200 protein-coding genes, 2 tRNA genes and 2 rRNA genes (2 of these 204 running past the window's edge) are annotated in these 229,193 nt (G+C 39.0%); 93 read left to right on the top strand and 111 right to left on the bottom strand.

Annotated features, from left to right (window positions below; genetic code table 11):
- Together GTH25_RS17665 and rrf are read left to right on the top strand one after the other, a co-directional pair.
- Window positions 1–1,363, top strand: a 23S ribosomal RNA gene (locus GTH25_RS17665); it begins 1,714 nt to the left of the window's first position.
- Window positions 1,364–1,478: 115 nt separating this feature from the next.
- Window positions 1,479–1,594, top strand: a 5S ribosomal RNA gene (gene rrf, locus GTH25_RS17660).
- 315 nt (window positions 1,595–1,909) lie between these two features.
- Here the strand turns inward: rrf and GTH25_RS17655 are convergent.
- The 4 genes from GTH25_RS17655 to acs form a co-directional block, all read right to left on the bottom strand.
- Window positions 1,910–3,493: a phosphoethanolamine transferase gene (locus GTH25_RS17655; protein WP_164530775.1), complete on the bottom strand. Its 1,584-nt coding sequence runs from the start codon at window positions 3,491–3,493 to the stop codon at window positions 1,910–1,912.
- Between the two features lie 401 nt (window positions 3,494–3,894).
- Window positions 3,895–5,550 carry a cation acetate symporter gene (locus GTH25_RS17650; protein ID WP_164530774.1) on the bottom strand — a complete coding sequence of 552 codons (1,656 nt, stop codon included), beginning with the start codon at window positions 5,548–5,550 and terminating at the stop codon, window positions 3,895–3,897.
- On the bottom strand, window positions 5,547–5,858 hold the full coding sequence (locus GTH25_RS17645) for a DUF485 domain-containing protein (protein ID WP_075672606.1): 312 nt from the start codon (window positions 5,856–5,858) through the stop codon (window positions 5,547–5,549). Before GTH25_RS17645 ends, GTH25_RS17650 begins: the two co-directional genes overlap by 4 nt.
- Before the next feature lie 159 nt (window positions 5,859–6,017).
- Entirely contained in the window at window positions 6,018–7,976 is a 1,959-nt protein-coding gene (gene acs, locus GTH25_RS17640) for an acetate--CoA ligase (protein ID WP_075672605.1), read from the bottom strand.
- Window positions 7,977–8,348: 372 nt separating this feature from the next.
- Here acs and sodA point away from each other — a divergent pair, with 372 nt between their 5' ends.
- Together sodA and yiiM are read left to right on the top strand one after the other, a co-directional pair.
- Window positions 8,349–8,972, top strand: coding sequence for a superoxide dismutase [Mn] (gene sodA / locus GTH25_RS17635; RefSeq protein WP_075672604.1), 624 nt, complete (start codon window positions 8,349–8,351; stop codon window positions 8,970–8,972).
- Between the two features lie 114 nt (window positions 8,973–9,086).
- Window positions 9,087–9,761, top strand: coding sequence for a 6-hydroxyaminopurine reductase (gene yiiM, locus GTH25_RS17630; RefSeq protein WP_075672603.1), 675 nt, complete (start codon window positions 9,087–9,089; stop codon window positions 9,759–9,761).
- Between the two features lie 133 nt (window positions 9,762–9,894).
- Here yiiM and trpS read toward each other — a convergent pair whose 3' ends face one another.
- The 11 genes from trpS to GTH25_RS17575 form a co-directional block, all read right to left on the bottom strand.
- Window positions 9,895–10,923, bottom strand: coding sequence for a tryptophan--tRNA ligase (gene trpS, locus GTH25_RS17625; RefSeq protein ID WP_075672602.1), 1,029 nt, complete (start codon window positions 10,921–10,923; stop codon window positions 9,895–9,897).
- A 1-nt stretch (window position 10,924) separates the two neighbouring features.
- A complete protein-coding gene (locus GTH25_RS17620; protein WP_099659252.1) occupies window positions 10,925–11,635 on the bottom strand; it encodes a phosphoglycolate phosphatase in 711 nt (236 codons plus the stop codon).
- Window positions 11,635–12,306 carry a ribulose-phosphate 3-epimerase gene (rpe, locus tag GTH25_RS17615; protein WP_075672600.1) on the bottom strand — a complete coding sequence of 224 codons (672 nt, stop codon included), beginning with the start codon at window positions 12,304–12,306 and terminating at the stop codon, window positions 11,635–11,637. Before rpe ends, GTH25_RS17620 begins: the two co-directional genes overlap by 1 nt.
- 44 nt (window positions 12,307–12,350) lie before the next feature.
- Window positions 12,351–13,166, bottom strand: a complete 816-nt coding sequence (dam, locus tag GTH25_RS17610) for an adenine-specific DNA-methyltransferase (protein WP_075672599.1) — start codon at window positions 13,164–13,166, stop codon at window positions 12,351–12,353.
- An 82-nt stretch (window positions 13,167–13,248) separates the two neighbouring features.
- The gene (locus tag GTH25_RS17605; RefSeq protein WP_109420408.1) at window positions 13,249–14,178 is read right to left on the bottom strand and encodes an SPOR domain-containing protein; all 930 of its coding nucleotides are present in this window, start codon (window positions 14,176–14,178) and stop codon (window positions 13,249–13,251) included.
- Between the two features lie 170 nt (window positions 14,179–14,348).
- Entirely contained in the window at window positions 14,349–15,443 is a 1,095-nt protein-coding gene (gene aroB / locus GTH25_RS17600) for a 3-dehydroquinate synthase (RefSeq protein ID WP_164530773.1), read from the bottom strand.
- A 54-nt stretch (window positions 15,444–15,497) separates the two neighbouring features.
- Window positions 15,498–16,019 (bottom strand): shikimate kinase AroK, encoded by a 522-nt coding sequence (gene aroK / locus GTH25_RS17595; protein ID WP_036914409.1) that lies wholly within the window; start codon window positions 16,017–16,019, stop codon window positions 15,498–15,500.
- Window positions 16,020–16,599: 580 nt separating this feature from the next.
- A complete protein-coding gene (pilQ, locus tag GTH25_RS17590; protein ID WP_099659248.1) occupies window positions 16,600–17,700 on the bottom strand; it encodes a type IV pilus secretin PilQ in 1,101 nt (366 codons plus the stop codon).
- Window positions 17,697–18,227 carry a hypothetical protein gene (locus GTH25_RS17585; protein WP_075672596.1) on the bottom strand — a complete coding sequence of 177 codons (531 nt, stop codon included), beginning with the start codon at window positions 18,225–18,227 and terminating at the stop codon, window positions 17,697–17,699. Before GTH25_RS17585 ends, pilQ begins: the two co-directional genes overlap by 4 nt.
- The gene (locus GTH25_RS17580) at window positions 18,224–18,799 is read right to left on the bottom strand and encodes a fimbrial assembly protein (RefSeq protein WP_099659246.1); all 576 of its coding nucleotides are present in this window, start codon (window positions 18,797–18,799) and stop codon (window positions 18,224–18,226) included. The genes GTH25_RS17585 and GTH25_RS17580 overlap by 4 nt, the downstream gene beginning before the upstream one ends.
- The gene (locus tag GTH25_RS17575) at window positions 18,787–19,611 is read right to left on the bottom strand and encodes a hypothetical protein (protein ID WP_075672594.1); all 825 of its coding nucleotides are present in this window, start codon (window positions 19,609–19,611) and stop codon (window positions 18,787–18,789) included. The genes GTH25_RS17580 and GTH25_RS17575 overlap by 13 nt, the downstream gene beginning before the upstream one ends.
- A gap of 115 nt (window positions 19,612–19,726) precedes the next feature.
- Between GTH25_RS17575 and mrcA the strand changes: the two genes are divergently transcribed.
- The gene (gene mrcA, locus GTH25_RS17570; RefSeq protein ID WP_099659244.1) at window positions 19,727–22,261 is read left to right on the top strand and encodes a peptidoglycan glycosyltransferase/peptidoglycan DD-transpeptidase MrcA; all 2,535 of its coding nucleotides are present in this window, start codon (window positions 19,727–19,729) and stop codon (window positions 22,259–22,261) included.
- A gap of 46 nt (window positions 22,262–22,307) precedes the next feature.
- On the opposite strand, the gene nudE is transcribed toward mrcA, so the two are convergent.
- Window positions 22,308–22,859 carry an ADP compounds hydrolase NudE gene (nudE, locus tag GTH25_RS17565; RefSeq protein WP_075672592.1) on the bottom strand — a complete coding sequence of 184 codons (552 nt, stop codon included), beginning with the start codon at window positions 22,857–22,859 and terminating at the stop codon, window positions 22,308–22,310.
- A gap of 353 nt (window positions 22,860–23,212) precedes the next feature.
- On the opposite strand from nudE, the gene umoB reads away from it, so the two are divergent.
- From umoB to pckA, 4 genes are all read left to right on the top strand, one after another.
- Entirely contained in the window at window positions 23,213–25,321 is a 2,109-nt protein-coding gene (gene umoB / locus GTH25_RS17560; protein WP_075672591.1) for a flagellar biogenesis regulator UmoB, read from the top strand.
- Between the two features lie 71 nt (window positions 25,322–25,392).
- Window positions 25,393–25,806 (top strand): ribosome-associated heat shock protein Hsp15, encoded by a 414-nt coding sequence (gene hslR, locus GTH25_RS17555; RefSeq protein ID WP_072068950.1) that lies wholly within the window; start codon window positions 25,393–25,395, stop codon window positions 25,804–25,806.
- Between the two features lie 26 nt (window positions 25,807–25,832).
- Window positions 25,833–26,717, top strand: a complete 885-nt coding sequence (gene hslO, locus GTH25_RS17550) for an Hsp33 family molecular chaperone HslO (RefSeq protein WP_156734355.1) — start codon at window positions 25,833–25,835, stop codon at window positions 26,715–26,717.
- A gap of 204 nt (window positions 26,718–26,921) precedes the next feature.
- Window positions 26,922–28,541, top strand: coding sequence for a phosphoenolpyruvate carboxykinase (ATP) (gene pckA / locus GTH25_RS17545; protein WP_075672589.1), 1,620 nt, complete (start codon window positions 26,922–26,924; stop codon window positions 28,539–28,541).
- A 191-nt stretch (window positions 28,542–28,732) separates the two neighbouring features.
- Here pckA and GTH25_RS17540 read toward each other — a convergent pair whose 3' ends face one another.
- A complete protein-coding gene (locus tag GTH25_RS17540; protein WP_023583128.1) occupies window positions 28,733–29,434 on the bottom strand; it encodes a pirin family protein in 702 nt (233 codons plus the stop codon).
- Window positions 29,435–30,034: 600 nt separating this feature from the next.
- On the bottom strand, window positions 30,035–31,252 hold the full coding sequence (locus GTH25_RS17535) for a BaiN/RdsA family NAD(P)/FAD-dependent oxidoreductase (RefSeq protein WP_075672588.1): 1,218 nt from the start codon (window positions 31,250–31,252) through the stop codon (window positions 30,035–30,037).
- A gap of 309 nt (window positions 31,253–31,561) precedes the next feature.
- Between GTH25_RS17535 and pitA the strand changes: the two genes are divergently transcribed.
- The gene (pitA, locus tag GTH25_RS17530; RefSeq protein ID WP_075672587.1) at window positions 31,562–33,061 is read left to right on the top strand and encodes an inorganic phosphate transporter PitA; all 1,500 of its coding nucleotides are present in this window, start codon (window positions 31,562–31,564) and stop codon (window positions 33,059–33,061) included.
- A 67-nt stretch (window positions 33,062–33,128) separates the two neighbouring features.
- Here pitA and uspB read toward each other — a convergent pair whose 3' ends face one another.
- Window positions 33,129–33,461: a universal stress protein UspB gene (gene uspB, locus GTH25_RS17525; protein ID WP_075672586.1), complete on the bottom strand. Its 333-nt coding sequence runs from the start codon at window positions 33,459–33,461 to the stop codon at window positions 33,129–33,131.
- Between the two features lie 406 nt (window positions 33,462–33,867).
- On the opposite strand from uspB, the gene uspA reads away from it, so the two are divergent.
- Window positions 33,868–34,299: a universal stress protein UspA gene (uspA, locus tag GTH25_RS17520; protein ID WP_023583131.1), complete on the top strand. Its 432-nt coding sequence runs from the start codon at window positions 33,868–33,870 to the stop codon at window positions 34,297–34,299.
- Between the two features lie 255 nt (window positions 34,300–34,554).
- Complete coding sequence (gene gdhA, locus GTH25_RS17515) at window positions 34,555–35,895, top strand: NADP-specific glutamate dehydrogenase (protein WP_075672585.1); 1,341 nt, start codon at window positions 34,555–34,557, stop codon at window positions 35,893–35,895.
- Window positions 35,896–35,971: 76 nt separating this feature from the next.
- On the opposite strand, the gene rsmJ is transcribed toward gdhA, so the two are convergent.
- Together rsmJ and prlC are read right to left on the bottom strand one after the other, a co-directional pair.
- Window positions 35,972–36,718 carry a 16S rRNA (guanine(1516)-N(2))-methyltransferase RsmJ gene (gene rsmJ / locus GTH25_RS17510; RefSeq protein ID WP_075672584.1) on the bottom strand — a complete coding sequence of 249 codons (747 nt, stop codon included), beginning with the start codon at window positions 36,716–36,718 and terminating at the stop codon, window positions 35,972–35,974.
- Between the two features lie 3 nt (window positions 36,719–36,721).
- Window positions 36,722–38,764, bottom strand: coding sequence for an oligopeptidase A (prlC, locus tag GTH25_RS17505; RefSeq protein WP_075672583.1), 2,043 nt, complete (start codon window positions 38,762–38,764; stop codon window positions 36,722–36,724).
- A 241-nt stretch (window positions 38,765–39,005) separates the two neighbouring features.
- Between prlC and GTH25_RS17500 the strand changes: the two genes are divergently transcribed.
- Window positions 39,006–39,100, top strand: a tRNA-Sec gene (locus tag GTH25_RS17500).
- 288 nt (window positions 39,101–39,388) lie between these two features.
- Here GTH25_RS17500 and GTH25_RS17495 read toward each other — a convergent pair.
- Entirely contained in the window at window positions 39,389–39,751 is a 363-nt protein-coding gene (locus GTH25_RS17495) for a YibL family ribosome-associated protein (protein WP_075672582.1), read from the bottom strand.
- A gap of 105 nt (window positions 39,752–39,856) precedes the next feature.
- The gene (gene yajD / locus GTH25_RS17490) at window positions 39,857–40,204 is read right to left on the bottom strand and encodes an HNH nuclease YajD (protein ID WP_006534437.1); all 348 of its coding nucleotides are present in this window, start codon (window positions 40,202–40,204) and stop codon (window positions 39,857–39,859) included.
- A gap of 185 nt (window positions 40,205–40,389) precedes the next feature.
- Here yajD and GTH25_RS17485 point away from each other — a divergent pair, with 185 nt between their 5' ends.
- The gene (locus tag GTH25_RS17485; RefSeq protein WP_075672581.1) at window positions 40,390–40,923 is read left to right on the top strand and encodes a DUF2058 domain-containing protein; all 534 of its coding nucleotides are present in this window, start codon (window positions 40,390–40,392) and stop codon (window positions 40,921–40,923) included.
- A 107-nt stretch (window positions 40,924–41,030) separates the two neighbouring features.
- Complete coding sequence (locus tag GTH25_RS17480; RefSeq protein ID WP_164530208.1) at window positions 41,031–41,507, top strand: cold-shock protein; 477 nt, start codon at window positions 41,031–41,033, stop codon at window positions 41,505–41,507.
- Window positions 41,508–41,517: 10 nt separating this feature from the next.
- On the opposite strand, the gene GTH25_RS17475 is transcribed toward GTH25_RS17480, so the two are convergent.
- Window positions 41,518–42,234 carry an RluA family pseudouridine synthase gene (locus GTH25_RS17475; RefSeq protein WP_156734351.1) on the bottom strand — a complete coding sequence of 239 codons (717 nt, stop codon included), beginning with the start codon at window positions 42,232–42,234 and terminating at the stop codon, window positions 41,518–41,520.
- Between the two features lie 125 nt (window positions 42,235–42,359).
- Here GTH25_RS17475 and GTH25_RS17470 point away from each other — a divergent pair, with 125 nt between their 5' ends.
- From GTH25_RS17470 to GTH25_RS17455, 4 genes are all read left to right on the top strand, one after another.
- On the top strand, window positions 42,360–42,605 hold the full coding sequence (locus GTH25_RS17470) for a DUF2543 family protein (RefSeq protein WP_075672579.1): 246 nt from the start codon (window positions 42,360–42,362) through the stop codon (window positions 42,603–42,605).
- Between the two features lie 199 nt (window positions 42,606–42,804).
- Entirely contained in the window at window positions 42,805–43,545 is a 741-nt protein-coding gene (locus GTH25_RS17465) for a MurR/RpiR family transcriptional regulator (RefSeq protein WP_075672578.1), read from the top strand.
- Between the two features lie 336 nt (window positions 43,546–43,881).
- Window positions 43,882–45,438 carry a PTS transporter subunit EIIC gene (locus GTH25_RS17460; protein WP_075672577.1) on the top strand — a complete coding sequence of 519 codons (1,557 nt, stop codon included), beginning with the start codon at window positions 43,882–43,884 and terminating at the stop codon, window positions 45,436–45,438.
- A gap of 11 nt (window positions 45,439–45,449) precedes the next feature.
- The gene (locus GTH25_RS17455) at window positions 45,450–46,820 is read left to right on the top strand and encodes a class-II fumarase/aspartase family protein (RefSeq protein WP_075672576.1); all 1,371 of its coding nucleotides are present in this window, start codon (window positions 45,450–45,452) and stop codon (window positions 46,818–46,820) included.
- 110 nt (window positions 46,821–46,930) lie between these two features.
- Here GTH25_RS17455 and GTH25_RS17450 read toward each other — a convergent pair whose 3' ends face one another.
- Window positions 46,931–48,247 (bottom strand): sodium-dependent transporter, encoded by a 1,317-nt coding sequence (locus GTH25_RS17450; RefSeq protein WP_156734349.1) that lies wholly within the window; start codon window positions 48,245–48,247, stop codon window positions 46,931–46,933.
- Between the two features lie 615 nt (window positions 48,248–48,862).
- Between GTH25_RS17450 and fdhF the strand changes: the two genes are divergently transcribed.
- On the top strand, window positions 48,863–51,031 hold the full coding sequence (fdhF, locus tag GTH25_RS17445) for a formate dehydrogenase subunit alpha (RefSeq protein WP_164530772.1): 2,169 nt from the start codon (window positions 48,863–48,865) through the stop codon (window positions 51,029–51,031).
- A gap of 84 nt (window positions 51,032–51,115) precedes the next feature.
- On the opposite strand, the gene fdoI is transcribed toward fdhF, so the two are convergent.
- From fdoI to fdnG, 3 genes are read right to left on the bottom strand one after another with little or no spacing between them, the layout of a single operon-like run.
- Window positions 51,116–51,775, bottom strand: a complete 660-nt coding sequence (gene fdoI, locus GTH25_RS17440) for a formate dehydrogenase cytochrome b556 subunit (RefSeq protein WP_099659237.1) — start codon at window positions 51,773–51,775, stop codon at window positions 51,116–51,118.
- Complete coding sequence (gene fdxH, locus GTH25_RS17435; protein WP_099659236.1) at window positions 51,772–52,701, bottom strand: formate dehydrogenase subunit beta; 930 nt, start codon at window positions 52,699–52,701, stop codon at window positions 51,772–51,774. Before fdxH ends, fdoI begins: the two co-directional genes overlap by 4 nt.
- Before the next feature lie 10 nt (window positions 52,702–52,711).
- Window positions 52,712–55,759, bottom strand: a complete 3,048-nt coding sequence (gene fdnG / locus GTH25_RS17430; RefSeq protein WP_099659235.1) for a formate dehydrogenase-N subunit alpha — start codon at window positions 55,757–55,759, stop codon at window positions 52,712–52,714.
- 622 nt (window positions 55,760–56,381) lie between these two features.
- Between fdnG and GTH25_RS17425 the strand changes: the two genes are divergently transcribed.
- From GTH25_RS17425 to GTH25_RS17380, 10 genes are all read left to right on the top strand, one after another.
- Window positions 56,382–57,539 carry an N-acetylneuraminate epimerase gene (locus GTH25_RS17425; RefSeq protein WP_164530771.1) on the top strand — a complete coding sequence of 386 codons (1,158 nt, stop codon included), beginning with the start codon at window positions 56,382–56,384 and terminating at the stop codon, window positions 57,537–57,539.
- A gap of 82 nt (window positions 57,540–57,621) precedes the next feature.
- On the top strand, window positions 57,622–58,317 hold the full coding sequence (locus tag GTH25_RS17420; RefSeq protein ID WP_075672569.1) for an oligogalacturonate-specific porin KdgM family protein: 696 nt from the start codon (window positions 57,622–57,624) through the stop codon (window positions 58,315–58,317).
- A 208-nt stretch (window positions 58,318–58,525) separates the two neighbouring features.
- Entirely contained in the window at window positions 58,526–59,224 is a 699-nt protein-coding gene (locus GTH25_RS17415; protein ID WP_075672568.1) for an N-acetylmannosamine-6-phosphate 2-epimerase, read from the top strand.
- Window positions 59,221–60,090: an N-acetylmannosamine kinase gene (nanK, locus tag GTH25_RS17410; protein ID WP_075672567.1), complete on the top strand. Its 870-nt coding sequence runs from the start codon at window positions 59,221–59,223 to the stop codon at window positions 60,088–60,090. Before GTH25_RS17415 ends, nanK begins: the two co-directional genes overlap by 4 nt.
- A gap of 51 nt (window positions 60,091–60,141) precedes the next feature.
- Entirely contained in the window at window positions 60,142–61,632 is a 1,491-nt protein-coding gene (locus GTH25_RS17405) for a sodium:solute symporter family protein (RefSeq protein WP_075672566.1), read from the top strand.
- Between the two features lie 13 nt (window positions 61,633–61,645).
- Window positions 61,646–62,119 (top strand): N-acetylneuraminate anomerase, encoded by a 474-nt coding sequence (nanQ, locus tag GTH25_RS17400; RefSeq protein WP_075672565.1) that lies wholly within the window; start codon window positions 61,646–61,648, stop codon window positions 62,117–62,119.
- A gap of 189 nt (window positions 62,120–62,308) precedes the next feature.
- Window positions 62,309–63,196: a MurR/RpiR family transcriptional regulator gene (locus GTH25_RS17395; RefSeq protein WP_088494247.1), complete on the top strand. Its 888-nt coding sequence runs from the start codon at window positions 62,309–62,311 to the stop codon at window positions 63,194–63,196.
- 172 nt (window positions 63,197–63,368) lie between these two features.
- Window positions 63,369–64,259: a dihydrodipicolinate synthase family protein gene (locus GTH25_RS17390; protein ID WP_075672563.1), complete on the top strand. Its 891-nt coding sequence runs from the start codon at window positions 63,369–63,371 to the stop codon at window positions 64,257–64,259.
- 178 nt (window positions 64,260–64,437) lie between these two features.
- Window positions 64,438–65,154, top strand: coding sequence for a hypothetical protein (locus GTH25_RS17385; RefSeq protein WP_075672562.1), 717 nt, complete (start codon window positions 64,438–64,440; stop codon window positions 65,152–65,154).
- A 101-nt stretch (window positions 65,155–65,255) separates the two neighbouring features.
- Complete coding sequence (locus GTH25_RS17380) at window positions 65,256–67,238, top strand: acyltransferase family protein (RefSeq protein WP_159242146.1); 1,983 nt, start codon at window positions 65,256–65,258, stop codon at window positions 67,236–67,238.
- An 81-nt stretch (window positions 67,239–67,319) separates the two neighbouring features.
- On the opposite strand, the gene GTH25_RS17375 is transcribed toward GTH25_RS17380, so the two are convergent.
- The 3 genes from GTH25_RS17375 to GTH25_RS17365 are packed head-to-tail and all read right to left on the bottom strand — an operon-like array spanning window position 67,320 to window position 70,150.
- Entirely contained in the window at window positions 67,320–68,033 is a 714-nt protein-coding gene (locus tag GTH25_RS17375; RefSeq protein WP_075672558.1) for an MgtC/SapB family protein, read from the bottom strand.
- 34 nt (window positions 68,034–68,067) lie between these two features.
- Window positions 68,068–69,315 (bottom strand): MFS transporter, encoded by a 1,248-nt coding sequence (locus GTH25_RS17370; RefSeq protein WP_075672557.1) that lies wholly within the window; start codon window positions 69,313–69,315, stop codon window positions 68,068–68,070.
- Window positions 69,316–69,328: 13 nt separating this feature from the next.
- A complete protein-coding gene (locus tag GTH25_RS17365; protein ID WP_075672556.1) occupies window positions 69,329–70,150 on the bottom strand; it encodes an MBL fold metallo-hydrolase in 822 nt (273 codons plus the stop codon).
- Window positions 70,151–70,495: 345 nt separating this feature from the next.
- Here GTH25_RS17365 and GTH25_RS17360 point away from each other — a divergent pair, with 345 nt between their 5' ends.
- Window positions 70,496–72,703 (top strand): extracellular solute-binding protein, encoded by a 2,208-nt coding sequence (locus GTH25_RS17360; protein WP_156734336.1) that lies wholly within the window; start codon window positions 70,496–70,498, stop codon window positions 72,701–72,703.
- Between the two features lie 58 nt (window positions 72,704–72,761).
- Here the strand turns inward: GTH25_RS17360 and ytfE are convergent, their stop codons facing one another.
- The 3 genes from ytfE to norV form a co-directional block, all read right to left on the bottom strand.
- Window positions 72,762–73,424 (bottom strand): iron-sulfur cluster repair protein YtfE, encoded by a 663-nt coding sequence (gene ytfE, locus GTH25_RS17355; protein ID WP_099659227.1) that lies wholly within the window; start codon window positions 73,422–73,424, stop codon window positions 72,762–72,764.
- Window positions 73,425–74,124: 700 nt separating this feature from the next.
- Window positions 74,125–75,279: an NADH:flavorubredoxin reductase NorW gene (gene norW, locus GTH25_RS17350; protein WP_075673992.1), complete on the bottom strand. Its 1,155-nt coding sequence runs from the start codon at window positions 75,277–75,279 to the stop codon at window positions 74,125–74,127.
- The gene (norV, locus tag GTH25_RS17345; RefSeq protein ID WP_156734334.1) at window positions 75,276–76,724 is read right to left on the bottom strand and encodes an anaerobic nitric oxide reductase flavorubredoxin; all 1,449 of its coding nucleotides are present in this window, start codon (window positions 76,722–76,724) and stop codon (window positions 75,276–75,278) included. The genes norW and norV overlap by 4 nt, the downstream gene beginning before the upstream one ends.
- A 190-nt stretch (window positions 76,725–76,914) precedes the next feature.
- On the opposite strand from norV, the gene norR reads away from it, so the two are divergent.
- The gene (norR, locus tag GTH25_RS17340) at window positions 76,915–78,432 is read left to right on the top strand and encodes a nitric oxide reductase transcriptional regulator NorR (RefSeq protein ID WP_075673994.1); all 1,518 of its coding nucleotides are present in this window, start codon (window positions 76,915–76,917) and stop codon (window positions 78,430–78,432) included.
- A gap of 99 nt (window positions 78,433–78,531) precedes the next feature.
- Here norR and dmsD read toward each other — a convergent pair whose 3' ends face one another.
- The 4 genes from dmsD to GTH25_RS17320 all read right to left on the bottom strand — a co-directional run bounded on the left by dmsD (window position 78,532) and on the right by GTH25_RS17320 (window position 83,135).
- On the bottom strand, window positions 78,532–79,101 hold the full coding sequence (gene dmsD, locus GTH25_RS17335) for a Tat proofreading chaperone DmsD (RefSeq protein ID WP_099659225.1): 570 nt from the start codon (window positions 79,099–79,101) through the stop codon (window positions 78,532–78,534).
- Between the two features lie 79 nt (window positions 79,102–79,180).
- Window positions 79,181–80,080, bottom strand: coding sequence for a dimethyl sulfoxide reductase anchor subunit family protein (locus GTH25_RS17330; RefSeq protein WP_156734332.1), 900 nt, complete (start codon window positions 80,078–80,080; stop codon window positions 79,181–79,183).
- Window positions 80,077–80,718, bottom strand: coding sequence for a DMSO/selenate family reductase complex B subunit (locus GTH25_RS17325; protein WP_075673997.1), 642 nt, complete (start codon window positions 80,716–80,718; stop codon window positions 80,077–80,079). Before GTH25_RS17325 ends, GTH25_RS17330 begins: the two co-directional genes overlap by 4 nt.
- On the bottom strand, window positions 80,715–83,135 hold the full coding sequence (locus tag GTH25_RS17320) for a DMSO/selenate family reductase complex A subunit (RefSeq protein ID WP_075673998.1): 2,421 nt from the start codon (window positions 83,133–83,135) through the stop codon (window positions 80,715–80,717). The genes GTH25_RS17325 and GTH25_RS17320 overlap by 4 nt, the downstream gene beginning before the upstream one ends.
- A 447-nt stretch (window positions 83,136–83,582) precedes the next feature.
- Here GTH25_RS17320 and GTH25_RS17315 point away from each other — a divergent pair, with 447 nt between their 5' ends.
- Entirely contained in the window at window positions 83,583–84,368 is a 786-nt protein-coding gene (locus GTH25_RS17315; protein WP_075674011.1) for an AraC family transcriptional regulator, read from the top strand.
- Between the two features lie 68 nt (window positions 84,369–84,436).
- On the opposite strand, the gene GTH25_RS17310 is transcribed toward GTH25_RS17315, so the two are convergent.
- Entirely contained in the window at window positions 84,437–85,936 is a 1,500-nt protein-coding gene (locus tag GTH25_RS17310; protein ID WP_159363632.1) for an MFS transporter, read from the bottom strand.
- A gap of 86 nt (window positions 85,937–86,022) precedes the next feature.
- Between GTH25_RS17310 and GTH25_RS17305 the strand changes: the two genes are divergently transcribed.
- A complete protein-coding gene (locus GTH25_RS17305; RefSeq protein WP_159242140.1) occupies window positions 86,023–86,577 on the top strand; it encodes a TetR/AcrR family transcriptional regulator in 555 nt (184 codons plus the stop codon).
- Window positions 86,578–86,640: 63 nt separating this feature from the next.
- On the opposite strand, the gene GTH25_RS17300 is transcribed toward GTH25_RS17305, so the two are convergent.
- Genes GTH25_RS17300 through GTH25_RS17285 form a run of 4 tightly spaced genes read right to left on the bottom strand, consistent with a single transcriptional unit; the run spans window position 86,641 to window position 90,323 of the window.
- Window positions 86,641–87,396, bottom strand: coding sequence for an iron ABC transporter ATP-binding protein (locus tag GTH25_RS17300; RefSeq protein WP_075674001.1), 756 nt, complete (start codon window positions 87,394–87,396; stop codon window positions 86,641–86,643).
- 1 nt (window position 87,397) lies between these two features.
- The gene (locus GTH25_RS17295) at window positions 87,398–88,405 is read right to left on the bottom strand and encodes an iron chelate uptake ABC transporter family permease subunit (RefSeq protein ID WP_075674002.1); all 1,008 of its coding nucleotides are present in this window, start codon (window positions 88,403–88,405) and stop codon (window positions 87,398–87,400) included.
- On the bottom strand, window positions 88,392–89,354 hold the full coding sequence (locus tag GTH25_RS17290) for an ABC transporter permease (RefSeq protein WP_164530770.1): 963 nt from the start codon (window positions 89,352–89,354) through the stop codon (window positions 88,392–88,394). The genes GTH25_RS17295 and GTH25_RS17290 overlap by 14 nt, the downstream gene beginning before the upstream one ends.
- A gap of 9 nt (window positions 89,355–89,363) precedes the next feature.
- The gene (locus GTH25_RS17285; RefSeq protein ID WP_075674004.1) at window positions 89,364–90,323 is read right to left on the bottom strand and encodes a siderophore ABC transporter substrate-binding protein; all 960 of its coding nucleotides are present in this window, start codon (window positions 90,321–90,323) and stop codon (window positions 89,364–89,366) included.
- A 452-nt stretch (window positions 90,324–90,775) separates the two neighbouring features.
- Here GTH25_RS17285 and GTH25_RS17280 point away from each other — a divergent pair, with 452 nt between their 5' ends.
- From GTH25_RS17280 to chbG, 6 genes are all read left to right on the top strand, one after another.
- Window positions 90,776–91,102 carry a PTS sugar transporter subunit IIB gene (locus tag GTH25_RS17280; RefSeq protein WP_069369489.1) on the top strand — a complete coding sequence of 109 codons (327 nt, stop codon included), beginning with the start codon at window positions 90,776–90,778 and terminating at the stop codon, window positions 91,100–91,102.
- A 95-nt stretch (window positions 91,103–91,197) separates the two neighbouring features.
- Window positions 91,198–92,556 (top strand): PTS N,N'-diacetylchitobiose transporter subunit IIC, encoded by a 1,359-nt coding sequence (gene chbC, locus GTH25_RS17275; protein ID WP_075674005.1) that lies wholly within the window; start codon window positions 91,198–91,200, stop codon window positions 92,554–92,556.
- A gap of 60 nt (window positions 92,557–92,616) precedes the next feature.
- Complete coding sequence (gene chbA / locus GTH25_RS17270; protein WP_075674006.1) at window positions 92,617–92,964, top strand: PTS N,N'-diacetylchitobiose transporter subunit IIA; 348 nt, start codon at window positions 92,617–92,619, stop codon at window positions 92,962–92,964.
- Between the two features lies 1 nt (window position 92,965).
- Window positions 92,966–93,823, top strand: a complete 858-nt coding sequence (chbR, locus tag GTH25_RS17265; RefSeq protein ID WP_075674007.1) for a transcriptional regulator ChbR — start codon at window positions 92,966–92,968, stop codon at window positions 93,821–93,823.
- A 160-nt stretch (window positions 93,824–93,983) separates the two neighbouring features.
- Complete coding sequence (locus GTH25_RS17260; protein ID WP_075674008.1) at window positions 93,984–95,339, top strand: 6-phospho-beta-glucosidase; 1,356 nt, start codon at window positions 93,984–93,986, stop codon at window positions 95,337–95,339.
- A 36-nt stretch (window positions 95,340–95,375) separates the two neighbouring features.
- Window positions 95,376–96,137 (top strand): chitin disaccharide deacetylase, encoded by a 762-nt coding sequence (chbG, locus tag GTH25_RS17255; RefSeq protein WP_156734330.1) that lies wholly within the window; start codon window positions 95,376–95,378, stop codon window positions 96,135–96,137.
- Between the two features lie 105 nt (window positions 96,138–96,242).
- Here chbG and GTH25_RS17250 read toward each other — a convergent pair whose 3' ends face one another.
- The 13 genes from GTH25_RS17250 to GTH25_RS17190 form a co-directional block, all read right to left on the bottom strand.
- The gene (locus GTH25_RS17250; protein WP_164530209.1) at window positions 96,243–96,728 is read right to left on the bottom strand and encodes an outer membrane beta-barrel protein; all 486 of its coding nucleotides are present in this window, start codon (window positions 96,726–96,728) and stop codon (window positions 96,243–96,245) included.
- An 89-nt stretch (window positions 96,729–96,817) separates the two neighbouring features.
- Complete coding sequence (locus GTH25_RS17245) at window positions 96,818–97,369, bottom strand: Ail/Lom family outer membrane beta-barrel protein (RefSeq protein ID WP_164530769.1); 552 nt, start codon at window positions 97,367–97,369, stop codon at window positions 96,818–96,820.
- 260 nt (window positions 97,370–97,629) lie between these two features.
- Window positions 97,630–98,118 (bottom strand): hypothetical protein, encoded by a 489-nt coding sequence (locus tag GTH25_RS17240; protein ID WP_223672652.1) that lies wholly within the window; start codon window positions 98,116–98,118, stop codon window positions 97,630–97,632.
- A gap of 17 nt (window positions 98,119–98,135) precedes the next feature.
- Window positions 98,136–98,819, bottom strand: coding sequence for a hypothetical protein (locus GTH25_RS17235; protein ID WP_075671155.1), 684 nt, complete (start codon window positions 98,817–98,819; stop codon window positions 98,136–98,138).
- Window positions 98,820–98,843: 24 nt separating this feature from the next.
- Window positions 98,844–100,400 carry a formylglycine-generating enzyme family protein gene (locus GTH25_RS17230; RefSeq protein ID WP_171455353.1) on the bottom strand — a complete coding sequence of 519 codons (1,557 nt, stop codon included), beginning with the start codon at window positions 100,398–100,400 and terminating at the stop codon, window positions 98,844–98,846.
- The gene (locus GTH25_RS17225) at window positions 100,390–101,625 is read right to left on the bottom strand and encodes an ABC transporter permease (protein ID WP_075671159.1); all 1,236 of its coding nucleotides are present in this window, start codon (window positions 101,623–101,625) and stop codon (window positions 100,390–100,392) included. Before GTH25_RS17225 ends, GTH25_RS17230 begins: the two co-directional genes overlap by 11 nt.
- On the bottom strand, window positions 101,606–102,298 hold the full coding sequence (locus GTH25_RS17220) for an ABC transporter ATP-binding protein (RefSeq protein ID WP_075671161.1): 693 nt from the start codon (window positions 102,296–102,298) through the stop codon (window positions 101,606–101,608). The genes GTH25_RS17225 and GTH25_RS17220 overlap by 20 nt, the downstream gene beginning before the upstream one ends.
- A complete protein-coding gene (locus GTH25_RS17215) occupies window positions 102,298–104,301 on the bottom strand; it encodes a vWA domain-containing protein (RefSeq protein WP_075671163.1) in 2,004 nt (667 codons plus the stop codon). The genes GTH25_RS17220 and GTH25_RS17215 overlap by 1 nt, the downstream gene beginning before the upstream one ends.
- A gap of 9 nt (window positions 104,302–104,310) precedes the next feature.
- Complete coding sequence (locus GTH25_RS17210; RefSeq protein ID WP_164530768.1) at window positions 104,311–105,321, bottom strand: hypothetical protein; 1,011 nt, start codon at window positions 105,319–105,321, stop codon at window positions 104,311–104,313.
- Between the two features lie 3 nt (window positions 105,322–105,324).
- The gene (locus tag GTH25_RS17205; protein ID WP_226891842.1) at window positions 105,325–108,030 is read right to left on the bottom strand and encodes a putative virulence factor; all 2,706 of its coding nucleotides are present in this window, start codon (window positions 108,028–108,030) and stop codon (window positions 105,325–105,327) included.
- A 2-nt stretch (window positions 108,031–108,032) separates the two neighbouring features.
- Complete coding sequence (locus GTH25_RS17200) at window positions 108,033–111,017, bottom strand: virulence factor SrfB (RefSeq protein ID WP_164530767.1); 2,985 nt, start codon at window positions 111,015–111,017, stop codon at window positions 108,033–108,035.
- 3 nt (window positions 111,018–111,020) lie between these two features.
- Entirely contained in the window at window positions 111,021–112,496 is a 1,476-nt protein-coding gene (locus GTH25_RS17195) for an SrfA family protein (RefSeq protein ID WP_238788858.1), read from the bottom strand.
- Window positions 112,497–113,075: 579 nt separating this feature from the next.
- On the bottom strand, window positions 113,076–114,599 hold the full coding sequence (locus tag GTH25_RS17190) for a vWA domain-containing protein (protein WP_159242134.1): 1,524 nt from the start codon (window positions 114,597–114,599) through the stop codon (window positions 113,076–113,078).
- A 412-nt stretch (window positions 114,600–115,011) separates the two neighbouring features.
- On the opposite strand from GTH25_RS17190, the gene GTH25_RS17185 reads away from it, so the two are divergent.
- The 6 genes from GTH25_RS17185 (at window position 115,012) to GTH25_RS17160 (ending at window position 120,823) form a co-directional block, all read left to right on the top strand.
- Complete coding sequence (locus tag GTH25_RS17185; protein ID WP_075671177.1) at window positions 115,012–115,797, top strand: class I SAM-dependent methyltransferase; 786 nt, start codon at window positions 115,012–115,014, stop codon at window positions 115,795–115,797.
- A gap of 11 nt (window positions 115,798–115,808) precedes the next feature.
- The gene (nikA, locus tag GTH25_RS17180; RefSeq protein WP_075671179.1) at window positions 115,809–117,383 is read left to right on the top strand and encodes a nickel ABC transporter substrate-binding protein; all 1,575 of its coding nucleotides are present in this window, start codon (window positions 115,809–115,811) and stop codon (window positions 117,381–117,383) included.
- Window positions 117,384–117,454: 71 nt separating this feature from the next.
- Entirely contained in the window at window positions 117,455–118,381 is a 927-nt protein-coding gene (gene opp1B, locus GTH25_RS17175) for a nickel/cobalt ABC transporter permease (RefSeq protein ID WP_164530766.1), read from the top strand.
- Window positions 118,382–118,383: 2 nt separating this feature from the next.
- Window positions 118,384–119,253 (top strand): nickel/cobalt ABC transporter permease, encoded by an 870-nt coding sequence (gene opp1C, locus GTH25_RS17170; protein WP_156734320.1) that lies wholly within the window; start codon window positions 118,384–118,386, stop codon window positions 119,251–119,253.
- Window positions 119,231–120,046: an ABC transporter ATP-binding protein gene (locus GTH25_RS17165; RefSeq protein ID WP_156734318.1), complete on the top strand. Its 816-nt coding sequence runs from the start codon at window positions 119,231–119,233 to the stop codon at window positions 120,044–120,046. Before opp1C ends, GTH25_RS17165 begins: the two co-directional genes overlap by 23 nt.
- A gap of 24 nt (window positions 120,047–120,070) precedes the next feature.
- Entirely contained in the window at window positions 120,071–120,823 is a 753-nt protein-coding gene (locus GTH25_RS17160) for an ABC transporter ATP-binding protein (RefSeq protein ID WP_164530765.1), read from the top strand.
- Between the two features lie 51 nt (window positions 120,824–120,874).
- On the opposite strand, the gene GTH25_RS17155 is transcribed toward GTH25_RS17160, so the two are convergent.
- Window positions 120,875–121,303 (bottom strand): hypothetical protein, encoded by a 429-nt coding sequence (locus GTH25_RS17155; RefSeq protein WP_075671189.1) that lies wholly within the window; start codon window positions 121,301–121,303, stop codon window positions 120,875–120,877.
- A gap of 440 nt (window positions 121,304–121,743) precedes the next feature.
- On the opposite strand from GTH25_RS17155, the gene GTH25_RS17150 reads away from it, so the two are divergent.
- From GTH25_RS17150 to GTH25_RS17105, 10 genes are all read left to right on the top strand, one after another.
- Window positions 121,744–123,330: an FGGY-family carbohydrate kinase gene (locus GTH25_RS17150; RefSeq protein WP_075671191.1), complete on the top strand. Its 1,587-nt coding sequence runs from the start codon at window positions 121,744–121,746 to the stop codon at window positions 123,328–123,330.
- 50 nt (window positions 123,331–123,380) lie between these two features.
- Window positions 123,381–125,027, top strand: a complete 1,647-nt coding sequence (locus GTH25_RS17145; RefSeq protein WP_075671193.1) for a signal transduction protein — start codon at window positions 123,381–123,383, stop codon at window positions 125,025–125,027.
- A 10-nt stretch (window positions 125,028–125,037) separates the two neighbouring features.
- Entirely contained in the window at window positions 125,038–125,967 is a 930-nt protein-coding gene (locus GTH25_RS17140) for a dihydrodipicolinate synthase family protein (protein ID WP_099659213.1), read from the top strand.
- 22 nt (window positions 125,968–125,989) lie between these two features.
- Entirely contained in the window at window positions 125,990–127,042 is a 1,053-nt protein-coding gene (locus GTH25_RS17135; RefSeq protein WP_075671197.1) for a sialidase family protein, read from the top strand.
- A gap of 20 nt (window positions 127,043–127,062) precedes the next feature.
- On the top strand, window positions 127,063–128,037 hold the full coding sequence (locus GTH25_RS17130; protein WP_223672646.1) for a tripartite tricarboxylate transporter substrate binding protein: 975 nt from the start codon (window positions 127,063–127,065) through the stop codon (window positions 128,035–128,037).
- Between the two features lie 61 nt (window positions 128,038–128,098).
- Window positions 128,099–128,560, top strand: coding sequence for a tripartite tricarboxylate transporter TctB family protein (locus tag GTH25_RS17125; protein ID WP_075671202.1), 462 nt, complete (start codon window positions 128,099–128,101; stop codon window positions 128,558–128,560).
- A gap of 19 nt (window positions 128,561–128,579) precedes the next feature.
- Window positions 128,580–130,097 carry a tripartite tricarboxylate transporter permease gene (locus tag GTH25_RS17120; RefSeq protein WP_075671204.1) on the top strand — a complete coding sequence of 506 codons (1,518 nt, stop codon included), beginning with the start codon at window positions 128,580–128,582 and terminating at the stop codon, window positions 130,095–130,097.
- Window positions 130,098–130,150: 53 nt separating this feature from the next.
- Window positions 130,151–131,155: a LacI family DNA-binding transcriptional regulator gene (locus tag GTH25_RS17115; protein WP_075671206.1), complete on the top strand. Its 1,005-nt coding sequence runs from the start codon at window positions 130,151–130,153 to the stop codon at window positions 131,153–131,155.
- 71 nt (window positions 131,156–131,226) lie between these two features.
- Window positions 131,227–132,324: a Fic family protein gene (locus GTH25_RS17110; RefSeq protein ID WP_075671208.1), complete on the top strand. Its 1,098-nt coding sequence runs from the start codon at window positions 131,227–131,229 to the stop codon at window positions 132,322–132,324.
- Window positions 132,325–132,519: 195 nt separating this feature from the next.
- Window positions 132,520–133,110 carry a DUF4291 domain-containing protein gene (locus tag GTH25_RS17105; RefSeq protein WP_075671210.1) on the top strand — a complete coding sequence of 197 codons (591 nt, stop codon included), beginning with the start codon at window positions 132,520–132,522 and terminating at the stop codon, window positions 133,108–133,110.
- Window positions 133,111–133,160: 50 nt separating this feature from the next.
- Here GTH25_RS17105 and metF read toward each other — a convergent pair whose 3' ends face one another.
- Window positions 133,161–134,060, bottom strand: a complete 900-nt coding sequence (metF, locus tag GTH25_RS17100) for a methylenetetrahydrofolate reductase (RefSeq protein WP_075671212.1) — start codon at window positions 134,058–134,060, stop codon at window positions 133,161–133,163.
- A gap of 278 nt (window positions 134,061–134,338) precedes the next feature.
- Between metF and GTH25_RS17095 the strand changes: the two genes are divergently transcribed.
- Window positions 134,339–134,698 carry a DUF488 domain-containing protein gene (locus GTH25_RS17095; protein WP_075671214.1) on the top strand — a complete coding sequence of 120 codons (360 nt, stop codon included), beginning with the start codon at window positions 134,339–134,341 and terminating at the stop codon, window positions 134,696–134,698.
- 117 nt (window positions 134,699–134,815) lie between these two features.
- On the opposite strand, the gene glpD is transcribed toward GTH25_RS17095, so the two are convergent.
- From glpD to gntX, 6 genes are all read right to left on the bottom strand, one after another.
- Window positions 134,816–136,309, bottom strand: a complete 1,494-nt coding sequence (gene glpD / locus GTH25_RS17090) for a glycerol-3-phosphate dehydrogenase (protein ID WP_075671216.1) — start codon at window positions 136,307–136,309, stop codon at window positions 134,816–134,818.
- A gap of 310 nt (window positions 136,310–136,619) precedes the next feature.
- A complete protein-coding gene (locus tag GTH25_RS17085; RefSeq protein ID WP_006534541.1) occupies window positions 136,620–137,378 on the bottom strand; it encodes a DeoR/GlpR family transcriptional regulator in 759 nt (252 codons plus the stop codon).
- A 38-nt stretch (window positions 137,379–137,416) separates the two neighbouring features.
- On the bottom strand, window positions 137,417–138,256 hold the full coding sequence (gene glpG, locus GTH25_RS17080; protein ID WP_075671218.1) for a rhomboid family intramembrane serine protease GlpG: 840 nt from the start codon (window positions 138,254–138,256) through the stop codon (window positions 137,417–137,419).
- 19 nt (window positions 138,257–138,275) lie between these two features.
- Window positions 138,276–138,602, bottom strand: coding sequence for a thiosulfate sulfurtransferase GlpE (gene glpE / locus GTH25_RS17075; RefSeq protein ID WP_075671220.1), 327 nt, complete (start codon window positions 138,600–138,602; stop codon window positions 138,276–138,278).
- A gap of 179 nt (window positions 138,603–138,781) precedes the next feature.
- Window positions 138,782–139,360 carry a Fe-S biogenesis protein NfuA gene (gene nfuA / locus GTH25_RS17070; protein ID WP_075671222.1) on the bottom strand — a complete coding sequence of 193 codons (579 nt, stop codon included), beginning with the start codon at window positions 139,358–139,360 and terminating at the stop codon, window positions 138,782–138,784.
- 60 nt (window positions 139,361–139,420) lie between these two features.
- Window positions 139,421–140,113, bottom strand: a complete 693-nt coding sequence (gntX, locus tag GTH25_RS17065; protein WP_075671224.1) for a DNA utilization protein GntX — start codon at window positions 140,111–140,113, stop codon at window positions 139,421–139,423.
- Between the two features lie 37 nt (window positions 140,114–140,150).
- Between gntX and bioH the strand changes: the two genes are divergently transcribed.
- Window positions 140,151–140,924, top strand: coding sequence for a pimeloyl-ACP methyl ester esterase BioH (gene bioH, locus GTH25_RS17060; RefSeq protein WP_099659209.1), 774 nt, complete (start codon window positions 140,151–140,153; stop codon window positions 140,922–140,924).
- Window positions 140,925–140,983: 59 nt separating this feature from the next.
- On the opposite strand, the gene GTH25_RS17055 is transcribed toward bioH, so the two are convergent.
- The 7 genes from GTH25_RS17055 to yihI form a co-directional block, all read right to left on the bottom strand.
- On the bottom strand, window positions 140,984–141,430 hold the full coding sequence (locus GTH25_RS17055; protein WP_075671228.1) for an OsmC family protein: 447 nt from the start codon (window positions 141,428–141,430) through the stop codon (window positions 140,984–140,986).
- Window positions 141,431–141,620: 190 nt separating this feature from the next.
- Complete coding sequence (locus tag GTH25_RS17050) at window positions 141,621–142,079, bottom strand: OsmC family protein (RefSeq protein WP_075671230.1); 459 nt, start codon at window positions 142,077–142,079, stop codon at window positions 141,621–141,623.
- Between the two features lie 185 nt (window positions 142,080–142,264).
- Entirely contained in the window at window positions 142,265–142,495 is a 231-nt protein-coding gene (locus tag GTH25_RS17045; protein WP_159242130.1) for a FeoC-like transcriptional regulator, read from the bottom strand.
- 19 nt (window positions 142,496–142,514) lie between these two features.
- Complete coding sequence (gene feoB, locus GTH25_RS17040) at window positions 142,515–144,842, bottom strand: Fe(2+) transporter permease subunit FeoB (RefSeq protein WP_075671234.1); 2,328 nt, start codon at window positions 144,840–144,842, stop codon at window positions 142,515–142,517.
- Between the two features lie 48 nt (window positions 144,843–144,890).
- Window positions 144,891–145,127 (bottom strand): ferrous iron transporter A, encoded by a 237-nt coding sequence (gene feoA, locus GTH25_RS17035; RefSeq protein WP_036914344.1) that lies wholly within the window; start codon window positions 145,125–145,127, stop codon window positions 144,891–144,893.
- Between the two features lie 396 nt (window positions 145,128–145,523).
- Window positions 145,524–146,969, bottom strand: coding sequence for a DUF4026 domain-containing protein (locus GTH25_RS17030; RefSeq protein WP_164530764.1), 1,446 nt, complete (start codon window positions 146,967–146,969; stop codon window positions 145,524–145,526).
- 225 nt (window positions 146,970–147,194) lie between these two features.
- Window positions 147,195–147,692, bottom strand: coding sequence for a Der GTPase-activating protein YihI (gene yihI / locus GTH25_RS17025; RefSeq protein WP_075671238.1), 498 nt, complete (start codon window positions 147,690–147,692; stop codon window positions 147,195–147,197).
- A gap of 188 nt (window positions 147,693–147,880) precedes the next feature.
- Here yihI and GTH25_RS17020 point away from each other — a divergent pair, with 188 nt between their 5' ends.
- A complete protein-coding gene (locus tag GTH25_RS17020; RefSeq protein WP_075671240.1) occupies window positions 147,881–149,353 on the top strand; it encodes a glycosyltransferase family 39 protein in 1,473 nt (490 codons plus the stop codon).
- 2 nt (window positions 149,354–149,355) lie between these two features.
- Entirely contained in the window at window positions 149,356–149,904 is a 549-nt protein-coding gene (locus GTH25_RS17015) for a GNAT family N-acetyltransferase (protein ID WP_109419323.1), read from the top strand.
- A gap of 49 nt (window positions 149,905–149,953) precedes the next feature.
- Here the strand turns inward: GTH25_RS17015 and GTH25_RS17010 are convergent, their stop codons facing one another.
- From GTH25_RS17010 to greB, 15 genes are all read right to left on the bottom strand, one after another.
- Window positions 149,954–150,265 carry a monooxygenase gene (locus GTH25_RS17010; RefSeq protein WP_098941657.1) on the bottom strand — a complete coding sequence of 104 codons (312 nt, stop codon included), beginning with the start codon at window positions 150,263–150,265 and terminating at the stop codon, window positions 149,954–149,956.
- Window positions 150,266–150,345: 80 nt separating this feature from the next.
- Window positions 150,346–151,704, bottom strand: a complete 1,359-nt coding sequence (locus GTH25_RS17005) for an NCS2 family permease (RefSeq protein WP_075671246.1) — start codon at window positions 151,702–151,704, stop codon at window positions 150,346–150,348.
- Window positions 151,705–151,860: 156 nt separating this feature from the next.
- Entirely contained in the window at window positions 151,861–152,115 is a 255-nt protein-coding gene (locus GTH25_RS17000) for a Txe/YoeB family addiction module toxin (RefSeq protein WP_075671248.1), read from the bottom strand.
- Window positions 152,112–152,363: a YoeB-YefM toxin-antitoxin system antitoxin YefM gene (gene yefM, locus GTH25_RS16995; RefSeq protein WP_072068851.1), complete on the bottom strand. Its 252-nt coding sequence runs from the start codon at window positions 152,361–152,363 to the stop codon at window positions 152,112–152,114. The genes GTH25_RS17000 and yefM overlap by 4 nt, the downstream gene beginning before the upstream one ends.
- 228 nt (window positions 152,364–152,591) lie before the next feature.
- Window positions 152,592–153,344 (bottom strand): amino acid ABC transporter permease, encoded by a 753-nt coding sequence (locus tag GTH25_RS16990; RefSeq protein WP_075671250.1) that lies wholly within the window; start codon window positions 153,342–153,344, stop codon window positions 152,592–152,594.
- A gap of 1 nt (window position 153,345) precedes the next feature.
- Complete coding sequence (locus GTH25_RS16985; protein WP_075671252.1) at window positions 153,346–154,083, bottom strand: amino acid ABC transporter permease; 738 nt, start codon at window positions 154,081–154,083, stop codon at window positions 153,346–153,348.
- A 106-nt stretch (window positions 154,084–154,189) separates the two neighbouring features.
- Window positions 154,190–155,029, bottom strand: coding sequence for an ABC transporter substrate-binding protein (locus tag GTH25_RS16980; protein WP_036933789.1), 840 nt, complete (start codon window positions 155,027–155,029; stop codon window positions 154,190–154,192).
- A 215-nt stretch (window positions 155,030–155,244) separates the two neighbouring features.
- Window positions 155,245–155,979: a phosphate signaling complex protein PhoU gene (phoU, locus tag GTH25_RS16975; RefSeq protein ID WP_075671254.1), complete on the bottom strand. Its 735-nt coding sequence runs from the start codon at window positions 155,977–155,979 to the stop codon at window positions 155,245–155,247.
- A gap of 14 nt (window positions 155,980–155,993) precedes the next feature.
- A complete protein-coding gene (gene pstB / locus GTH25_RS16970; protein ID WP_006534565.1) occupies window positions 155,994–156,770 on the bottom strand; it encodes a phosphate ABC transporter ATP-binding protein PstB in 777 nt (258 codons plus the stop codon).
- A 29-nt stretch (window positions 156,771–156,799) separates the two neighbouring features.
- Window positions 156,800–157,702 (bottom strand): phosphate ABC transporter permease PstA, encoded by a 903-nt coding sequence (gene pstA / locus GTH25_RS16965; protein ID WP_075671256.1) that lies wholly within the window; start codon window positions 157,700–157,702, stop codon window positions 156,800–156,802.
- 1 nt (window position 157,703) lies between these two features.
- Entirely contained in the window at window positions 157,704–158,663 is a 960-nt protein-coding gene (gene pstC / locus GTH25_RS16960; protein WP_075671258.1) for a phosphate ABC transporter permease PstC, read from the bottom strand.
- Window positions 158,664–158,740: 77 nt separating this feature from the next.
- Window positions 158,741–159,781, bottom strand: coding sequence for a phosphate ABC transporter substrate-binding protein PstS (gene pstS, locus GTH25_RS16955; RefSeq protein ID WP_075671260.1), 1,041 nt, complete (start codon window positions 159,779–159,781; stop codon window positions 158,741–158,743).
- Between the two features lie 213 nt (window positions 159,782–159,994).
- Complete coding sequence (gene envZ, locus GTH25_RS16950) at window positions 159,995–161,335, bottom strand: two-component system sensor histidine kinase EnvZ (protein ID WP_075671262.1); 1,341 nt, start codon at window positions 161,333–161,335, stop codon at window positions 159,995–159,997.
- Window positions 161,332–162,054: an osmolarity response regulator transcription factor OmpR gene (ompR, locus tag GTH25_RS16945; RefSeq protein WP_075671264.1), complete on the bottom strand. Its 723-nt coding sequence runs from the start codon at window positions 162,052–162,054 to the stop codon at window positions 161,332–161,334. Before ompR ends, envZ begins: the two co-directional genes overlap by 4 nt.
- A 149-nt stretch (window positions 162,055–162,203) precedes the next feature.
- Entirely contained in the window at window positions 162,204–162,683 is a 480-nt protein-coding gene (gene greB, locus GTH25_RS16940) for a transcription elongation factor GreB (protein ID WP_075671266.1), read from the bottom strand.
- Between the two features lie 181 nt (window positions 162,684–162,864).
- On the opposite strand from greB, the gene GTH25_RS16935 reads away from it, so the two are divergent.
- The 5 genes from GTH25_RS16935 (at window position 162,865) to hemN (ending at window position 169,625) form a co-directional block, all read left to right on the top strand.
- Entirely contained in the window at window positions 162,865–165,204 is a 2,340-nt protein-coding gene (locus tag GTH25_RS16935) for a Tex family protein (protein WP_075671268.1), read from the top strand.
- Between the two features lie 480 nt (window positions 165,205–165,684).
- Window positions 165,685–166,359, top strand: coding sequence for a CsgG/HfaB family protein (locus GTH25_RS16930; protein ID WP_164530763.1), 675 nt, complete (start codon window positions 165,685–165,687; stop codon window positions 166,357–166,359).
- Window positions 166,360–166,383: 24 nt separating this feature from the next.
- On the top strand, window positions 166,384–166,737 hold the full coding sequence (locus GTH25_RS16925; RefSeq protein ID WP_075671270.1) for a DUF4810 domain-containing protein: 354 nt from the start codon (window positions 166,384–166,386) through the stop codon (window positions 166,735–166,737).
- Entirely contained in the window at window positions 166,734–167,390 is a 657-nt protein-coding gene (locus GTH25_RS16920) for a DUF799 domain-containing protein (RefSeq protein ID WP_164530762.1), read from the top strand. The genes GTH25_RS16925 and GTH25_RS16920 overlap by 4 nt, the downstream gene beginning before the upstream one ends.
- An 861-nt stretch (window positions 167,391–168,251) precedes the next feature.
- On the top strand, window positions 168,252–169,625 hold the full coding sequence (gene hemN, locus GTH25_RS16915; RefSeq protein WP_075671274.1) for an oxygen-independent coproporphyrinogen III oxidase: 1,374 nt from the start codon (window positions 168,252–168,254) through the stop codon (window positions 169,623–169,625).
- A gap of 20 nt (window positions 169,626–169,645) precedes the next feature.
- Here the strand turns inward: hemN and glnG are convergent, their stop codons facing one another.
- From glnG to glnA, 3 genes are all read right to left on the bottom strand, one after another.
- The gene (gene glnG, locus GTH25_RS16910; protein ID WP_075671276.1) at window positions 169,646–171,070 is read right to left on the bottom strand and encodes a nitrogen regulation protein NR(I); all 1,425 of its coding nucleotides are present in this window, start codon (window positions 171,068–171,070) and stop codon (window positions 169,646–169,648) included.
- A gap of 10 nt (window positions 171,071–171,080) precedes the next feature.
- Window positions 171,081–172,127: a nitrogen regulation protein NR(II) gene (gene glnL, locus GTH25_RS16905; RefSeq protein WP_164530761.1), complete on the bottom strand. Its 1,047-nt coding sequence runs from the start codon at window positions 172,125–172,127 to the stop codon at window positions 171,081–171,083.
- A 185-nt stretch (window positions 172,128–172,312) separates the two neighbouring features.
- On the bottom strand, window positions 172,313–173,722 hold the full coding sequence (glnA, locus tag GTH25_RS16900; RefSeq protein ID WP_075671280.1) for a glutamate--ammonia ligase: 1,410 nt from the start codon (window positions 173,720–173,722) through the stop codon (window positions 172,313–172,315).
- A gap of 359 nt (window positions 173,723–174,081) precedes the next feature.
- Between glnA and typA the strand changes: the two genes are divergently transcribed.
- The 5 genes from typA (at window position 174,082) to rluF (ending at window position 179,512) form a co-directional block, all read left to right on the top strand.
- Window positions 174,082–175,917, top strand: coding sequence for a ribosome-dependent GTPase TypA (gene typA, locus GTH25_RS16895; protein WP_075671282.1), 1,836 nt, complete (start codon window positions 174,082–174,084; stop codon window positions 175,915–175,917).
- 465 nt (window positions 175,918–176,382) lie between these two features.
- Window positions 176,383–177,000, top strand: a complete 618-nt coding sequence (gene yihX / locus GTH25_RS16890; protein WP_075671284.1) for a glucose-1-phosphatase — start codon at window positions 176,383–176,385, stop codon at window positions 176,998–177,000.
- Between the two features lie 67 nt (window positions 177,001–177,067).
- Window positions 177,068–177,505 carry a D-aminoacyl-tRNA deacylase gene (gene dtd, locus GTH25_RS16885; RefSeq protein WP_072064855.1) on the top strand — a complete coding sequence of 146 codons (438 nt, stop codon included), beginning with the start codon at window positions 177,068–177,070 and terminating at the stop codon, window positions 177,503–177,505.
- A 36-nt stretch (window positions 177,506–177,541) separates the two neighbouring features.
- Complete coding sequence (gene fabY / locus GTH25_RS16880; protein ID WP_075671286.1) at window positions 177,542–178,456, top strand: fatty acid biosynthesis protein FabY; 915 nt, start codon at window positions 177,542–177,544, stop codon at window positions 178,454–178,456.
- A 174-nt stretch (window positions 178,457–178,630) separates the two neighbouring features.
- Window positions 178,631–179,512 carry a 23S rRNA pseudouridine(2604) synthase RluF gene (rluF, locus tag GTH25_RS16875; protein WP_075671297.1) on the top strand — a complete coding sequence of 294 codons (882 nt, stop codon included), beginning with the start codon at window positions 178,631–178,633 and terminating at the stop codon, window positions 179,510–179,512.
- Between the two features lie 89 nt (window positions 179,513–179,601).
- Here rluF and GTH25_RS16870 read toward each other — a convergent pair whose 3' ends face one another.
- The 3 genes from GTH25_RS16870 to GTH25_RS16860 all read right to left on the bottom strand — a co-directional run bounded on the left by GTH25_RS16870 (window position 179,602) and on the right by GTH25_RS16860 (window position 183,190).
- Complete coding sequence (locus GTH25_RS16870; protein WP_075671299.1) at window positions 179,602–179,841, bottom strand: hypothetical protein; 240 nt, start codon at window positions 179,839–179,841, stop codon at window positions 179,602–179,604.
- An 87-nt stretch (window positions 179,842–179,928) separates the two neighbouring features.
- Window positions 179,929–181,605 carry an AsmA family protein gene (locus tag GTH25_RS16865; protein WP_075671300.1) on the bottom strand — a complete coding sequence of 559 codons (1,677 nt, stop codon included), beginning with the start codon at window positions 181,603–181,605 and terminating at the stop codon, window positions 179,929–179,931.
- A 193-nt stretch (window positions 181,606–181,798) separates the two neighbouring features.
- Entirely contained in the window at window positions 181,799–183,190 is a 1,392-nt protein-coding gene (locus GTH25_RS16860) for a uracil-xanthine permease family protein (protein ID WP_099659200.1), read from the bottom strand.
- 241 nt (window positions 183,191–183,431) lie between these two features.
- Between GTH25_RS16860 and gltS the strand changes: the two genes are divergently transcribed.
- A complete protein-coding gene (gene gltS / locus GTH25_RS16855) occupies window positions 183,432–184,649 on the top strand; it encodes a sodium/glutamate symporter (RefSeq protein WP_075671305.1) in 1,218 nt (405 codons plus the stop codon).
- Window positions 184,650–184,811: 162 nt separating this feature from the next.
- Here gltS and recG read toward each other — a convergent pair whose 3' ends face one another.
- From recG to GTH25_RS16825, 6 genes are all read right to left on the bottom strand, one after another.
- Window positions 184,812–186,899 carry an ATP-dependent DNA helicase RecG gene (gene recG, locus GTH25_RS16850; protein WP_164530760.1) on the bottom strand — a complete coding sequence of 696 codons (2,088 nt, stop codon included), beginning with the start codon at window positions 186,897–186,899 and terminating at the stop codon, window positions 184,812–184,814.
- Window positions 186,900–186,903: 4 nt separating this feature from the next.
- The gene (gene trmH, locus GTH25_RS16845; RefSeq protein WP_075671310.1) at window positions 186,904–187,626 is read right to left on the bottom strand and encodes a tRNA (guanosine(18)-2'-O)-methyltransferase TrmH; all 723 of its coding nucleotides are present in this window, start codon (window positions 187,624–187,626) and stop codon (window positions 186,904–186,906) included.
- A 2-nt stretch (window positions 187,627–187,628) separates the two neighbouring features.
- On the bottom strand, window positions 187,629–189,755 hold the full coding sequence (gene spoT / locus GTH25_RS16840; protein WP_075671312.1) for a bifunctional GTP diphosphokinase/guanosine-3',5'-bis pyrophosphate 3'-pyrophosphohydrolase: 2,127 nt from the start codon (window positions 189,753–189,755) through the stop codon (window positions 187,629–187,631).
- Window positions 189,756–189,784: 29 nt separating this feature from the next.
- On the bottom strand, window positions 189,785–190,060 hold the full coding sequence (rpoZ, locus tag GTH25_RS16835) for a DNA-directed RNA polymerase subunit omega (protein ID WP_004246820.1): 276 nt from the start codon (window positions 190,058–190,060) through the stop codon (window positions 189,785–189,787).
- 54 nt (window positions 190,061–190,114) lie between these two features.
- Window positions 190,115–190,738: a guanylate kinase gene (gene gmk / locus GTH25_RS16830; protein ID WP_006534608.1), complete on the bottom strand. Its 624-nt coding sequence runs from the start codon at window positions 190,736–190,738 to the stop codon at window positions 190,115–190,117.
- 305 nt (window positions 190,739–191,043) lie between these two features.
- Window positions 191,044–191,661 carry a trimeric intracellular cation channel family protein gene (locus GTH25_RS16825; protein ID WP_006534609.1) on the bottom strand — a complete coding sequence of 206 codons (618 nt, stop codon included), beginning with the start codon at window positions 191,659–191,661 and terminating at the stop codon, window positions 191,044–191,046.
- A gap of 136 nt (window positions 191,662–191,797) precedes the next feature.
- Here GTH25_RS16825 and GTH25_RS16820 point away from each other — a divergent pair, with 136 nt between their 5' ends.
- Window positions 191,798–193,084, top strand: a complete 1,287-nt coding sequence (locus GTH25_RS16820; protein WP_075671314.1) for a YidR family protein — start codon at window positions 191,798–191,800, stop codon at window positions 193,082–193,084.
- A 105-nt stretch (window positions 193,085–193,189) separates the two neighbouring features.
- Window positions 193,190–193,510, top strand: a complete 321-nt coding sequence (locus GTH25_RS16815) for a hypothetical protein (RefSeq protein WP_075671316.1) — start codon at window positions 193,190–193,192, stop codon at window positions 193,508–193,510.
- A 67-nt stretch (window positions 193,511–193,577) separates the two neighbouring features.
- On the opposite strand, the gene GTH25_RS16810 is transcribed toward GTH25_RS16815, so the two are convergent.
- The 4 genes from GTH25_RS16810 to glyQ all read right to left on the bottom strand — a co-directional run bounded on the left by GTH25_RS16810 (window position 193,578) and on the right by glyQ (window position 197,416).
- The gene (locus GTH25_RS16810) at window positions 193,578–193,898 is read right to left on the bottom strand and encodes a helix-turn-helix domain-containing protein (protein WP_075671318.1); all 321 of its coding nucleotides are present in this window, start codon (window positions 193,896–193,898) and stop codon (window positions 193,578–193,580) included.
- The gene (locus GTH25_RS16805; RefSeq protein WP_075671320.1) at window positions 193,891–194,277 is read right to left on the bottom strand and encodes a type II toxin-antitoxin system RelE/ParE family toxin; all 387 of its coding nucleotides are present in this window, start codon (window positions 194,275–194,277) and stop codon (window positions 193,891–193,893) included. Before GTH25_RS16805 ends, GTH25_RS16810 begins: the two co-directional genes overlap by 8 nt.
- 151 nt (window positions 194,278–194,428) lie before the next feature.
- Window positions 194,429–196,501, bottom strand: a complete 2,073-nt coding sequence (gene glyS, locus GTH25_RS16800) for a glycine--tRNA ligase subunit beta (protein ID WP_075671322.1) — start codon at window positions 196,499–196,501, stop codon at window positions 194,429–194,431.
- A gap of 9 nt (window positions 196,502–196,510) precedes the next feature.
- Window positions 196,511–197,416, bottom strand: a complete 906-nt coding sequence (gene glyQ / locus GTH25_RS16795) for a glycine--tRNA ligase subunit alpha (RefSeq protein ID WP_004246832.1) — start codon at window positions 197,414–197,416, stop codon at window positions 196,511–196,513.
- Between the two features lie 238 nt (window positions 197,417–197,654).
- On the opposite strand from glyQ, the gene GTH25_RS16790 reads away from it, so the two are divergent.
- Both GTH25_RS16790 and GTH25_RS16785 read left to right on the top strand, forming a co-directional pair.
- Complete coding sequence (locus GTH25_RS16790) at window positions 197,655–198,239, top strand: DNA-3-methyladenine glycosylase I (RefSeq protein WP_109419307.1); 585 nt, start codon at window positions 197,655–197,657, stop codon at window positions 198,237–198,239.
- Window positions 198,240–198,409: 170 nt separating this feature from the next.
- Window positions 198,410–199,669, top strand: a complete 1,260-nt coding sequence (locus GTH25_RS16785; protein WP_164530759.1) for a valine--pyruvate transaminase — start codon at window positions 198,410–198,412, stop codon at window positions 199,667–199,669.
- A 265-nt stretch (window positions 199,670–199,934) separates the two neighbouring features.
- Here the strand turns inward: GTH25_RS16785 and GTH25_RS16780 are convergent, their stop codons facing one another.
- The gene (locus GTH25_RS16780; RefSeq protein WP_075671328.1) at window positions 199,935–201,593 is read right to left on the bottom strand and encodes a putative transporter; all 1,659 of its coding nucleotides are present in this window, start codon (window positions 201,591–201,593) and stop codon (window positions 199,935–199,937) included.
- A 404-nt stretch (window positions 201,594–201,997) separates the two neighbouring features.
- On the opposite strand from GTH25_RS16780, the gene GTH25_RS16775 reads away from it, so the two are divergent.
- A complete protein-coding gene (locus GTH25_RS16775; protein WP_075671330.1) occupies window positions 201,998–202,321 on the top strand; it encodes a YceK/YidQ family lipoprotein in 324 nt (107 codons plus the stop codon).
- Between the two features lie 62 nt (window positions 202,322–202,383).
- Here GTH25_RS16775 and GTH25_RS16770 read toward each other — a convergent pair whose 3' ends face one another.
- Window positions 202,384–202,689: a DUF5339 family protein gene (locus GTH25_RS16770; protein ID WP_075671332.1), complete on the bottom strand. Its 306-nt coding sequence runs from the start codon at window positions 202,687–202,689 to the stop codon at window positions 202,384–202,386.
- Window positions 202,690–202,991: 302 nt separating this feature from the next.
- Between GTH25_RS16770 and GTH25_RS16765 the strand changes: the two genes are divergently transcribed.
- The 8 genes from GTH25_RS16765 to GTH25_RS16730 all read left to right on the top strand — a co-directional run bounded on the left by GTH25_RS16765 (window position 202,992) and on the right by GTH25_RS16730 (window position 212,526).
- Window positions 202,992–203,068: transfer RNA gene (locus GTH25_RS16765), tRNA-Pro, on the top strand.
- A gap of 861 nt (window positions 203,069–203,929) precedes the next feature.
- Window positions 203,930–205,537 carry a dipeptide ABC transporter periplasmic-binding protein DppA gene (dppA, locus tag GTH25_RS16760; RefSeq protein ID WP_075671334.1) on the top strand — a complete coding sequence of 536 codons (1,608 nt, stop codon included), beginning with the start codon at window positions 203,930–203,932 and terminating at the stop codon, window positions 205,535–205,537.
- A 165-nt stretch (window positions 205,538–205,702) separates the two neighbouring features.
- Complete coding sequence (gene dppB / locus GTH25_RS16755) at window positions 205,703–206,722, top strand: dipeptide ABC transporter permease DppB (RefSeq protein WP_075671336.1); 1,020 nt, start codon at window positions 205,703–205,705, stop codon at window positions 206,720–206,722.
- An 11-nt stretch (window positions 206,723–206,733) separates the two neighbouring features.
- On the top strand, window positions 206,734–207,636 hold the full coding sequence (gene dppC, locus GTH25_RS16750) for a dipeptide ABC transporter permease DppC (protein ID WP_075671338.1): 903 nt from the start codon (window positions 206,734–206,736) through the stop codon (window positions 207,634–207,636).
- A gap of 12 nt (window positions 207,637–207,648) precedes the next feature.
- Window positions 207,649–208,632: a dipeptide ABC transporter ATP-binding protein gene (gene dppD, locus GTH25_RS16745; protein WP_075671340.1), complete on the top strand. Its 984-nt coding sequence runs from the start codon at window positions 207,649–207,651 to the stop codon at window positions 208,630–208,632.
- The gene (dppF, locus tag GTH25_RS16740) at window positions 208,625–209,626 is read left to right on the top strand and encodes a dipeptide ABC transporter ATP-binding subunit DppF (protein ID WP_075671342.1); all 1,002 of its coding nucleotides are present in this window, start codon (window positions 208,625–208,627) and stop codon (window positions 209,624–209,626) included. Before dppD ends, dppF begins: the two co-directional genes overlap by 8 nt.
- A gap of 524 nt (window positions 209,627–210,150) precedes the next feature.
- Window positions 210,151–210,861 carry a HAMP domain-containing protein gene (locus GTH25_RS16735; RefSeq protein WP_075673350.1) on the top strand — a complete coding sequence of 237 codons (711 nt, stop codon included), beginning with the start codon at window positions 210,151–210,153 and terminating at the stop codon, window positions 210,859–210,861.
- A gap of 186 nt (window positions 210,862–211,047) precedes the next feature.
- A complete protein-coding gene (locus GTH25_RS16730) occupies window positions 211,048–212,526 on the top strand; it encodes an insulinase family protein (protein WP_235410057.1) in 1,479 nt (492 codons plus the stop codon).
- Window positions 212,527–212,683: 157 nt separating this feature from the next.
- On the opposite strand, the gene GTH25_RS16725 is transcribed toward GTH25_RS16730, so the two are convergent.
- From GTH25_RS16725 to GTH25_RS16710, 4 genes are all read right to left on the bottom strand, one after another.
- Window positions 212,684–213,694, bottom strand: coding sequence for a serine hydrolase domain-containing protein (locus GTH25_RS16725; RefSeq protein WP_075673347.1), 1,011 nt, complete (start codon window positions 213,692–213,694; stop codon window positions 212,684–212,686).
- A gap of 80 nt (window positions 213,695–213,774) precedes the next feature.
- Entirely contained in the window at window positions 213,775–213,984 is a 210-nt protein-coding gene (locus GTH25_RS16720) for a 2-hydroxymuconate tautomerase family protein (RefSeq protein WP_075673346.1), read from the bottom strand.
- Between the two features lie 69 nt (window positions 213,985–214,053).
- A complete protein-coding gene (gene yhjD / locus GTH25_RS16715) occupies window positions 214,054–215,073 on the bottom strand; it encodes an inner membrane protein YhjD (protein ID WP_075673345.1) in 1,020 nt (339 codons plus the stop codon).
- Window positions 215,074–215,403: 330 nt separating this feature from the next.
- Entirely contained in the window at window positions 215,404–215,793 is a 390-nt protein-coding gene (locus GTH25_RS16710) for a DUF1090 domain-containing protein (protein WP_075673344.1), read from the bottom strand.
- Between the two features lie 180 nt (window positions 215,794–215,973).
- On the opposite strand from GTH25_RS16710, the gene GTH25_RS16705 reads away from it, so the two are divergent.
- From GTH25_RS16705 to GTH25_RS16690, 4 genes are all read left to right on the top strand, one after another.
- Entirely contained in the window at window positions 215,974–216,816 is an 843-nt protein-coding gene (locus tag GTH25_RS16705) for a 23S rRNA (adenine(2030)-N(6))-methyltransferase RlmJ (protein ID WP_075673343.1), read from the top strand.
- 144 nt (window positions 216,817–216,960) lie between these two features.
- Complete coding sequence (gorA, locus tag GTH25_RS16700) at window positions 216,961–218,316, top strand: glutathione-disulfide reductase (protein ID WP_099075969.1); 1,356 nt, start codon at window positions 216,961–216,963, stop codon at window positions 218,314–218,316.
- Window positions 218,317–218,928: 612 nt separating this feature from the next.
- A complete protein-coding gene (locus GTH25_RS16695) occupies window positions 218,929–220,350 on the top strand; it encodes an NAD(P)/FAD-dependent oxidoreductase (protein ID WP_075673337.1) in 1,422 nt (473 codons plus the stop codon).
- Window positions 220,351–220,395: 45 nt separating this feature from the next.
- Entirely contained in the window at window positions 220,396–220,890 is a 495-nt protein-coding gene (locus GTH25_RS16690; protein ID WP_069369589.1) for a RidA family protein, read from the top strand.
- A gap of 231 nt (window positions 220,891–221,121) precedes the next feature.
- On the opposite strand, the gene GTH25_RS16685 is transcribed toward GTH25_RS16690, so the two are convergent.
- Window positions 221,122–222,102: a LacI family DNA-binding transcriptional regulator gene (locus GTH25_RS16685; protein WP_075673336.1), complete on the bottom strand. Its 981-nt coding sequence runs from the start codon at window positions 222,100–222,102 to the stop codon at window positions 221,122–221,124.
- A gap of 215 nt (window positions 222,103–222,317) precedes the next feature.
- Between GTH25_RS16685 and GTH25_RS16680 the strand changes: the two genes are divergently transcribed.
- Complete coding sequence (locus tag GTH25_RS16680; RefSeq protein WP_075673335.1) at window positions 222,318–223,976, top strand: glycoside hydrolase family 13 protein; 1,659 nt, start codon at window positions 222,318–222,320, stop codon at window positions 223,974–223,976.
- A gap of 59 nt (window positions 223,977–224,035) precedes the next feature.
- On the opposite strand, the gene mobB is transcribed toward GTH25_RS16680, so the two are convergent.
- Window positions 224,036–224,554: a molybdopterin-guanine dinucleotide biosynthesis protein MobB gene (mobB, locus tag GTH25_RS16675; RefSeq protein WP_075673334.1), complete on the bottom strand. Its 519-nt coding sequence runs from the start codon at window positions 224,552–224,554 to the stop codon at window positions 224,036–224,038.
- An 11-nt stretch (window positions 224,555–224,565) separates the two neighbouring features.
- Window positions 224,566–225,150, bottom strand: a complete 585-nt coding sequence (mobA, locus tag GTH25_RS16670; RefSeq protein ID WP_075673333.1) for a molybdenum cofactor guanylyltransferase MobA — start codon at window positions 225,148–225,150, stop codon at window positions 224,566–224,568.
- Window positions 225,151–225,370: 220 nt separating this feature from the next.
- Between mobA and GTH25_RS16665 the strand changes: the two genes are divergently transcribed.
- The 4 genes from GTH25_RS16665 to polA form a co-directional block, all read left to right on the top strand.
- Window positions 225,371–225,640 carry a YihD family protein gene (locus tag GTH25_RS16665; RefSeq protein WP_075673332.1) on the top strand — a complete coding sequence of 90 codons (270 nt, stop codon included), beginning with the start codon at window positions 225,371–225,373 and terminating at the stop codon, window positions 225,638–225,640.
- A gap of 14 nt (window positions 225,641–225,654) precedes the next feature.
- Window positions 225,655–226,650, top strand: coding sequence for a serine/threonine protein kinase (locus GTH25_RS16660; protein ID WP_075673331.1), 996 nt, complete (start codon window positions 225,655–225,657; stop codon window positions 226,648–226,650).
- A gap of 20 nt (window positions 226,651–226,670) precedes the next feature.
- Window positions 226,671–227,294, top strand: a complete 624-nt coding sequence (dsbA, locus tag GTH25_RS16655) for a thiol:disulfide interchange protein DsbA (protein ID WP_075673330.1) — start codon at window positions 226,671–226,673, stop codon at window positions 227,292–227,294.
- 638 nt (window positions 227,295–227,932) lie between these two features.
- Window positions 227,933–229,193, top strand: partial view of a DNA polymerase I gene (polA, locus tag GTH25_RS16650; RefSeq protein ID WP_075673349.1) — the start only. It continues 1,538 nt past the right edge of the window; the window shows 1,261 of its 2,799 coding nt (coding positions 1–1,261); its start codon is at window positions 227,933–227,935; its stop codon lies beyond the right edge, outside the window.

Here is a 229,193-nt window from a genome sequence, read left to right as displayed (position 1 = left end):
GAAGCAATTGATGCCCTGCTTCCAGGAAAAGCCTCTAAGCTTCAGGTTACCAACAATCGTACCCCAAACCGACACAGGTGGTCAGGTAGAGAATACTCAGGCGCTTGAGAGAACTCGGGTGAAGGAACTAGGCAAAATGGTGCCGTAACTTCGGGAGAAGGCACGCTGGCGGTAAGTGAAGTCCCTTGCGGACGGAGCCGAAGCCAGTCGAAGATACCAGCTGGCTGCAACTGTTTATTAAAAACACAGCACTGTGCAAACACGAAAGTGGACGTATACGGTGTGACGCCTGCCCGGTGCTGGAAGGTTAATTGATGGGGTTATCCTTAGGGAGAAGCTCTTGATCGAAGCCCCAGTAAACGGCGGCCGTAACTATAACGGTCCTAAGGTAGCGAAATTCCTTGTCGGGTAAGTTCCGACCTGCACGAATGGCGTAATGATGGCCAGGCTGTCTCCACCCGAGACTCAGTGAAATTGAACTCGCTGTGAAGATGCAGTGTACCCGCGGCAAGACGGAAAGACCCCGTGAACCTTTACTATAGCTTGACACTGAACATTGAGCCTTGATGTGTAGGATAGGTGGGAGACTATGAAGTGTGGACGCCAGTCTGCATGGAGTCAACCTTGAAATACCACCCTTTAACGTTTGATGTTCTAACCTAGGTCCATAATCTGGATCGGGGACCGTGTCTGGTGGGTAGTTTGACTGGGGCGGTCTCCTCCTAAAGAGTAACGGAGGAGCACGAAGGTTGGCTAAGCATGGTCGGACATCATGCGGTTAGTGCAAAGGCATAAGCCAGCTTGACTGTGAGAGTGACGGCTCGAGCAGGTACGAAAGTAGGTCTTAGTGATCCGGTGGTTCTGAATGGAAGGGCCATCGCTCAACGGATAAAAGGTACTCCGGGGATAACAGGCTGATACCGCCCAAGAGTTCATATCGACGGCGGTGTTTGGCACCTCGATGTCGGCTCATCACATCCTGGGGCTGAAGTAGGTCCCAAGGGTATGGCTGTTCGCCATTTAAAGTGGTACGCGAGCTGGGTTTAGAACGTCGTGAGACAGTTCGGTCCCTATCTGCCGTGGGCGTTGGAAGATTGAGAGGGGTTGCTCCTAGTACGAGAGGACCGGAGTGAACGCACCACTGGTGTTCGGGTTGTCATGCCAATGGCATTGCCCGGTAGCTAAGTGCGGAAGAGATAACCGCTGAAAGCATCTAAGCGGGAAACTTGCCTCGAGATGAGTCTTCCCTGTCACCTAGAGTGACCTAAAGGAACGTTTAAGACTAAGACGTTGATAGGCTGGGTGTGTAAGCGTAGCGATACGTTGAGCTAACCAGTACTAATGAACCGTGAGGCTTAACCTGACAACACCGAAGGTGTTTTGTCTGAGAGACGACAGTAGATGAAGTAGGCTTGTTTAAGATTGAAATTGCTGGTTACGAAGAGAAATCGAAGTAACGGGTAATTAAACAGAATTTGCTTGGCGGCCATAGCGCAGCGGACCCACCTGAATCCATGCCGAACTCAGAAGTGAAACGTTGTAGCGCCGATGGTAGTGTGGGGCCTCCCCATGTGAGAGTAGGGAACTGCCAGGCATTAAATAAGACGAGAAAGCCAACCCAATGGGTTGGCTTTTTTGCGTTTGGAGGTTTAGCTACTCCGAATAAAAAACTATTATTGTTGTTATATTCCTCAATAAAATAGCCACTCTTAGCGCTATTAAACCCTATTTATGGTACTTCATTGATGCGGTTATCCTTTTCTAACATCACTTAATTTGATACCTAGCATTCTGCTCTTTTTAACTCTTGTCATCTCAGATAGATCTTATTAGAAATAGATAATGAGGATATAAATACACTTTTTATTATTAAGTGTATTTCGTATTTAGATATTTTGGGGTGAGGATATTATTGTGGTTCCTGCTCTTCTGAACTTAATAAATCATAGTTTAAGAGGTTTTTATTCCCATCAATAACCGTTATTGGTGATTTAGGCTGATAGCATTCATTTAATGGTGAATGGCATTTTTGGGGTGAATTATGTTCTATCCCAAGCCAACTACTTAATAGCCAATAGTTATTTACCGTTGAATAAGGTTTATTCACTGCATCATCATTAATAATAGGTTTAATAGATAATGGGCTATACCAAATAAATAGCGGTATATCATAAGCTTCTTTTCGTGGTGTATTTACACCATGATGATAACGAACCTCTCTATTTTTATCGAGACGCTGTAAAGCGTGATCTGCAAAGTAGAGAATAGAAGCTGGCTTGTCTTTGACTCTCTCAATAATGTCATTAATTAATTTATCTGTATAAGCGATAGAGCTGTCATAGCTGTTATCATCATCTTCTTGCGTGAATTTCTTTAAATATTGATTTGGAAATCGATTACAGGCTGGTTCATGGCTACCATATGTATGTAAGATAATTAGTTTTTTCTGTGTAGAAGGTTCATTGAGAGCCTGATCTAAATAAGGAAGTAGTTCTTCATCATAACCGATAAACTCATTCCACTTTTTATTTTGAGCCATATTAGCAATGACAGAAATAACACTGGTTTTTTGATTACCTTCACCTTGGTTACTTAGCCAATATGTTTTAAATCCGGCGTGATTAGCGAGAGAAACAATATTATCAGCATAATGACTTTTATCTTGTAATTGTTCCAATCCTATATTTGAGAGTGAAATGGGTACAGAAAGAATAGTTACTGGAGCTGGAGAATAAACTCGATTGAATAGAATAAGATTACTCTTTTCTTTCATCAAATTAGGCGTTGTATCGTACTGATAGCCATAAATTCCTAGATGATCTCTACGAACTGATTCCCCAAGAATAAGAATATAAACTTCTGTATTATCATTACTTTTATTATATTGATACTCTACTTTCTGATCTGCAATTTTTCTAATTTGGCGATTTTCATGGAAGGTTCGGACAAGTGCTGCAGCATTATAAAAAGGGGTATTTAAAAGAGTATATTCTGCAAGTAATTTACTTTTCTCATCGTTTCTTAATGCTAAGTTTTTATATATTGGAATAATGGCGATTAACATAACAAATGCAATCACACTTTTTTTTGCTGTTTTTAGATCAGAGACTCGAGCCGTTTTATGAATGAGAAAATAGTAAATGGCAAAAGCACATAGGTAAAATAAGACATAGTACTTATTATAAGAGAGCATACCAACAGTTTCACTACCATTAGTATTAATAAAAGTTTCAGCAATAGATGATGAAAAAGCAATATCGTGTTCACGATGGAAAAACAGAGAAATAGAAAGATTTAAAGCCCATAATGCACTAATAATAAAGGTTATTATTTTTCCAAAAAAAGAACGATAAATACCACTACACATCAGCATAAGTAGCCAACCAATAAGAACAATATAGATTTTTTGTTCTATATACAGCGTTGAGCCACCCAATATTGCTGGTGCCATAGATAAGAAAAATAAAAGTGCGTAATGAGTTAACTGAGACATAACCTATTTAAAAACTATCACCTCTTCTTATGTAGAATAAAAAGTTAACCATTTACTTTTTGACAATACAAGCCTTGTTTGGCGGAAGTGTGTCTGAAATTGCTATTATTATGGTTATTCCTCACTATTTTGGGCTTTTTGAGTTTATTAATAAGCGATATAGCAAATAAATTATGTTTGTTTCTATTTTTAATTAATTGATTTTAATTTAATTTATCTTTCTATTTAAATAATCGTATAGATATGTAGTTAAAGCTTAAAATTATTCTAAATAAGTAAATGATAGAAATATAATCGAGATTCTTATGGTCATTGATAAAAAGGTTAAAAATGAATAACCCCAAAGTTGAAAATCACTTTGGGGTTACTTTTATTTAGAAAGATAACATTATTTCAGGCTGTTAGTGTTGTTTACCTTGTTCGATGCCTAAGCCAATTTGAGAACGAATAAATTGTGCTTGGAATTTTGCCTTCTCTTGCTCACCTAAAGATGATTTATCTGTAATAGAGAAAAGCCACGAGACAATAAAAGCAATAATTATTGAGAATAATGCTGGATATTCATAAGGATAGATAGGTTTTTCATGGCCTAAAATACTTACCCAAATTGTTGGTCCTAAAATCATCAACGTGACCGCAACTAATAGACCAGACCATCCTCCCGCTACAGCACCTCGCGTTGTAAGTCCTTTCCAATACATAGATAACAATATGATTGGGAAGTTACAGCTTGCCGCAATAGAGAAAGCTAATCCCACCATAAAGGCAATATTTTGCTTTTCAAATAAAATACCTAAACCAATAGCGACGACACCTAAGATAACTACAGTAATTTTGGATACTTTAAGCTCTTGTCTTTCATCCGCATGACCATTTTTAATTACATTGGCGTAAAGATCATGTGATACCGCAGATGCACCCGCCAAAGTTAGTCCTGCAACAACGGCTAAAATAGTGGCGAAGGCAACAGCTGAGATAAAGCCTAAGAAGAAATTACCTCCAACAGCATCTGCTAAGTGAACAGCCGCCATATTGGTTCCACCAATCAAAGCGCCAGCGGTATCTTTGAACACAGGATTAGGGCTAACGAGTAAGATAGCGCCGAAACCAATAATAAAAGTAAGGATATAGAAATAACCGATAAAACCTGTTGCATAGAAAACACTCTTACGGGCTTCTTTTGCATCGCTAACAGTAAAGAAGCGCATGATGATATGAGGAAGTCCTGCTGTACCAAACATAAGTGCAAGACCTAAAGAGAGTGCAGATATAGGATCAGAAACCAAACCACCTGGGCTCATGATAGAGAACCCTTTTGAGTGAACACTAACGGCTTCTTTAAATAAGGTGTTGAAATTAAAATCGACGGCTTTCATAACCATAACAGCCATAAAACTTGCACCTGCAAGTAATAAAATAGCTTTAATGATTTGAACCCATGTGGTGGCGAGCATGCCTCCAAATAAAACATATAGCACCATTAGAATACCGACGAGCACAACAGCAATATGGTAATTTAAGCCGAAAAGGAGTTCGATTAATTTTCCGGCACCTACCATTTGTGCAATTAGATAAAGAGCAACAACAACCAGTGATCCAACAGCAGAGAGTGTTCTAACGGGTTTAGGGCTTAAGCGATAGGAAACAACATCAGCAAAAGTATAACGCCCTAAATTACGTAAGCGCTCAGCAATGATAAAAAGAATGATAGGCCAACCAATCAGAAATCCAATTGAATAGATAAGTCCATCATAACCAGAGGTATAAACTAGTGCGGAGATCCCTAAGAAGGAGGCAGCAGACATAAAGTCACCTGCGATCGCCATACCGTTTTGAAAGCCAGTAATTTTTCCGCCAGCAGTATAGTAATCAGCACGAGAACGGGTGCGTTTAGATGCCCAATAAGTGATGTAAAGTGTTAATCCTACGAATATTAGGAACATTATAATGGCCTGAATATTCATAGGTTGTTTCTCTCCTCCTTCTGTTATTGCGCTAGCGTAAGCAATTGTTGAGGAGAGGAAAAATAAGCTTATTGCATAGAGTAACTTTCTCATTTTTCTACCTCTTCAATAATTTCAGCGGTAAGTTTGTCGAACTCTGTATTGGCTTTAATAACGTAAACGCCTGTTAATAGAAATGAGGCGATGATTAAGCCCATACCAATAGGAATACCTCGTGTAATGTAGCTTCCTTCATACAGAGGCGTGCCTAACCATTGTGGATAGAACGCAATAAGTAAAATAAATGAGACATACATAACGAGCGTAATAATTGAAAGTGTCCATGAAAAACGACTACGTTTTTTAACCAGTTCTTTAAAGCGAGGGTTGTTTTCTATCTCTTGATAAATATTGGCATTCATCAGAGTTCTCCTCTATATAATTGTTTGGTTTATCACTTGATTTAGAGGTTTCAATCCCCCGCATTTCATGATTTTTAGGTAAGAGAGCCCAGCAAAGGCATTTTCATGCCTTTGCTTTGTCGTATTACGTTTTTTTAAATGACAGCTATTTGTTGTGTATTAAGCAGTAAGTGATAGAGACTGTTTTTCTTCTAACAGTTTCTCTACAACACCCGGATCGGCGAGTGTTGAGGTATCCCCGAGGTTAGTTGTGTCGCCAGAGGCAATCTTGCGCAAGATACGGCGCATAATTTTCCCTGAACGTGTTTTAGGTAAGGAATCTGTCCAATGTAGGATATCTGGTGTGGCTATTGGTCCAATTTCTTTACGTACCCAGTTGCGAACTTCAGTGTAAAGTTCAGGTGTTGGTTCTTCACCGTGATTTAAAGTGACATAAGCATAAATAGCTTGCCCTTTAATATTGTGAGGAATACCAACTACTGCGGCTTCCGCAATCTTAGGATGTGCAACAAGAGCGGATTCAATCTCTGCTGTTCCTAAACGGTGACCTGAAATATTCAAGACATCATCAACTCGCCCTGTTATCCAATAGTCACCATCTTCATCGCGACGAGCACCGTCACCAGAGAAATACATACCTTTAAAGGTTGAGAAGTAAGTTTGTTCAAAACGATCATGATCGCCAAAAAGTGTTCTTGCTTGGCCTGGCCAAGAATCAGTAATCACTAAGTTGCCTTCACAAGCCCCTTGCTGTACTTCTCCCATATTGTCGACAATTGCTGGCTGAACGCCGAAGAAAGGGCGTGTTGCTGAACCAGGTTTTAGATCCATAGCACCTGGTAATGGGGTTATCATGAATCCCCCGGTTTCTGTTTGCCACCATGTATCAACAATAGGACATTGGCTACGCCCCATCTTCTGATAGAACCATTCCCATGCTTCTGGGTTAATAGGTTCACCTACAGAGCCTAGAATACGCAGAGAGGTGCGTTGAGTGCCTTCAATCGCCTTATCACCTTCAGCCATTAATGCACGGATTGCTGTAGGTGCAGTATATAAGATATTGATTTGGTGCTTATCAACGACCTGAGCCATACGATTAACTGATGGATAATTAGGAACACCTTCAAACATAACAGTAGTAGCACCATTTGACAGAGGGCCATACAGTAAGTAGCTGTGTCCTGTTACCCAACCTACGTCAGCGGTGCACCAATAAATATCGCCTTCATGATAATCAAAGGTGTATTTAAAGGTCATTGAAGCATAAACGAGGTAGCCTCCTGTTGTGTGCAGTACACCTTTAGGTTTACCTGTTGAGCCGGAGGTATACAGGATAAAGAGTGGATCTTCTGCATCCATAACTTCAACATCACATTCTGTGCTGACACCTTGAATGATTTCATCCCACCAAACATCACGTCCTTCAATCCATTGTTCGGTATGTCCTGTTCGACGAAATACCACAACATGATTAATAGGAGGGATATCAGCGTGATTTAAAGCATCATCAACATTTTTCTTTAAAGGGATGGCACGACCCGCACGTAATCCTTCATCAGCTGTGATCACTAATTTAGCTTTTGAATCAATGATCCTACCAGCGACAGCTTCAGGAGAGAAACCACCAAAAATAACAGAATGAATAGCTCCAATACGAGTACAAGCGAGCATAGCAACCGCTGCTTCTGGCACCATTGGCATATAAATCGCCACAACATCGCCTTTTTTAATACCTAAGTTTTTTAATACATTAGCGAACTGGCAAACATCTTGATGGAGTTGTCTGTAAGTAATTTTTTTCGACTCATTAGGTGAGTCACCTTCCCAAATAATGGCGACTTGATCTCCTCGTGTTTTAAGGTGGCGATCAAGACAGTTTTGGCTGATATTTAGCTGACCATCTTCAAACCAGCGAATGCGTACATGGCCTGGGTCAAAAGAAGTATTCTTTACCACGGTATATGGTTTTATCCAGTCAATGATTTTCCCTTTATCTGCCCAAAAGGCCTCCGGGTTTTTGATGGATAATTCATAATCTTTTTGGTATTGCTCTTTATTGATCAGGGCATGTTCTGCAATGCTTGCAGTAATATGATGTTGGTTTATTTTTGTCATAATAGTTCTCCTCACTATTGTTAATACTATGTCAAAAAGTCGTTAACAAAAGAGGGTAAATAAAGATTGTTTCTTTTTTGCGCAGAAGATCACGAATTAATGGAAATGCTTTTCATGGAATGTTCAATTAGTGCTAAAGCTAGCATGGCATTATTTATCTACTATTTTCTTGTTTAATAGGATTATCGTTTAATAGAAAGCTTTTAAATTAAAATAATATACTGTGAAAATTAATTTAACCGTGCTGGATAAAAAAACCACAAAAATAATATGGATATGATAATGATTTTCATTAACGTTTTTTTCACTATAATGAAATGAAAAGATAAATCACATGGTGTGATCCAAGATAAAACAGCACTGGAGATTAATATGAGCTATACATTACCTGCACTGCCTTATGCTTATGATGCATTAGAGCCTCACTTTGATGAGCGTACAATGGAAATTCATCATACTAAGCATCATCAAACTTATGTGAATAATACCAATACAGCATTAGAAAAATTGCCTGAGCTTGCTGGCTTAGAAATTGATGAGTTAGTTAAAAATCTTCATAAAGTCCCTGCTGATCAACGTACTTTTCTACGTAATAATGCTGGTGGTCACTCTAACCACTCATTATTCTGGAAAGGTCTGAAGCTAGGCACTCAATTACAAGGCTCACTAAAAGACGCGATTGAACGTGATTTTGGTAGTGTTGATGCTTTTAAAGAGTTATTTGAAAAAGCTGCGGCTAGCCGTTTCGGTTCTGGTTGGGCTTGGTTAGTATTAAAAGACGATGGCAAACTTGCGGTTGTTTCTACTGCAAACCAAGATAGCCCATTAATGGGTGAAGAGTTAGCTGGCGCATCAGGTTACCCAATTGTAGGGTTAGATGTGTGGGAGCATGCTTACTACTTAAAATATCAAAATCGTCGCCCTGATTATATTAAAGCATTCTGGTCAGTGGTTAACTGGGATGAAGCGCAAAAGCGTTTTCAGAGCAAGGCATAATTGAGTTAATAACTTCCTTTCTTTTTATATTTTTAATGCCGACAAATGTCGGCATTGTTTCTTTTGAACACTATCTTTACTATGAGTTATTCTTTTCTGTATAGGTAGTGAGCTATGCGTTATTTTCCTAGTGTTTTTATCGGTAATGTCACAACAACATCTAATGGATTTACCAGTGCGATCACCAAAAGGCTGGTGGATGGTCATATCAAATTAACATCACTGGGATTAGAAGGTGATGAGCAAGCAGAAAAGAGTTTTCACGGTGGCCCTGATCGCGCACTTTGTCACTATCCTAAAGAGCATTATCTTTATTGGGCTGAGCAATTCCCACAATTGACAGATTTTTTTCATGCCCCTGCATTTGGTGAAAATATCTCAACAACAGGTATGACAGAAGAGAATGTTTTTATTGGTGATATTTATCAGTGGGGAACAGCATTAATCCAAGTTACTCAACCTCGCTCTCCTTGCTATAAACTTAATACTGTGACAGAAGTCAGTAACTTTTCGCAAATTATGCAAGATAGTGGCTATTGTGGCTGGTTATATCGTGTTGTGAGTATAGGTGAAACAGGCAGTCATCATCCTCTTGTCTTGGTTTCAAGAAACAGCGATGTCTCTGTTAAAGAAGCGATTTCGATTGCTTTTCATATGCCATTCGATGAAGAGCTTTATCATCGTCTATTAAGTGCCTCAGGATTATCAGCAAGTTGGAGCAAGACTATGCAATTAAGACTGCAAAATCAAACCATTGAGAGTTTTAATCGACGGTTATTTAAAGAGTAAATAGTTAACTTATTGATAATTAATATTATTATTAATAAAAATTAGCTTGTAGTATTAAGAACCCAATAATTCCTCTTTACTAAAAAACACCTCCCTAAAAATAGGCGAGGTGTTTTTATGTATTAATGAAAAATTACGGATGTGCAATAAATCCGATTGCGTCATAAACCTTGTCTAAGGTTGCTTGAGCGCGAGCTTTGGCTTTATCAGCACCTTCTTTCATGATTTTATTGAGCAGTGCTTCATCATTACGGAAAGTGTTAAAACGTTCTTGAATGTTGGTTAGCATTTCAGATACTGCATCAGCGACAGCACCTTTTAGATGACCGTACATTTGGCCTTCAAATTCAGCTTCTAATTCAGGGATCGTTTTACCTGTAACACCCGCTAAAATATCGAGTAAGTTAGAGACACCTGCTTTGTTTTCAAGATCGTAAATAACACGAGGTGGCTCTTCTGAATCTGTCATTGCACGTTTGATCTTTTTAGCCGCTGCTTTTGGATCTTCTAGCAATGCGATAACGTTATTGCGGTTATCATCAGACTTAGACATTTTTTTAGTCGGATCTTGTAATGCCATCACACGAGCACCGCCTTTTGGAATAAAAGGATCTGGTACAGTGAAGATATCGCCATAAATAGCGTTAAAGCGCTGAGCAATATCACGGCTTAATTCAAGATGTTGTTTTTGGTCGATACCAACAGGCACTTGGTTTGTTTGGTAAATCAGAATATCCGCTGCCATTAATACAGGATAATCGAATAACCCTGCGTTGATATTTTCAGAGTGACGTGCTGATTTATCTTTAAATTGAGTCATTCGGCTCAATTCACCAAAATAGGTATAGCAGTTAAGTGCCCAGCTTAATTGTGCATGTTGTGGAACATGTGACTGAACAAAAATAGTGCTTTTTTCTGGATCAATACCACAAGCAAGATACAGAGCCAGTGTATCTAAGGTTCTTTTTCTTAGTTCTTTAGGATCTTGGCGTACTGTAATGGCGTGTTGGTCAACGATACAGTAAATGCAATCGTAATCATCTTGCATTTGTACCCATTGACGCAGTGCACCCATATAGTTTCCGATAGTTAATTCACCAGAAGGTTGTGCACCACTGAATACAATTGGCTTTTGTGCCGTTTTTTCTACTGAAGTCGTCATTTTAATTCTGTTCCACAGTTGTCATTGGCGTGATATCGAGGATAGAAAGCAAGTCAGCAAAGTTATCGAGAGTAAAATCAGGTTTGCTGTCTGCAATAGATACGCCGTAGTTATAGCCGTAGGTTAAACCTACGCAAGGGCATTCAGCCGCTTGTGCTGCAATAATATCGTTGCGAGAATCCCCAACAAAAAGGAGTTCTTCCTTTTTAACACCAAACGTGCCCATTGTTAAATATAATGGTGCTGGATGCGGTTTTTTTTCTTTCACATCATCGCCACCTAACACTAAGGAAAAATATTTTTCAATTTCCAGCTGTTGTAGTAATGGTGCGATAAATGGTGTTGGTTTGTTTGTCACGATCCCCAGAGGAATATCGTGTGAAGCTAATACTTCAAGGGTTTCTTTAACGTGAGGGAATAAATCACTGCCTGTTTTGACTGAGGTTGCATAATGTTCATCAAAAAGATCACGCATCTCTTTTAATAAGGTATCAGTCACATCTTCAACACCCGCATTGTGCAAAGCGCGTGTCAGTAGCATATCCACGCCGTTTCCAACCCAAATAGTAACATTATGTTTGCCAGCTGGCGGGAAGCCTTTTGCTTTTAATGCATAGTCTGTCGCTTCTGTAAGACCAACAGCGCTGTCGGTGAGAGTGCCATCAAGATCAAAGGCGATAGCACGGATACCTTTGAGTTTTTTATCTGTCATTACGATACCTTTTCTAATTCACGGCGCATATTGTCGATAACATGCTTATAGTCTGGCTGATTGAAAATAGCAGAGCCTGCAACAAACATATCAGCGCCAGCTTGCGCTATTTCAGCAATATTATCGACTTTGACACCGCCATCAATTTCTAAACGAATGTCATAACCACCATCATCAATCATCTTACGAACTTGTCGTAATTTATCGAGGGTATTAGGAATAAATGATTGCCCACCAAAGCCTGGGTTAACAGACATCAGCAGAATAAGATCCAATTTATCCATAACATAGTCGAGATAGTTTAATGGGGTTGCTGGATTAAGCACTAAGCCTGCTTTACAACCACAATCTTTGATTAATTGAATAGTACGATCGACGTGGTCACTGGCTTCAGCGTGAAATGAGATATAAGTTGCGCCCGCTTTTGCAAAATCGGGGATGATACGGTCAACGGGTTTAACCATTAGATGAACATCAATAGGTGCTGTAATACCGTAGTTACGCAGAGCCTTACAAATTGGCGCACCAAATGTCAGATTAGGAACATAGTGGTTATCCATAACATCGAAGTGGACAACATCTGCACCTGCTGCGAGCACTTTTTCAGTATCTTCACCAAGGCGAGCAAAATCAGCGGATAAAATAGAAGGGGCAATCAGAAAATCTTTCATCGCATTCTCCAGACAACACTCCCATTGTCGGGAGGTGTTAACGATTATTTATATAAGGCAAGTAATTCGTTCACTTTGCTACGACCGAGTGTGTTGCTACTAATTGTTCTTCTGACTTTCACACTGTGTAGCTCTTTTGCGTCTACATACCACTCTTTTGTTAACGCAGTCTCATGATTTGATATTAACACGGGTATCTGTCTCTCGTAAGCCAGCATTGAGGCAAGTTGAGCCAGATGTTCCTGCTCTTGAAAACTAAAGCTATTTGTATGGTATGACGTAAAATTTGCAGTCGGTGATAATGGTGCATAAGGAGGATCGCAATAAACAACGGCGCCTTTTTCTGCATTTGTCATAGTTGATGAATAGCTTTGGCAAACAAATTCGGCTTTTTGGGCTTTTTCAGAAAACCAGATTAGCTCTGCTTCAGGAAAATAAGGTTTTTTATAACGACCAAAAGGGACGTTGTATTCGCCTTTTGAATTATAACGACACAGCCCATTGTAGCAATGACGGTTAAGATAGAGAAATAACACACTACGCTGATAAGCGTCCGTTGAACGATTAAATTCTTGTCGTAGCTGATAAAACTCTTCTGCGATATTCATTTGAGGGGTAAATAATAAGCGGGCATCCTTCATAAATTTTTCAGGATGTTGCTTTACCGTATTATAGAGATGAATTAGATCACTATTTATATCGGCAAGAATATATGAATCGTATTCTGTATTCAAAAAAACAGAACCGGCACCCATAAAAGGTTCAATTAAACAATTACCCTCAGGCAGATGACGTTTAATGTCATCTACCAAAGGATATTTACCACCAGCCCATTTTAGGAATGCGCGTTTTTTTTTCATGCCGTCCAAATTTCTCAATCGTTTCAGAGTCGCCGATTGTACTCTGTTTCAGACAGCATATCAGCGGTGAACTTCGTCTTAATTATTTTTTTAGATCCTGATGAACATGTTTCATCGGTCTAACCCAAGGTTGTTTTGCTTGTACTGGCGCTGGTAAAGAAGAAACGGCCTGTTTGGCTTCGCTTATATTACGATAATTTCCATAGATGAGTACATACCATGGATTACCATTACGCTGTGTTTTGTAAATAGCGTAGTTTCCATTGAGGTTCTTTTTAGCGAAAGCCTCTAAGGTATCTTGGCGACTTGCGCCACTTAATTGCAATGTATAGTTAGTGGCAGGAATAGCATTTAAATTACCTGCTGATAATGAACCTGAAACAACAGGTTTAGTCGTTGTTGGTTTAGGTTGCGTTGTTGCTGGTGGTGTCACTGGTTTTGTCGGTGGTGTTTTTACTTCAGCCGGTTTTTGTACAGGTTTGGTGACAGGAGGTTGTGTAACAGGCTGTACCGGTTTTGGTTGTTGAGCATTTAACTGCTGACTAGTCGCTTGATTAATACCCGATTGTTGTTGATTTAATGAATCAACGATATCTCCAGGGATCTCAACTCGTTGACCTTGCGAATCAATCATTGAAGGTAAATTTTGTGAAGGTGGTGTCACTGGCTGTATATCTTGCCCAGAAATAGATTGAGGTGTTGATAGCTGACCATTTTCTGAAGGCGTAACGGATGACGGTTGTTGAGACAGATCGATATTTCTTTCTGTATTGGTCGGAGATGTAGGTTCAGTTGTTTCTGGTGATTTTAATGCTGAACTTATTGCGATAATTAGTAGGATAAGGACTAAAACACCTACACCAATCATCATCTGTTGACGGGATACAGAGAATCGTGCGTTTTTTAATGGATTGCTACGAGGTCGGTTAGTTCGACGTTCAGGTCTATCCGATGTATCAGGTTTGAGTGAATTATCACCCTTGGTTTCATTGTCAGGTTTGAACTCGTCCATTATGCCCTCCGTCAGAGCGTCAAAAAGCGAAAAATATTCTATTCAGCCTTAGCCATTACCTCATAGTATAAGGATGAAACGCTTTTTCTGAAACGTTGCATTTGACAATATTAACCAGAATTTTCCTTAAATGAATATTCTGGTTTATTTCTTGTCAGGTAATGGGATGCTTAATTTGCATTAATGCAAGATGTTATCGCTTTGTGGACTTGTTCGCGAGTAATATCGGCACGCAATTCAGATTGGCCGATACCTTTTGGTAAAACAAGGTGTAATTTGCCGCCAGATACCTTTTTATCTCTCATCATATGAGGTAAATAGTCATCAGGTGTCATTTCAATAGGGCCATTGACGGGGAGATTGGCTTTCTCAAGCAATTGAATAACACGTTGAGTCTCTTCTTCCGTGAATTGACCAAGCGCTTGAGATGTTCTTGCCGCCATTACCATACCTGCGGCAACGGCTTCACCATGCAACCAAACACCATATCCCATATGAGCTTCGATAGCGTGTCCATAAGTATGGCCAAGGTTGAGTAGTGCGCGTAAACCACTTGTTTCTTTTTCATCAGCAGCCACGACGTCAGCTTTTAGTTCACAGCAACGACGGATACAAAATGCCATGGCTTTAGGATCAAGAGCCAAGAGTTTATCAATATTATTTTCAAGCCAGATAAAAAAGTCTTTATCTAAAATGATGCCATATTTAATAACTTCAGCTAAACCCGATGAAAGTTCACGAGGCGGTAATGTGGCTAGACAATCGAGATCGATAACAACAGAAGCGGGCTGATAAAACGCACCAATCATGTTTTTGCCAAGAGGGTGATTAACTGCAGTTTTGCCACCAACAGAAGAATCTACTTGAGATAACAGTGTGGTTGGTACTTGGATAAAGCGAACACCGCGTTGATAACTTGCAGCGGCAAAACCCGTTAGATCACCAATAACCCCACCGCCTAATGCGATAAGTGTTGTATCTCGATTGTGATTTTTTTCTAATAATGCAGTAAAGACATCATTCATGATCTCAAGCGATTTATGTTGTTCACCATCAGGTAAAATCACGCTATCAACCAAAACACCCTGTTTTTTTAAGGTGTCTGTTACCTTTTCTAAATAGAGTGGAGCAAGCGTCACGTTTGTGACTATCATAACTTGCTGCCCTGATTTTAAAGGTAAAAAGGTATCTTCTTGATGAAAAAGGCCAGAAGCAATGGTAATGGGATAGCTTCTTTCACCTAATGTGACAGTGATTTTTTCCATAACAGTGGCCTTCTTCTTATTGTCTTTACTTAACCTTGTAAATAGCTGAATTTATTAGTTTTGTTCTAACAATTCAATTATTTGATTGGCTACAATTTTTGCACTCTGATCATCAGTATGAATAGTGATGTCAGCAATCTCTTCATAAAGAGGATTACGTTCTTCAGCTAATGTCTCTAATACATCGCGCACAGGTTCAACACCTTGCAATAAAGGACGTTTTTTATCACGTTGGGTACGAGCGAGTTGTTTTTCAATATTGGTTTCTAAATAAACAACCACACCACGTGCAGATAGTCTGTTACGGGTTTCTCGCGATTTCACCGAACCCCCACCTGTAGCAAGTACAATGCCTTGTTTTTCAGTAAGTTCGTTGATTATTTTCTCTTCTCGTTGACGGAAGCCTTCTTCGCCTTCAACATCAAATACCCAACCTACATCCGCACCTGTACGCCGCTCAATTTCCTGATCAGAATCATAAAACTCCATACTAAGTTGTTGAGCTAACTGACGACCAATAGTGCTTTTGCCGGCACCCATAGGCCCAACCAGAAAGATATTACGTTTCTCTGCCATGTTTTTGGTATTACTAAGATATTCGTTAATGATAACCCGCCCCGCCAAATTCATTCAGCGACGGGACCTAAACTGAAATTTATGAGTGTTTATCTAATTCACACCTGATAACATTTGTTATCTACTCTCATAATAAGACTGAGTTCTTTCAGTAGATCGCTATAAAATAACCACATGCTGTCATAAACGACAACATAGGATAAAAATCCCTTTGCCCACAGTACATAACAAAAACTACTAAAAAAAGTAATTATCTTTGTTGGCAACGCGGAGATTCTAACACAATTTAGTCGGAAAACCGCATCTGATAATATTGTCTTTTTCGTCATCAATCGATCAATATTACATATAAAAAGCCCTACCTCCAAGAATAGAGGAAGTGCATAAAATGTATCCGTATTTTTATTGTGATGTTTCAGGTTCACTCAAATTAGCTAACCCTTGTAAGCTAAATCGTCCTCATCGTCAAATCTATAAATACTGATTATAAGAAAAAACAATGAATAACTCTAAGTTTAATCCTAGTAAAAAACATATAGTGCTTTGTATTTTATGATAAAAATATTTATCGCATAAAAAATTAGATTAATTTGGGTGTAATAAAAATAACCAATTCATGGCGACTGTGTTGATCTCTTTTATGACTGAAAAGTACCCCTAATAATGGGATTGAGGATAATAAAGGGATCTTTGCCGTGTGTTCTTGCTGTTTTTGTTGAAATATTCCTCCTAACATAATGGTTTCTCCGTCACGAATAGTCACTTCTGTGCTGATCTCTTGTTTATCGATAGATAGATGTTCACTTCCACCTTGAACAAGTGCAATACCCGGTGTGTTTTGACTAATTTTAAGTATTAATCTTATCTTTTTATTTCTTTGGATCATGGGTGTTACCTCCATACCCAAGACAGCCTCTTTAAATTGAACTCGTGTCATTTCATTATCCCGACTGACATAGGGGATCTCCGTTCCTTGTTTGATGGATGCTGTTTTTTCATGAGCAGTCGTTAGCCGTGGACTTGCAATAATAGATAACTGTTTTTCTTGCTCTAACGCGCTTAATTCAAGCTCTAATAGACGTCCATTAATTCTGGCAATATTAAATGCAATATAGTGAAGGGGATTTTTGGTGTTTTGATGGAGTGATAAAGCAGAAAGTGAAGGGGTTGATAACGTTGAATTAAGCGAAGAGGTTGTTGGAATAGCATTAGGTGTTGTAGATGCGTTTTCGGTTTGTGTTTTTAATGCTTGTAATCCCCATTGAGTGCCTAATTCATTTAAAGCATCCTGACTGCTACTCACAATATGTGCGGTGATATGAACTTGTTGTTGGGGAGTATCCCGTAATTTTAACCAATCCTCAATTTCAGACAGTGTCTTACTATTATCAACTATAGAAAGGCTATTTGATTCACTATCTACAATAACGCGTCCCTGCTGACTAAGTAATGGAATGGTATGATTACTTAGTTGTTCACCTAATTTATCAGCATCAGCATAATTTAAAGAATAAAGTTGGTGATATAATTTTTCGGGTTGTTCTGTGATTGATGTTTGCTCTTCAATAAAGGTGGATGATATTTTTTCATCATCGCTATTCTCAGGAAAGAAGGGATCTCTGGTATGAGCCCAAATGTTGGTTGTCATACATAAGATGACAATTAAAATTCCTATCTTCATGATATATCACCTTGTATTGCGCTAGGATAACTTAGCTCCGTAAGGCTCATTTGTACTGAAATTAAATGGGTTTCTATTGGAACAATATTCAGAGAAATAAGCGCTAAGCTCGTTTGATTAAGATATTCCAATAGTGTTAAAAACTGTGAGTAAGACAAAGTAAAAGTCAGTTTATATAAAGAGTTAGGCATGACTTCCCAAATCTCTGGTATAAAGTGATAGGTCATCAGTAAGCGTTGTAATTGCTCACTAACTGGTGAGCTATTTAATGGGATGTCATAATCTATTTCCTGTGTGATCAGTGAATTAATAGAAGGCATTGTCTCTAACGTATTTTGATGGTGATTAATGCGCTTTAGTCTTTGTGCCATTTCTATATGTTGTTGAGTTATCTCTTGTTGGTAATCTGTGTAGATAAAGAGGTAATAAAATAGAAAGGCAATAAAAGGTATAATTAAGCTCAGTAAAGTGAGTTTCCACTTAGGTAAAAATGCAATAAATAACATCCATTGTGTATTTATTTTCATTGGCTTCCCTTATCTTCTTCATTTTCGTACCCTCGACCTTGTTCCTCTGATTTTCCGTTTAAATATACTTCTGTATAAGACGGATTAGCTTTGCTTTGTTTTAAATAACTCAATGTTAAAGAGGATAAAATAGGGTGACTTTTAAGGTTGGTAATAAAGGAGAGTGATTGTGTATTGGGGAGAGTGAGATACAGGGAGCGTTGATTATCTGCTTCATTATAGTGGCTAATCCAACCTGCTGAAGGAAGATGCGTTTCGATAGCTCGAAAGAAGCGAATGTAATGTAAATAGCGCAGCCAGTTTTGATAATAGAGTGAATAATTTTGATAGTGTAAAAGTGTCTGTTTTCTTTGTTCTTGATATATATCGAGCTGTTTTAGTAATAAATCTTCTTGTTGTTGTGTTTGACGTTGTTGCGTTGTTATGAGCGTTCGCTTTTGTGTCAGATGGTAAGTGTAATAGCTACAAATAACGAAAGTGATTGTGACCAATGATAGCGTTTGAGAAAGCCATAACAATGCTTTCTGTCTAAATAACCTGTGACGCCAAGGTAGGTAATTTACTTGATACATAACACCTCTTCAGGGCGTAATGCCAAACCCAAAGCAATAAGTGGAATGAGATCTTTATTTGACGTTATTTTAAATAAGTCGTGGGAATGATTGGGCCAAATAGGCATTAACTGGTTAAAATATTCCTCATTATCACCCGTTAAGTAACAGTGCTCTAATGACCAATGATATTTTTCTATTAACTGGTCAATACATGCTTGTTGTTCTTGTTGGTTTTCATAGGCGAGAGAGCCGTAATGGGGCATATTTTCATCAGATGATACCCAAAGTAGCATTTTGTTTTTACAGTATAAAAGTGGATCTTGAGGTGAGATATCAAGGTAAGTTGCTAAGTAGCGTAGTGCACATGCAGGGGTATCAATTGCAGTTATTGTTAAGTTTATTCGAGAAAATAAGTCAATATACTTATCTAAAATTGGTTTATGGCACAGATGAATAGCGAGTTTCCCTTTATTTTGCCGATAATCAAAATTAACAGGGATTTTCGTGTTTTGTGTGTAAGATGTGGCTCGTAGTTGCGCTAACCGATAACATGCTGCTGATGTAAGGGAAATAGCATGAGGTAGTGGGATAATTTGATAATTTTCATAAATATCCGGTAGAGAAAGCGTAACATTATTAACAGAGGGTAATTTTTTACGCCAATCAATTAGGATTTTTCTTAATTTTATATCATCCAAATCGTCATTAAGAGGTAAAGGGAATTGCCAAAATGCACTGATCTTCCATTGATTATTCTGCTGAAATACCAAAACTGCATTGATATGATGAGTGTTAATTTCAATACCAATCTGGTAATTGTGTGTTTCCATAAATGATATCCATATCTATTGATGAGTAATTGCCTATTTTCAAAGAGGCGTTACCTTTATACTACGTACTGTTTGTTTATAAACTGCCCAATTCACACTACATGGGAAATTTAAGGTGAAGTTCTTAAAATATTTTTTCATCTTCGTTTTTGCTTGCATAATTTTGGGAGGAGCCTCGATATACGGTATGTATAAGTATGTTGAGCCTCAGTTACCCGATGTCGCGACATTAAAAGATGTTCGTTTACAAACCCCTATGCAGGTATTTAGTGCAGACGGAGAGTTGATCGCGCAATACGGCGAAAAACGTCGTTTACCGCTAACATTGGAGGAGATGCCTCCTCAACTTATTAATGCCTTTATCGCAACAGAAGATACTCGTTTTCGTGAACATCACGGTATTGACCCTATTGGGATCACTCGTGCTGTTGTCGTGGCATTAACATCAGGACAAGCCTCTCAAGGCGCAAGTACCATCACGCAACAATTAGCTCGAAATTTCTTTTTAACACCTGAAAAGAAATTAATGCGAAAAATTAAAGAGGCCTTTTTGGCGATCCGCATTGAGAAAGAGCTGACTAAAGATGAAATTTTAGCGTTGTATCTAAATAAAATTTATCTAGGTAACCGTGCTTACGGTGTGGGTGCTGCAGCTTATGTTTACTTTGGTAAAAGTGTTCATGAGCTTAGTCTAAATGAAATGGCAGTGATTGCTGGTTTACCAAAAGCGCCATCGACACTTAATCCGCTCTATTCTTATGATCGTGCTTTAAAACGTCGTAATGTCGTTTTACAGCGTATGTATGAAGAGAACTATATCACTCGTGCACAGTATGAAAGTACAAGAGCAGAGCCGATAGTTGCTAAATACCATGCACCGCAAATTGATTTCTCCGCACCTTATCTAACAGAAATGGTGAGAATGGAGATGTATGAGCGCTATGGTGAAAATGCTTATACAGATGGCTATAAAATCTACACTACGGTTGTGCGTAAAGATCAACTAGCAGCAGAAAAAGCGTTGCGTGACAATGTTATCGACTACGATATGCGTCATGGTTACCGAGGTGCTCAAGAAGTTTTATGGAGTGAAGGGCAAACGCCATGGGATAACGAAGCTATCAACAAGAAATTAAAAGGGATCCAAACTTATGGTCCTTTAATTCCGGCTGTTGTGTTATCCGCGGATGCTAAAGAAGCCAAAGTTATCTTAAAAACGGGTGACAACATTACGCTAGATTTAAAAGCAGTTCGTTGGGCTCGTAAATTTATTTCTGACACCGCTCAAGGTGCAACACCGACAAAAGTTGATGCCGTTGTCCATGTCGGTGAGCAAATTTGGGTACGCCAAAATAATGAAAACAACTGGGTATTAGCGCAACTTCCGGGTGTTAATGCTGCATTTGTTGCATTAGATCCAATCAACGGAGGGATTATTGCGCTTGTTGGCGGTTTTGATTTTGAGATCAGTAAATTTAACCGAGTTTCTCAATCTTTACGCCAAGTCGGTTCAAACATTAAACCTTTCTTATATGCTGCGGCGTTAGATAAAGGGTTGACGTTATCAACACTGCTTAATGATTTACCTATTAGCCGTTGGGATGCTGGGGCAGGAACAGATTGGCGCCCTAAAAATTCACCGCCAACTTACGCAGGTCCTATTCGTTTACGTCAAGGTTTAGGTCAGTCTAAAAACGTAGTGATGGTACGTGCAATGCGCGCAATGGGTGTGGATTATGCTGCTGATTATCTATTACGTTTTGGTTTCCCTAACCAAAATATTGATAGAACAGAATCTTTAGCATTAGGATCACCATCATTTACACCAATGCAAATGGTACGAGGGTTTGCTGTTATGGCAAATGGCGGATATCTCATTGAACCTTACTATATCCAACGTATTGAAAATGCTGATGGTGAAGAGCTGTTTACTGCAAAACCAAAAGTAGCCTGCCCAGATTGTACTGATATCCCTGTTATTTACGGCGATACTATGCGTTCTATTGCATTATCTGATGACTATATGGAAAACATTGCTCAATCTCATCAGTCTCAGTCTGTCAATGTAGCTCCTGACATTGAATTAGAACAAGCACCATTGGCTGAGACTGTAAAAGAAAGCCCTTATGCACCACACGTTATCAGTACACCACTGGCTTACTTAATGCATGATGCATTAAGAACAAACCTTGTAGGTGAACCGGGATGGTCTGGTACAGGTTGGCGAGCTGTTCGTGATCTTAAACGCCAAGATATTGGTGGTAAGACAGGAACAACAAACAGCTCTAAAGATGCGTGGTTCTCTGGATATGGCGCCAATATTGTTGCCACCGCTTGGATTGGCTTTGATGACAGTAGCCGCAACTTAGGTAGGACTGCGGCTAGTGGCGGTGAAGCGGGTGCTAAAACAGCACAACCTATTTGGAACGACTTTATGAAAGTGGCTCTCGATGGTGTACCAGTGAGTATGATGCCTGTACCACAAGGTGTCGTGGCTGTGCAAATTGATAGAAAAACAGGAAAGCTGGCGGGCGATGGTGCTTCAATGAAAGAATATTTTATTGATGGAACCCAACCGACAGAAAGAGCAAAAAATGAAGTAGGAACTCAGATTTTTGAGGATAATGGCGAATCTAACGAGTTATTCTAATTAATCGAAAATAAAAACCGGATGTCAAAGTCCGGTTTTTTATTATCTATTTATTATGTAATAGATAGCGGTGTGCAAAGAAGAGAGCACTGACGCTGCGAGCTTCAGTGAAGTCTGGATGGTCGAGTAAGTCCATCATTTTTGCGATAGGCCAACGTATTTGAAGCAGTGGTTCAGGTTCATCACCTTCAAGTTGCTCTGGATAAAGATCATGTGCAATAACAATGTTCATTTTGCTAGAAAAGTAAGACGGTGCCATAGAAAGCTTTGCAAGCTCTATTAATGAGTGAGCACCATAGCCAATTTCTTCTTTTAGTTCGCGGTTCGCGGCTTGTAGGGCATTTTCACCAGGATCGATAGCGCCTTTGGGAAAACCAAAATCGTAATTTTCGATACCTACGGCGTATTCACGAATAAGAATAAGATGGTCATCAATAATAGGAACAATCATAACGGCTTCACGATTAGCAGGTTTCATTCGCTCATAAGTACGCTTTTCTCCGTTACTAAACTCTAGATTAACGGATTGGATCTGAAATAATCGAGAACGGGCGATGTTATCAACGTTTAATATATTGGGTTTTTTTAGTTTTTTCATAACAGCCCCTGGCAGAATAGAGATTAACCTGAATTTAACACATTAATGACAAAATAAATCTAACAATTAGATTTAGCTTTTAAAGGAAAATTGAGTACACTCCGCTATCAAATCTTGTTATTTATTGATTTTTTGAGAATATTATTATTTATTGATTCGCTATTTTACCCGAAGATAGCATTGTTAGCAGATATAAACTTGATAAGAGATATAAATTATAACGCGGCAACAAGAATATAATCTATTGTATTTAAATAAAAAATAGAACAAAAGAATAGGAATTGCCTTATGTTAGGCAGGGTTTTAAATTTGTTATTGTTACTACGCAGCATCAGTATAAGCATGGGGAAAAAATGAGATTATCAGTCATTATATTGGCTATCTTTATGATAAGCCTATTTATAATGGCCGCCTTTCTATTCTTTAAAAGAAGGCGGCTTGATGGCTCACATCATCTCCCATCTTTAGCTAAACCTACTTATCGCAAGCTCACTTCTGATGACTATGGGCTTATTAGTGATTATTTATCTTATTTTGGCACATCTGATTTCTCTTCTGGCTATTCATTACAAAACTTCCCCGATATGCCAATTAAAGGTGAAGTCGTTACTACATTAAGAAATATCGTTAATCGCTTTGCGGGCTCTAGTGAAGGATTAAATCATTGGCGTTACTATATTGATGCCGTAGAAATTCATATTCCCCCACTGCTTGTTCCTTATCTTCAGCAAGAAAACGTTCTTGATGTTGTCTGCACCCCTTCGATCCCCATCGTGGTTGGTGTGAATGGCCATTTCTTAAAAGATGAAAAAATTCATTTTTCTGCTTTAAGTTTAAAGCAGCTTTCTGAGCCTATATTGGCAAATGGTTCATCAACAATTCAAAAGAACGAAGGTGATGCTGCTCACTTATTACAAATCCGCGAAGAAACAAACGAAGAATATCGATTACATAACTCATCTGGTTTTTGGGATGGCTCTTTTGTTTGTCTTGGGTTGACGCTGTGCTTAACAGCCTTAATGATGCCTCAAGTTTTTCTTCCTTGGATCCTAGCTACCGGTGGTGCTTTTTTGGCTGTTGGTGTTTTTCTGATCCACAATCCTTTAATTAAGCCACGTAAACAAGAAATCCACTGCTTTAAGGGGCGTTTAAAGCGTTGGGGGCTTTTTGGCAACTTTGATCATGGACAGGTAAAAAATGTTTCTTTAGGGGGGATTGATCTCGTTTATCCGCCTCATTGGGAGCCTTATATTCAAAGTGATATTGATAAGGTAACTTATTTAGAAATGTATCCAAATCATCATGTAGTAAAGCAAGGAAACTACCTTTCATTGCATGATGAAGAGAAAAATTATCCATATAAACGCTATATTAAAAATATTATCTTCGTTTTTTGGAGCCTGTTTATTATTGGCATGTTGTATCTTTATCAACCTCTTTCTCTTTCAATGAAACTCAGTTTTTCATGGTTTAAAGATACAGAACCTCATTTAGTCACTAATTTTACTGAGTTAGAAACAACTGATTTGCATGTAGGAGACATTATTCAAGCGAAAGGGGTTGGGATGTGTTACATGCCACCTAATTTATCAAGTAAGAATAATAAAACTATTTTTGCACCTTTTGATTGTTCAGGAATTTACTGGAATAACAGTAATCCAATGCCAATGCCTGAATCGAGCACGATAGAAAAAGCTGCTGCATTATTGCATATGGTTGAAGAACAATTACATCCCGTTTCTAATAACCGAGTTAACCCGAGTTTAGGCCAAGCGATTACTAAGTCCGGGATGAATCTGTTAGATAATTTTGATGGCATTGTGTTGAAAACACAGGATTTATGCCCAAGAGAAAATGAGTGTATTCGCCTTAAGATGGCGTTAGTTAACTTAAGTAATGTCAATGATTGGGCTGCATTAGTTCAACGAGCTGAAAGTGGTAAATTAACTGGAACCAATGTTTTATTACGTGCTGTGAGTGCTGAGGCCTTGGAAAAGCTTATCGACACCACCACATCTTCTTTTATCTACCGAGAAATAGATAAAGCCGCAATACTGCTAAACAGTCCTCCACCGGGTGGCGTGCTGTTAATCAGTGATGAAAGAAAACAGCTTGTTGATTACGCTTCAAGTTCAAACTCCGTGTTTGAGCCTACTCCGTTAGAACAGTGGCGCGAACTACAACGTTTATCCGATATTTTATTACATACACCTTTTGATACAGGTGGCGTAATAACCGGCATGGTTATTGATGCGAATGGCACATTACAGATATTTTTACATAGCCTGCCCGATTCAATGACAATGTTATATTACATCGGGAATACGTTATTATTGTTTATCGCTATTGGGTTCTTAATATTGAACCTATTTCTTATCATCCGGCGTCGGCGACAAAATAACCAACGCATGAATAAAATCAGTCTCTACTATGAGCACTGTTTTTATCGCCCTCCTCAGTAAGTCCCTTGTTGTGGAAGGCTATGTGTTTACACTATCGCCTTCATAAAGAAGTTGAAGTTAAGGAGAAAGGGATGAGTCAACCATCGCAAGAAAGTGGCGTCCGTTTAGATAAATGGCTTTGGGCTGCACGTTTCTATAAAACGCGCGCAATCGCTCGCACAATGATTGAAGGTGGCAAAGTTCACTACAATGGTGTGAGAGGTAAGCCAAGTAAAATCGTTGAAGAAGGCGCAGAAATACGCCTACGACAAGGTAATGATGAACGGACAGTAACCATTCTTATGGTCAGTTCACAACGACAAGGTGCTACCCAAGCTCAGGCACTTTATTGTGAAACACCAGAGAGTATTGCTAAAAGAGAAAAAATTGCTCTAGCAAGAAAAATGAATGCGTTAACTATGCCTCATCCTGAACGTCGCCCTGATAAAAAGGAAAGACGCACCTTACTTCGCTTCAAACAGACAAATTTACAAGAATCGGATTAACCGATTCCCTGAAATGAGAGAAAATCATGTCTAAAAAAGACTCTTTATCACGTTTTTTATTTGAAAAAAACGCGGTACGTGGCGAATTGGTCAATGTGACTGAAACCTATCAATCAATGCTTGAGAATCACCATTATCCTGAGCCAGTTCAACACCTTCTGGGTGATTTACTGGTGGCTACCAGTTTGTTAACAGCTACGCTTAAATTTGAAGGTGATATTACGGTTCAAATACAAGGTGATGGCCCTGTGCGATTGGCAGTGATCAATGGAAATAACAATCAACAAATGCGTGGTGTTGCGCGTATTGGGGATGATGTTAAAGCGGGTAGTACCTTAAAAGAGATGATCGGGAATGGTTTTATGGTCATTACGGTAACACCTGAAAAAGGTGAACGTTATCAAGGTATTGTTGCTCTTGATGGTGAAACTATTGAAGCCTGTATTGATAACTACTTTAAGCAATCAGAACAGTTACCTACGCGCGTATTTATTCGTAGTGGTATGCAAGCGGGCAAACCAGCTGCTGCGGGTATGTTATTACAAGTATTGCCGGCATCAGAAGAGTTCACCGCAGAACATACTGCTGAACATTTTGAATTGCTCACACAGTTAACACATACAATCAAAGCTGAAGAGCTATTTACGCTAGATACTAAAGAGATCTTACATCGCTTATATCACGAAGAAGATGTCACTCTTTATGATCCTCAAGTTGTTGAATTCCATTGCACTTGTTCGCGTGAACGTTGTGAAAATACATTAGTAACATTGTCGAAAGAAGATGTGAACCACCTGTTGCAAGAACAGGGAAATATTGATATGGAATGCGAATATTGTGGAACACATTACATCTTCACTGAGAATGATATTAATAATATCAATAAATTGTATGGCTCTGAATTGCACTGATTCGATTTAGCAAGACTATTTTATCTAAAGGACGCTATTTTGCGTCCTTTTTTATTCAACAATTTTTCTGTAGTTTTGTGCATTAGCTCTCGTTCTTAACATAAAAAAATTATAAATTTTCAAAATATTGATAACAATCGCTGTTAATTACTCGTAACACCTTAATATTATTCGTAGAAAGGTCTATTTATCAGGAGCGAAACTATGAGCGTTAAAGGTCTTACCCCTAAGGATCTCCAGCAGTACGGTATTAAGGACACGAGCGAAATCATTTATAACCCAAGCTATGAGCTGTTATTTGATGAAGAAACCAAGCCAGGATTAACAGGTTACGAGCGAGGCACACAAACCTCGTTAGGCGCTATTGCCGTTGATACAGGTATATTTACTGGACGTTCTCCGAAAGATAAATACATTGTTCGTGATGATGTTACTCGTGACACCGTATGGTGGGCTGATCAGGGTAAAGGTAAGAACGATAATAAGCCACTTTCACAAGAAGTGTGGACTGACTTAAAATCATTAGTCACTAATCAGCTATCAGGCAAACGTTTGTTTGTTGTTGATGCGTTTTGTGGTGCGAATGCTGACACGCGTTTAAAAGTGCGTTTTATCACAGAAGTTGCTTGGCAAGCGCATTTTGTTAAAAATATGTTTATTCGTCCTGAACAAGAAGAGCTGGAAAATTTTACACCAGACTTCATTGTGATGAACGGAGCGAAATGTACAAATCCAAATTGGAAGGCACAAGGTCTGAATTCAGAGAACTTCGTTGCTTTCAATTTAACTGAACGCATTCAGTTAATTGGTGGTACTTGGTACGGTGGCGAGATGAAGAAAGGTATGTTCTCTATGATGAACTACTTCCTTCCTCTTAAAGGTATGGCTTCTATGCACTGCTCCGCAAACGTTGGCGAAAGTGGTGATGTTGCTATTTTCTTTGGTCTATCTGGTACAGGTAAAACAACTCTTTCAACCGATCCTAAGCGTAAGCTAATTGGTGATGATGAGCATGGTTGGGATGATGACGGTGTGTTTAACTTTGAAGGTGGCTGTTACGCAAAAACAATCCACTTATCAAAAGAAGCTGAACCCGATATCTATGGTGCAATTAAACGTGATGCACTGTTAGAAAACGTGGTTGTGTTATCTGACGGCTCTGTTGATTTCGACGATGGCTCGAAAACAGAAAATACCCGCGTTTCTTACCCTATTTATCATATCGATAATATCGTTAAACCTGTTTCCAAAGCAGGTCACGCTAAGAAAGTTATTTTCTTAACAGCGGATGCTTTTGGTGTGCTACCTCCTGTTTCACGTTTAACACCGGAACAGACGCAATACCACTTTTTGTCAGGTTTCACCGCTAAACTAGCGGGAACTGAACGTGGTGTGACAGAACCGACGCCAACATTCTCTGCTTGTTTTGGTGCAGCATTCTTATCTCTGCATCCAACACAGTACGCTGAAGTATTGGTAAAACGTATGCAAGCATCAGGTGCAAAAGCCTACTTGGTTAATACAGGTTGGAATGGTACAGGTAAGCGTATTTCAATTAAAGATACACGTGCGATTATTGATGCCATCCTAAATGGTGATATTGATAAAGCACCAATGAAAACATTACCAGTGTTTGATTTAGAGATCCCAACTGCATTGCCTGGCGTTAACAGCGAAATATTAGATCCTCGTGATACTTATGCGGATAAAACCCAATGGGATATCAAAGCAGATGATCTTGCCGATCGCTTTGTGAAAAACTTCGATAAATATACGGATACCCCAGCAGGTCAAGCATTGACTAAAGTTGGACCAAAACGTTAATTACTATTAACGTAAATAAAAATATAGTGTGAATAAAAACACCAAACTCATAGGATGTGATTTTGGTGTTTTTTTATTTTTGAGATTTTAGAGAAAAAAAATCCCTGAAATGCGAGAAGATTTCAGGGAATAGAAAAATAAAGTGAAATAGGTTATTAGAGAAAAAGTGGCTTTAGAGGGTGATAACCCAACTATGCTGTTACAGGAGGTAAGTCAAACAGCAAGATTTCACTATCTTCATCACCAACGAAACGGATCATATCTTCATTAGCAATGGCTACACCATCACTGGTGGTCGCAATAATGTCATTAATCGTTATTTTACCTTTCACAACTTGTAGCCAAACATGGCGACCAGCTTCGGCTTGATATTGTGCTTCTTCACCTTTTTTCAGGTTCCAGCGCCATAACGTCATATCTTGGAAGACTTTTAAAGAGCCATCACGGGCATCTGGCGATAAAATAAGCTGTTTGCTTACTGTCGTATCAAAACGGCGTTGATCGTAACGTGGTGTGATACCGACGGTGTTTGGCATAATCCAAATCTGGTAAAAATGCAGTCCTTTATCACTATTCGGATTATATTCTGAGTGAGTAATACCTGTACCTGCACTCATTATTTGAAACTCACCCGCAGGAACATTTTCTTTATTACCCATGCTGTCTTTATGCTCGATATTACCTTCAAGCACATAGGTTAAAATTTCCATATCTTTATGTGGGTGAGTACCAAATCCTTCACCGGGTATGACGCGATCTTCATTAATAACTCGTAGTGCAGAAAATCCCATAAAGTCACGATCGTAATAATTTGCGAAAGAGAAGGTATGCCAGCTATCTAGCCAACCATGATTAGCGTGTCCTCTTTCATTTGCTTTGCGTAGATAAATCATAATGTGTTTCCTTCTCTGAAGTTGTTGAACACAGTTTACTCAATAGCGCAAAGTAAAAAAGCGGAGGAATTTAACCTGAAGATCCAAATAATTTGAATAAGAGGAAACAAAAACATCGAATAAGTTCTAGAAAAGAAAAAGCCAGCACCCGGCTGGCTAAAGTAAAACACTGGAAGCAATGTGAGCAATGTCGTTCTTTCATATGACCCTGAAGGTGGTGCATCTGAAAGTGTTATTAATGATAATAGTTCTCAGTATCATTTGTAAAGCCCTTTTTTTAAGCAAATTAGAAAAAAGAGTCAAAAAAGTCTTAACTCACTGATTAACGAGTTATTTTATTTTAATAATTTTTTAAAATATTAATATAACCAAATAGTTAACAATATTCTTTATAGGGTCATTTATAGGAAAAAGAAGAGAAAATGCGGCATAAAACCAGATAAAACGAAGGGATATAAGGTATTTTTAATCATTACTAAGAAATACAAGAAGGAAAAGCCATCACTGATTGATGATGGCTGGTTTTTATTATGTATGACTTATAAGTTTAAAGAATTATGAAGCCAATATTTATAACTTTACTATTTGCAAATTTATTCATTATTGCTCAACAAAAGTCGATTTTGGTGTAGAAATAAGGCTCTGTGCACAGGCATAAGCTGAACTCCATGCCCACTGGAAGTTATATCCTCCTAACCAGCCTGTTACATCGACCACTTCCCCAATAAAATAGAGTCCTTTTACTTTTGTGGCTTCCATTGTTTTAGAGGATAGGGCTCGAGTATCTACGCCACCCAGTGTGACTTCTGCGGTACGATATCCCTCAGTACCATTGGGTTGCACTTGCCATTCTTGTAGTAACGTTGCAATTTGCGTAATACGATCGTTATTAAGTTGAGTCAGAGAAACATCAGGTAACTGTTTATTTTCTATCATTATTTCAATAAAGCGCTTTGGTAATAAGCGAGAAAGCGTATTTTTTAATGATTGATTTGGATGCTCTTGACGTTTTTCTTGTAGAAAGCTTTCAAGATCAGTATTCGGAAGTAAGTTAATACTCACATACTCACCTGATTGCCAATAATTAGAGATTTGCAAAATAGCAGGGCCAGAAAGACCGCGGTGAGTAAAAAGAATGTTCTCTTTAAAACTCGTTCCATTCTTTGCTGTCACAATAGCGGGTACAGCTACGCCTGATAGCTGACTTAATTGCTCAAGTTGAGGTTTATGCAATGTAAAAGGAACCAATCCTGCGCGCGTTGGTAAAACTGAAAGCCCAAATTGCTCTGCAACTTTATAGCCAAAAGGGGTGGCACCTAAACCGGGCATAGAAAGACCCCCACTGGCAATAACCACCGAAGGTGTCGTAATAGCTTTTCCATCAACCCAAACAGTAAAGCCTACATCTGTTTTCTCTACTTTCGTGACTTCACTACGTAAGCGAACACTTACTTTTCCTTTTTGGCATTCAGTGAGTAATAAATCAACAATTTGTTGTGCTGAATCATCACAAAATAGCTGCCCTAGCGTTTTTTCATGGTAGGCAATGTTATGTTTTTGCACTAATTCAATAAAATCCCATTGTGTATAGCGAGCGAGTGCTGACTTACAGAAGTGTGGATTTTCTGATAAATATGCCGAAGGTTCGATATACATATTGGTGAAATTACAACGTCCACCACCTGACATTAGAATTTTACGGCCTGCTTTTTTACCATTATCGAGGACTAAAACAGATAATCCTGCTTGTCCTGCTAAAGACGCACAAAAAAGCCCTGCGGCACCTGCACCTATAATTACTGTATTGTATGATCCCACAATGATGTCTCGTTCTTGGTTTTCTCTGACTACTTAATCAATGATTTTCGCGTAAGATCAGAGTGTTTTTGTAAAATTATATGGAGAAATCTGCATTTTTCACCTAAATTCGTATTAGCAAGGAAAAAAATTGTCAGAAATTTACTTTTTTTTTATTTTTATTAATTAAATGATATATAAGGAATTATCTTAAAAAGGCTCTGATTTTCTTGGTTATCAAATCAAAAAAAGGTTAAATTTCGCTTCCACCGTTCGCATTTGTCGCTGATAATGCGCCGCGTTCATGTCCAACTAACTGGCTTAACGTCTATGCTACATTTGTTTACTGACCTAGAATTTCATACAGGTTTAATGTTGGTTCTAGCACTGTTATTTGTGCTATTTTATGAAGCTATTAACGGCTTCCATGATACCGCAAATGCGGTAGCAACTGTTATCTATACTCGTGCTATGCGTGCGCAATTTGCGGTCGTGATGGCGGGTGTATTTAACTTCCTTGGAGTTTTGCTCGGTGGATTGAGCGTAGCTTATGCTATCGTTCACTTGTTACCGACAGATCTTCTGCTGAATGTGAGCTCGGCTCATGGCCTTGCCATGGTCTTCTCGTTGCTGTTAGCCGCCATTATCTGGAACTTAGGTACATGGTATTTCGGTATTCCAGCATCAAGTTCACATACGCTGATAGGTGCTATCATTGGTATTGGTTTGACAAATGCTATCGTGACAGATTCGTCTATCGTTGACGCATTAAACATACCAAAAATGATCAGTATCTTCCTATCACTCATTCTTTCACCAATTATCGGCTTGGTTATTGCAGGCGCGATGATTTTCTTACTACGCCGTTACTGGAGTGGTACGAAAAAACGTCGTCGTATTCACCTGACACCAGCTGAACGTGAGAAACAAGATGGTAAGCGTAAGCCGCCATTTTGGACTCGTACTGCACTGATTTTATCTGCAGTTGGAGTAAGTTTCTCTCATGGTGCAAATGATGGGCAGAAAGGTATCGGTCTTATCATGTTAGTATTAATTGGCGTAGCGCCTGCGGGCTTTGTCGTCAATATGAGTGCGAGCGGATACGATATCACCAAAACTCATGATGCAGTTGTACACTTACAACAATATTATGAGAAACACCAGCCAGCGCTACAGCATGCTATTGAGAATACACCAGTAGTACCAGCACAAGCTGATGCTAATGATACAGATTTCCATTGTAATAGCGCAAGAACGCCAGTTGTTCTGAATCAAACAGAACAAATGCTTGCAAATATTAGCTCTTATGATGAGCTAACAGCAGACCAGCGTGCTCAAATGCGCCGATTACTTATGTGTATCGCTGATACCGCAACAGAAGTGGCTAAACTACCAGAAACTAGCACCCAAGATGCACGGTTCTTAAAAACATTGAGTCGTGACCTGCTAAACACAGTGGAATATGCTCCAATTTGGATCATTATCGCAGTGGCATTAGCGCTCTCTATCGGGACAATGGTAGGTTGGAAACGCGTTGCAGTAACAATTGGTGAGAAGATCGGTAAAAAAGGTATGACTTACGCTCAAGGGGTTTCTGCTCAGGTAACAGCAGCAGTTTCCATCGGTGTAGCAAGTTATACGGGTATGCCTGTATCAACAACACAAGTTTTATCATCTGCGGTTGCAGGTACCATGATTGTTGATGGTGGTGGTGTTCAATCGAAGACAGTGAAAAACATTGCACTGGCTTGGATCTTAACATTACCAGTTAGCATTGGTTTATCAGGTTTACTTTATTGGATATCACTGACATTTATTGTGAATAGCTGATAGCAGTAATTTACCCAAGTTTGTTTATAAACGGTGACTTTTAGTCACCGTTTTTTTGTTTTTGTCACTACCAGAAAAGCATCGCAATTAAACTTGCGACAGCCAAAATACAAAAACGGCTAACAAGATAAAATTGCCGATAAATTCGCTCGCAACGCATAATAACTTCAGGATTATGATGGTTGATGTATTGGCGTTGGTTAATATAGCGGATAAGTCGCAACTGTTTTGAAAATTGCCCGTGCATAGTAAAAAATCCATTGCCATCTACCGATTGGTAGAGCAAAGGATCAGATTGGCGCAATATGGTGAGTAATACCCGAATAGATGAGAAATAACGCACCATATTAATCAGGCAAAGAATACATAGCGCCCAAAAGACAACAATGACATTAAACATAATCCCCTCCCTAGAATAATAGATTCTGAGATGAGAAAACCTTTACCAACAAAGGTTACTTTTTTCTCTAATTTAAGTTTAGGTGAAATTAAGCAATAAACAAAAGTGACTTTTTCAAGTTGTTTCCTTTTTCAGAAAAAAAGATAAAAAATAACTCTAAAAGGGTGTTTTTGTTGTTTTTTATACTCAATTCTCATTATTATGATGATATTGTCGGTGAATGACATCGTGCTAATCTAAAATGGTGTATATTGTTATTTATCGATAGATGCTTTCTTGATGAATTTGACATAAGTTGTGATCAAGGCGACATCTAACTTTCATCTTAAAACGTTATATTTAATACATAGGATTTAGGCTTAACCGCCTTTCCAACCGATTAATCAGCTTATGGAAGGAGTTCACGATGGCTTATAAGCATATTCTAGTGGCAGTTGATTTATCCCCTGAGAGTAACGTCTTAGTACAGAAAGCTGTATCTATGGCAAAACCCTATAATGCCAAAGTTTCCTTAATTCACGTTGATGTTAACTACTCTGATCTTTATACCGGTCTAATTGATGTCAACCTCGGTGATATGCAACAACGTATTACTGATGAAACCCGTAACGCGTTAAAAGACCTCTCTGATAAATCAGGTTATGAAATTCAGGAAACCCTGAGTGGTAGCGGTGATTTAGGTCAAGTTCTGGTTGATGCGATTAAGAAATACGATATGGATTTAGTCGTTTGTGGTCATCACCAAGACTTCTGGAGCAAATTGATGTCATCAGCACGCCAACTAATTAATACTGTGCATGTTGATATGCTAATTGTTCCTCTGAAAGATGATGAATAATAATTGCTTGCTTGTTTAAGCAAAAAAAATGCCTGCATATGCAGGTATTTTTTTGCTTAAAATTCCCATTTTTCCTGCTGTTAAATAGAGTCAACCTTTTTTTTTTGTCTAATTATGAAAAAAATGTCTTGAAGTGTGAATACATTTTAATGATATATTCAAGAAGCAAAACAACATCGACCTCACAAAACCCAAAAATATTCCGAATAAATGAGGTTATGCCAACATCACATTACACAAAAAAGGAATAGCTGAATGAATATATCTGGCTCATTGTCTTCGTTTTTAGAAGGGGTAGAAAAATACAACGCTCATCAGCCTGAGTATCATCAGGCGGTTCGTGAAGTTTTTACCACTTTGTGGCCTTTTTTAGAGAAAAATCCACAATATCGTGAACAATCATTACTTGAGCGCTTAGTTGAGCCTGAACGTATTATTCAGTTTCGCGTTTGTTGGTTAGATGATAAAGGGCAAGTACAGGTTAACCGCGCATGGCGCATTCAATTTAACTCAGCCATTGGACCTTACAAAGGTGGTATGCGTTTTCACCCTTCAGTGAACCTTTCCATCCTAAAATTCTTAGGTTTTGAGCAAACATTTAAAAATGCATTGACCACATTACCGATGGGAGGAGCCAAAGGAGGTTCTGATTTTAATCCTAAAGGTAAAAGTCATGGGGAAGTGATGCGTTTTTGTCAGGCACTAATGACTGAACTTTATCGCCATTTAGGCGCTAATACGGATGTTCCTGCCGGCGATATTGGGGTGGGGGCACGAGAAGTTGGCTTTATGGCAGGCATGATGAAAAAGCTGTCTAATAGCAATGAATGTGTATTTACAGGTAAAGGCCTTTCATTCGGAGGCAGTTTAATCCGCCCAGAAGCCACTGGGTACGGTTTAGTTTACTTTACTAATGCGATGCTTAAACGTCATGGTATGTCTCTTGAAGGAATGCGTGTGGCGGTTTCTGGCGCAGGTAACGTTGCACAGTTTACTATCGAAAAATGTTTAGAATTAGGTGCAAAAGTCATCACTGCATCAGATTCAGGTGGTACTGTGGTTGATGAAGCTGGATTTACTACTGAAAAACTAGCTCGCCTCACTGAAATTAAAAATAATTACGGTCGTGTTGAAGAGTACGCAAAAGAATTTGGTTTAACGTATCTTGAAGGACAACAACCTTGGGCTGTGCCTGTTGATATTGCTTTGCCTTGTGCGACACAAAATGAGCTAGATTTAGAAGCAGCCAAAGTACTTATTAAAAATGGCGTTAAAGCCGTTGCTGAAGGCGCAAATATGCCAACAACAATCGCAGCAACCGATGCCTTTATCGAAGCAGGTGTCCTTTTTGCACCAGGTAAAGCAGCTAATGCGGGTGGTGTTGCAACTTCTGGTTTAGAGATGGCGCAGAATGCGGCACGTTTAAGTTGGAAAGCAGAGAAAGTGGATGCTCGCTTACATCACATCATGTTAGATATTCACCATGCTTGTGTGAATTACGGCGGTGAAGGTAAGCAGACTAATTATATTCAAGGCGCGAACATTGCAGGGTTTGTTAAAGTCGCTGATGCAATGCTGGCACAAGGCGTACTGTAATTTTACCTATTCTGAACGGGTGTTAAACACCCGTCAGATTTCAAATCTAATTTATTTTCTCCTAATGTGTAAGTGGTTACACACAAGGATAAATATCAAAACGGTGATTTTTGGTTGTTACATTGGCATGTGCAGGCTGATTATTTAATGGCTCTGCATAATCGGGACGTTTTACGACGACACGTTTTTTCGCCAAAGTGATTGCTGGTTCAAGTAATGCATCTGCATCTTCATCAGCACCCACTAAAGATTGAAACACTCGCATCTCTTTTTTTACTAACGCACTTTTCGCCTTATGCGGATACATCGGATCAAGATAGACGACATCAGGAGGCGGCGTGATCTCAGTCAGTGCTTGGGCAGAAGAGGCATGAATTAACGTCATTCTCTCTTGCATCCATTCGCCAATATCAGCATCAAGGTAAGCACGCTTTAGTCCATCTTCAAGTAATGCAGCAACGACAGGGTGACGCTCTACCATTCTGACTTTGCAACCAATAGACGCTAATACAAAGGCATCTCGACCAAGCCCTGCTGTCGCATCCACAACATCGGGTAGATAGTCTTTTTTGATCCCGACAGCTTTTGCTACCGCTTCACCTCGGCCACCGCCAAATTTACGACGATGTGCCATTGTGCCTTCTACGAAATCCACATAGATGCCCCCTAATTTAGGTTCATCTTGTTTACGTAATTCAAGGTGAGTAGGCGTTAACACTAAAGCCATGATTTGCGTTTCGTCGTGAACTAATCCCCAACGTTGCGCTAAATCAGATAAGGCGCTGTTATCAGCGCCTTCTTCACAAAGTAAACAGATATTCACATATCATCCTTTAATGCCGTAGCCTTTGAGCATAGCATCAAGTTTTGGCTCACGACCACGGAAGCGTTTGAACAACTCCATTGGCTCTTCTGAACCACCACGAGTTAAAATATTATCAAGGAATGATTGACCCGTTTCGCGGTTAAAAATACCTTCTTCAGAGAAGCGAGAGAAGGCATCAGCAGCTAGGACATCCGCCCATAAATAGCTGTAATAACCTGCGGCATAGCCACCGGCAAAGATATGGCTAAAGGCATGAGGGAATCGCGCCCAAGGAGTTGAAGGAACAACAGAAACTTGTTCTTTCACATCATTTAACGTTTCCATCACTTGAGCTCCCTTAGCGGGGTCATACTCTGTATGTAAACGGAAATCAAACAGACCAAATTCTAATTGGCGTAATACAAACATTGCTGACTGATAATTTTTTGCTTTAAGCATATTATCAAGTATTGCCTGTGGTAATGGTTCGCCAGTTTCATAATGACCAGAAATAAAGGCTAATGCTTCAGGCTCCCAGCACCAGTTTTCCATAAATTGGCTTGGTAATTCAACAGCATCCCAAGGTACACCGCTAATACCTGCAACATCAGCGGTATCAATTTGCGTTAACATGTGATGTAAGCCATGACCAAACTCATGGAACAGTGTGGTGACTTCATTATGAGTAAACAGTGCAGGTTTATCACCTACTGGCTTATTGAAGTTACAGGTGAGATAAGCAACGGGGTTTTGTAGTCTGCCATCGGCATGACGCATTCTTCCCATGCAATCATCCATCCAAGCACCGCCACGTTTGTGTTCACGCGCATATAAATCAAGATAGAAGCTACCACGTAAGGTGTTGCTTTCATCATAAAGCTCAAAGAAACGAACATCATCATGCCAAGTGTCGATGTCGTTACGTTCTTTAGCTGTTAAACCATAGATACGATGAACAACTTCAAATAAGCCACTTAAAGCACGTTGTTCTGGGAAGTAAGGACGTAGTTGTTCATCATCGATTGAGAACAGGTGTTGTTTTTGCTTTTCGCTGTAGTAAGCCAGATCCCATGACTCTAATTTATCAACGCCATAGTGTTCTTTTGCAAATTGAGTGAGTTCAGCTAACTCTTTTTCACCTTGCGGATGAGCTCGTTGTGCTAAGTCAGTTAAAAAGTTAAGGACTTGCTCTGGAGACTCTGCCATTTTAGTAGCAAGTGACTTTTCAGCGTAATTTTTAAAGCCAAGTAGTTGAGCAAGTTCGTGGCGTAATGCGAGGATCTCGGCAATAATTTCGCTATTATCCCACTGACCCGCATTTGGACCTTGATCAGAGGCTCGCGTGCTATAAGCGATACTCATCTCTTTTCTAAGTTCACGATTATCCGCATAGGTCATTACAGGAAGATAGCTCGGCATATCAAGTGTTAACAGATAACCATCTTGCTCTTTAGATTGTGCGATAGCTTTTGCCGCATCAATGGCACTTTGAGGCATACCTGATAAATCTTCTACATCAGTAATTAGTTTAGACCAACCCATTGTGGCATCTAATACATTATTACCGTATTTAGCACTTAACTCAGACATACGCGCACTGATTTCACCAAAACGCTGTTGTTTCTCTTTTGGTAAACCGATGCCTGATAATTCAAAGTCACGTAATGCATTTTCAACCGCTTTTTTCTGTGGTTGAGTTAACGCATTAAAATCAGCACTTTCTTTAATTGATTTATAAGCTTGATATAAGCCTTCGTGCTGTCCCATCCATGTACTGAATTCAGATAGCAACGGTAAACTCTGTTCATACGCTTCACGTAGTTCAGTACAGTTTTTAACAGAATTTAAATGGCTAACAGGGGACCAAACACGAGAAAGTTTATCGCCTGCTTCAGCTAATGGTTGGCAAAGGTTATCCCAGTTAAACTGAGTATTATCAGCCAGTAATTTTTCAACTGTTTCACGATACGAGGTTAAAACTTCTTTTAGTGCAGGAACAACATGTTCTGGTTTGATAAGGGAAAATGCAGGTAATCCCGTTGTGCTAAGTAATGGATTTGACATAAAAAACATCCTGTATTTTGGTTTGCAGTGACGTAAAACACACCACTGAGTTTATTCGTTATAGATAGTAAGATGAGGATGAAACTATATAAGTTCAATAGTATCGCGGTAATTATCGGAGGTTTTACTCAAAAACGGGATTATTTTATTTGAAAGGGGTTTTATTGATTTGATGCACTTGGGATTAAAAATAATTCAGCGTATAATCATCTCGTTATTTCCTTTTGACCCATTCAAAAATGGAAGATCATCGTCCCCGGTGGGGCGGCTGGACTTCAAATCCAGATGGGGCCGCCAGCGGTCCTTGGCAGGTTCGACTCCTGTGATCTTCCGCCACTTCTTGTTTTATCACTTTCCAATAAAGCCTCTAATCAATGCTTTCTCTGAGAGGAAAATTGCCCAAAACACAACCATCCGGAAATTCCGGATAGTTCGATTAGAAGGTAATTGGCTTAGCTGTAATATACTGAATTACAATCTCTCAATGACTGCGAAGTGTAACGAGGTGTTGGTGGTAGTAGTAAGAAAGCTACGGATAACTGACGGTTCATAACAACAAAAGTGTATTAAGAACCTTTCAGTATTAGTCGAACATGGCAGGTTTTAGTTGAGGGCATTTTCTCACTAGAAATCAGTCTTAGAAAAACCGGTCATTCCCTCTAGCTCCATTTCGCGCCCTAATGCTGTCATTGGATGGACAATTATCAATCCTCGTACGGCTTTCTTCAGCTTGCCAATATCAGCTTGTTCTTTCTTAGTGATGAGGCGTTTGAATGGCATACTCTCTAATTTCTGGGCTTCTTTACTGAGTTTATTGTTACGTACTGCTTTCAGACGAGCGATTTCAGTTTCCAGTTCTGTTTTTTCTTTTTCAAACTCTGCATATTTTTCCGCTTCGTCTGATAACGAGAGGCTTGCCATCTTGTGACGAATAAAGTCTAAACGGTCGCTGAGGAGTTTGATTTTTGCTTTTTCGTTTTCTTTCATTATTAATTAACCATGAACAAATTTATGGTTGGCAAGTATACACTATTCTGCGTAAGAGCGTGAAAAGGGAGCCGGTTGGTTGCACCAAAGCTGACATTATCTTCACTATTTTTTCTTATTGAGCATCGACTTTAAATCAGCAAAAGGATTATAAGTGGCTGCACCGACATCATCTTGTGCATCTTCACCGGCAACAACCGTTGTGCCGTATTGGTCTGCTTCTGTGTATTTAGAGTGTTCATGATCATGGCAAAACAGACACAATAACTCCCAGTTACTGCCATCCTCTGGGTTATTGGTATGGTCGTGATCAATATGATGAACGGTGAGTTCACGTAAGTTCGAATAGACAAATTCACGCGCACAGCGCCCACATACCCATGGGTAGATTTTCAGTGCTTTTTCACGGTAGCCACTTTCTAACCGTGCATAGTTTTTTGGGATCAGAGCCATTGTTAGTATTACCTGTTATAAAAGAAAGTTTGATAATAGTTTTTCCAATATACTCTGAATGCGTGGATAGGTTCAAATTTCACAAGTCCAATTTTTCTCAATAAACCACCAATCTTACAATCTGATGCACTCTTGGAAATTACAGGTATAATTTCAAAAATTATTTAGCAGATTTAGGTATAAAAATGGCAAAACTTACCTTACAAGAGCAAATGTTAAAAGCAGGGCTTGTGACCAGTAAAAAAATGGCAAAAGTCCAAAGAACGGCAAAAAAATCACGAGTTCAAGCGCGAGAAGCAAGAGAGGCTGTAGAAGAAAATAAAAAAGCTCAACTTGAACGCGATAAACTGCTTAGTGAGCAACAAAAACAAGCCACTTTATCTAAAGAATATAAAGCGCAAGTTAAGCAACTTATTGAGATGAACAGAATTACGCCAGCAAAAGGCGATATTGATTTTAATTTTACTGATAATAATGTTATTAAAAATATCGTGGTGGATAAACTGACACAATCTCAATTGATCAGTGGGCGTCTTGCTATTGCTCGTCTGGATAATGCAGATAAAACGGAATACGCAATTATTCCAGCCAGTGTTGCGGATAAAATTATACAAAGAGACGTGGACTGTATCTTGTTAAATAACGCACTGAGCGAGACAGAACAAGATGAAGACGATCCTTATGCTGATTTTAAAATCCCAGATGATTTGATGTGGTAATAAGTAACGTCGCTTATTACCTCAAAGGCATAGTCTGTATACGCATTGTGCTTTATACTGCACCTGAAAATTTTTGTAGATAAACGATTGAGTAGGCGATAATGGCAATGAACGGAATAATCACAAAGTGGTTTGAAGATAAAGGTTTTGGATTTATAAAAGATGAAAACGGTGATAACCGTTATTTTCACGTGATTAAAGTTGCCAACCCTGCTTTGATAAAGACAGATGCTAATGTTACGTTTGAACCGACCACCAATACCAAAGGCCTGTCTGCGTATGCGGTTAAAGTGATCCCTGATAGCAAATATGTTTATATTGCAGGTGAGCGAGTTAAACTGGCATCCATTAAATCATTTCGTATTTATAGTGAAGATGTGTCCGCAGATACGCATATCAATAAAGAAAACACCGTACTTTCTGTCGGTACGTTAATGAATAGTATCAGACCAAAATCAGCGGATGGTGCTAATAATATGCGTACATTGAGAAAGCTTGCGATCATTACGATGCACGGAACCGAGATAATTTTTACTGAAGATGAAATTGATATCGATGAAACAGTAAAAGCACTTAAGTTGTAAATATCGACATTTAAAACGGGCTTTCGCAATGCGCTTTTATTGGTGCTTGGCTAATGGGGTGAACAAAATGAAGTTCACTAGCATGAAGCATAAGTCGCGGAGTCCGTTTAGTTCTTTCCATTCCTTCAATTAAGCCTCCATCACACCCACCATATAAATCACAACCTAAAATAGGATGCCTTATAAATTGGCTGTGAATACGAAGTTGATGCGTCCTTCCAGTTTCAGGTACAAATTGCACCCGTGTTAAAGGCAATAACGTTCCATCTTCTAACGTTTGATAAAAACGCTCAATAACGTGATAACGAGAGCGTGCTGGCTTACCATTAATCGGGCAAATTGACATGCGTGGGAACAGAGCTGGATCTTTTGCAATTGGCGCATCGATTATGCCTTCATTATCATCCAAATGCCCACACAGTAGTGCATGGTATATTTTGGTTACACTGCGCTGGCTAAATTGCTGACACAAAAGGGTATTGACTGCTTTATTGCGTGCCACAACCATCAACCCAGACGTACCAAAATCAAGTCGATGCACAAGAGTGCACCCCGAAAATAGTTTCACTAATCGATAATGTACGGAGTCTATATTTTGTGGATTTTTTCCTGATAAGCTCAATAATCCTGTCGGTTTATTGATAAGGACTAAGTGCTCGTCTTGGTAAAGGATCTCGATTTCATCATGGCAAGGTGGAGCAATAAAAGTATCGATAATCGTAGACATTAGCTTATCCGCAAAAAAAGAAGGAAGTGGATAATAGCGAATTTTAGGTTAACAGGCGAATGTAGATATATACTCTTAGTTATTCGAATATGGAGAGTATAAACGTTAATTCTTGGGGACAACTTATGAACAATGAAATCCACTTTAAATATTATGATATGGTCGAAGAGTATTCACTGGAATCAACCGATCCTGTTGCTGAGAAAGAAGAAGATGCGCTTGCTCTCTATTTCCAGCTACTACTCACCAGATTAATGAATAACGAAGAAATTAGTGAGGACGCGCAGCAAGAAATGGCAAAAGAAGCGGGTATTGATAAAAAGCGCATTGATGATATCGCCATGTTTCTTAATCGCTGGGGTAACGAATAACACACGTATTGAGCTCATTAAAAAATGGGCTCAATATTATCCTAATTCACAAAATATCACTCTGATCCTACATAACTGTATGATTTAACGTATACTCGTTATGCACTTTATTTCACATAAACTCGCAAAAAGAACAGAACTGCTTTTTTGATATGTGCTGTTTTCATAAGATGTTTTAGATTAATTTATTGGGTGAGATATGCTGGATTTTTTAAAAAATTATGACAATTTAACCATCAGCGAAAAGAAAGTATTAAAATATCTCACCGATAATATTACGGATATCCCGTATTTAAATATTAATGATTTAGTTGCCAAAACCTTTGTATCAAAAACGGTTATCATTAATTTATCGCAAAAGTTAGGGTTTAGTGGATTTAAAGAGCTTAAATTCCAAATTAATAATTATATTTTGACGAGAAATAAAGTCGAAAAAACTAATGCGGCGTCTTATAAAAAACAATTAGAAAAAAATATTCATAAAACATTTACTTTAATTAATGAAGAACAAATTCAGGAGTGCGCGAAGACTTTACGCCATTCTAGAAATATTTTTATTGTCGCAAGAGGTACGAGCAAAGCGGTAGGGTATTACCTTGAACATCTATTGTTTGCATTAGGTCTACATTGCTTTTTTATTAATGATTACAACTTATCTGATTCGTTTACACGCCTTGTTAATGAAGATGATACGGTTATCTTTATCTCACTTTCTGGTGGTACCAAGAAAATTATTGAGACAGCAAAAATTGTGCAGTTAAAAGATGCCAACATTATTAGCATGACAGCATTTAATACTAATGAATTAACCACTTATGCAACTCATGCTCTATTTTGTTTTGCTGATAATCATGATACTAAAAAAGATGATACCAAATCGCGTATTGGATTTTTTATGCTGGTGGATTTACTGATTAATGAGCTGGAAAATCTACTTTAAAAAGAGATAACAGCGTCTATATGATTTACTAAATACCCTTTCTAATGATTAAATCGTGAAGAGTATTAATATATTCTGTTAGATTAATCATCATTTATTCTAAAATAGCCTTTCTTTTCAATCTTACTTCTAAGTCCTAAAATAAATATTATTTAATAAAATAAAAAATTTTATTCATTGTTCTTTATTAAATCGATTTCTAATAAAAAAAGACCTAAGTCATAAAGTATGACCTGAGATAATATTTAAAACCAGCGCGTCATTCATTTCCTATAATCCCTAAGATAGAGTACCTCGGTAATTCTTTTATATTCGAGAAGTCATAAGGAAAAAAATATGGCCAGGAAAAAGTTCAGCGAATCTATTCAGCGCTTTGGTAGAACCCTACTTCTACCTATCGGCGTATTGGCACCTATTGGTATGATCTTAGGGATCAGTGGTGCTTTAGTTCAGTCTTATATGATTGCACGCTTTCCTTTTCTAGGAAATGAAACAGTTAATGCTCTATTAGTTAGTATCCGTACTATTGCCGGCGTGGTGTTTGATAATATTCCACTCTTATTTGCAATGGGTGTGGCATACGGTATGAGCCACAAAGATAAGGGGATAGCGGTCTTTGCCTCCGTTGTCGGCTATTTGACCTTGATAAGTACTATCAATATCTGGCTAGTATTGACAGGAAAGCTTGCTGATCCTGCGATTATGACGCAGGTAGGGCAAATCAAGGTGCTTGGTATACAAACCATGAATATCAGTGCTGCAGGGGGGATTATCACCGGATTAATCGCCGCATGGGCAACGGATAAATTCTATAACCTTGAATTACCGACGGCATTTGCCTTCTTCTCCGGGAAAAAATCTGTCGCCATTATTATGGTCGGATTGATGATCTGTGTAGGTGCATTACTACCATTTATTTGGGAAGTATTAGTCATGGGCTTAACTAAGCTCTCGGCTGTCTTCTTAAGTCCTGTCGGACCTTTCTTTACTGCGGGGGGTGAACGTCTATTTATTCCATTTGGTTTACACCACGTTTGGAACGTTCTGTTTAGATTTACCGAAGCGGGTGGTTCTTATGTGATTGACGGGCAAACCTATGTGGGCGTTGTTCCCGCAATGACAGAAGTGTTATTTAACCAAGGACCAAGCAGTGAATATTGGGCAATGATGCCAAGCCTAACGCGTTTTATGGCTCAACAACAAATGTTGGTTACGCTATTCCTGTTCCCAGCAATTGCATTAGCGATTTATAAAACCTCGAAAAAGGAGAACCGCGCTGAAGTTAAATCAATGTTGGTGACGATGGTCTTAACTGCAATGTTAGGTAACGTTACTGAACCGCTTGAATTTACCTTTGTCTTTATTGCACCGTTACTTTATTTAATTTACGCGATTATTGTGGGCATTGGTGCAGTTCTGCTCTCTTTTGCAGGTGTTGCGATCGGTTATATCCGAGGCACCGTCTTTGACTTCACTATTTTTGGTTTACTGTACGAACACACTAACTGGATCTTCTTAGTGCTGATTGGTAGTGCATTGGCTGTGGTGACCTACTTCATTTTCTACTGGGCTATCGTCAAGTTTGATATCAAAACACCGGGTAGAGAAGAATCAAGCAATATGAAAAATACGCTAATCAAAGAAAAACGTTATGGCGAAATTGCAGAGATCCTAATTAAAGCCTTAGGTGGTAAACAAAATATTCGTAATGTTGATAACTGTATTACACGATTACGTATTGATATTAGTGAAGTTAATCAGATAGATAAAGAATTAATGTTGGAGTCTGGATGTACAGCATTCTTCTTTCCGGCAGCAAACCATGTCCATGTCGTTTATGGCCCTAAAGTCGAATTTGTTCGCAATGCTGTTGATGAAGCAATGAAGAAATAAAAGGATACATGATGAGAGCGTTATACGATTCTAAAAGCAAAACAATCGACGATCGCGGTATTAAAAATCTGCTGTCCAATGAAGCTAAATATTCAACTTGGCTGATGTTTGAAGCAATGTTAGCGCAAGCACAAGCTGAATACGGTTTTATTCCACAGTCTGCTGCTGATGAAATTAAAGAAAAGGCGATTATTGAGAATATCGATTTCGAAGAGATGAACCGCATTTATCAAAAAATCGGTCATGGCTTTGTGCCTTTCTTAAAAGTGCTGGTAAATGCGTGCTCTGAAGAGAGCGGTAAATACGTGCACTATGGCATTACCACGCAAAACATACAGCAAAGTTCACAGCTGTATATGATGAAAACTGTACACAATAAGTTCATGTTATTGTTGAGCGAAATTATTGAAAACTTATCAAATCTTGCTGAAAAAACAAAACATATGGTAATGGCAGGTAGAACGCACGGTCGTCATGCTATTCCTATCACTTACGGGTATAAAGTTTCAGTGTGGATCAGCGATTTTATTGATTGCTACCAGCGCATGAAAGAGAGTGAGAAACGTGTATTCACCATTATGATGGGTGGCGCAGTAGGTGCTTTTAACTCAATGCCTGAAGTAGGGATGAAAGTACAAAAACGTGTTGCTGAATTAGTGGGTATGCAGGCAATGGAGGTACCATCACGTAACCTCAGTACGCATAAATTAGAGTACATGATGAACTTGGCACTGATGGCAAATATTTGTCATAAAATTGGTGAAGAAGTTTATAGCACCACATTAGAAGAAATTGCTGAGGTTTCTGAAGGATTTACAAAAGGTACTGTGGGAAGTAGCACGATGCCTCATAAAATTAATCCAAAATTAGCCAAAGGTATTATTGCTAACTCACAGAAACTGTACTCATTACCTAATGTGGGCATGTACTCTGCGGTAAGACCTTATGAAGGTGACAGCAGTTCTTATATGTTATTCGATGGCTTAATTGAAGAATCGTTAGAATTAACAACAGAAATTTTATTAAGAACGGAAGAGCTTTCAAGAACCATCGTTCCTCATGAGGAGAGAATGCTACATAACGTGATGAGAAATAAGGGATTAGATAATACCGAATACGTTATGATGAAAATGGCAGAAAAATTAGGTAAAGATAAAGCGCATTCACTGTTATATGAAGAAGCTATTAAAACGGCTGCAGACGGTGAAGATTTTTATACTAACCTGATGAAGAATGAAACCATTACGGCGGCCTTTAATGCTGATGAAATTAAGGCAATGCTTGATCCTCGTTCTTATATCGGTTTATCCGTTGAACTTGCTGAAAAAGAAGCAAAACGTGGGTTAGCAATTTCTCAAGAAATTAAACAAAGTTATAAATAAATAGTAAAAACCATCAAGTATCTATAAAAAATCATTATCAGTTAAGTTAAGAGCCACTCAATTTGAGAGGCTCTTTTTTAATTAATAAACTGTTTTTGCAGGGAATTTGTTTAGCCAATTAATCCATGAACTAAAATAATACCGATACAAATTGGACCAATATAACGCCATACTAATAATAAACTTTGGCGTTTTAACCCAGTGATATTTTCAGGAATAAATGCGTTCGCTCTACTTGACCAACCAAAGATCAAACACATTGCAATACCAAACAGTGGCATCAAAATATTGGAAGTCAGGTAATCCAACAAATCAAAAACTGTTTTACCACCTAATGTCACATCACTCATAGGTCCAAAAGATAATGAAACCGGAATACCCATCAGCATAATAGAGGCTGTAACGACTAATCCTGCACGACGGCGAGTCCACTGAAAACGCATCTGTACATAAGCTACGATATGCTCAAGTAATGAAATTGCAGAGGTTAACGCCGCCATTAATAACAAGACAAAGAAAGTTACTGCTAAAATATTACCGCCGGGTAAGTTGGCAAAATAAACCGGCATAGTCATAAAGGTTAAACCGGGGCCTGCATTCGGCTCTAAACCTGCGGCAGATAATGCAGGGAAAATCATTAATCCGGCAAGGACACACACCATACAAGATAAAATAACCACCCACATACTGGAGTTAGCGATACCTTTGTTATCCGCTAAATAAGCACTGTAAGTGATGTGAATACCTAAACCGATAGACAGTGAGAAGAAGGCTAACCCTAACGCATCTAATACGCCTTGAGGGGTTAACTTACTGAAATCAGGGTATAAAAATAATTTTAAACCTTCAGAAGATCCGGGTAAACTGATACCAACAATAATCAATAAAATCATAATGATAAATAACATTGGCATCATGATTTTAACCGCTTTCTCTAATCCACGTTGTACACCCGCTAAAACTACAAAACAGGTTAATCCAGCAAAGGCAAGGTGAGCCAAAATAGGCCATAACGGATCACTAATAAAGCGGGTAAAAATACCTGTTAATTCAGCGCTATCTGTAATATTCAACTGACCTGTTGCCGCCATAACGGTATAGCCAATTGTCCAGCCACCGACAACGCTATAGAAGCTATAAATACACCATGAACTGAATACACCAATAACGCCAATGATGACCCAATTGCGTCCCATCATTCTTTTAAATGCGTTCACGGCTTCAGCGTGTGTGCTACTGCCCAAAATATTCTCAGCCAGTAATACAGCAAGCCCGATAACAAAACTAAATAACAAGAAGACAATTAAAAATGCACCACCACCATTATTGGCTGCGACATAAGAAAACTTCCAGATTGCGCCAATACCGATTGCAGAGCCAGCGGCTGCTAAGATATGACCGACTCGTGATGTCCATTGTTGGCTCATTTTGCCTCCTGCTTCATTTGGTTTGTTATGAAAGGCATTGCCATACAGTGGCTTATTGGTAAGACGTTGTAACTCATCATCCTAATGGTGAAACTAAACATCATAGAAACTCCCCTAAAAAACAGTTCCACCAGTAGGGGCACAACAAAAAGCCACCTGACTGGTGGCTTTTGCAAAAAAATGAACGTGCTCGGCCACCTAACGAAGGAGTAGTAGGTTTAGGCCTAGGAGTCGGTTGTTGGTGTTCATATTCATCTTTTTGCTCTTTATTGAAATGGATATAATCGCAATGCAATATGAAATATTGTTTTTCAAAATGCGTATTTATTATTTATATCATAAATTCAAACTAAAGAAATAAATTTTATTAGAATTCAGTATTAATTTTTATTTCAAAATGTTTTCCTGATGCTAATCACTTAACTCCGTAATAAGTTCGAGTATTAACCCTATTTGTGCATGGTAATCATCGACAAAAATGACGAAACGATTATCAAATATTATTTTATTTTTATATCTCATTGATTATATTTTGAAAAACAATTGGCATGCTTCCTGCTTAGTTGAATGTTCTTTATGACTCTTTTACTCCCTAGTTAGGGGAAAGGATATCAAATGAACAAAATCAACTCCGTCTGTCCTTACTGTGGCGCTGGCTGCAAAATCAATCTCTGTGTCGAAAATGGTCGCATAATCAAAGCTGAAGGTGCCAATGGTGTCACCAATCAAGGAGAACTTTGCTTAAAAGGGCTCTATGGTTGGGATTTTCTTAATGACAATAAATTGCTGACAGCCAGAATTCATGAACCCATGATCCGCCGACAAAAAGGGGCTGATTTTGAAATTGTAAGTTGGAATGAAGCGATTCAATATACGGCAAAAAAATTACTGGAAATCAAAGAAAAATACGGTGCGAAATCCATCATGTGTACAGGATCTTCTCGTGGTACAGGGAATGAAACCAACTTTGTGATGCAGAAATTTGTTCGCGCGGTATTAGGTAATAATAATGTCGACTGCTGTGCTCGTGTCTGTCATGGCCCTTCTGTTGCAGGCTTACAAGAAACACTCGGCAATGGTGCTATGAGCAACTCGATTGCGGATATTGAAGATTCAGATTGCTTATTAGTTTTTGGCTATAACTGTGCTGACTCTCATCCTATTGTGGCGCGCCGTGTGGTTAAAGCGAAACAAAAAGGTGCGAAAATAATCGTTTGTGATCCTCGTAAAATCGAAACAGCCAAAATTGCTAATCAATATTTACCATTAAAAAATGGGACTAATATGGCGTTAGTCAATGCCTTTGCGTATACGCTAATTGATGAAGATCTTTATGATAAAGATTATGTCAGCCGCTATACCGAAGGTTTCGAAGAATATAAAAAACAACTCGCAGACTATAGCCCTGAAGCGGTACAAGATATTGTCGGTATTCCTGCAATGGAAATCCGTAAGGCAATGCGTACTTATGCGGGCGCTAAAACAGCCACGATTATGTGGGGAATGGGGGTAACACAATTTGGCCAAGCAGTTGATGTGGTTAAAGGCTTATCTGGTCTTGCATTATTAACGGGTAATTTAGGTAAACCGCATGTTGGTGTTGCACCAGTTCGTGGACAAAATAATGTTCAAGGTGCGTGTGATATGGGTGTTTTACCCAACATGTTCCCAGGGTACCAATATGTTACCGATGAAAAAACACGTAAAAAATTTGCTCAAGCGTGGAATATTCCTGTTGAACAACTCGATCCTGAAGTGGGATATCGGATTACTGAAGTACCGCATTTAGCCATTGAAGGCAAAGTAAAAGCGTATTACATCATGGGCGAAGATCCACTCCAAACCGAAGCTGATTTAGGCTTGGTGAGAAAAGGCTTTGAAGCGCTCGATTTTGTGGTAGTTCAAGATATCTTTATGACCAAAACTGCAGAGCAAGCTGACGTGATATTACCATCAACAAGCTGGGGTGAACATGCTGGCATCTTTACCTGTGCGGATAGAGGATTCCAACGTTTTGAAAAGGCCATTGAACCACGCGGCAATGTAAAACGTGATTGGGAAATCATTAGTTTACTCGCCACTGAAATGGGCTACCCGATGTCTTATGAAAATAATGAAGAGATCTGGAATGAAGTCAGAGCATTATGCCCACTGTTCTTTGGTGTCACTTATGAAAAACTAGCAGGTTTAGCACATATTCAGTGGCCTTGTACTGATATTGAAGATAAAGGGACACCTTATTTATATTCAGGTAACCAATTCACCACTCCATCAGGCAAAGGTCAGTTGTTCGCGACACCATGGCGAGCACCTGCTGAATTACCCGATGCTGATTATCCAATGATTTTATCTACAGTGCGTGAAGTGGGGCATTATTCTTGTCGCTCTATGACAGGTAACTGTAAAGCATTGGCATCACTTGCGGATGAACCCGGTTATGTTCAAGTTCACCCTGATGTCGCCAAAGAAGCCAGTATTGGTGATCAAGAGATTGTTTGGGTTGAATCACGTAGAGGTAAAGTGATGTCTCGTTGTAATGTGAATGAGGCAATCAATAAGCAAGCGATTTATATGACTTATCAATGGTGGATTGGGGCATGTAATGAGCTAACTCAAGATAATCTTGATCCTGTGTCTAAAACGCCAGAAACTAAATATTGTGCAGCTAGAGTGATTAAAATTGAGGATCAAAAATGGGCAGAAAGCCAAGTTTCTCAACACTATCACACAATGAGAAGCCGTTTAATAAACTTAGTGGAACAAGCAAAAACCGCGGCACATTAAGTTAATTGTTGATTAAAAATAGAAATGGAGGCCATAAAGCCTCCATTTTTTTCTCACATCTATTTTATAGAAAAAAGTAGTCTATTATTTTGGGTTTAATTTACTTTCTGCTTCTTTTTTCTCTTCTTCTAAAATCTCACGATACCAACGTGGATGGTGCTTTTTCGCCCAACCCCGAGTTACCCAGCCTTCAATCATGCTACGAATCGAACCTTTTACCCAAAACGCGGCGTAAGCATGAACTATCACCGTTATGATAAGTAAAATAGCGGACAGTGAGTGAGCCAGTAAGGCAATGCGAATAATGGGGATTGAGAAATAATCCGCAAAATAAGGACGCCAGATAATCACACCACTGATGGTAAGGACGATAAGGCTAAGACTTAATGTCCAATAAATCCCTTTTTGACCTAAGTTATAATGCCCAATATCACCAGCTTCTTCGTTTTGTAGCACTTTATGGATATTCTTCGCCCACACTAAGTCGTCTTTATCAACAAAGTTATGCTTTAAGTATCTAAAAAACATAAAGATAAAGAAGAATACCATCGCGACACCCGTAAATGGATGCAGTAAACGCGAAAGCTGTGGTGTGCCTAAAATATTCATAAACCAGTTTAGAGATGGGAAGAAAAAGCCCAATCCACTAAAAGTGGTAAAAATAAAAAAAATCGCCACAACCCAGTGATTAATACGCTCTGAGGCAGTATGACGAAGGATTTTATCACTTTTCTTCTTCATTATTTCTGCTCCTCTTTATTCACTGAATTTTGTGATGCTTCCATCTCTTTTTGTGCCTCTTCTTCATCTTCTTCTGTGGTGTGGTTAGGGCCAATACCTAAATAATGGAATATTGCACCCGCAAAAGTGGCTGCAAAACCCACTGCTGCTAATGGTTTCCAAATACCTTTCCAGAATTTAACCGTTGAGCTAATTTCTGGATTTTCGGGTAAGCCATGATACAAATTAGGTCTATCTGCATGATGAAGTACATACATAACGTGAGTTCCGCCAACCCCTTGAGGATCGTATAAACCGGCTTTGTCATAACCACGGGTATTAAGTTCAGCAACGCGCTCATTGGCAAGGTGAGTCATCGCTTCTTTAGAGCCAAAATGAATCGCACCTGTTGGACAGGTTTTTACGCAAGCTGGCTCTTGACCAACTTCAACACGATCAACACACAATGTACATTTATAAGCGCGGTTATCTTCTTCATTAATACGAGGGACATCGAAAGGGCAACCCGCAATACAATAACCGCAACCAATACAGTGTTCTGATTGAAAATCGACAATACCATTAGCGTATTGAATGATGGCACCTTCTGCGGGACATGCTTTTAAGCAACCCGGATCAGCGCAGTGCATACAGCCATCTTTACGAATTAGCCACTCCAGCTTGCCGTTTTCTTCGACTTCAGAAAATCGCATTACGGTCCACGATTTAGCGGTTAAATCCATCGGGTTATCATAAACACCGACATTAAGACCGACTTTATCGCGAATATCGTTCCATTCAGAACAGGCAACCTGACAGGCTTTACAGCCAATACAGGTTGTCACATCGATAAGCTTTGCCACTTCTTCTTTAAAGTCACGTACTTGTGGTGCAGGCGTGAGAGAATTGGTAGCAGAACGACGAATAATATCTTGAGATTGCAATGACATTAGTTTCCCCTTATGCCTTTTCGATATTGACTAAAAACGCCTTATATTCAGGTGTGAATGAGTTCGCATCACCCACAGATGGCGTTAATGTATTGGCAAGGAAACCTTTACGAGTTGCTCCCTCAAAGCCCCAGTGACAAGGAATGCCGATGGTATCAACGACTTTGCCATTGATCGTTAGTGGTCTAATTCGCTTAGTCACCACGGCTTTGGCTTTGATATAGCCACGTTTCGCGCTGACTTTAACTTCATCACCTTGAACAATGCCTTTGCGTGAAGCAAGTTGTTCACCAATCTCAATAAATTGATCAGGTTGTGCAATAGCATTAATCAGTGAGTGTTTTGTCCAGTGACGGAACAATTCAGTAATTGAATAGGTTGTTGCCACATAAGGGAATTCATCTGCTTTACCTAAATGTTCGGCATCGTAGCTATATAAACGTGCAACAGGGTTACGAGAGACTTTTGGGTGCAAAATATTATCTTCTGTTGGCGATTCAAACGGTTCGTAGAATTCAGGGAATGGACCATCAGCCATTTTATCAACAGCAAATAAACGTCCCATACCTTCTGGTTGCATAATGAACGGGCCTACACCGCTATTAGGCGCTGCATTGCTATAATCGGGTACATCAGGGCCAACCCATTGATTACCATTCCATTTGATAAGCTGACGCTTTGCATCCCAAGGCTGCCCTTGTGGATCAACTGATGCGCGGTTATATAACACACGACGGTTTTGAGGCCACGCAAAAGCCCAACCCGGTGTACAACCTAGTCCAGATGGATCGGCGTTATCACGGTTCGCCATTTGGTTGCCTTTTTCAGTCCAGCAACCAGAATAAACCCAACAGAAACTCGCAGTTGAACCATCTGATTTCAGTTGATGGAAGCCATCAAGTTGTTGTCCTTTTTTAAACAACAATTTGCCTGTTTCATCAAAGATATCTTGCATGGCTTGACCATTCGCTTCTTTCGCCACTTCTTCAGGTTGTGGATCGTAAGGGTCAACGTAGTTCCACGAAAGATTCATCACAGGCTCAGGGCAAACGCCGCCTTCTTCACGATAAAGCTCGCGCAGACGCATTAATAAATGCCCTAAAATTTTACCATCATGCCATGCTTGTGCTGGTGGTTTTGCACCCGCCCAGTGCCATTGTAACCAGCGACCTGAGTTTGCAATTGAGCCATTTTCTTCAGCAAAACATGATGAAGGTAAACGGAAGATTTCAGTTTGAATATCTTTTGGTGAGACTTCATTCATCTCGCCGTGGTTTTGCCAGAAATTAGATGATTCAGTCACTAAGGGATCTATGACAACCATATATTTTAGTTTGGCTAATGCGGCGCTACATTTATTTTTATCGGCAAAAGCGGCTAATGGGTTAAAACCTTGAACGATATAACCATTCATTTTTCCATCGATCATCAATTGGGTTTGCGCCATGATGTCATAGCTTTTATCCCATTTTGGTAACCAGTGATAACCCCATTCGTTTTGTGCCGTTGCGTGCTCACCCCAGAAGCTTTTTAGTAAGCTAATAAAGAAATCAGGGGTTCTTTTCCAGTAGTTAACTTGGTCTGCAACCACGGTTTTCGGTGTTACCTGAGATAAATAAGTTTCTAATGATGTTTGTTTTTCATTAGGAAGAGGCATATAACCCGGTAGGTTTAATGATAATAAACCCAGATCACTATAACCTTGAATATTCGAGTGCCCACGTAACGCATTCACACCACCACCTGGCATACCCACGTTACCTAATAATAACTGGATCATACCTGCTGCACGGATAGTTTGAGCACCACCGGTATGGTGTGTCCAACCAAGGGCATACAAAATAGTTGAGGTTCTGTCTTTTACACTGGTAGACGCAAGCGCTTCACAGATATAGGTGAAATCTTCTAAAGGTGTGCCACAAAGAGTGGTAACAATTTCAGGGGTATAACGTGAAACGTGCTGTTTTAAAAGATTCCACACACAACGAGGATGTTGCAGTGAATTATCTCTTAATGCTAAACCATTCTCATCAAGTTCATAGTGCCATGAGGTTTTATCATAGCTTTGATTTTCTTTATCAAACCCACTGAAAAGACCTTCATCAAAGCTAAAATCTTCACGAACAATCAAAGAAGCATTGGTATAGGCTTTCACATATTCATGCTGAATTTTATTGTGTTCAATAAGGTAATGAATAACACCTAATAAGAACGCAGTATCAGAGCCTGCACGAATAGGAGAGTAGAGATCGGCAACCGCAGCACTACGGTTAAAACGAGGATCGACAACGATAACCTTCGCATTGTTCTTAATTTTAGCTTCGATAACCCATTTAAAACCGACAGGGTGCGCTTCAGCAGGGTTACCGCCCATGATCAGCACAACGTTAGCGTTTTTAATATCAACCCAGTTATTGGTCATTGCACCACGACCAAAAGTTGGAGCTAATGCTGCAACGGTTGGCGCATGGCAAAGTCTTGCCTGACAATCGATAGCAATCATGCCTAATGAACGAGAAAATTTATTATCTAAAATTCCGGTTTCATTACTAGCAGCAGAAGAACAAAGCATACCGGTGGTGAGCCAGCGGTTAACTTCCTGCCCTTTTTCATTATGGGTAACAAAGTTTTCATCACGATCTTTTTTCATCAGACGGGCGATTTTATCAATCGCTTCATTCCATGAAATGCGCTCCCACTTATCAGAGCCAGGTCTACGATATTCAGGATATTTCAGGCGATTTTCACTATGGATATAATCGACAAGCCCAGCACCTTTCGGGCATAAAGAGCCACGGCTAACGGGATGATCAGGGTCGCCTTCAATGTGATAAATACTTTTATCGACATTCTTTGCGCCATCCCCAAGGCTATACATCAAAATACCGCAACCTACAGAGCAATAAGTGCAGTTATTACGAGTTTCAACGGAACGTAATAATTTATATTGGCGAGCGTTCGCAATAGATACTTCAGGTGCCAAGCCTAGTAATGCAGCAGATGTGCCAGCCATACCGCCTGCACAGATCTTAAAGAAAGACCTACGACTGATTTGCATCAGTGTCTCCTCGATAAATTGATAAATAACATCCGTACCGGGCGTTTAAAAAACGTCCAGTAAAGATACGATTTCATTTTTCAATCATTCAAGACAGACCTGAGTATCGTTTTATGAACTCAATGTGATGAACTACTACTTAAAATGACGTTGGTGATTATAACGAGGAAAAAAAATAAATCCATGCTAACAATGCGGATACAAAATATATTAAAAAATAACAATTTAGTTTGATTTCCATCATGTTAAATAACCAATTTTTCAATTAACACACAAGGTAAAAATGAGGATGTAATCTATTAAAAAGGTGCTTGAAATAAAACTCCATTTTTACCTGTGTCATAAAAAATTTTTACTGTAAAAAAAGTAACATTATATTCTGTATAAAATCTCAATAATAATTTATTGAGACTGTATTTTATTCTATTGTCAGATTTTTATTCCTAAATTTGATTTAAAGAAAGTTGTAAAAATATAAGATTAAAAAATAGACATTTTGATCGCCTTCACAATTCAGAAAAGATCAATTTGAAGTTTAACTCCGAAAATAATTATATATTGGAGTGATATTTAAGATACAAGAAAAACCCCTACTTGATGACAATAATAAGAGCTAATAAGTATGAACAGAATAAAGAAAATATCTTACTCCTGTCTTTCTGTAATGCTAGTGTCGGCAATATTCACGTCTACTAGTTTTGCAGAAAAGCTGCCTAATTTACCAGTAACATTTAAAAGTGGCGCTGGAACAATTAGCGAAAATATTATTTATGTTGGTTTAGGTACAGCGGGAAAATCATGGTATAAGCTTGACCTGAATAGTTCGAAAAAACAATGGGAAAGAATAGCAGACTTTCCTGGAACACCAAGAGATCAAGCTATTGCTCTAGAGCTAAATAATGATATTTATATTTTTGGTGGAGCAGGAAAAGAAAATGAAAATAGCGAAACAATTAGTGCGCTGACAGATGTTTATCGCTATTCACCAAAAGAAAATAAATGGGAAAAGATCAACACTCGAGCACCTTACGGATTGGTTGGGCATACAGGAGTTAGTATTAACAATGATCAAGCTATTATTCTTGGTGGTGTTAATCAACAAATCTTTGACGGTTATTTCGTTGATTTAAACCGTACTAAATCGAATGAATCTGAAAATAAAAAAATTATTAGTGATTATTTTAATAAGCCTGCTGAAGGTTATTTTTTTAATCGAAATATAATGGAATATAATGCTGAAAATAATCAATGGAGATTATTAGGTATTACGCCATTTAATGGAACAGCAGGCTCTGCATTAGCTTATGATGGCAATAAAATCACTTTAATCAATGGTGAAATAAAACCAGGGTTACGCACCAGTGAAGTGCAAACTGCCACATTAAAAAATACTCAATTACAATGGAATTCTGTTGCTCAGAAATTACCCGACCCTACGCCTAATCAGCCACAAGACGGTTTAGCTGGTGCATTTTCCGGTTACAGTATGCACACTTTACTTGTTGCTGGCGGGGCAAATTTCCCGGGAGCACAGGCAAACTATGCACAGCAACATTACTTTGCGCATCAAGGATTAGAAAAGACATGGCATAAAGAAATTTATGGTTTTATTAATAATCAATGGAAAGTCATTGGTGAATTACCTCTTCCTCTTGGCTATGGTATTACTGTTTCATATGATAATTCACTTTATTTAATTGGAGGCGAAACAAATAAAGGTGAAGCTGTTAATTCAGTTATTACTTTAACAATGAAAGATAAACAATTAATTATTGAATAAACTCTTCCTAAATATAAATTAAAATAATTCATCAAGATCTCCTTTGTTAATTCAGGGGATCTCACCTTTTTGGGAAAATATTATGCTAAATAAAAAGAAGAAACTTTTATTGTCATGCTGTACTTTATTAATGTCATCTCAATTATATGCGACTACATTAGACTTTCGTCATGAATATGCAGACTCTACTCGAATTAATAAAGATAGAGTTGCATTTATTCACTCTTTTTCAAACGGTGTTGGTTTCTATATTGATGCTAGCGTTAAATCGGGTGGTGTTGATGGTGAGAAAGATAAACTATTCAGTGATGTTGTTAATAATGCTATTGAAATGGGATTAAGTTATAACTATAAACTAAATAACTATATTACATTACAGCCTGGTCTTATTTTTGAAACCGTAACAGATACTTCTATATATAAACCCTATTTAAAAGCACAATATAACTTTGATAATGGTTTATATATTGCAGGGCGTTATCGTTTTGATTATGCCCGTAAAACAAAACAAGGTGTTGATGATGAAAAAACAAATCGTCTTGATGGCTTTATAGGTTATAAATATAACAAATTTAAAGTGGAATATGATTATACTCAAATGTATAGCGACGCCATAAAATATGATAATAAGAAACGCAATTACGAGCACAATGTCGCTTTTTCATATCAAATCAACAGCACTTTCACTCCCTACATTGAAGTTGGCAATATGGCTGTAAGCCCTCTTAGTGATGATCGCCAGACACGTTATCGAGTTGGGTTGCAGTTTCATTTCTAATTTAAGTTAAGTAACGCGGAATAAAAAAGAGAAAGAGTGGTGGAAACATCACTCTAATTTTTATTTAGTTTATTTATCAGTTAGTTAGAGGCTATTGATTATTGTTTGATCTTCTTCACAAATTACTGTTTTTTTGATTGAGAAATTAAACTCCGTAAAATACTATAATTTGGAGTTACATTTCAAATGAAGAGAATAGTGAGTCAAAATGACGCTAATTGAAAAGATGACTAAAGATATTCAACAAAAAGGTGGACTGATTGTGTCTTGCCAGCCTGTTGATAATAGCCCAATGGATAAGCCAGAGATTGTTGCTGCAATGGCTCAAGCAGCGGTAAATGCAGGAGCAATCGCTGTGCGTATTGAGGGAATTGATAATTTAAGAGCAACTCGTCCTCTTATTGATGTGCCGATTATTGGCATTGTGAAGCGTGATTTACCTGATAGCCCTGTAAGGATCACTCCGTGGCTTAGTGATGTTGATGACTTAGCTAAAGCGGGCGCCGATATTATTGCTTTTGATGGTACTGACCGTGTGCGTCCTATACCAGTGAAAACACTATTAGCTCATATTCATCGTTTAGGAAGATTGGCGATGGCAGATTGTGCCACCTTTGACGAAGGTATGTATTGCCAAGAGTTAGGCACTGAATTTATTGGCTCAACGATGTCGGGTTATACCGGTGGTGAGATACCAAAGCTACCTGATTTACAACTTGTTACCGCATTGGCCGAAAGGGGATGCCGAGTGATTGCCGAAGGGCGTTATAACACACCAATGATTGCCGCAAGAGGAATGCAAGCGGGTGCTTGGGCTGTCACAGTAGGCTCTGCATTGACGCGTCTTGAACATGTCTGTGATTGGTTTACTCAGGCATTAAAGTGGCAGCAGGAGTTAGATAAATGAATACATTAGCAATTGATATTGGAGGAACAAAAATCTCGGCGGCACTAATTAGTCGAGATAACCAATTGACACAACATACACAGATAGCCACACCCGCAAGTGCATCACCAACGCAACTTTATGAAGCTTTAGTTGCTATTACTACACCACTCAAAAGCGATGCAGATAGTGTTGCTGTCGCATCAACAGGGATTATTTGTAATGGCATTTTGACCGCATTGAATCCGGATAATTTAGGTGGACTAAAAGATTTTCCTTTAAAAGAAACACTTGTCTCACTTACAGGATTGCCTTGTTGGCTACTCAATGATGCTCAAGCGGCCACATGGGCTGAATATGATCATCGCCGTGAAACTATTTCCGATATGGCATTTATCACCGTATCGACAGGTGTTGGCGGTGGCGTAATTCAACAAGGACAGCTCTTTACAGGAAAGCGAGGTATTGCAGGTCATTTAGGTCACACGCTTGCCGATCCTCATGGCCCACTTTGTGGTTGTGGTCGCTATGGTTGTGTTGAAGCAATCGCTTCTGGTCGTGCAATTGCATCACAAGCGACACAGGAGCTTGCTGGAAAAGATGCAAAAGCGATTTTTGCTGCCTTTCATCAGGGAAACTTACAAGCAAAATCAATTATTGAACGTTCAGCAAACACCATTGCAAATTTGGTGACTGATATTAAAGCAACAACAGATGCTGATTGTGTCGTTCTTGGAGGAAGTGTTGGGCTGGCAAAGGGATATATCGAACTCGTTCAAGCTGCCCAGATAAAGCAACCAGTTGCATTACAAGTGCCGATATTATCGGCTCATTATCATCATGATGCCGGGCTCTGGGGCGCTGTCCTTTGGGCTAGAGAGCAATAAAAAAACTGTCGTAAAACTTACCTTTTACCCTACATATGGCAGGACTAAAAAATGCAATTACATGATTTTGGTTTTATTAACTATGCAGTGCTGTTTGGTTATTTGGCAGCAATGTTACTCGTGGGTGTTTATTTCTCTAAACGCCAAAAAACAGCGGATGATTATTTTCGTGGAGGAGGTCGGGTTCCTGGTTGGGCTGCAGGGGTTTCTGTTTTTGCGACTACGTTAAGTTCTATTACTTTTATGTCGATCCCAGCAAAAGCCTATACCTCCGACTGGACTTTTATTATCGGGCAATATTTAGCTATCGCTATTTTGCCATTAGTTTTTTATTTTTATATTCCTTTCTTTAGAAAATTAAAAATCACTTCGGCTTATGAATATTTAGAAGCACGTTTTGATGTACGCAGTCGTTTATTTGCCAGCCTTTCGTTTATGTTATTCCATATTGGTCGGGTTGCTATTATTACTTATTTAACTGTACTTGCTTTACGTCCTTTTATGGGTATTGACCCTGTTGTTTTAATCGTACTGATTAGCTTGCTCTGTATTATTTATACTTGGATGGGCGGAATTGAAGGTGTTATTTGGACGGACGTTATCCAAGGGTTATTGCTTTCAGGTGGTGCAGTTCTTATTTTTATTATGATCTGCTTTAAAGTTGATGGCGGAATTAGTGAAATTTTCACTGCAACATCACAAGCTGATAAATTCTTTCCTACGACTCAATTTCGTTGGAGTTGGACGGATAGTACTATTCCTGTTTTGATGATCGGATTTTTATTCGCTAATATTCAACAATTTACAGCAAGTCAGGATGTCGTACAGCGTTATATCGTGACAGATTCTATTGAAGAAACAAAACGTACACTGATAACAAATGCGAAATTAGTTGCCATTATTCCTATCTTCTTCTTTGCTATTGGATCTGCCTTGTTTGTGTATTACAAACAGAATCCTAATTTCTTACCTGAAGGCTTTAATACAGGAGGTATTCTGCCTCTGTTTATTGTGACTGAAATGCCTGTTGGTATTGCTGGATTAATTATTGCAGCTATTTTTGCTGCGGCTCAATCCAGCATTTCGAGTAGCTTAAACAGTATCTCAAGCTGTTTTAATTCTGATATCTACACTCGTTTAAGCAAATCTGAACGCAGCGCTGAACAAAAAATGAAAGTCGCAAGATTAGTCATTATTGTTGCTGGTGTCTTCAGTAGTTTAGCTGCAATTTGGTTAGTTTTATCTGATGAATCTGAAATTTGGGATGCCTTTAATAGTCTGATTGGTTTAATGGGTGGCCCAATGACCGGTTTGTTTATGCTGGGTATTTTTGTCAAGCGTGCTAATGCAGGTAGTGCAGTTGTCGGGATTATTGTCAGTATTATTGCTGTATTAGCTGCTCGTTATGGCAGTGATCTTAATTTCTTCTTCTACGGAGTGATTGGTGCGATGTCTGTTGTTATAGCAGGAACAATTACAGCACCGCTTTTCTCATCAGCAAAACAAATTTCATTAGATGATAGTGAAACGTCAGGAAACTAATAGGGAATAATCTATGTTATTTGGACACATATCAGATTTGGCTACAATGCCAGAAATGAATCCCGCGTTGCGTGACGCAATGGAAAAAGCATTAGCACTTGATCCTGCTTCACTTGCTCCGGGAAGTTATAAGATTGATGGTGAAACGCTATTTATGAATGTAATGACGTTTGAAACACAACCTCGTGAACAGAAGCGAGCTGAGTTACACCAACGTTATATTGATATTCAAATATTGCTTAGTGGCGAAGAAATTATTGATTTTGGTATACAAGGCTCAGCACAAGACGTGACGCCTTATAATGAGGCTGATGATTACCAACTAACCGATACAATAATAGGTCAACAGACCTTAACGCTTTCATCAAGCATGTTTGCTGTTTTTATGCCTTATGAACCTCATAAACCAGGAATTTCGGCTGAAAAGGGTGCAAACACACTGAAAAAAGTTGTTGTTAAGTTAGATGTCACCGCATTGACCGACTAATAATTACTATTTTTATTAAGCGCTTTATTTCTGATGTATCAGTAAGTTGTATTCTGATGCTATTAAGGAATAAAGCGTTTTTTATTATCATATTATTGTATGAGCAAGGCTTTTTTTAACCTGTTGGAATTGGTACTCTTGTTGGCAGAATTTTTTTCCGTGTATCTTCTGCAACCAAGGATAATCTCCATGACAGAACAGGCAACGACTCGATTAAAGCCGGGTAAAATACTTGATACGCTAGGCGCAATGAAAAATAGTCTAACGCGAGTATCACAGCGCATTGCAGACTATATCCTGTTCCATCCTACAGAAGTTACTCAACTCTCTATTGCTCAACTTTCACAAGCAACAAAAGCGGGTGAAGCGACGGTTGTGCGTTTTTGCCGTACATTGGGTTATAAAGGGTTTCAAGATTTTAAAATGGATTTGGCGATTGAAATGGCGACCTCTGATAATGAAGAGTCACCTATTCTTGATGCAGAAGTGACCCATCAAGACGATATCCATACCATTGGTTTAAAACTTCAAGCAACGATTAATAACGTATTATCAGAGACATTAAATCTGCTCGATATGAAGCAAGTTCAAGGTGCTGTAAATGCTTTATTATCAGCAAATTATATTTTTATTTGTGGTGTTGGCTCTTCAGGAATTACAGCAGAAGATTTAAAAAATAAACTTATGCGAATTGGCTATCGTGTTGATGCTGTTACAAATAACCACTTTATGTATATGCAAGCTTCACTATTAAAACCAGGCGATGTGGCTATTGGAATTAGCCATTCCGGTAATTCTCCTGAAACGGTCCATGCTCTTAAATTAGCTAAAGAAGCAGGAGCCAGCACGATCGCATTGACTCATAATTTAGGCTCACAAATTATGGAGTATGCTGATCATCATTTAATTAATGGTAACCGACAAGGGAAACTGCAAGGTGACTCTATTGGTACAAAAACCGCACAACTCTTTGTATTAGATCTTCTTTATACGCTATTAGTACAAGCTCAGCCTGATATGGTTAAAGAGCAAAAACTGCGAACATTGAATGCGCTAAAGCAGACTCATTCCGCATAAGTTTATCTCTACATTGTGTGATTTTTAGTGAAAATTGGCTAAAGATCACACTTTCATTTTTCTCTTCCTTTAATGCTCATTTCGTTATTGCGTTCTGAAGTATTGCTCCCTAATATAGAGTTAAGCTCCATAAAATTAATAGAAAAGAAATTAACCTCCAAAGGAAGTTATCATGAACAAACTCTCTGGACTGATTGCCGCACCTCATACTCCTTTTGCAACTGATGGTAGCGTTAATTATCCTGTCATTGATGAAATAGCTAAACACCTAATTGCAAGTGGTGTGACAGGTGCTTATGTATTAGGAACAACAGGCGAAGGTATTCATTGCTCTGTTGAAGAACGTAAGAAAGTGGCTGAACGCTGGGTTAGTGCCAGCCAGGGTAAGCTTGATCTTATTATTCATACAGGTGCATTAAGTATTGCTGATACGCTAGAACTTGCTCGCCATGCTGAAACCTTAGATATCAAAGCAACATCCGTTATTGGCCCTTGTTTCTTTAAACCGGGCAATGTTGATGATCTTGTTGAATATTGTCGTTTAGCGGCTGCAAGTGCGCCATCTAAAGGTTTTTACTATTATCACTCCACCATGTCAGGCTTAAGTATTGATATGGAGAAATTCTTACAAGTAGCGGGTAAAGTAATACCTAATTTATCTGGTATGAAATTTAATTCCCCAGATATGTATGAATTCCAGCGTTGCTTACGCGTAGAGGGTGGAAAGTACGATGTTCCGTTTGGTGTGGATGAATTTATTCCTGCGGGATTAGCCTGTGGTGCATTAAGTGCAGTTGGTAGCACATATAACTATGCTGCACCATTATACCTTGAAATTATTGAAAAATTTAAAGCTGGTGATCATGAAGGTGTTACTGCTTGCATGGATAAAGTGATTGCGATTATTCGTGTTTTAGTTGAGTACGGCGGTGTTGCAGCAGGAAAAGTAGCAATGCAACTGCATGGTATTGATGTTGGTGACCCTCGTCGCCCATTACGTCCAATGACGGCAGAGCAAAAAGCTGATGCTTTAGCGAAGTTTAAAGCAGCTAATTTTCTGTAATCGATTTGACTTTGATTGATAATTTTATAGATAGACCCATATTTCAACATCTCCCCCTTTGATGTGACAGTGGCTTTTAGAATAAAGCCACTTTTTTATTATTGACTCTAAAACTTGATTTTAAATGCCACTCAAACCAAAGTACGAGTTACTATTTTATTCTTATTAAGGTGTACGGATGGCATACGAATTCCTGACACAAGCAACACTCAACAAACTAGCAACTGGCGAAATTTGGCAACGACAAATTAATGATGAAAGTATTATTGATGTCAGCTTAAATGCAGGGCAATTAATAATTTCTCAGCCTGAAGTTGAGGAAAGCTTTATTCCTTTTAGTCAAAAACTAATAGCTTATTGTGAACAGCTTGCGCTTAAATTTCCATTTATTGAATTTACTCAATCACAAGAATTTCATTCCACATTATTAACGATTTTTAATCAACAAAATGAGCAATTTAAACTGCAACGGCCTGTATTATTATCGTGGTGTCATGAGATTGCAAAAATCTTTAACCAAATAAAAAGTATCGAAATTTTATTTAATGACGTTGTCCTAACATCCAATGGTAGTCTGATATTAACGGGTATTTCAGAGGAATTAACACGCTTTAGGCAACAGATTTATCAGCAGATCCCAATTGAAAGTGAACTTCATAAAGACATTATCCATATTACGCTTGGGCGATTACGTGATAGTACGTCATCAGCAGATATGAAGCAGCTTTATGATGAGCTAGAGCAAAACCGATCATCATTAATACATTATGCAATTAACACTCCTATCATTATCCGACATCCAAAATTTGTGGTAAGCAAAGGTTCGCTTTCAACAGAAGTACAGATGGGGTTAACGATGGAATTTAATCAGTTATGGCCATTTAGGTGTTATTAACCGTAAATATTAAATTGTACTCATCTTTTTGTGACTAAAGTGATATGGCTAATTAGTATATAATCCAGCGATTCTTTTTATTCGGGTTATTTGTTTGAATTATGAATGTAAAATATCGTGCTGATGTAGATGGTTTAAGAGCGGTCGCTGTTATTCTGGTTATCCTTTTTCATTTGGATAATCGCTTAATTCCTTCGGGATTTATTGGCGTCGATATTTTCTTTGTGATCTCTGGTTTTTTGATTTCGCTAATAATTAAAACTTCATTGTCACAAGGTAATTTTTCATTTCGTGATTTTTATAATCGTCGATTATGGCGATTACAACCACTTTATCTTTTTGTATTAATTGCGGTTCTAGTGATATCTGGGCTTTTTTACCTACCTAGCGATTATTTAGATATTACAAATAGCGAGAAATATGCCTCAGCCTTTCTCTCTAATAAATATTTTGCGAGAGCAACAACTAGCTATGCAGCGCAAGATGCACTCTTTTTACCGTTATTGCATACGTGGTCTTTAGCTATAGAGTGGCAATGGTATCTTTTTTTACCTTTTACACTTTATTTTCTACATAAAATCAATGTAAAAGAAAGGGTTAATAGTTTTTATCCTGTGGTGTTAGTCACTGCTATTTCATTTATTCTGGTGTTTTATTACCAAAAAGATCAACCGAAAAATTACTACTATTTTAGTACGCGGATCTTCGAATTTATGTTGGGAGCTTGTGTTGCCTACTTCCCAACAAAGATAAAACCTAATCGAAGAATAAACGATGTTATTAGCTTAATTGCGCTAGGTGTTATTCTTTGGATCGCATTCCAAAACGATATTATTGCAGGTTATCCGAACCTTAATACGTTGTATGTTTGTCTTGGTGCTACACTAATTATTTATACCGGACAACATGGGAGTATCATTGAAAAAATACTCTCGTTAAAGCCAATCGTGATCGTTGGGTTATTATCTTACTCACTCTATTTATGGCACTGGCCATTATTTGCTGTTGCACGCTATGTTGGTGTGTTTAATACAGAACTGCAAAAGGGATCACTGTTAGCATTAACCTTATTGCTATCGATTAGTTCTTATTTTCTGATTGAAAAACCGTTTAGAAGAAAGCGTTTAGCCTTTAAATATTCCATCACTCTCTTGTTAATTGTACCTATTTTATTCACTTTGGGGCTAAATGCATTGAATGAAAAATATAAAGGTATTGGAGCGAGGCTTGGGCAAAATTACGTTAATTTAGAAACAAAATTGAATCAATTTGATTATCCCAATCGAACTAAATGTATGAATTTTGAAGCCTCAGATCCAGATAAAATGTGTCATATTGGTGAAGTAGGAAGCCAGAAAAAAGCCTTTTTATTTGGTGATTCTCATGCAAATCATTATTGGGGCTTTATGGATATTTTAGGCAAAGACGCCAAAATAGATGTATATGCACAAGCAACTTCATCGTGTATTACGCTTCCTAATATTTATCTTTATGACTGGTCTAATCATAAAAATACAGTTTATCAACGTTGCTACGATCAAACGGCGAAATATTATCAAGTTATCAAGAATAACCACTTTGATTATGTAATATTTGGGCAAGTTTGGAATAATTACGCGTCAAATCATGTCATTAATAAGATAGGTGATGTTAGGACCGTTGAAGAGTCTCGCAAACGCGTTGAGAAAGCGATGCGTGAAGCGCTTGATATTATTATTGCCACAGGGGCTAAGCCTGTTTTTATAAAAACAGTTAATTCTATGCCAAGTGGTTTTATGACTTGTTTTTATGAAAATGCAAAATTAAGAAAGGATTTTGCAGATAATAACTGTAACCCCAAAAACTATAAAGGTGAGGGAAATACATGGATGAATCAGTTATTTGTTAAGCTAAAAAAGGACTATCCAAGCTTAATTATCATCGATCCTAAAGATGTGCAATGTGATAAAAATGTCTGTCTAACCGATATAGAAGGTGTGCCAGTTTATCGTGATGTAGGACATATTACAGATTATGCTTCAACAATTTTTGGCATGATGTATTTAGAGCGTTTTGGTAATCCGTTAGTCGTGAATAATCCTTAATAAGACAATTAATCGATCATCAAAATAATAAAAAAGTGCGCAGTTATCTAAGATAGTGCGCACTTTTTACTTTTGAATATATTAATGATCCAAAGAAACAGAATGAACATGTTCAAGCTGTTTTAATGAGCAATAAAATTCGGGTAAGGTAATTTTTTGCCGAACTAACAGTTTCAAGTTCACTTCAACCCGTTCTTTTTTAATATCGCGAATAGTCAGGTTTTCAATCACATCTTTATGGCTTTTTAAATACTCAATTAATAGGGGAACACCACTTTCATGAGTAAATAACATGCGTACTTTAATCTTACCTAAACGTTGGTTTTTCATCTGAAATAGCACCACTTGTGGGCTAAGTTGAATAGCCATAAAAAAGAGAACAGTCACAATCATGGCATGCCAATAAAAACCTGAGCCACAAGCAATCCCAACACCAGCTGAAGCCCACACTATGGCTGCGGTCGTCAGACCTGAAATGGCATCATCACGTCGATGCAATATAACGCCAGCGCCAAGGAAGCCGACACCACTGATAATTTGTGCTGCTAATCTCATGGGATCACTACGAATATTGTCTGAAATATTGGCGTAATATTCCGCAGATTGAATAGAGACAATGGTTAATAAACAACTGGCAACAGCAATAATGACACAGGTTTTAAAACCGACAGGTTTTCCCTTTGATTCACGTTCTAAGCCAATAAGGCCGCCCAAAATAAAGGCGACCAGTAATTTAGCGATACTTGATAGTGATAAAGGGCCAATGCTGCCAACAAACTGAATTAATGCGTCCATGGTTTGCTCCTAACGTTGGCCTATTATTCTAAGACTAAAGAGTTACTGTACCTTCTGGTGCTTTCTTATCTTCGTTATTTTTCTTTTTACTCACATCATCTTTAAAGAAGAAGATAAAGAATAGGCTTACAACGGCAGCAACGATTGCTGGATATACCCAGAATGTTGACCACTGTGGTAATGCAGCATCACCTGTTTCTGTTACGGTTGAATTAAAGATTTGACCACAAATAGTGGAAGCAAATAATAAGCCGAAACCATTAGAGACAATAAAGCGTAAGCCTTGTGCTTGGGCACGAATTTCCGGTTTGGCTTTGCGGTCAACATAGATATCACCAGCAGTAAAGAAGAAGTCCCAACATAATCCCTGTAGCATTAATCCGATAACGATAAAATAAAACTCTGTATTTACCGCTGCATAAGAGAAGAATACCGAGCGAATGATCCAGCTAACAGCACCTAAAAGTAATGTAATTTTGAAGCCAAACTTCATTAGGAAGAATGACAATACAAACATAAACAGAACTTCGCAGGCTATACCTATTTGCATGATAGACGCCGCGTTATTAAAACCTAATGCTTTAATAAAAACGGGAATATAAGCGGAGTATGCTGTTTTAGGGATCATTAAAATAAAGATACTAAACATTAAGATAGCGAAATAACGATCTTTAAATAATGAAAGCGCATCTAAACATAAAATATCACGAGTAGAGAATGGCTTGCCTTTCGCTTTCGGTGGTGTGTTAGGTAAGGTAAAGCAATAGAAACCAAGTAAAACACCCACTGCAGAAGCGATATACCAAGTCATCGTACTACCAGAGAAGCCCATTTCACCTAATATAAATCCGATAGCCATAAAACCAAACGTACCGAATACACGAATAATAGGAAAATATTTCACACCATTAATATGGGAGAAACTAATACTATTTGAAAGCGCAGTTGTTGGATAAAACAATAATCCAATAATGAAAATTAAGAATAAAGTCATGCCACTGTTTTGTGCTTCAATAAATTGAGGAACACAAATAATGACTGCTGCATTAATTAAATGAAGGATGCCCATGACTTTTTGTGAAGCAAAGAAACGGTCAGCCACCATGCCAATAAATAATGGGGAAATAATTGTAGCGACACCTAATAAAGCGTAGGCATTACCAATGATGCTTGCCATACCATAGGTACTTAATACCAGTCCCATGGTCATATTCCATGCACCTTGCATGAAATATTGCACAAACATCATTATCAGTAAGCGAGAGGTTATTTTCATATCCATCATCGTTCTCCTCTTAATTTGTTTCTAACGTTAATCCGTCGTAGGCAACGCGGATATTATGAGGAGCACAAACAGCTTCTAATTCGTGATGAAGCAATTTGCCGCTATGTGAAACATGCGAAACGGCAATTTGTGTATCTTGATGTAAACAACCTTGCTGTTGCAGTTTTTCTTTTGCTGCAAATACGGTTTCTAAGCTCATATGATTATCGGTACGATCTTTACCATTGAGTCCATAAGTACATTCAAAAACAACGATATCAAGTGGTTTGTTTTCTAACCATTTCCATGTTAATTCAGGGAACCAACCAGAATCATGTCCATAGAAAATAACCTTGCCATCTTTCTCAATATGATAAACATAGCAAAGTTCCCATTTCGCATGATTAGCGAGTAATGGTGTAATTTTATAGCCATTTCTTTCGACAGTAACAAAAGGAATTAAGCAGTGAAAAGCAAAACGTTCTTTGCTGTAGCCAGGTAAAACTTCGATGCAACCATTAATCGCGCGATCATTACCAAAAATATGAAGAGGATGGTTAATTTCAAAACCATAACCTTCCATTCGGCTAAACAGATCGCCAACATTGAAATGATCCGGATGAGTGTGAGTGAATAGAAGGCTTTCAAAGTTGGTAGCATCCATTCCATCACGCATTAATTGATAACTAAATGTAGGTGATACGTCGATTAACATAATGTCATCAACAATGGCAGAAGAGTGAGTTCTGATATCTTTCCCACCAAGTTCTCTTGCTTTCAGGCAGTGTTCACAACGGCAGAAGGGATTGGGTATGCCTTCTGAGGCAGCCGTCCCTAAAAAATGAAGTTTCATAAGAAATCCCCTTATCCTATTGTTTTATTATGATTTTATTAATTATCTGGTGTTGGCTATCTATAAGCTGTAGATTAATTTGAACGTTCCAATGATAAAATGATGAAGATTATTTGCCAATAAATGAAGATCAGATCAGTGATCTCATTCAAATTAAATTTCTTATCATATTGATTAATATTGATATATGTTTTAATTGATATTGATAATCATTTATTTATGATAAGTAACAAGCGCTTGTTTTATAAACAAATTAAAAATGGAACGTTCAAATTAATTAGCAGTAGTCGCGATAAATAATTCAGGTATGCTAGTGAAAGCAGAAATTGAGATGGAAAAAGATCAATGGCAACGATTAAAGATATTGCAAAACTAGCTGGTGTCTCTCATGGAACAGTTTCTAACGTATTGAATAAACGTGGGAATGTGAGTGTTGAGAAAATTGAAGCTGTGTATCAAGCCGCCAAACAAATGGGCTATCAATTAAATACGCAAGCTCAACTGTTAAGAACTAATAAAAGCCATAAAATTGCCATACTTCTCCCTCAATTAGTTTCTGAAAAATATGCCGTTTTCTTTAATTCCTTAAGGCAGTCTATTGCTCATTTTCCTGAGGTCACTTACGATCTTTTTTTAACCGATGATCTTGAAACCACCGAATTAGAGGCATTACAGAAAATTGCTGCAGGTGGCTATAAACAAGTGATCACCGTTAGCTGTCTTAAAGATGCGAATATCTATTTTGACACGTTAAAATTACCGCCTTCTCAAATAGCATTTGTTTATCGTGAACCACTAAATACTCAACGATATTTCACACTCGATTTTGCTCAAGCCGCAGAAGCTATTTGCCAACAGATAGCCAAAACCACAGGTAAATTAGTGGGTATTTTTATGGGGAGTAGCGACTATTTAAATAATCAAAACTTTGCCAATGAATTACAAAATCAACTTTTAGAGAATGCACCCAATAAAAAAAATGTGGTGCTTTGTGCGTCAGATGAAGAGAGTTATAAAATTGCGTTTGATTTCTTTTCTATGGAGCAAATCCCAGACATATTTATTGCTCAAGATATAGAGAAAGCTCGTTATTTAACACAAGCCAGTTATTTCGGTAGCCATAATGATTGCCCTCCTATTTTTGCATTGAGCGACAATATTCCACCTGTATTAAAAGGATTGTATTACTTTCCAATGAATTACGCTCAACTTGGATTAGAAGTCATGGATGCATTAATGCAAGAAGAGGATGAAAGTGAAATAACTGAAAAGAATGTGACTTGTGTGCGTAATCAAAGCGATCACCTTTATACTTTAACGCCAGCAGTTGTCAGTGAGGATAAAGCAGATATAAGTCTTAACTTATTGATTTTACCTAGCCCTTCAACCAGTGCATTAAAAAAGCTGCTACCTCATTTTTATCGCCAAACAGGCATTAAAGTTAATTTAGCAATACATCCATACGACGAAGTTTATCAAATATTAAGTCAGTTACATTTACATCCATATTATGATTTATTGCGTATTGATATGGCTTGTTTTCCTTGGTTTGCGGAAAGGATATTACAGCCATTAGATAAAATCGGTAACGGATTAACCGACTTATTAAATAATTTTTCACTGCCTACTCAGCAGAAATTTAGCTTAGTGAATAATGTTGCTTATGCCATGCCTTTTGATGCCAGTGCGCAACTCCTATTTTATCGAAAAGACTTGTTTGAAGATCCTATTCTAAAAAGAATGTATTACGAAAAAACTGGTAATGAATTAACCGTACCGACGACATTTGAAGAATACGATAATGTGACGCAGTTTTTTACTGAACAACATGAAGAAGGGCAATTAAGTCGTCCAATGGGAGCTTCAACAACATTGGGTAGTGCAGGATTGATCGCAACAGAGTATCTATTACGTTATTACGCAAAAGGCGGGTGTTTAATAGGAAGCCATAATATTCCTAGATTGGAAATGCCTTTAGCAGGTGAAATATTAGAAGAATATTTAAAACAGTTGTCGATCACTGAGAATATTCATAATAAGTGGTGGAGTGAATCGGTTAGACAATTTGAGCAAGGGCATCTTGCTATGCTTATTGCTTATATGAATTTATTTAACGATGTTGCTCATAGCAATATTTTACCTAAAACAGGTTTTGCACCTGTACCGGGAAGTATTCCGCAATTAGGCGGTGGCGTATTAGGGGTTTCACGTTATAGCCAAAAATCACGATATGCAGAGCAATTTTATCGTTGGCTTTATTCCCCAGTGGTTATGGATCACCTTATTTTATTAGGTGGAAACAGTAATCATCAAAATTTCAGCCATAATCAAGAAATTAGCCATCGTTACCCGTGGATGACATTGGCTTATCAAGAAATTAATAAGGGAATACGAGAATCATCAGTACCAAATGGCAAATTATTTAATTTACGCCAAGCAGAAATTATTATCGGGCAAGGTATTACGAATGTCGTTAATAATATTATGACGATAGACGAGACTATCGAATATATAAATCAGCGTTTGTTAATAGATACTCAAGGTGAGCGGTAGGATTTACTGATTGTTATAAAAATGGCAGGGGATGATGAAATCCCCTGTATGTACACGACTACTCGCCTGCTAATGCTCTTGGAAATAATAAGTTATTTTCTAAGCTAATATGATTCATTAAATCATCGATAAATTCATTAATACCATTATAAAGCACTCGCCATGTGGTGCAGGCTTCAGGTGGTGGTGTGACGTTTTTGGTAATAAATTTAATTACTTCAACAATTTCACCCGCATCATCATGTTCATGTTCCATAACACTAATAGGTGCCCCTGCTTGGCTTCCTAATCCATTTTTTATCATAGGAAAGAGAATGCGTTCCTCTTTCATCATATGACTGGTTAGTTCATCTAATAAAAGTGTTAATTGACGAGCTAATCCTTTCGGGACAGTCGGTTTTGCTTCATGGACTCGTTCTACTTTTTCTGCTTGTAGAATAAGCTCCGGTAATTGTGCTCTATGCTTGTCATGATAACGAACAATAATAAAATCAATAATTTCACTCAATGGTGCTTGTCGCCAATCTTTTTCTAATGGCTGTTCTGAAAGGGCAATTAATTTACTTTCAATTTCATCAATATTGAGCCCTGCTTTCTCTGCAGATTTGCTTAATGTTCTTTTTCCACCACAACAAAAGTCGAGGTTATATTGACGGAATATGGCACTGGCGCCAGAAATAGATAGAGCCAGTTGGCCTAGTGGTTGATCACGTAAGTTCATAGTTTCACCTGTTTATACTCGTCATACTTCAAGTTGTAGCGTTGTTGACTGCGTTCATTCGCACTAGTCACATACTTATGTATGCTCCTAGCGACTCGCTCACTTGTCGCCTAGCTACACCTCGAATTATTTAGAGTATCTATTTGTGTCTATTCAAGTTGTAGCGTTGATGACTGCGTTCATTCGCACTAGTCACATACTTATGTATGCTCCTAGCGACTCATTCACTTGTCGCCTAGCTACACCTCGAATTATTTAGAGTATCTATTTGTGTCTATTCAAGTTGTAGCGTTGTTGACTGCGTTCATTCGCACTAGTCACATACTTATGTATGCTCCTAGAGACTCGCTCACTTGTCGCCTAGCTACACCTCGAATTATTTAGAGTATCTGTTTGTGTTTATTCAAGTTGTAGCGTTGTTGACTGCGTTCATTCGCACTAGTCACATACTTATGTATGCTCCTAGCGACTCGCTCACTTGTCACCTAGCTACACCTCGAATTATTTAGAGTATCTGTTTGTGTCTATTCAAGTTGTAGCGTTGTTGACTGCGTTCATTCGCACTAGTCACATACTTATGTATGCTCCTAGAGACTCGCTCACTTGTCGCCTAGCTACACCTCGAATTATTTAGAGTATCTATTTGTGTTTATTTAAGTTGTAGTGTTGTTGGTTTTGTTTAGCGATATCACCATTAAAATTAAGCGGGCAGTGCTCTTAATAAAGCAAAAGCTTCTCTTACTTGCTCTTCTGTAACCACAAAGGCACGTAATACATTGTTATCATCAAAGCCTTTAGCGATAACACCCGACTGTGTTGTATTAATATTCCACGTTAAGTCATTACGCGCAGTTTCACCGGCAAGATGTAGTGGCATTAACGGTGTTTTCACTCTAATAATCATCGGTGGCAAATTAAGAGGTGCATTGTTTTCACCTACAAGTGATTTTGCTAAATGCATCGCACTTAATTGTATAGGTTGCAAAAATGGCAATAAGTTACCGTTGATTTGTGCACAATCACCTAATGCATAAATATCGCTATTACTGCTTTGCAGATATTCATTCACAATAATCCCACGATCAGTATGTAAACCCGCAAGATGAGCAAGCTCTATATTCGGCGTGAGCCCTGTGGCGGCAATAACACAATCAACCGTTAATTGATGATGCTGATTAAATGTCGCTAAAATACCGTTATCGACTTGTGTTAATGACTGTAACGGTGATTTCAGCATTAATCGGACACCAATTTCAGTGAGGCTAGATTGTAAACGACCACTAAGATCAGACGGGATCAAGGAGGATAATAATTGCCCTGAAATATCTGCAAGGATCACCTCTTTACCTGCTCGACTAAAATCCATGGCTAATTCAGTGCCAATTAAACCCGCACCTAAAATTAATACGCGCTTAGCTTGGTGAATTTGTGCTTCATAAGTTCGGTACTCTTGTTGACTATTAAGCGTAAACATTAACTCATGGCCTGAAATAGCAGGGCAATACGTTTTAGCGCCTGTCGCTAAGACCAATTTATCGTAATACCATTGTTCACCTTGAGTACTCTGAATACGTTTTTCATCCGTATTAATATCAACAATTTGTGTATAAGGATAAATGGCTAGTTGATATTGTTGTGCAAAGTCTTCAGCTGTTTGCTTTGTTAGATCATCCGCATTTTGAGCCTGACTAATAACATGGCTTAAATCCGGCTTGTTATATTCATCAATGCTGTCTGAGGCAATAAGGGTAATGGGAATATCTGCATTAAATTTGCGAATGTTTTTGACTAATTGGCGCGCGGCAAACCCCGCGCCAATAATCACAATCCCATTATTGAGAAGATCTGTACTCATTTTGCCTCCTTTGCAAGTGCATCAAAGACATCTTTTCCTAATGAGCATTCAGGACATAAGAAGCTATCAGGTACTTCACTCCATGGTGTATTAGGTTGAACATTTTGCATTGGTTCACCTATTGCCGGATCGTAAATCCATTGGCACACACTGCATTGCATACGTGGACCTAAATCGATAGCTTCAACACGTGTGGTAACTTCAGGTTGTGATGAGGTTGTACAACAAGATTGAGTCGCAGGAAGTGGCGCTAATGCCCATTGACGTGCAATTTCACGGCCATATTCACGACAAATCTCTTGGGCTTGCATGTCTGGACGCCATTTGGTTTTTAGCGCTAGTGCGGTTTCAAATCCAGCATCCATCAAGCGAGTTTGAATGCGGTCAACAGCACCACCATTCCAGCCATAACTCCCAAAAGCAGCTGCTTTCTTATTACGAAAACGTAAGCCTGTCATCTCTTCAAGCATGGCGGCAATTTTTGGCATCATGACATTATTCATTGTTGATGAGCCAACAAGTACGCCTTTAGAACGAAATGCACTGGTGATAATGTCATTTTTATCACTTTTGGCGACGTTATAGCTTTTTACAAACACATTAGGGTCAATTTCATTGATACCTTGTGCAATGGCATCTGCCATCATACGGGTATTGTTAGACATGGTGTCATAGAAAATAGTGATGCGGTCTTCTTGATAGTCAGCAGCCCATTTCAGATATAATTCAACGATTTGTGTTGGATTATCACGCCATACCACACCGTGAGAAGTAGCAACCATATCAACAGGTAAATTGAAGCCTAAAATTTCATTAATTTTTGGTGTCACAAGGCGGCTGAATGGGGTCAAAATATTGGCGTAATAGCGTTGGCATTGCTCAAATAATTCCGTTTGGTCAACTTCATCGTTAAACAACCGTTCATCACAATAGTGCTGACCAAAGGCATCATTACTAAATAAAATCGCATCGCCTGTTAAATAGGTCATCATGCTGTCAGGCCAATGTAGCATTGGTGTTTCAACAAAAATCAGTTGCTTGCCATTGCCAATATCAAGGCTATCGCCTGTTTTAACGATATTAAAATTCCATTCAGGGTGATGGTGATGACCATTGATTGAATCAATCGCATTTGCTGTGCAGTAAATTGGAGTATTAGGAATAAAAGACATCAGCTCAGTAAGTGCGCCAGCGTGATCTTCTTCTGCATGATTAATAATAATGTAATCAATCTCTTCGAGATTAATTTGAGCTCGTAAATTTTGCACAAACTCGCGACTAAATTTATGGTCAACTGTATCAATAAGGACATTCTTTTCTTCACGTATTAGGTAGCTGTTATAGCTACTTCCTAATAATGTTTTATATTCAGTGCCATGAAAATCACGAACTTCCCAGTCACGTTGTCCAACCCAATTAACATTATTTTTAACATGAATAGCCATTTTGTATTGTTCCTTCTCATTAATCTTTTTATAGGGATATGTATAGATATAATCAAGAAGCGTGCCACTTTTTATCTTATTGTTTTAAAATGATTTTTGTTTTTGTGGTGATTTAAATATTGTCAATATGACTATCTTTATCATGTCAAAATGACCATAATAACAGTCATAATGACTATGAGGTGTTTTTATGGGCTTTTCCGTTGATGTGTTGGCTAAAATTGCCATTGAATTACAAAAAGATGTGGGTCATCAAGATAGGTTTCAGCGTCTGGTAACCACGCTTCGGCAAGTGCTAAATTGCGATGCAGCAGCGTTGCTTCGTTATGAGCCCCATCAATTTATTCCATTAGCCATAGATGGCCTTGTACCTGATGTTTTAGGTCGTCGATTTTTACTTGAAGGGCATCCTCGCCTTGAAACTATCGCACGGGCAGGGGATGTGGTTCGCTTCCCTGCGGACAGTGATTTACCTGATCCTTATGATGGACTTATCCCAGATAGAGAACATTTAAAAGTGCATGCGTGTGTGGGATTACCATTATTTGCTGGGCAAGACTTAATTGGTACGTTAACACTGGATGGAATGGACCCTCATCAGTTCGATACTTTTAGTGATGAAGAATTGCGTTTAATTGCTGCATTAACCTCTGGTGCATTAAATAATGCGCTATTGATTGAGCAACTCGAAAATCAAAATATGTTATTTACGCCAACCAATACGTTTAAGCCCACAGTAAAAACAGAGATTATTGGTTTATCGCCTTCGATGATGCAACTGAAAAAAGAGATAGAAATTGTTGCACCCGCAGATATGAATATTTTAGTGAGTGGCGAAACGGGAACGGGCAAAGAGCTGGTGGTAAAAGCTATTCATGAAATGTCTAATCGTGCAGATAATCCGTTAGTCTATTTAAATTGCGCGGCACTTCCTGAGAGTGTGGCAGAAAGTGAATTATTTGGGCATGTGAAGGGGGCTTTTACCGGCGCAATCAGCCATCGTAGTGGTAAATTTGAAATGGCAGATAACGGAACTTTATTTCTTGATGAAATAGGGGAGTTATCATTATCACTTCAGGCCAAATTACTGCGTGTCTTACAATATGGCGATATTCAACGCATTGGTGATGATCGTAATTTACGCGTTAATGTGCGTGTATTAGCGGCAACGAATCGTGATTTATGGGAAGAAGTATTAGCGGGAAATTTCCGTGCTGATCTTTTCCATCGATTAAGCATTTTTCCTTTGCATGTTCCACCATTACGAGAAAGAGATGAAGATATTTTGCTATTAGTGGGTTATTTCTGCGAGCAATATCGTCAGCGTTTTAATCTCACTCAAGTGATTATTAGCCCTGAATTACGCCTTTATTTATTACACTATTCTTGGCCGGGTAATGTGCGTGAATTAGAACATACCATTCACCGAGCCATTGTTTTAGCAAGAGCTGGAAATAAAACCGATAGCCTTATTTTACAAGTTAGTCATTTTGCTTTAGGGGCTGAAAATCCCGTTCACTCTGCTTCTCAAACATTACCTTCTGAAGAAAAGAATTTAAAAGAAGCAACGGATGAATTTCAGCGAGATTTAATTAAACAAGCATTGCTACGTAATAACCAAAATTGGGCGGCAACGGCGCGAGAATTATCACTCGATCCGGCTAACTTACGCCGTTTAACAAAACGCTTAGGATTAAAGTTGTCATAATTTAAAAAGAGAATGTCTTAAATGAAAAAAGGTAATTTGGGTGCGTGGTCCAAATTACCTTAAATAATTATGTTAGGATGATAAGTTGTTAATAAATTTCTATTTTCTGAATGCGTTCACCGTGATGGTTACCAGTTCTGTTAAGGTGCTATAAAATTGGCTATACCCACTCATTTTTAATTTATTTAAATAGTGAGGTAGCCATGTGGTCAAATGAAGGGATAATAATTCATTAACCGCTTCTTCTCTGTTTTCCGATGCCAATATCGCTGCTTGAAATAACATCAAACCGATATGATCAACAGGCTCTGGAAAAGGCGTATTTACTTTTAAACGTTCCCGTTTTAAAAACTCACTCAGTGCAAGGGTAGAATCCCCTTGTAATAAGCCCTCAGGATCTAAATAGACTGAACCCCAAGGAGGAGCGGGTAATGCATTAGGGCCAACAAAAAGATTTTGCCATTGGGTTTTTAATTGCTCTGTATCGATAGAAACAGAATCAATTAAACGTTCACACAAGCGGTTTTCAATTTTACAAGGCCACTGTGCTGCAAAATCCCCTGTTTTAAAAAAGTTGAGTGCAGTTTTATTGGTGTCATCATCAGGTGGGAATAAATAACAAATTCCCAATAAATTAAATGCAGCCGCATAATAAGAGAGTCTGCTCATAATTTTTGATACTTCCTTAAACAAACCCCAATTAATGAGGTTTGTTTTTTTATTATTTAAACAACAAGCTCAATTACAATTAGTGAATTGAGTAGAAAACATAGCGCAACATAAAGTCAGCAATAATTGCGATCACACAACCAAGTGAAAAAATAGACTCTGTTGATTTACTTTGATTTTTAGGTGCTAGGAATTTCACTAAACTATAACCACAAGCTAATACTGCAAAGGTTGCTAAGATCCAGCATGTAGTGCGTAACGAGCCAATGGAGTAATACACTTGAATAGGTGATAACGGGAATGTCACCGATTTTTGGCTATAGAGCGTGCTAGTTAAATATTGCTCATAAAAAGGTTGATACAGTAATCGACCGATTAAGCTAAATGTCATGATCCCCCATAATTGCCATTTCCAGCGTATTGGGAAAGAGCCTTGTGGTATTTCAATTCCTAACTTACTACCTATGCGTTGTAATACTTTGATCAGCAAAAAGAAAATAGCCACACCAAGCGTTAACATCGCACCGAAGAACATCACGTAAGTATTAGGGTCCATCCAGGTTAAAATAGAGGTATGGCGATAAATCGATGCCATGCAATAAATATCAAATAACCCAATCAGAATACTGGCACTTAATAACAGCATTGAGAGTTTGCGAGTGCGCCAGAGCCATAAAAAGGTTAATCCTAGGCAACCGACAAAAATAGCAGTGACGACAACTTCACGACTTAACCAAGCAGAAAAAACATTTCTAATGGCATTAGGGGCATTTAATGGCACACCTAAGTGAGTAATTGAAGCGATAGAGCCTAAACCCGCTAATCCACAAATAACAAATAAGGCTAACAGCATAAAGCGATAGTAGCTTTCTGCATTGAGATAATGAGAAAGGCGATGAGCAAAAAGCCCTGTTGTTAGCGCAAGACCGATGGTCGCATTCATCATAAATGTGAAGATTAATAATGACCATTCATTCATTTTCTTTCTCCCTTATTATTAATTCCGTCATTATTGGCACCCTGATGTGGGTTAATAACAAGGTTTGGATGCGTTATTTCAGGGGAAGGTAAACCTGTGACATAATCTAAATCGCCATAGCGTTCACGCAACTCATCAATAGGACCAAATTGGATCGCACCTAGCGGACAAGTCGCAACACAAACGGGTTGTTCACCTTTTTGCTGTAAATCGATACAAAAGTCGCATTTTGACATCTGCTTGGTTTCTGGATTCATTTGTGGCGCGCCATAAGGGCAAGACCACGCACAAGCACCACAACCGACACATTTGTCTGTATCTACCATGACGATGCCGTCGCCTTCACGCTTATGCATTGCTGTTGTCGGACAGTTTTTAACGCAAATTGGGTCATCACAATGGTTACAAGAGATAGATAACGTGTAAGCAAAGACATTATTGACTAGTGCACCTTTAGGATTGCGGGTATAACCGCCACCCGTGATTTCATAAACACGACGAAATTTGCGTCCGACATCAAGGTTGTTTTTATCTTTACACGCAACCTGACACGCCTTACAACCTGAACAGCGAGCGCTGTCGATATAAAACCCTAACTGTTTGTTGCTCACAGCGGGATAAACGATAAATTTACTCATGCTTTTGCTACCTCGACCAATAATGTTTGGTGAGCATTGCCGTGTGCCATTGCGGTGCTACGGGATGATGTTAATACGTTGGCACATCCACCTTGATCTATGCCTTTTGCATCAGGTTGCCACCAAGCACCTGCTTGCAAGGCGACGACACCAGGCATAATTCGTTGTGTTAATTTGACGGGAACCATCGTGATCCCACGATCGTTATACACTTTGACTTTTTCGCCTTCTTTGATGTTTCTATCTTGAGCATCTAACGGGTTTAACCAGAGTTCTTGGCGCTGTACTTCTTGCAGCCAAGGGTTGGCAAATTGCGTTGAGTTTGCGCGGTTACGCCCTTTCCATGTGATAAGTTGTAGCGGGAATTTATCCGTTAACGTGTCTTCAGGGCCCTCAATGGCGGGTACATAATGAGAGAGTGCAGGAATATCGACATTATTCATGTCATATAAACGCTTAGAGAATATCTCAATTTTGCCCGATGGCGTTGGGAATGGATTATTCTCGATATCTTGAATATTTTTCTCAAACGCCACATTTTGAGTATGAGGACGATGTTTTAATAGATGACGACGTTTAACTAACAACTCTTTAAAGGTTGGAATACCGTCTTCAGGGCGTTTAACACTCGCATCATCGACTAAATATTCAATCCAATCGCGATCAGTCTCTTTACCTTCGCTAAATTGTTCACCTACACCTAATTTATCGGCAACTTCTCGTAACCAATCGTAGTCAGTACGACGCTCAAACTCAGGCTCAATAACTTTTTCAGAAAGAATAATGTAGTCGCCATAGCTCCATGTACCACCGATATTCCAGCGTTCTAAGAAGCTGGTTTCTGGCAGTAAAATATCGGCGTATTTTGCACTTGGAGTTAGATAGAGATCACTACAAACGATAAATTCTACTTTTGATTCATCTTCAAGTACTTTTGCGGCATGAAGAATATCGGTATTTTGGTTTGTCATGTAGTTACCCGCCATTGAGAAAATCATCTTGATTTCAGTATCAAGTTTCTCGGCGTTCAGTAACCCATTTTGTGGCGTGACTAAATTTTTATCTTCACACGCTTGTACCCAGTTGGTGATATTGATTTTCGCTTTTACTGGGTTAGTTAATAGGCTTGGCCCCGCAATAGTTTTACGTAATTCAGAGTTTAAAGCCATACCATAGCCGGCAGCCCAACCACCACGAACACCCACATTACCCGTGATAGTCGCAAGTAATGTCGCGCCACGCGCCGTCCGTTCACCACAAATATGACGTTGAGGACCCCAACCTTGCATTAATGCAGCCGGTTTTGTCGATGCGTATTCACGAGCTAGTTGTTTAATAGTATCAGCAGGCACTTTAGTGATGGTTTCAGCCCATTCTGGGGTTTTCTTAACACCATCTTTTTTACCCATTAAATAGGCAACTAAAGACTCATTTTCACCCACACCTTCAGGCATTTGGTGTTCATCAAAGCCAACTGTATATTTATCGATAAAGGCTTGGTCGTGCAGATTTTCGCTTACGATGACATACATCATCGCATCCATCATCGCGTTATCTGTTGTTGGCAATAACGGGATCCACTGATCAGCTAAAGAAGAAGCGGTATCTGAATAACGTGGGTCAACGACAATAAATTTAGTGCCGTTTTTCTTCATTTTTTGGAAGAAATGGTTTGAATGGCCAAAAATAGTTTCGTTAGGGTTATGACCCCATAAAATCACAAGAGGGGTATTTTCTAACGTATCGAGGGTGCTACCACTGGCAGCTGTGCCATAAGTATAAGGGGTGACCGCAAGGGTATTACCGTTACTGACTGAGTGATAGTTTTCCAGAAAACCGCCTGTGATATTAAACAGACGACGTAACATATTCGCACCAGAGAAAATACCGCCAGTAACGCCTGTACTTAAGCTGACAAAGCGAGATGCTGGACCATATTGCTGGTTAATACGTTGCATATTTTGCGCAATAAGGGTGGTTGCTTCTTCCCAAGTGATACGTTCGAATTTTCCTTCGCCACGTTTACCAACGCGTTTCATTGGGTATTTTAAACGGTCTGGATGATAGACAAATTTACGATAACCACGGCCTCGTACACAGGCACGCATAATTGGCATCTCTTCATCTAAATCAGCATCTGGACGTGTGCTAATACGGGTAACTTTGCCATCTTTTACATGGGCACGAATGTCACATTTACCGCCACAGTCAAAGCTACTGCAAGTTGAAACAACGCGCTCACCCTCTTCAGTTGTTATTGATTTTACTGGGATAGCGTTATCTGTTGTCGCAGCAAAAGAGTTTGATGCGAGAAAAGGGAGGGTGACTAATGCTGAGCTCGCTTGAATAAAGTGACGGCGGCTAACATCGTTGAGAATGCTCTTTGTATCACTATCGTGATCGGACTGATTGCTCATAATGAACTCTACCTTAAACATAATAGGCGGATCCCGATATACCCGATACTTGATATAAAGAATGTGCGTGATTTTTCTAGGCTATGAATAAAGGGAATGTCTGGTATCCGCTGCATTATTATTGAATGCATAGATAATTGCAGAAGGCTCGAAATAACCTCTGCGAGAGGGATAGTAGTTGATTAATCTTTTGCCAACATTCTAAAACCAGACAATGACATTTGAATTTCAGCCTATTTACTAGGAGTGTTAAAAGCTCGTTTTTTGATTGTTAATGAGGTTTATTAAATAGATATCAAGAAGGTTGAAATTTCACATAAGACACCCTCGTTGCTCATTTAAATATATAGCGATTTTAATTATATAGCTCATTATTTGCCAGTGTGTAGAGTGCGTGAGAACTGCTATATTAAAAAGGACGAAAATAAAAAGAGAGTGACCTAAACTGTGAGAAATGTACCGTTAAAAAGCGTTGATTCACTTGACCGAGATGTTATTGCGCTGGGTACAGACTATTTGCCCAATACATTGTTAGAAACGCATCAACATCGACGTGCTCAATTTTTATACCCGGCTACGGGATTAATCGAAGTGAGCACAGATGATGGCGAGTGGGTTATTCCGCCGTCTTGTGGTGTATGGATCCCACCAGAAACAGGGCATGAAACTCGTATGTTAGATGTGAGTACGCGAAGTTTATATATCGAGCCTTCTGCAGCACCTCGTCATAGCAAACAATGTGAAGTTGTCAGTGTTTCTCCTCTTTTTCGCCAACTCTTGCTTGAAGCTGTAGATGTGCCTGCAAAATATGACAAAAAAGGGCGAGATGGTCTTTTAATGCAGTTAATCCTATGTGAATTAGCGAAAGCAAAACCATTACCGTTTTTTGCACCTATTCCACAAGACAGTAAATTAGCTAAATTATGTCGTGATTTTATTCGTAATCCAAAAATAGATTCTTTACCGCAACAGTGGGCAGATAAATTACATAAAAGTGAACGCTCTTTTAGCCGTTTTTTCCGACAACAAACGGGAATGTCATTTTCACAATGGCGACAACAAGTCTGTTTATTGAATTCATTAACACAAATCTTATCAGGACGCGGTATTACTGAAATTGCCTTTGATTTGGGTTATAACAGCGCCGGTTCATTCTCGACGATGTTTAAAAAACAGATGGGACAATCGCCTTCTCACTTTAGTATGGATGCTCTGGATATCGATAGGTTTTAGTTGAGTACGCTACCGTTATAAAAACGCGCCACTTAGACGCGTTTATTTTGCAAAAATCACTCCATAATTTAAGTTATTTTTGTCCTTACGGAATTATGCAAGCAATAAGGCAGAACCACTAAGCTAAGTGCGGTAATAATTGCTGTCGCGGTTAATACTACGAAAAAGGCATTTTCAAAGGCCATATTTGCTTGAGATATCACGAGAGAAGCCACGTCATTTGGTAACTTCTCTGCCACAATCAGGGCTTCGTCTAAACTGTCATAGACTGCATCGTTGATAGCTAATGAGTCAGGTAGTACGAGCTTTAAGGTGTACACGGTGCTCATCAAACTGCCCATAAATGTCACCCCAATCACACTGCCTAGCTCATAAGCTACATCTTCAATTGATGCAGCCATTCCAGCTTGTCTATCTGCCACACTCAACATAATTGATGTCGATGCTGTGGTAAAAATAATACCTAAACCAAAGCCGATTAAGAATAAGCTACCAATTAACACCATTGGAGATGTTGTTTGATAAACGGCAATTAACCACAGATTTCCCACTAAAGTAAGCATAAATCCGGTAATAATTAAGCGAGCTTCACCTAAACGCACCAAGAAATAACCTGTCAATGGAGAAGCAAGTACAGAGCCAATAGGAATGGGTAAAATCACCAGCGCCGCATTAAGTGGGGTGAAACCTGCAACAAGCTGTAAGCGTTGGCTGAGCAGTAATTCAATACCCACAATGATCACCATAGAAAGCACAGCCATTAAAATACCGATACTAAAAAAGCGGTTTTTAAATAACCCAAAATCAATCATTGGGTGAGTTTGTTTACGCTGACGTAAGGTAAATAGAGTGAGAAAGATCACTGCAATCACAGTGGCAATTGTGGCTTCACTCCACTGTATATAAGGTTTTCCTATCTCTTTTAGGGCATAAATGGCGCTGATCAAACCGACTAAAATCAGTACTGAGCTTAAATAATCAATTTTATGGTTGCCATGTCCAGCAAACTTAGGAATAAGCCAAATAGAGAATGGTAATACCAAAAGAACAATAGGGACGTTAATTAAGAAAACAGAGCCCCACCAAAAATGTTCAAGCAACATTCCACCAATTAAAGGCCCTAAAGCTGCACCGCCTGAAGCAACTGCAGACCAAATACCGATTGCAACCGCACGCTCTTGCGGATCGCTAAAGACTTGTCGCACTATTGACAGAGTAGCTGGCATACTCATTGCTGCTCCCACAGCTAAAAAACCACGAGATGCAATTAAGGTCATCGCTGTGGGAGAAAAAGCTGCACACAAAGAAGCAATAGCAAATAATGGTAACCCACAAATAAAGAGTGTTTTATGGCCGATCCTGTCTGTGAGCATACCCGCTGCAGGTAATAATCCAGCAACAATTAATGGATAGGCATTCATTATCCAAAGTTTTTCTGATGCACTTGCGTTTAAATCATGAGTTAAACGTGGCAATGCGGTATAAAGCACTGTTACATCAACAACAATGAGAAACAGCATGCTAGATACCAAAAGTAATACTATCCAACGTTTATAATCTTTTATCATAGAAATCTCAGTTATTTTTATGTGTATTATTTTTACTAGCAGCTATAATATAAATCCATACGACCGTATTGAAAAGAGGTTTTTTTATGGGACGTCAAAGAACCATTGATAGAGAAAAATTGCTAGAAGCTATCTTCGACATTGTGATGGAGCAAGGCGCGGCAGCATTAACGATTGATACTGTCGCAAAAAAAATGGGGATCTCAAAAGGGGGGGTTCAATACTGCTTCAACAGCAAAGAAGCAATGATTGATGCGATGTTTGAACACTGGGAAGGCAGTTATGAAACTAAATTTAACGAGATAGTTAAAAATGATAATTCGCCTGAAAATCGAGTAACAGCACATATTCGTGCTATTCATACGCATGATAAGGTTGCTTTTGCTAAAGGTGCTAGTTTGATGGCTGCATTGTTGCAAACACCAGAATATTTACAAAGTACAAAGGAGTGGTATCAACAGCGATTAACGGGGGTAGATACAACAACAGTCGCTGGAAAACGCGCTAGATTGGCTTTTTTGGCGACAGAAGGTACTTTTTTACTGCGTTATTTTGGGTTGATGGATATTAATGATGATGAGTGGGACTCTATTTTTGAAGATATTGATTCAGAGTTTCTTCAGCAAGGGAAAAGGCAATAAAAAAGCATGCTGTAATGAGAAGAACAACATGCTTTTTATTAAAGATTATCAGGCTAATTAGAATTAGTAATACATGGCAATTAGCTTATTATCGAGCTCTTTAACGTCAACAGGAGTGTCGAAAATATCTTCGATAATATCCGCTTTCATGATCTCTTTGGGTGAACCGTGATAATACAGTTTTCCGTTACGCATGGCTAAAATATAGTCAGAGTAAACAGAGGCAAAATTGATATCATGAATAACGATAATAATGGTTTTTCCTAATTCATCTGCGGCTTTTCGCAGCAGTTTCATCATTATTACCGCATGTTTCATATCAAGATTATTCAGTGGTTCATCAAGCATGACATATTCAGTATCTTGACATAGCACCATAGCAACATAGGTACGCTGACGTTGCCCACCCGATAACTCATCTAGATAACGATGACGAAATTCAGTCAGATTTAAAAAGGCGAGTGACTCATCAATCACTTTTTTATCATCAAGTGTTAAACGCCCTTTGCTATAGGGATAACGCCCAAAACCGACTAATTCTTCTACGGTTAAACGACTAACAAACTGGTTTTCTTGGCGTAATATTGAGAGATTCTTGGCAAGAACATCACTATTAGTTGCAGCAACATCCATACCGTTAACGCTTACCATGCCACTTTCAGGAAGTAATAAACGTCCAATCACAGAAAGTAATGTGGATTTACCTGCGCCATTAGGGCCAATGATCGAAGTAATACCGCCACGTTGAATTGTTGTTGTTATATTATCGAGAACAGTTGTATCTTGATAACGTTTTGATACTTCGCTGATTTCAATCATATTAAAGTCTTCTTAACACCAAATAGATAAAGAACATTCCACCGACAAACTCAATCACAACAGAAAGTGTTCCTGTCATTTTTAAACCATACTCTAAAACCAGTTGTCCACCAATTAAGGCGATAGTACCTAGTAGGAAGGCGACAGGCATCAAGAAACGGTGCTGACTGCTACCACTGATATGATAAGCAAGGTTAGCCACAATTAAACCTAAGAAGGTTAGCGGGCCAACTAAAGCGGTAGAAACCGCAACTAAAACAGAAATCAGCAACAGGATATAAGTGGTCTGTTTGCGGTAATTGATACCAAGGTTAATGGCATTCGCTTGCCCTAATGCCATCACATCAAAGCTATAGCGCATACGCCAAAGTAAAACACCAACAACCACAATAATCGCTAAGGCACAAAAGATAAGATCAGGCGTGGCACGGGTGAAGGTGGCAAACATGCGACCTTGTAAAATGGAGAATTCATTAGGATCCATCAAACGTTGTAATAGTGTGGCTGAACTACGAAATAGTGTCCCTAAGATAATCCCAATCATTAAGACTAGATTGATGTTAAAACGTACTGAGCTAAACAACCAACGGTAGAGTACAACGGAAAATAGCACCAGCAATGTCGATTCTAAGAAGAACTTTGATAGATTCAGCATCCACGATGCAGGCATATCGCCTTCAAAGAAGACAAACACGGTCTGTAGCAACACAAACAGGGCTTCTAACCCCATAAGTGACGGTGTCAAAATACGGTTATTCGCGATAGTTTGGAACAGTATTGTGGAAACACCAGCGGCAAACGCCACTACAATCATGGTGAGAATAATGTAAGCGCGGTGAGTCAGAATATAAGAGATATTGCCATTTAGGTTTATCGTCATAAATAACACAATGGATAATAACGATGCCCCTAATAATAACCAGATACGAGACATGGGTGAGAGGCGCGTTTTCTTATATTCGACAGCGCCAGTACATTTGCTAATTATGGATGAATTAACTTTTTGCATAACGTTGCTGCTTTAGTAGTAAGAAAAGGAAAATAATGGCACCCACTGCCCCTAAGATAATACTGGCAGGTATTTCAAATGGGTAGCGAATAAGGCGACCAATCACATCACACAGTAAAACAATCGCGCCACCACTTAAGCAAACCCAAGGGATAGTTTTACGGATATTATCCCCCATCACTAAGCTCACCAAATTTGGCACAATCAAACCGAGGAAAGGTAATGCACCAACAACAGAAACCACAACACCACTGATAAGCGCGATAATCGATAATCCTATTATCATTACTTTGCGGTAATTCAGCCCCACGTTAATGGAGAACTCTCGCCCCATTCCAGCCACAGTAAAGCTATCTGCAACCCAACACGCCATGATTGCCAGTGCGCCAACAAGCCATAAAAGTTCATAGCGACCTTGTAATACACTTGAAAAATCGCCACTGGTCCAAGCATCTAATGATTGCAGTAAATCGAAATATACCGCTAAGAAGATGGTGAGTGCGCCAATAACTGCACTGAGCATAATGCCGACTAAAGGTACTATCAGTGTTGTTTTTAAGGTGATCCTTTGCAGAAGTAGCATAAACAACAAAGTGCCAAGCAGAGCAAAAACAGTGGCGACCATCATTTTGGTAAAGATACCCGCTGCAGGAAAGAGCAGCATAACGACTAATAATCCAAGGCTTGCTGATTGTGTTGTTCCTGCAAGAGAAGGCTCAACGAAGCGGTTTTGAGTGAGCAGTTGCATTATTAAACCTGCAACGCTAATGGCACCACCAGCGAGTAATAATGACAGGGTTCTTGGAACACGGCTGATAAAGAAGATATCGCGCATATCGGGATCAGAAAAAAGCGAAGCAGGAGTAATATCTCCTGCGCCGACAAATAGACTGATCATTGAGAGGATAGCGATACCTCCTATCCCCAATGATAAATGGAACGTTTTCATTCAGTTACTTTATTTTTTCTGATCCAATGCCTGATTAATTGTATCCATTAAGCGAGAGTAAGTTTGGATCCCGCCAGAGATATAAATGGAACTTGCATCAAGATAGATAACTTGGTCTTTATTCCAAGCATTTACTTTTCTTACCAGAGCATTATCAAGGACTTGTTGAGCTGGTTGTGAATCTTCACGACCAATTGCTGCATCACGGTCAATGACAAACAGCCAATCTGGATTAAGTTTTAACAGTAATTCAGAGTTGACAATGTTGCCGTGTGAACCTGGGCTATCAAAAACATAAGCTGGTTCAAAACCTAATACATCATAGATAAAGCCAAAGCGAGAGCTTGGGCCATAAGCCGAAATTTTACCGCCACTGACTAAAACCACCATTGCTTTACCTGCGTCTGGTGTTTTGGCTTTTACGGTATCAATTTTGCTATTGAAATCAGCCAGTAATTTTTTAGCTTGTTCTTCTTTGCCAAAAATTTGACCTAATGTTGTGGTGCGTTCAGCAAGGCTTTCAACGAAACGCTTCGGATCGATATCCATTGAAATCGCAGGTGCAATTTCACTTAATTTTGCATACGCATCACGAGCACGGCTACCACTTAAAATTAAATCAGGTGCTGTTGTGCTGAGCTTTTCATAGTTCGGCTCAAATAATGCACCTTCATTGATATAGTCGTTCGGATTGGTGTACTTCTCTAAGAATTTTGGTAAATGAACATTTGTTTGTGGAAGACCAACAATAGAAACACCCAATGCATCAATAATATCGAGGGTTTCCATATTCATCACAACCACTTTTTGTGGATGTGCAGGGATTTCAGTTGTCCCTTGGAAATGTTCAATCGTGAGAGTTTGTTTCTCTGCTGATTGTGCTGTTGATGTGTCTTGAGCGTTATCACAACCAGCGATAACAAGTGAAGAAAGCAGTAAAAACAGTGGGCTTAATGACTTTTTAAACATTCTCTTTCCCATATTGTTGCAACACGAAATAACACGGATCTTTACAGCAGTGGCCTAAATGTCGATCCACAAAGAAGACGATAATACCATCAAAAGTATAAAGAGTAATGATACTAATTCACATTCTCATAATAATAAAGGATTAACTTGACTAAAATGGCGAAATTTTGCGAGAGATCATTAAAGGAAAATAGAGAACAAATTTTGTGACGTGAAAGAACTCTTCAGATTATTTGCTCAATTTGTGAAGAGTGTCAAAAGAGTAGGTCAAGGAGAGACAATTCTTAATCTATAAGAAATATCGTTAATTAGTATCATTGCGTATACTTCATTCAAGCAGAAACAATCTTTATTTTAATCTTACTTCGGTTTCTGTACTGACACAGTAATGAATGCACAAGAGAAAGCCTTGTTATCTCTAGGGTAAATCGTTGCCAACTCAAGAGGGTTTTATGCAAAAGAAATATATTTACTTATTTTGTTCTGCTGGCATGTCAACATCTCTTCTCGTGACCAAAATGCGAGCACAAGCAGAAAAATATGAAGTGCCTGTGGTTATTGAAGCATTTCCTGAAACCTTAGCAGCACAAAAAGGACAGGATGCAGATCTGATTTTACTTGGTCCACAAATTAGCTGGATGTTGCCTGATATCCAAAAATTGCTCCCTAATAAACCGGTCGAAGTGATCGATTCTTTGTTATACGGAAAAGTAGATGGCTTAGGTGTGTTAAAAGCCGCTGTCGCCTCTATTAAAAAAGCATCTGCAACAACAAATTAATTTTATTTTTTTATTTTTTTATTATTTCTATTCCAGTCAAAGAGCGAATTTTTCAGCAAGCCGAGCAATTAGCGGCATTTTAAGGGTATTTTTCTATGAGTAAGTTTATTGGTTCACTTGAAAAGGTACTCCTTCCTTTTGCGGTTAAAATTGGAAAGCAACCTCACGTTAATGCGATTAAAAATGGCTTTATTCGTTTAATGCCGTTAACCCTTGCAGGGGCAATGTTTGTACTTATTAATAACGTTTTTCTTAGTTTTGGTGATGGCTCCTTCTTTTATTCTTTAGGTATCCGCCTTGATGCATCAACGATAGAAACGCTCAATGGTTTTAAAGCCATAGGGGGGAATGTCTATAATGGTACATTGGGGATAATGTCGTTGATGGCACCGTTCTTTATCGGAATGGCATTAGCAGAAGAGCGTAAAGTTGACCCGATTGCGGCAGGTTTACTTTCTATTGCTGCCTTTATGACAGTCACACCTTATAACGCAGGTGGTGCTTATGCAGTAGGCGCTAATTGGTTAGGTGGAGCAAATATTATTTCAGGTATCATTATTGGTCTTGTTGTGGCTGAGATGTTCACCTTTATTGTACGTCGCAACTGGGTTATCCGTTTGCCTGATAGCGTACCGGCTTCTGTTTCACGTTCATTTTCTGCATTAATTCCAGGCTTTATTATCTTATCGATTATGGGGATTATTTCGTGGGGATTAGCGACGTATGAAACGAATTTCCATCAAATTATTTTAGATTCTATCTCAACACCATTAGCATCAATGGGCTCAGTGGTTGGTTGGGCTTACGTTATCTTCACTTCTCTACTGTGGTTCTTTGGTATTCATGGATCACTTGCACTTGCTGCACTTGATAGTGGCATTATGACCCCTTGGGCGTTAGAGAACGTCTCTATTTATACTGAATACGGTTCAGTGGAAGCTGCATTGGCAGCGGGTAAGACGTTCCATCTCTGGGCAAAACCAATGTTAGATTCCTTTATCTTCTTAGGGGGTACAGGGGCAACACTGGGGCTTATTCTTGCTATCTTTATCGCATCTCGTCGCGCCGATCATCGCCAAGTGGCAAAACTGGCACTGCCAGCAGGTTTATTCCAAATTAATGAACCGATTATTTTTGGTTTACCTGTGATTATGAATCCAGTGATGTTTATTCCTTTTATTCTTATTCAGCCTATTCTTGCCGCTATTACTGTGACTGCTTATTACTTAGGGATAATCCCTCCAGTGACAAATATTGCGCCGTGGACAATGCCAACAGGGCTAGGTGCCTTCTTTAATACCAACGGTAGTATTGCAGCACTGTTATTAGCACTATTTAACTTGGGGGTTGCTACTCTGATTTATCTTCCTTTCGTGATTATTTCAAATAAAGCTCAAACTGAAATTGAAAAAGAAGAAAGTGAAGAAGATATTGCCAATGCATTGAAATTTTAAGTTATAGAAAAAGAAGTGCAGAGGTTTCTCTGCACTTCTTAGAGTCAAAGAGGATATATCATGTTAGATATTGAAAATGCAGTTGATAGCAGTGTTACAGAAGATGAATTTGAAGAGATCATCATGGGGCTTATCATTAATTCAGGCCAAGCCCGTAGTGTGGCTTATGGCGCATTAAAAAAAGCCAAAGAAGGTGATTTTGATGGCGCTAGAAAATTAATGGAACAGTCTCGTGAAGCATTAAATGAGGCGCATAAAATACAGACTCGCTTAATTGGTGATGACCAAGGTGTTGGCAAAACCAAAGTCAGCTTGGTATTAGTCCACGCGCAAGATCATTTAATGACTTCAATGTTAGCAAGAGAGTTAGTGACAGAATTAATCGAGTTACATGAGAAGATAAAATAAGATGAATACGGTGGTGGGATCATTGAGAGCACAAAGTGAAATACGCATGGTCTATGAAGATCAGCTATTTAATGGCAAAAATTTTCATGTCTTTATTTATAATAAAACAGAAAGTGTCAGCGGATTGCATCAACATGATTATTATGAATTCACCATTGTTTTAACAGGCCGTTATTATCAAGAGATTAATGGTAAAAAGGTTTTATTAGAGCGGGGGGATTTTGTTTTTATTCCCATAGGCTCTCATCATCAAAGTTTTTATGATTTTGGGGCAACACGCATTTTAAATGTGGGAATTAGTAAAGCCTTTTTTGATAAACATTATCTCTCGTTATTGCCTTCTTATTTTATCGCTTCGCAAGTTTATGAATTAAAAAATGAGTTTCTTTCCTATATTGAATCGGTTATTGGCTCATTAAATTTCCGCCATACCGAATTTAATGAATTTATTGAAATTGTCACCTTTAATGTGGTGAATAGATTACGACACCATCGAGAAAATAGAACGCAAGATGATATTCCTTTATGGCTAAGAGACACTGTTAGCGAGATGCATGACAAACAAAAATTTGGCGAAAATGCACTGGTTAATATGGTAATGCTATCAGGGAAATCACAAGAGTATTTAACCCGAGCAACTCGGCGTTATTACGATAAAACACCAATGCAAATTATTCATGATATTCGAATTAATTTTGCGAAAAAACAATTGGAAATTACAAACTATTCGATAACAGATATTTCTTTTGATGCGGGCTACAGTAGTCCAAGTTTATTTATTAAGACATTTAAGAAAATAACTTCGTTGACGCCAAATAGTTATCGAAAAAATTTGTGCAGTATTAAAGAAACAAACTAATTCATTATTAAGCGTAAGAAATTAATCAACAATAAAGATTAATTTTATTGGAAATAGAGAGAAAGAAGAAAATAAGCTTATTTTCTTCAGGGCTCTTTACGCTTTAATTTCGCCATTAATACACAAATAACAGCACTATTACGCTGTATGGGAGTATTTTATGAGTCATAAATTAAAAGTTGTTACCATTGGTGGTGGAAGCAGTTATACGCCTGAATTATTAGAAGGTTTTATTAAGCGTTATCATGAACTACCAATCACAGAATTATGGTTAGTGGATGTTGAAGAAGGCAAAGAGAAGCTTGATATTATTTTTGAGCTTTGCCAACGCATGGTAAAAAAAGCAGGTATTCCTTTAACCATTTATAAAACACTTAATCGTCGTGAAGCATTAACAGATGCTGATTTTGTCACAACACAATTACGTGTTGGTCAATTGAAAGCAAGAGAGCTTGATGAATCTATTCCTTTAAGTCATGGTTATTTAGGGCAAGAAACCAATGGTGCTGGTGGTCTATTTAAAGGCTTGCGCACTATTCCTGTTATTTTCGATATTATTAAAGATGTTGAAGAAATTTGCCCTAATGCGTGGATCATTAACTTTACTAATCCAGCAGGTATGGTAACAGAAGCGGTTTATCGTCATACCAACTTTAAGAAATTTATTGGGGTTTGTAATATTCCAATCGGTATGAAGATGTTTATTACAGATGTTCTGAAGCTGACGGAAAAAGATGAACTCTCTATCGATTTGTTTGGCTTAAATCATATGGTGTTTATTAAAGATGTCATTGTAAATGGTCAATCCCGTTTTCCTGAATTATTAGAGGGTGTGGCTTCAGGAACATTAACCGCAGGCTCTGTGAAAAATATTTTCGACCTACCATTTAGTGAAGGATTGATCCGCTCTCTTAATATGCTGCCATGCTCTTATTTGCTGTATTACTTCAAGCAAAAAGAGATGTTGGCGATTGAGATGGGGGAATACTATAAAGGTGGTGCTCGCGCTAAAGTGGTGCAAAAAGTCGAAAAACAACTGTTTGAATTGTATAAAGATCCTGATTTAAATATCAAACCGAAAGAGCTGGAATTACGTGGCGGTGCTTACTATTCTGACGCAGCCTGTGAAGTGATTAATGCTATTTATAATGATAAACAAGCTGAGCATTATGTGAATATTCCTCATCATGGTCATATCGATAATATTCCAGCAGATTGGTCAATTGAAGTAACGGCTATTTTAGGGCGTGATGGCGCTAAACCTCATCCTCGTTTAACGCATTTTGATGAAAAGGTAATGGGATTAATTCATACCATTAAGGCCTTTGAAATCGCAGCCAGCAAAGCGGCTATGAGTGGCGAATTAAATGATGCTTTATTAGCGATGAACTTAACACCACTGGTACTTTCAGATAAAGATGCAGAAGTACTTACGCGTGAAATGTTGTTAGCGCATAAGGCACATCTACCGAATTTTGCTAAAGCGATTGCTGAGTTAGAAAAAGTCTCTCATTAATTGTCGGTAGAGAAAAATAAGTAATAAGGAGACAGAATGGCTGGTTTATTAATTGTGAATGCGGATGATTTTGGGCTTAGTAAGGGCCAAAACTACGGCATTGCAGAGTGTTTTCGTCATGGTGTTGTGAGTTCAACAACGGCACTTGTCAATGCCGAGGGAATTGAACATGCAGCACAATTGCGTCATGAGTTGCCCGGTTTAGGTGTTGGGCTTCATTTTACTTTGACGATGGGTAAACCGCTGTCTCCTTTACCTTCTTTAACGCGTGAAGGTGTGTTAGGGAAATGGGTATGGCAAATGGCAGACGAGGGTGATTTACCGCTTGATGAAATTCGTGTTGAGCTTAATGCACAATATCAGCGTTTTATTGAGATCTTTGGTTGTGCGCCAGACCACATTGATAGCCACCATCATGTACATATGTTTAAGCAAATTTTTCCTATTGTGGCTGAGTTTGCCAAAGAAAAATCATTACCGATGCGAGTTGATAGGCCACTTGCACATAAAGAAGGGATTGATACTCAAGGTGTGATTAGTAGTGATGGCTTTGATAGCCAATTTTATGGAGATGAAATCACTCAAGCATTATTTTTAAAGGTGCTTGATGAATCGAAAGCGCGTCATGAACATTCTATTGAAGTGATGACACATCCTGCTTTTGTGGATAACCCATTGCGTGCAAGTGGTTATTGTTTTCAGCGTTTAACAGAGCTTGAAGTATTAACAGATAGCGCATTAAAGCATGCGATTTTGGAAAGAGGTTATCAGCTAGGAACGTATCAAGATTTAATGTAGTGGGTTTTTAGACAATCGGTGTCTGTGTTATGCCCTGGTGTGGGTCTTTTTGAATTATTTTGCCTCTATTTTTATAAAGTAGAGGCATTTTTATTTTGAATAAAATCAAAACCGATAACCAATACTGGAGATAAATGTTTTGCTTGGATAGCTTTTTCCTTCCATTTTGAAATAATTGCCTTCATAGCCTAAAGTAAGTGTAATATTTTGTGGTGATGTTAACGTGATGCCTGCTCCCCAACTTACTGATTTAGAAGAATGATCTTTATTGATATTTTCTGATGTTTGGTAACTCACACCACTTACCCCGATAATACTGTATAGTTCAACAAAAGGTGTTAATGAGTAAGCTGGGCCCATTGTAAGTGATGCATAACGTAATCTGCCATTATGAGATAATGCTTTCTGTGCCATCGTTCCTGAAAATTGAAGAGAGGTTTTTTTATAAGTATTGGGATTAATTTGGTATTTAATATTTATTCCGTTCACAGTAGGTAAATCTTTTATTTTAATATAAGCGCAGCCAGCAGAGATGAGTGTATTACTATCACTATTTTTTACATGGAGTGATGAGGTGGAAAATAAAAACAATGGTAAATATATTAATAATATTTTTTTAAAATAAAATTATAATTTAATAAAAAAGCACATACCATAAAATAATATGTGCTTAAATTTATTTAAAAACGATAACCAATATTGGCAACAAAGCCATCTAAAATAATTTTACTATCGGCGTCTTTAAATTTAAAACGGCTATTTTCATATCCAAGAGAAATAGAAACCATTTCAGCTGGGTTAATGATTAAACCTGCTCCCCAGCTAAATGCGTTTTTCTTTAATTTCTTTAATTCTGAACTTTGAGATTTAAACTGAATTTGGCTCATACCTGCTGTGCCGTAAACACTAATAAAATCATTTAAACGTATTGTAGGACCTGCCATAACAGAGTAATAACGTGCATTTACGTCTTTAAAGAAAGTATTAACTGGCTTATTCAGATCATATTCATTTTGAGCGTAAGTGGCTGTTGCTAAAACACCAAATTGTGAGTTTATTTCTTGGCGGATAGAAAAAACACCCCCATGCATTGGGTTTTGGCCTGCTATTTTGACTTGTGCATAACCTGCTGAAAGTGTGGTTTTCTCTAATTTAAAATCGTTTTGTGCATAAACAGAAGACGTCGCTAATAAACCAGTTATAAATAAAGTTGATAGTAATTTTCTTTTCATTAGTTATATCCAATAAGTAAAATAATAAGAACACGCTATTAAGCGGAAGGGATTATAATAATGTGTCTGTTTTTAATGGAATAAAAAAGAGTGCTATTATTTAAATAAGGTTATTTTATTAAAGTAACCTGTTAACTAATATTAATATTATATTTTTAATTATATGACATTAATATAAATCGCTATGGAAATATATAAATAATAAGAATGAAAATAAAGAAAAAAGGCCCTCTAAATAATAATAGAGTGCCTTTTTAGGTTTATTTAAGCCCTAAATCACTTTGCAAGCTAAGCACTTGATTTTGTAAGTTATCTAATTCAAGTTGCTTTTGCATGACTGATTTTGAAGGATTATTTTGCGTTGCCTTCATTTGTCTATCAATTTCATTGATCTGTTTTTGAATATCATTTTGCCCTTTCGTTTTTTGGCGAATTTGATTTAACAGATTATTCATTGATTGATTTAAGGCTTGTTGGCTTGCTTGCTTACTCTTGAGAGAGGCATTAGTTTGTTGCTTTTCTTTCTCTATAGCCGCAAGAACCGCTCTAAACTCAGTATTTAATGCTTTCTCATTAGCGAGAATAGCTTGTTTTTGCTCAATGCGATTGTCATAAGTCCCTGAATAATTACAATTAAACTTAGTAATTATACTAACATCACCGGTTGTTGGATCACAATCTGCAGGATTGGTGACACAACCACTTAATAGTAATGTCATACCAACAAGAGAAAGAGGTAAAAATTTCATTATCATCCTTTTTAACGTTAACTAAGTTTTATTGCTGTACGCTGAGTATAAAGGCTATCAAGCTCTTCTTGTAAAGAGGATACTTGTTTCTTCATCCCATCAATTTGTTTATCAAGTTGAGCGGTTTTTAAGCCATCTTGACGACTCTGTGCTGCGATATCACGCCATTCAGCTTCGCGTTTTTTCATATCCGCTAAACGAGAGCGTAGTGCTGCGATATTGGCATCAATACCTTTCAGTTGTTTCTCAGCAGCGACTTTATTGAGACGTTGTTGTTTCATGTCTTGCTCAATTTTTGCCAGTGCTCTCTTATCGTCATTAATAACGGCTCTTGCTGTATTTGATGCTCGTTGTAGATGCTGATTTTCTTTTTTCACATCGTCTATCATTGAGTTGAGCATTGATTCTTTAGAAGCATAGTTTTGGCGTTTGTTATCTAAATAGGCATTGGCACCAATACCGACACCACAACCAGCGACTGCCGCAATGAGCATACATGCGCCTTTATTGCTCGAATTTGAGACTAAACAGCCTAATGCACCGATAGCCGCCCCTCCTGCACAAGCTGTAATACCTGATTTACTGAAAAATTCCATATCGCTGTTATTTTTCAAACGGGGATCAGCCCCACTGTTACTTTGACATCCTGATAAAGCAAGTACGGCACTAATGCTAAGTACCGCCATAAGTCGTTTATTCATACCACACCTATCCCAAAGTCTCTGTTATTGTTTTTTGCACGCTTCAAGCCATTCGTTCCGTGAAACTTTACCGTTAGCCCAATATCCTTGGAGTCCCTGCATATACGTTGAAAGGTACGTATTTAAATTTGATTTGCCTCTGGCTTCCATTAACTGACGCACAACATCAATTTGAGGTTTTACTAAGGAAGCATCATACGTTGTTGCCATATCCACCAATGTGTCTGCGTAATAACTTACAACAAAGTCGAGGGTTTTCTTATGTTCGTTGACTTGCTCTTGGCGTCGTTCACATGTGGCATCTTTTGTGCCCGCAGGGCAGTTTTTCTCATGCAGTGCAATTAATCGATCATAGAATTCGCCATCATCTTTTAATTTTGTACATAAAAAAGCACCTAATTGCAGTGAAGTACGGATAGCCTGATCACGTTGCTCATCACGCAGTTGTGCATTGGCTCGTAGTGTATTTTTTAATTCAGCTAACTGTTTTTTCAGCGCTTCATCTTGTACTTGGGTTGAGAGCGTATTTAGGCTATTAATGGAATTATCGCTATTGGTTTTTGAGTTATTGTTTGCTGGCTTCTCATTCCCTAATTGTTGCCACTCTTTTTCTATCTCTTTAATTTTGTCGCGTGATGTCAACGCAGGGGCAACAATGGCTAAACGAAAACCTGTGTATTTGTTTTTATTTGCGCCAGTGTTGGTGTAATAAGGCTCTTCTTGACGCCATGAACTGCGTATTTCGCTTTCTGGGGTGAGGTAGCTACCACCGCGCACAATAAAGCCACCCGCTTGCCCGTGTAGGCGATCGAGTTTATTTAATCTAAAAGGCTCAAACATCATTTCAGCGACATTACCTAACATGTCATGTAAACCCAGAGGATTAGGTGATAACAAACCGGTGAGTTGTAATGAGCCATTAGCAGATTGGCTACCCGCTGACCAAATGTAGTTTTTGGTACCTTCTGGCATAGGAAAGCGGAGATCACGAAACTCTGAAGCCGAAACTTTTAAGCCGCCTCTTGCCGCAAATTCCCATTCCGTTTCTGTCGGTAATCGTGCAAAACCTTTGGCGCCATCTTCAACAGGTAACGCTTCGGGATGATTGCTTCTTAGCCATTGGTTGTATTGATCAGCAAATTGCATCGCTTCATACCAACTGATATTCACTTTTGGTAAACGTAATTTATTTGAAGCAACGGGGCACTCTTTACCGTTAATCACGCTCTGCATGGCGTTATATTGCAGATCGGTAACGGGATATTTTGCCATAAGGTAGTAACGGCCTTTTTCTTTGCCTTTTAATGGAAAGCTACCCGCAATATGTTCTGCTCGAGATTGTTCTAAATAGCCCCATTCATCACCTTCTTGCCCTAAAGTCACACTGTAATCTTGTAATGGCTGGCTTAAGGGTATGGTGACTTGGCGAAAAACCATTGAACCTTCACAAGGGAAAGGCAAGGTAACATCATCTGGCAACGCTTTTGGGTTAACAAATTTATCGTCCCATTTGGCAGATGCGGTAAAACTGCTAGATAACAGCGCGAATGATAAAGTTAGAAGCGATAAATTAAATTTCACGTAAGCTCTCCGCAGGTTCAATCGAAACGGCACGTAGTGCACCAATACTTGCCACTACTAAGGCCACCAGTAAGGCACTGCACATGGCAATCAATAAATCCCAAAACGTTAACTGACAAACAAAAGCTTGTTCAGGTAAATGTGTGCCTAATAATGTGGTGAATAAGGCGCTACCGATGCCATAAAGCCCAAGGGCTAAAATAAAGGCAACACTTGTTAATAACAGTGCTTGCAACACAATATATAAAGAGACTGCAAATTGACGAAAACCCAACAGGCGTAATACCGCCATATCTTTACGTTTACGGTCAATATTGGCAAGGAATGCGCCAATTAAAGAGGCAATACAGCCTAATAGTGATACCCAAGCAATTACGGAAAAAATAACATTAAGGACGTAGCTGATTGCTTTTACAGAGTCTATTTGGCTTTTTTGTGTCATCACATCAATGTGTTGTTGTCTAAACCAATCATCAAGTGGTGCAATGGCATCTAAATTTTTGGCATAAAGACGAGCTTTAGCAAACTGGGTTCTTGGCTTCGCTTCAGTGCCTTCTGTTACGCCAAAAAAAGGCGCTTGATAACCATCTCGGTAATCTTCCATTGCCACTAAAACATCAAGAGAAACAAAGGCTGCTGCTCTTGAGAATTTGCTATCACTGATAATGGCGCCAACAGTAAATGTACGTTTGGCTCGTTCATTGACGCCATTTAGTTTACGGCTAATAAATAAGCGCACACTATCGCCTACATTTGCCTGTAATTTTTGTGCCGCATTAGCAGAGAGTACTAAGGTGTCTGCATTTTGGGGAATGGCGACACCTTCTAATAAAGGATCGTTTTCTGCTGTTGGGATAACTTCAGCATTATCAATAAAATGTTGTCCATCAATCACAATATCGGCTTGAGTGTTTAAGCTGCGTGTTAATGGGATAACAAATCGAACCTCTTCTTTGCGTGCAATATCATTAAACCAACTTTGTGGATAATTACCATTGCCTAACATACGTATTTCAAGGTTACGCGGATCATTTAGCAGTTGATTATGAAGTTGCGTCACAATGCCATTCTTTAATCCAAACAGCAGTAGCAGTGGTGCAATAACCGAGACTAAAGAGAACACAATACAGAGCGCAACTTTGCGATCATAAATTAAGTCACGCCAAGCGAGTGAACTGAGTAAGCCAAGGCGATTGGGATTAGTGTTATTGTTTGATAAAGACACTACCGTCCCCTTGTAGTTGTGCGTGATAGTGGCTAAATCCAAAACGCTCGACTAAAGACCAATCGTGACTAACAACCAGTGCAGAGATATCGAGTTGTTTTACCATCTCTACAATGAGTGCATACAGCGCTTGTGCATTATGGGGATCGAGAGCAGCAGTAGGCTCATCAGCAAGTAATAAAGCAGGTTCATGGGCGATTGCACGAATAAATGCTGCGCGTTGGCGCTCACCAATGGAGAGCTGGCGAGGAAAACGACTAAGTAAAGGGCGTAGTTGCAAATGGTCAATGGCGTGATCAAGCCAAGCAGAGTGCGGTGTTAATCCTAGCATTTTACGAGGTAATTGAATATTTTGCATGACGGTTAAAAAGGGGAGCAACCCGCCACTTTGGAGCATAAAACCCAATTTCTCAGCACGTAATGATGCGAGCTGAGCTTGTTCATTACTTAGCACTGCTTGTGTGATAATTAAATCATCACCGAGTTGAAAATCGGTTAATTCATCTGGGCGTAAGATTAAGCCTATCATTTCCAGTAAGGTGCTTTTACCGGAACCACTTAATCCGGTTAGTGCACCAATTTCCCCTTTTTCAAGGGTCAATGAAGGAAGCGCAACACGAAAACCATGTTGCGCATCACCCCGCGTAATTGCCATGCCTTCAATCTGGATCATTAAGGCAAGTTTTCCAGTGGAACAGGGTAAACGTGATCGCGAGGATCGCTTTGTGGTGCAAGAGATATCCAACGATCAACATCTTCATTATAACGTTGATAATATTGCAATTTCGTATTTAGACGACGGATAAATTTTTCTTGCGCAAGACCATCCCAGCTTTTCCATGTCTCTTCATCTAAGCCAAGCACTTCACTTAAATAAGGGAGATTCTCGACATATTCACCCAGTAAGCCCATTTCACCTAATTTGGTTGCTGAACCTTGTTTGATTTGATTTGGATCGTTCCCCATCGTGGCGGCAATGGAGCGTAAATCAGCAAACATATTGTCAGGAGAGATCAAACCTTCATTCGCTGCATTAACGATTTTTTTCATCACATCACTTAAATCGCTAAGCTCACTTTTGGTGAGTAAAACCTGCACTTCTGTCGTTGGGATATTTTGCTGTAATAAGTCCCGATCACTTATCCAAGCTTTAAAGACAGGAGGCGCTTTTGTCCCTTGTTTTTCACCTAAATAAGCTAAACGCATTGCATAGCCTAAATCGTGTGCATCACTCAGTAAGGCATCAGTCTCTTTATTTTTGCTATAAGCAGGATCAGCATTCAACGCACTACCTACGGTGGCTTCGCCACGATAAGCCGTTTGAATTTGCGTGGTTACAGCCGTGGCTAAACTGTCTACCATACGACCAAAACTATTTACATCCCCTGAGTTGATAGGGTAGTAAAGGGATTTGTGTAAGAACGGATTAAGCGTTAATGCTTCATATTGCGCTTGTGCAGATGCGTGATTTTTTGCACCTGATGGTGTTTTTAAATGCAGTGTATAAAGCGCAACACCGCGATAAGCTGCTTCTTGGCGAATTTGTTCCGCATCGAGTTTAGTGGATGAAAGAGGATCATCTCCCGTTAATGCACCTGCATCGGTGATTAAAATAACGTAACGCGCACCAAAGCGTGTCCAATCAACATCATCAAGCGCTTGCATTACACCGGCATACGCATCCTCATCAAAACGGCTACTTGAGACTTTGGCTTGGCGTAATTCTTTAACTTTATTTAGGAAATCAGGGCCGTCTTTTACATCATTGGGATTGACAAACATTTTGCTGTCGTATTCCAATGCAGGGACGGCTTTGATATTAGAACGAAACGCCACTAAACCAAATTTTACCTTATCCAACATATTGTCTTTTTCGACTTGTGCATAAACCTTTTGGATCGCTTCTTTGGTTCTATCAATGTAAGGGTCCATTGATATGGTTGAGTCGATAACAAATACCACTGCGGCAGAAAAACCTTGCATCATATTGTCAGCATCTTTGCTGTTAGGTGTTGCAGGTTTTGGATTATTTGGAGTTACATTTGCATTTTGTGCGTCTTTGCTGTCTTTAGTTTGAGAAGAGACAGAAGCCACATTGAGTACTCGCACTTTATAGCCTGCATCAGTAAAGACTTCATCTGAACCTAATACAGGTAGCAGATAGAAATTACTTTTCTGATCAATCATATAATCTGGCTCTTTTGCTAACACAGCCGGATTCACTTTCTGGTTTTTGATATCTGCTAAAAAGGGTTTGTACTGTTTTTCAGGGGTTGGGTTTTCAAGTAAGCCTTCAACCGTTTGCTTATCTTTGAAAAACAGCATTGGATTACGACCCGCAGGGTTAGTAAATGCGAGTGTTAGCTGCATTTTCCACTCTGATGTGCAACTTGCATTCATCCAACCACTGATATGGCCTAAGCTATCAGGACCAACTTGTAGCCATTCATTAGCACCTTGTTTTTGGCGTTGATAAACATAAAAACGGCTAAATGCAGGTTGCTCTTTACCTGTTGCGCCAATTGTGTCTGCCACTTGGCAACCCGGATAAGTTAATACACGTTGATAGAGAGTCTTTTTACCCTCTTGTAGTAACGGCTTTTTCTCTTCAGCACTTGCTGGCGCTGTCAGAATTAAACCGCTGAGAATAAGAGTAAGCCAATGCGCCTTTTTCATGCGACTTTCCTATTTTTTCAAAGCTTCAAGACGCGCTTTTGCGTCACTGTTTTGTGAGTCGTGATTAAGAACCGCTTCGTACCAATAAATGGCCGTTTCTTTGTCTGCACTAAAGCAACCTTGTGCTGATGCGGTTTCTGGATCGTATTCACGAGCGTAATTCAGTGCGATATCAACATCACCTGATTGTGCTTTATAAGCATATAAACGCTGAGCAACATCACATTGATTGTTCTGTTTCGCTTGTTCAATCGTTGCAAGAATAGTTTTGCTATCCGGTTGGCTCTGTATACAGCTTTGTACAAAGGCTAATGCAGTGCCAGATTTCATATTTTCAACACTGCACACACTTGGTGTTGATGGCTCTGATGTCGGTTGTGGTGCAGGTTCGCCAGCAGGATTGCCTCTTAGTAAGAAGAACCACGTTAAGATACCCGCTAAAATTAAGATCAAGATGATGGCTAAAATTAAGCCAATTTTAGATTTTTTCGGTGCTGGTGGTGTCGACCGTTGTGGCGGTTCATCTGCCTTGATTTCAGAGATAATCGGCTCTATTTCTTCAGGTTCAATTTTGAGTGGCTCTGGCTCCGGCGGAGTTTCTTCAATAATAGGAGCAGGCGGAACTGGCTGATTATCTAATGTCGCCGTTGATTTTAATGCTTCACTCTGACCTTGTGCTTGTGAGGCTAATACGCCATCACGAATGCGTAATCGTCCGATATCTTGTGTTTCGTTATCGTCTTTTAGCGTAAATTGATACGCCATCTGTAAGTTGCTAACGAGGGGATCAACGAGCGTTTTATCAAGAACGATTTGATAACCATCATCAGCATCTTCAAGTGAAAGTTGGTGGAAAAAGGCATTACCTACCCATTCCCCTTTATCATTTAAGAAATAGCGATCTTGGTTACGCTGAATACTTAAATAAACAGGGGAAGCGTCACCTTCCCAATTACGAATACTTAATACCGCAAAGCCGGGACGAGCAGGTTGTACGGGTTTTAATTCTGGATTAAACACGAATTATGACTCCACGACGGATGATTTCATGGTTTGAATTATTTGGCCTAATAGTGCGTTTTGCTCAGCACTGATCTCTCTTCCTGCAGAATGCCCTGCATTCTCAGTAATAACCGCTGATAAAGCGATAAGCCAATCAATTACAAATAAAAGGGTATAATTAACAGGGTTGGTAGGTAAGCGAACTAAACGCTCATCATCCCCCCATTGCACGCTAGCGCTATCGGGTCTTTCAAAGATCTTATGGCCTGCATTGATTTTGCTATCAGGTTTCTCAACACCGTTATCTTTGAAATTAAACCAAGTAATAAAATCACCCAGCACATTATAAACACGGGATGATTGCTGCTCAGCTAAGTCATCACGACGAGCAATGGCTTCTGTCCCTGCAAGGGTTTTCAGCATGCGTTGTTCAACACCAAGGCGGTTAATAGCAGTGATCAGTTCATCAACTAACAGCACCATAATTTCTTGATCGATGCCTAAATAGGTTAACAAAGTACTGTTATCAGGCAGGCTACGCAGATGGTTTATCCATAATGCCATCACTTTTTTAGGATAAGTAACCTCATTGCCGTGACCTTTAGGGGCTTCATCTTCTTCTGGTACTAGAGAGATTGGCTCATCACTAAAGAGATCAAAAGCGGGTTGTTCCATAGCTGCAAAGGCGGAAACAGGGGCTTGTGTTGCCTTCTTGTCTGAAAGTGTATCGATAACCTCTTTTTCCTGCATATACAGGTCGTAGAGTGATTTGCGAGACGGTAACAGGTAATCCAGTAACGCACCTTGTAAATAAGGGCGACTTTGCATAAAGCGTAAAATAGTGGCGGCATTGCGGCGTTTTACCTGTAATTCCTCTTCACCACCTGATTGATACCATTTTTCAAGATGATGACCGATCAAATCACGTTGAATTTCTTGCAGTTGCTCATTGATACGTTCAAGTTTTAATGATTTTAAGGCAACGGTTTCAAGGTAGTTGGCAAGGCGTTGCATACCACCATCGTTAAGTGACAACATGGCATCCCATGCTTGGTCTGGCTCACGAATATAGCGTTGGACGGTTTCATCTTCAGCAAAGGTTTTTTTCATCAAATGTAATTGTGAAACACTGTCTTCATTTAGAACTGTTTCTTTACCATTACTGATTTGAATAAACGGAGTGGGTACGCCCGGTTTACGTACTAAAAAGGTGTTATTAAACGCTTCACCGTTGATCCAATCTGATGACATCCATTCATATTGACCAAAGCGCTCTAACATCGCCATTTTGATCATGCCACCTTTACCCCATGATTGGCGTAATAACGCTTCATTCATGGTTAAGGAGTTAGTAATCCGCATATCAAACATGGTCATTGCCCAAATCAAGCCAGAAGGGCGTTTAGCACGAGTTTGTGCATCTTTACCTTGCGTGTTATTGATCCATTCTGTGAGGACTGCACCGACTTCTTTTACATCGGATTGTTTGTTTGATGCGGTACATACCACTAACACATTCATCTCTTGGTTATCGGTATAACGTTCAAACAGATAGGCAACTTTACCCCGTAGAATAAGCTGTGCTAGCGGATTTGCACTGTCATCGTTAACTTGACGACGTACATCTGCCATGGTTTCCACCCCTAAACGACCGCGATAGCCAGGAAAATCGAGCAGTTCAACGTGTTCAAACAGGGGTTTACTTGGTGCATCTAATAACGGAACGACTAATTCAACCGTCAGCGCAGTTAACTCTGCTAACGAAAGAGTTACAGGGGCATCGATACGATCACCATGAACAGGACAAATGCTGATCTGGCTATCATTGGCAGTATTGAGACGCTCTAACATATCCACGTTCATAATGCTGTCTTTTTGTACTAACACGCCATCTTGCTCTTTGACTAAAGAAGAGAGCGGAGCCAAAACAACAGATGCATTACCTAAAGAGGCAAGTGTGGTGCTAAAACGTTGATAAGCGGATGTCAGCTCTGCAATATCGCCCCATAAAACAGAAAAAAGTTTAGCTCGTTGCGCAATGTTGAGATAAGGCGCTAATTCAATCGCCTTAGGCCAATAGGTTGTTGCTAATTTTTTCTGGCTTTTTTCAGCATGACGTTGCAGATAATCCCATAATGAAACGACGTCATCATGAGTAATGCCTGCAACGGGTGTGGCGTTGCATTGTGTGCTTAATGAATTGATTAAACGGGAAATTTTCTCGTCATCTAATTCAAATTCAATTTTTTCCTGATTGAAGTCATACAAGTAGGCATTGGCGAGAATTTTAACGATCTCAATTTCGCTGAAAAGATGTAGCTCAACAGGAAACTCTTGCGTACCTTTTGAGGCGTTGCGACTAAAGCGAGTCACTAAGCCTGTCGCCTCTTTACCACCACCCGGTGGGTTGATATGGTCGATAAAATCAAGGGTTTTACCTGACATACTAGTTCTTAAGCGACCGTCTTGTCCTGCGGCAAGAGCTGAAATCAGGTACGATTTTCCTGCTTGAGAGAGCCCAAAAAAGCCCACAGACATTGGGCGTTGTGTCGCTAAACTGAGATTTTTTGCCATGTTACGGCTACGGCGTAGACGATAGATAAGGCTATCGGCTTCGGTATTTAAACGAGGAGCATTACCTCTTACTGCCGTTACCCAATCAATGGCTTTACCCGCGCCTTGATAAATGGCATCCCATTTGGCTGTTAACTGTTTTTCATCCATCATATTCATTTACCTAATACACTCCCGCTATCCAGCCAATAGGATGTTTCACCAATTCCACTATCTGCTAACGTATTGAGTTTGAAGCTTAAACCGTTCTTATTAACGCCACCTTTGCCATTAATAAGCTCCATCTCTTCAATACGTAATTTTTCAGATTTATTGTCATCATTATGGCCAGAAGCGCCTCTTTCTTCTCCAAGCTTGATATGCAATACGCTGTCTTCTTGGCTAAGTTGCTGTGCCAATTTCGGATTTTTAATGCGCAAAGTATAAAGTGGAGAGGCAGGCCAACGGGCATTATCTAATTGACGGAAGCCTAAACGTATCCCGCCTCTGACTTCAAAATAGGTATCAGGATCAGGCTCAAATTTATCCTGAATATCACGGTAGTAAACGTCATTATCAGAAATGGTATTGTTATTATCCAACATTCCTAAATAACGTACTGTTGAGTAAGTTTTAAAGTTACCTGTCGAGAAGTAGAAGTTGAGTAAACGTGCATTTTCAGCCATTAAACACAACATTGCACCAACCGCTGCTGTTGATTTTGGATCGTCAATACGGCCTTTTTTGTTGAATGGATACCAACCACCCGTTTTGTAGCCATGTAATGGCAGAATACGAGAAGGCGGTACCGGCTGTAATACTTTTAACAGTGCTTGAATACCTGGTAAGCGAGAAGGACGGCCGGTCAGTAATAAAACATCACAGGAGTAGTAATAAAGCACTTCACACAGGGCTTTTAAACTACGGGTGATATTAATGCGTTCACCTGAAATAAATTCGGCGTGCAATTGCGCAAAGTTAATTTGTACAGGCACATTTAAAATGGAGAAACTCTCGCCACCACCAAGCTCTTTATTGGTTGCGTCATCAATATAACGACGTACATGCTCTGTCGGTAGAACGTTAAGTAATTCACCAAAAGTACTGTTAATGCCTTCATGTGAAACTAATGGATCGTAGTTTTCATATTGGCTTAAAATCTTTAACCCAATCGGATTAAAGATTTGTAGGGTAAGTTGTTGGCGCAACACTTGTTGCCCAGCATCTAAACCTTCACTACCAAAAAGAGAAGACATCAGAGCATCGGCATCAGAAATACCTGCATCCGTTAATGCGGTGCGTAATGCCGGTAAAACACAAATCTGGATGATATCTAATAAAATATCATCGCCCGCAATTTTGAATCCTTCACGGAATAATTGTGTTGGAATAATTTTGACGTTGCTACCTGTACCCGTATCCAGTTTATAACGTGTGATAACGAGATCGGTTGTTCCACCACCAATATCAATTGAGGCAATTTTTAACGTGCTATCACCCGTTAATGCGCGGTTATCTTCACGCACTTGGCTGGCAAAGAAGGCTTCAGTACGTTCACCAAATTTAATTTGTGTTTCGTTGTAGAGGTAAACTAATTGGCCACAAGTGGCTTCATCCCACTTCACATGGATGTTTGGCATTGGAATACGACATTGTTCATCTTTGCCATCAAAACGCAGTTTTTCGTCAGTTGGGTCCCAATTCATGGCTTTCCAAATGAGTCCTAATGCATTTTCCATGCACGTTTCAAAAATGGCACGCTCTGGTTTTGGCATCGCTGGTGGAATAGTCAAAATGATATTGCGCAATTGACGAGGCGCACTAGCGTGACTCATTTTAAGGCGTTGAGCGGGGCTATTCATTTGCGTTAATGCCTGCGCTAACACTTCGGTTAACATCATGGTCATTAATGAACTACGGGTATAGTTTGGCGTAAATACCGGCATGCGAAAGTCAGGCTCTAAACGGAATAACGGCTCACCGTGATCGTTTAGAAGGTATGTCATCGGAACTGCGGTTGCCAGTGGCTCTCTGTCTGTCTGACCAAAAGAGCGACTAAAGCGCCAACCCGGAGAATACGGGGAATCATCCCATAAGTAGCGTTTAGGGCTTGAAATACCCGTTGAGCCTTCAGTACCTAAGCGTTGCGCAGCCATGCGGTTGGCTTCAGGGCCAACACGACCAATTGTTGGCCACATAAAGGCATTATTGCGACCGCTATTTACTGAGAAATCTTGTTTACCAAATTCAGCTTGCGCAAATTCAACACGGCTTTCAAAGGGTTCATTATAAATTTGATAAGGGTGGCTTAAATCACGCAGCGTCATTTCATAGAGTTGCGTTAGCCCTTTATTATCATTGATATGATCTTCAATTAAGATCCCACAGGTGCGTGAGTTACCCACATCAAGAATAAGATCAACTTCAATCGCGGGTTCTTGTGGTTTAGTTTCGTTAATTTTGATTTCAGGTAAGCGTAGCTTCTCACCTAAAATATTGAGTAAATTGAGATAATGTGCCTGATGTTGAAACTCTTTAAGCGCATCTTCAAGTTCATCATGGTACATTTTGGTCACAGCTAGTGCTCTTTCGCTAAAGACTTCCTTTAACCAACCATCAATCCACGGTGTTTCAAGGAAGTTCTCAACTTCATAGCCCAAATAAGCTAACGCAAAAGCGACACCCGAACGAACATCTTCTTCGTTTGGCGCCAGATAAGCTGTATTGGCGCGATTGGGTTCAATTCGAGTATCAAATGCCACAACAACGCGGTGTGTATGTCCATCTTCATCTGGCTCAGACAGTTGATGGAACATCATTCTTACCCAGTTATCAGGGCCTTGAGAGAATGCGCGTGGTGGATTAAAACGGAAGAATGGCACCGGTAGCCATGTGTCATTTAATAGGGTTAATGACTCTTCAAGGGAAAAGCTAAATTCAGCCTCTCTCGGTGTTTGAGGCTGGTTTTTAGGTGCTGGGTAAAGATAGTTATCATCTCGTTCATTATAGATGAGTCGCATTAACGGGCCGTTTTCGCCTTTTTTAACAAACTCACCGTACTCTTTGCGCTGTGGTAGCGTAAAACCGAAATCCAGAAACTGAATATTGCTGTCACGGATAAGGGTAATTTTATCTTTATAATCGGTCAGTGGCGCTAACATGAATTAATTATTCTCCCGCTTCATTGATAATGGGAATGGCTGATTGTTTTCATATTTCCCTTGGCAATCAGCAATATTTTGGCTTCCTGGTTGGCAAATAATATTTGGCATCAAATAGTTTGAACCATCACTACACAGAGCCTGACCTTGGTTATTAATATTTAATCCGCCTTGATTGACGGCTGCACTGACAGGCGCTTTACAGGTCACGCCATCACTGCGTGTCATGACGACTTGCCCTTTGCCATTATCTAATTGATAGTTCAGGCTCAGTGGTTTACCTGTTTTTTGATCTTGAATTCCCGCACCTGCTTTCCATTGGCCATTAAGGAATTGGGTTGAGCCATTCGCTAACGCATTTGCGGGAATAGTCAGTGGTGTTGTGTTATCAGCTGTGGCTGGTGGTGTGACATCTGGTGGTGCATTGGGATCAACAGGAGGGTTAGCCGTATTGTTCTCATTCCCTGTATTTTGATTGTTATCTGTTTTCGGTTGCTCATTTTGTGTGGCTGGATCAACCGGGGGTACGTTAGGCTGTTGCGCATCGTCGGGCGTTGCTCCTTCAGGTAAAGCACCTTGGTTATTATCTATTTGAGGATCAACTACAGGTAAACCAGTAGTAGGATCAACCACGGCGCCGTTATCACCCGTGCCATTAATCACATTCCCATTGGCATCAACGGTGCCTAATGTTCCTGTGTGAACTGTATTTGTTGGTACACCAACGGTGTGGCCGTTAGTGACCACTGTGGGAATTTTCGGTTTTTCAAGCGTAGGGTCGGGCAATTTAGGCGCTTCAATATTTGGCGTTTTAATATCAACCGTAGGCAGTGCTGGCGTTGAAAAACAGCCTCTTAAGAAGAAAATTGCGAGTAGAAGTAATAATAAAGGTAACAGCCACCATAAGAAGCGCCACCAAGGGCGCTTAGTTTCAGTAATAATGACTTTTTCTTGCACTGGTGGAGCCACGGTTGATGTGGGTGTGATTGGCGCTACAGCCGGTTTTAAGCAAGCAACAGGATCAACTCTAAGTTGTTGATTAGCACTGACAAAACCCCAGAAGGTAATAATAGGTTGGCCATCAACAATAAAAATATGGTTTTCGTCAGGAAATTGGATAGTTTTGCTGAGCAGGGCACCAAAAAGCTGACTTTCTTTATTTCCAGCTCTTTGCTGTTCTTGTTCACTAAAGGCGATTAAATCATCTTGATTCTTTTTCAGTTGCGCATAAGCGGCGGTGCGTTCTTCTTCTGAAGCAGCAGACCAAGGAATAACAGAGCCATCAATCGGTGAATACCAGTCAATGCGCTCGCCAGTTTCATTTGGCTGAGGAATAGCAAGACATTGAGAAATATGTGCCTTTCCTCTTAAACGCAGGGTTTCACGTAGCTGCAGTGCAGAGATATAAACAGCCTGTCCATTTTCTCCCATAGGGAGGTAACTTTCTAATTTACCACTTCGTAAGAATGCTTTATTCACGACGATCATTCCGCTAGGCAAGATTATCTATGGGTAAGTTGGCTTATCCGTAAATAGGCTTTAAGGCTAAAAATAAAGATATAAAATTTATATTCATTTTATATTATCAGAAATTGGGTGTCTATCTAGCGGATTATTTAGGGTTAGTTAACTGATTATTATTAAAGGATTTTTTATTTTTCTTGAGTGAAAGAGGGAATATTAAGGTGACGATGATGATAATGAAATAATGATATTACAGGTTGCGCTATATTTTCTTAAATATATGGATTAAATCACCGATATATTAGCTTTTACATTAAAAAATAATGAGATAGAAGAAAAAAAAGACAAAATATAAAGGGATAAACTATTAATGAGTATCTCGTCATTGTGATGGTAATCACAAAATAGGTTTATTCTGAATAATGAGAGAATAAGAAAAGAAAAAAACAGACAATTAAGGAATGGTCTTAAATAGATAAGATATAGAGCTCGTCAGTGCCAATATAATAATAAAATACACGTAATACGTGAAAAACTCACCCTCAATGTGAAACCAAAGAGGGTGAATTAAATATTAGAAACCGTAATCAATCATTATTTACAGTTCTTTGGAATATAATCTTCAATTGCTTTTCGAGTCATTAAAGTAACTTCATTAGCATTACGCGCTGTGAAGACTTTACCTCCAGTGGCGCTCGCCACACAGTTACCCGCACCTGTACCTAAAATATCAACCACATTAATGACCGCGCGAGGGTGAGCGCGTTTTAATGTACGCGCTGCTGCGCATGGATCTTGATCGCAAGACTCTAAACCGTCAGATAACAAGACAATAATCGTGTCACGATTATTCCCTTTGATAAGAGAGCCTGCTCGTTGAATAGATTCGGCTAACGGTGTACCACTATCAGGTTCAATTCGTTTAATGTAACTAAGCAATTTTGAGCGTTCATTACCACCATATGCAGGGCTTGATTTCACTACACCGCAGTCTGATGCTACAACAGTAGTAATTTTCATATCGGAAGGAATACTATTTATAATCTTAGTCGCTGCATTTCTTGCTACTGTGATACGACGAGGTTCGGCATCATAGCCCGCGAAGAGTTTTCCTGTGCTTGAAATAAAGTCTAAGTCGTCTTCCGTTAAACTCATACTCAATGCCATTGAGCCTGAAGCGTCAAAAATAATGATCACTTGAGGTGCTAACTCTGCTGGACGTTCAGCTGGGCACATTTGTTTTATTTTACTGGCTAAGCGATTTTCACAGGTTGCATTTGCTGTTTTCTCTGTCACTCCCGATTTTTTCAGTTCATCTTGCACACAAGCTTCTAGTGGCGTGAGTTTTTTCACTGGCACAGGTTTAGGTGCAGGTACAGGTACTGGAGCCGGTTCTGGTACAGGTTCAGGGATAGGCTCCGGCTCTGGTACAGGCTCTGGAACGGGTTCAGGAATAGGCTCTGGCTCAGGTGCGGGCTCTGGTTTTGGTAGTATGACAACGGCAGGTTTCTCTTCAACCACAGGAGGAACCACTTTCGGATCAAAACAGCCTTTTAGCCAAGATGCCAGTAAGAGTAAAAATAGTAAGAATAATAGTAGTAATAACCAACGTAGCCAGCGATTACGTGTTTTGGCGGGCACATCGGCCAGTGCGGCACCCGCAGCAGCGGCACTTGCCCCCGCGGTAACTTGTGCAATAGGGGGTGGCAATGGTGTGGTGCGTGGCCACCATGTAATAACGGGTTGCCCATTAATAATATAGACACTTTCGCTATCAGGTAGCGTTGATGCCGTATCTAAAAGATGGCGCTCTTCATCCGTGATCCTGTTTTGTGATGCTAATAGTGCCGTTTGCGTTTTAATATCGTTAAGGCGTTCATCTAAAATACGTCTTATTTCTTGTTGTTCTTGTCCTTGTAACGAAGTTAAAGCGACAGGATTACCAGAAACCGGAGAATACCACTCAACCACATCATCCGATTTTTTCTCTGGCGTCGCAAATAGAGAGCGGTACTTAGTCGGAAAGTGTTGAGTCAGCAATTGAAGTAATTGCTGTTGATGCGTTAAGGCAAAATCGGCGCGGGTAATATCAGCCGTTAATCGTGAGATTCGATTCATATTTTAGAGAGCCTTATGTGACGGCCATATTCATTTAAAGAAAGAAATTTAAGATAGCAATATTATTGACTATAACGGCTTTATAAAAAAGGTGAAATTAAAGCGTTCACTTTTTTAATATAAGACAAAATTAATTTTTATTTCTAAATTCGCTCAATTTATTTCTCTATTTTAACAGGGAAAATAATCCATTTGCTTATTTATCTTCACACCCATTAGGATGGCGTATTTATGTTAAAGAGGGAGATCGCAAATTGGCAGATCTTCCTTATTGAGTACTGGTGAATATTGATATAGCACATAGAGCATCTTGGGGTTACAGGGTATGTTACCCACACTAAAAAATAGCCAAATCATTCGCTTTTAGGGGAATTTATTCCTCTCTTTACGTTGATATAACAGCAGGTTTCTGATGACAAATAAAATAAATAATAACCAATTACTTAATGATGTAACTCGCTACTGGAATATCCGAGCTGAAAGTTATAGTGCGTCGAATCAACAGGAATTGCTGAGCGAAAAACAACAGAAATGGCGTCATCTATTATTGGGGCATACCAAAGTAGGTGAAACCTTAAAAGTGCTTGATATTGGAACAGGGCCTGGTTTTTTTGCCATTTTATTAGCGTTATCAGGTCATGAGGTTACGGCAATTGATGCAACGGAAGGCATGTTGCTGGAAGCTAAACAAAATGCGCAAACACACAAGGCAAATATTCAATTTGTTCGCGGTGATGTACATCAACTGCCTTTTGCCAGTGAACAATTCGATTTAGTAGTCAGTCGTAACGTGACATGGAATTTAAAAGCACCTCAAAAAGCGTATTCGGAGTGGTTTCGAGTATTAAAACCGGGTGGTAGTTTAATTAATTTCGATGCTAACTGGTATTTACATCTCTTTGATGAAAGCTACTGGCAAGGTTTTGTGGCGGATAGAGAGCGTTCAATTGAAAAGCAAGTTGAAGATCACTACGTCAATACAGATACCAAAGAGATGGAACGAATTGCTCGCCAATTACCATTAAGTCAAATTAAACGTCCGCAATGGGATATAAACACCCTGTTAGAAGTCGGTTTTAGTCGATATATGATAGATACTCGTATTGGTGATTTCGTGTGGAACGAAGAAGAAAAAATCAATTATGGTTCAACACCGATGTTTATGATCCACGCACAAAAACAAAGAATAGATAATTAAAGGAGAATAACGTGAAGCCCTTACTTTCAGTGTTCCCAACGCTATTATTAACACTGGCATGTGCTTTTCCTGCATTAGCAGACAAAAGTAATAATATGTTGGATTATGCTAGCACAAAAGATATTCGTGATATCAACCCGCATCTCTACTCTGGTGAGATGGCAGCTCAAAATATGGTATTTGAATCCCTTGTATTAAATACCGAAAAAGGTGTTGCACCTTATTTAGCGGAGCGTTGGGATATTTCTCCTGATGGTAAGAGCTACACTTTCTTTTTACGCCATGATGTGACATTTAGTGATGGTGAGCCTTTTAATGCTAAAGCAGTAAAATTAAATATTGAAGCGGTACTAGACAACTATGAACGTCATGCGTGGTTAGAGTTAGTTCGTCAGATTGATAGCGTTGAAATTGTTGATGAGTTCACTGTTAAATTAAATCTAAAAAACCCTTATTACCCAACATTAACGGAATTAGGTTTGACTCGCCCATTCCGCTTTATTTCGCCGAATTCTTTTATTAATGGCAAAACCAAAACAGGTGTTGCGAACTATGTGGGTACAGGGCCTTGGGTATTAACTGAGCATAAAAAAGACCAATATGCTGAGTTTAAAGTTAACCCCAATTATTGGGGAGAGAAGCCGGTATTAAATGGTGTGATATGGAGAGTGATCCCCGATAGACAAACCATGTTACTTTCTCTGCAAAAAGGGGATATTCAGCTTATTTTTGGTGCAGATGGCGATATGTTAGATATGGATTCATTTGAAGCTCTTATGGCATCAGATAAATTCAAAACGGAAATGAGTGCACCGATCGCGTCTCGTGCCATTGTGCTCAATAGTAGCCGAGCAATGACATCTAGCCAAAAAGTACGCCAAGCATTGCAATATGCGGTTGATAAAGAAGGGATTGCCCAAGGTATTTTAGCGGGTAGCGAAAAAGTCGCTGATACTTTAATGGCGCGTAGTGTGCCTTACTGTGATTTTTCTTCCCCAACCTATATTTATCGTCCAACAAAAGCGATTGATCTATTAGAGTCTGAAGGCTGGGTATTACCAAAAGGTAAGACTATCCGTGAGAAGCAAGGCGAAAAATTACAGTTATTGCTCTCTTATAATGTGAATAATGCTGTTGAGAAAGAGATAGCTGAACTTATTCAAGATGACTTTAAAAAGATTGGTGTTGGTCTGACGATTTTAGGTGAAGAAAAACAAGCCTATTTAGATAGACAAAAAAATGGTGATTTCGATTTGCAATATTCGCTCTCATGGGGAACACCTTACGATCCGGCTTCTTTCGTTTCATCATTTAGAATACCTGCTCACGCGGATTATCAAGGGCAAAAAGGATTGGCAAATAAAGCTCAATTAGATGCCATGATTGGTGAGTTGTTAATTACACCTAATGAAGCGCGTCGTCAGGAATTATATAAAACCTTGTTTACCTCATTAGCAGAGCAAGCCGTTTATATTCCATTAACTTATTCACGTACTAAGGCTATCCATCGTAGTGAATTAGAAAATGTGGGCTTTAATCCATCTCAATATGAAATACCGTTTGAAAAGATGCGCTTTAAGCCTTAATTAATGCATTAATGAGGTCAACTAATATAAGTGTGGCTCGTAATATCAACGTGCCACACTGATCAAACCTTATGCTACGTTATATATTCTGGAGAGTGCTGGCTATCTTCCCACTGGCACTGATGATTTCATTTATTGCCTTTATTCTGTTGGAGTTAGCCCCATCTGATCCCGCGGAAGTCGCGTTACGCGTCAATGAAATAGTACCAACACCTGAAGCCATTGAAGGTATGCGCCATGAGTTAGGGTTAGATAAACCTTTTTTTACGCGTTACTTTTTATGGTTAATGGCTGGTTTACAACTCGATTTTGGTACTTCTTTTCTTACAAGAACTCCTGTTATTCAAGAGATGCTAAGGGCGTTGCCTCCAACACTTTGGTTAGCCTCAACAGCGCTATTCTTTACGATTATTCTGGCATTACCTTTAGCATTATGGTGTGTGGCTAAACCTCAAAGTTTTACGGATAAATGCATTCGTTTCATTGTATTTGTTTTAACAGCAATTCCTAATTACTGGTTAGGGTTGCTTTTAATTTGGGGGGTCGCAGTTTATTTAGATTGGTTGCCTGTCAGCGGGATGTTATCGCCACAGTCTGTTATTTTGCCTGCACTGGCACTCTCTTTAGGGTATATCGGCACTTATTTACGGTTATTACGGGGTGCGATGTTAAATCAATGGCATCAGCCTTATGTCTTTTATGCCAAAGCGCGAGGATTATCCGATAACCTTATTTTACGTCGTCATATTTTACGCAATTCGCTGTATTCCAGTTTAACAGCATTGGGAATGAGCATTCCGAAGCTTATTGCTGGTACGGTGGTGATAGAAAATATTTTTGCTTGGCCGGGGATCGGACGACTATGTATCAGTGCTATATTTGGTCGTGATTATCCGATGATACAAGCTTATATTTTATTGATGTCACTGCTATTTCTCTTTTTTAATTTTCTGATGGATGTCATTCAAATGATGACTGACCCACGGTTAAGGAGATAGTGATGTGGCAACTGTTTTGGCAACGACTTGCAAAAGATAAAAGCGCACAGCTGTGCTTATCGGTGATTATGATTGTGATTATTGCAGGAATATTTGCCCCTTGGTTGGCACCACATGATCCCACATTAACCTCGATACGTTTGAAATTTAAGCCTATGAGTTTTGATTATCCGTTAGGTACGGATAATTTAGGGCGCTGTATCTTTTCAAGATTATTGTTTGGTGTAAGAACCACGGTATTTTATGCCTTATTAGCCATGAGTGTGACATTAATAATTGGTTGGTTAATGGGCATGTTAGCCGGATTTTTTCATGGCAAGACAGATACATTAATTATGCGGTTATGTGATGTAGTTTTGTCATTTCCAGCAGAAATTATGATCTTAGCGTTAGTGGGAATAATGGGGCCGGGTATTGGTAATATCTTAATTGCCGTTATTTTAGTGAAATGGGCATGGTATGCCAGAATGATCAGAGGGGTTGTTCGCCAATATTCTCATCGTAATTACATTGCATATGCACAGGTCATTGGCGCGCCGTCCAGTCATATTTTACGGCGACATCTATTACCTGTTACCTTTGCTGAAACTATTGTCTTAGCATCAACGGATATTGGCAGTGTTATTTTAATGATCTCTGCGCTCTCTTTTTTAGGGTTAGGCGTACAACCACCCACGCCAGAATGGGGAAATATGCTCAGTGAAGCAAAAAATGTCATGGTATTACATCCAGAACAAATGTTGCCAGCGGGGATTGCTATCACTCTTGTCGTTACCGCATTTAATTTTTGGGGTGATTTTTTACGTGATGTGTTTGATCCCGATAATCGCCAGTCAGTAGGAGAAAAGCATGAACAACTTACTGACGCTTGAGCATGTTTCTATTTTTCATCAAGAAAGTGGAAAAAAACTGATTGATGACATCTCTTTCTCGATAAAACAAGGACGTACATTAGCGATTGTCGGAGAAAGCGGTAGTGGTAAAAGTTTGATGAGTAAAGCCATTATGGGGTTGTTACCTGAACAATTAGCAATGTCAGGAGAGATTTTCTTTGAAGGAAAGAAAATCAGTCATGAAACACTTTCTCAACGTCGAGCTTTATTAGGAACATCTTTAGGTGTGATTGTGCAAAATGGTATGAGTGCCTTCGATCCCTTGATGAGAATAGGAAAGCAATTTTGCCAAACTTTAACCTACCATTTTTCCTATTCTAAAAAGCAAGCCATAGAAGAAACACAGTTGGCATTATCTCATGTTTTTCCTCATCAATTTCAATCTATTATGCAGGCGTTTCCTCATCAATTAAGTGGCGGACAACTACAACGTGTGATGATTGCGATTGCGCTCGCTTTATCACCGAAATTATTAATTGCGGATGAACCGACAACGGCGCTTGATGCACCACTTCGCCAAGATATTTTAAAATTGCTTCATCATGTCGTCACAACTCATCATTCAACACTGATTTTTATTTCTCATGACTTAGGGCTAGTTAATGAAATTGCCGACGATATAGTCGTCATGCAAAGAGGGAAAATGGTTGAATGTGGCGATAAAACAACCGTTTTATCACATCCAACACAAGAATATACGCGTTATTTAATTAATGCACGCCGGCAGCTTTCATTACGCTTCGAGCAATTGATTAATAAAAAAATAGATTAATGCCATCATAATAAAAGAGGGTTTATGTTATTAAGTGTTGAGAATATTAGTAAGTTTTATACTCAAAAAAATAACACACTATTTGGTGAAAAAGTGAAGGTTATCGATTCACTCTCTTTTAGTATTAATTCAAGTGAAGCCTTTGGTTTAGTGGGTGAAAGTGGCTGTGGGAAAAGCACGTTAGCGCGTTTAATTTGTGGATTAGAATTACCTGATAGTGGTGCTATTTCTTTAAATAATAAACCCGTTACAAAACGACTTCATCGCCAAGGTATAATTAGTATCGTTTTTCAAGATTATATGACTTCTGTTAATCCGACATTAACGGTAGGCGAAATTATTGCTGAGCCGATTAAAATCATTAATCCAAGTATTAGCTATCAAGCATTGAAAACACTTATTTTTGCTTTTTTAGATAAAGTAGAATTACCTAAAAGTTGCTATACACGTTATATATTTGAACTGTCTGGTGGGCAGGCTCAACGAGTCTGTTTATGTCGTGCATTAGCGTCTTATCCAAAACTTATTGTATTAGATGAAGCACTTAGTTCTTTAGATATTCCCACTCAAGTTCAAATATTAGATTTATTAAAACAGTTGAAAGAAGAGTTTACACTCTCTTATCTTTTTATTAGTCATGATATTCAAACGGTGGCTTATTTCTGCGATAAAGTGATGTTTTTTTTACAAGGAAGGAATATTGAACTGTGTGAGATAAATAATTTAGGCAATGTTTCTCATGATTATTCTAAAAAGCTTATTCAAGCTGTTATTTAATCAATAAACAGCAATGCCTTTTAGCATTACTGCTTGTTGAATTTAATGTATTTAGAGATTATTCATTAAGTGTTCTTGAACCGCTTTTGCATCATTTGCAGCATTGAAATCAATACCAAAATTCAGCGTGCCTTCTTTAAGTTCAATACTACGAGGTGTTGCTTTAGAACAGGTAATATTCTGTATTTTTTCTTTTACTGTTTCTTGTGCTATTTTCGAGCTCTCACAAGTATTAATTACGCCTTTTAATCCTTCGCTACAATAACTATCAACACCTATTGTTTTTAAATCATCAGCAGTAAATGCAGGCCAATCAAAAGTAACTTTTATATTGGCATCACAGCTTTTATTTAAATCAACAACACGGGACTGAATATTTTCTTCGAATTTTTGGTGTAATTCTTTTTCTGCTAATGTCGCTGAAAAAGCAGAAGAGGAAATAAACAGCAGAGAAAGACTGATAGCAATATTTTTCAACATAATTAAATGCTCCAAAAAAGAATATATAAATTTAAGTTAACTTATTAAAAATAAAGTAATAGCGCGTTATAGCAATAGGAATATTATTGTTTTTCCTTTTTTCATTATTTTTTGAATAATATCTCTCATTATTAGTGAGATATCTTTTTATAAAAGGATATTTATTGTTGAGATATTGATATTTTTATAAGTGATTTTACTTATCTAATTAATTAAATGTTCGTTAGTTTCATAACGAACATAATCGATTCAGTACATCACTTAAATAACCCACAAAGCCAAATAAATAAATTTCCATTAAAAACATATAATTACGTTATCTATGTAGATCTGCATCACAAACTAATCTTATTGTGATTGTTTTTTCGTCATGCTCGAATTAACTTGCTAACTCGAAGTAGCAAAAATTAGCATAGCGTTAGCAAATGATGAGGGTTCGCATGGAACAACAATATTTTATTGGCGTTGATGTTGGCTCAGCCAGTGTCCGTGCAGCGGTATTTGATAGCAATGGAAAGCGTTTGGGCTTTTCTGTCCGCCCTATTGCTCAATTCCGCCCAAAAACGGATTTCGTTGAGCAATCGTCTACCGATATTTGGCAACAGGTTTGCACTACCGTAAAAGAGTCGGTGGCGTTATCTGCGATTGATCCTATCCATGTGAAATCTATTGGTTTTGATGCCACTTGTTCTTTGGTTGCGGTGGGTAAAGACGGTAAAGGGCTTTCTGTTTCACCAAGCGGTAAAGCTGAACAAGATATCATCATGTGGATGGATCACCGTGCTGTACAAGAAACAGTCACTATCAATCTCACCAATGATCCTTCACTGCGATATGTCGGTGGTGAAGTCAGTATTGAAATGGAATTGCCAAAAATTCTGTGGTTAAAAAATCATTATCCAGAGCGTTATGAGAATGTATGGCGATTCTTTGATTTAGCTGACTTTTTAGTTTGGAAAGCAACATCAGGGGATGTAGCAAGTACTTGTACATTAACCTGTAAATGGAACTATTTAGCACATCAGGGGCAATTTAGTGAGAGCTTGTTAGCCGATGTCGGTTTGGATGAATTATTAGAAAAAGTACCACAAACCATTCTTGCGTTAGGTGAACAAGCAGGTTGTTTAGACGAGTCGGTTGCCAATGCGTTTGGCTTGCACACGGGTGTCATTGTGGCTTCAGGCATTATTGACGCACATGCGGGTGGTTTGGCATTAACGGCATCACAACCTGAAGGGAGCTTGGCAATTATCAGTGGTACGTCTAACTGCCATATGATTGTGAGCCAATATCCAATTATGGTACCCGGTGTTTGGGGGCCTTATTTTGGCGCGATGTTACCCGAATTATGGCTAAACGAAGGTGGTCAAAGTGCTGCTGGTGCGTTAGTTGAATGGTCTATCCGCCGTCATGAATCATGGGCTGAATTAGAGCAAGAGGCGAATGAAAAAGGCGTTAACTACTATGCCTTATTAAACGAAGCTGTCGCTGAATTGGAAGAGAATGAACAATATCCAACAGCACAGTTTCATGTTTTAGCTGACCATCATGGCAATCGTTCTCCGCGTGCAAATCCTGCAGCCAAAGGCATGGTAAGCGGATTAACGCTGGAAAGTGGTCGAGTTGCGTTAGCTCGTTATTATCTCGCGACACTGCAATCTATTGCTTATGGTACACGCCATATTATCGACACGCTTGAAGATGCTGGACATCAAATCAATCGCATCGTGATGTGTGGTGGTGCAACGAAAAATCCATTGTGGCTACGCGAATATGCCAATGCAACAGGTCGTGAAATTCATTTAGCACAAGAAGAAGATGCAGTGAATTTAGGGGCTGCATTATTAGGTGCGGTGGCATGTAAAGCCTTTGATGATTTCTCTAAAGCTGCCAGTGCAATGGTGCGAGAAGGTGGCATTATCACACCAGATAGCGACACGTTTGCCTTCCATCAGGCCAAATACCAAGTTTATTTGCAGATGTATCAAGATCAGCAGCGTTATAACGAAATGATGTCAGATTGTTGACCACTAATTTTTCCGATTATGAACCGAGTTTACCTTACCAGGGATATCTTATGTTGAACTTAAATCTACCAAAATTACCGACAACCATCACAGCAGGTCAGAAAGAGATCCTGATGGTCACCAACGCAGACTTACGCGAGCCTGCAAACGTAACGTGCTGGCCTGTACAGAAAAAATTTGAAGATAAACTGGCTGCAGCATTAGAAGCTCAAGGTTACAAAATGAAGCGTGCTCATGAAATTAATGAAGCTCGCGGTCATGGTTTTATCAGTAGTCAGCGTGAAGGTTGCGATATGTTTGCTGCAATCGATCCTGATGCACCGGTTATTGTGTTATTAACCGCTTGGCAATATTCACACCATATTGCCTCTTCATTAGCACACCATCGTGGCCCTATTTTACTGCTGGCTAACTTTGATGGTACATGGCCGGGTCTTGTGGGCATGTTGTGTTTAGCGGGTACGATGACTAGTTTAGGTAAAAATTATTCACGTTTATGGTCAGAAGAGTTTGATGATGAATTCTTTGTAGATGGTTTAGCAACTTGGTTAAAATATGGTTATGTAAATCATAAGCTTAGCTATCTTACAGATATTGCGCCAACACACAGGGTAATGGCGACAGAAGCCGGCGAAGTGGGTCGTAAAGTCGGCGAATATATAATTAAAAATAAAGAAATAATAGGTTTGTTCGATACATTCTGTATGGGAATGATTAACGGGGTCTTCCCACAACAGGCAATGATCAATATTGGTATGCCAATTGAATCCCTTTCTCAATCTGCGTTACTGGTCGAAATGGCGAAAGTACCGACAGAGTTAAGAGAAGCATGTTTGCAGTGGTACGAAGATAACGGGATGACGTTTATGTTCGGTCAAGATGACAAAACTGAACTCACTCGTGAACAAGTGATGGAGCAGTGCGCCATGATGATTGCAATGGCGCGTTTCGTAAAACGTTTTGGTCTAACAGCGGTAGGTGTGCAATATCAGCAGGGCTTAAAAGATTGTTGCCCTGCGTCTGACTTTGCTGAAGGTGCGATTGGTTCAACCGCGCGTTTCCCACTGCCAGATGAAAACGGCGAGATTATTTGCCCTAACACACCAATTCCTTGTATCAACGAAGTGGATATGGGTACGGCTATTCCTCAAACGATGTTATGGCGTTTATTAACATCATTAGGATTACCTGCTGAAACCACGCTACATGATATTCGTTGGGGTAGTGAGTATGAAGGAACATTCTACTGGGATATGGAAATTTCAGGCTCTGTTCCTTTTGAACACCTCAAAGGTGGCCTAAAAGGTGCAACAGGTTATCGCCAACCTCCGATGTTCTTCCCTAAAGGGGGTTCAACTATCGCAGGTCAAGGTAAAGCAGGGCGCTTATTATGGGGCCGTGCACACTATGAAGGTACTGATGTGATTATGCATATTGGTACAGGTGTGGCTGTGGAGTTACCTGAAGCAGAATTTGAACGTCGCCGTAAAGCAACTAACTACGAATGGCCATTATTGAACTGTACGTTAGATGGCGTAACTCGTGATGACCTTATGGCGGGACATCAAAGTAACCACATTACTGTGGCTTATGTTGATGAAGATAAATTGGCGTTTGTGCTAAAAGCATTTGTTGCTCAAGCACTGACTCAAGGTATCCAAGTGAAAGTGGCAGGCGATGCCATTAACTTACTGTAAGGAATTGATGATGAGTCAGCAAAAATACGTCGGTATTTGGCCTGTTATGCTAACCCCTTTTGATGCCAAAGGGGAGATTGATTGGGCGTCATTAGAGCGCCTTGTAGACTGGTATATCGATTCTGGTGTACATGGACTCTTTGCCGCCTGCCAATCAAGCGAAATGTTTTATTTAAGTGATGAGGAAACTCTAGCACTCACCCGTTTTATCGTTGAAAAAGCAGATGGAAGAGTACCTGTAGTTGCTTCTGGTCATACTGCAACAGCATTAAGTCAGCAAAAAGAACAATTGCAGGCAATGGCTGGCACAGGCGTCGATGGCGTCATTATGATCAGTAATCGCTTGGCTCTAGTCGGGGAGTCGGATGATAAAGCGCTGGAAACACTGCAAGTCTTAACCAATGTGGTACCAAAAGAGATTGATTTGGGTATCTATGAATGCCCTTATCCTTACAAACGTTTGTTATCTGAAGAAATTGTAGAGTGGTGTGCTCAAAGTAATCGCTTTACCTTTATCAAAGATACGTGCTGTTCTCTTCCGATGATAGAACGTCGTTTGGCATTATCAAAAGGGACCCGCTTGCATCTTGCAAACGCCAACAGTCAAACGCTATTAGCTTCATTCCAAGCTGGATGTCAGGCATATAGCGGTGTAATGGCAAACTTCCATCCAGAGCTTTATGTTTGGCTTTATGAGAATTGGAAGGATAAACCAGAGCAGGCTGCGGTATTAGCAGATTATTTATCAACAGCAGCGATGACCGAAACACTGGATTATCCAGCATGCGCGAAATATCATCAGCGCCTGATTGGTAACTTCAGTACGCTGGTCTGCCGTTCCCGTAACAGCAGTCAGTTTGAAAACTCATTTTTCCCTTCTGCCGTCAATAGCATGACTGCATTGGGTGAGAATATGAAGAAGTGGCTTTCGTTAGATTAATTTAGGACACAGGAGTAGGAATATGCCTTTCGTGATGAAGGAAACCCAGTTTGTGCTTGATAATGCACATTCACTTTTTAATCACTGCCATGCTTCAACGATTGTGCGTGTGCCTAACTCTGAGCGTTTGTTAACCGCTTTTTTTGCTGGCGATAAAGAAGGTAGCGGTAATACCGCTATCTGGCTAGTGGTGAAAGAGGGTGAACATTGGCAACACGCTCAACCTGTTGTTAAAAATCCGGGTGTTGCGCACTGGAATCCAGTTTTACATGTTGACCCATCAACAGGTAATATCTGGCTGTTTTATAAAACGGGTCCCGACGTACATAGTTGGACAACCCAATACGTTATCTCGAAGGATGGCGGAAATAGCTGGAGTTTACCGAGTGAATTGGTTTCTGGTGATGTAGCACCTAGAGGTCCTGTGAAAAATAAAGTGTTAGTGATGTCGAATGGCGAGTGGTTGGCACCAGGGTCGGTTGAGGATGACCAGTTCTGGGATGCGTTTGTCGATATTTCGAGTGACAACGGTCAACACTGGTTGCGAGTAGATATTCCAATTGAACATCATAAAGGTGAGCAAGCGGAACATGAAATCTGGCAGGGTTTAAAGGACGATGCCTTATGGGAGACTGATCTACAACGCGTTTTTCAATGGGATGGCGTGATACAGCCAACACTATGGGAATCCCGGCCTGGGCATGTGCATGCCATGATGCGGAGTACGCGCGGTACTATTTATCGTAGCGATTCAACGGATTATGGGCGCAGTTGGTGTCCAGCTTATGCAACAATATTACCAAATAATAATAGCGGCATTGATGTCGTCTCCTTCGCAGATGGTCAACTGGCATTGGTGTATAACCCGAACTCAGGTAACTGGAGTCGTCGTTATCCTATTTCTGTCAGTCTTTCATCCGATAATGGCAGTACTTGGTCTGAACCATTCGATTTACTCGATGGGGAAGGCGAATTTTCATATCCGGCTATTATTGCTGAAAACAATACCCTACACGTGACCTTTACTTGGAATCGAAAAAACATTGTTTATCAGCAACTAATGGCTACTCAATAAAAATGTGGAGAAAGGGTTTTATGAAAAAGAGTCTACTCGCAGCGTTGGCGATTACGATGACACTGGGCATGGGGAACGCAGTTGCCCAACAGTTAACGTATCCTACAAAAAATATTGATGTTGTCATCCCGAAAAACCCGGGCGGTGGTACTGATACTTCTGCACGTACTATCATTGAATTTGCAAAAGATGTGATGCCAGCTGGACGTATTTTCGTTCCTGTGAATAAGCCTGCTGGTAATGGTTTAACGGGTCTGATTGAAGTGGCTAATGCACGCCCAGATGGCACGAAGTTAGTGATGACAACCGTTGAATTGGCGATGTTCCCACACCAAGGAAAATCACCAGTTACTTATAAAGATTTTACCCCAATCGCAACAACTATCGCTGATCCAGTGGTGTTAGTTGTTAATGCAGAATCACCTTATACCACGTTACAAGAGTTTATTGAGGGTGCGAAAGCGAACCCGGGTAAACTGAAAGTCGGTAACTCAGGTATGGGGGCTATTTATCACTTAGCTGGCGTTAATATCGAACGTACCACTGGTGCTAAATTTAACCATATCCCTTACAACGAAGGTACAGGCCCTTCAATTGCTGCTTTAGTGGGCAACCACATCGATGGCGTATTAACAACTCCGGGTGCAGTTAAATCTCAAGTTGATGCCGGTATTCTACGTGTTCTTGGTGTAATGGATGAGCGTCGTTTCCCATTATTCCCAGCCGTACCGACTTTCAAAGAAGCATTGAAATTAGATACTAACGTGAAAATGCGTGCTTGGGCTGTATTAGCAACAACCGCTAATGTGCCTGATAACGTGAAGAAAGAGTTAGTTGATGCATTCTCTGAAGTAGTTCAAAAACCCGAATACCAAGAAGCACTGAAAAAACAAGGTATCATGCCTGTGTTTATTACGGGTGATGATGCTTACCAAATGATGAAAGAAGACCACGAGATGTATGCTGAGTTAATTGCAGCAACCCTGAAAAAATAACTTTTCTAATATTATAAACCACCCTACCTGTTACGGCAGGTAGGGTCGGGGAGATCCCGACATGACAAAAATCAATACAATCATCGGTGCGATTTCAGTGGCTTTCGGGGCACTAATTATCTATCTCTCCCGTGATATGAGCATGTTTGATGATTATGGTGTGCCTGGGGAGCGTTTTTGGCCTTATGGTCTTGCCATCTTATTTATTTTACTGGGGATTTTTCAATGGATTAGTATCGTGGTTGATAAAATCAAACATGTACATAAGTCTGTTGACCTGAGTTCTACTGCAGTTAAACGCGCTTATGGTTTAGGCATCTTTATGTTGGTCTATGCCACTGGTCTGCACTTTTTTGGCTTTATTATTCCGTCACTGCTTCTTATCCCGGTCATTATGTGGCTGATGAATGAAAGAAAACCTATTGCACTGGTTGTTATTCCGGTTGTGATGGTTGCCGCCGTTTATGTCTTTTTTGACATTATCTTTAATTCACCTCTGCCAACCTCCGTCTTTTTTGAATAAGCGGTAAAGGAGCTTTGAGATGGAAATACTAGACGCTTTAATGGTCGTTTTCACTCTGGAAACGATAACGATGATCCTGTTAGGGGTATTCGCGGGTATTATTATCGGCGCATTACCGGGCCTAACAGTAAATATGGGGATTGCATTACTTCTCCCATTAACTTACTCCTTCCAAGGAATGACAGGGATCCTCCTATTATTAGGAATGTATTGTGGTGCCGTTTACGGTGGCTCAATTACTGCGATATTGATTAGTACGCCGGGTACTCCCGCTTCTGCTGCAACGGTATTGGATGGTTATCCAATGGCGAAAAAAGGTGAAGCAGGACGCGCGCTGGGTTTATCTACGATGGGTTCTATGTTTGGGGGGATCTTTAGTACGATTGCCCTGATTGTAATAGCGCCTCAATTAGCAAAAGTGGCAACAGGTTTCTCTGCCGCTGAATATTTTGCACTCGCGGTATTTGGCATAAGTATTATTACCAGTGTATCATCGCAATCCATTGTGAAAGGATTGATGGGCGGTGCGATAGGTTTAGCGATTGCAACAATTGGACTTGATCCAATGACATCTGGGCCTCGATTCACCTTTGATACTGTGTACCTAATGGGTGGGGTTTCATTTATCCCTATCTTGGTTGGTTTGTTCGCTTTCTCTCAAGGCTTGATCAGTTTTGAAGAAGAGTATCGTGAGCGCAAACAAAAGAAGAGTGAAAAAATTAATGCGCGTATTCACCGTGTATTACCGACATGGGCTGATTTTAAACGTGTGTTACCGACTTATTTCCGTTCATCTGCTATTGGTACAACGATTGGCGCAATTCCGGGAACGGGTGGAGATATCTCATCATTTATCTCTTATAACGAAGCAAAACGTTGGTCTAAACACCCTGAAGAGTTTGGTCACGGTTCACCAGAAGGTGTTTCTGCACCAGAAGCCGGTGCAAACTCAGTAACAGGCGGAACCATGGTGCCTTTAATGACTTTAGGTATTCCGGGTGATGGCGCAACCGCCATTATCATGGGTGCATTTATGGTTCAGGGATTGGCATTAGGGCCTCAGCTCTTTACTGACAATCCAGTTGAAGTTAACAGCATCTTTATTGGCTTGATGATGGCGAATATTTTCCTCGGTATCTTAGGTTTCTTATGTATGAAACTCTTTGTTCGAGTGATGGATGTTCCGCGTCGCGTATTAGTACCAATTATCTTTGTATTATGTAGTGTAGGTGCTTATTCTGTGAACCATAGTATCATTGATGTATTCGTGATGATGGGAGCAGGGTTACTCGCTTACATTATGATTAAGCTCGATTTCTCTATGTCTCCTGTGGTTATCGGGATTATTTTAGGGCCGATGGCGGAATCAAATTTACGTCGTGCTTTAATGATGTCTCAGGGTGATTTATCTATTCTGTATACACGCCCAATTACTGCGACATTCTTAGGTATTGCGATACTAACGTTGATCCTACCCATTATTGGACCTTCGTTAAAAGCAATGTGGAAGAAATACCGAGCTAAGCCTGCTCAGTAAAGGTTAACTGGCCCTCATCATCAAGGTGAGGGCAATATCAATATGGAATATTAATGGCAAAAACAGTTGAACAGATTGCAAATGACCTGAATTTGTCTATTACCACAGTCAGATTGGTATTAAATGGCAAAGGTGATCAATACCGTATCAGTGCAAAAACGCAAAAAAAGATCGCGGACTATGTTGAGGTGTTTGGTTATACCGTCAATCATGCGGCTAGAAGTTTAAAGCTTAATAAAACAGATACCTACGGATTGGTTATCCCTCGCCTTTCTAACCCATTCTTCGCCGCTTTGGCTGAAAAATTAGAGATGCATTGTCACCAAATTGGTTGTCAGCTAACGATTAGTTGTACCTATGGTGATATCAAAAATGAGAATAAACTCGTTAAATCAATGGATGAGCGTAATGTTGATGGTATTTTCATTGTGTCATCAAGCCGTAAAAATCAGCTACATCATGTGAAGCATCGCCAAAAACCATTGGTTTTTTTAGATAGAGATTTCTCTGTCAGTGAGGCTATTTGTGTCGCTTCAGATAACTGTGACAGTGGTGCTCAACTAACAAGAGCGATGATAAAGCTAGATGCGCCAATTCATTTTTTTGCGGGTGATGCATTATTACCCACCATCGCAGCGCGTTTGCGCGGTTATGTGCAAGCTATAAAAGGACATTATGGTGATGATAACCGAGTGACTGTCTCTTATGCTGAGCATAATACAACCAAAGATGGTGAGCTGATGATGAAACAGTATTTAGAGCAACATCAGCAAATACCCTCTCATTTTATTGCCTCATCATTGCCTATTCTTGAAGGTTTATTGAGTGTTATTCGTCAGCGTGAAGGAAGTATTCCGGCTCATCTTCATATTGGTACCTTCGATGATCATGTGATGCTCAGTTTTTTACCTAATAATGTGTGGTCAATGAAGCAAGATGAAGCTTTATTGGTCGAAAAAGCTTTTGAAATCATGTCTGCAAAGATAGCAGGCACCGCAGTTAAATCCCCTGCATTAATAAAAACACAGCTTATCGAGCGCCTAATTTCTACTCAGTGAGTCAATTAAACCGCTTATTCGCCTCACTTTTTGAGTAGAATAGAGTTTATATTTGACTCATGAGGTGATTTATGTGGATTTGGCAACATTCAAACAGGACTCATTTCAGATTTAACAACAATACCGTGATCCCTTTACTTATTGATACTCGTTTTGTTCAAGGGATGCTCTATGGCCAAAGCCAAATGTTGCCTGAAAACAGTACATCTGCCTTAGATTCTATTTTGGCAAATATTATTTATTCGAGTGATATTGAAGGTGAAAAGCTAAATGTATTTTCTGTGCGCTCTTCACTAGCGACTCGCTTAGGTATTGTAGAAGAGAAAACATATCCAACTGATGAAAAATCAGAGGGTTTTGTGCGAGCTGCATTAGATGCTATTAATAACTTAGATGAACCATTAACTCAGGAACGTTTATTTCAATGGCATAGTCTATTGTTTCCTGAAGGACATTCTATTTTAAATCCTATTACTTCAGGGAAATACCGAACAGGTATTGTTCAGGTCGTTTCAGGTAAAAGAATTGATAAACCTATTGTACATTTTGAAGCTCCGCCACCTGAATCAATAGAAACTGAGATGGCATTATTTTTGGATTGGTTTAATAAAACAAGAGTTCATTATGAGCCTAATTTGATTATCAGAGCGGCTATTGCCCATCTGTGGTTTTTAACTATTCATCCATTTGAAGATGGAAATGGGCGAATAGGCAGACTTATTATGGATTTAGCATTAGCTCAAGCTGAAAATAAAACAGTCAGATTATATGCGATGTCAAAAACGATTAATGAGCATCGCCAAGAATATTATGACGTCATCGAAAATACCCAAAAAGGTGATGGTGATATTACATTATGGCTTCAATGGTTTTTACAAATGCTTCAATTATCTATTTTGGAAGCTACACATGAAATTGATAAGACAGTAAGAGCAACTAAATATTGGCAAACCCATGATCAAGCGTTGTTGTCGCCAGAGCAATCAAAAGTTATCAATAGAATGCTTCAAGGGGATTTTGTCGATGGAATTAATAATAGTCAATATAAGAGTGTGGCAAAAGTAAGTCGAGCAAGTGCAACAAGACATTTAGCATTTCTTGTTGAGCAGGGTTTTTTAGCAGACAGTGGGGCTGGCGGGCGAAGTGTGAGATATCTTTTACAAGACTAAATTATTATTATTTAGCCACAATAGGAACATTAGTCTGCTCGTTTTATTGTTATTCTTTTTTTTACTTTTATAAATGAGCGCTACTCTACTTATCTCGTTTTAACAAAAATAGGGGCTCTTGATTATCTGCAATCAGAGGCTCATAATTTAAGCGGATAGTTCCATTTTATTAATATAAAAGGATATTAAAGAAAGATGAACGATGATGTTGACCGATGTCCTGAGTGTGAAGTAAGGGCATATTATACGAATGATTTTGTTCGTGTTTATCAAGCCTATTCAAATACTATTGCTCAGAGCGCAGTCGCAAACGGAACATTTGTTTCGCCCCCTTTTAGTATGACCCGTATGACTTGGGTAAAACCTTCCTTTCTTTGGATGATGTACCGTTCTGGTTGGGGACGTAAAGACGCTAATCAAGCTTCTATTCTTGCGGTTGATATTACGCATGAAGGCTTTCAAGAGATGCTGACACAAGGTGTTGTGAGTCATTTTGATCCAGACCGCTATACTACTGCTGAAGCTTGGAAAGAAGCGTCAGAAACCAGTAATATCCGCATTCAGTGGGATCCTGAACGTGATATTTATTTGAATCGACTCAGTTATCGTACCATCCAAATTGGTTTGCGAGATCAAGCAGTTGAAAAATATTGCAAAGAGTGGATTGTGAATATTACGGATATTACCGATAAGGTACGTAAAATTGATGCTTGTATTGCTAATGGTGATCTCGACACCGCATACAGCCTATTACCGGTAGAAAAACCGTATCACTTTGGTGAGTAATTCATCAAGATGTCACCCCGCTTAATTGGCGGGGTAATTGTAAGATTGGATCAGGCTTTCACAAGTTCAGGACGAACACCTAACGTATGGCAAATAGCATAGGTTAATTCTGAACGATTAAGTGTATAAAAATGGAAGTCTTTGACTCCTTCACGGCTTAAAATCTTCACCATATCAATAGCAATTGAAGCACCTACCAGACTACGGGTTTCAGGATCGTTATCTAACCCATCAAACATTTTATGCATCCAACCCGGAATTTTTACATTGGTTAAACCTGCAAAGCGTTTTAGTTGTTTAAAATTCGTGACCGGTAAAATTCCCGGCACAATCTCAACATCAATACCCGTTGAAACACAGCGATCACGAAAACGTAAATAGCTTTCGACATCAAAGAAAAATTGCGTGATCGCGCGATTTGCTCCCGCATCTACTTTTCTTTTTAAGTTAATTAAATCGGCTTGTGCACTTTTGGCTTCAGGATGCACTTCAGGATAAGCCGCAACAGAGATATCAAAATCACCTACACCTTTGAGTAAGTGAACTAAATCTGTAGCGTACATATCGGGTTTTTGAGTGTTATCTGGCAAATCGCCTCGTAAGGCAACAATATGGCGGATGCCGCTTTGCCAATAATCTTGCGCGATATGTTGTAGCTCTTCACGGCTAGCATCAACGCAAGTTAAATGCGGTGCGGCTTCTAATCCTGTGCGCTCTTTAATTCCTTTAATAATCGAGTGCGTTCTATCTCGCTCGCCTGAGTTTGCACCATAAGTCACAGAAACAAAACTCGGTTTTAAGGTATTTAAGCGCGCAAGAGATTGCCAAAGAGTATTTTCCATCTCTTCGGTACGAGGCGGGAAAAACTCAAAGGAAACTTGGATCTGGCCATCAAGTTCGGCAAGATTTTGATTTAATGCTTCATGTTGGCTTGCGTGATAAAAGCTCATACCTGTACCTCATCAATCATGTCACTGTGTTGTTATTCTTATTTAAGTATCACTACTTATTTACCCATCTAACCATTTAGACGTCTAGATGTAGATTCTCTTAATTCGGTTATTTAGTCAACAACTATTCACCCTGTTTTTGATGAGGATAATTCAATAGAAATGAGAGAAAACTTCATGTTGAAAAGGGCTCTATGATGAAAATGAGTGTATTGAGAGGCCAATTCTCTCATTTTTCTTCTACAATAAAGCTAACTAACGTATTGATGAGGGGCGAAATGATCACTTGTAAACGTGTTTATGATGATAAAAACGGTGAGCATGAAGGTTATCGTGTGTTAGTCGATAGGCTATGGCCAAGGGGCGTGAAAAAAACAGACTTTCATTATGATGAATGGAATAAAGGTGTCGCGCCTTCGACTGAATTACGAAAATGGTTTCATGGCGGAGGGGGAGATTTTACTGAATTCACGCAACGTTATACGCAAGAATTAATGGCTACACCTGAGCATTGGCGACCTCTTCTTGTAATAGCAAAAGAGCAACCGCTAGTATTACTTTATTCAGGTAAAGATAAGCAACAAAATAATGCAACCGTGTTAAAAGCTTTTCTAGAAAAACAGTTAGCACACTGTTAATCATGAATAATTTGAGCGTTTTGGTAAAAAAAAGCAAAAAAAAGTGGCGCGGTATTAGGCGCCACAAAAATTGCTAATAAAAACATCGAACAGAGTCAGAGAATATTTTTACTACTCTTATGCAGTGTGTGTATTTGCCACTAACCATTGACTAATACGTTGTTTTTGTTCGTCATTTAGCCACATGCCGAGTTTGGTACGACGCCAAATAGCATCATCAACTTCGATAACCCACTCATGTTTCACTAAATAACGTAATTCTGCTTCATACAGATTATGACCGAAGTTTTCACCCATACCTGCTAAATCAGTAATACCTTCAAGCAGTAATTCAGTGTTGCTACCGTAAGTGCGAGCAAAACGCAGTGCCAGTGCTTCTGGTAACCAAGGGTGACGTTGACGGATTAAACGTGAATAACCATCACGATCACAACCTTCTAAATTACCGCCTGGTAATTGACCATTTTTAGTCCACGGTTTACCCATGTTAGGGAAGTAAGCAACAAGTTTATCAACAGCGTGCTCACCTAATTTACGATAAGTCGTTAATTTACCACCAAATACAGATAACAGTGGTGTTTGACCATTATCATCATGTACATCTAAGGTGTAGTCACGGGTAATCGCTTGTGGTGAATCTGATTCATCGTCACATAATGGACGCACGCCAGAGTAATCCCAAACCACATCTTCTTTCGTTAACTGCTTCTTAAAGTGATCGTTATAGACTTTCAGTAAATACTGAATTTCGTTGTCATCAATAGCGACATCTTTAGGATCACCGTTGTATTCAACATCCGTAGTACCGATGATAGAGAACTCATCCATCCAAGGAATAACGAAAACAATACGGTTATCTTCGTTTTGTAAAATATAAGCTTGTGGTTCGTTATGAGCGCGAGGAATAACAATATGGCTACCTTTAATTAAGCGGATGCCATAAGGTGATTTCAGTTTTAAGCCTTCATCAAACAAGGTTTTAACCCAAGGGCCTGCTGCGTTTACTAAGGCTTTCGCTTGGTAGAGAGATGTTTCACCAGTACGTAAATCTTGTGCTTCTACCATCCATAAATTATTTTCACGCCAAGCACGGGTTACTTTTGTGCGAGTGCGCACTTCACCACCACGACGGACGATTTCTTGTGCGTTGAGCACCACTAAACGTGCATCATCAACCCAGCAGTCTGAGTATTCAAAACCGCGTGTTAATTCTGGTTTTAAAACAGAGTTTGCACCGAATTTAATGCCTTTACTGCTTGGTAGGCTGACACGTTTTCCTAAATGATCATAAAGGAATAGACCAATACGGATCATCCAAGCTGGGCGTAAGTGTGGCTGATGTGGCAGGCGAAAGCGCATTGGAAATGCGATATGTGGTGCTAAGCGTAATAATACTTCACGCTCCGCCAGTGCTTCGCTAACTAAGCGAAACTCATAATGTTCTAGATAACGTAAGCCACCATGAATAAGTTTAGAGCTCGCGGAAGATGTCGCACTTGCTAAGTCTTGAGCTTCCAGCATAAGTACTGAAAGGCCTCGGCCAGCTGCATCCGCCGCAATTCCAGCGCCGTTTATTCCGCCGCCGATGACAATCAAGTCTTGAGTTTTCATAACATCCTCCTACGAATGCGCGAAACAATTCTTTAATGTTCGTTTTCGCTCATAATTGTAATGAAGTTTGATGAAAATGCCAACTATATAACTGATAAAAAACATAACCGCGTGATATGGATAACAATTTATTATCATATCCACATGTTTTGTGGGTTTATTAAAAATAAACAACATTGTTAATGTGTTAATAAAAAAAGAGAGTCGGTATATCAGAAAAGAGAGCAAATAGAGTGAGTTAACTTGATTTTAGTAGAAAATAGGCGAAAAAAAAGTACCTAAGAAGGTACTTTTTGAGGAATTTATTCAGTTAACATAATTCGAGTTGAACGTTGTGTTGCTCAACAATTTTTTGGATCCCTGCTGGTGGTTCTTGATCGGTAAATAAGTAGTCGATCAAATTCATATTGCCTAAATTCACCATTGCATTACGACCAAACTTAGAATGGTCAGTCACCAACATTACACAGCGTGAGTTTTCGATAATTGCGCGTTTAGTTCGAACTTCATGGTAATCAAACTCAAGTAGAGAACCATCCATATCGATGCCACTTATCCCTAAAATACCGTAGTCAAGACGGAATTGAGAGATAAAATCAAGTGTGGCTTCACCGACGATGCCACCATCTCGTGTACGCACTTCACCACCTGCAAGAATTAAGCGAAAGTCTTCTTTGCCCATCAGTAACGTTGCCACATTGAGATTGTTGGTCACGATACGTAGGTTTTTGTGGTTAATTAAAGCATGCGCAACGGCTTCAGGTGTTGTACCGATATCAATGAACAGTGTTGCACCATCAGGAATTAAGCTTGCGACTCGTTGTGCTATACGTGATTTTTCATCAGACCACATGATTTTACGATCATGATAAGCCGTATTCACTGAGCTTGAAGGTAATGCAGCACCACCGTGATGACGTTGGATTTTGTTCTTTTCCGCTAATTCGTTTAAATCACGTCGGATTGTCTGTGGGCTGACTTCAAAATGCTCCACCAATTCTTCAGTGCTGACATAGCCTTGTAGGCGTACCAGTTCAATGATGGCATCATGTCGTTGCGTTTGCTTCACAGGTATCCCCTAATGTTAAAAATATCATGTTAATTTTATTATGATCTACGAGATAATTGATGTCGATTATCCCACAAAGCCATCAATAAGCCGATAAGGAAGCCTGCAAAATGTGCAGTATTTCCGATAGAGTCACCTAAAACGCCCATGTAACCCGCAACAATCCACAAAATCGAAAAGCCGATTAAGCCTGTTGGAGCACCAATACCTTTTTCTGGATTACGTATTCCTGTTAAGCCTACATAACCAATTAATGCGTAAACAACACCAGAAAGCCCACCAAAATTAGAGTCTGTGAATAGTGATTGTGCCCAATTACTAAAGAGCGCAGAAACGAGCATGATGACAAATAATTTACCCGTACCTAATCGTTGCTCTGTTTGACTTGCGAGATACCACCACATCGCAAGGTTAAAGGCAATGTGCATGAGTGAGAAGTGAACAAACGCAGGAGTGATGTAGCGCCAAACTTCAAAGTTCAGGCTCTCTTTATAAGGCCACGCCAGATGGAGCATAACGTTATAATCGCCTACGACTTGTTGCCAAATAAAAATAAGGACACATAAAATGACCACCAGCACCGTTAATGGGCCTGAGCGTTGCACCATATTTTTTATCGAAAAGGCAGGACGATATTTTATACCCGTGTTTTTCGGATCACCGGTTTGCCAACTTGCTGCTTGGTAACGTGGGTGAAAAGGCTCACGTAAAAAAGTATTTAGTTCTTTTTCAACCATATCCAACTGATGTTGGTCTTCTAACCAAAGTGAGATCTGTTGATTTTCATTTTTTGCGTGAATTCGCACACCTTTTGTTGTCATATAATTGACAAACAAATCAGCAGCTTGAGGGTTAGAAAGCGTAATAATGTGGATCATTAACAAAACTCATCTGTAGTTATTGCAGAGAAGTTATCGCTTGTGGAAACTCTCTTAGCCATGCTTCAAAACCCCCATTGATACTATAAACGGTTTCAAAGCCCATATTGACCAGATATTGAGCTGCGCCTTGGCTGCTATGACCGTGATAACACATCACCATCACAGGAACATCAAAGTCAGCATCTTGTAAAAATTGGTTTAGCGTATCATTGGTGAGATGAAATGCGCCGGTAGCATGACCAATGCGGTAACTCTGAGGATCTCTAACATCAACTAAGATTGCTGATTGAGATGCCCAGAATTGATAGGCTTGTTCAATGCTGAGAAACTGAAACTTATCCATAATTGTCTTATTTATTATATTGTTAATTGATTTATTTGTTCTGAGCGAGAGAACGATACATTTATCATAACGTCAAATGAGTAAAGATGACGTTACACTTTGTAAATCATTATTTTAATAAACAAATCCCCCATGATATCAGTGCAGGTGAGTATCATAGGGGATGTGATACAGAGAGATCAGTAGTAGGAGTGTTCGCCGCGTTGGTGTTCAGTTAAATCTTTCACACCTTTCAATTCACCTGGGAACTGGTTTAACAGCTCTTTTTCGATACCATCTTTTAATGTGACATCAATCATGGAACAACCGTTACAGCCACCACCAAATTGTAAGATAGCATAACCATCTTCAGTGATTTCCATCAGACTAACGCGACCACCATGACCGGCTAATTGTGGATTAATTTGTGATTGCAGTACGTATTCAACGCGTTCAATTAACGGTGCATCAGCATCGACTTTACGCATTTTTGCGTTAGGTGCTTTCAGCGTTAATTGTGAGCCCAGTTGGTCAGTGACAAAGTCAATCTCCGCATCTTCTAAGAAAGGAGCGCTGATGTCATCAACATACGCAGAAAGTTTTTCGAACTTAATTTCAGTATCGTTTGGCTCTACGGCATCAGGTGGGCAGTATGAAACGCCACATTCAGCATTAGGTGTACCTGGATTGATAACGAATACACGAATTTGGGTGTTGGGTTCTTGGTTAGCCAGTAGTTTGGCAAAATGCGCCTGTGCGGCATCAGTAATAATAATCATATCGTCTTGCTCAATAGTTGACTGTTCTGGTTGGTTATCATACGCCCAATTGGCGGTTAACTACAAGGTTCGGCAAATCGCCCATACCTCAACAGAGCGTGCTCCCGCACGAAATAACAAGGGTACAATGCTCTTTAATGTCGCGCCTGTAGTGATAACATCATCAATTAGTGCCAGATTTTTCCCTGATACCGACACTGTGTTATTTAATACAAATGCATTCTTTAAATTTTGTTGCCTTTGTTTGGCATTAAGATGCGTTTGCACCAGTGTAGCACGAGTTCTTATCAGGGTATCCGGTTGATAAGCACAATTTAGCCACCTTGCCAAAGGCTTAGCGATAGCTTCTACTTGCTCAAAGCCTCTAGACCAACGGCGATGATGATGCGAAGGAACGCTAATAATTCTGTCAGGTTTTTGCACCAAATTTTCTCGCCGATGTGAAAGCCATCGCAATAGAAAAAGTCGTGCAAGACATAAAGCTATTTGAGGGCGAGGTTGGTATTTATAAAGGTGTAATAATTTATTTAATGGCGGTTGATAGTCCGTGACTGTCAACATGTGTTTCCATAATGGAGGCGATTGCAAGCAGTGTCCACAAAGCATCATAGAGTGAGATGAGGGATATAAACAGCATGGGCAGCGGTTATGCTGTTTAGGTAAATGTCGAATACAACTCGAACAAATACCTTTAGTATCATAATGTAAGGGTTGGCGACATAACCAACAATATCCTGCTATTGTTATCCACATAATGAAAATCCCTGTACTAAGAGAAGAGAGCATAACAATGAATAAATTGTATTGGCAGACAATGGGTGAAGGAAAAACGCATCTTGTGCTATTACACGGGTGGGGATTGAATGCAGAGGTCTGGCAATCATTAATACCGCGACTAAGCTCGCACTTTACACTGCATCTTGTTGATCTCCCAGGATATGGTCGTAGCCAAGGTTTTCCTGTTCTCACATTAAAAGAGATGGCTGACATTGTTTTTGCTAAAGCTCCTGATAATGCCATTTGGTTAGGATGGTCTTTAGGTGGATTAGTCGCTAGTCGTGTTGTTTTAGATAATCCCAATAATGTGCAAGCGCTGATTACAGTGGCTTCTTCACCTTGTTTTGGTGCTCATGAGGATTGGCCGGGTATCAAACCTGAAGTGTTAAAAGGGTTTGAGCAGCAGTTAAACGAGAATTTTCATCGTACAGTTGAACGTTTTTTAGCACTACAAACATTGGGTACGCAAAGTGCGCGTGAAGATATGAAGGCATTAAAGTCAGTAGTATTAGAGCAGCCACTGCCTTCTGTCGAAGTACTTAATGGTGGACTAGAAATTTTGCGTACTGAGGATTTACGAGAAGAGTTAAAAACGTTGAATTGCCCTTTTATTCGTTTTTACGGCTATTTAGATGGTTTAGTTCCTCGGAAAGTGGCTGGGTTATTAGATGCTATTTATCCACATTCACCTTCTGTTATTTTCCGTAATGCGGCTCATGCGCCTTTTATTTCACATCCAGATGAATTTACTCAAGCGCTAATTGAGGCTTGTAATATTCGTTCGTGATTATCTTAAAGATCTGCCTTTATTTAAATTAAGGGCAGATTTCTTTATGCAGATATTATTTATTCAATTTCAACAAAAGTATGAAAGATAGGGGCATTTTTGATGGTATCTGAAAGTGGACAAGTGTGTTCAATAAAATTAATAAATGTCTGTATTTCCTCTTTTGTATTATCAGCTTGAATAAAATAATGTGTTGAAATACGACTTAAACCGATTTTTACACGCTTATTCTTTCCCATATATCCATCAGGATCGATCTCACCTTTCATCTCAATACGGATATTTTTAAGGTTAATACGGTGAAGCCGTGCAAAACTCTTAGCAACAATTCCTTTACAGGCGCCAATTGAGGCGAGTAACGCTTCAATTGGATTAACACCACTGTCTTCCCCCCCATAAGCAACAGGCTCATCAATAATTAACGTAAATTGTCGTGAAGCACATTGCATTTGTAAGGGAGAAGATGCGTCATTAGTGATAACAGATGAAAACTCAATAATTGGCATAATATTATCCTTTAAAAAGGGAATGTTATTTTTATCATCCAATAAGTGATATTACTTATCATGCCAATTAAGCGTAGGTTATAGCCTAAAAATAGCGAGTTTAGAGCACATTTTTCGATAAAGTTAATTCTTATTTTATGTCAGCTGTAACAATGCCGCCCTTTTATTAAGGGCAGCAATGACGACATGATTATGCGATTACGTTTTCGAGATGAAATGACGTTTCTAGGATCGGTGCATTTTTTATTGTGTCTGCAACAGGGCAAGTGCGTTCAATAAAAGCGATAAATGCAGCGATCTCTTCCTCACTATTATCTGCTTCAATAAAGAACTCGGTCGTAATTTTGCTAAAACCAATTTTGGCTTCTTTATTTTTTCCGGTAAAACCATCGGTATCTAATTCGCCTCTGACTTCAATGCGAATATTTTTAAGATTAATTTGGTGCATACGTGCAAAGCTTTTTGCCACGATACCTTTACAAGCACCTAGTGTACCTAATAGTGCTTCCACAGGGTTCATTGCACTGTCTTTACCTCCCAGTGATACAGGTTCATCAAGTAAAAATTGAAATTGGCGCGACGCGCATTGCATTTGTAATCTGCCTTGCTCGCCTGTGGTGATCGTTGATGAAAATTCAGTTATTGGCATAATTTTTATATTCTTATAAAGTGAAATTAAATAGACGTCTTTACGTCTATAGTTAATGGATTATGCCGTGATAGTTAGGAAAGTAAATCATTAAATAGGAAGATGAAAATGATTCACCTTGTGCATTAGATAAAAAAATCCCCTACACAAAGTAAGGGATTTTCATGATGGTATTTATCAATTTGTTAGGTTATTTGATAAAGCTTTGTCTGGCAGGCGGTGGCTTCTGGGCAACTTTTACAGCTACCCGTAAGACAATCCTCGACATCGACTTCTTGAAGCTTACCCATTAATGTGAGCCGCTCTAACATTGCTTGCACCAACGGTTCAGGCATATTGAGTTGATGGCTGATAAGACGGGCATCGGCTCGACCATTAAGGGCGATACAATCACGTACTTCTATCAAACTGGCCATCTTACTTTTCCTTTGTCACTTAGTGACAGCTACCTTTTGAACAACATTGTTTAGCCAATGATGGCTTATTGCTTAAGTTAATTGTTAGACGATTACGAGCATTACGCAACAAGATAAATAGAATTAAGTTAAATATCACAACCGCAGCAATGGTGATTGTACTGCTTTGTGGATGCTCGCTAAAGGTTGCGACTTGATAGAACAGCGCAGCCAGTGAGTAAGCAATATTTAATCCCCAAAGAATAGAGAAGGTCATCCAGCCACGACTGGTTTCACGAGCAATAGCACCCATTACTGAAACACAAGGTACATACAGTAAAACAAAGATTAAGTAGCTATAAGCAGCAATGCCTGAGCCAAATTTAGCACCCATGGTTCCCATTGTGCCAGTATCCATTTCACCATCACCTTTACTAGCTTCAATTGGGTTAGAAAGTGCAGCTAAAGTGAAGGTCTCTTTTAAGCTATCCCATGTTTCACCAAAGGCATCACCAATTTCTCCCCATAGGTCGAATTCTTCAGGGTCAAATGGCTCATTAACAATGCTTTCTGCGGTATAGAGGGTATTTAATGTTCCCACAACCACTTCTTTTGCCATCGCCCCAGTAACTAAACCAACCGTTGCTTGCCAGTTATCATTGTGAACACCAATAGGTTGCAGTAATGGTGTGATCACTTTACTGACAGACGCTAATGCAGAATCATTGATGTTATCCGCTGGTTTACCAGAGAAGGTAAAGCTATTTAGCGCACCAATAAACATACTCGCAATAATGATGACTTTACCTGCACGTACAACGAAACCTTTTAGACGTTGCCATGTTTGCATGAGTAACGTTTTTAGGTGAGGAACGTGATAAACAGGCAGTTCCATCACGAAAGGTGACGCTTCACCGCGCATAATGGTGTGTTTTAGTAGTAAGCCTGTGAGGATAGCAACCACAATACCGAGAAGATAAAGTGAGAAAACAATACTCGCACCATTTTTACCAAAGAAAGCTGCCGCAAATACCGCAAAGATAGCTAAACGAGCACCACAAGACATAAACGGTGCCATTAATACCGTGATTAATCGTTCTCTTGGTGCATCAAGAGTACGCGCACCCATAATAGAAGGTACGTTACAACCAAAACCGACAATCAGTGGTACGAATGATTTACCCGGTAACCCCAGAGCCTGCATCAATCTATCCATAACAAACGCAGCGCGAGCCATATAACCCGAGTCTTCAAGGATAGATAAAAAGAGATACATCATCCCGATTTGTGGCACTAATGGAAGAACCGTATTGATACCACCACCGACACCTTGAGCAAGGAAAATTGTCAGCCATTCAGGGAAGTTAAAAGTTGCACCAATCCATTGAATACCATGAATAAAGATAGCTTCAGAGCCACCTTCAAAAGCAGGTTGTAATGCACCACCGATATTAATTGCGAGTACGAACATTAAATACATGACAAATAGGAAGATAGGCACGCCTAACCAACGGTTTAATATCACTTTATCGATATTTTGTGTCAGGATATTGGGCTTAATGGACTCCATATTAATCACGGCATGACAGATGCGCTCAATATTTTGATAACGGGCATCAGCAATGACTAATTCTGGTTCATTATTATGTTCATCTTGAATTCGTTGACGAATGGCTTTGATATCTTCACTGGTGATTTGAGCGCGTTGATGGGTATAGATATCCCCTTCTAAACACTGTAATGCCATCCAACGACGTTGCTGTAAATTAAACTCATCATGATTAATTTTTTCAGCAAGTGTCTCGACTTCATTTAATAACCATAGTGGATAAGAAGTCAGTAATTCTTGTGGTTTTTTCTTTTCAGCAGGGAAGGTATCAATGGCTTCTTTGAGTTTATCAATACCAGATGCTTTGGTTGAAATCATCGGAATAACAGGGCAACCCAGTTGCTCTGAAAGTGCGTTGATATCAATTTGCATATCTTGGTGTTCTGCAATATCGAGCATGTTTAATGCCACAATACATGGAATGCCAAGCTCAAGCAGTTGCAATGTCAAATAGAGGTTACGCTCAAGATTTGATGCATCAACCACATTAATCAGCATGTCTGCTTCATTACTTAAAATGAAATGGCAGGCAATTTGCTCATCAAGAGATGTCTGTTCTGAAATTGTCGTTAAAGAGTAAGTCCCGGGTAAATCGACGAGCTCAATTTTATGATTTGCAGTAGTGAAACGACCAACTTTGCGTTCGACCGTTACACCTGCCCAGTTACCCACACGCTGACGAGAGCCTGTTAACTGATTAAAGAGTGTTGTTTTACCGGCATTGGGATTGCCGATAAGGCCTATAGTGAGAGGAGTCATAATAGTGATGCCAATAGTTGTCTTGCCTGGTTGAATGAGAAATAACGATTATTTTTCGTTATGAACCACTTCGCTAAGGTTAATGAGTGCGAGATCTTTTTTTCTCAAAATTAGGGATACTCGGTGCGTTTCTATTTGAATAGGATCACCCAGTGGTGCGATACGGATAACGTTAAACACAGCGCCGGGTAACATACCTAAAGATAATAGTTTCTGTCTGTATGCCGGGCTAATCTGAGGTGAGTAGCTCAAGATTTTATAACTGTGATTTGGGATCAGAGACATAATCGTCCTTCCACGAATATTGATACAAAAAATAATGATACTGATAGTTATTTACACGTATGAGGTTCATACCGTCATGGTCAGATTAATTATAATAAATATTTTTAATGCTAATGAGAATTATAATTATCTTTATTGGGTATAATTTAGCCTAGTCTGAGCTTATCTGCACTTGATTTAAATCAATCTGAGAAAAGATATTGAGATGAAATTAGACTGTTTATTTTATCTGTTACTGGACAAAAACAGAATGTGAAAAGTTGAAATGCTTATGTAGCAACAAAATAACAATCAATTAATAATGTTAACGGATGATAATATAAAAGTAGATTTCAAGAATATGAAGAACGCGAGCTTAAGTAAAAAGCTCACGTTGTCATGGTGAATACCCGCTAATTAGTGGGTTTGCTGGTGGCTAAAAAGTTGGTAAATATTGTTAGGGGTATAGCTATCAGCTTCGTATGAAACGACCCAATCTGTTATTAGTGTAGTGTTGATAGGATAGGTTTTACCTTCTTGCATATCCTCAACATAAAATGGCACGTTGAGTAATTTTGCATAAATCGTGTCTCCATCTCTAGACTGTGGTACAAACCACATATGCTCTAGCTCTTTTTCTTCCCCTTCACCATAAGGAATGCCGAACTTGATCATAAACTGCCAAGGGTTTTCGGTCTCTTCAGGTTTGTCTTTTCCTAATAACTTAGAGAGAAAACCACTTTTTTTCTCAACAGGCGGTTGATTGTAGTTATCAAACATAGAAACGAAGTATTCCCAGCGTCGCTTGGCTTTTTCAGACATCTCGTAGGTTTCTTCATTACTGCGCAGTAGCATCATCGCTTGTTGTTCTTCATAACCTCTAAAGAAGGTTTCTAAAACAGGGTTTTCTTCATTGGTTCTAAAGAGCATAGAAGAAGGATGTTGATGATATTCATCACGATCAGCTAAATCACCCAAGAAAATACCATTTGGTGCGCCTTCCGTGTCATAACGCATCTCTTCTAAAGGTCTAAGGTTTTCAAGTGGTGTTGATTGATTAACATGGCGAATACCTTCTTCAAAAGGTAATGCGACAAGATACTCCAAGCCTGATGATGTTTGACCACAAAGCATCGGTTCACCAAATTCGATTTGACGATGATTAATACTGTTGTTAACAAAGCAACGGAAGAGATCAGGAATACCATAGTAAGACTCAAGCATACTGGGAATAACTAAATCGACTTCGGTTAAGCCGCAGCGTGCTAATCCATGAGTGTGGAACCAGAACATAGTCGGTGGTTCATTTTCTGTGTCATAGACAGCATGAATAACATATAAGCTTTCTACTTCGGGATAGAGATCTGGGGTCTCTAATTGAAAGCGTATCCACTCAGGCGTTAATGCCTTACCTGCCGCTGATTCATCTAATGCTAAGACCATTTCAGGTGCGATGATATTGAGAAAGTTCAGTTGATGGCGATAACTTGCCAAAGGATGCAAGGCTTCAGTAAAGAGTGTTTCTAATAATAAATCTTGAGTTGTCGCATTTGCATGTGCGAGTAGTTGTGGTGTGAGTTCGTCAGTCGAATACATTGGACGTATTTCGTAATCTTCATCACGAGGGTAAAGACAGACGAAAAAATGTAACTCGTCATCACCATGTTGGCAGCGATAGAAAAAACCGTCGTCAATATTTTCACTTAGATAATTTATCTCACCATCAGTGTAATCGGTTTGCTCTTCTAGGCGTTGTTCAATAAGCGCATAGTTTAGTGGCTGTGCAGGGAAAGCCACTATACGAGAGGGCACTTTTTCTCCTTGCCCGGCTGCGATATCTAAGTACTGCTGTCTGTTATCCATATTTTTTATCACTCGTATATTAAAGATAGAAAAATAGAATATCAGGGATAACAAGAGAGGAATAGATGGAGTTATCTGAGCTTGGGGTAGTTAATTGATCTATTGTTAATAGTGAGGATTAATGAAAAATAAAAAAGCGAGTGTCTTATAAAAAATAACGGATATCAATAAGTTATTGATATCCGTTAGATGTAAGGTAATTAAGGCGAATGATTAGCCTTTTGATTATTTACCTTTCAGTAATTGCATGATGTCTTCAGTTTTTTCTTCATCGTCATCATCTTCAAACTCAATACCTAGCTCAACCATTAATTCGTCAATACGATCAAGGGTTTTCTCAGTATAAGCCTGTTCTTCTGCATTGAGTTTTTCACCGTTTTCAAGACGAGACAGTAATTCATCTAAACGTGTGTCGTTTTCTAACAGGTCTAATTCTTGTTCAGGCGTTAAACGAACTGGCTCAGCTTTAACTGGCGCAGGTTTTTTCTTCACGACTTTTGGTGCATCGCCCACAATCAGAGGGATCGGTTTTTTGCTACCAATACGTGGATCTTTCGGTGCTGTATTTTGAGCTTGCTGTTTATTTTCCGCTTCCTGCTGACGGTTACCGGCAGGATTGCCACGGTGTTTCTTTTGACGTTTACGTTCACGTCCTTCCGCGTTCAGCTCTTCACGTGATTTTTTACGTGCTTTAGCTGCGGGCTTTCTTTTAATCATATTCATAATGGTAACTCGATAGTGATCTTCTTGGTTGCGCAATCTATCAGAAACAAATTTTCAATAAAAGCGCAAATTTAAGACAATTTAATTTTTGCTCACGTACAATGTGCGGTTCGTTTCACTATACTTTACTGTGTTGAGACGTCAATTAATGACCAAACTAAATTAATCAACTTAAATTTCTATTTATTATGACATTATCATCTACACAATTACGTAAACCAGTATATTGGTGGGTTATTGGTTATGCAGCACTTTGGATCTTAGTGAGTTATCTCTTTGACCCTACTGTGCCTTATGATGCCGTAGAGGCTGTCAATTGGGGCACTAACGGAGGGTGGGGTTCCCCTAAAAATCCTTGGTTTGTTGGCTTTATAATGACACCTGCTATTTACGGCGGTATCGATTTTAGCTTTTATTGGTATTTTATCCACTTTATTATCATTGCTATTGGATTATTAGGGGTTTGGAACTTAGCTTATAAATTGACGCAAAATACTAACTTAGCTTGGTTTGCTATGTTGGCGCTTAATTTATCTGGTGTTATCAACTTTGATATTATCCCTTATAACGATAACTATATTCTAGTTGGTTGTTGGGCATGGGCGTTCTATTTTTTCCTTTGTGCTATTAATGATAATCAAAAATATTGGATTGGTTTTGCGATTACGATGGGTATTGCCACAATGGGGAAATATTCATCATTAGCTTTTATTGGTTCTGTATTTTTATCAAGCCTTTTTGTGCCTAAAGTTCGAGCAAGTTATTGTTCACCTTATTTCTATTTAGCATTGGCTATTTGGTTTGCTTTTGTTATTCCCAACTTTATTTGGTTATGGCAAACCGATTTTGCGGCGTTTAAATGGGTCGATTCTCAAATAGAGAGCCGTTTTAATTTGCGTACGACGCGTGCTGCACTGACTGTTTTTTACCCTGTGATTTTAATGTGGGGGATTTTACGTTTTTATGGTGGACGTGTAAGTTGGTCTGCTTCTAAAGATAGCCAATTACTCAATTTTATTTTTCTGTTTCCATTAACGATTATTTTTATTTGGTTTAGTTTTCATGAAGGGGGGCGTATCACTGAGTGGTTGCAACCTTTTATGTCAATTGCGACTGCACTTTTTGTGGGCTCAATTAGTGTCATGCCCAAACGTTCATTGCGTGGTGCGCTGTATGGTTTAGGTGTTTTTGGTATGTTAGTTGTTTCTGGTTATACCGTTGTTCAAGCCGCTAATGTGCGTAATGCAGGTCAAAAATTTATCGGTATAAAAACCTTTGTGCAAAATGTTGAACAAGCTTGGCATCAGCATTATCACACACCGTTAGCGTATGTTGGGGGGGAATATATGCATGAATGGGTCACTTTTTATGGTAAAGATAGGCCTCTATCTTCACAGCCTTGGATATTAGAAGAAAATGTGCAGCCTCCGAATATTTATAATCGACATATTACGCTCCAACAATTAGAGGAAAAAGGTGTCGTATTGGTGGGTAAAGTTGGCTATTACTGTGAAAAAGCCCATTTTGATGAAGGCTTAAAGCACTGGCCGAGTTTAAAAATAGCCGATACTCAAGAGATCATGTTTCGTGCTGAACCCGATGCTATTGCTGAGCCTGTTTGTATTGCTTTTGTGGCCCCAAAAACACATAAGGAAAAGTAGAGATGCGTTATGCTGATATTCAGGTTGAAACAGAAAGATTAAGATTGCGTCCTTTTGAAATGGGGGATGCTGAAGATTGGTTTAAGATCATGAGTTCAGCTGAAGTGACGCGTTATTGGAGCCATCTTCCTTGGCAGTCACTGCGAGAAGCGCAAGAAGATATTATTCAAGATATCACGCATATGGAAAGAAAAGAGTATCTGCGCTTAGCGGTGATAGATAAAGCAACAAATGCACTGATGGGCATGTGTGTTTTCTTTAATCATTACCCAAATTCACGACGTGGTGAAATTGGATATTGCCTTGATACAGCTTATCAAGGCAAAGGTGTTATGAAAGAAGCGATGGTTGCGTTTATCACGTATCTTCAAACACATCTATCTGTTCGTCGTTTAGAAGCGGATATCCACCCTGATAATAAAGCATCTGCTGCGTTGTTAGCGAAATTAGGTTTTGAGCAAGAAGGGTATTTAAAACAGCGCTGGATAGTCGGTGATGAAGTTTCTGATTCTATTGTTTTTGGTTTGCTGTTGCCCACAAAAGCAGAGTAATTGCAGAAAATAGAAAGGCACAAGTGGCATATAACACTTGTGCTTTTAGCTACTTAGCCAAAAAACAGGCTTGATTTTTTAAGCTTAAAGCTTGGTTTACTGCAAAAATATCACCACGTACTTCTGGAATACCAAACGATTTTAACCGAGCGCTGTGTTTCTCTAAATAAGCTTGAGCATTTTCTTTTGAATCAAAAAGATAAATCCCACCTGCTTTTTGGGTTTCTTTATTTTCAGTCCAAATTTTCCAAATAAAGCCAGGCTCTTGATTGATTGATGCAGATAATGCATCCATAGCTTGTGTCATTTCATCACCGAAAGGACCATGATAAGGGAAATCTACTTGTAAAAGTACGTGCATAATCACCTCTTTTCTTATAAAAAACGGCACGTTATTGGTGCCGTTTTGTCTGTATCATGATGATCTTAATTTATTGAATATTAGAATAAAGAATTCAAATCAATCACATGAGTATCAATGAGTAATATTTTTAAAATAAATAGCAGTGAAACAATCACAACACAGAGATTAATTTCTTTCCAGCGGAAAGTACCCACTTTCATAACACAGTAAGCAATAAAGCCTAGTGCGATACCTTCTGTGATGGAAAAGCTAAATGGCATCATGACCGCGGTGATAAAAGCAGGAACGGATTCTGTTAAATCATCCCACTTCACGCGTGTAAGGCTGGATGTCATTAATACACCCACATAAATCAGTGCCCCTGCCGTTGCATAGCTTGGCACCATACCTGCTAGTGGTGACAAGAAGATAGCGAGTAAGAAAAGAATACCCACAACAACGGCAGTTAAACCTGTACGACCACCAACAGAAACCCCCGAAGTACTTTCGATAAAGGCAGTTACAGACGATGTACCCATTGCAGAGCCTGCAACAGAACTTAAGCTATCAACATATAACGCTTGTTTCATTCGTGGAAACTTGCCTTTGTCATCAGTTAAACCTGCTTTATCAGTGACACCAATTAATGTGCCTGAAGAGTCAAATAGGTTAACCAACATAAAAGCAAAGATCACGCCAGAAAGACCGATATCTAAGGCGCCCATAATATCAACTTTACCAACAACGGTTGTGATAGAAGGAGGAACAGCGAAGATACCTTGATATTGAACATCACCTAAAAGAAGACCAATTACAGTGGTGATAACAATTGAGATAAGAATTGCGGCATGAATATTACGAGCAGCAAGAATAGCGATAATAAAAAAGCCTAATGCACCTAATAATACGTTATGAGAAGCAAAATTACCGATAGTAACGATGGTATCGTTGTTAGGAATAATAATACCGGAGTTTTTTAAGCCCATCATGGCGATAAAAAGACCGATACCGCTAGTAATACCAACACGTAAACTCAGTGGAATATGGGCAATTATCCAGTAGCGAATACGAAAGAGAGTCAGCAAAAATAGCCCTACTGCACCCCAAAAAATCGCCCCCATAGCGACTTCCCATGAGTAACCCATAGCACCAACGACTACGAAGGCAAAGAATGCGTTTAAGCCCATCGCAGGCGCAACAGCAATAGGTAAATTTGCTACTAATCCCATTAAAATACTGCCGAAAGCTGCAATTAAGCAGGTCGTCACGAAGACGGCTTTGATATCCATATTGGCAGCAGCAAGAATTTGAGGGTTAACGAAGATAATATAAACCATCGTTAAGAAAGTCGTGATACCCGCAATCAGTTCGGTGCGAGCGTTTGTGCCGTGTTCTTGTAGCTTAAACAGGCGTTGGAGCAAACCCTGTGATCCAGAATTTGGTGATGACATGCTCATAGACAAAAGATCCCAAAAAAAATGTTTTTCGCTTTATCCTACACAAATAAAACAATAACTGCACCTAAAAAAGTAATCGATTGCGTAGAGGGAAAATCTAAAGCTTAAAAATACTTTGAGATCCTTTAAGAGTTAAACTGGATAAATGTAAGGAGGCTAATAGTGGTATCGACATGATGCAATTTCTATAGCGGAATCAGTAATACGGTAGATAAGGCGATGTTCATCAGTGATCCGTCTTGACCAAAAACCTGCTAAATTATGTTTCAAGGGCTCTGGTTTACCTATTCCGCTAAACGGTGTTCTTTTAATATCTTTTATGAGTTCGTTAATGCGTTTAATTATTTTCTTGTCTATTTGTTGCCAATAAAGATAATCACTCCATGATTGCTCAGAAAAAATTAATTTCATTCCGTTATATCCTTTTCTATACCTTTACCTTGGTTCAGTTCATCAATAGAATCGAGCAAATGGCGCGCATTCGCTGGAGATCGTAACAGATAGGCAGTTTCTTCTAGTGCTTGGTATTCATCAAGAGATAAAAGAACACATGGAATACCCTTTTGCCTTGTGATCATGATGGGTACTCTATCATCAATTGTTTCATTCATAATTGAAGTTAAGTTTTGTCTTGCTTCTGTATAATTTATCGTTTTCATCTTGTTATCCAGAGAGTTATATCTACTTTGGTCGAATTATACACGATTTGGTATTTAAGTACAGAAGTAAGTACTTGATGGGTGTGTGGAGATTATTTAGTAAGGCATGATGATAGGTATTTAGTTTTGTCTAGCAAATAATAATTAAAGCCAACACACTAATTATATTGGTAATTTTACTTTTTTCTATTATTTAAAGAAGGCCAAATATTTTTAGCCTTCTTTGCATTAACCTAAACTCTTCTCAACAAATTGTCTCTTTTTTATCGGCAACACCATTTGCCAAAAAGGGCGTTTCTCTTTTTGTGTTGAGAATAATTTAGCCACTCTATTGGCAATAATTTCCAATGAAAAACAGAGAATAAAATAGATAAAAGCAACGAATAGAAAAACTTCCATTGGATAAACCATACTGCGGTTATTAACTTGGGTCGCTAAGAAAGAAAGCTCACCCACACCCACTACATAAGCTAGTGAAGTATCTTTAATTAAGGCTATCCACTGATTAATAAACGAAGGTACCATCATGCGTAATGCTTGTGGTAATACGATATACCACAACACTTGCCAGCGATTAAAACCTAGCGATAACCCTGCTTGCCATTGCCCTTTTCCAATCGCCAAAATACCGGCTTTAACGCCATGCGCAATATAAGACGATGTAATTAAAGCTAACGCACAAATTACCGTGGTGATTTCAGGTATTTCCATCCCTAATATAACAGGCAATAAAAAATAGACCCAAAATATCAACATAATGACGGGAATTGCACGGAAAAAACCTAAAAAAGCCGCAAAAAGGTTAACCCAGACGCCCCTAAGCATAGCCAAAGCAATGCCACCTAATGTACCCAAAATAATTGATGCAATACCAGCAATGATACTGATAAAGATGGTCAGTGCTGCACCTTCTAAAGGCCCGTCAGGATAAGCACCAAAGAGTAAGTACTGCCAGTTATCAGCAATAACAGTAAAGTCCATATTAATACCCTTGTGCTAGTTTACGTTGCTGATGCCATTGTCCCCAAGCTTCCATCAATGCGATTGCTGCAATATAGAGAATCGTTGCAACCCCAAAGGCTTCAAAGGTGCGTAAAGACTCTGTTTCGACTTGTCTTGATGCGTAAGAAAGCTCCGCAACACCTATAGCCATAGTCAGTGATGAGTTTTTTATTACATTCATGTATTGACCCAATAATGGGGGCAGAGCAATACGAAAAGCTTGGGGTAAAATCACATAACGCATAGATTGCCATTGCGTTAGACCTAATGCTAAAGAGGCATATTTTTGCCCTTGTTTAACACCTTGAATACCGGCTCTTAGCTCTTCGGCAATAAATGGCGTTGAGTAAAATGTCAGACCCACAATGCCCGCTAAAAACTCAAAAGAAGGCCAAGAAAGGGTTACACCTAAAAATGCAATCTCATGAGGCGTGTTTAACCATATCATGGCGCTTTGTGGCAGAATTTCGCCTGATGCGAAATACCAAAAGAATAACTGTACTAACAGCGGAGTGTTACGAAACAGCGAAGTATAAGCCGTGGCTAACCAGCGTAATGGTGTAAAAGCACTATCTCTTGCAGCACTAAGGGCAAAGCTCATTAATGTTGCAATGACAATAGTCCAAAAAGAGATAAGCAAGGTGATTAGAAAACCATTCCAGAGCCAACTTAAATAGTGTGGCTCAAGAAGGTAATGTGAAAGAAATTGCTCAAACATATAATAGGCCTATTGTAGACACCAAACCCCGCAAAGGCGGGGTAGGTGTTTTAATAAAGGAATAACTTTTTTTTGATGAAAGAAGAAAGTTATTACGCTTTAACGATCAAGATTGTGGTGTTTGCTCTGATAGTGGGGCAAATTTAAAATCACCACGAGGTTGAGCCGATTTTGTTTCAGGACCAAACCAACGATTGTAGATCTCGTCTGCCTTACCTTCTTTTTCTAATCTTAATAGAGTGTTATTGATTTCGTTAATTAAACGCTCTTCACCTTTAGCAGCTGCAACTGCTTGGTATTCACGGGTGATACTAAATGATGACACTTCAAAATCGGCTTTAATGGCATCAGGAAGATTTGCTAATAAACCGACTAATTTCGCATCGTCTTGTGTGATAGCTTGTACGTTACCGTTACGTAATGCAGCGAAAGCCAGTGGTGTATCGTCATAAGAGATAACTTTGGTGTCAGGATAGCGTTCACGTAATGTGATTTCTTGAACAGTACCTTTATCTGCACCAATACGCAGTGAGTGGATTTGTTCCGGGTTAGTTAAAACCCCTTTACGTGCAATAAATTTTTGTCCGGTTGCAAAGTAAGGAACAGAGAAATCAACTTGCTTAGCGCGTTCATCGGTAATGGTGAAGTTCGCCGCGATTAAATCGACTTTTTTAGAGCTTAAAAGTGGAATACGGTTTGCTGGGTTTGTTGGACGCAGTTCCAGTTTTACACCTAGATCTTTGGCGATCTCATTGGCGATATCTGCATCATAACCTGCAAGTTTTTTGGTTTGAGGATCAATAAACCCAAACGGAGGATTACTGTCAAAAATCGCGATACGTACTACACCTGCTTTTTTTATATCATCAAGTTTATCTGCTTTTGCAATACCAGAGAAAAGCACAGAGCCTGCAATTAATGCTGTTGCCAAGACACGTAATTTCATTATTCACCCCAAAGAAAAGAATTATCATCGTTATGTTGGATATCACGCTATCAAGTTGATCTAAGTTCATAAAATAATAAAAATTGATATGAATATGCTTTTAAGGAATAAGATGAGAAAAAGTGTTGAGCTAGAACGGTATTCATTTATGAGTGAATAAAAAAAACAGCGACAATTATGTCGCTGTTTTGAAGAGAAGAAAAAGAGAGAGAAATTTATTTAGAAGCGTTACTGTCGTCACTTCTTGTTAGCATTTTTTCTACTTGGTCGCCTCCTAAATGGCGGAAATCATGACCTTTTACGTAATAGAAAATAAACTCACAAATGTTCTGACAACGGTCGCCGATACGTTCAATAGAACGCGCACAAAATAGTGCGGTGAGTACACTAGGAATGGTGCGAGGATCTTCCATCATATAAGTCATTAATTGACGGACGATACCTTCATATTCGTTATCAATTTTAGCGTCTTCACGATAGATACGTACTGCTTCATCTAAATCCATACGCGCAAAGGCATCAAGAACATCGTGAAGCATTTGTATAGCGTGTTGGCCTAAAGATTCTAAGCTCACGAGCAGTGGTTGATGCTGGTGTGAAAACTTTTCAAGTGCGGTTTTACAGATTTTTTCAGCAACATCGCCAATACGTTCTAGTTCAGCGATCGTTTTTGATATCGCCATAATTAAACGTAAGTCACTCGCTGTTGGCTGGCGTTTAGCAATAATTCGCATACACGCATCATCAATAGCGACTTCCATCATATTGACGTTATGGTCACCTTGAATAACTTCGTTTGCCAATGCTTGGTCTTGATTATGCATTGCCATAACAGCTTTTTTCAGTTGCTCTTCAACAAGCCCACCCATAACCATCAGCTCAGTACGGATATGCTCTAACTCAGCATTAAATTGACCAGAAATATGCTTATTGTGATTTAAATTATCCATTTATTGCCTCGTTATCAGCCATAACGCCCAGTGATGTAATCTTCAGTTTGTTTTTTTGCAGGACGCGTAAATAACGTATCCGTATCGCTAAATTCAATTAACTCACCTAAATACATAAATGCTGTGTAATCAGAACAACGTGCTGCTTGTTGCATGTTATGTGTCACGATAACTACGGTATATTCTGATTTGAGTTCACTGATAAGTTCTTCAATACGACCTGTTGAGATTGGGTCAAGTGCTGAACAAGGCTCATCAAGTAATAAAACCTCAGGACGAATAGCGATACCGCGTGCTATACATAAACGTTGTTGTTGACCGCCAGAAAGACTATATCCACTCTGATGTAATTTATCTTTAGTTTCATTCCATAATGCGGCTTTAGTCAAAGCCCACTGAACTCGTTCATCCATATCAGCGCGAGACAATTTTTCGAATAAACGTACACCAAAGGCGATGTTGTCATAGATTGACATCGGGAAAGGGGTTGGTTTTTGGAATACCATTCCGACCTTGGCGCGTAATAACGCAATATCTTGTTTATCTGTCAGGATATTGTTGCCATCTAGCAGAATTTCACCTTCTGCACGTTGTTCACCATAAAGCTCATACATTTTATTAAAAGTACGCAGTAAGGTTGATTTACCACAGCCAGAAGGGCCGATAAATGCAGTTACCTTATTTTTGGCAATATCTAAAGAGATATTTTTCAGCGCATGGAATTTACCGTAGTAGAAGTTCAAATCACGAACTTGAATTTTATTTCCTGCGTTATCATTAGCCATAATCATTCAACGTCTCTCTTGCTTAACTTTCTGCGTTAACCGTGCTTGCGTTTAGCAAATAGCACGCGCGCAATAATATTGATAAATAGAACACAGAGGGTGATAAGTAATACGCCAGCCCAGGCAAGCTCTTGCCATTCTGCGAAAGGACTCATGGCGAACTTAAAGATAGTCACAGGTAGGTTAGCTATCGGTTCGTTTAAGTCTGTGCTCCAGAATTGATTTGATAGTGAAGTAAATAACAGTGGTGCAGTTTCGCCTGCAATACGCGCAATCGCTAATAACACACCTGTGATAATGCCTGAAACCGAGGCTTTTAAGGTGATTTTAGAGATCATCTTCCACTTTGGTGTTCCTAATGCGTAAGCGGCTTCGCGTAAGCTATCAGGCACTAACTTCAACATATTTTCAGTGGTGCGAATAACAATAGGAATTTGCAATAACGCTAAGGCGACAATTCCTGCCCATCCTGAAAAGTGCTGCATCTGTGCGACAACAATGGTGTAGACAAAGAGCCCGACAACAATGGATGGCGCTGACAGCAAGATATCGTTAATAAAACGTGTGGTTTCAGCAAGCCATGAGCGACGACCATATTCAGCAAGATAAATCCCTGCAAGAATGCCTAATGGTGTTCCAATCACGGTTGCCCAAAGGATGAGTAATCCACTACCGGCAATAGCATTTGCCAATCCACCACCTTCCGTATTAGGTGGCGGAGTCATCTCTGTGAAAAGGGCTAATGACATACCATCAAAGCCTTTGGTGAAGGTGGAGAATAAAATCCACGTTAACCAAAAAAGACCAAATGCCATGGTTGAGACAGACAAAAACAGTGCGATACGGTTTTTTTGACGACGCCAAAGTTGGCGTTTATGGCGTACACGCAATTCGTTTTCTGTTTGAACTCGCAATGAAGAAGAGGATGTTTTAGACATATCAGCGCGCTCCTTCATTTTTTGATAAACGTAATGTCATAAACTTAGAAATCGCAAGGACGATAAAGGTGATGACAAACAGGATAAGCCCTAATTCCATTAATGCGGCAGTGTGTAATCCCGTTTCTGCTTCAGCAAATTCGTTCGCTAATGCAGACGTAATACTGTTACCCGGCATAAACAGCGAGGCGGAGTCTAATTGGTAGGTATTACCGATGATAAAGGTTACTGCCATAGTTTCACCTAAGGCGCGTCCTAATCCCAACATCACACCACCGATAACGCCATTTCGGGTATAAGGTAGAACGATATTCCAAATCACTTCCCATGTTGTACAGCCAATGCCGTAGGCAGACTCTTTCATCATAACAGGCGTTTGTTCAAACACATCGCGCATTACAGACGCAATATAAGGAATGATCATGATAGCGAGGATAACGCCCGCAGCTAAGATACCAATACCAAAAGCAGGGCCTGAGAAAAGCTCGCCAACGATAGGGATAGAAGAAAGCACATTGCCTACAGGCTCTTGGAAATAGGTTGCAAAGAGCGGTGCGAAAACAAATAGCCCCCACATACCATAGACAATACTTGGAATAGCCGCGAGTAACTCAATAGCGATACCTAACGGTCGTTTTAACCAATTAGGGGCTAATTCAGTTAAGAAAAGAGCGATACCAAAGCTGACAGGAACGGCAATAACCAGCGCGATGATTGACGTTACAATGGTGCCGTAAATAGGCACTAATGCCCCAAACTCCTGAGCAGGAGGATCCCACTCTTTCGACCATAAGAATGAAAGGCCGAATTGTTGAATACTTGGCCATGAGGCGAAAATCAGTGAAACAATGATACCTGTTAAAAGCAAAAGTGTAATCAACGCAGCTAGACGAACCAGTGCGCTGAAAATAACGTCCCCTCGTTTACTAGGGGCCTTTATTACCGTTGTATGCTCGGCCATAAAGCCTCTTTTAATTTATTACCCCCTGTTTAGCAGGGGGTGAACGTTAACTTATCTCTTAATGGCTACCGATTTTATTAGTAAATCGGCTTACCATTACTGTCTTTAATACTAGTTTTCCATGCTGCACGAATTTGTTCTACAACTTCGACTGGTAATACGGCGTAATCTAGATTTTTCGCTTCTTGATTACCTTTGTCGTAAGCCCAATTGAAGAAATTCAGCACTTCTTTACCTTTTTCTGCATTTTGCTGTTTTTGATGCACTAAGATAAAGGTCGTTGAAGTAATCGGCCATGCATTTTCACCTTTCTGGTTAGTTAGGTCTTGTGCAAAGCTTTTGCTCCAATCAATTTTTCTTGCTGCGGCACTAAAGCTATCTGCTGTTGGTGCAATTACTTCGCCATCAGCTGTGACTAATTTAGTATAAGCAAGGTTGTTTTGTTTCGCATAAGCATATTCAACATAACCAATTGAACCTGGTACACGTTGAACGAATGCTGCGATACCATCATTCCCTTTTCCACCTAAGCCTGTCGGCCACTTAACAGTAGAGCCAGCGCCTACTTCATCTTTCCATGCGCTATTTACTTTTGATAAATAACTAGTGAAAACGAAAGATGTTCCTGAACCATCAGCACGGCGAATAACCGCGATATTCTGGTCTGGTAATTTTACGCCCGGATTGAGTTTGCTAATGGCAGGATCGTTCCATTTTTGGATCTTACCTAGATAGATATTACCGATAGTATCGCCGTCTAAGGTCAGTTCACCTGATTTGATACCAGGAATATTGACTGCCATAACAACGCCACCAATCACGGTAGGGAATTGGAATAAACCATCAGCTTGTAATTTTTCGTCTGTTAATGGTGCATCAGAAGCACCAAAATCAACAGTATTTGCATTGATTTGTTTAACACCACCAGAGGATCCAATGCCTTGGTAGTTAATTTTGTTACCCGTTTCTTTCTGATAGGAATCTGCCCATTTAGCATAAACTGGGGCAGGGAACGTTGCGCCAGCACCAGTCAGCGAGGTCGTTGCCTGTGCAGAAAGAGCGGTCATTGAAAACGCAGCGGCAATGACACTAGTCAGGGTGGTACGCATCAGTTTCATAATCCCTCCTGTGGGATAGGTAGAATAATTTTCGACATCTATCAACTTCGGTTACGGTACGCACAGACAATAGGTCAGTTTGATGACAATTAAATGTCTTAATTGTGACAGTTTTATGACAAAGCAAAAAAATGATGAAATATTTGTAGGAGGAGAGAAATTAGAATGGAAATGGCGTAATAAAAAAGCACTTCAATACTTGAATAGAGAGGACTAATCGTCCTCATCATTGCGCTCTTTTAATGGGAAGTTAGCACGGATAAGTAATCCGCCTTTAACGCTATCATCAAGCTCAACATAACCGCCGTGGGCATCCATGATACGGCGAATAATAGATAATCCTAAACCAGCACCTGTTGAGCTACGCGCTTGTTCACCTTGAACAAATGGTTGGAAAAGACGTTGTCTATCTTCTTGTGGAATGCCGGGACCATCATCTTCAACTTGGAACCAAGCATACTCTTCATTTTTTCCACTTGAAACGCTTATCCAGCCATTACCATAGCGAGTGGCATTCACAATCATATTGGCGAGTGCTCGTTTTACTGCAATAGGGTTAGCTGTGATATTAATAGGCTCAGGATGAAGATGTTCTTCGCTGATTTTTCCCGAATTAGATTCGGCTGAAATGACTTCTTGTAATAGATTATTCATATTACATAGTTCTAAAGACATCTCTTTACCTGTGCGCATATAGTCTAAGAATTGCCCAATAATGGCATCACAATCTTCAATATCTTTATTGATAGAGTCTGCGAGGTAGCTATCTTCGGGACTCATCATTTCAGTTGCCAGACGAATTCGCGTCAATGGTGTACGCAAATCATGGCTGACACCTGCCATAACGAGTGTTCTATCATTATCTAATGAGCGAATTCCTGATGACATCTGGTTAAAGGCTCGAATAATTGAGCGCATTTCAGAAGAGCCAGATTCAGGAATGGGAGGAGGAATAACCCCTTTTCCAATGCGACGCGCTGCATATTCCACTTCATTTAGTGGGCGATTTTGAAAACGGCTATAGAGCCAGAAAAAAGCGACAACGATAATAATAAAAATGATCGCTTGTCGATAAACAGGGAGTAAGAAATTTTGCCCTAATTCAGTCAACGGAACACGTATCCAAAGCGAGGGCGACATATGCGTATTGACCCATAAAACAGGGTATTCCAGCGTGTTTTCGATCCAAATTTCGGTTTTTCCCCCCAGATGTTCAGTCATCTGCTCACTTAACTCATCATCTATTTTTGCCCAATAAAGCCCTTCTTCAAGTGCTGCTTTTTTATCAAAGAAAGAAATGCCTAATTCGTTATAGATTTTATTACGTAAAGCAGGGGAAATTTTTAGTGGGGTACCATCAACGAGGATCAGTTCCTCAGGCATTAAAGCACGTATTTCATACGCTAATACTTTATTAAATTGCTGAAGGCTTGGCCCAACAATAAGGTGTTGCACAACGATATAACTGGCTATCAAGCTAAAAAAGAGGAGCGAGATAACCAGAAATAACGAGCGTGTTAGTTTATTGTGAGGAGAAAGCCTCAGCCTTCTCATTGAGCACTGGTTCCATCAGGGACAAAGACGTAACCAAGACCCCAAACCGTTTGAATGTAACGAGGGTGTGTTGGATCTTCTTCAATCATGCGACGTAAACGAGAGATTTGAACGTCAATTGAACGCTCCATAGCACTGTATTCTCGACCACGAGCAAGGCTCATTAATTTGTCACGAGAAAGAGGTTCACGAGGGTGTGATACCAGCACTTTCAATACAGCAAATTCACCACTAGTCAGAGGCATATGCTCTTCTTCGTGGAACATTTCACGTGTACCCAGATTTAGCTTGAACTTACCAAAAGTAATAATGGCGTTATCTTGCGAAGGTGCGCCAGGTAATTCATTCGCTTGACGACGAAGAACGGCACGAATACGTGCGAGTAATTCTCTTGGGTTAAATGGTTTTGATATGTAATCATCAGCACCAATTTCAAGTCCAACAATTCTATCAACCTCTTCCCCTTTTGCTGTAACCATAATAATAGGGATAGGGTTGTTTTGGCTTCTTAAGCGACGGCAAATAGATAGGCCATCTTCACCTGGAAGCATTAAATCGAGCACAATAAGATGGATAGATTCGCGAGTGAGCAGACGATCCATCTGATCGGCGTTTGCAGCAGTACGGATTTGAAAACCCTGCTCTGTCAAATAGCGCTCTAAGAGTGAACGCAGACGTAAATCATCATCCACGATTAGCACTTTATAACTTTCTTGCATTTTTTAAGCTCCCGAAGTGCAAATGCTTTTATTAGCGAATTCTATCATCGTTAAGAATATTAAACCAAAACCAAAGAATAAATGTTAATAATTTATAGATAAAACTTGTTCATTCGCTTTACTGAAGGGGATAAAACTATTTATTTATCTTATTCCGAATAATATTTGATAGATAATACGCAGTAATTAACTTCACCACCTGGTGTCTGCACACAAATTTCATCGTCAACTTGCTTACCAATAAGCGCTCTGGCAACAGGGGAATCAATAGAAATCCACTGTTTTGCTGGATCAAACTCATCGGGACCCACAAGCCTAAAGGTTTTGACATTTTCGTCATCATCTTCAAGTGTGACCCAAGCACCAAAATAGACTTTTCCTTCTTGGCGAGGATCAGGATCAACGATTTTTAATTCATCAAGACGTTTTGATAAAAAACGAACACGTCTATCAATTTCACGTAATCGCTTCTTTCCATAAATATATTCAGCATTTTCTGAACGGTCGCCCTGAGCAGCTGCTTCTGAAACCGATTGTGTAACACGCGGTCGCTCTTCTTTCCAAAGATATTTTAGCTCTTTGTCTAAGGCATACCAGCCATCACGAGTAATATAGTTACTTTTTGCCATTACGAATAAAAACTATCATCAACATTGAATTTCATAAAGGTACTATAGCGTGAATGTTAAAATAATCTGTTAATTTCCTCATAATTGTCGAGCTAGATGGGAAATTTGCCAAATTTTTTTAGTGCTCTGCGTGTATAATAGCCATCTTTTTTAATTATTCCTCTCGGTAGGTAAATATTTTATGAATGAATCATTAAGCCGAATTATTGCAGATGAGCTCTCGGTTAAGCCCCAGCAAGTCCTTTCGGCCATAACGTTACTGGATGAAGGGAATACGGTGCCATTTGTTGCCCGTTATCGTAAAGAGGTCACAGGCGGATTAGATGATACGCAATTACGTCAATTAGAAACTCGCCTCGGTTACCTACGGGAACTCAATGATCGCCGCCAAACTATTTTAAAATCAATTGAAGAACAAGGAAAACTGACACCAGAATTACGTTCTTCAATTAATGAAACTCAAAGCAAAACAGAATTGGAAGATCTCTATCTTCCTTATAAGCCTAAACGTCGTACCCGTGGCCAGATTGCGATTGAGAATGGATTAGAACCCTTAGCGGATTTACTGTGGAATGAACCACAAAATAATCCAGAAGAAACGGCAACCGCTTATATCAACACAGAAAAAGGTGTTGATGATACGAAGGCAGCTTTAGATGGTGCGCGTTACATTTTAATGGAGCGTTTTTCAGAAGATGCCGGATTATTAGCAAAAGTTCGTCAATATTTATGGAAAAATGCGCATCTTGTTGCCAAAGTGATTGAAGGCAAAGAAGTCGAAGGAGCGAAATTTAGTGATTATTTTGATCACCATGAGCCTATCGCGAATGTTCCTTCTCACCGTGCATTAGCGATGTTTCGTGGTCGAAATGAAGGGATCCTTCAATTATCACTGAATCCAGATCCACAATTTGAAGAAGCGCCTAAAGAGAGCTACGGTGAACAACTGGTCACGGAACATTTAGGATTACGTTTAAATAATCAACCTGCTGATAGCTGGCGTAAAGCTGTTGTTAGTTGGACTTGGCGCATTAAAGTTTTAATGCATATTGAAACAGAATTGATGGGCCAATTACGAGAAAAAGCGGAAGAAGAAGCGATTAATGTTTTTGCTCGTAATCTTAATGATCTACTGATGGCGGCTCCTGCTGGTATGCGTGCCACAATGGGGCTTGATCCTGGTTTACGCACCGGTGTTAAAGTTGCGGTTGTTGATAGCACTGGTAAATTAATTGCCACAGATACTATTTATCCACATACAGGACAAGCAGATAAAGCGGCGGCAAGTGTCGCTGCGTTGTGTATTAAGCATAATGTTGAACTGGTGGCGATTGGTAATGGTACGGCATCTCGTGAAACAGAGCGCTTTTTCGCTGAAACAGTAAAACGCTACCCAGAAGTCAAAGCGCAGAAAGTGATTGTCAGTGAAGCAGGTGCATCGGTGTATTCAGCGTCAGAGCTTGCGGCTAATGAATTCCCTGATTTGGATGTTTCTATCCGTGGTGCGGTTTCTATCGCGCGTCGCTTACAAGATCCCTTGGCTGAACTTGTGAAAATTGATCCTAAATCTATTGGGGTTGGCCAGTATCAGCATGATGTTAGCCAAACATTATTAGCGAGAAAACTTGATACTGTCGTTGAAGACTGTGTGAATGGTGTTGGTGTTGATTTAAATACAGCATCAGTGCCGTTATTAACGCGAGTTGCTGGACTTAGCCAATCTATTGCTCAAAATATCATTAGTTGGCGTGATGAAAACGGTCGTTTTGTTGATAGAAAACAGCTGCTTAAAGTGGCGCGTTTAGGGCCGAAAGCCTTTGAGCAATGCGCTGGTTTCTTACGTATTCGTGATGGTAAAAATCCACTAGATGCCTCAACGGTTCACCCTGAAGCATACCCAGTAGTTGAAAATATCCTGCAATCTACACATCAAAAAATTGATGATTTGATGGGCAATAGCGCCCTAATTTCACAAGTAGATGCTAGAGCATTTATTACAGAGCAATTTGGTTTACCAACAATTAATGACATCTTAAAAGAGTTAGCAAAACCAGGGCGTGACCCACGTCCAGAGTTTAAAACTGCAACCTTTGCTGAGGGTGTCGAAACGATGAATGATTTAGTCAGTGGGATGATCCTTGAAGGAACTGTGACTAACGTGACTAATTTCGGTGCATTCGTTGATATTGGTGTACACCAAGATGGCTTGGTTCATATCTCTTCTTTAGCCGACCGATTTATTGAAGATCCACACACAGTGGTGAAGACGGGCGATATTGTTAAAGTTAAAGTTCTAGAGGTTGATTTAGCTCGTAAGCGCATTGCACTGACTATGCGTTTAGATGAAGTCGCAGGTGATAGTGATAAAAAACAATCATCATCAAATAACACGAATTCAGCTAGAAACAACAAAGGACAGAAACCAACTCGTAATAACCGCCAGTCAATAAATAATGGTAATAATGCGGGAAATAGTGCAATGGGTGACGCTTTAGCTGCGGCATTTGGAAAAAAACGCTAAGAGCGCATTTATTGCTACGGTATTAGTTGGTAAAAAGGATGAAAATAATGAGCGTGATATAACCAATATTGGTTATATCACGTTTTTATTACACGTTATTTAGATATTTTTTTTAGATAAAGATATTTATAAAAACTAATTAAATAGCAACATTGTACAAATTCTTTTTCATTTTTTTATCAGTTCAATTTTAAACTGACTTAAGTGATATTGATAAAATAATAGATAAAGGATCCTCTATTTTATCTCTATATTTATTTGTTATGATTTTTATCACTTATCTTCTATTCTCCCCGTCGCTGATTGCCTTTATATTATAAATAAGAGTTGACTTATCTTTTAACCTTATTATTACTGAGGTTTATAAGTTTGGGCTATATGAGCTAAAACTGAAAATTATTATTTCCGTTTATATCAACTCTATTTCAATTAATAGAATGAATATCTATGGGTTTATTTCACCTTTATTGGGTTATTAATATGAATTTAAATAAATTATCGCTTGGTTTGATCTTGGTTTCTGCATCATTACTTGCAGGGTGTGCATCAGAATCTTCACGCTCTTTAGAAGTGGCTAAAGTTGCAACCTATAACACAACTTATACGGGCACTAAGAGCGCTATTTCTATTGGTAAGTTTGATAACCGTTCTAGTTATATGAATGGAATATTCTCTGATGGAGTAGATAGATTAGGAAATCAATCTAAAACGATTTTAATGACGCAATTACAGCAAACAGGGCGTTTTAATGTATTAGATAGAGCTAACTTATCTGAATTAAAAGAAGAAGCTGGCATTAAAGGACAAAGCCAACAGTTAAAAGGTGCAACATATGTTATCACTGGCGATGTCACTGAATTTGGCCGTAAAGAAGTTGGTGACCGCCAATTATTCGGTATTTTAGGCCGAGGTAAAACACAAGTTGCTTATGCCAAAGTGAATTTAAACGTTGTGAATGTGAATACCTCAGAAGTGGTGTTCTCATCTCAAGGTGCGGGTGAATACGAGCTTTCTAATCGTGAAATCATTGGGTTTGGTGGAACAGCAAGCTATGACTCAACACTTAACGGTAAAGTGCTTGATTTAGCTATTCGTGAAGCGGTTAATAACTTAGTTGCAGGTATTGAAAGTAATGCTTGGCAGCCTTCAAAATAATGCACATTTTATAAGGATATAACGATGTCTAAATCATTAATAAGCCTTGTTTTGGGGGCATTATTGCTGACGGGCTGTGCAAGTGGCCCTAAACCACTTTATAACTGGGATAGTTATCAACAAGTGGTGTATCAGTACTATCAGCAAAGTGAAAGTGATCCTCAAGCACAAATCGATGCATTAAAGAAAAGTATTGAGCTTTCTCGTGCCAAATCATTGGGTATTCCACCAGGATTACATGCACATTTAGGTATGTTATACGGTGCAACGGGTGCGTTAGATTTAGCTATGGCTGAATTTAGTGAAGAGAAAGCACTTTACCCAGAATCAGCGGAATTTATGGATCGCTTGATGAAAAATAAAGGAATGCAAAAATGAGTCGCTTATTCACTTTAATTTGTTTGGCCTTTGCGCTGATATTAACGGGTTGTGCCCAGCCTGTTAAAACAGATTACTCCGCATTTAGACAGAGTAAACCAAAAAGCATTTTAGTCTTGGTGCCTCAAAACCATACAACAGAAGTTGGAGCTGGACACAGTTTCTTATCTCAAGTGACATATCCATTGGCGGAAGCAGGATATTATGTGTTCCCTGTAGCTGTCGTTGAAGAGACATTTAAACAAAATGGCTTATCAATGGCTGGGGATATTCATGCAGTAAGTCCTAATAAATTACGTGAAATCTTTGGTGCTGATACTGTTTTATACTTAGATATCACAGAATTTGGAACGTCATATCAAATTATTTCTAGTGATACGAGAGTTACTGTTGCTGCTAAGCTTGTTGATCTTCGTAATGGTGGTGTGTTGTGGAGCAGCTCTGCAACGGCATCAAGTACAGAAACAGAAGGTTCATCGAGTAGTTTAGTCGGGATGCTGGTTTCAGCGGTTGTGAATCAAATCGTGAATACAGTATCAGATAAAAGCTATCAAATTGCAGGCATAACCAGTGTCCGTTTACTTTCTGCTGGAAATGCGAATGGTATTTTGTATGGCCCTCGTTCTCCTAATTATGGTAAAGAAGCAGAATAAATAAATGCTATAAAATAAGCATAATAAAGAGAAAGGCTCTGCTTATTAACTTTAGAATAAGTAGAGTCTTATTTTATTTATAAGTAATAAATAATAATTATTCTTATTTGATGCTAGGTAATACTACATATATTTATTGTAAGATAAACGTCAAATAGAAGAGTGAATAAAAGAGATGAATTGTTATTGAAGAGATAAACCATCCTTGGTTGCTAGTCCGTTTCCTTCCGTGGTTAATAATCCATAATTCGGGTATATAAAAGAGACTGATTAAATAAGAGAAACGTCAATTAGAATAAGATAAGGTATGGGGGATGCTATCTTTCCTTGTAATATAGCGACCTTTATTCTTTAAATGAGCCTCAAATTTAAATCAAAACACGACTTAGTTGGATATTAATCAATGTTTGTCTCTAGGATATGTAATATTATAATTTAGGTAAAGATATAATTGTTACTATTATTATAATCATCGAATTAAGAGGGAATAAAAGAATAATAAAACTAATATAACGAGATATTTAATTAATTTAAATCGTATTTTGAGTAATATATCGTTTTAAACTCGGCGTAAAAGTTTTCTTCTGATATTTCAGTATGAATTGAAATTACTAACATATTGAATAAACTTAATTTATTCATGAATTTCTTTAATGGATAAGATTATTTTTACATAATGTGATTTACATCACGTCGTGTATTTGAGTGTTATCGCCTATCAATAAGAAGAAAGGGATTTATACGATACCCCTTTCGATCATATTCAGTTCCTGATTTATTGGTTACACTACTCTTTCAGATATTCATAATGTCTGTTAGCTGGTATGAAATATCAGCGGTTCACTTTTGGAAGGTAGAGGCATGTCAGAACAAACAATTATTTGGGATCTTGACCTGATCCATAAGTATAACTATTCAGGTCCTCGCTATACATCATACCCAACAGCATTAGAGTTTAATCAGCAATATGGCGATGATGATTTTATCAAAGCGACTCAACGTTATCTTGAGCGCCCTTTATCGCTTTATATTCATATTCCTTTCTGCCATAAGCTGTGCTATTTCTGCGGCTGTAATAAAATTATCACGCGGCATAAACATAAGGCAGATGAATATCTTGATGTTTTAGAAAAAGAAATTATTAACAGAGCTCGTTATTTTAAAGACAGAAAAGTGACTCAGATGCATTGGGGTGGGGGTACACCTACTTTTCTGGATAAGCAACAAATTAGCCGATTGGTTTCGCTATTACGCCATCATTTTCATTTTGTTGATAATGCAGAACTCTCTATTGAAATCGATCCTCGTGAAATTGAGCTAGATGTTATCGACCATCTGCGTCATGAAGGATTTAATCGCCTAAGTATGGGTGTGCAAGATTTCAATAAAGAAGTACAACAAAAAGTCAATCGAGAGCAAGATGAAGCGTTTATTTTTGCATTGGTAGAGCGTGCGCGTGAAGTGGGTTTTCACTCCACTAGCATTGACTTAATTTATGGTTTACCTAAGCAAACTAAAGAGAGTTTTGCCTTTACATTAAAACGCGTTATTGAATTATCACCTGATAGATTGAGTGTTTTCAATTATGCACATTTGCCTAATTTATTCGCCGCCCAGCGTAAAATTAAAGATGAAGATCTCCCTTTAGCTGAAGAAAAATTAGAAATATTACAAGAAACAATTTCTACGCTGACAACAAACGGCTATCAGTTTATTGGTATGGATCACTTTGCTAAACCTGATGATGAATTAGCAGTTGCTCAGCGCAAAGGTATTTTACATCGTAATTTCCAAGGCTATACCACTCATGAAGAGTGTGACTTATTAGGTATGGGAGTTTCTGCAATAAGTATGTTAGGCGATAACTATGCGCAAAATGAAAAAGTATTGAAAGAGTATTATGCGCGTGTAAATAGTGAAGGGAATGCACTATGGCGAGGTTTATCTCTGACTAATGATGATTGTATTCGCCGAGATGTAATTAAAACCTTAATTTGTAATTTTAGTCTGCATTTTTCAGATATTGAAAAAATGCACAATATTGTCTTCCATGACTACTTTAAAGAAGATTTAGAATTACTCGTGCCAATGAAGGATGACGGTTTAGTTGAAATAACAGCAGATGGTATTCAAGTTACACCACGAGGACGTTTGCTTATTCGTAATATCTGTATGTGTTTTGATACTTATTTACGAAATCAAATGCGCCAACGCCAATTCTCGCGTGTTATTTAATCGATGAAGAGGGTAGAGGATCAATATTCCTCTATCCCTAACTCTTTTAATTTACGGGTTAATGTATTTCTACCCCAACCTAATAATCTTGCTGCCTCTTGTTTATGCCCTTGTGTGTATGCCAAGGCACTAAGTAATAGCGTGCGTTCAAATTGAGGTAGGGCATCTGTTAAGATGTTTTCTTTCCCTTCCCCTAATGCTTCATCTGCCCATAATGAAAGATGTTGTGACCAATGTTGAGAAGATGCAATTCGACTGATATTTTTGGCTTTCTCATCTGGTTGGCGAATTTCTTGTGGTAAATCTTGAGGCATAATCTCTTGGCTTGCCGTCATTACGGTTAACCAGCGACACACATTCTCTAATTGTCTGACGTTACCTGACCAGTTGTATTCCATCATTATTTGCAAACTTTGCTGATGAAGCACTTTGGTTTCGACACCTAATTCTTTAGCTGTTTTTTGTAGAAAATAGCGCGCTAGGCTGGGAATGTCTTCGGTTCTATCGCGTAATGGAGGTAACTGAATGCGTATTACATTGAGCCGATGATAGAGATCTTCACGAAAATCGCCTACTTGAACTCGTTTTTCTAAATCTTGATGTGTAGCGGCAATAATACGCACATCGACTTTTACAGGGGCATAACCACCGACTCGATAGAATTGCCCTTCAGCAAGAACCCGCAGTAAACGTGTTTGAATATCGAGAGGCATATCGCCAATTTCATCAAGAAACAATGAGCCACCGTTCGCTTGTTCAAATCGGCCTTGACGTACTTGAGAAGCCCCTGTGAATGCACCCTTTTCGTGACCAAAAAGCTCTGATTCAATCAAATCTTTAGGGATGGCTGCCATATTTAAGGCAATAAAAGGAGAGGAAGCCCTTGGGCTATGGCGATGTAATGCATGTGCCACTAACTCTTTCCCTGTCCCTGATTCCCCATTAATCAGTACACTAATTGAAGAGCGAGAGAGCCGACCAATAATACGGTAAACTTCTTGCATTGCAGGAGCTTCACCAATCATATCTGAAACTGATTGCAACGAAGTTTCATTGGTATTCGGTTGTTTTTGCTCACGATAATGAGTAATGGCGCGATCAATTAATGCCAACGTTTCGTCGATATCGAACGGCTTTGGTAAGTAATCAAATGCCCCTTGTTGATAAGCATTAACAGCAGCATCGAGATCAGAATGTGCTGTCATAATAATCACGGGCAGAGTTGGGTATTGTTCTTTAATTATTTTTAGAAGAGATAAACCATCAATATCAGGCATGCGAATGTCTGATAACAATACATCAGGTATTTCTGCATTAAGTGCATTAAGTACATCATTCGCATGTTCAAAGGTTTTACATGACAGACCTTCACGAGAAATAGCGCGTTCAAGTACCCAGCGAATAGAGCTGTCATCATCAACAACCCATACATTTCCTTTTTGCATTGGTTATCTCCTACTTAATTGGTAAATAAATAGAAAATTCAGTATTTCCGGGCCAACTAGTAAATTCAATTTTACCAGCATGCTGATCCACTAAATTACGTGCAATAGATAACCCCAACCCATTGCCACCTTCTCGACCACTAACCATGGGATAAAAAAGTGTATCTTGCAGATGAGGAGGAATACCATCACCGGTATCAATCACATCAATGCGAGCAACAAGGCGATGGCGTTCGCCATGAAGTGTGACTTGAAAAGCAGTACGGGTACGTAAAATAATCGTCCCTCCTGTTTTTTCAACGGCTTGTAACGCATTACGTGTAATATTTAGGAGTACTTGTTCTATTTGATCTGGGTAATGAGATAACTCAGGTAAGCTCGGATCGTAATCTTTTAGTAAGGTGACATTTTCAGGGCATTCAAGTGAAATAAGCTGAGCAACGCGCTCAACAACATGGTGAATGCTCTGATGTGTTTTTGTCCCTGGATGTTGAGGGCCGAGTAATCTGTCCACCAGCACACGTAGGCGATCAGCTTGTTCAATAATGACTTGCGTGTATTCCGTTAATGCTGGATCAGGTAAGGATTTTGCCAGCAACTGAGCCGCGCCCCGTAATCCTCCTAATGGATTTTTTATTTCATGTGCCAGCCCCCTAACCAATTCCCTAGCAGCCATTTGCTGGGCTTGTTGGATCTGCTCTTGGCTTAACCGGCGTTGACTATCCATAGGCGCCAGTTCCAGCAAAATATGTTGCTCGGAAATAGGTTGGGCACTGAGCGACATTGTGTGTGGTTGGTTATTGACAACCAATATCACTTCATTGTCGGTAAAGCTTTGTCCATTCGCTAATGTTTCACGCATTAAATCAGCATCAAAAGAGTAATAGCTGAAAAGGGCAGTGAAAGGCGTTTCAAATAATTTTCGACGGCTTTGTGCTAAAACCTGTAACGCAGAATGATTTGCGTAGCAAATAATAAACTCTTTATTGATAACTAATACAGAGTGTATCAGTGAGTCTAAAATTAATGTGTTGTCAGGTAAGTCTGCCGTTTCCATATTGAATACCCCATTGCACCATTTTAGTGCATCTTACCTTTATTACATTAATGAACCAATGCGTAAGTGAAAAGACTGACTCCTTAAGTGGGAGAAAAGTGCCCATCCGAAGATGGGCAAAATAGCTTCACGGCAAAAAAAACAGTTTTACATCTAGGCTTAAGTGTTTATTAGTAAAAATAGTCTTAAGCGCTGTAATACATTTCAAATTCAAGAGGATGCGGAGCCATACGTACACGTTGAACATCCGCTCGTAATAACTCTAAGTAAGCATCAATAGCATCATCAGTAAATACGCCACCGCGAGTTAAAAATTCACGATCTGCATTTAATGTATTTAATGCTTCTTCTAATGAACCTGCGACAGTTGGGATCTCTTTCGCTTCTTCTGGTGGTAAGTCATAGAGGTTTTTATCCATAGCATCACCAGGGTGAATTTTATTGATAATCCCATCAAGACCAGCCATTAACTGCGCAGCAAACGCAAGGTAAGGGTTTGCTAACGGATCTGGGAAACGTACTTCAATACGGCGTGCTTTCATACTAGCAACAACTGGAATACGAATTGACGCTGAACGGTTACGTGCAGAGTAAGCCAGCATTACAGGTGCTTCAAAACCTGGAACTAAACGTTTGTAAGAGTTAGTAGTTGGGTTAGTAAATGCATTTAATGCACGAGCATGTTTGATAATACCGCCGATGTAATACAGCGCCATTTCAGATAATCCGCCGTATTTGTCGCCTGCAAACAGGTTTACGCCGTTTTTAGACAGTGACATATGGCAGTGCATACCTGAACCGTTATCACCAACTAATGGTTTCGGCATAAAGGTCGCGGTTTTACCAAATACGTGAGCGACGTTTTGTACCACGTATTTATAAATTTGGGTTTCATCTGCTTTTTTGGTCATAGTATTAAAGCGGGTTGCCACTTCATTTTGGCCAGCAGTTGCTACTTCATGGTGGTGAGCTTCAACAACTAAGCCCATTTCTTCCATAATGTTACACATGGTAGAACGAATATCTTGTGATGAATCAACAGGCGGCAGTGGGAAATACCCCCCTTTAACCATTGGGCGGTGCCCTTTGTTACCGTCTTCATATTTCGTGTTAGTGTTCCAAGCCGCTTCAATATCATTGATAGCGTAAGAAGCACCTGAAATATCGTTTTTAAAACGAATATCATCAAACAGGAAGAATTCTGGCTCTGGTCCAAACAGCACTGTGTCTGCGATACCACTTGATTTTAAAAAGTCTTCAGCACGTTTTGAGATAGAACGTGGATCGCGATCGTAACCTTTCATTGTGCCAGGTTCTAAAACGTCACAACGAATAATCAGGGTTGGATCTTGGAAAAATGGGTCAAGCATTGCGGTTGTTGCATCTGGCATCAGTACCATGTCTGATTCGTTAATGCCTTTCCAGCCACCAATAGAAGAACCATCGAACATTTTTCCTTCTTCAAAGAAATCATCGTTAACCTGATGAGCCGGAATAGTAAGGTGTTGTTCTTTACCGCGGGTATCAGTGAAACGTAAGTCAATATATCTAACTTTATGTTCTTCAATCATGGATAATACATGTTCAAGGGACATAGGAACTCTCCTGGCGAATGGTTTTATTGAGTGCAGTGGCCTTACACATTTTTCGGTGAATTTTTTGCTCACCTAAATTCTATTGCGAAAAGCATGCCAACTTATCTAAAAAGGGATATATACTGTATTGATGAAGTTTAGTGTAGAATATCTCCTGTGATTTTTTAATTATTGCACAAAGTTGGTGCAAATTAAGCCTAATTAGTTGCACTGTTTTGGTGCAATCGAACGGATGCTACTAAATTCTGAGGCGTGAAAAGGATCACAATTCAATTAATTGCATATTGTTAAGCAATCATTATTGTGATCTTGTTTAGTCTCTCGTCTAAAGCGTGTACAATACTGCGCTTATTTCTACAATGCCTGAGGCAAATTTTGTGATCGAAAACTTGCGTAATATCGCCATCATCGCCCACGTTGACCATGGTAAAACAACTATCGTCGATAAATTACTACAGCAATCTGGTACGTTCGGCGAACGTGAAACCGTTGCTGAGCGCGTGATGGACTCAAATGATCTCGAAAGAGAGCGCGGAATTACTATTCTTGCGAAAAATACAGCGATTAAATGGAATGACTATCGTATCAATATCGTAGATACCCCAGGACACGCCGACTTCGGTGGTGAGGTAGAACGCGTTATGTCTATGGTAGACTGCGTTCTATTGCTGGTTGACGCGATGGATGGCCCAATGCCACAAACTCGTTTTGTGACACAAAAAGCGTTTGCTAACAACTTAAAACCAATTGTTGTTATCAATAAAGTTGACCGCCCTGGTGCGCGTCCAGACTGGGTTGTTGATCAGGTATTTGACCTGTTCGTAAACTTAGGCGCAACTGACGAACAACTTGATTTCCCAATTATCTATGCATCTGCATTAAACGGTATTGCGGGAACAGATTACAATGACATGGCTGAAGATATGACTCCGTTATATGAAGCTATTGTCAAATATGTAGAGCCACCAAAAGTTGATCTGGAAGGCACATTCCAGATGCAAATTTCTCAGTTGGACTACAACAACTACCTAGGTGTTATCGGTATCGGTCGTATCAAGCGTGGTAAGGTTAAACCTAACCAGCAAGTGACTATCATCGATAGCGAAGGTAATACTCGTAACGGTAAAGTCGGTAAAGTGTTAGGTCATTTAGGCTTAGAACGTATCGAAGTAGATGTTGCTGAAGCTGGCGATATCATCGCAATCACAGGCTTAGGTGAACTGAATATTTCTGATACGATCTGTGAAACAGGTGCTGTTGAAGCATTACCTGCATTAGCCGTTGATGAACCAACTGTTAGCATGTATTTCTGTGTTAATACTTCACCTTTCTGTGGTCGTGAAGGTAAGTTTGTGACTTCTCGTCAGATTTTAGATCGTCTGAAAAAAGAGTTAGTCCATAACGTAGCATTACGTGTAGAAGAAACTGAAGATCCAGATGCATTCCGTGTATCAGGTCGTGGTGAGCTTCACCTGTCAGTTCTGATTGAAAATATGCGTCGTGAAGGTTACGAATTAGGTGTATCTCGTCCTAAAGTTATCTTCCGTGATATTGACGGTCGTAAACAAGAGCCTTTCGAACAAGTTACTATCGACATTGAAGAACAACACCAAGGTGATGTGATGCAAGCGATGGGTGAGCGTAAAGGCGAAATGCGTGATATGCAACCAGATGGTAAAGGACGTGTACGTTTAGACTACATTATTCCTAGCCGTGGTCTGATTGGTTTCCGTACTGAATTTATGACTATGACATCAGGTACTGGTTTACTGTATGCAACATTCAGTCACTATGATGATGTTCGTCCAGGTGAAATCGGTCGTCGTAATAACGGTGTTATGATCTCTAATGGTCAAGGTAAAGCCGTTGCTTACGCACTGTATAGCTTACAAGATCGTGGTAAATTATTTGTTACTCATGGTGCAGAAGTTTATGAAGGCCAAATCATTGGTATTCATACTCGTTCTAATGACTTAACAGTAAACTGCTTAACAGGTAAAAAGCTGACTAACATGCGTGCTTCTGGTACGGATGAAGCGACAACACTGACGCCACACATTAAGCAAACGTTAGAGCAAGCATTAGAATTTATTGATGACGATGAGTTAGTTGAAGTTACTCCGCAGTCTATTCGTCTGCGTAAGCGTTATCTGTCAGAAAACGATCGTCGTCGGGCTTACCGTAGCAAAGACTAATTCGTTATTCTGATAACATAATTCTTAGGGCGCGTTAGCGCCCTGAGTTTATACTCGTCATACTTCAAGTTACAGAATTGGCTGCGCTTAATTAGTCGCCTAGCTGTAACTTAAATTATTTAGAGTATATGGTACTAGTTGTACTATAAGACGAATGCGGTGGAAAATTTGCCACCGCATAAGTTTTTCTCTTCTCTTCTTTCATCTCTTTTCTTATCTTTTATTCCTCAACTTACATTTACAACTTAAGTGTTTTTTTCTGGTATCAATATCAAAAGTCATCATCCACCCTATTATGCATCATAGATAATGATGCTTTTAGTCTCATTTTTCATCTTCACCTATTCTGGTTTTATGTTTTACAAAAAAATTAAGTGTGATTATTGTACTTTTTAGCGTTTAAGCCTGTTCAGTAAAGCGATTTATGATTAAAGTAAAATGAGTTTTCTATTATGGAGAGGATTTATGCTTTATATCTTTGATATGGGTAATGTGATTATTGATATCGATTTTAACCGGGTATTCGCAGTATGGAGTAAACTCAGTGGTGTTCCATTAGCGAACATAAAAAAGAACTTCACCACAGGAGAGATCTTTAAATTACACGAACGCGGTAATATTACAGACATCGAATTTGCAGAAGAAATCAGTTCAGAATTAGAAATGAATTTAAGCTTTGAACAGTTTGCAGAAGGATGGCAAGCTATTTTCGTCGCATTACGCCCTGAAGTCATTGATATAATGAATAAGTTAAGAGAGCAAGGACATCGGGTTGTGGTGTTATCAAATACTAATCGTTTACATCAAAATTACTGGCCTGAACACTATCCTGAAATAGCAGCCTCCGCCGATTTCCTCTATCTATCTCAAGATATCGGTATGAGAAAACCTGATCCTGAAATTTATAAGTATGTTTTACAGTCTGAAGACATTGAAGCACAAGATGCCGTTTTCTTTGATGATGTGAAAGCCAATGTTGATGCAGCTATTGCTGTGGGTATGAAAGGTGTACATGTTATTGATAAACAAACAGTCATTGATTATTTCAAAGATTATGATTTTTCTCTCCCTGTAGAAGAATAATGCTATTGTAAGGATAACAATGGATTGAATTTGTTATCCTTTTTTATTGATTTATTTTGGAGAGAGTATGATCGCGTTAATTCAACGAGTGACACAGGCAAAAGTAGATATTGCTGGTGAAACAGTCGGCGCTATTAATCAAGGTTTGTTGGTTTTATTAGGTGTAGAGAAAGATGACAACGAACAGAAAGCCAAAAGATTATGTGAAAAAGTGTGCGGTTATCGCATATTTAGCGATGAAAACGATAAAATGAACCTAAATGTGCAACAAGCAGGTGGTAGTTTATTAGTCGTCTCTCAATTCACACTGGCAGCAGAAACACAAAAAGGAATGCGCCCTGGTTTTTCGAATGGTGCGCCCCCTGAATTAGCGAAAAACCTCTACCACTACTTTATAGAACAATGTCAGCAACAAGGTTTAGAAACACAAACAGGCCAATTCGCCGCGGATATGCAAATCACACTGACTAATGACGGTCCAGTCACCTTTTGGTTGCAGGTATAACGTCGAACATATAGTGATGTTAAAAGGAGCTCTGATATGTACCATTTGCGAACCCCAAAAACAGAGGCGGAATTTGATGCCTATTATGCTTTTCGCTGGGAAATGCTTCGTAAACCTCTACATCAACCAGAAGGCTCTGAAAAAGACGGTTATGATACCTTTGCTCATCACCAAATGGTTGTCGATGAAACTGGACAACCTGTCGCGATTGGACGGCTTTATATTAATGCGGATAACGAAGGCGCTATCCGCTTTATGGCAGTACGTACCGATGCACAAGGTAAAGGCTTAGGCACTCTTGTCGCTATGGCGCTAGAATCATTGGCTCGCCAAGAAGGTATAAAACGGATCGTGTGTAGTGCAAGAGAAGAGTCTGTAAACTTCTTTGAAAAATTGGGTTATGAAAATTGTGGTCTAGTCACTGGCCCTCAAACCACACCCATTAAGCACTTTTTTATGAAAAAAAGTATTGAGTCTTTAGATGACATTCTTCATCGACCAGATTGGTGTGCTGAATTACAAAAACAGTGGCACCAACATATACCTTTAAGTGAGAAAATGGGATTACGTATTACTCAATATACGGGAACTCGTTTTTATACCACTATCCCAGAAGCGGGAAACCAAAACCCTCATTACACTATTTTTGCAGGAAGCCAATTTTCACTCGCAACATTAACAGGTTGGGGATTGATTTGGCTATTAATGCGAGAGCATAAGCTGCAAGGTGATATTGTGCTGGTGGATGCTCATATTCGTTATCGCAAACCTGTATCAGGACGCCCTGCAGCCGTTGCAGATATGGAAAATTTAAGCGGGGATTTAGGGCGATTAGCGAAGGGCAGTAAGGCCCGCATTAAGCTAGATGTTGATATTTGTGGTGATGAAGGTGTCGGTGCTGTTTTTAGTGGGACTTATATTGTTTTACCTTCACAAAATAAGCAGTGTTAAGCGTGTATTTTGTAATGTATTGAATTTAATCTATTTTTTACCATTCTTACAGACATTTTTGTTATTTTTCTTACGTTAAAGTGTGGGGATAATCAATCTATACTTTGATGCTTATTTTATAGTGTTTCTATCGCTATCCAATTGATGTATATTTCGCAGTTTACGGAGGGAAGCATGGACACCAATTTATCTACTCGTCTTAATAAATATATCAGTGAAAGCGGGATCTGCTCACGCCGTGAGGCTGACCGTTATATTGAGCAAGGACTTGTCCTTATTAATGGCAAACGCGCCAGTATTGGCGACCAAGTATTTGCTGGTGATGAAGTCAAAGTCAATGGTCGATTGATTGAAGCACAGGATAACTCTGAGCTGGTTTTGATTGCACTGAATAAGCCAGTGGGTATTGTCAGTACCACAGATGATGGCGAAAAAGATAATATTGTTGACTATGTTAACCACAGTACTCGTATTTTCCCAATTGGACGTTTAGATAAAGATTCACAAGGATTGATTTTCCTGACCAACCACGGCGATTTAGTGAATAAAATCCTACGTGCAGGTAATGATCACGAAAAAGAGTACCTTGTGACAGTGAATAAGCCGATCACAGATGAGTTTATTCATGGAATGGGTGCTGGTGTTCCTATCATGGGACAAAAAACCAAGAAATGTAAGGTTAAGAAAGAAGCGCCGATGGTGTTTCGTATTACCTTAGTTCAAGGATTAAATCGTCAAATTCGTCGTATGTGTGAATATTTTGGTTATGAAGTCACTAAGCTTGAACGCATTCGTATTATGAATGTGAGTTTATCGGGATTGCCTGTTGGTGAATGGCGTGATTTGACCGATGATGAACTAATTACCTTATTTGAAGCGATTGAAAAATCAACTTCTGAAGCACCACCAAAGCCAAAGCAAAATAAGCCGAAAAAACAAATCAGTAGTAATGCAAAAGCATTGGGTATTCATATTCCTCAAACAAAAACCAAAGAAACGGAAAATAATTCCCGTAAGCGTTTTGTTCAGCCTGGCCGTAAAAAGAAAAAACGTTAAGTTCATTTTTGAAGACGCGATAAAACAAAAAACACCTGAAAGGGTGTTTTTTGTTTGTTCTATTTAAGACAAATTATACATCGATAAGATTAGTCTAAATCAAGTTCATCTAATTTATTTTGGCGACGTTCAAGTACGATCGCTGCAAGTTCAGCATCCATAACTCGTTCAATCAATGCATCGTAGTCTTCTTTAGAAAGGCAATAGAACAGCGGAGTTTTGTTGTCATCACACACAAGCAGTGTGCTGTTATCTTCAAGTGCAGTTAAAGGAGATTGTTGAAACGCATTTAAAGATATTTTTTCAGGGGAAAAATCTTCGTCAGACATGAAAACTCCACAATAAAGAAAAGGGCAATAGCGCATTGTAACGCTTTTTATAAAGGGAGCAATCCGTGCTCCTGCGAAAGATCAATATTATCGGTGATTAATTATTTCGCCATTTTGTATCACTGAGTTGAGTATTTGTTGCTCACCTTTACTTCCAGTTAATGTACCATTAAGTGTTGATTCCACTGGGCTTGAGCGTAAATCACCTTTCAGTTTTAGTGAGAATTGGCCTACTTCGTCAGAGTAGGTTGTTTTGAAACCTAATGTGTAAGGTATTGATAAAGGAACATTGAGTCCATTAGCAATAAGTGAAAATTGGCGCTGTTGGTTAGATTGCACTAAACCGGCTGAACCTCGAACAATGCCATCACCAATAAATGCTGAATATTGCTCAACGATAGCGTTGTCTTGTTGAGTGATGATTTTTAAATCAGGGCGGCGTAATTCAATACGATTTAATGTACCACTATCAGCATTAAATACTGCAGAGCCTTGCCATAATCCCCATTCACCTTCTTTTGCAATCATTAAATTTTGCAATTTTCCTGTTAAGTTAGTGAATTGGAATGGAAATTCTGGCGTGATATCAATCAAAATGGATTGATTGATAGATAACTGTTCGATAGTGATATTTTGAATATTACTCTTATCATCTATTGGTTTAGCTAAAAAAGTGAGCCAATTTTCAGGTAGTGTATATAAAAAGCCCGATAATGTAGCGTCTTGGATCGTGATGCTTTTGTTGTCTTTATTCCAATGGCCAGCAAGTTTAATTAAGCCTTTCTCGTAGCGTAGGCTGAGGCTATCTAGATTGAGTTGATTGTTCTGCTGGTTGAGTTTTGCAATAAGATCAGTGAAGTGTTCATCTTGAAAAACAACATCATTTGTATTGAGTTCACCAGTTGTAAATGAAAGAGCGTTATCCCAACTAAACTGAGAAAATTGCCCATCAAAGCCACTGACTGCCCACTGTTTTCCTTCAGCAGTAAAATCAACAATATTAAGTGCTCTTATACTAATACGAGGATATTCAGAGAGAGACTGAATTAATTCATTAAAGGTTTGCGAGGATTGCCAGCGCAACCCATTCATATAAACCTCATCAAATTTCCATTGATTATCTTGATATTGCCCACTCAAAGATAGTGAGCCATTAAGTAGGCGAGTACCTAATTTCTCTATTTGAATACTATTGGGTTGATATTGCCCAGAGATAATAAAATTACTGAATTCATTATTATTTATCATGCCGTTAGCAATAGAAAATTGGAAATGGCCTGCCCCTATCAAGTCAGTTGATGTTGGGATCCATGGCGTAATACCACCTGTTACTTTCTTGGCATCAAAAGAAAAATTATTTTTTTTACTGTTTAGCGCCATATTTTTAAATTGTAAGATATCGGCACTTAAGGGGATTGAAGGTGTTTTGTCTGCAAACTCAATATTGCCATTTTCTAATGTAATTTTTTGCAGATGAGAAGGCGTGGTAAAAAATTGCCAATTAAATCGAATTTGTGCTGATTTTGCCGATACAGTGGCTTTGTCTTGTTTAGGATTAACGAGGAGATCATGAACAATGACTTGCTCAGGTTGCATAAGATCATGCTCAATACCTGAGAAGCGAATATCATAGTCAGTGTATTGTGTCAGCCATTCACTGGTTTTCTGCGCGCCCCACTGAGTCTGAATAAAAGCGTAAATTATAATAATAAATAAAATAACGATAAGTATCAGAGATACCAAACTTTTCATCAGCCAGCGCATAATCCTTCTCCCGTTTTATACTCCATCAAAACATTATACAGTTATGCCTGAAAACTAGGCGATGCTCAAGTATTCATCGGATAAATCAAAGAGATTCAACTTGTTTGTTTGTAGTGTCCATATGACAAGCATTAAAAAAGCGCTATTTTCATAATCAAAAATAGCGCTTTACTCGTTTATTGCTAATTAATAATTATTTTTCTGGTGGGAAAATCAGATTTAAAATAATGGCCGTTAAACCGCCCGCAGCAATACCTGATGACAGCAATGTTTTTAGCCAATCAGGGGCAAACTGTAATATTTGAGGCTGTTGCGAAACGCCTAACCCTACCGCAAGTGAAATAGCAAGGATCATGATGGCTCGGCGGTTTAATGCTTCTTTAGAAACAATACGTACGCCGGATGCAGCTATTGTACCGAACATCACTAATGTGGCGCCGCCTAATACTGGCTCAGGAATTCTCTGTACAAATTCAGCAACGAATGGAAATAAACCCAAGATAACAAGCATTGCTGCAACAACATAACCTACGTAGCGACTGGCAACACCCGTTAATTGGATCACACCATTATTTTGGCCAAAACAAGAGTTTGGGAAGGTATTGAAAAATGCTGAAACCATGGAGTTAATTCCATTAGCTAATACACCTCCTTTAATGCGCTTCATATACAAAGGACCACTGACGGGTTGCTCTGAAACATCAGAAGTTGCCGTGATATCACCAATGGTTTCTAGTGAAGTGATCATAAACACTAGCATTAAAGGAATAAGTAAATGCCAATCAAATGATAGGCCATAATAAAATGGTTCAGGGATCGTCATCAGCGGTGTTTCTTGATGTTCTGCGGGGGTAGGTAACATATCTAAAGCCCAAGCAAGAACATAACCTACAGCCATTGCAATAACTAAAGAAGCTACTCGTAAGTAAGGATTTTTTTGTCGATTAAGTAAAATAATAACGATAAGAACAGAGCCTGCTAATAACAAGTTTTGTGGTGAACCAAAGGTATTATTCTCGATGGCTGCATAACCACCACCAATAGAGGTTAATCCAACTTGAATTAAAGAGAGGCCGATTATCATCACCACGACACCTGAAACTAACGGCGTAATGATACGTCTTGCCAAGTGAAGTACACGAGAAAGAATAATCTCGGTTAATGAGGCAACCATTAGAGTACCAAAAAGGGCTGCCATCATTGTCGGAATATCTGCACCACCATTTTTAAGTGCTAATCCCCCCATAATAAGTGGAGCAACAAAGTTAAAGCTTGTTCCTTGAATTGATAACAATCCTGAACCTATTGGTCCCCAAGCTCGAATTTGAATAAGAGAGGCAATGCCTGATGCAAATAAAGACATGCTGATAATGCGTTGAGTATCGTGTGCAGGTAATCCTAATGCTTGGCAAATGAGGATCGCGGGCGTGATAACCGCGACAAACATAGCTAAAAGATGCTGGCAAGCAGCAAAAAGTGTTTGTGGTAATGGCGGTTTCTCTTCTAAAGCAAAAAGAAGTTCGCTATTTTTTTTAATTGAAACGTCACTATTTTTAGGCAATTTTTGATTTTCTGAAGTAACCATGGTGTGAATTTCTTATTCGGCAAAAACGGTATTTTAATGATCTACGCCACAAAAGCAATCGTTTGCGTAAAAATGATGTTATCAAAATGCATAAGAGGTGCTCACATTTTTATATGTTTTAACTTGTGTTTGTCTCCGTTTTTTTTTCTAATCGGGGATACCTGCTTTTGGCGTTGTTTATGGATGAACTTAGCGTCGTAGTATTTTTATATAAAATTAACAAATAAGACGGGGTACATAAATGTATCATCTTGATGTTTATGGCACGCTGGTTGCGGCCACTTTGGTTCTCTTGATCGGACGTAAGTTAGTGAAATCTGTTCCTTTTTTAGAACGGTACACGATCCCAGAACCTGTTGCAGGTGGGCTACTTGTTGCAGTTCTTCTATTAGCATTCAAATCTTTTATGGACTGGGAAGTGAGTTTTGATCTATCACTTAAAGATCCGTTAATGTTAGCCTTCTTTGCAACAATCGGGTTAAACGCAAATCTCGCGAGCTTAAAGGCCGGAGGAAAAGCGCTTTTTATTTTCGTCTTTGTCGTTGTTGGGTTGTTGTTAGTGCAAAATACCGTTGGTATCGCGCTAGCAAAAATGTTAGGTCTTGATCCATTAATGGGATTACTGGCAGGCTCGATTACATTATCGGGTGGTCATGGTACAGGAGCGGCTTGGGGTAAAACGTTCGTTGAAAATTATGGCTTCATGAGTGCATCTGAAGTGGCAATGGCGTGTGCAACCTTTGGTTTAGTTTTGGGAGGATTGATTGGTGGCCCTGTTGCGCGCTACTTAATTAAAAATATTCCAACGCCAGGATTAGGCGCTGACGACCATGAAATGCCAACAGCGTTTGAGAAGCCCACTACAGGCAGAATGATCACGTCAATGGTCTTGTTAGAAACCATTGCGATGATCGCGATTTGTTTAATGGCGGGTACATTCCTTTCTCAATTATTAGAAGGTACTGCATTCTCATTACCGACCTTTGTGTGTGTTCTATTTATTGGTGTTATTTTAAGTAATAGCCTTTCAATGCTTGGGTTCTATCGAGTTTTTGATAGAGCGGTGTCAGTCTTAGGTAACGTGAGTTTATCGTTATTCTTAGCGATGGCATTAATGAGCTTAAAATTATGGGAGCTTGCGTCGCTGGCGATACCAATGCTGGTTATCCTTGGTGTTCAAGCAGGTGTAATGGCACTGTATGCAATTTTTGTGACTTTCCGTGTCATGGGTAAAAACTACGATGCCGCGATTTTAGCAGCGGGTCACTGTGGTTTTGGTTTAGGTGCTACGCCAACTGCGATTGCGAATATGCAAGCTGTAACAGACCGTTTTGGGCCGTCTCATCTTGCGTTCTTGGTCGTACCTATGGTCGGTGCATTCTTCATTGATATTGTGAATGCAATAGTGATTAAACTGTATCTGATGCTACCGTTTTTTACACCTATAGTTGCAGGGTAGTTTAGCTACTATAAATTGAAATAGTTTCAAAAACGTTAAAGAGCACCTCAATGTTGAATATCGACATTGAGGTGTTTTCCTATGGAGTACTTAACGTATTAATATTTCGAAATTAATTTAAAGCGAGTTTGAATGCACGCTAAGTCATGCAAAAGAGTAATCTTAAGCTTGGCTATATTGTGTCTTGGCAGGTAGCCAGCGTTCGATTAAGGCTTGAGAATGCTTAGGATAGTGCTGATGTAGGTAACGCGCGATGCGTTGTACTTCAGGAATAAGTCCTTGGTCACGTAATAAATCAGCGACCTTAAATTGTGCATTACCTGTTTGTTTAGTACCTAAAAGCTCACCGGGACCACGAATTTCGAGATCTTTTTGCGCAATGACAAAACCATCATTGCTATCCCTTAATACCTGCAATCGCAAACGCGCTGTTTGAGTGAGTGGTGTTTTATACAACAAGACACAATGAGAGGCGATAGCACCTCGACCTACACGTCCACGTAATTGGTGTAATTGTGCTAGCCCTAACCGTTCTGGGTTATCAATAATCATCAAACTTGCATTAGGTACGTCAACGCCAACTTCAATCACTGTTGTTGCAACTAAAAGTTGGAGCTCATTTTCTTTAAATGCCGCCATTACAGCTTGTTTCTCTGCGGGCTTCATTCGCCCATGTACCAATCCTACTTTGATTTCAGGGAGTGCTATTGTAAGTTCATCATAGATAACTTGGGCAGCTTGCGCTTCAAGTACTTCAGAATCTTCAATTAAGGTGCATACCCAATAGGCTTGTCGATTCTCTTCTGTGCAAGCTAGTCTGATTCGTTCAATAATGTCATTACGGCGAGTATCAGGGATAGCGACAGTAGTAACAGGTGTACGCCCCGGCGGTAATTCGTCGATGATAGAGGTGTCCATATCAGCATAAGCGGTCATCGCTAATGTTCGTGGGATAGGCGTTGCTGTCATCACCAATTGATGAGGGTGAAAGCCTTGTTCTTCACCTTTTTTCCATAAGGCAAGGCGTTGATGCACACCAAAACGGTGTTGTTCATCAATAATCACTAAGGCTAGAGAGTGAAATTTAACTTGTTCTTGGAAAATCGCATGTGTTCCAATAATGATCGATACTTCACCATTTGCAATGGCATTTTGCTGTGTTTCGCGGGCTTTCCCTTTCTGTTTTCCTGCTAGCCAACCTACTTGGATACCAAAAGGCTCAAACCATTTTCTAAAGGTTAATGCATGTTGCTCTGCTAACAATTCTGTTGGTGCCATTAAAGCCACTTGCTTACCATTAGCAATAGCACGTAACGCACTTAATGCGGCAACTAGCGTTTTACCTGAGCCTACATCTCCTTGGATCAATCGCATCATTGGATAGTCTTTTTCTAAATCTGTTTCTATCTCATTGACGACACGTTGTTGTGCATTAGTCGGGGTAAAGGGGAGAGAGGCGAGAAATTGCTGACGTAACGTTGATGTATTTGGCATAAACAATGGCTCTGCACGATAAGATTGTGCACCAGCTCTTGCATTGAGCATACCTAGATTGTGAGCCAGCAATTCTTCAATAATTAGCCTTTTTTGCGCAGGATGCTGTCCTTTCTCAAGTTCAGCAAAAGCGATATCAGGAGGCGGATTATGCAGTGTACGTAATGCTGTGGCTAATGGGGGTAAACCGTGAATAAATTGCTCAGGTAATAATTCGTTAATAGCGCAGGTATCAAGTAATTCTAATGCTTGTTCTATTAATTTACGTAATGATGTTTGGCGTAAGCCTTCTGCCGTTGAATAGATGGGAGTGAGTGTTTCTTGCAGTTTAACTTCAGAGCCTGCAACTTTGATTTTATATTCAGGGTGAATAATTTCAGGGCCCCGACTTCCTCGTTTAACTTCGCCATAAGCTGTGACCTGTTTACCTTGAGCAAGGTTATTTTTCATCGCAGCTGTAAAGTTAAAAAAGCGAAGTGTTAAAATTCCAGAGCCATCAGAAATTTGGCAGGTCATCATTTTACGCCGACCAAAACTGACTTCAGTTCTTAAGATTTCGCCAGAAACAGTGGCAGGAATACCGGGAAGGAGATCACTGATAGCATAAAGGTGCGTTTGATCTTCATAACGCAAAGGAAGGTGGAGTAACAAATCCTCAATAGTCACAAGCCCTATTTTTGCCAGCTTGTCTGCCTGACTTGCACCTACGCCGTGAAGAGTGGTTAAGGGGATTGCATCAAGCAGTTTTCCTTTCATGGGATCAATACTCCGTCTTTTTTAATTTCCTAAGTTGTTTTTGTGTCATTTGCATTTCCGCCCACCATGACTCCGGCGCTTCAATTTCACCGCTACCATTAATATAAGGGCGAGGCAGTCCTTTACGACGAGAAACTTCTGCCAATACCGGGTATCCGCCTTCAAAGAGAAGAATTTGTTGTTCTTCTTCTGTTAAGGTGCTCTCTGTTCGATTATACATACCTGCAGCCTGACGTTGGCGTTGTGCTTCATATAAAATTAGTGCACTGGCAACAGAAACATTCAGCGATTGTACCATTCCCATCATCGGCACAATAATATCTTGATCTGCAAGTGCGATAGCATCTTGTGAGATCCCCGTTTTTTCTTGTCCCATAATAATACAAGTTGGACGAGTGTAATCAATCTCACGAAAATCAACTGCTTTATCTGAGAGATGAGTCGCAAGAACTTGCATACCTTGGGTACGAAAGGCGTTAACCGCTTCTGTGATAGTAGGATGAGTTTCTACATTGACCCAGCTATTACTTCCTGCTGCGGGGGAAACTAACATCCGCATTTTTTCTTCAGGCCAAATAGCATGAATTTTAGGAATACCTACAGCATCAGCCGTTCTTATAACGGCTGCAACATTATGGGATTTATGCACTTCTTCAAGGCAAACGGTAAGATCAGGTTGCCGCATCGCCATCATTTGGCAGATGCGGGCATATCGAATTGAATTCATGACTAGTTTTTATTACGGCTAACGCGCAGAACGTCTGGCATGATGCGAAGTTTACGCATGATATTGGCTAATTGAATTCTGTCCTTCGCAGTTAAGCGAATAAAAGCACAATACACACGACCATCTTTCTCTTCTGTATTCATGCTTTGAATACTTGAGTTAGCATCATTAATTGCTGCGGTTAAGTTTGCTAAAGCGCCTTGGTGGTTGATCATATCGACTTTAATTTCAGTAATGAAATCGCTGTTGATCTCTTTATCCCACTCGACAGGCATGAATTTTTCAGGCTCTTTTTGGTAACCACGAATATTACGACAAGATTCATGGTGAATAACCAAACCTTTACCTGGGCTAATATGTGCAACGATAGGATCACCCGGAATAGGGCGGCAACATTTAGCGAAGGAGATTAATACGCCATCGGCGCCTTTAATTGGGAGTTTAGGTGTTTCATCATTGGTTGTTTCTGTTTGTGCGTTTTCATCTTGATTTTGACTATCAATCAATAAATTACGCGCAACAACAACGCTCATGGTATTACCTAAACCAATTTCAGCCATTAAGTCGTCGATTGAATGAAGTTTCATACGCTTCAATTCGCGCTCAATATTTTCAGCTGAAATATCAGCAAGCTTGTGCTCACCTAATGCGTGATTGAGTAAACGACGACCTAAATTAATAGAATCTTCACGTTTTAAGTTTTTCAGCAGTTGTCGGATTTTAGAGCGTGCTCTTGAACTGACGACAAAGTTTAGCCAAGCAGCATTGGGTCTTGCACCTGGAGCGGTAATAATTTCAACCGTTTGTCCGGTGCGTAGCGATTGTGAAAGTGGGTAAGGTTGTCTATCAACCCTTGCACCCACACAGGCATGACCGATATCAGTATGTACAGCATAAGCAAAATCGACAGGAGTAGCACCCGTTGGCAATTCAACAATGCGACCTTCTGGCGTGAAAACGTAGATTTCATCAGGAAAGAGATCTGATTTTACGTTCTCAATAAATTCAAATGAACTACCTGCACTTTGTTGCAATTCAAGTAAACTTTGCATCCAGCGTTGAGCTCTAACTTGTGCAGTTGTGCCGGGTTGCTCACCTTGCTCTTTATAAGCCCAATGTGCAGCAACCCCCATTTCTGCCATTTGATCCATATCTTCAGTACGAATTTGCACCTCAACAGGCACCCCATGAGGGCCAATAAGTGAAGTATGAAGAGATTGATAGCCGTTGGCTTTTGGGATTGCAATATAGTCTTTAACTCGGCCGGGGCGCGGTTTATAAAGACTGTGCATTTGACCTAAAACGCGATAACAGGTATCGACTTCTTTCACGATCACGCGAAAGGCGTAGATATCCATGATCGAGTGAAAACGTTGCTCTTTTAACAACATTTTCCGATAGATAGAGTAAAGGTGTTTTTCACGACCGTTAACTTTGCATTCGATATGTGCTTCTGTCAGGCGTCCTTCAATTTCAGAGAGGATTTTATTAATCATCTCTTTACGGTTGCCTCGAGCTGCTTTAACGACTTCTTTGATTACACGGTAGCGATTGGGATGTAGTGCCTCGAAACCCAGCTCTTCAAGCTCTGTTTTGATATGATGTATACCTAAACGGTGTGCGAGAGGACTGTAAATTTCGAGTGTTTCGCGAGCAATACGGCGACGTTTATCTGGGCGTAATGATCCCAGTGTGCGCATATTGTGAGTTCGGTCTGCCAGCTTGATCAAAATGACGCGGATATCTTTTACCATCGCCATAATCATCTTACGGAAGTTTTCAGCCTGAGCCTCTTTTTTGTCTCTAAACTTCAATTTATCAAGTTTAGACACCCCTTCAACAAGATCGGCCACCGTACTACCAAAGAGGCTTTCGATATCTTGGAAGGTTGCAGGTGTATCTTCGATAACATCGTGCAACAGCGCCGCCATCAGCGTTTGCTGGTCTAATCGCATATCTGCGAGGATACACGCAACCGCAACAGGGTGAGTAATATAAGGCTCACCACTTGAACGAGTTTGTCCCTCGTGGGCATTTCGGGCGACGATAAAGGCTTTTTTAAGTTGTTCAACTTGCTCCGATGGCAAGTATTTTTGAACGATTTGATTCAGGCTTTCAAACAGGTACAAGGCAGACCTACCCCTATTTTATAAAACGATTAACGACGACCTTCCGCAATCGCTGAAACAGCTTGTAATTCTGCTGCTTCTTGCTCTTGCTGCTCTTGACGTTCACGAGCATCAAGAATTTTACCGTTAATCAGGCCTTCTTCGATTTCACGTAGCGCGATAACAGTCATTTTATCATTTTCTTCTGGAACTAAAGGATCTTTAGCGCCAACTTGTAACTGACGCGCACGACGTGCTGCGACCAGAACGAGGTCAAAACGGTTACCAATTTTCTCTACAGCGTCTTGAACGGTTACGCGTGCCATATTTGTGTTACTCCACCATTAACGAAATGACTGGGCATAATACTGAAAGTTAACTCAGTCTGCCAATAATTTGCTGATTAAATCACCATGTCGTAGCGTTTGACGATCAAGGCGTAATTTTTCTGAACGAATAATTGATTGTAAATCAGCAAGCGCAGTATTGAAATCATCATTAATCAGCAAATAATCATACTCATTAAAATGTTCCATTTCCGATACAGCTTGCGACATACGTTTTGTAATCACTTCTTCGCTATCTTGCCCACGTCCACGAAGTCGGCGGTAAAGCTCTTCTTTTGACGGTGGCAGAATAAAAATACTACGAGCTTCAGGCATCGCTTTACGCACTTGCTGTGCGCCTTGCCAGTCGATATCTAAAAAGACATCTACACCACTGGCTAAGATTTCTTTGATAACTTTGCCGGATGTTCCGTAATAGTTACCAAAAACACAAGCATGTTCGAGGAAATCCCCGCTGTCTATCATGCTTTTAAATTCTTCTTCAGTAACAAAGAAGTAATGTTCACCATGGCTCTCTCCCGGTCGCATTGGGCGGGTTGTATGAGAGACAGAAACCTGAGTGTCATATAAAGGCTGTGTTTTTAACAGCGCTTGAATAAGACTTGATTTACCCGCACCGCTTGGAGCGGAAACAATATAAAGTGTTCCTTGGATCATGATGACTTTCTGAATTTGACTGGAGAATTAAGTATAAATACATGTTTAGGGAGCAAATCCCCCGTATAGTATACACATACAATGAATGACATACAGTGCCCATGTTTAATACAGGGCCATTTTTTTCTTATTACATTCTATTTTCTGAATATAGAAACAAGAGAAAAATTAAACTATGTCAATATTAACATACAATTAAAGGCTCAGTGATAGGAATTACCTTTTATCACAATAGCGAAAAGAGATTATATTTTGAGATACCCCACAGAATCAAAAAGAACCGCTGTCGTTAAAACAGCGATTCGTTAATCTTGATTCTCGTAATTAAAGACAGGTAAGCCCAATTTATAACGAATAGCGAGAAGTCGAGCGGTTAACCCTGCAATTAGGGTAATGATGATAATGACGTCTCTTGGTAACGGTGTATAAAACAGTAATCCCATATAAAGCCAAGCAGCACCAAAAGCGATACCGGCATAAATTTCTTTTTGGAAAACCAAAGGAATGGTATTACAAAGCATATCTCTTAATACACCACCAAAAGCGCCCGTAATCACCGCAGCAATAGCGGCAATAATTGGGCCATACTCCATATCGAGTGCGATTTGTGCACCAATGATAGAGAAAACCATCAGACCGATGGCATCTAAGATAAGGAAGAGTCGCTGTAAGTGTTTCATCATAGGTGCAACCCACATGGTGATCACAGCAGCACATGCAACAGTGACGATATATTCAGGGTGTTTTACCCAACCTAATGGATAATGGCCGAGTAGAATGTCTCTGACAGAGCCCCCACCAATGGCTGTTGCAGAGGCGATAATAATTACGCCAAAAACATCCATTTTACGACGGCCAGCAGCAAGCGCACCCGTCATGGCTTCTGCAGTAATACCAATAATATAGAGAACACTAAGTAACATGATTTTCTAATTTTCTGACTATTTAGTGAGGATAGAGTAATTACCTTGCGAAAAAGTCTCGACTGAATTTTTTTAGTGCCAGGTAAAATTAATTAGTTTTTATAATGTGGAAATTTATTTCCCGATAAGGATAAATATGTCTTTTCAGGAACACCAGATTACGTTTGATAGCCGTCATCATCAGCTAACTAATATAAATGTTTGGACGCCAGATAGCCAGTGGTTAGTCTATGATGTACGTCCCAATGGGGGATCTTTTACAGGTCTAACCATAGAAAAAATTCATGCGAAAACAAAACAGCAACAGATCATTTACACAGCAACACAAGGGGCACATGTAGGGGTTGCGACAGTAAGCCCAACAGAGCCTGTGCGTTACGCCTTTATTCATGGGCCAGAAAATCCGGATAATGAATGGCATTATGATTTTCATCATCGTCGAGGCATGATTGTTGATGAGTCAGATAATAATCGTGCATTTAATATCGACGCTTGTTCGTTGACATCACCTTATCAAGCCGGTGCATTACGTGGCGGTACACATGTTCACGTTTTTAGTCCTGACGGTACGCGTTTAAGCTTTACCTACAATGATCATATTATGCATGAACTTGGTGGCGAATATGATCAACGTAATGTGGCTGTTGCGGTGCCACTAAAAGCGGTTAATTTCGCTAAAAAACACCCTCGTGAATATGACGGTGAATATTTTTGCACTGTAGTAAGCCAAACTGTTGCTCATCCACAAAAGGGAAGTGACGAAATTAATAAAGCTTATGAAGAGTGTTGGGTTGGTACTCAAGGTTATATAAAGACTGATGGTTCGCAACAACGTTGGGCTATTGCATTTATCGGCGATACCATGAGTGAAAATGGCGATAAAGTTGCTGATATTTTCCTAGTGGATTTACCTGATGATAATCAGGCTTTCAGTGTTGAAGGTGATAAACCTTTGGCAGGAACCGATACAACAATGCCAGCAGTAGCTAAAGGCATTCATCAAGTTCGCCTAACAAATACAGCAAATAGAAAATATGCCGGTGTTTTAAATCAGCCTCGTCACTGGTTAAGAAGTTCCCCACAAGGTGATGCGATCGCTTTCTTAATGAAAGATGATAACGGTATTGTGCAGTTATATACCGTATCGCCAAGTACGAAAGAGATAAAACAAATCACTTCGCAGGATTGGGACATTCAGTCAGCCTTTACGTGGAATAGTAATGGACAATATCTCACCTTTATTTGTGATAACAGTGTGATGTTATGTAATGTGAAAACAAGTGAGTTAACTCGATTAACAGAAAAAACAGCACAGGCGCCAAGTAGTGATGCCGTTGTGTTCTCTCCAAATGACCAATATATTGCATTTATGCGTGATGTTGATGGTTATCGTCAAATATTTACTGTAGAGACTGGGCTGTAAAGTTTTATCGTATATAAATAAGGTATCTTAAATAATGAGATACCTTTTTATTTAATAAAAAATAAAATAGAGAATAAAATAAGTATAGTTGTCGAAAAACTAGAAGTGATCACTAATAATAAAATTAAAGTATTATTTAAAGATAATCATCATTATTGTCCTAAATTTATTAATAGCGAAAGGCTTATTTATGTTGATAAAGTAAATGTAAGTGATAAGTCTGGGTTTATATTATTTGGTTATAGTTTTAGTAAAGTAAATGGTTTTCCTATTGAGGTAGAAACTGAACTTGAATCTTTTTATGCAGAAGATATTGATGATTTACTGCATATTATTGTGAATATCATTGATAGAGAATCGATAAGAATTATGGAACTTATTCATCATCCTCTAAAAGATAATTCAACTAAAAATAATGATGTTTGATAAAGAAAACCGGCGTTGCTTTCACAATGCCGGTTTATCTACTAACAAGTATTTAGTAGAAATAATCTTAGATTGAAATTGCTTTATTATCTATTAAATTCAAAAGTCTCAATGCAGCTCCATTGGGTTTAATTTCGTTCCGCTCCCATTTTGATACGCTCTCTTTTGTCATATTTAGTATTAAAGCAAGAGACGATTGCGAAATATTATTTTGCTCGCGAATTCTTTTTATATCTTCACCATTCATTGGAGTCAGGTGAGCATATCTTTCTTTTAATTCTTTGGCTTTTATTCTCGCTGCAATTCGTCTAGCCGATTCTCCATCGGTTATTCCCGCAACTTCCATTTCTTGTGCAAATTTCAGCATTTCTTGCATTTTATCAGTCATGTTTAACCTCCGTTAAAAGGCCTAGTGCAACCATCTTATCTATTTTATTTTTAGTTGCACTGAAGAGATCTTTTGCCAGATCTTTATAGGATTCTAGTTCATCATCTGTAATTTCTTTAGATTTTTTAGCGCTCAAGTGAGATTTTTTCCATCCATCAGCAAAGAATAAATTACTTCCCTGTTTATAAAATATAATTGTTCTAATTCCACTACTCTTTCCTTTTCCATGGATACAGATCCGTTTTTTGATAATCCCCCCACCTAAGTCAGCTTCAAAGTGTCCTGCATATACTTCGTTGGCAATATCTATTAAAGCAGCATCATTGATAGGCATTTTCTTGAAACTGTTTTTGAACATCTTTGTTTTATAGATAACCATCACTTCCCCTGTGGTAGTTTTTACTATGGTAAATTTTACCACTATATTTCCCTGTGTAAATAAATCTTTTTTATGTCAATCCTATTAAAAATGAATAAAAAAACCGGCGTTGCTTTCACAATGCCGGTTTCTGTTTTCTGTAGTTTACAACTTATTGTAAAACAGAAATATCCGCGACTTTTAAGAATAGTTCACGCAATTGACTTAACATGGTTAAACGGTTGATACGAACAGCTTCGTCTTCATCCATTACCATGACTTTGTCAAAGAAGTTATTGACCACATCACGTAATGAGGCCAGTTCAACTAATGCTTCTTGGTATTTGCGCTCTGCAAATAATGGTGCCAATTTATCTTGTAATACAGAAAGATTAGCTGCTAGTTGAACTTCTTCTGGGGCTTTTAAGACGGAAGCTAAAACGGTGTCATTCAGTTTTACATCAGCGGATTTAGCTAAGATGTTAGAAACACGTTTATTAGCTTCTGCTAATGCAGAGGCCTCGTCTAATGTACGGAAGTAAGTTACTGCTTTAACGCGAGCATTGAAGTCAGCAGGCTGTGTTGGGCGACGTGCTAATACAGCTTGAATAGTATCAATGCTATAACCCAGTTCTTGATACCAAGAACGGAAACGACCTAACATAAACTCAACCACATCACTGACCACATTTTTATTAGTCAGTTTGTCACCGTAAAGGCGAACCGCTTCTTGTGTCAGCTCTTCAATATCTAATGGTAAATCTTGCTCAACGATAATACGTAAAACACCCAGAGATGCACGACGTAGAGCAAATGGGTCTTTATCGCCTTTAGGATGTTGACCAATACCGAAAATACCTGCAAGTGTATCCATCTTCTCTGCAATAGCGAGAGCGCTAGCAACAGGATTAGAAGGTAATTCATCACCCGCGAAACGAGGCTGATATTGTTCTTTCAATGCAACCGCGACTTCTTCGGCTTCACCATCATGACGAGCATAATGCATACCCATAACACCTTGGGTATCTGTGAATTCGAACACCATATTGGTCATTAAGTCACATTTTGACAGTAAACCTGCACGGGTTGCTTTATTAACATCAGCACCCATTTTGCCAGCAATAAAGCCAGCTAATGCTTGAATACGGTCTGTTTTATCACGCAGTGTACCTAAATCTTTCTGGAATAATACGGTTTCAAGGCGTGGTAAGTTATCTTCTAAACGTTGTTTACGGTCAGTTTTGAAGAAGAACTCAGCATCCGCTAAACGAGGACGCACTACTTTTTCGTTACCACTAATGATCTGTTGTGGATCAGAAGATTCAATATTAGTGACGAAAATAAAGTTAGGTAATAATTTGCCTTGCTTGTCATAAACAGGGAAATATTTTTGGTCACCTTTCATCGTATAAACTAGCGCTTCAGCAGGAACTTCAAGGAATTTTTCCTCAAATTTTGCTGTTAACACAACTGGCCATTCAACTAATGAAGTGACTTCTTCGACTAAGCTATCGCTTAAATCTGCGATACCGCCAAGTTTTTCAGCAGCAAGACGGGCATCATGAAGAATAATTGATTTACGCGTTTCGTAATCAGCGATAACTTTTCCGCGCTCATAAAGAATTTCAGGATACTGGTCTGCATTATCAATAGTGAATTCAGCTTCACCCATAAAACGGTGGCCACGAATAATGCGATCGCTTTGGATACCTAAAATTTCACCATCAATAACGGTATCACCTAATAATAAGGTGACGGTATGAACAGGGCGTACAAAGTGAGTGTCTTTATCGCCCCAGCGCATTAATTTTGGAATTGGTAATTTTGATAATGCATTGCTTACCATGCCAATCAGTAATTGGTTAACAGCTTCACCTTTTACTTCTGCACGATAAAATAACCATTCACCTTTATCTGTTGATAAACGCTCTGCTTGGTCAACAGTAATGCCATTACCTCTTGCCCAACCTTCAGCTGCTTTTGTTGGTTTACCGTCAGCGTCAAATGCTTGAGCAATTGCAGGACCACGTTTTTCAATGGTTCTATCTGCTTGTGATTTCGCCATATTAGCTACTTTAATAGCTAAACGGCGAGGAGCTGCAAACCAAGATACATCACCATGAGTGATATTTGCGTTATCCAGTTCAGCAGTAAAATTAGCAGCAAAAGATTCGGCTAAAGAACGAAGCGCTTTCGGCGGTAATTCTTCTGTGCCGATTTCCACGAGGAAAGTCTCAGTTGTCATGATAGCCTCTTACTTTTTACACATAGGGAAACCAAGCGCTTCACGAGAAGCATAATATGCTTCAGCAACCGCTTTGGTTAAAGTACGGATACGTAAAATATAACGCTGGCGCTCTGTCACAGAGATAGCTTTACGTGCATCCAATAAGTTAAAGGTGTGTCCTGCTTTTAAAATACGTTCATAGGCAGGTAAAGGCAGAGGTTTTTCTAACTCTAACAACTCACGAGCTTCTTTTTCATATTGTTCAAAGCAAGAGAAGAGGAAGTCTACGTCGGCGTATTCAAAGTTATAGGTTGATTGCTCAACTTCGTTTTGATGATAGATATCGCCATAAGTGGTTTTACCTAATGGACCATCACACCAAACTAAGTCATAAACGCTATCAACACCTTGAATATACATGGCAAGACGTTCTAAGCCGTAAGTGATTTCACCCGTAACAGGTTTGCACTCTAATCCACCTACTTGTTGGAAATAGGTAAATTGCGTCACTTCCATGCCGTTGAGCCAAACTTCCCAGCCTAAGCCCCAAGCTCCTAAAGTTGGGTTTTCCCAGTTATCTTCCACAAAACGAATATCATGAATTGTTGGGTCTAAACCTAATTCTCTTAATGAGCCAAGATAAAGTTCCTGAATATTATCAGGTGATGGCTTAATGATAACTTGGAATTGGTAATAGTGCTGTAAACGGTTAGGGTTTTCACCATAACGTCCGTCTGTTGGACGACGAGAAGGCTGTACATAAGCCGCAGCGATAGGCTCTGGGCCTAATGCACGTAAACAAGTCATTGGGTGTGATGTGCCTGCACCCACTTCCATATCTAATGGTTGGACAATGGTACAGCCCTGGCGAGCCCAGTAATCCTGTAGTGTCAGGATAAGACCTTGAAAGGTTTTGGTATCAAACTTTTGCATGTTATATCCGCATGGCGATACATAGAATAAAAAGAAAGGTTTCAGTATACCTTCTAGACGAAAGATATACAGCAAGGAATGCGGGCAATTTTCCCTCGATCAAAAAAATAATCCCTTAATTGACTTTATGACTATGCTCAAAGAATTAGATTGAATTTTTTTTCACCCATTTACATGTATATTTATACAGTATATAAAATGGTGATATTACAAGTTATTGGTAACAAGGAATGAGAAAATGAATAAACAGCGTTGCGATTGGGTAACTAATGATCCTGAATATTTGGCATATCATGATGATGAATGGGGTAAACCTGAACGAGATAAATATAAGCTTTTTGAAATGATTTGTCTTGAAGGTCAACAAGCTGGGTTATCTTGGTATACCGTACTTAAGAAAAGAGAAGGTTATCGTCGCTGTTTTTTTAATTTTTCACCCGAAAAAATTGCCAAAATGACAGATAAGGATGTTGAAGCTTTATTGCAAGATCCCGCAATTATTCGTCATCAAGGAAAAATTAACGCCATTATTAATAACGCCCGTATTTTTATGGCAATGGAAGAACAAGGCGAAGATTTCAGTCAGTTTATTTGGCAATTTGTTGATAATAAACCCATTATTAATCAGTGGATTAATATTTCTCAAGTGCCCGCGTCCACTGAAATCTCGGATAAAATGGCAAAAATGTTAAAGAAAAAAGGCTTTAAATTTGTTGGTACAACAACTTGCTACGCTTTTATGCAAGCTGTTGGCATGGTTAATGACCATATTCTCTCTTGTTTTTGTCGCCAAGAAGAGAGTGAAAACGCCAATAAAAAGTAAAATATGAGTTGAGTTATCTTTAATGTAGAGTGTTATTGGCTTTATATTTCAATATTTAAAATCATATTAATATTACTACTCTATCATTTCGATTATAACTATTGATGCAGGTTAAAGCTCGCGGTATGGTATTTCTTAACGAGAAAGCAACATAGAAGATACCTGCAAAGATGACTCAATTATCACAATTTGGGCAAAAGTTTGCTCAGCACTCAGGCATTGCTCGCTTGATGCAAGACTTAAATGAAGGAATACGTACACCCGGTGCTGTGATGCTAGGTGGTGGGAATCCTGCCCATATTCCTGAAATGGATAACTATTTTCGCCAATTACTTAAAGAGATGACCGAAAATGGCTCATTAAGTGATGCGGTTTGTAATTATGATGGCCCGCAAGGCAAAGATACCATGTTACAAGCGTTGGCGGCATGTTTAAAACATAAGCTAGGCTGGAACATTTCGGCAAAAAATATTGCGCTAACTAATGGTAGCCAAAGTGCTTTTTTCTATCTATTTAATTTATTAGGTGGCACAACCAAAGATGGGAAGAAACGTAAAATTCTTTTCCCAATTGCCCCTGAATATATTGGTTATACTGATTCTGGACTAGAAGAAGATCTGTTTGTTGCGAATAAACCAACAATAGAAATGTTGCCGAATGGGCAATTTAAATATCATGTTGATTTTGCTCATCTTGAAATTGGTGATGACATTGCCGCTATTTGTGTTTCTAGACCAACTAATCCAACGGGTAATGTAATTACTGATGATGAAGTTGAAAAGCTAGAGGCTTTGGCTAAACGGCACAATATCCCTCTGATTATAGATAACGCTTATGGCGTGCCTTTTCCGGGTATTATTTTCACTCAAGCAACACCTCGTTGGAATGACAACACTATCCTTTGTATGAGCCTGTCCAAGTTAGGCTTACCGGGTGCACGTTGTGGCATTATTATCGCCAATGAAGAGCTGATTTCAGCCATTACAAATGTTAACGGCATTATTAGTCTTGCACCCGGTGGAATTGGACCTGCAATGGCATTAGAAATGCTAAAACGCGATGATTTAATGCGGTTATCTCAAGATGTGATAGGGCCCTTCTATCATCAACGAGTACTTGAAACTATTAATATTATACGTCGCTACTTACCTGAGGAACGTTGTCTTATTCATAAGCCGGAAGGTGCGATCTTTTTATGGCTTTGGTTTAAAGATTTACCGGTTTCTTGTGAAGAGCTTTACCGTCGTTTGAAAAAACGTGGTGTATTAATGGTGCCGGGACATTACTTCTTTCCGGGATTAGAAGATTCATGGGATCACGCTCATCAATGTATGCGGATGAATTACGTACCTGAGCCTAAATTGATTGAGAAAGGAATAAAAATTCTGGCTGAAGAAATCGAGAACATCTATCAGCCAGTGAATATCTAATAAAAATGCCCCTTCAGCGAGAAGAAGGGGCAAAGACAATAACGAGGACTTTTGAGCATAAGTTTGACGGAAAGAAATTGATCACTAAAAATTTAGCAATCCGTCTCAATCTAAATTTCTTAGCACGAGAACTATTAAAACAGACATTTATAAAATCTATGGCTTAAATAAGAGCCATTCATTGCCTTAATTATCCCTCTGCTAAGCCAAATGTGGATTTTGATAACAAATTTGGTTCAACTATTTAATATATTTATTATTTTTACTACAAAGTCCATATAATAAGTGCCATTAATTGTGGTGTTATGATTCGTAAAAACATTGCTAAAGGGTAAACTGTGGCATAGGAAAGCGCAGCAGCCCCACTTGAGCTATGAATTGAGTTTGCGAAGGCTAATGCAGGAGGATCGGTCATTGAACCTGCCAACATCCCGCAGAGACTTAAATAATTAAGCTTAAAGCAGATTCTGGCAATCACACCGACAATCAATAACGGTAATAATGTAATCAAAATACCATAACCAATCCAACTCAAGCCTTGACCATAAATTAAAGTTTCGACAAATTCACCACCGGAGTTTAACCCTACCACGGCAAGAAACATGACAATTCCCAACTCTCGCAATGCCAAGTTTGCACTTGGAGGCATAAACCAATAGAGCTTACCAAATGTACCAATACGCCCTAAAATTAAGGCAACAACAAGAGGACCACCAGCTAAACCTAATTTAAGTGCCACAGGAATACCGGGAATAAAAATAGGAATAGAGCCAAGTAAAACCCCTAAGCCTATGCCAATAAAGACAGGAAGCATTTGGACTTGTTCTAATTTCTGGCGAGCGTTACCTAACAGGACTGTAATGGCTTCAATAGATTCAGGGCGTCCAACAACATTAAGAATATCCCCAAATTGCAACATACTATTATTGCTCGGAATAAGTTCAATACCCGCGCGGTTCAATCGCGTCACTACAACATCGTATTTTCTTTTAAGATCCAGATCTTTTAAACGTTTACTGAGCACAGAATCATTCGTTACGACGACTCGTACTGATTGAAGTAAATTTGTTGATGTTGAAAGTGAAGCATCGACCTCCTCGCCAAGTACTAGACGTACTTTATTGAGGTCTTCTTTTGAACCCACAATATGCAGTAAATCCCCTAACTGAATAATCGTTGAAGGCATAGGTACCATAATGTTATCTCCACGCTTTAAGCGGGAGCAGACGATGGCATCTTCATTGAGCAGAGGAATATCTTGCATTAATAAGCCATCTAAATTGGGATTTTTAATCGCAATATTAATGGTATGTAGGGCATCTTTAGTACTGTGTTGTTGGTTACTAAAGGCTTTTGCTTCTTCATCAATGTTGATTTTAAAAAACACACGAATAAGCCACATAACTAGCAGAATGCCACAGATACCCATAGGATAAGCCATGGCATAGCCCATCCCCATTTGCCCCACAGAAGCCGGATCAACATGCAGATCAGTCAGTATTTGTTGCCCAGCACCTAAAGAAGGGGTGTTGGTGACAGCACCAGAAAAAACACCCAAAATAATAGGTAAAGGAACGTCAAATAGACGATAAATAGAAGCGGTTATGACTGAGCCCAGAAGAATAATTAAGATGGCGAAGGCGTTTAGTTTTAAGCCTGAAACACGCAGTGAGGAGAAAAAACCAGGGCCGACTTGGATACCAATGGTATAAACGAAAAGAATAAGTCCAAATTCTTGAATAAAATGAAGGGTTTGTGCATTCAGCGAAAAGTTATAGTGCTGAGCAAAATGACCAATAATAATTCCACCAAAAAGAACGCCACCTATTCCTAGGCTAACTCGATAGATTTTGATATTGCCAATCCAAAGACCTAGAGCGCCTGCTAATGACAACATCACCATTGTTAATGCAATATCACTCATAAAAAAGATCCTGTACCCAAAAAAATAAAAATGAGAAAATTTGAGCTAAAACGATAAACCTATTTTGGCAAAGAACCATGAAAGTCGCTGTGTCTTATCGCACAGATTCAACATATATAGAGATCAAAAAAACAAGAAAGATAAATATAGAGTTAAAGTGTTTATTTAAAATAATGAAGGTTGAATTTTAATATCTTCGAAACATAATAATTAATAATATTATTATGTTTTTTTTTATTAGGTAAATTGAAACATTCTCACGCTAGGCTTATTTATTTAATGACTAAAAAATTAAGCTTTTTTATATCATCTTTCTCTTGTCCTGTAAGAGAAAACAGGTTTAACTATATGATAAAAAGCGTTGACTACGGATCTCGTTTTATAGGTGCCCTATGATATTCAGAATGACAAGTAAAAATTTAGCATTAGTCACATTTTTGACGACATTACTGACAGGTTGCTCAAGCGTTATGACCCACGCAGGCCCGAATAAAGAATTTTATTCAGGGACAAAAAATAACATGACAATGCTAAAAGATGATGAAACCGGATGGGCAATGAAACCATTAGTTATTCTCGATCTCCCTTTTAGTGCCGTATTAGATACTTTATTATTACCTTACGATTATTATACTCAGGGTGATGATAAAAGTGATAATTCCCCTAAAGAACGCATAAAAAGATTGGAAAGTACAACGGCGAATAATAATCATGAAAATAAGAATTAATATCAAATTAATGACTAAATAATAAATAAGTAATTATATTTAGTCATTATCTGTTTGTTTGATTATTTATTTAGTACCGTTTCTTCTTTAGGTCCAAACATTTTATTCAAACTATTAAGCTCTTGCATTTCCTTATCACATATTACTTTTTGTTCTGTCAGAGGCGCTGTCATTATCTGCTTTTTGCTTTGCTCGAAGTTAGCCTTAATCTCCGGCATATTATGTTTTAGATCTTCTCTTTGAGAAATGTACTGAATAAATCTATCCGCTTCTTTAAAGTACACTCGGCAAGCATGAGCTGTAGATGCTTGAGCTGGAAGTGTGGTTGACAATAAAAGTAATGTGACACCCCACCAACATTGTTTCATTCTCTAAACTACCTACCTTATTTGACATAAGGGAATTATATAAAAAGCACACTAATTAGACGATAATAATTGAGAATAAATTTGTTATTTTTTTTCATGTTTTATGGGTAACGTAAAGAAAGCCATAGTAAAACGAAGATAGATAGGTAAGTAGGTGTGTTACAATGACGCTAAAACTCACCTCTTTTTATGATAAAAAAGTTAAAAATCAACCATTTTGGTTGAAAACCATACGAACAGTCAGGAGATACTAAAAAAGTATTGACGGAGTGAGTTTCTGGCAGTAAGATGCACCTCGTTTTCGGCGAGTAGCGCAGCCTGGTAGCGCAACTGGTTTGGGACCAGTGGGTCGGAGGTTCGAATCCTCTCTCGCCGACCATATTAAGAAACCCCGCTTTAAAAGCGGGGTTTTGTCGTTTTAGCCTTATCAAAAATGTCTCACTCTTATTTTTGATTTCACCATAAAAAGTATTTTTTCTCGATCATCTTACTTTTACCTCATCTCTCCCACACATTCCAAACTCCCATGCAACTCAGAAACAGAGAACCGTGGAAATATTTTCCAAGTCAAGATAAATATTGGCTGAAAATGCAGTGGATTTAGCTGGCCCATAAAGTCGTTTAGGCATTAAATTATTTTAGAAATTTTTTAATAAACAACCTAAAGAAGTCTGTAAATTTTCTTCCAACGCCACTTTTATGGACGATAGAACTTCTGATAATGCTTAAATAATATAAATTTTTCACTATGAAAGAATTAAAATCATTAATAACAGACTGAATTTCATGGTCTTATCTAGTTAAGTGATTTGCTAAGAGCTAAAAATTGATATTTTTCACTCTATTGCCTGATTAAAACTAAAATCAGAGATCCTCTAGCAAGGTGGCTATTTTTCTTCCATAACAGAATAAAGCACCAAGTTCTTTGTTTCATTTCAAAATATTCGTTCAATATTTAAGCGGTTAATCACAAATTATGGCTTTTTTTAAAATAGTCATTTCACTTAAGGATTTCTTAATGTGTGGTTTTATTGACTAGATATTAGTCAAAGACTTATTTTTTTATTCTGAGTTTGTTCGATATTCGTTTCATTTGTGTTTATAACTTGTTCTTTTTACCTTCCAACACCTTATTGACGTAAGGGAGTACAGTTGGTTAATTGAACAATGACAAAATAAAAAGGTATTCCGTTTTTAAACAGGAAACCAAAACACAACAGAACAATTTCGGAGAGTAATGATGAAAAGCTCCAAAAAACAGACAGGAATTTTGACCGCGACAATTGGATTACTCGCATTAGCTGTTTCTGCTGGTGTGCAGGCGAAAACATTGGTGTATTGCTCTGAAGGCTCACCTGAAGGATTTAACCCTCAGTTATTTACCTCTGGAACAACCTATGACGCAAGTTCAGTACCTATTTATGACCGTTTAGTTGAGTTTAAACTAGGTACAACAGAAATCATTCCAGGCTTAGCTGAAAGCTGGGATGTGAGCGATGATGGCAAAGTGTATACCTTCCATTTGCGTAAAGGCGTGAATTGGCATAGTAGTAAAACCTTTAAGCCAACACGTGAATTTAATGCGGATGACGTGATGTATACGTTTATGCGTCAAATGGATCCAAAACATCCTTACCATAAAGTGTCTGGTGGAAGTTATGAATACTTCTCAGGAATGGATATGAACAACATGATCGAGAAAATCGAGAAAGTTGATGATCATACCGTTCGTTTTGTTTTAACGCGTTCAGAAGCCCCTTTTATTGCTGATATGGCAATGGACTTTGCTTCTATATTATCTGCTGAATATGCGGATAATATGATGAAAGCGGGTACACCTGAAAAAGTGGACTTAGATCCTATTGGTACAGGGCCTTTCCAATTACAGCAATATCAAAAAGACTCTCGTATTCTTTATAAAGCTAATGACCAATATTGGGGTAAAAAACCAGATATTGACCGTTTAGTCTTCTCTATTACACCTGATGCCTCAGTACGATATGCAAAACTGCAAAAAGGTGAGTGTCAGGCAATGCCTTTCCCAAATCCTGCTGATATTGCGAAGATGAAACAAAATAGCGATATCAACTTATTAGAGCAACCAGGCTTAAACGTAGGTTATATCTCTTTTAATGTTGAGAAAAAACCACTGGATAACCAAAAGGTTCGCCAAGCATTAAGTATGGCGGTGAATAAAGACGCCATTATTGAAGCTGTTTATCAAGGTGCAGGTCAGAAAGCGAAAAACCTTATCCCTCCTACAATGTGGGGTTATAACGACGATATCGTTGATTACGAATATAACCCGGAAAAAGCCAAAGCACTGCTAAAAGAAGCGGGTCTTGCAGATGGCTTTACTATCGATTTATGGGCAATGCCAGTACAGCGACCTTACAATCCAAATGCACGTCGTATGGCTGAAATGGTACAAGCGGATTGGGAAAAAATTGGCGTTAAAACCAAGATTGTAAGTTACGAGTGGGGCGAATATCTCAAACGTGCTAAATCCGGAGAACACCAAGCAGTGATGATGGGTTGGACAGGGGATAATGGGGATCCAGATAACTTTTTCGCTACGCTATTTAGTTGTGCGGCAAAAGAGCAAGGATCGAACTATTCAAAATGGTGTTATAAGCCATTTGAAGATCTGATCCAACCTGCTCGAGTCGCAGCCGATCACGATAAGCGTGTTGAACTCTACAAACAAGCTCAAGTTGTTATGCATGATCAAGCACCTGCACTGATTATTGCTCACTCGACCGTTTATGAACCAGTGAGCAAAAAAGTAGAAAACTACGTAGTTGATCCATTAGGTAAACATCACTTCGAGAATGTCTCTCTTAAATAATAGCAATACCTAATCGTTGGATTGCTTTAAATATGGTGTCTTTCTTTATGAAAGGCACCACTATTCAATAATAACGAATACATTCAGTACACTGTGGGCGCAGGGGACTTTCCCCTGATTTATCAGCGCTATCTTTTAGCTGATGTTTGAAAAGAGAATTAGGATATGCTGCAATTTATCCTTCAACGTTTGGGACTTGTGATCCCTACGTTTATCGGAATTACATTACTGACGTTTATTTTTGTCCATCTTATTCCCGGTGATCCGGTAATGATTATGGCGGGTGAACGTGGCCTTTCTCCAGAGCGCCATGCTTATTTAATGGCAGAATTGGGGCTGGATAAGCCTTTATGGCAACAATATATCAATTACCTAAATGGCATTTTCCATGGTGATTTGGGTATCTCATTAAAAAGTCGCATTCCTGTATGGGATGAATTTTTACCTCGCTTTAAAGCCACTTTAGAACTTGGCGTGTGCGCCATGATTTTTGCGGTTTCAGTTGGTATTCCTGTGGGCGTTTTAGCTGCGGTGAAACGTGGCTCTATCTTTGATCATACTGCGATTAGTGTGTCATTAGCAGGTTATTCTATGCCAATCTTCTGGTGGGGGATCATGTTAATCATGCTGGTGTCTGTGAAATTAGACCTTACACCTGTCTCTGGGCGCCTTGCTGATAGCGTCTTTTTAGATGACAGTAATCCACTCACTGGATTTATGCTGATTGATACCTTTATTTGGGGTGAAGAAGGGGATTTCTTAGATGCTGTCCATCACATCATTTTACCTGCCATTGTATTAGGAACTATTCCTTTAGCTGTTATCGTGCGTATGACACGCTCTTCGATGCTTGAAGTATTAGGCGAAGATTATATTCGTACTGCAAGAGCAAAAGGCTTAAGCCGTGCTCGAGTCATTCTTATCCATGCATTACGTAATGCGATGTTGCCTGTTGTCACAGTTATTGGGCTACAAGTCGGGACAATGCTGGCAGGTGCAATCTTAACAGAAACCATTTTCTCATGGCCGGGATTAGGACGCTGGTTGATTGATGCTTTACAGCGACGTGACTACCCCGTTGTTCAAGGTGGTGTGCTTTTAATTGCAACGATGATTATCTTCGTCAATCTGTTGGTTGATGTTCTTTATGGCATTGTGAATCCTCGTATTCGCCATAAAAAATAAGGAATGCATAAATGACTGAAAATAAAGTAACACCGGTCATCAGTGCACCGGCTCCCATGACGCCCTTCCAAGAATTCTGGCATTATTTTAAACAAAATAAAGGTGCCGTTGTTGGGTTAATCTATATTGTAATTATGTTGCTTATTGCATCACTTGCAGGTTTTCTTGCACCTCATGCCCCTAATGAGCAATTTCGTGATTTCTTATTGGCACCTCCTGTTTGGCAAGAAGGCGGAAGCTGGCAATTTATTTTAGGTACAGATGATGTTGGCCGCGATATTCTTTCGCGCCTAATGTTTGGTGCTCGCCTTTCATTATTGGTGGGCTGTATTGTTGTCGTACTGTCACTTATTTTAGGAATTATTCTAGGGTTAGCAGCAGGTTATTTTGGTGGTCTTGTGGATATCGGCATAATGCGTGTTGTTGATATCATGCTGGCACTACCTAGTTTATTATTGGCACTAGTATTGGTCGCCATTTTTGGTCCCTCTATTGTTAATGCTTCTATCGCATTAACTTTTGTTGCCTTACCGCACTATGTTCGACTGACTCGTGCCGCTGTTTTAATTGAAGTTAACCGCGATTATGTGATTGCCTCTCGTGTTGCGGGTGCGGGTTCAATGCGTCAGATGTTTATCAATATCTTACCTAACTGCCTTGCGCCTTTAATTGTTCAAGCCTCTTTAGGTTTTTCTAATGCAATCTTAGATATGGCGGCATTGGGCTTTTTAGGCATGGGCGCACAACCACCAACACCTGAATGGGGGACCATGTTATCTGATGTGTTGCAGTTTACACAAAGTGCATGGTGGGTTGTGACGTTTCCTGGTCTAGCGATTTTGTTTACCGTATTAGCCTTTAACTTAATGGGTGATGGTTTACGAGATGCGCTTGATCCGAAATTAAAGCAGTAACGGAGTAAGAACATGGCACTACTAAATATTAATCAACTATCTGTTCACTTTGGTGATGAAGATACTCCGTTTAAAGCGGTAGACCGAATTAGTTATCAGGTTGAAGAAGGGCAAGTAGTCGGTATTGTCGGGGAATCAGGTTCGGGTAAATCTGTTAGCTCGTTGGCGATTATGGGGCTTATTGATTTTCCGGGGCGAGTGAGCGCACAAGAGCTCTATTTTGATGGTAGAGATCTTATGAAGATCTCTGAATCAGAGCGACGTAATTTGGTCGGTGCCGATGTTGCGATGATTTTCCAAGATCCAATGACAAGCTTGAATCCTTGCTTTACGGTTGGCTATCAAATTATGGAAGCGTTAAAAGTTCATCAGGGGGGAAGTCGTAAAACACGCAAACAACGTGCTATCGACCTTTTAACGCTAGTTGGAATTCCTGATCCAGCTTCTCGCTTAGATGTTTATCCACACCAGCTTTCAGGGGGAATGAGTCAGCGTGTTATGATCGCAATGGCGATCGCTTGTCGCCCTAAATTATTGATTGCTGATGAACCAACCACTGCGCTGGATGTCACTATTCAGGCACAAATCATAGAGCTTTTGCTCGACTTACAAAAACAAGAAAATATGGCACTAGTGTTGATCACTCATGATCTCGCATTAGTAGCAGAAGCTGCAGACACTATTATTGTGATGTACGCGGGGCAAGTAGTGGAATCTGGAAAAGCATCAGAAATTTTTAAAGCTCCTCGCCATCCTTACACTCAAGCATTATTAAGAGCACTTCCTGAATTTGCGAGCAATAAAGCGCGATTAGCATCACTACCGGGCGTTGTACCGGGACGTTATGATAGACCAACAGGCTGTTTACTCAATCCACGTTGCCCATATGCTCATGATGAATGCTATAAGGCTGAGCCTGAATTAAAAGAATTAGGAATGCACCGTGTGAAATGTCATACACCGTTAGATAATGCAGGGAGACCTACCCATGGCTGAAGTTAATCCAACTGTATCAACTCCCTTGTTAAAAGCGGTTAATTTGGCGAAATATTACAGCGTAAAAGGTGGGCTTTTTTCAAAAGAGAGAACAGTTAAAGCCCTTGATGGTGTCTCTTTTGAATTAGAGCGCGGTAAAACCTTAGCCGTTGTTGGTGAATCGGGATGTGGCAAATCCACATTAGGCCGATTATTAACAATGATTGAGATCCCTACTTCTGGAGAGCTTTCTTATCGTGGTCAAAATCTGTTAATTAAAGATAAATCGGCTGAGAAGTTACGTCGCCAGAAGATCCAAATTGTGTTTCAAAATCCTTATGGATCATTGAACCCGCGTAAAAAAGTGGGGCAAATTTTAGAAGAGCCTTTATTAATTAATACAACACTGAATGCCTCTGAGCGTAAAGAAAAAGTATTATCAATGATGGCTAAAGTTGGATTAAAAACAGAACACTATAGCAGATACCCACATATGTTTTCTGGTGGTCAACGTCAGCGGATTGCTATTGCGCGTGGTTTGATGCTTGATCCAGATATTGTAGTAGCAGATGAACCTGTTTCTGCACTGGATGTATCTGTTCGTGCTCAAGTGCTGAATTTAATGATGGATCTGCAACAAGATATGGGGCTCTCTTATGTGTTTATTTCCCATGATCTTTCGGTTGTCGAGCATATTGCAGATGAAGTTATTGTAATGTACTTAGGGCGTTGTGTAGAAAAAGGAACAAAAGCGCAAATTTTTGAAAATCCACAACATCCTTATACGCAGGCATTATTATCAGCAACACCGAGATTGACACCTGAATTAAGGCGAGAGCGTATTAAATTAACGGGAGAATTGCCAAGCCCATTAAATCCGCCACCGGGTTGTGCTTTCGCCGCTCGTTGTCGTCGTGCATTTGGACCATGTAGTCAATTACAGCCAACATTAAAAGAGTATAACGGTCAGCTTATTGCTTGTTTTGCTGTGGAGCAAGATAACGCAATAGTTTAAATAAACGCATCTCATTAAATAAGAACAATATATTGATTTATATTGTTCTTATTTTTTTCATTAATAATATTTAATTAATCTTAACTAAATAATCTAATAATGATTTTATAGATATCAAATATTATATTTATGTGAATTTTTTAAAATATACACTTCAATGATATTAATGAAAAATAATATTTTCCATTAAGAAATATACAACGCTTAGCATTGTGTTTTAACTTGGGGTTAAGGATTTAATAGTGTTTAATTTTATATGCTCTGGTGTTTTTTAGTGAATTGTATCTTTTCATTAATATAAAGTAGATTTGTTGTAAATAACAAAGAGAGAGTAATATTTTATTTTTATTTTACTATTTTTATCTTATAGCTATACTCAAATAATAATAATTATATATTTATTTACTTTCATTTTAATGGATGGACGCTTTTTATAACGTTGTTTTCTTTATTGAGAGTGATACATAATCATAAAAATACAGTATAATCACTCTGATCAGACATGTATATTGGAAATAGCAATGATGAAACCTCATCTTAAACATTCATTAACAATAAAACAGATGGCCGCTGTTGCGGGCGTTACGTTGGTGACTATTGCTATTTTTATCAGTATTCAACTTGTTTATTTGATAGATCAACGCCGTGAAGATTATCAAAATCAGCTTTTTAATGCCGGTGTAAGTATCCAGCAACCACTCGCTGATGCATTGTTACGGTCAGATTTGAACGATGCTAAACAACAGATAGTTGCACTAAAAGCGACGGGGATTTTGGGTAAAGCGATTGTCATGCAACCCGAGAATGTGCAAGTAATGAATTTAGATTTTGCACCCAAAAAAGAAGTCTCTGAATTTTCAAGTTGGCTTTTTGGTATTCCCGTTGAAGCTGTTGTTCCTTTACAACCATTAGGTATTACTTCAACAGATGATAAATCCTATAGTGGTCATCTCATTTTACAGGCTGACACAAACCGTTTTTATCGTTTTGCCAGTAATACTGTCGCATTGATGCTAACAACATATCTGTTGATGGGGCTTATTCTGACGGTTGCTATTAGTTGGTGTATTAATCGTATTGTTGTAAAACCTTTACGCCAAATCGCCGTCACCCTTAATAAAGATAGCCAAGTTTCAGCGTTATCTTGCCCAAAATCACATTGTGATGATGAGATTGGTTTGCTGGTTAAAGGATATAATCATCAAAAATCTGATCAAAAATTGCCGAAGGTCTGAACCTTCTTACGCCATAATGAGTCTAATCACTATAGTGATTTCATTTCATGTTTTTGTGGTGATAAAGAATGATAAAACAAAAAATAGACATCCAACATCTAACATGTCTTTTGGCACTTATTGTTAAACCTCATAAGTGGTTTAATACCAAGGATTAATACAACAGAGGTTCACATGCAGGGTGTAATGACACGAATTTTATTGGGAAGCGTTATGTTCGGCGCTGTTGTTTGCCAAGTTCAAGCAGAGGCTTTACAGCCTGATCCGGCTTGGCAAGAAGGGCGACTAGCAAATGGCTTTCAGTGGCAAATATTACAAACACCGCAACGCCCAAATGATAGAATACAGATCCGTTTATTAGTTAATACGGGGTCTTTATCAGAAAAAAGCAGTGAAACGGGTTTTTCATCCTTAGTGTCCAAACTCAATGTTTTGGAAAATACAGGTTTAACGCCAGAGAAACGCGATAATCTATGGAAAAATGCGCTAGATCCTGACTATCCGTTACCTCCAATGATCGTTTCATATGATTTTACTGTTTATAATCTAAGTTTACCGAACAACCAGCCTGAGTTGTTAAAGGATGCTTTTGCATTATTAGCAGGTATTGCTAAACCTGCACAATACACAGAAAATGCGGTTCGTAACGCAGTTCAATCACCACTTCCGATTGCAACATTTCCTGTTAATATTGAAGCTCCTATCTGGCGCTCACGTCTTGAAGGCTCTAATTTAAAAGGCCACAATCCGGGCAAACCCGTTAATCAATCAGTAAATACTAAAGAGTTGTCGGATTACCAACAGCGTTGGTACACCCCAGATATGATGACGCTTTATGTTGCAGGTAATGTTGATAATCGAGTATTAACTGAAAGTATTAATCAGGCTTTTTCATCTCTATCAGGAAAGCGTGTAACGCCAGTTCCAGTCCCTGTTCTTGCTGATATGAAACCTGAAACGTTATATGTACAAGAGCCTATGCGTGCAAAAGACCAAATTGCTTTAATTTGGGATTTAAATTGGTCGCCAGTAAAAGATTCTGATACGTTAAATAAATATTGGTTAAGTGATTTAGCTCGTGAAGTGATTTTCGTACATTTAGGTCGTAGCCTTGAACAACGTAAAGAAAATGACAGCACTCAAATTAACATTGATTGCCGAGTACAATATCAGCGTGCAAGTTGTTCTTTAAATCTTGATACTGCTACAGCACACATTCCTGCATTAGCATCATGGGTAGGAGAAGAATTGGGTCGCTTGCGTAACCAAGGTATCAGCGATGAGTTGTACCAAGAGTTGCAACAAGAGAAACAACTTCAATTAACTCAATTATTTGCGCGTTATGCAAAAACCAGTACGGCTATTTTAATTAATCAGCGTCTGTTATCGCAACAAAGCAATATTATTGATATTCCACCTGAACAATATCAGCGCCTACGCCAAGCATTTTTAGCGGGCTTAACAAAAGAGACGTTAAATCAGGAACTTTCAAGAGTTTTATCTGAAGATATTGCATTTGTGCTAACGCAAAGTGGTGAAACGCCAACTGTAAATCTAGGTGAATTGCGCATTCAATTTGAAAAGCAAGTTCATCCAGAAACGGCAAATACATCTGTTCCTGTCACAACGACTACACCCAGTAAAGCAGTTGAAACCCAGCGGTAACAACTCCAGCGGTAGAAACAACACCAACGAAGAAATCGTAATAGAGCAAAGATAGGCTGATATTGAAAATATATCAGCCACAAAGCAAACAAAAAGCCAAAAGTGTTATTTCTATATTTGAAGTGACCCCAATTTTTGGCTTTTTATTTGTTTGATCTTAAAGACGTTTAAAAGCTTCTTTAATAATAGCTATCAAATCGTCACGGTTATTTCGTTGGGTTGTAAAACCTGCAATAGCAATCTGTTTTTCAGGTAAGTAATACGCTGCTGAGCCCCAGTAACCAAGGTGATAGTAAAGCGTACCTAGACTAGTTTCTTCAGCCATTAAACCTAAACGATAATTTGCAGCCCCAGAGTGTGAGCCTTGCCATTTCATCTCTTTTAAGGTTGATGGATGCAAGTAAACTCTATCTTCGAAGAGATCAGCTGTAAATTTAGCTAATTCAAGGGTTGTCATCACAAGTCCGCCACCACCAAAAGCATCCATTGAAGCATCAATATGAGTTCCTTCATGTTCGCCTATAAATTGTCTGGCACGCGCTTTGGGATGCTTGGGTTGTGGTTCTAAACCTTCCCACCACGTTTGTGGCAAATCTAAGCCTTGAAAATGCAATAGTTCACGAACGGCAGTAGCCATATCTTTTCTCATAAACTGAGAAAGAATATCACCTAGCAAAATATATCCTGTATCTGAATAAATGAAGCGTTTCCCCGCAGGGATAATGGGAAAAACTTGTTGAGTATAGCGTGTAATTTGCTCTTCTCGTGTCCATTTATGAGAGGGATCTTTAATTACATCTTCAAGATAAGCTTCATTTGCATGATCGAATAAACCACTGCTATGGCTTAATAAATGGCGTAGTGTAATGGTCTTAAGATCATAGCCTAGCTCTAATAATGTCTGTTGATAATTAGCACTTAAATACTTCGTTATGTCATCATCAAGAGACAGAGCATTTTGTTCCCATAAACGTAAAAAAGCGGCAGCGAGAAAGGTTTTTGTATTACTAGCGATTCGAAAAGGCGTATCTACAGTTAATTTTTTCTGGGTACTTTCGTCGGCAAATCCGTGTGCCATACCAAAAGGGTATTGGATGCCTGCGCCTGTAATATAGATAGCACTTGCTGAAGGTAAGGCATGAAAAGCATCAGTTATTGATTGAACCATAGTTACTTCCTTATCTGTCAGGAAAATAAATCAGCAAAAAGGGTGTACTTGGCACCCTTTATTTATATTGCAGAAATTCATTATTTATTTTTTGTTGCTGCTCGTAATTCTGTTACTGTTTTACCGCCTATTCCCCAGTTGTCTGTTTCAACTTCATCAATTACTACAACGGTAGTCGCTGGGTTTTTACCTAATACATCAACCAAAAGTTGTGTTGCTCCCACAATAAGTTGCTCTTTTTGCTCAGCGGTTGCACCTTCGCGTGTAATTTTAATATTAACGTATGGCATTGTTTTTCCTTATTACGTTATTTATAGGTGGTTAATGCAGGGAATTAACCATATAGTTTTATCATAAAGTTAAGATGTTGATTGCGTTTCAGCCAGCTGTTCTTTACGCATATTTGGGCCATCAGTGGCTATCCATGCGGCACAAAAGAGCGTTAATCGGGCAAAAAAGTAGAAGAAAGCCATTAAACCTATCACTGAACCAAATGCAGCGCCTGAAGGTGAACTGGCTATTCTTGGTAGCATCCATGTCATTACCGATTTCAAAATTTCAAAACCGATCGCAGCGATAAGAGTACCTTTAATAAGTGAAATCCGTTTGGGCTGATGACGAGGCAAGATCCACAAAATCCATAAAAAGAGTAAATAGTTTGCGGTAATGGAAATAGTTAAGCCGATTGTTGTCCATGCTGGTGTTAGCCATTCAATACCATCTAACCCTAGTGTATGAACAATCATTCTTTGGGCTGAACCTGCCACAGAAGTTAGTGTAATAGTGACAATTAACGCAAAAAGTAAGCCAATTAGCGCTAAAAAGTCACGAAAATAGCGGAAATAGATTTTTTCTTGCTCTTCTTTATTTCTTTCCCAAACGGGGCGTGATTGCGCCAAAATTGCTTGGCGTAAATTACCCACCCAATTGACACCAGAATAAAGTGCAATCGCTAAACCAGTTAAACCAACAGTTGTACGCTGGCGAACTGCGGTATCAATACTCTGTTGAACAGTGGATGCAAGCGTTGGGTCATCAATGCTATTTGCAACACCTGTAATTAATTTAGCGAGTAAATCTGGGTTTGAAGCTAAAACGAAACCCGCACAAGCAAAGGAAAGCATTAATACAGGGATTAATGATAAAAATGAAAAGTAGGTAATGGCGGCACCAAACTGATTTCCCATTCTGTCAGTAAAACGTTCGGCGGTGCGAATTAGATGTGCAATAAAAGGAATGTTAGTAATAAAATTACTGATTTTAATCCCAACACCAATGGCTTTTTTTCCGCCATGGAGCCCTTTTTCCAGCCCTTTTTTGAGCGGCTGAGTCAGTTGAGTTTTTTCATTTTCTGTTTGGGGTTGCTGCTCTTCTGACATATATCCTCTTTAATTAGATCTGTCCATTTTTAATAATTGAGTGTCACTACTATAGTTTTCACTCAAAAATATCATAGCTTAATTTCTATTACACACCTTATGCTTATTGTAATTAGCCACTGATTTAGGAGATGTATTTGTTTGTTCTGGCTTAAGTGTAGATGATGCTCTATCAAAAGGCGTAGATAATCTTGTACTTAATAAAGGATAAAAAACCAATACAGCAATTCTGAAATTAAGTTTAGTTTAATAAGAGAATGGCTACTCACTTATTATTTTATTCTGTATTTCACAGTCAAATAAGGAGTAGGCATTAATTACTGATAATGACTACTTTGTCAGTAGATTTAATTCATCTTCAATGGCTTTTAATTCTGCTTTTTCTTCAGCCAGTTTTCTTTCTTGTTTAGCAATTTTATCTGCATCACCTTTAAGTTGCGCTTCTTTTAATTCAAGTTCACGCTCTTTGACATCGAGTTGTTTTTCACGTAATTCAAGGCGTGTGTTTTCAACCACTTTTTCTGGTGTGCAATAGCGTTCAACATTTTGCAATGCTCGCTCTAAACCTTGGATACGGTATTGATTACCATGTGCTTTCGCATATTCCATCTGTTTTTGGATATTTTGTTTTTTTATTTCGCAGCCATTGATTGATCTATCAGCATAAGCATTACTTGCGAGTAAACTTAGGGTTATGGCAGTAAAAAGTAATTTTTTCATCTTATTATCCTATTTAAACTAAAGTGAAATATGGACTTATCATAACGGTTGAATACTAAGACACAACGTTTCTTTCGCTTTCAATGAAGAAGTTCGGCTTTTTCTGATACACTGAGTTTAATCACGATTTCAGAGTAAATTAATTACTAAGCTATACTTATTTCTAACGGAAGATAAAGAATGCTGAGCTATCGCCATAGTTTCCATGCTGGCAACCACGCCGATGTTTTAAAACATATTGTTCAAACACTCATCATTGAGTCTTTAAAAGAGAAAGAGAAACCTTTTCTTTATCTTGATACTCATGCTGGCGCTGGACGTTATCAATTAACCAATGCTCATGCGACTCGCACTGGCGAATATTTAGAAGGGATTGCGCGCTTATGGCAACAAGAAGAGGTGCCAGAGCTTATTTTGCCTTACCTTGAAGCGGTCGGAGAATTAAACGCAAGTGGAGAACTGCGTTATTATCCTGGATCTCCTCTATTAGCGGGAAAATTACTAAGAGCACAAGATTCTTTAGTACTAACAGAATTACATCCAACAGATTTTCCTTTATTACGTACTGAATTCTCTCGTGATGAGCGAGCTAGAGTTTCTCGTGAAGATGGTTTTGGTCAATTAAAATCTAAGTTACCTCCTCCAAGTCGTCGTGGATTTGCATTAATTGATCCACCTTATGAGCTTAAACAAGACTATTCTGCTGTTGTTAAAGGTGTTGTTGAAGGCCATAAGCGCTTCGCGACGGGAACTTATGCGATTTGGTATCCTGTTGTTCATCGTCAGCAAATCAAACGTATGTTAAAAGAGCTTGAAGCAACAGGGATCCGTAAGATTTTACAAATCGAATTAGCAGTAAAACCTGATAGTGATCAATTGGGAATGACGGCATCAGGGATGATTGTGATTAATCCACCTTGGAAATTAGAATCACAAATGAAATCAATACTCCCTTGGTTACATAAAACCTTAGTTCCTGAGGGGATTGGACATACATTAGTTGAGTGGGTTGTACCAGAATAAGCATCTTTATTATTGTTTTTGCCTATTACTGTAAAAGTTAAAATCTAACGTGCTATGTTTTAAATTTTGTCATAATAGACATCATGATATGAAAGACTTAGCCTGTGAGTTACCTATTTTTCTACAGATAAATGGATCAGAGAAATGACGAGCAAACATTACGATTATATCGCCATCGGTGGCGGTAGTGGCGGTATCGCTTCAATTAATAGAGCGGCAATGTATGGCCAAAAATGTGCATTAATTGAAGCGAAAGCATTAGGTGGCACTTGTGTAAACGTGGGTTGTGTACCTAAAAAAGTGATGTGGCATGCAGCCCAAATTGCCGAAGCTATTCATCAATACGGTCCTGATTATGGTTTTGATACCACAGTGAACCGTTTTGATTGGGATACACTCATCAGTAGCCGTTCTGCTTATATTGACCGTATTCATCAATCTTATGACCGTGTTTTAGGCAATAACAAAGTTGATGTTATCCAAGGGTTTGCTCGTTTTGTTGATGCCAATACTATTGAAGTCAACGGTGAGAAGATCACGGCTGATAATATTCTGATTGCAACAGGCGGCCGTCCTGTTCAACCTAATATTCCGGGCGCTGAGTATGGTATTAATTCTGATGGTTTCTTTGAATTAAAAGCCTTACCAAAACGCGTTGCTGTTGTTGGTGCTGGTTATATCGCTGTTGAACTTGCTGGTGTATTAAATGCTTTAGGTAGCGAAACACATCTATTTGTGCGTAAACATGCACCACTGCGTAATTTCGACCCATTAATCGTTGAAACACTGTTAGAAGTGATGGAAACCGAAGGGCCTAAGTTACATACACATGCTATTCCTAAAGCTGTGATTAAAAATGCAGATGGAAGTTTAACGCTACAACTAGAAAACGGTACAGAGCAGACTGTTGATACTTTAATCTGGGCAATTGGACGTGAGCCTGCAACAGATAACCTGAATCTGGCAGTAACGGGCGTCGAGTTAAATGAAAAAGGTTATATCAAAGTTGATAAATTCCAAAATACCAATGTAAAAGGTATTTATGCGGTTGGCGATAACACAGGAGCGGTTGAATTAACACCCGTTGCTGTTGCCGCCGGGCGTCGTTTATCAGAGCGTTTATTTAATAACAAACCTAACGAACACTTAGACTATTCAAATATTCCGACCGTTGTATTTAGCCATCCTGCTATTGGTACTGTTGGTTTAACAGAGCCCCAAGCGGTTGAGCAATACGGTGCTGATCAGGTCAAAGTATACAAATCGTCTTTCACAGCGATGTATAGTGCAGTGACTCGTCATCGTCAACCATGTCGTATGAAGTTGGTTTGTGTTGGTGCAGACGAAAAAATTGTTGGTATTCATGGTATTGGTTTTGGTATGGATGAAATGTTACAAGGCTTTGCTGTTGCACTGAAAATGGGCGCAACGAAAAAAGACTTTGATGATACTGTGGCAATACACCCAACTGCAGCAGAAGAATTTGTTACGATGAGATAAGCTATATTTATACAGCTTACTTTTATAATTACATGAAAAGCCAGAGTTAACTCTCTGGCTTTTTTATTGAAAAATTGTACTTAGCCCCGTTTTGTTTCGGACTCAAACATCCTCTTTTCTACCTATTTTCCCAAAAAAGCATATTCGTCTACTAACTAACCAATAAACCAGTGATTAAGTAAAATTATCGACTTGTAAAAAAAAGGTTATTACCTAATCGATATCCTCTTTTTATTTTATGCATTTGTGCGATGGGTTTTGCTTGTTTTGTAAACAAATATTGACAGGTTTACATACTGATTTGTATCTAAATGTTAATTAAATAAACAATTATATTTTTTATTAATAATGTTAAGGTGGGTAATTATATCTTTATTTATCATAGAGTAACCTAGACTCATTCAGGGAAGGAATGTCTTTAAATGATGTTTTTTTATGAGAAAAATCGATTAAATTGACCATATTGTATCTATGGATATTGTTGTTGAGGTAAATGGTTAACAAATAATTATAATTATTAACAATGTAATGAACTATGATAATATCCACTTTTAAAGATACAAATTAATAACATTATAAATATAAATGGTAAATCCATTACTGAGGTAGAAGATGAAAATTTCAAGGAGAAAGCTGCTTTTAGGTGTTGGTGCTGCGGGTGTTTTAGCTGGTGGCGCTGCGTTAGTTCCAATGGTTCGCCGTGATGGCAAATTCGTTGAAACTAAATCTAGAGTATCATTTGTCGAAGGCACAGAGGGTGCTCTGCCTAAAGAGTCTGATGCAGTGATTATCGGTGCTGGTATCCAAGGTATCATGACCGCTATCAACCTTGCAGAACGTGGCATGAGTGTCACTATTTTAGAAAAAGGCGAGATTGGCGGTGAACAATCGGGCCGAGCATACAGCCAAATTATTAGTTATCAGACATCACCAGAAATTTTCCCATTACACCATTACGGGAAAATCTTATGGCGTGGAATGAACGAGAAAATTGGTGCCGATACCAGTTATCGCACACAAGGTCGTGTAGAAGCCCTTGCTGATGAAAAAGCGTTTGATAAAGCTCAAGCATGGATCAAAACAGCTAAAGAAACGGCTGGATTTGATACACCATTAAATACTCGCATTATTAAAGGTGAAGAGTTATCAAACCGTCTTGTTGGTGCCCAAACACCATGGACTGTTGCTGCTTTTGAAGAAGACTCAGGTTCTGTTGATCCAGAAACAGGAACACCTGCATTAGCTCGTTACGCTAAACAAATTGGCGTAAAAATCTACACCAACTGCGCGGTAAGAGGTATCGAAACTGCGGGTGGTAAAATTTCTGATGTTGTAACAGAAAAAGGCGCAATTAGAACATCTCACGTTGTTCTTGCGGGTGGTATTTGGTCACGTTTATTTATGGGTAACATGGGCATTGATATTCCAACGCTGAATGTTTACTTATCACAGCAACGTGTATCAGGTGTTCCGGGCGCACCTCGTGGCAATGTGCATTTACCAAATGGTATTCACTTCCGTGAACAAGCCGATGGTACTTATGCTGTCGCACCACGTATTTTCACAAGTTCTATCGTGAAAGATAGCTTCTTGTTAGGGCCTAAGTTCATGCATCTGTTAGGTGGTGGTGAGCTGCCATTAGAATTCTCTATCGGTGAAGACTTATTTAATTCATTCAAGATGGCAACATCTTGGAAATTAGATGAAAAAACACCGTTTGAACAATATCGTACAGCAACAGCAACACAAAATACTGAGCACTTAGATGCTGTATTCCAAAGAATGAAAGCGGAATTCCCAGTATTTGAAAAATCACAAGTCGTTGAACGTTGGGGAGCTGTTGTTAGCCCAACATTTGATGAATTACCAATTATTTCTGAGGTCAAAGAATACCCTGGTCTGGTTATCAATACCGCGACAGTATGGGGTATGACCGAAGGCCCAGCAGCAGGTGAAGTGACTGCTGATATCGTAACGGGCAAAAAACCAGTTATTGATCCAACGCCATTTAGTATGGATCGTTTTAAGAAATAAGTAACCCCTTGTTTTACTGTAAATTAAACATGTTAAGGAGTTTTCATGCGCTATAAAAGTTTACTTGTTGCCCTACCTTTTATTTTTGGTGTAGCAAGTGCGAATGCGGAGGGTGTTGTGCACCATAAATTAAACGGTATGCCTATTTCGGAGTCTGTTGAAGTTAGTGCAGGTAACAACCTTGTTTTCTTAAGTGGCAAAGTACCCGCTAAGAAATCAGCAGATGCGCCAGAAGGTGTATTAGCTTCTTATGGTAACACTGAAGAACAAACTATCAGTGTATTAGAGCAAATCAAAACTCATCTGAATGAACTTGGCTTAGACATGAAAGACGTTGTTAAAATGCAAGTCTTCTTAGTCGGTGGTGAAGAAACTAAAGGTGAGATGGACTTTAAAGGCTTTATGGACGGTTATTCTAAGTACTTTGATGCTTCGAAAACTGAACAACTGCCAGCTCGTTCAACGTTCCAAATCGCTAAACTGGCAAATCCAGCATGGCGTGTAGAAATTGAAGTCATCGCTGTCCGTCCTGCAAAATAAGAACGATAGCTTTTACTCAATTTTGAAGTAAAACATAATCGAATAAAACGCCAAAGAGGGGCAACTTTCTTTGGCGTTTTTTTATGGTATAGACATGTTATAGCTATATGTCTATATAAATGAGTTTTATAAACATATGAGTTGGTTTCCTAAAACACCCTATAACGATTTACCACTATTACCACCAGATCTATAATTAATTGAAATACGTAAATATTTATAAATTATGTCTTAGCTACTTTCACCTTGAATAAACTTCACTGGAATAACAGAGACGTTATCTGCTATTTCTTTATTCTCAATTAATGCACTAATCACTTCTACACTTTTTTCAGCCAGTTTTTCAAAGGGCTGTTCAATACAAGTTAATTGGCGCAGTGTCTGATTTAACCAAGGGCTTCCATCGTAAGCAACAATTTTTAATTGTTCTGGAATGGCAATATTTCGTCTTGTTGCTTCATTAAATAATGCCATTGCTGGAATATCAGCGGCAAAAATGGCATCAATATCTGAATACAAAGAAAGTATTTTTGTGGCAAAAGAGTGAAAATAATCTTTCTCTTCTTCCTTCCAATTTACTTTGCATGGAATAGGTTTAATACCTGCCTGAATAAGCGTTTCTTTAAAAGCTAAACAGCTTTGATATGAAGGTGTTGATGATAAATAACTTGAGTTATCTTCAATATAGAGGATTTTTTTGCAACCCTTTTGAATAAGGTGTTCTGCTGCTAATCGACCGCCAGTATGGTGATCAGAGCAAACCAATGGAATATCACGAAGATGACGATCTAGTGTTACCACAGGCTTTTTAATATGTTGATATTCTCTATCATCCAATAATAGATATTCTGCAATAATACCGTCGATCTGACCACGTTTGAGCATATCAAAAAATATACGTTCGCGTACTTTGCTATTTTGTGTTGCACATAACATCATGCTATAGCCATTTTCAGCGAGCTTATTTTCAATAAAACGTGTCACTGTCGCAAAATAAGGGTATTCAAGGCTATTAATAATGACACCAACAACGGCACTTTTCTGTTGATATAAATTTCTTAGCCAAGTATCAGGAATATAATCTAATTCCTCTACCGCTTTCTTTATTTTTTCTCGTGCAGCTTGAGATACATAACCACTGTTATTTAATGCTCTAGAAACAGTGCTTGCTGCGACATTGGCTTTTTTTGCGACATCACGGATCCCGGCCATTGAATATGCTGTGCTCCTTTTTATTAGTTGAATGCTTAATATATCTTAATCTGATTTATACAAAGCCATATTTAATGAGGTAATTGTGTTTTTTTAGTATGAGCTATTTCACATTTTTGTAGGTTAATGGCCTTATTCGCAATTTTAGTGTCTATAGTAACTTATATTAATTATGGAACAGTTCCATAAATACTAATTACCTTAGTGGGGTGAATATGTCTAATTCTTGGTGGAAAGAAGCGGTGGTCTATCAAATTTATCCTAAGAGTTATTATGATAGTAACGGGGATGGTGTTGGGGATTTAGCAGGGATCACAGAGAAATTAGATTATATTCAGTCACTCGGTACAAATGTTATTTGGTTATGCCCCATTTTTAAATCGCCAATGAAAGACAATGGTTATGATATTGCTGATTATTCTGTTGTCGATCCTATCTTTGGGGATAATAACGCGTTAGATAAGCTAATTAGCGAAGCTAAAAAACGTGATATTAAAATTCTATTAGATTTAGTATTAAATCACTCTTCTGATGAGCATCCATGGTTTAAAGCCGCAATTGAAGATCCAAATAGCCCATATGCCGATTACTATATATTTAAACAATGGGATAAGCCGACTCCTCCTAATAATTTACGTACTTATTTTGACTGCTCTGTTTGGAGTCGTGTTGGAAAAACAAATCGTTGGTATTTCAATTCATTTGGCCCTGAACAGCCGGACTTAAATTGGGAAAATCCACAATTACGTAAAGATATTATCAATATGATTAATGCCTGGATCAAAAAAGGTATTGCTGGATTTCGTATTGATGCGATTGGTAATTTAAAAAAATCCCCTGAAGCCTTATCTGAATATCAATTTGAACCCGATAAAGATGATGGTTCTGCATCTTTAGTACCTTGGGTTTTAAATCAACCTGGCATTGATAAGTTCTTAACTGAATTAGCTGAGAACACTTTTAAGCCAGCAAATAGTATGACAGTTGCAGAAATTGACGTGCCTGAAAAAGATTTACGTGCTTATGTTGGTGAGAATGGTTATTTCTCTATGGTATTCGATTTTAGTATTGCTGACTTAGACATTCGTAATGAGAAACCATTTACCATAAATCCAATCACAGGTGAAAGATTAAAACCTGTATTTATTAAAAGCCAATTAGATACTCAACGAGTAGGTTGGGGGGCACCTTATTTAGAAAATCACGATCAACCTCGTTCATTAAATAAATTTCTTCCTAAAGGAGGCATTAATCCTATTAGTGCCAAAATGTTAGCGACATTTTTATTAACTCAACGAGGGACGCCTTTTATTTATCAAGGGCAAGAAATCGGCATGACAAATTGCCCTATGACATTAGAGGAACATGATGATTTACATGTGTTTAAATTGCATGAATGGGGCAAGAAATTAGGTTATAGCGATAAGCAAATTATAGAATACTTTAATAGCCGTAGTCGTGATAACTCAAGAACACCTTTCCAATGGAATAGTGAAATAAATGGTGGTTTTAGTACAGGTAAACCTTGGTTAAAAGTTAACCCTAACTATGTCGATATTAATGCGCAACAAGAAACGAACGATAAGCACTCTCTTTTCGCTTATTACCAACAATTAATTGCATTAAGACGACATTCAGAGATCAGTGATATTCTGATTTACGGTGAGTTTTTACCATTAGATTCACCAGAAAATGTGATTGCTTTTAAGCGTACTTATGAAGGCAACTCAGTCAATATTTACTGTAATTTTAGTGGTGAAGAAAAAACACTAACCATTAACGCTAAAAATATTTATTTGCATAACAGTCCAATAGTGGAAGATGGACAAGGCCATTTTATTCTTCAGCCTTATCAAGCAATTATATTTGCTTAATTTCCTCTATTTAATTGAAAATAAAGCGCCTTTATAGGGCGCTTTATTATTTGAGATTTTTATTTCATCCGCTTCAGCCAATCTGCAATAAATTCTGCAATAGCCTCAGGTGCGTTGATATCAAGTAATGGAAAATTGACGCTTAAATCGCAATCACTGGCGACGGCAATAACGTGCTCATCAAGTAAATCATTAAAATCACGGTTGTTGATATGGCGATAAAGGGCAATTTTAGGAATAGTTTCGCCTTTAAATCCTTCCACTAAGATTAAATCCAGCTTACTCGCATCAAAGCGAGATGCGAGGTAATACAAATCTAATTCTGGGATTTCTGGAGTTTCTGTCATTAATGCCCAACGTTGTTGGCTTGCGACTAATGTTTGGTCTGCTCCTGCTTTTCTAAGTTCGTAGCTGTCTTTTCCGGGTTTATCCACATCCATATCATGATGAGTGTGTTTGATCATACCTACACGAATTTCTCTTTTGCGTAATTGTGGAATAAGTTGTTTTAGAAGTGTCGTTTTACCCGTTCCACTCCATGCAGTGATCCCTAAAAGGGGTAAATCTACTTGTGCCATATTTTTCATTCCTATTTTTCTAATTTGTTGGCTTTTTCAATATCGTCAGGGGTATTTAAATTAATAAAAGCATTTGCTTGATCTGCAAATAAAACCGGGTGCGCATTTATCTGCTTCATAAACAACATTAATTTTCGATCACCTTGTGCTAAATAAGCTTCTAGCATAGGAATAATACGACGATTTAACAGTGCTAAGGTAGGATGCTCTCTTTCACCATCATCAACATAAACGGCTAATGCTTCTCCTCTTTGTTTATAGAGTTTTTCAACTAAATTAAGAGGAAAGTAGGGGACATCACAGGGTACAAAGGCAACCCAAGGTGTTGAGGCTTGCTTTAATAACGTAAGCATGCCAGCTAAAGGCCCTGAAAATCCCTCTATTTCATCGGTAATAACGGGATATTGGCTTTGGCGATATTGTTCTAAATTTCGGTTAGCACTAATCAGTATGCTATCAACTTGAGGTGCTAGTTTTTGGGCTATATGGTGGTATAAAGGCTGTCCATGTAGAATTTGAAGCCCTTTATCAGCACCTCCCATTCGTGTTGCTTGGCCACCCGCAAGTATACCACCTGTAATATTCTTCATTTTCATATTCAATATTTGTGAATAAATTGGCTAAAATTTCCGAACGATTTTTATCAAGTAAAGACGATATACTAATAAAAAATATCGACTTAATGAGATTTCATGTAAAGCGACAGCAATTTTTATCAAAAAAGCGTAATCTTTACGCATATTGACAGAGGTTTCCTTTTTCTATCGGATAATAATTGGTACTTTGTTGTTGTAATTAATAATAAGGATTTTTTGTATGAAATGTCACCGTCTTAATGAAGTTATGGAATTACTGCACCCAGTTTGGGAAGAAAATTCTGATTTAAACTTAGTTCAATTATTGCAGAAACTGGCTGATGAAGCGGGTTTTAAAGGTCAATTATCTGATCTGACTGATGATATTTTGATTTACCATCTGAAAATGCGCGGTTCAGCGCCGACAGATGTGATACCAGGACTGAAAAAAGATTACGAAGAAGATTTTAAAACCGCCATTTTACGTGCTCGTGGCGTGATTAAAGATTAAATTCAGGATAGAAAATGGAAATGTCTGCCTCATTTAATTTTCAGGGACTTTCACCTGATAACATTTGGGATGCGTTAGTTAAAATCGGTTTTTATCCTGAATCAGGGTTAACGGAATTAAATAGCTATGAAAATCGTGTTTTTCAATTTATGGATGAACATCGACAACGTTATGTGGTGAAATTTTATCGTCCACAACGTTGGTCGTATGAACAAATAAAAGAAGAACATGAATTTGCTTTAGCATTAAAGGAGGCTGAGGTATCTGTAGCTGCCCCTTTAATGATTAATAATGAGACAGTTCATTTTTCTGATGATGGCTTTTATTTTGCAATATTCCCCAGCATAGGGGGAAGAGCATATGAAACTGATAATTTATTTCAGCTAGAAGAAGTAGGACGCACATTAGGGCGCATTCATCAAATAGGCAGAAAAAAGAGTTATGAGTATCGACCAACAGTTTCTATTGCAGAATATCTGATAGCACCAAAATTGGAATTTGAAAGTAGTGCGTTAATTCCTAATAACCTCAAATCTCAATTTATAGAGGTTATAGATAAACTTATTTATGATGTGCGTCCTAGAATAGAGGACTCTACATGGCAAATATTACGGCTACATGGTGATTGCCATCCCGGTAATATATTGTGGCGTGATGAAGTTGTAATGGTTGATTTTGATGATTCCCGAATGGGACCTGCGGTACAAGACTTTTGGATGCTATTAAATGGCTCACGGCAAGAGCAGGTTATACAATTAGATACGATCCTTGAGTCTTATTATGAATACCAAGATTTTGATTTACGTGAATTGTCATTAATTGAACCACTAAGAGCGATGAGAATGGTGCATTACCTCGCATGGGTATTAAAACGCTGGAATGATCCTGCTTTCCCTCGCGCTTTTGTTTGGTTTAAAGAGCAAGATTTTTGGTTTAAACAATTAGCCTTATTCAAGGGACAAGTGGAGCAATTAAATGAGCCTCCTTTACAGCTTGGTCCAATGTATTAATTCTTAGGAGACGATGAGAAATGAAAAAGATTTGGCTGGCGTTAGCAAGTATGGTATTGGCATTCAGTGTTTCTGCTGCTGATATTTCTGAAGGGAAACAGTTTACTAACCTTTCTAAACCTGTTGCTTCGGCGCCTGATGTTGTTGAGTTTTTCTCTTTTTATTGCCCACACTGCTATCAATTCTCTGAAGTGTATAAAGTTAATAGCACTGTTGAAAAGAATGCACCTGAAAACACCAATATTGTCCGCTATCATGTTGATTTCTTAGGGCCTTTAGGTAAGGATTTAACACGTTCTTGGGCTGTTGCAATGGCATTGGGTGTTGAAGATCAAGTTTCTCCAGTTTTATTTAAAGGAATTCAAGAGACTCAATCTATCCGTTCTGTTGACGATATCCGTAATGCCTTTATTAACGCTGGCGTTAAAGGCGAAGATTATGATGCTGCAATGAATAGCTTTGTGGTGAATTCTTTAGTTAGCCAACAACAAAATGCTGTCGCTGATTTTCAAATCAATGGTGTTCCTGCCATGATAATTGGCGGTAAATATAAAATGAAAAATGATGGTATCAGTGCAAAATCACCTGAAGAGTATGCAAAAACATATTCTGATATTGTGAATCAATTATTGCTGAAAAAATAATATAGGCTTAATCTTTTCCTATATGGACTAAGTAAAAGTATATAGATTTTTATATGGGAAATAGCACTCAAGAAATAGGAGTGCTATTTTTTTTACTTTCATATTTTTGTCATAATATAACTATCCACATTAATAAAAAATACTACGATTAATTTATAATATCTTAATGAATTCTCTAAGTGATTGATTTTTTAATTATGTTAATAAATTGAAAAGAAGCTTAACTTATTAATATAGAGAGGGTTACAAAACTACTCACAGAGTTATCCACAGGTTGTTTTGATACTGGTTAAAAAAATAAAGTCTGAGAGGAAAAAGATGACACTAATATGACCTTTAATATTAATGATGAGTAAATGGCCCTATCTTAAATGCTTTATAAATAAAGCAGTCTGTTTGCTTTTTAGTCTTTATTTATAATTAGAATCAGATTAATGGGAGTGGTTTCTGATAAAAAAGTACTTTAATAAATATTAATTTATTATTCATACTTATTTTTCTGTTAAGTTCGGCTAATAATAAATAATTGAGTATTTAAGCCGAATTTCTGAATTTAAGAACAGGTAATATTCGTCTATTGGGCTGTGATGTGGCATTCTAGTCATATCAACGAACCTCAGAACAATGATGAACAGATTATGGTCCAGATAGCAGAAAACCCCTTTATCCTTGTAGATGGCTCCTCATATCTTTATCGCGCCTATCATGCATTTCCACCGCTAACCAATAGCCAAGGTGAGCCAACTGGTGCGATGTATGGTGTGTTGAACATGTTACGTAGCCTGATAATACAGTATAAACCAAGCCATGTTGCGGTTGTGTTTGACGCTAAAGGTAAAACATTCCGTGATGAATTGTATGAGGAGTATAAATCTAATCGACCTCCAATGCCGGATGATTTACGTGAGCAGATAGCGCCTTTACATGAGATGGTGAAAGCAATGGGTTTACCCTTGTTATCTATTTCAGGCGTAGAAGCGGATGACGTTATTGGCACATTGGCACTAAAAGCAGCGGCTGATGGACGTGATGTCCTAATAAGCACTGGTGATAAAGATATGGCGCAATTAGTGACGCCAAAGATCACACTTATTAATACCATGACCAACGTTATTTTAGGCCCCGATGAAGTTAAAGAAAAATATGGCGTTCCTCCTGAACTGATTATTGATTTCCTCGCATTAATGGGTGATTCATCAGATAACATTCCTGGTGTTCCGGGGGTGGGTGAGAAAACCGCATTAGGCCTTTTACAAGGGCTTGGTAGTTTAGATGATATCTATCAACAGCTTGATAATATCGCAACCTTGAGTTTCCGTGGCGCTAAAACACTGGGCGCAAAAATGGCGGAACATGAGAAAGTAGCAAAACTTTCTTATAAGCTGGCAACGATTAAAACAGATGTTGAACTCGATAAAACATTTGATGATTTAGTGGTTAATGAGCCAAATTTAGATCAATTATTAGATATGTTCACGCGTTATGAATTTAAACGCTGGATAAGTGATCTTCAGAATGGTGGCTGGTTAGCACAACGTAGTACACACAAAATCGCAGTGCCTTACACCTCCGAAGTTGTAAAATCCAAGGAAGTACCTGCGTCAGCTAATTTCCCTGTTATTACACAGGAAAATTATGAAGCTGTTTTAACACACGAAAGCTTAGCGCGATGGGTTGAACTCCTCAAAAAGGCATCAGCATTTGCATTCGATACAGAAACTGACAGCTTAAATAATATTGATGCTCGCTTAGTAGGATTGTCATTTGCTATTGAGCCGGGTAAAGCCGCTTATATTCCACTGCGTCATGAGTATTTAGATGCACCAGACCAGCTTCCGGTTAATGATGTGCTCACGGCATTAAAACCCATTTTAGAAGATAAAAATATTCTAAAAATTG

Source organism: Proteus terrae subsp. cibarius (assembly GCF_011045835.1).
Taxonomy (GTDB): domain Bacteria; phylum Pseudomonadota; class Gammaproteobacteria; order Enterobacterales; family Enterobacteriaceae; genus Proteus; species Proteus cibarius.
This window is presented reverse-complemented; position numbering and strand designations above follow the sequence as displayed.

Bases quoted from the DNA above. Each gene is read 5' to 3' on its own strand.
- GTH25_RS17655 (WP_164530775.1), bottom strand. From the start codon at position 3,493: ATGTCTCAGTTAACTCATTACGCACTTTTATTTTTCTTATCTATGGCA.
- GTH25_RS17650 (WP_164530774.1), bottom strand. From the start codon at position 5,550: ATGAGAAAGTTACTCTATGCAATAAGCTTATTTTTCCTCTCCTCAACA.
- GTH25_RS17645 (WP_075672606.1), bottom strand. From the start codon at position 5,858: ATGAATGCCAATATTTATCAAGAGATAGAAAACAACCCTCGCTTTAAA.
- acs (WP_075672605.1), bottom strand. From the start codon at position 7,976: ATGACAAAAATAAACCAACATCATATTACTGCAAGCATTGCAGAACAT.
- sodA (WP_075672604.1), top strand. From the start codon at position 8,349: ATGAGCTATACATTACCTGCACTGCCTTATGCTTATGATGCATTAGAG.
- yiiM (WP_075672603.1), top strand. From the start codon at position 9,087: ATGCGTTATTTTCCTAGTGTTTTTATCGGTAATGTCACAACAACATCT.
- trpS (WP_075672602.1), bottom strand. From the start codon at position 10,923: ATGACGACTTCAGTAGAAAAAACGGCACAAAAGCCAATTGTATTCAGT.
- GTH25_RS17620 (WP_099659252.1), bottom strand. From the start codon at position 11,635: ATGACAGATAAAAAACTCAAAGGTATCCGTGCTATCGCCTTTGATCTT.
- rpe (WP_075672600.1), bottom strand. From the start codon at position 12,306: ATGAAAGATTTTCTGATTGCCCCTTCTATTTTATCCGCTGATTTTGCT.
- dam (WP_075672599.1), bottom strand. From the start codon at position 13,166: ATGAAAAAAAAACGCGCATTCCTAAAATGGGCTGGTGGTAAATATCCT.
- GTH25_RS17605 (WP_109420408.1), bottom strand. From the start codon at position 14,178: ATGGACGAGTTCAAACCTGACAATGAAACCAAGGGTGATAATTCACTC.
- aroB (WP_164530773.1), bottom strand. From the start codon at position 15,443: ATGGAAAAAATCACTGTCACATTAGGTGAAAGAAGCTATCCCATTACC.
- aroK (WP_036914409.1), bottom strand. From the start codon at position 16,019: ATGGCAGAGAAACGTAATATCTTTCTGGTTGGGCCTATGGGTGCCGGC.
- pilQ (WP_099659248.1), bottom strand. From the start codon at position 17,700: ATGAAGATAGGAATTTTAATTGTCATCTTATGTATGACAACCAACATT.
- GTH25_RS17585 (WP_075672596.1), bottom strand. From the start codon at position 18,227: ATGAAAATAAATACACAATGGATGTTATTTATTGCATTTTTACCTAAG.
- GTH25_RS17580 (WP_099659246.1), bottom strand. From the start codon at position 18,799: ATGTATCAAGTAAATTACCTACCTTGGCGTCACAGGTTATTTAGACAG.
- GTH25_RS17575 (WP_075672594.1), bottom strand. From the start codon at position 19,611: ATGGAAACACACAATTACCAGATTGGTATTGAAATTAACACTCATCAT.
- nudE (WP_075672592.1), bottom strand. From the start codon at position 22,859: ATGAAAAAACTAAAAAAACCCAATATATTAAACGTTGATAACATCGCC.
- umoB (WP_075672591.1), top strand. From the start codon at position 23,213: ATGAGATTATCAGTCATTATATTGGCTATCTTTATGATAAGCCTATTT.
- hslR (WP_072068950.1), top strand. From the start codon at position 25,393: ATGAGTCAACCATCGCAAGAAAGTGGCGTCCGTTTAGATAAATGGCTT.
- hslO (WP_156734355.1), top strand. From the start codon at position 25,833: ATGTCTAAAAAAGACTCTTTATCACGTTTTTTATTTGAAAAAAACGCG.
- pckA (WP_075672589.1), top strand. From the start codon at position 26,922: ATGAGCGTTAAAGGTCTTACCCCTAAGGATCTCCAGCAGTACGGTATT.
- GTH25_RS17540 (WP_023583128.1), bottom strand. From the start codon at position 29,434: ATGATTTATCTACGCAAAGCAAATGAAAGAGGACACGCTAATCATGGT.
- pitA (WP_075672587.1), top strand. From the start codon at position 31,562: ATGCTACATTTGTTTACTGACCTAGAATTTCATACAGGTTTAATGTTG.
- uspB (WP_075672586.1), bottom strand. From the start codon at position 33,461: ATGTTTAATGTCATTGTTGTCTTTTGGGCGCTATGTATTCTTTGCCTG.
- uspA (WP_023583131.1), top strand. From the start codon at position 33,868: ATGGCTTATAAGCATATTCTAGTGGCAGTTGATTTATCCCCTGAGAGT.
- gdhA (WP_075672585.1), top strand. From the start codon at position 34,555: ATGAATATATCTGGCTCATTGTCTTCGTTTTTAGAAGGGGTAGAAAAA.
- prlC (WP_075672583.1), bottom strand. From the start codon at position 38,764: ATGTCAAATCCATTACTTAGCACAACGGGATTACCTGCATTTTCCCTT.
- GTH25_RS17495 (WP_075672582.1), bottom strand. From the start codon at position 39,751: ATGAAAGAAAACGAAAAAGCAAAAATCAAACTCCTCAGCGACCGTTTA.
- yajD (WP_006534437.1), bottom strand. From the start codon at position 40,204: ATGGCTCTGATCCCAAAAAACTATGCACGGTTAGAAAGTGGCTACCGT.
- GTH25_RS17485 (WP_075672581.1), top strand. From the start codon at position 40,390: ATGGCAAAACTTACCTTACAAGAGCAAATGTTAAAAGCAGGGCTTGTG.
- GTH25_RS17480 (WP_164530208.1), top strand. From the start codon at position 41,031: ATGAACGGAATAATCACAAAGTGGTTTGAAGATAAAGGTTTTGGATTT.
- GTH25_RS17475 (WP_156734351.1), bottom strand. From the start codon at position 42,234: ATGTCTACGATTATCGATACTTTTATTGCTCCACCTTGCCATGATGAA.
- GTH25_RS17470 (WP_075672579.1), top strand. From the start codon at position 42,360: ATGAACAATGAAATCCACTTTAAATATTATGATATGGTCGAAGAGTAT.
- GTH25_RS17465 (WP_075672578.1), top strand. From the start codon at position 42,805: ATGCTGGATTTTTTAAAAAATTATGACAATTTAACCATCAGCGAAAAG.
- GTH25_RS17460 (WP_075672577.1), top strand. From the start codon at position 43,882: ATGGCCAGGAAAAAGTTCAGCGAATCTATTCAGCGCTTTGGTAGAACC.
- GTH25_RS17455 (WP_075672576.1), top strand. From the start codon at position 45,450: ATGAGAGCGTTATACGATTCTAAAAGCAAAACAATCGACGATCGCGGT.
- GTH25_RS17450 (WP_156734349.1), bottom strand. From the start codon at position 48,247: ATGAGCCAACAATGGACATCACGAGTCGGTCATATCTTAGCAGCCGCT.
- fdhF (WP_164530772.1), top strand. From the start codon at position 48,863: ATGAACAAAATCAACTCCGTCTGTCCTTACTGTGGCGCTGGCTGCAAA.
- fdxH (WP_099659236.1), bottom strand. From the start codon at position 52,701: ATGTCATTGCAATCTCAAGATATTATTCGTCGTTCTGCTACCAATTCT.
- fdnG (WP_099659235.1), bottom strand. From the start codon at position 55,759: ATGCAAATCAGTCGTAGGTCTTTCTTTAAGATCTGTGCAGGCGGTATG.
- GTH25_RS17425 (WP_164530771.1), top strand. From the start codon at position 56,382: ATGAACAGAATAAAGAAAATATCTTACTCCTGTCTTTCTGTAATGCTA.
- GTH25_RS17420 (WP_075672569.1), top strand. From the start codon at position 57,622: ATGCTAAATAAAAAGAAGAAACTTTTATTGTCATGCTGTACTTTATTA.
- GTH25_RS17415 (WP_075672568.1), top strand. From the start codon at position 58,526: ATGACGCTAATTGAAAAGATGACTAAAGATATTCAACAAAAAGGTGGA.
- nanK (WP_075672567.1), top strand. From the start codon at position 59,221: ATGAATACATTAGCAATTGATATTGGAGGAACAAAAATCTCGGCGGCA.
- GTH25_RS17405 (WP_075672566.1), top strand. From the start codon at position 60,142: ATGCAATTACATGATTTTGGTTTTATTAACTATGCAGTGCTGTTTGGT.
- nanQ (WP_075672565.1), top strand. From the start codon at position 61,646: ATGTTATTTGGACACATATCAGATTTGGCTACAATGCCAGAAATGAAT.
- GTH25_RS17395 (WP_088494247.1), top strand. From the start codon at position 62,309: ATGACAGAACAGGCAACGACTCGATTAAAGCCGGGTAAAATACTTGAT.
- GTH25_RS17390 (WP_075672563.1), top strand. From the start codon at position 63,369: ATGAACAAACTCTCTGGACTGATTGCCGCACCTCATACTCCTTTTGCA.
- GTH25_RS17385 (WP_075672562.1), top strand. From the start codon at position 64,438: ATGGCATACGAATTCCTGACACAAGCAACACTCAACAAACTAGCAACT.
- GTH25_RS17380 (WP_159242146.1), top strand. From the start codon at position 65,256: ATGAATGTAAAATATCGTGCTGATGTAGATGGTTTAAGAGCGGTCGCT.
- GTH25_RS17375 (WP_075672558.1), bottom strand. From the start codon at position 68,033: ATGGACGCATTAATTCAGTTTGTTGGCAGCATTGGCCCTTTATCACTA.
- GTH25_RS17370 (WP_075672557.1), bottom strand. From the start codon at position 69,315: ATGGATATGAAAATAACCTCTCGCTTACTGATAATGATGTTTGTGCAA.
- GTH25_RS17365 (WP_075672556.1), bottom strand. From the start codon at position 70,150: ATGAAACTTCATTTTTTAGGGACGGCTGCCTCAGAAGGCATACCCAAT.
- GTH25_RS17360 (WP_156734336.1), top strand. From the start codon at position 70,496: ATGGCAACGATTAAAGATATTGCAAAACTAGCTGGTGTCTCTCATGGA.
- ytfE (WP_099659227.1), bottom strand. From the start codon at position 73,424: ATGAACTTACGTGATCAACCACTAGGCCAACTGGCTCTATCTATTTCT.
- norW (WP_075673992.1), bottom strand. From the start codon at position 75,279: ATGAGTACAGATCTTCTCAATAATGGGATTGTGATTATTGGCGCGGGG.
- norV (WP_156734334.1), bottom strand. From the start codon at position 76,724: ATGGCTATTCATGTTAAAAATAATGTTAATTGGGTTGGACAACGTGAC.
- norR (WP_075673994.1), top strand. From the start codon at position 76,915: ATGGGCTTTTCCGTTGATGTGTTGGCTAAAATTGCCATTGAATTACAA.
- dmsD (WP_099659225.1), bottom strand. From the start codon at position 79,101: ATGAGCAGACTCTCTTATTATGCGGCTGCATTTAATTTATTGGGAATT.
- GTH25_RS17330 (WP_156734332.1), bottom strand. From the start codon at position 80,080: ATGAATGAATGGTCATTATTAATCTTCACATTTATGATGAATGCGACC.
- GTH25_RS17325 (WP_075673997.1), bottom strand. From the start codon at position 80,718: ATGAGTAAATTTATCGTTTATCCCGCTGTGAGCAACAAACAGTTAGGG.
- GTH25_RS17320 (WP_075673998.1), bottom strand. From the start codon at position 83,135: ATGAGCAATCAGTCCGATCACGATAGTGATACAAAGAGCATTCTCAAC.
- GTH25_RS17310 (WP_159363632.1), bottom strand. From the start codon at position 85,936: ATGATAAAAGATTATAAACGTTGGATAGTATTACTTTTGGTATCTAGC.
- GTH25_RS17305 (WP_159242140.1), top strand. From the start codon at position 86,023: ATGGGACGTCAAAGAACCATTGATAGAGAAAAATTGCTAGAAGCTATC.
- GTH25_RS17300 (WP_075674001.1), bottom strand. From the start codon at position 87,396: ATGATTGAAATCAGCGAAGTATCAAAACGTTATCAAGATACAACTGTT.
- GTH25_RS17295 (WP_075674002.1), bottom strand. From the start codon at position 88,405: ATGCAAAAAGTTAATTCATCCATAATTAGCAAATGTACTGGCGCTGTC.
- GTH25_RS17290 (WP_164530770.1), bottom strand. From the start codon at position 89,354: ATGAAAACGTTCCATTTATCATTGGGGATAGGAGGTATCGCTATCCTC.
- GTH25_RS17285 (WP_075674004.1), bottom strand. From the start codon at position 90,323: ATGTTTAAAAAGTCATTAAGCCCACTGTTTTTACTGCTTTCTTCACTT.
- GTH25_RS17280 (WP_069369489.1), top strand. From the start codon at position 90,776: ATGCAAAAGAAATATATTTACTTATTTTGTTCTGCTGGCATGTCAACA.
- chbC (WP_075674005.1), top strand. From the start codon at position 91,198: ATGAGTAAGTTTATTGGTTCACTTGAAAAGGTACTCCTTCCTTTTGCG.
- chbA (WP_075674006.1), top strand. From the start codon at position 92,617: ATGTTAGATATTGAAAATGCAGTTGATAGCAGTGTTACAGAAGATGAA.
- chbR (WP_075674007.1), top strand. From the start codon at position 92,966: ATGAATACGGTGGTGGGATCATTGAGAGCACAAAGTGAAATACGCATG.
- GTH25_RS17260 (WP_075674008.1), top strand. From the start codon at position 93,984: ATGAGTCATAAATTAAAAGTTGTTACCATTGGTGGTGGAAGCAGTTAT.
- chbG (WP_156734330.1), top strand. From the start codon at position 95,376: ATGGCTGGTTTATTAATTGTGAATGCGGATGATTTTGGGCTTAGTAAG.
- GTH25_RS17245 (WP_164530769.1), bottom strand. From the start codon at position 97,369: ATGAAAAGAAAATTACTATCAACTTTATTTATAACTGGTTTATTAGCG.
- GTH25_RS17240 (WP_223672652.1), bottom strand. From the start codon at position 98,118: ATGAAATTTTTACCTCTTTCTCTTGTTGGTATGACATTACTATTAAGT.
- GTH25_RS17235 (WP_075671155.1), bottom strand. From the start codon at position 98,819: ATGAATAAACGACTTATGGCGGTACTTAGCATTAGTGCCGTACTTGCT.
- GTH25_RS17220 (WP_075671161.1), bottom strand. From the start codon at position 102,298: ATGATCCAGATTGAAGGCATGGCAATTACGCGGGGTGATGCGCAACAT.
- GTH25_RS17215 (WP_075671163.1), bottom strand. From the start codon at position 104,301: ATGAAAAAGGCGCATTGGCTTACTCTTATTCTCAGCGGTTTAATTCTG.
- GTH25_RS17205 (WP_226891842.1), bottom strand. From the start codon at position 108,030: ATGATGGATGAAAAACAGTTAACAGCCAAATGGGATGCCATTTATCAA.
- GTH25_RS17200 (WP_164530767.1), bottom strand. From the start codon at position 111,017: ATGTTAGCGCCACTGACCGATTATAAAGATAAAATTACCCTTATCCGT.
- GTH25_RS17190 (WP_159242134.1), bottom strand. From the start codon at position 114,599: ATGAATCGAATCTCACGATTAACGGCTGATATTACCCGCGCCGATTTT.
- GTH25_RS17185 (WP_075671177.1), top strand. From the start codon at position 115,012: ATGACAAATAAAATAAATAATAACCAATTACTTAATGATGTAACTCGC.
- opp1B (WP_164530766.1), top strand. From the start codon at position 117,455: ATGCTACGTTATATATTCTGGAGAGTGCTGGCTATCTTCCCACTGGCA.
- opp1C (WP_156734320.1), top strand. From the start codon at position 118,384: ATGTGGCAACTGTTTTGGCAACGACTTGCAAAAGATAAAAGCGCACAG.
- GTH25_RS17165 (WP_156734318.1), top strand. From the start codon at position 119,231: ATGAACAACTTACTGACGCTTGAGCATGTTTCTATTTTTCATCAAGAA.
- GTH25_RS17160 (WP_164530765.1), top strand. From the start codon at position 120,071: ATGTTATTAAGTGTTGAGAATATTAGTAAGTTTTATACTCAAAAAAAT.
- GTH25_RS17155 (WP_075671189.1), bottom strand. From the start codon at position 121,303: ATGTTGAAAAATATTGCTATCAGTCTTTCTCTGCTGTTTATTTCCTCT.
- GTH25_RS17150 (WP_075671191.1), top strand. From the start codon at position 121,744: ATGGAACAACAATATTTTATTGGCGTTGATGTTGGCTCAGCCAGTGTC.
- GTH25_RS17145 (WP_075671193.1), top strand. From the start codon at position 123,381: ATGTTGAACTTAAATCTACCAAAATTACCGACAACCATCACAGCAGGT.
- GTH25_RS17140 (WP_099659213.1), top strand. From the start codon at position 125,038: ATGAGTCAGCAAAAATACGTCGGTATTTGGCCTGTTATGCTAACCCCT.
- GTH25_RS17135 (WP_075671197.1), top strand. From the start codon at position 125,990: ATGCCTTTCGTGATGAAGGAAACCCAGTTTGTGCTTGATAATGCACAT.
- GTH25_RS17130 (WP_223672646.1), top strand. From the start codon at position 127,063: ATGAAAAAGAGTCTACTCGCAGCGTTGGCGATTACGATGACACTGGGC.
- GTH25_RS17125 (WP_075671202.1), top strand. From the start codon at position 128,099: ATGACAAAAATCAATACAATCATCGGTGCGATTTCAGTGGCTTTCGGG.
- GTH25_RS17120 (WP_075671204.1), top strand. From the start codon at position 128,580: ATGGAAATACTAGACGCTTTAATGGTCGTTTTCACTCTGGAAACGATA.
- GTH25_RS17115 (WP_075671206.1), top strand. From the start codon at position 130,151: ATGGCAAAAACAGTTGAACAGATTGCAAATGACCTGAATTTGTCTATT.
- GTH25_RS17110 (WP_075671208.1), top strand. From the start codon at position 131,227: ATGTGGATTTGGCAACATTCAAACAGGACTCATTTCAGATTTAACAAC.
- GTH25_RS17105 (WP_075671210.1), top strand. From the start codon at position 132,520: ATGAACGATGATGTTGACCGATGTCCTGAGTGTGAAGTAAGGGCATAT.
- metF (WP_075671212.1), bottom strand. From the start codon at position 134,060: ATGAGCTTTTATCACGCAAGCCAACATGAAGCATTAAATCAAAATCTT.
- GTH25_RS17095 (WP_075671214.1), top strand. From the start codon at position 134,339: ATGATCACTTGTAAACGTGTTTATGATGATAAAAACGGTGAGCATGAA.
- glpD (WP_075671216.1), bottom strand. From the start codon at position 136,309: ATGAAAACTCAAGACTTGATTGTCATCGGCGGCGGAATAAACGGCGCT.
- glpG (WP_075671218.1), bottom strand. From the start codon at position 138,256: ATGATCCACATTATTACGCTTTCTAACCCTCAAGCTGCTGATTTGTTT.
- glpE (WP_075671220.1), bottom strand. From the start codon at position 138,602: ATGGATAAGTTTCAGTTTCTCAGCATTGAACAAGCCTATCAATTCTGG.
- nfuA (WP_075671222.1), bottom strand. From the start codon at position 139,360: ATGATTATTATTACTGATGCCGCACAGGCGCATTTTGCCAAACTACTG.
- gntX (WP_075671224.1), bottom strand. From the start codon at position 140,113: ATGTGGATAACAATAGCAGGATATTGTTGGTTATGTCGCCAACCCTTA.
- bioH (WP_099659209.1), top strand. From the start codon at position 140,151: ATGAATAAATTGTATTGGCAGACAATGGGTGAAGGAAAAACGCATCTT.
- GTH25_RS17055 (WP_075671228.1), bottom strand. From the start codon at position 141,430: ATGCCAATTATTGAGTTTTCATCTGTTATCACTAATGACGCATCTTCT.
- GTH25_RS17050 (WP_075671230.1), bottom strand. From the start codon at position 142,079: ATGCCAATAACTGAATTTTCATCAACGATCACCACAGGCGAGCAAGGC.
- GTH25_RS17045 (WP_159242130.1), bottom strand. From the start codon at position 142,495: ATGGCCAGTTTGATAGAAGTACGTGATTGTATCGCCCTTAATGGTCGA.
- feoB (WP_075671234.1), bottom strand. From the start codon at position 144,842: ATGACTCCTCTCACTATAGGCCTTATCGGCAATCCCAATGCCGGTAAA.
- feoA (WP_036914344.1), bottom strand. From the start codon at position 145,127: ATGTCTCTGATCCCAAATCACAGTTATAAAATCTTGAGCTACTCACCT.
- GTH25_RS17030 (WP_164530764.1), bottom strand. From the start codon at position 146,969: ATGGATAACAGACAGCAGTACTTAGATATCGCAGCCGGGCAAGGAGAA.
- yihI (WP_075671238.1), bottom strand. From the start codon at position 147,692: ATGAATATGATTAAAAGAAAGCCCGCAGCTAAAGCACGTAAAAAATCA.
- GTH25_RS17020 (WP_075671240.1), top strand. From the start codon at position 147,881: ATGACATTATCATCTACACAATTACGTAAACCAGTATATTGGTGGGTT.
- GTH25_RS17015 (WP_109419323.1), top strand. From the start codon at position 149,356: ATGCGTTATGCTGATATTCAGGTTGAAACAGAAAGATTAAGATTGCGT.
- GTH25_RS17010 (WP_098941657.1), bottom strand. From the start codon at position 150,265: ATGCACGTACTTTTACAAGTAGATTTCCCTTATCATGGTCCTTTCGGT.
- GTH25_RS17005 (WP_075671246.1), bottom strand. From the start codon at position 151,704: ATGAGCATGTCATCACCAAATTCTGGATCACAGGGTTTGCTCCAACGC.
- GTH25_RS17000 (WP_075671248.1), bottom strand. From the start codon at position 152,115: ATGAAATTAATTTTTTCTGAGCAATCATGGAGTGATTATCTTTATTGG.
- yefM (WP_072068851.1), bottom strand. From the start codon at position 152,363: ATGAAAACGATAAATTATACAGAAGCAAGACAAAACTTAACTTCAATT.
- GTH25_RS16990 (WP_075671250.1), bottom strand. From the start codon at position 153,344: ATGGACTTTACTGTTATTGCTGATAACTGGCAGTACTTACTCTTTGGT.
- GTH25_RS16985 (WP_075671252.1), bottom strand. From the start codon at position 154,083: ATGTTTGAGCAATTTCTTTCACATTACCTTCTTGAGCCACACTATTTA.
- GTH25_RS16980 (WP_036933789.1), bottom strand. From the start codon at position 155,029: ATGAAATTACGTGTCTTGGCAACAGCATTAATTGCAGGCTCTGTGCTT.
- phoU (WP_075671254.1), bottom strand. From the start codon at position 155,979: ATGGATAATTTAAATCACAATAAGCATATTTCTGGTCAATTTAATGCT.
- pstB (WP_006534565.1), bottom strand. From the start codon at position 156,770: ATGATTATGGCTAATGATAACGCAGGAAATAAAATTCAAGTTCGTGAT.
- pstA (WP_075671256.1), bottom strand. From the start codon at position 157,702: ATGTCTAAAACATCCTCTTCTTCATTGCGAGTTCAAACAGAAAACGAA.
- pstC (WP_075671258.1), bottom strand. From the start codon at position 158,663: ATGGCCGAGCATACAACGGTAATAAAGGCCCCTAGTAAACGAGGGGAC.
- pstS (WP_075671260.1), bottom strand. From the start codon at position 159,781: ATGAAACTGATGCGTACCACCCTGACTAGTGTCATTGCCGCTGCGTTT.
- envZ (WP_075671262.1), bottom strand. From the start codon at position 161,335: ATGAGAAGGCTGAGGCTTTCTCCTCACAATAAACTAACACGCTCGTTA.
- ompR (WP_075671264.1), bottom strand. From the start codon at position 162,054: ATGCAAGAAAGTTATAAAGTGCTAATCGTGGATGATGATTTACGTCTG.
- greB (WP_075671266.1), bottom strand. From the start codon at position 162,683: ATGGCAAAAAGTAACTATATTACTCGTGATGGCTGGTATGCCTTAGAC.
- GTH25_RS16935 (WP_075671268.1), top strand. From the start codon at position 162,865: ATGAATGAATCATTAAGCCGAATTATTGCAGATGAGCTCTCGGTTAAG.
- GTH25_RS16930 (WP_164530763.1), top strand. From the start codon at position 165,685: ATGAATTTAAATAAATTATCGCTTGGTTTGATCTTGGTTTCTGCATCA.
- GTH25_RS16925 (WP_075671270.1), top strand. From the start codon at position 166,384: ATGTCTAAATCATTAATAAGCCTTGTTTTGGGGGCATTATTGCTGACG.
- GTH25_RS16920 (WP_164530762.1), top strand. From the start codon at position 166,734: ATGAGTCGCTTATTCACTTTAATTTGTTTGGCCTTTGCGCTGATATTA.
- hemN (WP_075671274.1), top strand. From the start codon at position 168,252: ATGTCAGAACAAACAATTATTTGGGATCTTGACCTGATCCATAAGTAT.
- glnG (WP_075671276.1), bottom strand. From the start codon at position 171,070: ATGCAAAAAGGAAATGTATGGGTTGTTGATGATGACAGCTCTATTCGC.
- glnL (WP_164530761.1), bottom strand. From the start codon at position 172,127: ATGGAAACGGCAGACTTACCTGACAACACATTAATTTTAGACTCACTG.
- glnA (WP_075671280.1), bottom strand. From the start codon at position 173,722: ATGTCCCTTGAACATGTATTATCCATGATTGAAGAACATAAAGTTAGA.
- typA (WP_075671282.1), top strand. From the start codon at position 174,082: ATGCCTGAGGCAAATTTTGTGATCGAAAACTTGCGTAATATCGCCATC.
- yihX (WP_075671284.1), top strand. From the start codon at position 176,383: ATGCTTTATATCTTTGATATGGGTAATGTGATTATTGATATCGATTTT.
- dtd (WP_072064855.1), top strand. From the start codon at position 177,068: ATGATCGCGTTAATTCAACGAGTGACACAGGCAAAAGTAGATATTGCT.
- fabY (WP_075671286.1), top strand. From the start codon at position 177,542: ATGTACCATTTGCGAACCCCAAAAACAGAGGCGGAATTTGATGCCTAT.
- rluF (WP_075671297.1), top strand. From the start codon at position 178,631: ATGGACACCAATTTATCTACTCGTCTTAATAAATATATCAGTGAAAGC.
- GTH25_RS16870 (WP_075671299.1), bottom strand. From the start codon at position 179,841: ATGTCTGACGAAGATTTTTCCCCTGAAAAAATATCTTTAAATGCGTTT.
- GTH25_RS16865 (WP_075671300.1), bottom strand. From the start codon at position 181,605: ATGCGCTGGCTGATGAAAAGTTTGGTATCTCTGATACTTATCGTTATT.
- GTH25_RS16860 (WP_099659200.1), bottom strand. From the start codon at position 183,190: ATGGTTACTTCAGAAAATCAAAAATTGCCTAAAAATAGTGACGTTTCA.
- gltS (WP_075671305.1), top strand. From the start codon at position 183,432: ATGTATCATCTTGATGTTTATGGCACGCTGGTTGCGGCCACTTTGGTT.
- recG (WP_164530760.1), bottom strand. From the start codon at position 186,899: ATGAAAGGAAAACTGCTTGATGCAATCCCCTTAACCACTCTTCACGGC.
- trmH (WP_075671310.1), bottom strand. From the start codon at position 187,626: ATGAATTCAATTCGATATGCCCGCATCTGCCAAATGATGGCGATGCGG.
- rpoZ (WP_004246820.1), bottom strand. From the start codon at position 190,060: ATGGCACGCGTAACCGTTCAAGACGCTGTAGAGAAAATTGGTAACCGT.
- gmk (WP_006534608.1), bottom strand. From the start codon at position 190,738: ATGATCCAAGGAACACTTTATATTGTTTCCGCTCCAAGCGGTGCGGGT.
- GTH25_RS16825 (WP_006534609.1), bottom strand. From the start codon at position 191,661: ATGTTACTTAGTGTTCTCTATATTATTGGTATTACTGCAGAAGCCATG.
- GTH25_RS16820 (WP_075671314.1), top strand. From the start codon at position 191,798: ATGTCTTTTCAGGAACACCAGATTACGTTTGATAGCCGTCATCATCAG.
- GTH25_RS16810 (WP_075671318.1), bottom strand. From the start codon at position 193,898: ATGACTGATAAAATGCAAGAAATGCTGAAATTTGCACAAGAAATGGAA.
- GTH25_RS16805 (WP_075671320.1), bottom strand. From the start codon at position 194,277: ATGGTTATCTATAAAACAAAGATGTTCAAAAACAGTTTCAAGAAAATG.
- glyS (WP_075671322.1), bottom strand. From the start codon at position 196,501: ATGACAACTGAGACTTTCCTCGTGGAAATCGGCACAGAAGAATTACCG.
- glyQ (WP_004246832.1), bottom strand. From the start codon at position 197,416: ATGCAAAAGTTTGATACCAAAACCTTTCAAGGTCTTATCCTGACACTA.
- GTH25_RS16790 (WP_109419307.1), top strand. From the start codon at position 197,655: ATGAATAAACAGCGTTGCGATTGGGTAACTAATGATCCTGAATATTTG.
- GTH25_RS16785 (WP_164530759.1), top strand. From the start codon at position 198,410: ATGACTCAATTATCACAATTTGGGCAAAAGTTTGCTCAGCACTCAGGC.
- GTH25_RS16780 (WP_075671328.1), bottom strand. From the start codon at position 201,593: ATGAGTGATATTGCATTAACAATGGTGATGTTGTCATTAGCAGGCGCT.
- GTH25_RS16775 (WP_075671330.1), top strand. From the start codon at position 201,998: ATGACAAGTAAAAATTTAGCATTAGTCACATTTTTGACGACATTACTG.
- GTH25_RS16770 (WP_075671332.1), bottom strand. From the start codon at position 202,689: ATGAAACAATGTTGGTGGGGTGTCACATTACTTTTATTGTCAACCACA.
- dppA (WP_075671334.1), top strand. From the start codon at position 203,930: ATGAAAAGCTCCAAAAAACAGACAGGAATTTTGACCGCGACAATTGGA.
- dppB (WP_075671336.1), top strand. From the start codon at position 205,703: ATGCTGCAATTTATCCTTCAACGTTTGGGACTTGTGATCCCTACGTTT.
- dppC (WP_075671338.1), top strand. From the start codon at position 206,734: ATGACTGAAAATAAAGTAACACCGGTCATCAGTGCACCGGCTCCCATG.
- dppD (WP_075671340.1), top strand. From the start codon at position 207,649: ATGGCACTACTAAATATTAATCAACTATCTGTTCACTTTGGTGATGAA.
- dppF (WP_075671342.1), top strand. From the start codon at position 208,625: ATGGCTGAAGTTAATCCAACTGTATCAACTCCCTTGTTAAAAGCGGTT.
- GTH25_RS16735 (WP_075673350.1), top strand. From the start codon at position 210,151: ATGAAACCTCATCTTAAACATTCATTAACAATAAAACAGATGGCCGCT.
- GTH25_RS16730 (WP_235410057.1), top strand. From the start codon at position 211,048: ATGACACGAATTTTATTGGGAAGCGTTATGTTCGGCGCTGTTGTTTGC.
- GTH25_RS16725 (WP_075673347.1), bottom strand. From the start codon at position 213,694: ATGGTTCAATCAATAACTGATGCTTTTCATGCCTTACCTTCAGCAAGT.
- GTH25_RS16720 (WP_075673346.1), bottom strand. From the start codon at position 213,984: ATGCCATACGTTAATATTAAAATTACACGCGAAGGTGCAACCGCTGAG.
- yhjD (WP_075673345.1), bottom strand. From the start codon at position 215,073: ATGTCAGAAGAGCAGCAACCCCAAACAGAAAATGAAAAAACTCAACTG.
- GTH25_RS16710 (WP_075673344.1), bottom strand. From the start codon at position 215,793: ATGAAAAAATTACTTTTTACTGCCATAACCCTAAGTTTACTCGCAAGT.
- GTH25_RS16705 (WP_075673343.1), top strand. From the start codon at position 215,974: ATGCTGAGCTATCGCCATAGTTTCCATGCTGGCAACCACGCCGATGTT.
- gorA (WP_099075969.1), top strand. From the start codon at position 216,961: ATGACGAGCAAACATTACGATTATATCGCCATCGGTGGCGGTAGTGGC.
- GTH25_RS16695 (WP_075673337.1), top strand. From the start codon at position 218,929: ATGAAAATTTCAAGGAGAAAGCTGCTTTTAGGTGTTGGTGCTGCGGGT.
- GTH25_RS16690 (WP_069369589.1), top strand. From the start codon at position 220,396: ATGCGCTATAAAAGTTTACTTGTTGCCCTACCTTTTATTTTTGGTGTA.
- GTH25_RS16685 (WP_075673336.1), bottom strand. From the start codon at position 222,102: ATGGCCGGGATCCGTGATGTCGCAAAAAAAGCCAATGTCGCAGCAAGC.
- GTH25_RS16680 (WP_075673335.1), top strand. From the start codon at position 222,318: ATGTCTAATTCTTGGTGGAAAGAAGCGGTGGTCTATCAAATTTATCCT.
- mobB (WP_075673334.1), bottom strand. From the start codon at position 224,554: ATGGCACAAGTAGATTTACCCCTTTTAGGGATCACTGCATGGAGTGGA.
- mobA (WP_075673333.1), bottom strand. From the start codon at position 225,150: ATGAAAATGAAGAATATTACAGGTGGTATACTTGCGGGTGGCCAAGCA.
- GTH25_RS16665 (WP_075673332.1), top strand. From the start codon at position 225,371: ATGAAATGTCACCGTCTTAATGAAGTTATGGAATTACTGCACCCAGTT.
- GTH25_RS16660 (WP_075673331.1), top strand. From the start codon at position 225,655: ATGGAAATGTCTGCCTCATTTAATTTTCAGGGACTTTCACCTGATAAC.
- dsbA (WP_075673330.1), top strand. From the start codon at position 226,671: ATGAAAAAGATTTGGCTGGCGTTAGCAAGTATGGTATTGGCATTCAGT.